We start from the raw sequence: 226,314 nt of genomic DNA on the forward strand, positions 1-226,314 counted from the left end.
CCCGCCGCCTGGCCGGCCACCCGGCCTTCGGCGTCCACCTCGACCTCGACGGCATCGCCCGCCGCCACCACGCCCGTTGCCAGGGCCTGGAGGCCGCCGGTTCCGCCGTGCAGATCCTCGACTGGGCGGCGCACACCGCGCCCGTCCAGTAGCCGTTCCACCTGGTGGACCGGCGTTGACATTCGTTCGGGCAGCTGTCTTAACTTACGGCCCAGAACGGTCATGAGCGTCAGCGACAAGCCCTGGCTTGCTGACCGGCAACCCTCGCGCCGCGGTGGGGTGCCCCAGGTGACGACCGGACCGATGCCGTTCCGGCAAGGACGATTCGGTAAGCGCGAGGGCCCCTCAGGGGTCCGCCACAGTGACGGAGAAGCCCCATGTACGCAGCTCTCGGGACGGCGCCCCGCCTCCTCGTGGGCTGCGTACGCCCGTCCGCGCAACCGCTCGTCGCCGACCGCGCCGTCGATCTGCTCCGCGTGAACAGCGCACTGTGTACCGCACCGGGCCGCGCCCGCTGTCGGGGCTGAACCCCTCTCACCGGCCTTCGCCCCGCCTCCGCGTTCCCTGACGAACACCGCCCGAGCGGTGTGCCGTTGACCGCCCCACCCCGGTTCCCCGTACACATCCGTGCGCCGTGCGCCCGCACCACGGCCGCCACCACGGCTGTGCCCGCCCGGGGTGCCCGACTCCCGCCGGAGCCCCTCATGAGTGAACCCCCAGGTGCCGTGACCCTCGCCGAAGCACCTGCCCTCGACACGCCGCCGGAGAAGCTCGCCGCCCAGCGGGTCCAGCCACTGCGCCGGCCCGGACGGTGGATCGCCACCGCCGTCGTCCTGGTCCTCGTCGCGCAGTTCGTCCACGGCCTGGTCTCCAACCCCTTCTACCAATGGGACCGCTTCGGCTACTGGTTCCTGCGGCCCGTGATCCTCGACGGACTGCTGATCACCCTCGAAGTCGCCGCCTACAGCGCGGTGCTGGGCCTCGCCGGCGGCATCCTGCTCGCCCTCGCCCGGCTCTCCAGGAGCCCGGTGCTGCGCGCCGTCAGCTGGACCTACGTCTGGGCGCTGCGCTCCATCCCGCTGATCGTGGTGCTGCTCTTCCTCTACAACTTCAGCGCCCTGTACCAGACACTGAGCCTGGGCGTCCCCTTCGGACCCGCCTTCTTCACCTTCGACGAGTCCCGGCTCGCCACCGACATGGCCATCGCCGTCGTCGGTCTCAGCCTCAACGAGGCCGCCTACGCCGCCGAGGTGGTCCGCGGCGGAATCCTCTCCGTCGACCAGGGCCAGCACGAGGCGGCCGCCGCCCTCGGCCTGCCCAGGGGCTACCAGTTCTGGAAGATCGTCTTCCCGCAGGCCCTGCGCTCCATCACCCCGAACTACGTCAACCAGCTGATCGGCCTGATCAAGTCCACCTCGCTGGTCTTCTACGTGTCGCTGCTCGACCTGTTCGGCACCGCGCAGACCATGGGCGCCACCTACCCCGGCGACATCGTGCCGCTCCTCCTCGTGGTCACCGTCTGGTACCTGATCCTCACCAGCGTGGTGTCCGTCGTCCAGTTCTACGTCGAGCGGTACTACGCCCGGGGCGCCACCCGCTCCCTGCCGCCCACCCCGCTCCAGCAACTCCGCCGCTCCCTGAGCGAGTTCAGGCAGCGGCTGCGCAAGGAGGCCGCCGTATGACCACCGAGACCACTCCCGCCGCCGTCGAGGTCCACGACGTGCACAAGTGGTACGGCACCCACCGGGTGCTGGACGGGGTGAACCTCACCGTGCGGCCCGGCGAGGTCACCGTGATCCTCGGCCCGTCCGGCTCCGGGAAGTCCACCCTGCTGAGGGTCGTCAACCACCTGGAGAAGCCGGAGATCGGCCACGTCAGCATCAACGGCGAGCCGATCGGCGTCCGCCGCCACGGCGGCCGTCTGCGCGAGCTGAGCGAGCGGACCATCCTGACCCAGCGCAGCCGGATCGGCTTCGTCTTCCAGAACTTCAACCTCTTCCCGCACCTCACCGTGCTGGACAACGTCGCCGCCGCCCCGGTGGCCACCAGGAAGCTCACCAGAGCCGCAGCCCAGGAACTCGCCCGCGAACTCCTCGGCCGCGTCGGCCTCGCCGACAAGGCCGGCGCCTACCCCCGGCAGCTGTCCGGCGGCCAGCAGCAGCGCGTCGCCATCGCCCGCGCCCTCGCACTGCGCCCCGGCGTCATCCTCTTCGACGAGCCCACCTCGGCCCTCGACCCCGAACTCGTCGGCGAGGTCCTCGCGGTCATCAAGGACCTGGCGACCAGCGGCACCACCCTCGTCATCGTCACCCACGAGATCGGCTTCGCCCGCGAGGTCGCCGACCGGGTCGTCTTCATCGACGAGGGGAAGATCGTCGAGCAGGGTCCGCCCAGCGAGGTCCTCGACACACCGCAGCACGAACGGACGCGGGACTTCCTCAGCAAGGTGCTCTGACACCGGCGCGCCCCACGATTTCCCCCCACGCCCCACCCTTCACCACCCCTGAGTCACAAAGGACGGCCATGCCTGCCCACTTCACCCGACGCAGCCTGCTTCGCGGCATCACCGCGGCCACCGCGGTCGCCACCCTCGCCACCGGGCTCGCCGCCTGCGGTGGTGAGAGCGCCGCCACGACGACCGGCGGTGCCGCCGGCAGCGTGACCGTCGGACGGGTGTCGAACGGCGCCGCCGAGGAGACCACCCTGAAGGTCTCCGAGGTGAAGTCGATCAGCGCCGAACTCCCCGAGTCCGTCCGCAAGAGCGGCAAGCTCGTCATCGGTGTCGGCGCCCTGCCCTCCGGCTTCGCCCCGCTGGCGTACATCGGCGACGACCAGAAGACCCTCACCGGCGCCGAGCCCGACCTCGGCCGTCTGGTGGCGGCGGTCCTCGGCCTGGAGCCCGAGACGAAGAACTTCACCTGGGAGAACCTCTTCGTCGGCATCGACAGCGGCAAGGTCGACGTCGCCTTCACGAACGTCACCGACACCGAGGAGCGCAAGAAGAAGTACGAGTTCGCCTCCTACCGCCAGGACAACCTCGGCTGGGAGGTCAAGAAGTCCAGCACCTGGAACTTCGACGGCGACTACGAGAACCTCGCGGGCCTGACCGTCACCGTCGGCTCCGGCACCAACCAGGAGAAGATCCTCCTGGAGTGGAAGAAGAAGCTCGAGGCCGAGGGCAAGAAGCTCACCATCAAGTACTACCCGGACCGCAACGGCATCTACCTGGCGCTCGCCAGCGGCAAGATCGACGCGTTCTTCGGCCCCAACCCCGGCATCGCCTACAACGTCACCAAGACCGCGGGCACCGCGAACGCGACCCGAAGCGCGGGCACCTTCTCCGGCGCGGGCGAGACGCTCCAGGGCCTGATCGCCGCCACCGCCAAGAAGGACAGCGGCCTCGCCGAGCCGCTCGCGGACGCCATCAACCACCTGATCGAGAACGGGCAGTACGCCAAGTGGCTGGCGGCCTACAACCTTTCCGACGAGGCCGTCGCCAAGTCCGAGGTGAACCCGCCCGGTCTGCCCCTGGACAACTCCTGACCGGCCCCGGCCCCGCCGGGAACACCCGGCGGGGCACGGGCGTTGTGACCGATGACGAGATGGGACAGGCGCCGACGCGCGCCCGACAGGGGGAGGTGCCGGCCGTGACGCACACCCTCCACGCCGTGCACCTGACCTCCCGGCCTCACATAGACCTCCAGCGCGTGGCCGGCGCGCTCTGTTGTTCCTGACACCCGTTCCCCGAAGCGGCACCCCATGGCGTGGGTGACGTGCGCTCTCGTACGGATCTCCAGGAAGGCACCCTCGTGTCCTCGACCCCCGTTTCCCCTCTGCACCTCGCCGTCGCCCTCGACGGCACCGGCTGGCACCCCGCCTCCTGGCGCGAGCCCGTCGCCCGCCCCCGCGAGCTGTTCACCGCCGGATACTGGGCCGGCCTGGTCGCCGAGGCCGAGCACGGCCTTCTCGACCTCGTCACCATCGAGGACGGCCTCGGCCCGCAGTCCTCCCACTTCCTCGACCCGGACGACCGCACCGACCAGGTCCGCGGCCGCCTCGACGCCGTGCTGATCGCCTCGCGCGTCGCCCCGCTCACCCGGAACATAGGTCTGGTGCCGACCGCGGTCGTCACCCACACCGAGCCGTTCCACCTCTCCAAGGCGATCGCCACCCTCGACTACGTGAGCACCGGCCGCGCGGGCGTGCGCGTCCAGATCACCGCTCGCCCGAACGAGGCCGCCCACTTCGGCCGCCGCACGATCGCGCGCATCGAGCACTACGAGACCCCGGTGGTCGCCGACCTGTTCGACGAGGCAGCCGACCACGTGGAGGTCGTGCGCCGCCTCTGGGACAGCTGGGAGGACGACGCCGAGATCCGGGACGCCGGCACGGGCCGCTTCATCGACCGGGACAAGCTGCACCACATCGACTTCGAGGGCCGCCACTTCCGGGTCAAGGGCCCCTCCATCACCCCGCGCCCGCCGCAGGGCCAGCCCCTGGTCACCGCCCTCGCCCACGCCACCGTCCCCTACCGGCTGGTGGCCCGCGCCGCCGACATCGGCTACGTCACCCCGCACGACACCGACCAGGCCCGCGCGATCGTCGCCGAGATCCGCGCCGAACAGGAGAGCGCCGGCCGGGCGGCCGACCCGCTGCACGTCTTCGGCGACCTGGTGGTCTTCCTCGACGACGACCCCGGCGAGGCCGCCGCCCGCCGCGACCGCCTCGACACCCTCGCCGGCGAGGAGTACACCAGCGACGCCCGGATCTTCACCGGCACCCCCGCCCAACTCGCCGACCTGCTCCAGGAGTTCCAGTCCGCCGGGCTGACCGGATTCCGGCTGCGCCCCGCCGTCGCCGGCCACGACCTCCCGGCGATCACCCGCGGCCTCGTCCCCGAACTCCAGCGCCGCGACGCCTTCCGCCGCGCCTACGAGGCCGACACCCTGCGCGGACTGCTCGGCCTGAGCCGCCCCGCCAACCGCTACGCCGCAGTCTGAGCCGGACGGAGAGCCGACGACCCATGAGCAAGCCCCTGAAGCAGATCCACCTGGCCGCCCACTTCCCCGGCGTCAACAACACCACCGTGTGGAGCGACCCCCGGGCCGGCAGTCACATCGAGTTCAGCTCCTTCGCCCACTTCGCCCGCACCGCCGAACGCGCCAAGTTCGACTTCCTCTTCCTCGCCGAGGGCCTCAGGCTCCGCGAACAGGGCGGCAGGATCTACGACCTGGACGTCGTCGGCCGCCCCGACACCTTCACCGTCCTCGCCGCGCTCGCCGCCGTGACCGAACACCTCGGCCTCACCGGCACCATCAACTCCACCTTCAACGAGCCCTACGAGGTGGCCCGCCAGTTCGCCAGCCTCGACCACCTCTCCGACGGCCGCGCCGCCTGGAACGTCGTCACCTCCTGGGACGCCTTCACCGGCGAGAACTTCCGCCGCGGCGGCTTCCTCCCGCAGGAGGAGCGCTACTCCCGCGCCAAGGAGTTCCTCGCCACCGCGCACGAACTCTTCGACTCCTGGCAGGGCGACGAGATCCTCGCCGACCAGGCCGGCGGCGCCTTCCTGCGCGACGCCAAGGCCGGCGCCTTCGTCCACGAGGGCCGGCACTTCGACATCCACGGCCGGTTCAACGTCCCGCGCAGCCCTCAGGGCCGCCCGGTGATCTTCCAGGCCGGCGACTCCGACGAGGGCCGCGAGTTCGCCGCGTCGAGCGCCGACGCGATCTTCAGCCGGTACGCCACTCTCGACGAGGGCCGGGCCTTCTACACGGACGTCAAGTCCCGCCTCGCCCGGTACGGCCGCCGCGCCGACCAGCTGCTGATCCTGCCCGCCGCAAGCTTCGTCCTCGGCGACACCGACGCGGAGGCCGAGGAGATCGCGAGGGACGTACGCCGACAGCAGGTCAGCGGCGCCACCGCGATCAAGCACCTGGAGTTCGTCTGGAACCGGGACCTGTCCTCCTACGACCCGGACGGTCCCCTTCCCGACATCGACCCCGACCCCGGCGAGCACCACATCGCCCGGGGCCGCGCCCAGGTCCGCATGTACCGCGATCCGCTGGCCACCGCCCGCGAGTGGCGCGAGCGGGCGGCGGCGAACAACTGGTCCATCCGCGACCTGGTCATCGAGACCGGCAACCGGCAGAACTTCGTCGGTTCCGCCGAGACGATCGCCGAGACCATCGACACCTACGTCCAGGCCGACGCGAGCGACGGCTTCATCCTCGTCCCGCACATCACCCCCGGCGGCCTCGACGCGTTCGCCGACCGGGTCGTCCCGCTCCTCCAGGAACGGGGCGTCTTCCGCACCGAGTACGAGGGCACCACCCTGCGCGACCACCTCGGCCTCGCACACCCGGACGACGTCCGCGACGAGCGGGCCGCCTCGTGAAGTTCCTCGCCATCACCCTGATCGTGCACCGCCCGGACCCGGTCACCGGCGTCCTGAAGTCCACCCAGGACCGCTTCCGCGAGGTACTCGACAACGCCCTGCTCGCCGAGGAACTCGGCTTCGACGGCTTCGGCGTGGGGGAGCGGCACGAGCGGCCGTTCCTCTCCTCCTCGCCGACCGTCGTCCTCAGCCATGTGGCCGCCCTGACCCGGCGGATCCGGCTCTTCACCGCCGTGACGACCCTCAGCCTCCTCGACCCCGTCCGCGCCTACGAGGACTACGCCACCCTCGACCACCTCTCCGGCGGCCGGCTCGACCTCATCATCGGCAAGGGCAACGGCGCCGCCCAGCGCGAGCTGTTCCGGGTCACCCCCGAGGACCAGTGGGCGCGCAACGCCGAGAGCTACGAGGTGTTCCGGCGGATCTGGCGCAACGACAAGGTCACCGCGGCGACCCGGTTCCGCCCGCCGCTGACCGACGCCGAGGTGTGGCCGAGGCCGTACCAGCGGCCCGTCCGCGTCTGGCACGGCAGCGCCACGAGCAAGGAGTCCGTGGACCTGGCCGCCCGCTACGGCGACCCGCTGTTCTCGGCGAACGTCACCCACCCCGTCGAGCCCTACGCCGAACTCGTCCGCCACTACCGCGAACGCTGGGAGCACTACGGCCACGACCCGGCGGACATCGCGGTGGGCGCGGGCTCGGCCGGGCTGTACGTGGCACCCACCTCGCAGGAGGCGGTCGAGGCCTACCGGCCGGTCTTCGAGAGCAACCTGGAGTTCCAGCGCAAGGCCGGACTGCCCGTCGTCTTCGAGACCCTGGAGGACTTCGTCGAGCGCAGCTCCGCCCTGATCGGCAGCCCGCAGCAGGTCGTCGACAAGGTCCACCGCTACCACGAACACCTCGGCCACTCGGTGCTGCATCTGCACGCGGACGCCGGCGGGCTGAGCGACACCCGGCACCGGGACTCGCTGGAGCTGTTCCAGTCGGCGGTGGCGCCGGTGCTGCGCAAGGAGATACCGGACCCGCCGTTCGCCTGGGGACCGGTGCTCCCGGCGGCACCGGCCGACGAGGAGCCCGCCCGTGCCTGAGACACCTCTCGGCGTCCTCGACCTGGTCCCGGTCTCCTCCGGTTCCACCGCCGCGGACGCCCTGCGCAACTCCCTCGACCTCGCCCGGCACGCCGAGCGCCTCGGCTACGCCCGCTACTGGTTCGCCGAGCACCACCTCAACCCCGGTGTCGCCGGTACGTCCCCGGCGGTCCTCCTCGCGCTGACCGCCGCCGCGACCTCCACGATCCGGCTCGGCTCCGGAGCCGTCCAGCTCGGCCACCGCACCGCCCTGAGCACGGTCGAGGAGTTCGGCCTGGTCGACGCCCTGCATCCCGGCCGCCTCGACCTGGGCCTGGGCCGCTCCGGAGGAGGCCCGTCCGGGCCGCCGGCCGCCCCGCCGCCCACGGCCACCCCGGTCGTCGACGGCCGGGCGCCGAACGGCCTGCTCATCCCGCCCCGCTTCGCCTTCGAGAACCTCCTCGGCTCACCCCGGATCGCACTCCAGCGCAGACTGCTCCTGCTGCCCGGCGCCGCGTCCCAGGACTACGCCGAGCAGATCGACGACGTCCTCGCCCTGCTCGCCGGCACCTACCGCTCCCCGGAAGGCGTCGAGGCCCACGCCGTCCCCGGGGAAGGGGCCGACGTCGAGGTGTGGATCCTGGGCAGCAGCGGCGGCACCAGCGCCGAGGCCGCCGGCGCCCGGGGCCTGCGGTTCGCGGCGAACTACCACGTCAGCCCGGCCACCGTCCTGGAGGCGGTGGCCGGCTACCGCGCCCGCTTCAAGCCCTCCGCGACCCTCGACCGGCCGTACGTGAGCGTCTCCGCCGATGTCGTCGTCGCCGAGGACGACACCCGCGCCCGGGAGCTGGCCACCGGCTACGGCCCCTGGGTGCGCAGTATCCGCACCGCCGAGGGCGCCATCGCGTTCCCGACCCCGCGGGAGGCCCGCGCCCTCGCCTGGACCGACGAGGACCGTGCCCTGGTCCAGGACCGGCTCGACACTCAGTTCGTCGGCTCCCCGGCCCAGGTCGCCGACCGGCTGGAACAACTTCAGGAGGCCACCGGCGCCGACGAGCTGCTCATCACCACCATCACCCACGACCACGCCGACCGGGTCCGCTCCTACGAACTGCTCGCGCGGGAATGGCACCGCCGGGGCCACGGCCCCGTGCCGGGCTGACCAGGGGCGCCGGTGCGGCCGGGGCCACGTCGCCCTCCCCCGAGGGCGGCGTGACCCCGGCGCTTCCCCCGGCGCCGGACTGTGGTCAAGGGGCGGTCGTCGCCGTCACCAGCACATGACCGCCGTCTGGCCCGACCCCCACCCGGAGTACAGGCGCACCCGGACGACGTAGCGGCGGCCCTTGACGAGCCGCGCCCGGATCGTGGCGTTGCCCGGGGCGCCCCCGTCGTCGCGGCCCGCGAGGAAGCGGGGCTCCCCGTCCCGCTCCTCGAAGACCACGACGACCGCGTCGCTCTCCCCGAAGGTGCCGAAGGTGTACTCGCGGGTCTCCCGCTGCTCCACCGTGAAGTCGGCCTGCTCGCCCGGCCCCAGCGACAGCGGCACCGAACGGAACGGCACCAGCGCGGGCCGCGCCGAAGCGGCCGCCGGCGGATACCAGCGGAGCACGAACTCCTTGTCCAGCGGCGACAGTTCACCGCTCGGGTGGACACCCCCGCGGAACTGCTCCGGCTCCAGGATCAGCCCCGCGGAGAACGGGTACTCCATCACGGAGTGCGGATCCCACACCGACCCGTTGACCTCGGCCGGGTCCAGCTTGCGCAGGATGTTGAAGTAGGTGCGGTCCCGGCTCCAGTGGTTCGGCGGGCCCGCGAGATCCGCGTACACGGCCTCGTCGTCCCAGTGGATCCCGGCGAACGGGCTCTGGTGCTCGTGCTGCATGCCGAGCGCGTGCCCGATCTCGTGCAGGGCGGTGGCGCGCTCCCCGGGCGCGGTCAGGTCCCAGCCGAAGTTCATGGTGCGCTCGGCGAGGCCCGCCGCCAGGGCGTCGCGGCCCACGGCCGACCAGGAGCCGTCGCCCTGCTGGAACCCGATCCGCAGCTCCGCCTCCGAGCGGTCGCCGACCTCGGCGAACGACACCCCGATGCCGAGGCCGGCCCACGCGCGGAAGCAGTCGCGCACCACGTCCCGCTGGCGCTCGTCGCCCACCCAGGACACCCACCGGGTCCCCCCGGAGCCCGGCACGGGAATGACCGACCCGTCGTCCTCGCCGTCGAAGAAGCAGTAGTGCAAGGCCGTCCCGTTGACCCACATCCGCCGCCCGCTCAGGAGCGCGCCCAGCCGCTCGGCGGCCAGCCCCGGGGCGAACACGGGGGCCGGCTGCTGCGCGAGGGAGCAGTAGCGGGCGGTCATGCGCCCAGGCTGCCGCGCCACGCCGCCCGGGCGCCTGAGTCGGGGGCTACTCAAGTCGCCCTGTATCAGGCGTGAGCACCCGGACTCCACATGATGTGACGACGATCGAAGCGCACGCCAAGACCCTTCTGCTGCCGTGGCCGTTCACCGGCCGGGAGGAGGAACTGGCTCTCGTCCGAAGGTCGTTGACGGCGGGCCGGCCCGGCATCGTGGTGACGGGGCCGGCCGGCTGCGGCCGCAGCCGCCTGGCGGCCGAAGCGGTCCGCGGCACCGACTGCGCCCGCGTGACCCCCGCCCCCGAGACCCGCGGCACGCCCTTCGCCGCCTTCGCCCACCTGCTCCCCGAGTCCGTCACGCTCCACCGCGCCGTCCGCGTCCTGTCCGGCGTACGGCTGCTGCTCGTCGACGACGCGCACCTGCTCGACGACGCCTCCGCCGCCCTCCTCCACCAGCTGGCCGTGCAGGGCCGCACCCGGCTGCTGGTCGTCGTGACCGACGGCGTCCCCGCCCCCGACGCGGTCACCCGCCTGTGGACCGGCGAACTGCTGCCCCGTCTCGCTCTCGAACCCCTGCCCGACGACGACACGGACCCGCTCCTCGCGGCCGCCGCCGGCCGCCCCCCGGAACCCCTCACCGCCAACCGGCTGCGCCGTCTGTGCCGGGGCGACCTGCGTCTGCTGCGGGACCTGCTGGGCGCCCTGCGCGACGAGGGCCGGCTCACCCGGGTCCCGGACACCGACGCGTGGGCATGGCGCGGCCCGGTCCCGCCGACCCCGACGCTCCGTGAACGCACCGCCGCCGTCCTCGCCCGCACCTGCCCCGAGGAACGCGAGGCCCTCGACCGCCTCGCCTTCGCCGAACCCCTGCCGCTGCCCGCCGGCACCCTGGACCTGCGGGCCCTGGAGCGCCTGGAGGCGGACGGACTGATCGACGTGGCGGACGACGGCACGACCGTCCGGCTGGCCCATCCCCTGCACGGCCCGGTCCTGCGCGCCGCGGCGGGCCGGCTGCGCGCGAGACGGCTGGCCGGCCTTCGCGGACCGCTGACGGACGCGCTCGACACGGAAGCCGCCGCCCTGCTCCACGGCATCGCCCACGCCGACGTCCGCACGGTCCGGACCCCGGTGGGGGAGTGGCTGGCCGCGGAGGGGGAGCCGGTCCCGCCCGGATACGCCGCCGTCCGCGCCCGGTTCGCCCGGCTGCGCGGAGAGCTGCGCGAGGCCGCGGCCTGGGCCCGGGAAGGCCTGGCCGCCGCGGGCGAGGACACCGCGTGCCGCCGCGAACTCGGCCTCGCCGTCGCCCAGTCCGGCGAACCGGCCCCCGGCGTCACGGCATCCCCGAAGCCGCTCACGGAGGACGACGCCTACGACGCCGTACGCCTCGGCGCCCCCGAGCACGCCCTCGGCCTCCTCCCGCCCGACGGCGTCTTCGCCCGGCACGCCCGGGCGCTCGCCCGCGCCGACGGACCCGCCCTGGACCGGGTCGCCGAGGAACTGGCGGAGCGCGGCTTCCTGCTGTTCGCGGCCGAGGCGCACGCCCAAGCCGTGTCCGTGCACCGCGACCCGACCGCGGCCCGCACCGCCCGGACCCGCGCGGCCGCCCTGGCCCGCCGCTGCCAGGGCGCCCGCACCCCGGCCCTGTCCGGACTGGCCCTGGGCGAACTCACCGCCCGGCAGCGCCAGATCGTCACCCTCGCCGCGGCGGGCCTGAGCAACCGCCAGATCGCCGAACACCTCACGCTCTCCGTCCGCACCGTCGGCAATCACCTCTACAGCGCCTACACCCGCCTCGGCACAGCCGACCGCACGACCCTCCCGTGGCTGGTGGAACTGCCGGACACCGCGTCGGCCTGACCGCGTCGCGCGCGGCGACGCGCAGACAGCCGACGCTCGACCGACACACTGTCAAGCCGCCTGTCCAGGAAGGGACATCGGCCCCTCACGCCGCCCCGAACGCCGTGAACGCCCACCCCGTGGCCCGGTGCAGGGCGTCGGGCGGCAGGGCGGCGCGGGCGTCGCGCAGCGCCTCGGCGAGAGAGAGGCCGGTGCTGAGACTCCGGTGCAGGGCCAGCATCAGCGGGACCACCGCCGCGTCGTTGACGGGAGCACTGCTCGCGATCACGCCCGCGGTGCCCAGCGGCAGCAACGCGGTGACGAGGCCGAGGAGTTCGTCGGCACCGACGGAGGCGAGCCGGGCGGTGTCGCAACTGGACAGGATGATCCGGTACGGGCTGCGGGCGAGCCGTTCGAAGTCGTGGACGATCAGCGGGCCGTCGGCCATGCGCAGCGAGGAGAACATCGGGCTGTCGGCGCGGAACGTGCCGTGCGCCGCGATGTGCGCGAGCGCGGCCCCGTCCAGCTCCTCCAGCACCCGGGGCACCCGCGCGTCGGCGTGTTCCAGCACCGTCGGCCGCCCGTACCGGCCCGCCACCTCCGGCACCTCCGCCCCACCGGTGGCCAGCCCAGGACCCCGCACCAGGACGTGCCGTCCACCGGGCGGCGGCTCCGTCTCCCGGGCGCGCAGCCAGCCGCTCGCCGACGGCGACACGCTCACCACCCGCTCCCGCAGCGAGGGCAGCAGCGCCCAGGGCACCCGGTGCAGCCGGGCCGGCGGAACCACGATCACCGGACCGGACCCCAGCTGCCCCGCCGCCTCGCCCAGCAGCAGCTCCTCCAGCCGCCGCCCGGCCGCCTCCACCAGCGGCAGCCGGCCCTCCGCGCCCGGATGCGCCAGCCGGCGCAGCGCGGCCTGCACGTACTCGGCCTCGCGCTCCGCCTCCGCCAGCAGCCCGCCCGCGAAGCGCCGCACCTTCCCGCCCCCGCACAGCAGCACCTGCACCCGCCCGTCGAGCACGGCGAGTTCCACCAGCCGCGCCCGACCGAGCCGCTCCAGCAGCCGGCCCACGTCGAACCGGGCGCCGTCCCCGGGCACCTCCCCGCGGATGTGCAGGGTCCGGGACCGGACCTCCCGTTCCAGCCGGCGCTGCTCCCGCTCCAGGGCCGGCACCGGCCGCCCGTCCATCCGGGCGGTCTCGGCGCGGGCGGCGATCTCCCGGAAGGCCGTCATCCCGCTCAGCAGCGCCGGGTCGGCCGGCGGCCGGGTCGGCGGGGTGGACAGCGCCGTCGCCCGCCAGCGCTCGCTCCACCCCAGCAACTGCCGCGGCCCGCCCCGCTCCAGGCTCACCTGCTGGGCCAGCGCCGCCAGTTCCGCGCCCTGCGCGGTGGCCCGGGCGCGCAGCTCGGAGGCGCCCAGCGTCATCCGGTGGTCGTCCAGCACGTCGAGGCCGCGCCGGCAGGCCTCCAGCACGCCCCGACCGGACCCGGTGGCCCGCGCCCACAGGGCCTGCGCCGCCCAGCCGGTCATCCGCGCCAGCGGCGGCCCGCTGCGCCGGCTGCGCGCGGCGACCTCCAGATAGCGCTCGGCGTCCGCCGTCCAGTCCAGGCCCAGCGCGATCCGGCCCGCCAGCAGCCAGGCCTCCGGCGCGGCGGGCGCCCCGAACGCCGACAGCCGCTCGGCCAGCCGGGCGGCGTCCGCCACCAGCCGGCCCGAGCCCCGCCCCGTCGCGACCCGCGCCTCGATCAGCACCAGCCGGGCGTGCGTCTCCCACCAGGTGCGCCGCTGCCCGGCGAAAAGACGCTCCGCCACGGCCGCCCGGGCGATCGCCGTCCCCGGATCGCCCGCCAGCCGCGCCGCCTTCGCCGCCGCCAGCAGCAGCTCCGCCTTGCGTGTGGACTGTCCGCCGATCCCGTCCAGCACCGCGGTCGCCGCGTCCGCCTCGGCCAGCGCCTCCGGCGCCAGCCCGGCCGCCATCAGCACCTCGCAACGCCGGATGTTGAGCATGAAGGTCGGCGTGCCGAGCTTGGCGTACCGTTCCTCGGCCTCGTCGAGGAGCCGCAGCGCCGCCGGGACGTCACCCGAGCGGAACGCGGCCAGCCCCCGGCTCTCCACCGCGTCGGCCTTGTCGTGCTCCTGGCCGGTGGTGTCCCACAGTGCCTCGGCCGCCGTGAAGTCCGCCTCGGCCCGCTCCACCGCCCCGAGCGCCAGATGCACGGTGGCCCGCAGCGTCAGGGCGCGCGCCGTCCAGATGACGTCGTCCGCCTGCCGCAGCACGGGAATCGCCCGGCGTACGTCGTCCAGGGCCTCACGGTGATGGCCGAGCACCCACCAGGAGTACGCCCGCCGGTACAGCACCCGCGCGCGGGTGTGCCCGCTCCCGCGCCGAACCCCCCGCTCGAAGGCCTCCAGGCCCTGCCGGGTGCGGCCCGCGTGGACCAGCGCCACCCCGAGCGTGGCGAGGACGTCCGCCTCGCGCTCCGCCGAGTCCGCGCGGGCCGCCAGCTCGCGGGCGCGCCGCAGATGGTCCAGGGCGATCCGCATGTCGCCCCAGTCGCGCTGCCAGATGCCGATCACCTGATGGGCGACCGAGGCGTGCAACGGCGTCGGATCGGTGTCGAGCACTCCTTCCGCCCGCGACAACGCGTCGTTGGGGGCGGCGAACACCATCGGCAGCAGTTCGAGAACCGTGTCGTTTCCCGCTGTCACTCCACGGATGGTAGTGCTCCGGCTTGCACGCCACACCCGTTCGGCACCGTATCCACCGGTATCAATTGGACATCATGTCAATGTACTTGGCGCCGCGCGCACGGCCCGCGCGCCCGGCGCCAGGGAACCAGGAGGGGCGCGCGTCCATGGATGTGCTCCTGATGTCCGCAACCGCACCCCCCGTCCCGACCGTCGCACCTGCTGTATCAGACGACAGACTCCGGTCTCTGACTGACGACATAGGCTCAGGGGAGGACACGCCATGGCACCACAGCGATTCCACGAGCAGTTCGACCAGATCCAACGCACACTGCCCGACGTCCCGTTGGCGATGGGGCCGGACGACTCCGCCGAGTTCATCTACGAGAAGGGCGTCGTCCTCGCCCGCGACGGCGAGGAGGCACAGGTCGTCGAGGACACCGTCCGCACCCACTTCACCGCGGCCGCCGGCCTGGTCCCCGACCACGTGCGCCGCGCGGGACCGCGGACCAACCGCTCGGGCATCACCCGCATCCAGGTCGGCGACCCCGGCCAGGGCGGCCGCACCGGGGACCACGCCGTCGCGGGCGCCCTGCGCGCCCTGCGCGAGGCGGAGGGCCGCACCGGACGCCGGCTGGTCAGCCGCAACCACGTGGTGTCGATCTCGGTCAACGCCTGCCCCGGCGACGAGCCCGTCCCCGTCCCGCTCACCGAGCCGCTCAACCCCTCCCCGTCGGAGGGCGCCCACGACCCGGACGGCGCCGTCGGCGTCCTCGTCGTCGACACCGGCCTGATGCACGACCACCGCTCCTTCCCGCTGCTCGCCCACACCGGCGGCGACCTCCAGATGCGGGAGACGGACGAGGACGGCGTCCTCCAGCAGTACGTCGGCCACGGCACGTTCATCGCCGGGCTGCTCGCGGCCGTCGCGCCCAACACCGACATCACCGTGCGCGGCACCCTGAACGACGCCGGCGCGATCCTGGAGGACGCCTTCGGGGAAAGGCTCTTCGACGCCGTGGAGGAGGGCGGCTGGCCCGACATCCTCAGTCTCTCCGCCGGCACCTCCAACGGCCGGGTCGACGGCCTCCTCGGCCTCGACGCCTTCATGCGCGCGCTCCGGGACCAGCGCACCCTGCTGGTCGCCGCCGCCGGCAACAACGCCAGCGCCACCCCGTTCTGGCCCGCCGCCTACACGTCCCTGCCGGACTACGCCGACGCGGTCCTGTCCGTCGGCGCGCTGCGCGGCGACGGCGAGTTCGGCGCCTGCTTCAGCAACCACGGCCCCTGGGTGCGGGTCTACGCCCCCGGCGAGCGCCTCACCAGCGCCCTCACCGGCTTCGACGCCCCCGTCCCGTACGTCTACCAGCACTCCACCTACGACGCCTGCCGCTACGGCTTCGGCTACGCCTGCACCTGCCGCTCGCCGCGCCACAGCGGCGTCCTGAGCGACGGTTCCGGCAAGCCGGACCAGGTGATGTTCGAGGGGTTCGCGTCCTGGAGCGGCACGTCCTTCGCGACGCCCGTGGTGGCCGGACTCGTCGCCGCCCACATGACCGCCCACAAGGAGAGCGACCCGCGTGCCGCGGCCCGTCAGCTCCTCGCCGGGAACACGGAGTTCGCCGAGGTGCGCGGGGCGCATGTGCCGGCGCTGCTGCCCGCCACCTGGCGTCCGGTCCCGGTCGGTCCGGCATGAGCGGTCCGGCATGAATCCCGGCACCTGTCCCGGCACCTCTCACGGCCCGAGTGCCGTCGCGCGTCCGGGTTCTCGTCCCGGTGCGAGGACGCCATGAGGTCCGAACGAGCCCCCGTCACGGCGTACGATGACAGGCCGTACACGAGGGGTGGGGCCGTGGACCGTAGTGATGTCGGCGCGCTCGTCCAGTCCGCCGTCGACGGTGACACGGCGGCCTGGAAGGCGCTGGTGGAAGGGCTGAGCCCGCTGGTGTGGTCGGTGGTGCGCTCCCACCGGCTCTCGGACGCCGACGGGAGCGAGGTGTACCAGACCGTCTGGTTCCGCTTCGCCCAGCACCTGGGCCGGATCCGGGAGCCGGACAAGGCGGGTTCCTGGCTCGCGATCACCGCGCGCAACGAGTGCCTGAAAGTGATCAAGAGCTTACGACGGCTCACCCCGACGGACGATCCCCAGCTGCTCGACCGCGCCAGCGAGGACCGGACCCCGGAGGAGTCGGTACTGGACTCGGAGGAGGCGGCCGCCCAGAGCGAGCGCGTCCGCTTCCTCTGGCAGGAGTTCGAGGCGCTCGGCGACCGCTGCCGGCAACTGCTGCGGGTGCTGATCGCCTCACCGCCGCCCAGCTATCAGGAGGTCTCGGCCGCCCTGGGCATCGCGGTGGGCAGCATCGGACCGATGCGCCAGCGATGCCTGCGCCGCCTGCGGGCCCGACTCGACGCACGGGGAGCACTGTGAACGGCATGGACGACAACGGCCACGGCAACGACGACGGCCACGGCAACGGCAACGACGACGGCATCTCCGTCGAGGGCGCCTTCGACGACGAGGAGTTCGACCTCGGCAGCCTGGAGGAGGAGCTGCGGCAGGCCGCCGCCATCCTGGACCCGGTCCCGGCCGAACTGCGCCGGTCCGCCGTCGAGGCCTACGCGCTGCACGACCTGGACGCCCGGATCGCCGAGCTGACCTTCGACTCGCTGACCGACGCCATCCCGGTCAGGGGAGCGGGGGACGTGGCGCGGATGCTGACCTTCCACACCGGCGACCTCACCGTCGACGTGGAGGTGACCGAAGACGGACTGATGGGCCAGCTGCTGCCCCCGCAGTCCGCCTCGATCGAGGTACTGCACGGCCCACGGGCCGGTGCCGCGCTCACCGCCGACGCCATGGGCCGCTTCGCCTGCGACACCCTGCCCGGCGGCCCGTTCGCCCTGCGCCTGCGGACCGGCGCGGAGGTGGTCGTCACCGAGTGGCTGCGCGCCTGAGCGCCCTGGACCGGGCGGCTCAGGAAACGGCGTCCACCAGGGACGCCAGCGCCCCGGCGAGCGCGGTCAGCCCCGGGCCCGCCGGGCCGCCCGGCTCGCTCATGTAGGTGTCCCGGCGGATCTCCACCATCAGCGCGGACACCCGCAAATCCGACCCGTAGTACTCCAGCGGTACGTACGCTCCGGCGAACGGGCTGTCCAGTCCCGTCTCCCCGATCCCCTCGAACGCCGTGCGCGCCGCGGTGAGCAGCTCCGGCGGGGTGTGGAAGGAGTCCGTGCCCAGGCAGACCGGCGGCCGCGGCCCCGCCCCGTGCAGCTCGTAGGGCAGCGGTGCGGCCGGGTAGGAGTGCACGTCGACGACGACGGCCCGCCCGACGGCCGCCAGCCGGTCGGCCACGGCGTCCGTCATGGCCCGCGCGTACGGCCGGAAGTACCGCTCGACCAGCGGCTCGGGGTCGAAGTCGTCCGGCCGCAGCACCTCCCGGTGCGTGGTCCGCGTGTACACGGCGCCCATCCCGACGGCCCGCATCTCCTCCCGCTCGTCCGGGAACCGCTCCGGGTCGACGACCAGCCGTGACAGCCGGTTGACGAACCGCCAGGGCGCCGCGCCGGCCAGCCGGGCCGCCTCCCCGGCGATCCGCGCGGTGTGCGAGTCCGTGATGTGGTCCAGCTCCCGCTCCAGCGCCGCGTCCTCCAGTACGATCCCGCTCCGTACCGCGTCCGGTATCTCCCGCGCCGAGTGCGGCACATGCAGGATCACGGGCGAGCCGGCGGCGCCGGGCAGGAAGTCGAAGGACGGTGCGGCAGGGGTCATGAGGCTGCTCCCGGGGCGTTCTCGGTGATGCGGTGCATGGTGAACGACTTCGCCCCGGCCGGTCGTGCCGGTCGGGGCGAAGCGCGGTGCGGGGTGCGTCAGTTCAGGGACGCCAGCGCCTCGTTCCAGGTGGCCGACGGGCGCATGACCGCCGCCGCCTTGGCCGGGTCGGGCTGGTAGTAGCCGCCGATGTCGGCGCCCTCGCCCTGGACGGCGTTCAGCTCGTCCACGATGGTCTGCTCGGCCGCGGTGAGCGTCTCGGCGAGCGGCGCGAACGCCTTCGCCAGCTCGGCGTCGTCGGTCTGCCGGGCCAGCTCCTGCGCCCAGTACAGGGACAGGAAGAAGTGGCTGCCGCGGTTGTCGATGCCGCCGACGCGACGGGTCGGGGACTTGTCCTCGTTGAGGAAGGTCGCCGTGGCGCGGTCGAGGGTGTCGGCGAGGACCTGGGCACGGGTGTTGCCGGTGGCCGTCGCGTACTGCTCCAGGGAGGGCACGAGCGCGAAGAACTCACCGAGGGAGTCCCAGCGCAGGTAGTTCTCCTTGACCAGCTGCTGGACGTGCTTCGGCGCGGAGCCGCCGGCGCCCGTCTCGAAGAGGCCGCCGCCCGCCATCAGCGGGACGACCGACAGCATCTTGGCGCTGGTGCCCAGCTCCAGGATGGGGAAGAGGTCGGTCAGGTAGTCGCGCAGCACGTTGCCGGTCACCGAGATGGTGTCCTCGCCGCGGCGGATGCGCTCCACCGACAGCTTGGTGGCCTCGACCGGGGCGAGGACACGGATGTCCAGGCCCTCGGTGTCGTGCTCCGGCAGGTAGGCGTCGATCTTGGCGATCAGGTTGGCGTCGTGCGCGCGGGTCTCGTCCAGCCAGAACACGGCAGGGCTGCCGGTGGCGCGGGCGCGGGTGACGGCGAGCTTCACCCAGTCCTTGATCGGCGCGTCCTTGGTCTGGCAGGCGCGGAAGATGTCGCCCGCGGCGACCGGCTGCTCGATGAGCACGTTGCCGGCCTGGTCGACCAGACGGACCGTGCCGGCCGTCGCGATCTCGAAGGTCTTGTCGTGGGAGCCGTACTCCTCGGCCTTCTGTGCCATCAGACCGACGTTCGGGACCGAGCCCATGGTCGACGGGTCGTAGGCGCCGTGGGCGCGGCAGTCGTCGATGACGGCCTGGTAGACGCCGGAGTAGGAGGAGTCCGGCAGGACCGCGAGGGTGTCGGCCTCCTGGCCGTCCGGGCCCCACATGTGGCCCGAGGTGCGGATCATGGCCGGCATCGAGGCGTCGACGATGACGTCGGACGGCACGTGCAGGTTGGTGATGCCCTTGTCGGAGTCGACCATCGCCAGGGCCGGGCCCTCGGCCAGCTCGGCGTCGAAGGAGGCCTTGATCGCGTCGCCCTCGGGCAGGGCCTGAAGGCCCTTGAGGATGCCGCCGAGACCGTCGTTCGGGGAGAGACCGGCGGCGGCCAGGACGGCGCCGTACTGCTCGAAGGTCTTCGGGAAGAAGGCGCGGACGACATGGCCGAAGACGATCGGGTCGGAGACCTTCATCATCGTGGCCTTGAGGTGCACGGAGAACAGCACGCCCTCGGCCTTGGCCCGGGCGACCTGGGCGGTGAGGAACGCGCGCAGCGCGGCGACGCGCATCACGGAGGCGTCGACGACCTCGCCCTCGAGGACCGGCACGGACGGGCGCAGCACGGTGGTGGTGCCGTCCTCGGCGACCAGCTCGATGCGCAGGGAGCCGGCCTCGGTGATCACGACGGACTTCTCCGTGGAGCGGAAGTCGTTCTCGCCCATGGTCGCCACGTCGGTCTTGGACTCCGACGACCACGCGCCCATGCGGTGCGGGTGGGTCTTGGCGTAGTTCTTGACCGAGGCGGGGGCGCGGCGGTCGGAGTTGCCCTCGCGCAGGACCGGGTTGACCGCGGAGCCCTTGATCTTGTCGTAGCGGGCCTGGATCTCCCGCTCCTCGTCGGTCTTCGGGTCGTCCGGGTAGTTCGGCAGGGCGTAGCCCTGGCCCTGGAGCTCGGCGACGGCGGCCTTGAGCTGCGGGATCGACGCCGAGACGTTCGGCAGCTTGATGATGTTGGCCGCGGGCGTCTTGGCCAGCTCGCCCAGCTCGGACAGGGCGTCCGGGATGCGCTGGTCCTCGGTGAGGTACTCCGGGAACACCGCGATGATGCGGCCGGCCAGCGAGATGTCCCGCGTCTCCACGGCGACACCCGCCTGCGAGGCGTACGCCTTGACCACCGGCAGGAAGGAATACGTCGCCAGGGCCGGGGCCTCGTCAGTGTGCGTATAGATGATGGTCGAGTCAGTCACCGGGTGCTCCGCTCCACGTCTGCAACATTGCTCGACATCAAGATATCTCGTGATCGGGCCGGGCTCGACAGGGGTCCGGCGGGTTCCGTGCCCCGGCGTGCAACCGAAGGGGCCGAAAGTGCGGTCAAGGAAGTAGATCGTCTTCCGATCCCCACGACGGCCGGGCCGACCACCCGGCCGTCCGAATGAAGGCTGACCATGAGATATCGCACCAGAGTGACGGCCCCCGCGGCCGCGCTGTTCGGTACCGCCGCGGCTCTGACCGTGGGCGGTGGCGCCCACGCGGCCCCGGGGGCCCCGGGAGGGCCGGGGGAGCCGGGCACGCCCGGCACCGAGACGCTCGGCGACCCCGTCTACCCGAACCTCGGCAACACCGGCTACCGCGTCCACGAGTACCACCTCGACTTCGCCTACGACGCCACGACCCGGCTGGTCGACGCCACGGCCACCCTGAAGCTGCGCACCACCCAGGCGCTGACCCGCTTCTCCCTGGACTGTCTCGGCCTGGACATACGCACCGTTCGGACCAACGGCCACGAGGCCGTGTTCGAGCAGGTGGAGGAGAAGCTGCGGATCACGCCCGGCCGGCCGCTGCCCAAGGGCGCCGCCGCCACGGTCCGCGTGGAGTACAGCGCCGATCCGCGCCGTATCCCGCAGCCGCTCACCGGGTGGGTCGTCACCCTGGACGGTTTCGCGGTGGCCGGCCAGCCCAACCTGGCCCACACCGTCTTCCCCTGCAACGACCACCCGCAGGACAAGGCGGACTTCACCTTCCGCGTCACCGCCCCCGCCGGTCTGAAGGGCGTGGCGAGCGGCCGGCTGGTGTGCACCGAGAACCTGGCCGACGGCCGCACCGCGACCACCTACCGCTCCGCCTCGCCGATGGCCACCGAACTGGTGCAGATCAGCGTCGGCGACTATGTGATCAAGGAGCGGCAGGGCCCGCACGGGCTGCCGCTGCGGGACGTCGTGCCGACCGCGCGGGCGGAGGCCCTGGAGCCGGCGCTCGCCCTCACCCCGGGCCACGTCGAGTGGCTGGAGGCCCGGCTGGGCGCCTACCCCTTCGAGATGTACGGCATCCTGCCGTGCAACTCCGACGACCCGCTGGCCTTCGACTTCACCGGCCTGGAGACCCAGACCCTCACGATCTACAAGCCGAACTACCTGCTCCAGGCCGAGCCGAAGATCGGCTCGCACATGATGCACGAGCTGGTCCACACCTACTTCGGCAACCTCGTCTCCCCCGCCACCTGGGCGGACCTGTGGCTGAACGAGGGCCACGCCGACTACTACGGCCTGCTGTACCGCTACGAGCGCGGCTGGGCGGACGGCCTGGGGCTGCTCTCGCTGGAAGCCCGGATGAAGGCCACCTACGCGTTGGGCGACCAGTGGCGCAAGGACTCCGGCCCGGTCGCCGCGCCGCCGAGCGCGGCCCGCCTCTTCGACGGCCAGCGCTACCTGGGCGGCGTCCTGGTGCTGTTCGCCCTGCGCGAGCTCGTCGGCGAGGACGTCTTCCACGCGATCGAGCGTGCCTTCCTGGACCGGTACCGCAACTCCGTGGCGACGACGCAGAACTACATCGACGTCGCCTCGGAGGTGTCGGGTCAGGACCTGTCCGGCTTCCTGCGGGACTGGCTCTACGGGACGGTGACCCCGCGGATGCCGAACCACCCCGACTGGACGGTCACGCCGCCGAAGTCGTCCCTCGCCGCGGGCCGGTCCGCCGCGCGCTCGCACGACAACTCGGCCACGCTCTGAGTCAGCCCTCGACGAGGCGGGGGGAGACCACCTCGCCCGCCTCCTCGGGGGTGCGCTGCTGCGGGATGAGCACCGCGCCCTGCTGGAGCGAGACGTTCCGCGCCGGCGCCGGGATACGGATGCCCTCGTCCCGGAAGCGCCGGTGCAGGCGCTTGATGAACTCGTGCTTGATCCGGTACTGGTCGCTGAACTCGCCGACGCCCAGGATGACCGTGAAGCCGATCCGGCTGTCGCCGAAGGTGTGGAAGCGCACGGCCGGCTCATGGTCCGGGACGGCGCCGGTGATCTCCGTCATCACCTCGGCGACGACCTCCGTCGTCACCCGCTCCACATGCTCCAGATCGCTGTCGTAGGCCACCCCGACCTGCACCAGGATCGTCAACTGCTGCTCGGGACGCATGAAGTTGGTCATGTTCGTCTTGGCGAGCTGGCCGTTGGGGATGACGACCAGGTTGTTCGACAGGGCGCGGACGGTGGTCTGCCGCCAGTTGATGTCCTCGACATAGCCCTCCTCGCCGCTGCTCAGCCGGATGTAGTCGCCCGGCTGCACGGTCTTGGAGGCGAGGATGTGGATGCCCGCGAAGAGGTTGGCGAGCGTGTCCTGAAGGGCCAGCGCCACCGCCAGCCCGCCGACGCCCAGCGCGGTGAGCATCGGCGCTATCGAGATACCGAGGCTCTGGAGCGCCACCAGGAAGCCGATCGCGAGGACCAGCACCCGGGTGATGTTCACGAAGATGGTGGCCGATCCGGCGACCCCGGACCGGGAGGAGGTCACGGACTGCACCAACTCGGCGACCACCCGGGCCGCCGACACGGTCACCGCGAAGATCAGCAGCACCGTGAGGCTCTGGTTGACGGTGTGCTGGACCGGCTTCGTCAGCGGCAGCGCCGCCGCCGCGGACGCCGCGCCGCCGGTGATCGCCGCCCACGGCACCACCGTGCGCAGCGCGTCCACCACGACGTCGTCGCCGTTCCACTTGGTGCGCTTGGCGTGCTTGGCCAGCCAGCGCAGCAGCCCGCGCGACAGAAAGGCCACCAGGAGGCCCGCGGCCAGCGCGATGCCGGCGAGGACACCGTCGTCCAGGGTCAGCGCACGGTTCACCGGCCACCTCCGGGACGTCGATCCGCGGCGGACCGGGCCGCCGTCGGCCGGATGTGAAGACTCGTCACGTTGTCACCTGCTTGTTTGCGGGATGTGCGGTCGCCCCGTACGAGAACGGGCGCGACCGTTCATCCTGCCGTATCCGGCACGGCAGTTCGTACCGGGCGGCCCCCGTGGGCGGATGTTCTCGGCCGGAGCGCGGGCGCCCGGCGGCCGTCCCTCGCGCCGCTCAGATCACCTTCAGCCGCACCAGAGCCCCCAGCGTCAACGCCCCTGGCAGCAACGGCAGCCAGACGGTGATGACCCGGAACGTGAGCACCACGGCCGTCGCCGGCGCCACCGGGCCGCCCGCCGCCACCAGGGCCACCACCAGGGCCGCCTCCACCGAGCCGATGCCGCCCGGGGTGGGTACGAGGGCGACCGCCACCGTCGCCGCCAGATACGCGACCGCCATGTGCGCCACCGGCACCGGCAGCCCGAGCGCCAGCCCCACCGTGGCCAGGCCGGCCGCCTGAAGCACCGGGAACGCCAGCGAACCGCCCCACAGGGCCAGCGCCCGGGCCGGCCGGGTGTGCACCGAACGCGCCTCGCCGAGCGCGGTCCGCAGGAACGCGCACACCGCCTGCCGCAGCCGCCGGACCGACGCCAGCGCGAGAACCACCAGGAGCACCACCGCCGCCACGGCGCCCAGCAGCGGGCCCCACGCCGCGTCCGGCAGCAGGGAACCGAGCCGCAGCGCGTCGGGGAACACCAGCAGCAGCACCGCCAGCAGACCGACCCGGGTCACCCCCTCCGCCAGCAGATACAGGGCGAGAGCCGCCGAGGAACGGGCCAGCGGCACCCCGCACACCGTCATGAACCGCAGATTGACGGCGCTCGCGCCCAGCCCGGTCGGCAGCAGATGGTTGGCGGCGCCCGCCGCGAACTGCGTGGCCAGCAGCCGCAGCCGGGGCAGCCGCTGGACCACGGCACCCTGCCGGGTGACGGCCGCCGCCACCCACGTCAGACAGGTCATCCCGGCCGCGGCCAGCAGCCAGGGCCACTGCGCCGTGCGCAGATGACCGACGCCCTCGGCCAGCACCGAGTGGTGGCGCACCGCGACCAACGAGACCAGCAGGAGCGGGACCAGGCACAGGATCCGGCGGACGGGCAGCCGCCGGGGCGATCGGGGAGAGGGAACCGCTGTCACACTCGGAGAGGGTTTCCGCGCGGGGCCAACCACGGGTTGCGGGAGCGGGGACGGGACATTGCGGACGGTCATCGGATCCTTCGGACGGGGGGATGTCGGGCCGGCCTTGACCTCAACGTTGCTCGAGGTTCTAGGTTCGCTGCCATGAGCATGGATTCCACCGCGTGGACGCAGCTGTACAGCGTCATGAACGCCCAGCAGGAACGCCGCCCCTTCGACCGCGCGACACTGCGCCGCATCGGCGCCTTCGCCCGACCGCACCGCCGCCGGATCGCGCTCTTCGTCGTGCTCGGGGTCGTGACCGCGCTGCTCGCCGTCGCCACCCCCGTCCTCGCCGGAGCGGTCGTCGACGCGATCGTGTCGCACGGCGACGCGGACACCGTCGTACGGTTCGCCCTGCTCATCGCGCTGATCGCGGTACTGGAGGCGGCGCTCGGCATCCTGGGCAGGAGGCTCTCGGCGACGCTCGGGGAGGGACTCATCCTCGATCTGCGCACAGCCGTGTTCGATCATGTGCAGCGGATGCCGGTCGCGTTCTTCACACGTACCCGTACGGGAGCGCTCGTCTCCCGACTCAACAACGACGTCATCGGCGCCCAGCGGGCCTTCAGCAACACCCTGTCCGGCGTGGTCTCCAACCTGGTCACCCTGGTCCTCACCCTCGCCGTCATGCTCACCCTGTCCTGGCAGATCACCCTGCTCGCGCTCGTCCTGCTGCCGGTGTTCGTGATCCCGGCCCGGCGGATGGGCAGCAGGATGGCCGGCATGCAGCGGGAGGCCGCCGCCCTCAACGCGGCGATGGGCACCCGGATGACCGAGCGGTTCTCCGCGCCCGGCGCCACCCTGGTCAAGCTGTTCGGCCGTCCCGAGGAGGAGTCCGCGGAGTTCGCGGCCCGCGCCGCCCGGGTGCGGGACATCGGCGTACGGACCGCGACCGCCCAGTCCGTGTTCATCACGGCCCTGACCCTCGTCTCCGCCCTGGCGCTCGCCCTCGTCTACGGCCTCGGCGGCCGGCTCGCCCTGAACGGCACCCTCGAACCGGGCGCCGTCGTCGCCCTCGCCCTGCTCCTGACCCGCCTCTATGCGCCGCTCACCTCGCTCGCCGGGGCCCGCGTCGAGGTGATGAGCGCCCTGGTCAGCTTCGAGCGGGTCTTCGAGGTGCTCGACCTCACCCCGCTCATCGAGGAGAAACCGGACGCCCGCGAGGTCCCCGAGGGCCCCGTCGCCGTCGAGTTCGACGACGTCCGCTTCGGCTACCCGTCCGCCGACAAGGTCTCCCTCGCCTCCCTGGAGGAGGTCGCCGCCCTCGACACCCGCGGCGGCGCCGAGGTCCTGCACGGCGTCAGCTTCCGCGCCGAACCCGGCCGGACCGTCGCCCTCGTCGGCTCCTCCGGCGCCGGCAAGTCCACCGTCGCCCAGCTCCTGCCCCGCCTGTACGACGTCGACGCCGGTGCCGTCCGGATCGGCGGGGTCGACGTCCGCGACCTCAGCGCCGCCTCACTGCGCGCCACCCTCGGCATGGTCACCCAGGACGGCCACCTCTTCCACGACAGCGTCCGCGCCAACCTGCTGCTCGCCCGCCCCGGAGCCGCCGAGGACGAACTGTGGGACGCCCTGCGCCGCGCCCGCCTGGACGACCTGGTCCGCGCCCTGCCCGACGGCCTCGACACCGTCGTCGGCGAACGCGGCTACCGGCTCTCCGGCGGTGAACGCCAGCGCATGACCATCGCCCGGCTGCTGCTGGCCCGGCAGCGCGTGGTCATCCTCGACGAGGCGACGGCCCACCTCGACAACACCTCCGAGGCGGCCGTCCAGGAGGCGCTCGCCGAGGCCCTGGCCGGCCGCACCGCCGTCGTCATCGCCCACCGCCTGTCCACCGTGCGCTCCGCCGACCTGATCCTGGTCGTCGAGGACGGCCGGATCGTCGAACGCGGCACCCACGAGGACCTCCTCACCGCGGACGGCCGCTACGCCGAGCTGTACCGGACCCAGTTCGAGGAGACGGCGCCGGTGCTCCCGTGAGGGCGGACCGGCCCCGGCGGACCGGCCCCGGCGGACCGGCCCCGGCGGACCGGCCCCGGCGGACCGGCCCCGGCGGACCGGGGCGGGTGCCGTCAGGCGATCTCCTTCGCCACGTCCCACACGCGCGGACCGTCGTCGTACCCCGCGGTGACGACCAGTGGCGGGCCCCCGTCCGGCCGGACCCGGCAGGCCCCGCGCACCCAGCCGTGGCCGCTGATGATCCCCGCCAGGTCCATGCCCAGGTCGCCGGCGCGCGCACCGGTGGCGGGGTCCCAGACGGCGGTGCCCGGACCGTCCCCGCCCGCGACGAGCAGCGTCCGGCCGTCGACGTCCGCCCGGCACAGGGCGAACACCGGTCCGGCGCCCGCCGTGAACGCCCGGACCTCCTGCCGCGCCTGCGGATCCCACAGCCGGACCACCCCGTCCCGGCCGGCCGTGGCGAGCAGGGTGCGCTCGCCGTCGGGAACCTCGCACAGCGTCCACACGAACCCGCGATGCCCGGTCAGCTCCACCTCCGGCCGCCCGGATCCGGCGTCCCACAAGGTCACCGAGCCGTTGCCGTGCCCGGCCGCGAGCAGCGTCCGGCCGCCCGCCCCGACCCGCTCCAGCGCGAAGATCCATCCCCGGCCGGAGCCCGTGTCGACGGCGCGCACCAGCCGGCCGTCGTGCGGGTCCCACAGCCGCAGGACGCGGTCGCGGCCCGCCGACGCCAGCAGCTCACGCCCGTCCACCCGCACCGCGCACAGGGCGTTCACCCAGCCGCGGTGCCCGGTCAGCGCGGCCACCGGCGTGCCCCCGCCGTCGAGGTCCCAGAGCCGGACGACTCCGTCGCGGCCGCCGGACGCCAGCAGCGGTCCGTCGTCCGTGCGGACCTCGCACAGCGCGCGGACCCAGGTGCGCGAACCGGTGAGGACCGCCACCTCCTCGCGGCTCACCGGATCCGCCAGCCGGATCGCCCTGCGGTGCCCGGAGTACGCCACGAGCCTTCGGCCGCCCATGGTGACCTCACAGACCGCCTCGTACACCGGCCGGAAACGGAACCTGCCCACACTGCCCTCCCGCGTCGTCCCCACGGCCCCACGCCGCGCACACGGTCGCGGGCCGACCCGGTCGTGATCCTCGGGGACGCACCGGGCCGTGACGACCGTGGTGTTACGTAGACCGATTACGCAGTTCCCGCACCCCCGCATCTCCCGCGCCCCGCCCGCACCAGGGTTGCCGCCCCCGCGGTAACCGGCCGCCGCCCCGGCCGGACGCGGGGGACTGTCGGCGGCGTACGACAGAATGACCGGACCACCACGGGCTGCGGGGGCGTGAGGCATGACGACGGAACGGACACCGCTGGTCGGCAGAGAGGCCGAACTGGCGCGCGTCGACCGGACACTGGCGGACCTGGTGGGCGACGAGGACGGACGTCCGGCGGTCCTGGACATCAGCGGCGAGGCCGGCATCGGCAAGAGCCGGCTCGTCCACGAACTGTGCCGGCGCGCGGCCCGGCTCGGCGCCACCGTCCTGCGCGGCCGGGCCACCGAGTACGAACGGCACATCCCTTTCCAGCCGTTCACCGACGCCTTCGCCGACCTCGACCCCGGCGTACCGGAGTCCTTCCCGGCCGCCGTCGAGGTGGCCCCGGTGCTCAGCGGCGCCCCCCGCCGCGCCGACCGGTTCGGCCTCCACCGCGCCACCGCCGCACTGCTCACCCACGCCGCCGGAACACCGCTGGTGATGGTCCTGGACGACCTGCACTGGGCGGACGCCGCGTCCCTGGAACTCCTCGACCACCTCGTACGGCACCCCCCGCGCGCCCGCGTCCTGCTGGTCGTCGCCCGCCGCGAGCGGCAGAGCCCCGCCCCGCTCACCGCGACCCTCATCCGCGGCACCGACACCGGGGCGGTGCACCGGACGGTCCTCGGGCCGCTCGGCGAGCGCGAGTGCGTCGAGGGCCTCACCGGCGGCCTGCCGCACGAGGAGGCCGTGCGCCTCTTCACCGCCAGCGAGGGCAACCCCCTCTACCTCCTCGCCCTGCTCCAGGCACACCGCGAGGGCGCCTCCGTCAGCCGGCTGTCCACCACCGGGCTCGGCGCCCTCCTGCTCGACGAACTGACCCCGCTGGCCGCACCGCAGCGCCGGCTGGTCGAGATCGTGGCCGCGCTCGGCGACCACGCCACCCCCGCCCTGCTCGGCGCGGTCACCGGCCGCCACCCGGCCGACCTCGCCGCCGACCTGACCGAACTCACCCGGCGCGACCTGCTGCGCACCGGCCAGCACGGCCGGCTGGCGCTGCGCCACCCCGTGCTGCGCAGCCTCGTGCACGACGGCACCGACCCCTGGCTGCGCACCGAGACCCACCGGCTGGCCGCCGCCGAACTGGCCCGGGCCGGCGCCCCGCTGGCCGAGCGGGCGCACCACGCCGAACGCTCGCTGTCCGGCTGGGACGCCCACGCGGCCGCCGTGCTCACCGAGGCCGCCGAACAGGCCGCGCACACGGCGCCCGCGAGCTGCGCCCACTGGCTGGACGTGGTCCTGCGGCATCTCCCGCACACCGCCGAACACGCCGTGGAGCGCCGGGCGCTGATGCTGAGGCGGGCCCGCGCGCTGGGCGCCTGCGGACAGCTCCGGGAGAGCCGCGACCTGCTGCACCAGGTGATCGCCCTGCCCGACCCGGGCGGAGACGGCGCCGAGTCGCGGGCCTCCGCCGTCGTCCTGTGCGCCGTCATGGAACGCCATCTGGGCCGCTACTCGGAGGCGGTCGCCCTGCTCCGCCGCGAACTGCACCGCGACGACCCCGCCCCCTCGCCCGCCGACCAGGTCGCGCTCGGCATGGAACTGGGCGCCTCCGCCCCGCACGACACCTCCTACCCGACCGTGCGCGCCGACGTCGCCCGCACCCTGGAGGTGGCCCGCTCCCTCGACGACGAGGCGGGCGTGGCGGGCGCGCTCACCGTCGCCGCGCTGGGCGAGGCGTACGAGGGGGAGATGGCCGCGGCCGACACCTACGCCCGCCAGGCCGCGGCACTCGTCGACTCGCTGCCGGACGACGACCTCACCGCCCTGTGCGAGCAACTGGCCCGGCTGGGCTGGGCCGAGGCGTTCCTGGAGCGCTACGCCGATGCCGAACGGCACGCCGACCGGGGCCTCGCCATCGCCCGCCGCACCGGCCAGCTCTACCTCCTGCCCCATCTGCTGCTCTGCAAGGCGCACGTCCACATCCAGATCTGCCGGCCGGTGTCGGCGCTGGAGCTGTCGGACGAGGCCGAGGACATCGCCCGGGGCATCGGCAGCGACGAACTCCTCGCCTTCGTCCTCGGTACCAAGGCCCACGCCGTGGTGGCCGCCTGCCCGCCCGGCGACCCCCGGCCCCTCGCCGTCGCGGAGGAGGCGGTGGCCGCGGCGGGCCTGGGCGGCAACTGGTGGGCGTCCATCGCCTGGTGCATGCTCGGCTACGCGTCGCTCACCGCCGGCGACCCGGTCCGCGCCCGGGACGCGGTGCTGCACGCCGGCGGCCCCGGTCTGCGCAGCCTCCAGCCGTCGATGCGCCCGCTGTTCCTGGAGGTCCTGGTGACCGCCGCCGTCGCCGACGGCGATCTGGTCGCCGCGAAGGAGTGGGCCGAGCGGGCCCGCGAGGAGGCCGAGCGGCTCGACCTGCCGGTGCAGCGGGCCTCGGCCATGCGCAGCGCCGCGCACATCCCGCTCGGCCTCGGTGACGCGCGGGCGGCGGCGGAGCTGTTCGTGTCGGCGGCCGACGAGAGCGCCCGCAGCGGCGGCGTGTTCTGGGAGGCGTTCTCGCTGCTCCTCGGCGCCCCGCTGCTCGCCGCCGGCCCGGACGGTCCCCGGCAGGGACAGGCCGCCTGGCAGCGGGGGCAGCGGCTGGCCGCCGCCGGGGGAGCCGAGATGCTGGTCCAGCTGGCCGAGGCGATCCGTCCCGCGGTGGCCGAGGTCGCCGACGGCCCCGAGCGCCGGCTCGCCGAACTCACCACCCGGGAACGGGAGATAGCCGGCCTCGTCGCCGAGGGCCTCACCAGCCCGTCCATCGCCGACCGGCTCTGCCTCAGCCGTCGCACGGTCGAGACCCACATCTCCCGCATCTACCGCAAGACGGGAGTCTCCTCACGGGCCGCCCTGGCGGCGCTGATGGCGGTCCGCGCCCCCGGAAACCCGTTCACGGTCTGAACGGGACCGACGCGAGCCGGGCGGCCGACGCCCCCGCCCGGCCTCACGCGATGACGTCCCGGTACTCGCCGAGCCAGCGGAAGCCCCCGTCGGCCGCCCGGAACAGATACATCGCGTTCGTGTACTGGTAGCTGGTGGCGTCGTAGCGCAGCCGCTTGGTGATGCCCCGGTGGTCGGTCTCGCGCAACCGGCTCACGACGGCGCCCCGCTCCGCGCGGGACGCGCCCAGCGCCGTCATGGCGCGGGCGACGAAGAGCGCGGCGTCGTAGGCCTCCGCCGCGTACCAGGGCGGGGCGGCGCCGAAGCGTTCCCGGTAGGCGGTGACGAAGGACCGAGCCGCCGGCACCCGGGTCGGGTCCAGGAAGGCGGCGGCGAAGACCCAGCCCTCGGCGGCCTCGCCCGCCGCGGTGAGGAACCGGGGGTCGAGGGCGTGCGACGTGGCCAGCCGCGCCCCCGAGAAGCCGGCGGTCAGCAGGGCGCGGGCCAGCTTCGCCGTGCGCGCGTACCCTCCGGTGAACACCACCGCGTCCGCCCGCGCGGCGGTCACCGATTCGGCGAGGGCACGGAAGTCGGCGGCCGAGCCGTCCTCCGCGGCGAGCGTGCGCCGGATCGTGGTGCGCTCGGGGGACCGCACGGCGTCGTCGACGAGGCCCAGGCTCTGCCGGCCGGTGTCGCCCTCGGCCGCGTCGTCGATCAGCACGGTCCGGCGGGCCCGGACGGCGTGCACGAGATACGCGACGACCGGGGCGGCCAGGGTCAGGTCGTCGGGGCGGGTGGCCGCGTACACCCGGGCGGAGGGGGAGACGGAGGGGCCGGCGGAGGACAGCCCGACGAGCCCGACCGACACCGACACCAGGGGGAGCCGTGCCTTCTGGTACAGGGGGACGGCGGCCTTCGCGCAGGCGTCGGTGGTCGGCCCGATCACCGCGCGCACCCGTGCGTCGGCCGCCAGCCGCCGGGCGATCCGCTGTGCCCCGGCCGTGCCGCCCGCGTCGTCGTGCACCTGGAGTGCCAGGTCGAAGGCGCGCCCGGCGCGGGAGTTGAAGTGGTCGACGGCGAGCCGTACGCCCCGCTCCTGGGCCCGGCCCGTGCCGCGGGCGTCTCCGCTCAGGTCGGCGTGCACGGCGAGGGTCAGCCGCGGCAGCGGCCCTGTGCCGCCCTGCGCGGAGGTGCGGTGGGGGCGTCCCGCCGTCCACCAGGCCGCCGTTCCGCCCGCCGCCAGCACCCCGGCCGCCGAGCCGAGTACCACGACACGGCGCCGCGTGACACCCCGCGCGCCGTCCCCGCCGGGCACCGTGTCGGCGCCGGAACCTGCGCCGGAACCTGCGCCGGACACCGCGGTCGCCTCGACGGCCGGCAGGGCCAGGACGGCCGTCGAACGGCGCGCGATCAGCCGGGTGACCGCCTCCGGCAGCCAGCCCTCGCCCGCGCCCCCGGCCCCGCCGTCCAGGGCCTGCCGCACCTCGCGCACGCCGGGGCGGGCGCCGGGCTCCTTCGCCAGACAGTCCCGCAGCAGCGGCAGCAGCGGCGCCGGGACACCGTCCAGATCCGGGTCCTCGTGGACCGTGCGCACCAGCACCCCGGGCGCCGAACCCGCTCCGAAGGGACGCTCGCCCGTCACGGCGTACGCCAGCAGACAGCCCAGCGAGAAGACATCGCTGGCCGGTCCGATCTCCCGCCCCCGGCCCTGCGCCTGTTCGGGGGAGAGGAACCCGGGGGAGCCGACCACCATCCCGCTGGCGGTGAGCGCGGTGTCCTCCGGCGTCCGGGCGATCCCGAAGTCGATCATCCGGGGGCCGTCGACCGCGAGCAGCACATTGCCGGGCTTGACGTCCCGGTGCACCAGCCCCGCCGCGTGCACCGCGTCCAGCGCCTCGGCGAGCCGGGCGCCCAGGAAACGGACCGAGGCGAGCGGCAGCGGCCCGCACTCCCGCACCGCCTCCGACAGATCGGGGCCCGGCACGAACGCCGTGGCGAGCCAGGGCGACTCCGCCTCCGGGTCCGCGTCGAGCAGCGGTACCACCCAGGGGCTGGCCACCCGGCCCGCCGTCTCCACCTCGCGGCGGAACCTGGCCCGGAAGGCCGGGTCGTCCGCGTGTGCGGCGCGGATCACCTTCACCGCGGTGAGCGCGCCCCCGCCGGACCGCGCCAGATACACCACGCCCATGCCGCCCGCGCCGAGCCGGCGCAGCAGCCGGTAGCCGCCGATCCCGGCGGGATCGGCGCCACGCAACGGCTCCATCAACGCCCCCTCAGGTGGACACCTGGAACGAGGCCACGCCCTGGTACGCGAACCGGCCGCCGACGACCTTCCACAGATGGACGCCCGTGCCGTCGATGACCAGCGTCCCGGTGGTCTTGTCGAACGCGAAGTTCTTGGTGATGCCCCGGTAGCTCGCCGAGCGCAGCGCCGTCGTCAGGTTCTGGCGGTCCGCCTTCCCCGCGGCCAGGGACCGCAGGCACGTCACGGTCAGCCGGGCCACGTCGTACGTCTCCACGGCGTACCGCTCCGGCTCGGTGTCGAACCGCTTGCGGTACGCGGCCGCGAACGCCTTGGCCTCGGGTGCCACGGAGGCGTCCAAGACCGGGGCGACGATCACCCAGCCCTCGGCCGCGTCCCCGGCCGCGGACAGGAACCGGGCGTCGAGCACCCCCTGCGCGGCGGCCCTGGCCCCGGTGAAGTCACGGCTCGTCAGTTCGCGGGCCAGCAGCGCGGCCCGGTCGTGGTAGCCGGCGAAGACGACGGAGTCCGCGCCCCCGTCGGCGAGGGCGTCGAGGGTGGGCCCGAAGTCGGTGCGCAGCGCGCTGACCACCTTCGGTACGGCCGGCTGCCGGTCCTTGCGCAGAATCCCGGCGAGGGTGCTGCTGATCTCCCAGGCGTAGGCGTCCGCCGCCCGGTCGTCGATGATCCCGACGGTCCGTGACTTCGCGGTGCCGCGCAGATACGCGTTCAGATAGAACGGCATGATCGTGTCCGTCACCCGGGCGTGCAGGAAGGAGCGGCTGCCCATCGCCCCCAGCACACTGCCGCCGGGCGACACCGCGAGCACGGGCAGCGAGGCGGCGTCGTACGTCGCCAGTGTGGCGAGGGCCGTGGCGTCCGTGGTGGGGCCGATCACCGCCAGCACGGAACGGTCGGCGACCAGCTCCTTGGCCGCGGCGGGAGCCCGGTCCCGGTCGCCGCCGTCGTCCACGGTCCGTACGGCGAGGGTGAACGGCCGGTTCGCGGCCGCGTTGAACTCCTCGACCGCGAGCCGCAGTCCGCGCTCCTGTGCCCGGCCGACCGCCTTCTGGTCACCGCTCAGGTCGGCGTGCAGGCCGATGGTGTGCACCGGCTTCCCGGCCGTGCCCGCGGCGCCGTCCGCCTTGTCGCCGTCGTCCGAGAGCACCGCCCAGGCCGCCGCGCCGCCACCGGCCGCCACGGCCGCCGCGCCACCGGCCAGCAGCAGGAAACGACGTCTGCGCAGGCCACCGCCGGGCGGCGGACCGGGAGCCGGTGCGGACGCGGGGTCGATCTCGGTGTCGTCGATGCCGGGCAGCGCGAGACCGGCGGCCGACCGCTCGGCGATCAGCCGGACCAACGACTCGGGCAACCAGGCCTCGTCGTCGGGAAGTTGGTCGTCGGGCTGCCGGTCGGCGGGTGCGCGGTCCTCGGGCGTGTGGTGCTCGGGTGCGCGGTCCCCGGGCGGGCGGTGCTCGGGTGCGCGGTCCCCGGGCGTGCGGTCCTCAGGCAGGCGGTGCTCGGGCGTGCGGTCCTCGGATGCGTGGTCCTCGGGCTGTCCGTCGTCGGGCTTCCGGCCGGCGGGTGTGCCGCCCTCGGGGCGGATCGCCCGCAGTGCCTCCCGGGGGTCGGGCGGTGTCGCGGGCGGTGTGCCGGGTGCCGGGGCCATGAGGGCCGTGGCGAGGGCGTCGGCGGTCGGCCGCAGCGCGGGGTCCTTCTCCAGGCAGCCGCCCACCGCCTCGGCCAGTTCCCCGGGAAGCCCGTCCAGATCGGGCGCGTCGTGCACCGTGCGGTACAGCAGCGCCTCCGCCGTACCGGTGCCGAACGGAGGCCGTCCGGTGGCCGCGTGGGCCAGGACGCAGCCCAGGGAGAAGACGTCGCCGGCCGGTCCCAGCTCCCGCCCGCCCCGTGTCTGTTCCGGGGGCAGGAAGCCGGGGGTGCCGACGACGACACCGGTCGAGGTGAGCGAGGTGTCCTCCGGGGCACGGGCCACCCCGAAGTCGATCAGCCGGGGTCCGTCCGGCGCGAGCAGGACGTTGCCCGGCTTGACGTCCCGGTGCACGAGACCGGCCGCGTGCAGGTCCCGCAGGGCGTGCGCGAGCCGGGCGCCCAGGGCGCGCAGACTCCGTACCGGCAGCGGCCCGTGCGTGGCGACGGCCTCGGCGAGGGAGGGGCCCGGCACGAAGACGGTGGACAGCCAGGGCTGTTCGGCCTCCGGGTCCGCGTCGACGAGGGCGGCCACCCAGGGGCTGGTCATCCGCCGGGCGGTGTCCGCCTCGCGCCGGAAACGCTCCCGGAAATCGGTGTCCTCGGCGTACTCCGCCTGGATCACCTTCAGCGCGACCAGGGCGCCGCCGGCCGAGCGGGCCAGGTACACCACACCCATGCCGCCCGCGCCGAGGCGTCCGAGGAGCCGGTGGCCGGCCAGCAGGGCGGGGTCGGAGGTGCGCAGCGGTTCCATCACTTCCCCTTCAGCTGCTGCCGGACGCGCTCCAGCATCCGGGCGAGGGCGTCGCTGCCCAACTGGTTGAGCTCGTCCTGGGTGTGGTCCTTCGAGCCCGTCACGGAGACGGCCACGACGACCGTGCCCAGCCGGGCGACCGTCCATCGGTACGGCTGGGCCGCGCCGCCCCGCTCGGTGTAGCTGCCGATCTCGATGACGGAGTCGTCGGCGTAGTTCTGCTCGCGGGCGCCGAAGGGCGTGCCGACCGAGTTCAGGCCGGTGATCCGCTCACCGTCCCGGGGCTGCTGGTCCGGGCAGCGCAGGACCTCCTCGAGCGTGGTGGCGAGCTGCTGGTCGGCGCCGAGGGCGGAGGCGTGCACGGTGGCCGCGGCCGTCACCTTGACGGCGCCCTCGCCTTCGGCGCCGTTCAGCACGCTGTACCGGGACAGGGCGGCCAGGACGCCGGCGGGGAGCTTCTCCCGCTGCCAGCGGCAGTCCTCGCCCAGCACGGGCCAGGTGCCCGCGGCGCTCTGGGCGGGGGTCTGGGCGACGAAGCCGCGGCCCCAGTCGTCCGGTGTGAAGACCACGGCGTCGGCCAGACTCCGCCCGGCCCGGGCGGTCTTGGGCACCAGCGAGGCGTCGGGGGTGAAGACGGAGTCGGCGGTGGAAGCGCCGGAAGGGGCCGCGCCGGGTCCCGGGGAGGCGGTGGCGGAGGGCGAGCGGCTCGGTCCGGACGCCTCGGCGTCGTCCGGCTGCGCCGAACACCCGGCCAGCAGACTTCCCGCCACCAGGAGCGTCACCCAGCTCCCCAGGTTCTCTCGGGTATTGCCTTCCACTCAGTCCCCTCAATACCGTTCGTGTCCCCGACTCCCCGAACGTAGACGGCCGGTGGGGACGCGGGCCTCAGTAGAAACACGTATCTGGATACGTATTCCGTTGGTTCCCATGTGCGCGGATCCTGCCCCCTTCCCTCCCTTGTCATGGCATTGACACCCGCTTTCTTGTCGTGGGCACGCCTGATGATCGACCGCGCCGGGCCGGAGGCGGGAATCGTGGGCGGGGAACCGGGGGCGGCCGGCCGCCGACCGTCGCGCCGCTCAGCCGACGGCTCGTCAGCAGGATGGGTGATTCCAGGTGGCCGGGGGCAGGGCCGGTGTCAATACTCCTTGGTGTCGGCCGTGTCCGACGCGGCGGCGAACGCGATGTGCTCTCGCGGTTGAGCCGGCTGTCCCCCCCCCACCACCGGAAGGGCCGCACCATGGCAGGTCTGGCGCGTCTGGCGCGTTCGGCGCCGATACGAGTCCGTCCGGCCCGGGGCGCGACCGCCGCCGACATCACCGTCGCGGACATCACCGTCGCGGACACCACCGTCGCCGCGGCCGACGCCGCCGCGGCCGCCGGGGCGCTCCCGTCCGCGCCGGCCCCCGGGCACTAGACCCTCCTCCCTCGAGCCGGCTCCGTCCGACGCGGCGGCGCATGCCGACCTGCTCCCGGAATCGGCGGGTTTTCCCGCTCCCTCCGCGAAACACCCCACGAAACACCCCACGAAACGAAAGGCCTCACCATGTCACCCTCGGCGCGCTCGGCGCTGCACCGGATCCGTCCGGGCACGGCCGTGATCACGGCCGCCACCGCTCTCCTCGGTGCCTGCTTCCTCCAGCCGGCGACCGCCGCCGAGGAACCCCGGGCAGCCGGTGCGCCGACGGGCGTCTCGGTCCTGTCCGCCGGTTGGACGAGGCCGTGGGCCATCACCTTCCTCCCCGACGGGAAGCGCGCGCTGGTCACCGAGCGCCAGAGCTCCACGGTGTGGCTGCAAGGGTCGGACGGCGCCAAGAAGAAGGTCGGCACGGTGCCGAACACCGTCTACCCCTCCCCCTCCCTGGGCACCACCGCGGTGGGCAGCGGCGGTCTGCTGGGCGTGGCCCCCTCGCCGACCTGGAACGGCACCACGGACCAGGACGTGTTCTTCGTCCACACGGCCGCCACCGAGATCCGCGTCGTGAAGATGCGCTTCGACGGCACCTCGCTGAGCGGCTACACCGTCGTCCTCGGCGGTATCACCCGGGGCGGCGACCACAACGGCGGCAAGATCGCCTTCGGCCCGGACGGCTATCTGTACGTCTCCGTCGGCGACGCCCTCCAGCGCAAGCTCGCCCAGGACAAGAACTCGCTCAACGGGAAGATCCTGCGGATCACCAAGAGCGGTGCGGCGGCCCCCGGCAACCCGTTCGGCACCCGGGTCTACAGCCTGGGCCATCGCAACCCCCAGGGCCTCGCGTGGGACTCCCGGGGCAGGCTGTGGGAGACCGAGATCGGCGAGTCCACCTGGGACGAGCTCAACCTGATCGGCGCGGGCGCCAACTACGGCTGGCCCACCTGCGAGGGCTCCTGCGCCCAGGCGGGCATGACGAACCCGAAGAAGGTCTGGAACCCGGCCCAGGGCGGCGTACCCGCCCAGCTCGCCATCGCCGGCGACGTCGTCTACGTCACGACCCTGCTCGGCCAGCGCCTGTGGGCCATGCCGATCGACAGCACCGGCAAGGGCGTCGGGACCGCGACGTCGTACTACACCAACAGCTACGGCCGGCTGCGGGCACTCACCAAGGTGCCGGGCGCGGACACCCTCTGGCTCGGGACGACCGACGGCGGTGTCGGCAAGGACCGCATTCTCAAGGTCACCGTCAAGAAGTGACCTCGCCGGAAACCGAGGACCACCGCAAGGACCCCGGCGCGAGCGCGGCCGGTCGGCGGCCCGCGCACCCGCGTCCGGCCGATCCACCCCACGAAAGGAAGGGCCACCGAATGCCCCGCCTCGCGCGTCCGGCGCCGCGTCGAGTGACCCGACCGGGAACGGCGGTGACCGTCGCCGCCACGGTCCTCCTCGGCGCCTGCCTCCTCCCGCCGGCCACGGCCGCCGCCGGATCCCGGGGAACCGGTGTGCCGTCGGGCGTCTCGGTCCTGTCCGCCGGTTGGACGAGGCCGTGGGGCATCGGCTTCCTGCCCGACGGGCGGAGCGCGCTGGTGACCGAGCGCCACAGCTTCACGGTGTCGGTCCTGGGCCGCGACGGCGTCAGGAGGCCGGTGGGCACGGTGCCGAACACCGTCGCCGGCGTCGCCGGTCCGGTGGCGGACAACGGCGGTCTGCTGGGCGTCGCCCCCTCGCCGACCTGGAACGGCACCACGGACCACGACGTGTTCTTCCTCCACACGGCCGCCGACGAGACCAGAGTCGTGAAGATGCGCTTCGACGGCACCTCGCTGAGCGGCTACACCGTCGTCCTCGGCGGTATCGCCCGGGGCGGCGGCCACAACGGCGGCACGATCGCCTTCGGCCCGGACGGCCATCTGTACGTCACCACCGGCGACGCCCTCCAGAAGTCCCTGGCGCAGGACGTGAACTCGCTCAACGGGAAGATCCTGCGGATCACCAAGAGCGGTGCGGCGGCCCCCGGCAACCCGTTCGGCACCCGGGTCTACAGCCTGGGCCACCGCAACCCCCAGGGCCTGGCCTGGGACTCCCGGGGCAGGCTGTGGGAGACCGAGATCGGCGAGTCCACCTGGGACGAGCTCAACCTGATCGGTGCGGGCAAGAACTACGGCTGGCCCACCTGCGAGGGCTCCTGCGCCCAGGCGGGTATGACGGACCCGAAGAAGGTCTGGAACCCGGCCCAGGGCGGCGTACCCGCCCAGCTCGCCATCGCCGGCGACGTCGTCTACGTCTCGACGCTGCTCGGCCGGCGGCTGTGGGCCGTGCCGATCGACAGCACCGGCACCGGCGTCGGGACCGCGACGTCGTACTACGACGGCGTGTACGGCCGGCTGCGGGCCCTGGCCAAGGTCCCCGGCGCCGACGAGCTGTGGCTCGGCTCCAGCGACAACGGCGTCGACAAGGACAGCATCCTCAAGGTCACCGTCGAGTGACCGCTCCGGCCCCTTCGACTCCCCTCCTCACGCAGGGGTGAACCCGAGAGAAAGGTACGCACCATGAACGAGACCACCGAACGGACGCAGCAGCCGGCCGCGACCACGACGCAGCACACCGACCCGGGTGTCTGGCAGACGCCCGGCTACACCGTCGTCGACACCGCGCTGGAGGTCACCGCCTACTCCCTCTCCGCCCGCTAGCAGGCCGCCATGCTGCTGCGTGTGCTCGGCACCGCGGCCGGCGGCGGCGTCCCGCAGTGGAACTGCGCGTGCCCCGGATGTTCCGGGGCACGCGCGCATCCCGAGCGGCGCCGCCGGCACGCATCGCTCGCGGTCCGTACGGACGACGGCCGCTGGTACCTCGTCAACGCGACCCCCGACATCGGCGACCAGATCGAGGCCCATCCCGCACTCCACCCCGGCCCCGAACCCCGCCGCACCCCGATCGCCGGGGTCGTCCTCACCGACGCCGAACTCGACCACACCCTGGGCATCGCACGGCTGCGCGAGGCCGACGCCCTGGAGATCCACGCCACCGCCCCGGTCCGCCGCGCCCTCGACGAACGCCTGCGCCTCGGCGCCGTCCTGGGCCCCTACACCACGCTGACCTGGCGGGACCTGCCGTGCCACGGCGCGCGGTCGCTCACCTCCGCGACCTTCGGCCGGCCCGACCGCAGTCTGCGAATCAGCGCCGTCCCCGTCTCCGCGAAACGCCCCCGGTACGCCGCCGACGCCCCCGAGACCGACGGGGACGACGCCTGGGTCGTCGCCCTGCGCCTGTACGACCCGGCCACCGGCCGGTCGGCGGTCTACGCCCCCGCCGTGGCCGCCTGGTCCGACGCGCTGCACCGGGTCGCCGCCGAGGCCGACTGCGTCATCGTCGACGGCACCTTCTGGGACGACGAGGAACCACGCCGCACCGGCATCTCCTCCCGCACCGCCACCGGCATGGGCCATCTGCCCATCGACGGGCCGGGCGGCACCGCCGGCATCCTCGCCACGCTGTCCGCCCGCTGCCTCTACACCCACCTCAACAACACCAACCCCCTCGTCGACCCCGCCGCGGACCAGCACAAGCGGCTCGCCCGGCTGGGCATCGAGGTGGCCGACGACGAGATGGTGATCGAGCTGTGACCACGGCACTCGCCCCCCTGACAGAACCCTGGCCCCCCACCGAGTTCGAGGACCGCCTGCGCACGGTGGCCCAGGAGCGCTACCACGACCGTCACCCCTTCAACGTCCGGATGCACGAGGGCGACCTCGACCGGACCGAGGTCCGCACCTGGATCGCCAACCGCTTCCACTACCAGCGCCACATCCCCGTCAAGGACGCGCTGATCACCGCCAAACTCGACTCCCCGCGACTGCGGCGCATGTGGCTGCGCCGGATCGAGGACCACGACGGACGCGGTGAAGGCGAGGGCGGCATCGAGCGCTGGCTGCGGCTCGGCGAGGCGGCCGGCCTGGACCGCGACACCCTGCTGGCGGGCGACTCCGTGCTGCCCGGCGTACGCCTCGCCGTCGAGGGCTACGTCAACTTCTGCCGGCTGCGCCCGCCGCTGGAGGCCGTCGCCGCCTCGCTCACCGAACTGACCGCACCCGGCCTGATGCGGCGGCGCATCGGCGCCTTCGAACGCCACTACGACTGGATCGCGCCGGACGGGCTCGCCTACTTCCGCACCCGCGTCGACCAGGGCCGGCGCGACAGCACCGAGGCCCTCGCCCTCGTCCTGGAGTGGGCGCGCACCCGGGGGGACCAGGAACGGGCCCTGGCCGCGCTCGCCTTCAAGTGCGACGTCCTGTGGGCCCTGCTGGACGCCGTGCAGCGGGGACAGGCGTCCGACGACAGGCCGGTGGTGGACGTGCGGCCCTGGCGGAACGACCACCCGGAACCGCGGGACCATCAGGTGCGGCACGGGCAGCCGGAGCCGGACACCCGGCCGCAGCCGGACGCCCGTCCCTGGCGCACCGGCCCGTCGGCGTCCGGCGGACGACGTCCGTCACGGCCGCTGCCCCGCACCGCGGCCGGCGGCCCCGAGCAGGACCTGCGCCCCTGGCGCGGGCAGGGATGACGGCCGTGCCCGGCGACCCCTGGCGCCCCGCCCTCGCCCCCGCCCTGATGCTGCGCCACGACCGGGTGCGCGACACGGACCTGCTGGTCCTGCCCGAACGCGTCGTCGTCCTGGAGGGCCACGCCGGACAGATCGTCGGGCTGTGCGACGGCACCCGCACCGTGCCCGGGATCGTCGACACGCTGGCCGAGCGCTACCCGGGCGCCCCGGTCGCCGACGACGTCCCGTCCTTCCTCGACCGGCTGCGCCGGGAGGGCTGGCTCACATGACCGTTCCCCGCCCCGCCGCCGCCTCGCCCGAGCCGCCCCGCCCCTGGGCGCTGCTCGCCGAACTCACCCACGCCTGCCCGCTGCACTGCCCGTACTGCTCCAACCCGCTGGAGCTGGCCCGGCGTTCGGCCGAACTGACCGCCGCCGAGTGGGCGGACGTCCTGCGGCAGGCCGCCGACCTGGGCGTCGTCCACACCCATCTCTCCGGCGGCGAGCCGCTGCTCAGGCCCGACCTGGAACGGATCGTCGCCGCCGCCGAGGGGGCCGGCGTCTACACCCAGCTGGTGACCAGCGGCACCGGCCTCGACGAGGACCGGCTGAGCGCGCTGCGTGCGGCCGGGCTGCGCAGTGTGCAGCTCTCCGTCCAGCACGCCGAGGCCGCCGCCAACGACCGGATCGCCGGACGCCCGTCCTCGTTCGCCGCCAAGGAACGGGCCGCGGCCCTGGTCCGCCGGGCGGGACTCCCGCTCGGCCTCAACGTGGTGCTGCACCGCGACAATCTCGACACGGTCGGCGCCCTCGTCGAGCTGGGCGAGTCCTGGGGCGTGGACCGCATCGAGCTGGCCAACACCCAGTTCTACGGCTGGGGTCTGCTCAACCGGGCCGCGCTGCTGCCCACCCGCGAGCAGCTGGCCCGCGCCCGGGAGACCGTCGAACACCACCGGGAGCGGCTCGCGGGCCGTGTCGAACTGGTCTGGGTCGTCCCCGACTACTTCGACGGGATCGCCAAGCCCTGCATGGGCGGCTGGGGAGCGGTCTCCCTCACCGTCACCCCCGACGGCACGGCCCTGCCCTGCCCGGCCGCCGCGTCCCTGCCCGACCTCGACCCGCCCAACGTCCGCGACCGTCCCCTCGACTGGATCTGGGACCGCTCCCCGGCGTTCGCCCGCTACCGCGGCACCGCCTGGATGACCGGCCCCTGCGGCACGTGCCCCCGCCGGGAGGAGGACTTCGGCGGCTGCCGCTGCCAGGCGTACGCCCTCACCGGCGACGCCGCCCGCACCGACCCGGCGTGCGCGCTCTCGCCCGACCACCACGTAGTCCGCGCCCTGACCGACCCCGACGCCGGCGTGACCCCGCCCCTGTACGTCCACCGCCGCCCCGGAGCCGTGCCCCAGGTGCGCTGAGTCCCCGCTCAGACGGGGTAGGCGTGGGTCTGGGCGGCCTTGACGGTCGCCCAGACCCGGGTGCCGGGGTGCAGACCGAGTTCGGCGGCGGCGACCGTCGTGAGATCGGCGGCCAGCGGCAGTTCGCCCGTGAGGTCGGCGCGGATCTGGTCGCCGTGGGTCTCCAGGCCCGCCACCTCGCAGTGCCAGAGATTCCGGGCGCTGGTGCCGGTGGGGCGCTCGCGGTGGAGGGTGACCGCGCTCGGCGGGAACGCCACGAACACCGGACCGGTCAGCACCTCCGTCGTGGTGAGGCTCGGCCCGGCGTCCAGACGCACGGTGTGGCCGTCGGCCCGGCCCTGGTAGAGGTTCAGGCCGACGAGCCGGGCGATGTAGTCGGTGCGCGGATGGCGGGCGATGTCGGCCGGGGTGCCCTCCTGGACGGTCCTGCCGTCCTCGACGACGACCAGCCGGTCGGCGAGCACCATCGCGTCGAGCGGATCATGGGTGACCAGGACGGCGACGGCCTCGAACTCGGCCAGATGACGGCGGAGCTGGGCCCGCACGTCCAGCCGGGTGCGGGCGTCCAGCGCCGCCAGCGGCTCGTCGAGCAGCAGCAGCCGGGGCCGGGTGGCCAGCGCCCGGGCGAGGGCGACGCGCTGGGCCTGGCCGCCGGAGAGCCGGCGGGGCCTGGCGCCCGCGTGCTCGGCCAGACCCATCCGCTCCAGCCACGCGGCGGCCAGGGCGCGGGCCTCCGCCTTGCCCACGCCCTGGCAGCGCGGCCCGAAGGCCACGTTGTCGAGGGCGGTGAGATGCGGGAAGAGCAGGTAGTCCTGGAAGACGACGCCGACCGGCCGGGACTCCGGCGGGGTGCGCTCCAACGCCGCGCCGTCCAGCCGCAGATGGCCGTCGGTGAGCGGGACGAGACCGGCGAGGGCGCGCAGCGCGGTGGTCTTGCCCGCGCCGTTGGGGCCGAGCAGGGCGACGACGTCACCGGGCCCGGCGGTGAGGGCCACGTCGAGGCGGAAAATGCCGCGGTCGACGACGAGACGGGCGTCGAGGCCCGGGGTACCGAGGGCGGTCATGGGAAGATCGTCTCGCGTGGAGCTGTCCCGTGCGGTGCTCATGAGGCCGTCATCCAGCGGTCGCGCAGCCCGGCCAGTACGGCGATGGACACGGCCAGCAGCACCAGGCTGAGGGCGATCGCCGCCTCCGGATCGCTCTGGAGGGCCAGATAGACGGCCAGCGGCATGGTCTGGGTACGGCCGGGGAAGTTGCCGGCGAAGGTGATCGTCGCCCCGAACTCGCCCAGCGCCCGCGCCCAGGCCAGCACGGCGCCCGCCGCGATGCCCGGCGCGATCAGGGGGAGCGTGACCCGGCGGAACGCGGTGAACCGGGAGGCGCCCAGGGTCGCGGCCGCCTCCTCGTAGCGCGGGTCGGTGGCCCGTAGGGTGCCCTCGACGCTGATGACGAGGAACGGCATGGCGACGAAGGCCTCGGCGATCACGACCCCGGTGGTGGTGAACGGCAGGGTGATCCCGAACCACGCGTCCAGCCACTTCCCGACGACGCCGTTGCGGCCGAGCGCCATCAGCAGCGCCACACCGCCCACCACCGGGGGCAGCACGAGCGGCAGGGTGACGAGGGCCCGTACCAGGCCGCGGCCGGGGAAGTCGACCCGGGCCAGCAGCCAGGCCAGGGGCACCCCGAGCACCAGGCTCACCGCGGTGGCCGCGGTGGCGCAGAGCAGGGACAGCCGCAGCGCCTGCCACACCTCGGGACTGGTCAGCTGGTCCGACAGGCTGCTCCAGGGGGTGCGCACCAGCAGCGCGACCAGCGGCAGCACCAGGAACGCCAGCCCCAGCAGCGCGGGCAGGAGCAGCGGGAGCGGTGCGCCGCGGGCCGCGCGGGTGCGGACCCGTCCGCGCCGTGGCCCGCCCGTGAGGGTGTCGGGCACGGCGGCGGACGTGTCGTGCGGGGACGTCACGGCTTGAGGAACCCGGCCTCGGTCAGGACCTTCTGTCCCTCGGCGGACTGCACCAGCGTGATGAACGCCTGGGCGGCCTCGGTGTTCTGCGAGTCCTTGAGCAGGGCGATCGGGTAGTCGTTGACGGCGTCGGCCGACTCGGGGAAGTCCACGCCCTCCACCTTGTCACCCGCGGCGTTCACATCGGTCTTGTAGACGACGGCCGCGTCGGCCTCCTTCAGCTCGACCTTGGTGAGGGCGGCCTTGACGTCCTGCTCGTAGGAGACCGGGGTCAGCTTCAGCCCGCTCGCGTCGAGGGCCTTCTGCGCGGCGGCCCCGCACGGCACCTCCTTGTCGCACAGCACGACCTTCAGGCCGGACTTGGTGAGGTCCTTCAGGGAGGCGATCTTGTCGGGGTTGCCCGGCAGGGTGGCGATCTCCAGCTGGTTGCGGACGAAGGTGGCGGGGGTGCCGGAGGCGCCCCCCGCGTCGGTGACGATCTTCATCGTCTTGGGGCTGGCCGAGGCGAACACATCGGCCGGGGCACCACCGGTGATGCTCGCGGCGAGGGAGTCGCTGCCGCCGAAGTTGAAGGTCACCTTCGTCCCGGGGTGGGCCTTCTCGAACTCCTCGCCCAGCGTCGTGAAGCTCTCCTTCAGCGAGGCGGCGGCGAAGACGGTCACCTCGCCGGACAGCTTGTCCGAGGCGGTGGCCGACGCCGAGGAGTCGGAGCCGGACGACGCGGAGTCGTCGGAGGAGCAGGCGCTCAGGGCCAGCAGCGCGGCGGCTCCGGCACCGGCCACCTGGAGGGTGCGGCGGGTGCGGCGGGTCCGGCGCACGGAACGGGTCATCACGGATCTACTCCTTCTCACGAACTCACGAACTCACGAAACGGTTCAGGGTCTTTCGACGACCACATTGGTCGACTTGATCACTGCGACCGCCGGGACGCCGAGCTCCAGCGCCAGCTCCTCGGCCGACTCCCGGCTGACCAGGGACACCACCCGGAACGGCCCGGCCTGGATCTCCACCTGCGCGGAGACGTCCCCCAGCCGCACCTCGGTGACGATGCCGGGGAGGCGGTTGCGCGCCGAGGAGCCGGCGCCCGCCCGGTCCGGCCGGTGCATCCGCCGGGCGAAGGCCGCCAGGGCCGCCCCGGGGATGATGCGGCGGCCCGACTCCTCGCGATCGGCGTGCAGCTTCCCGCTGTCGACGAGGCGCCGCACGGTGTCCGCGCTGACGCCCAGTAGGGCGGCCGCTTCACCGATCCGGTAGGTGTGCATGCACCGAGCATACTGCCGCATATGCGAGGCGTAAGTCCCTTGTCGCATCGCATGAGCCGGATCATGGGCGCACTAGGTTGGTATGTGCGTTTGTACGGACGCCCGGCCCGGGTACGGTCACCCGGGAGGTGGTAGCCCGTGACCCAGTCCCTCGCGGCCGCCGGCACCGCGGCACAGGTCGTCCTCACCGGTGATCTGGCCCGGCTGACCGTCGCCGACCTGCGCGCCTGGCCCCAGCGGCAGGTCGCGGTGAGCTTCGAGTGCGCCACCAGCGGCACCCGGCGCCACCGCTTCACCGGGCCGCTGCTGCACGACGTGCTCGCCGACGCCGGTCCCGGTTTCGACCCCGCCCGCCGCAAGGACCGTCTGCGCTTCCTCATCGCGGTGACCGGCGCGGACGGCCATCACGCCCTGCTGTCCTGGGCGGAGGTGGACCCGGACTTCGGCCGCGCGCCCGTCCTGCTCGCCGTCTCCATCGACGACACCCCGCTGGACCTCGCCGGCCCCCAGCTCGTCCTGCCGCAGGACCGCTGCGGGGCCCGGCACATCAGCGGGATCGACGCGATCCGGGTGGACGGCGGCTACCGCGGATGGACGTGACAGGGCCCTGCCGCGTGCGCGTCGGCACACGGCAGGGCCCTGTCACGTCCGGCCTCGGTCGGCGACGCCGTCGGGGCGGGCGCCCCGGCGGGTCTACCCCAGGTCGAGCCCGTGGCCGTAGGGGAACACGGGGTCCTGCGTGTCGTTGGGCACGTCCGGCCGGGACGCTTCTACGGCGGCCATGGAGCGCGGCAGCTCGAACGGGAGCCGTCCCTCGGCGCGGGCCCGGCCGAAGGCCACGTCCAGGAGCGCCGCGTCCGAGGCGCCGAAGTCCGCGATCAGGGCGGCCGCGCGCTCGGCGATCTCGGGGAGCACGGCGGGCCGTTCGAGGTTGACGCACACCAGCGTGGGCACGGTGTCGAGCAGCCGCAGGATGTCCTTCAGCTCCTCCTCGGGGAAGGCGAGGGATCCCGCGTGGAAGAACGACTCGAAGGCGCCGGGCCGCTGTTCGTACGGGGTGCGCAGCCGCAGGACGGCGACGTCCGCCTCGGCCGGATCGCCGACGACATTGCCGTAGGCCGCCGCCGTCTCCCGGCTCACTCCCCGGACATAGAGGTCGGGGCGCTCCCGCAGGGGGAGGAGGCCGTTGTCGGTGAGGACGGTCAGCGAACGCCGCTGGGCCGCCTCGCCCAGGGCCGTGAACTCGCGGGCGCCGACGGTCTCCTCGGCGCGGTCCGGGTCGACGTACGGGTTCTCGAAGAGGCCGAGCACGAACTTCTCGCGCAGCAGACGGCGTACGGAGGCGTCGACGCGGTCCTCGGAGATCCGGCCCGAGCGCACCAGTTCCACCACGACCTCGGGGCACTGCTCCCCGCCGAACTGGTCGGTGCCGGCGTCCAGTGCCTTCGCCGCCCGCTCCGCGACGCTCAGGTGCTCGACGCCCCAGGCGCGGGCCTCGGCCGGCTCGCCCAGGATCTCGGCGTCGCTGAGCAGGCCCCAGTCGGTGCAGATGATGCCGTCGAAGCCGAGCCGTCCGCGCAGCAGGCCGGTCAGGACGTCCTTGTTGAAACCGAAGCCGACCTCCTCCCAGTCGGTGCCCACGGGCTGCCCGTAGTACGGCATCATCTGCGAGCACCCGGCCTCGACGGCCGCGCGGAACGGGGCCAGGTGGTATTCGCGCATACCCCCCGGGTAGACCTGCTCCTTGCCGTGCGGGAAGTGCGGGTCCTCGCCGTCCTTCTGCGGCCCGCCGCCCGGGAAGTGCTTGACCATCGCGGCGACCGACCGGGTGCCGAGCCGCGGGCCCTGAAGACCGCGGACGTACGCGCCCACCAGCTCCCCGGTCAGCTCCGCGTCGGACCCGAACGTGCCCGACTGGCGGGACCAGCGCGGCTCGGTGGCCAGGTCGATCTGCGGGTGCAGGGCGACCCGGAAGCCGACGGCGAGGTACTCGCGGCGGACGGTGTCCGCGAACCGCTCCACCAGCTCGGGGTCCCCGATCGCGGCCAGGCCCAGGGGTTCGGGCCAGGCCGAGAACGCCCCGGAGTTGAAGGAGGCGCCCGGGTTGTCGGTGAAGGTGTGCCGGGGGTCGGTGGAGAGGGTGACCGGGATGCCCAGCCGGGTGGCCGCGGCCAGTTCCTGCATCCGGTTGCTCCAGCGGGCCATCGCACCCGCGTCGCCCTGGCCGAGCAGGTTGAAGTGGGTCAGACCGCGGCCCGTGACCAGCTCGGTGGTGCCGTGTCGGAGGAACGGGCCCTCCTCGGCCAGACCGCCCTCCGGCGTCATCGTCAGCATCGTGTGGAAGAGCTGGCCCGCCTTCTCCTCCAGGGTCATACGGGCCAGCAGGTCCTCGACCCGTTCGTCGACGGGCAGGTTCGGGTCGCGGTACGCGGGGGTGGTCATCCGGTTTCCTTGCGCGAGGGGGCCCTAGGGGGCTACTTGACCGAGCGGATGAACTGGACGGCGAGCGCGCCCAGGACGGCGGCGACCGCACCGAAGAGGAACAGCGCGCCGTAGTTCCCGCCGCCGCCGATCGCGAGGAACGCGGGGGCGACGATGGGGACGAGCGACTGGGGGAGGGCGTTGCCGATGTTCAGCACGCCCATGTCCTTCGCGGACTCCTCCGGGTTGGGCAGCACCGCGGCCGCCAGCGCCATGTCGACGGAGAGGTAGAGGCCCTCGCCGAAGCCGAAGACGACCAGCGCGGCGACGTACATCCCGAAGTTCTGCGTGGAGGCGATCATCGCCAGGCTGACCGCCATGACCATGGAGGAGCCGAGCACGTACGGCTTGCGGCGGCCCGAGCGGTCGGACAGCTGGCCGCCCAGGAGTGAGCCCACGACGATCGCGACGACCATGGCGAGGGTGCCCACCAGGACCTTCCCGGTGACGGCCGTGTCGTCGTAGCCGAGGCGGTCCATCAGGAAGTAGACCTGGTAACTGGTCACGCAGGAGGCGCCGGTGAAGACCAGGAAGCGGCCGGCGAAGTTCCAGGCGAAGTCGGGGTGCCTGCGCGGATTCACCCAGAAGCTGCGCAGGAACTCCTTGACGCTGTACGGGGCGAACGCGCCGGCGCGGGCCGGGCGGTCCTCGATGACGACCGCGAGACAGACGACGGCGGCCAGGCCGATCGCGCCGGGCACCAGGAAGGCCAGCGCCATCGAGCCGCTGAACACCTGGGCCAGCACCGAGCCGCCGATCATCGCCATCGAGGTCGTGACGCCGATGACACCGGAGACCCGGGCCTGCTGCTGCGGCGGGATCAGGTCGGGGATGCAGGAGGTGAGGGCGGCCAGGGTGGCGTTGATGCCGAGCTGGGCGACGGCCCAGCCGGTCATCAGCACCGGCACGCTGCCGCCGAGGGCGACCACGAGCAGGCCGGCGAGTCCGGCGGTCATCCCGCCGACCAGCCAGGGGCGGCGCCGGCCGAAGCGGCTGGTGGTGCGGTCGGACAGGGCGCCGAAGACCGGGTTGCCGAGCATCGCGAGGAGCGCGCCGACGGACAGCACCTGGCCGAGGGCGGCGCCGCGGTCCGCCTCCGGCACGATCTGGCTGACCCGGAGGGCGAGCGTGACCATGACCGGGGTGAGGACGGCGAGATAGGCGCCGAACTGGGCGAAGGCGAGGGTGAGGACGAGGCCGGCGGAGGCCTTGGGGACGGTGTCGGAGGGGGCGGCGGGGGCGGACTGCGCGGCGCGCGTGGCGGTCGATGGGGAAGTCGACTCGCCGAGCGGGGCGTCGTGGCTCAAGGCCATGGCGGCTCTCCATGGGGACGGGGGCGGCTTCTTCGCCGCACCGGCTCGATCAGAGAAGCAGCAAAACCGAGTAGGTAGTAGGTTTTGTTCGCGTGGCCTGAATCACGCTGCACACGGCTTGAAAAAGCGAATCGATTACTCGTGTAACCGACGGTCGCGACCGGAGCTGTCCGGGCCCCCTCCACCATGAAGGCGCAGGCTGTGGGCGGGCTATGGTGACCGGCATGGAGCAGAAGGAAAACGGCAGGGCCGGCCGAGGGGCGGGCCGCGGAACGTACGCCGTCGGCGACGAACGACGGCTGCGCATCCTGGACGCCGCCGTCGAGCACTTCGCCCAGTGGGGCTTCCACGCCTCGTCCCTCGCCCGGATCGCCAAGGACGTCGGCATCACCCAGGGCGGGCTGCTGCACCACTTCCGCAGCAAGGAGGACCTCCTCGTGCAGGTCCTGGAGCGCACCGAGCAGCAGGACGCGGAGCGGTTCTTCGGCAAGGACTTCGCCACGGCCGCCGAGTGCTACGCGAGCCTGCTCCGGCTCACCGAGTACAACGCCGCCCGCCTCGGCCGCACCCGGATGTTCAACGTCCTCGCCGCCGAGGCCGGCGACCCCGGCCACCCCGCCCACCCCTACTTCGTCCGGCGCTACGCCGAACTCGTCTCCGTCATGTCCGCCTCGCTGCGACGATCCGTGGAGAGCGGCGAGTTGAGGGACGGCACCGATGTCGCCGCGATGGCCGAGGAGACGGCCGCCGTGATGGACGGCCTCCAGATCCAGTGGGTCCTCGACCCCAAGGGCTTCGACATGGTGAGCCGCTTCCGCGCCTACGCCGACCGCCTGCTGCGGTCGATCACCACCGAGGGGACGGGGCTCCCGGAACAGAGCTGAGGGCAGGGACCGGGCACCGCGCACCCGCCCGGAGCCGAGGGTGACGGGGCTCTCGCTGCGGCCGGGAACCGCGTTGCGTAGCCTGTTCGCTGAACGCCCTTGACCTGCACGAGCGGGCAGGGAGCAGTCGACATCGGGAGCTTTCGCATGCTGCGCACCATGTTCAAGTCCAAGATCCACCGCGCCACCGTCACCCAGGCCGACCTGCACTACGTGGGATCCGTGACCATCGACGCGGACCTCCTCGACGCCGCCGACCTGCTCCCCGGGGAACTGGTGCACATCGTCGACATCACCAATGGCGCGCGGCTGGAGACGTACGTCATCGAGGGCGAGCGCGGCTCGGGGGTCGTCGGGATCAACGGGGCCGCCGCGCATCTCGTACATCCCGGAGACCTGGTGATCATCATCAGTTACGCTCAGGTCACCGATGCCGAGGCGCGGGCGCTGTCGCCCCGGGTCGTGCACGTGGACCGCGACAACCGCATCGTGGCCCTGGGCGCCGACCCCTCGGAGCCGGTACCGGGCTCCGACCAGGAGCGCAGCCCGCAGGCAGTGCCCGCCTGACCGGGACACCGTACGCATCGCACCGGGAGTGCCCATGAGCGACATCGAGATCCGCGACGACCGGCAGGCAGGACGCCTCGAAGCCGTCGGTGACGGAGGCGAAGTCGTGGGCCGCATCGAGTACTTCGTCCTGGAGTCGCCCCGTCCGGCCCTGGTCCCGGTGCACACGATCGTCGAACCGGCCCACGAGGGCAAGGGCATCGCCGGCTCCCTCGCGCGCGAGCTGTACGTCATGGCCGCGCGCGAGGGCGTCCCGGTCGCCCCGCTCTGCCCGTACGTCGTGAAGTGGGCCGCCCGGCACCCTCAGGAGGCGCCGGCCGCCGACCCCGAGCTGCTGAGCGCCGCCAAGGACTGGCTGCGCGCACACCCCGGAAGGTTCTGACCGCCGATGCTGGCCCTCCTGCACACGTCCGCGCTGCACGTTCCGGTCTTCGACGCCCTGCGCGACGAGACCCGGCCGGACCTGGAACTCCGCCACTTCGTCGACGAGAGCCTGCTGTCCCGGGCGCGCACCCTCGGCCCCGAGGCGGTCGCGGACGGCATACGGGCCGCGCTGGCCGAAGCCGCCGCGACCGGAGCCCGTGCCGTGCTGTGCACCTGCTCGACCATCGGTGCCGTCGCGGAGTCGGCCGCCTCCGGGCTCGGCGTCCGGGTCGTGCGCGGCGACCGCCCGATGGCCGCCGCCGCGGTGGCGGAGGGGGAGCGTGTCGTCGTCCTGGCGACCGTGGAGAGCACCTTCGGCCCGACCGCCGACCTGATCACCGAGGAGGCCTCTCGCGCGGGTCGCCCCGTCACGATCCGCACTCAGCTGGTCGACGGCGCCTGGGCCCGCTTCGAGGCGGGCGACACCGAGGGATGCGCCCGGCTGGTCGCGGACGCGGCCGACACGGTCACCGACGCCGACGCGATCGTCCTGGCCCAGGGCTCCATGGCCCCGGCGCAGTACCTCGTGCGCACCGCGGTACCCGTGCTGTCCAGCCCGCGGCCGGCCTTCGCGGCGGGCGCCCGCGCGGCTTCGGCGGACTGAGCCCACCCGGGTGAGTGCCCGGGGCGGCGCCGGGTACGCGGGGGAGTAGTCCAGAGGCAAGCCCCGCACCGGCCGGAGGACACGATGACGACCCCGCACCCCGACCCCGTACCGCCCGTACCGGCCCCCGGCCCCCCGGACCCGTACCCCACGCCGGTACCGCCGCCCGCCCCGCCCCCGGGCCCGCCGCCCGGCCCGGACCCCACCCCCGGTCCACCGCCGACCCCGGGCCCGCCGCCGACCCCGGGCCCCCCTCCGGAGCCGTCGCCGTCCCCCATCCCGCCGGGCCCCGAGCCGGTTCCGAACCCCGAGCCGGGCCCACCGCTGACCTGAGGCCTCCCCCGAGGGAACCCGGCCCGGCGAGCCCGCGTTCGTGAGTCCCCGCCAGTCCCGGCTGTCCCGGCTCTCCCGCTACGCCGAGACCTCCGACCGGTCCCCGCCCCACAGCGTGTGGAACGCCCCCTCGCGGTCCACCCGCCGGTAGGTATGCGCCCCGAAGAAGTCCCGCTGCCCCTGCGTCAGCGCCGCGGGCAACCGCTGCGCGCGCAACGCGTCGTAGTAGGCCAGCGCCGCCGCGAAACCGGGCGTCGGCACCCCCTGCCGGGTCGCGGACACCAGGACCTCGCGCCAGTCGTCCTGCGCCGCCGCGATCTCCGTCGCGAAGGTCTCGTCGGACAGCAGGCTCGGCAGGTCGGGCCGGGTGTCGTAGGCGGCGCGGATCCGGTCCAGGAACGCCGCCCGGATGATGCAGCCGCCGCGCCAGATCGCCGAGACGGCCCCGAGGTCGATGTCCCAGCCGTACTCCTCGCTGCCCGCGGCGATCTCGTGGAAGCCCTGGGTGTAGGACACGATCTTCGAGGCGTACAGCGCCTCCTCCACCCGGTCCGCGAAGGCCGCCGCCTCCGCCCCGCTCAGCGGGGACGGGACCGGCCCCGCCAGATCGCGCGAGGCCTCCCGCAGCGCCGCGTGGCCCGAGAGCGACCGGGCGAAGACGGCCTCCGCGATGCCGGACACCGGGACGCCCAGGTCGAGGGCGATCTGGACGGTCCAGCGGCCGGTGCCCTTCTGCTCGGCCTGGTCCACCACCACGTCCACGAACGGACGGTCCGTCGCCGCGTCCACGTGCGACAGCACCTCGGCCGTGATCTCGATCAGATACGAGTCCAGCCGCCCGGTGTTCCAGGTGCGGAAGATGTCCGCGATCTCCGCGGGCGCGTACCCGGCGACGTCCCGCAGCAGCTGGTACGCCTCGCCGATCAGCTGCATGTCGGCGTACTCGATGCCGTTGTGGACCATCTTCACGAAGTGACCGGCGCCGTCCGGGCCGACGTGCGTCACGCACGGCGCGCCGTCCTCCGCCTTCGCGGAGATCCGCTCCAGCATCGGCCCCAGCGAACCGTACGACTCCGACGAGCCGCCCGGCATGATGCTCGGGCCGTGCAGCGCGCCCTCCTCGCCGCCGGAGATGCCCGTGCCGACAAAGTGGATGTCCCGCTCGCGCAGCTCGCGCTCGCGGCGCCGGGTGTCGGCGAAGTGCGCGTTGCCCCCGTCGATGATCATGTCGCCGGGTTCGAGCAGCGGGGCGAACTCCTGGATCACCGCGTCGGTCGGCTCACCCGCCTTCACCATGATCACCAGGCGGCGGGGGCGCTCCAGGGCCGCCACGAACTCCTTCGCGGTCTCGGCGGCCACGAACGAGCCCTCGTGGCCGAACTCCTCCACCAGGGCGTGGGTGCGCGCCGCCGTCCGGTTGTGCAGCGCGACCGTATAGCCGTTGCGCGCGAAGTTGCGGGCGAGATTGCGGCCCATCACCGCGAGTCCCGTGACGCCGATCTGGGCTGACGTGGTCATACGGCTGGCTCCTCAAGGCTGGAAAAGATCCCGTACTCCATGGTGCCCGTGCCCGCGCGGCTCCGCAGGAGAAGTCCCCTTCGCCCCACCGTTCGCACAACCCCGTCCGGCTACGGCCGTGTTGGCGGCCAAGCGGCCGGTTGCCGTCTTGTCATGGCCGATTGGCAGCCCTTACTTTTGCCCCTCCTGACGCATGTCGAGGGGGATCTCCATGGCCGTACGCGGCCGGCACCGCCGGTATCAGCCGAACAGGATCAACCGGGCCTCGCTCACCGTCACCGCGGGCGGCGCCGGCATGGCGATACCGCTCATCGGCGCCGGCGTCGCCCAGGCGGCCGACGTGGACACCTGGAACAAGGTCGCCGCGTGCGAGTCCACCGGCGACTGGCACATCAACACCGGCAACGGCTACTACGGCGGGCTCCAGTTCTCCCGGTCGACCTGGGAGGCGTACGGCGGCAAGCAGTACGCGCAGCGCGCGGATCTGGCCACCCGGGACCAGCAGATCGCCGTGGCCGAGAAGGTGCTGGAGGGCCAGGGACCCGGCGCCTGGCCGGTCTGCTCGGTACGGGCCGGACTGACCCGGGGCGGCGACACCCCCGCCGTCCGGCCGCACGGCACGTCCGCGTCGGCCACGGACGCCGGGAAGTCGGGCACGGGCGCCAAGAAGTCCGCCAAGACCTCGCTGGAGGACGTGCGGCCCCAGTCCACCCCCCAGTCCCGGGCCGGCAAGGCGGAGATGTACACCGTCGTGCGCGGCGACACGCTCTCCGGCATCGCCGACGAGCAGGACGTCAGGGGCGGCTGGCGAGGGCTGTACGCCGCCAACCGGACGACCATCGGGGGCGACCCCGACCTGATCATCCCGGGCCAGCGGCTCCGCGTGGACGCCCCGGCCGGCACCTCCGCCACCAGGGGCGACTCCGCGCCCCGCCCCGGCAAGGCCTCCTCGGGCACCCAGGAGAAGAAGAAGGAGACCAAGGCCAAGGAGAAGACCGAGAAGAAGGAGACCGGGGAGAAGGCGAAGACCGGCCACTCCCTGGTCGCGCCCGTCGGCGCGGCCACCGGCACGCCGTACCACGCGACCGGCTCCTCCTGGTCGAAGGGCTATCACACCGGCGTCGACTTCCCCGTGCCCACCGGCACCTCCGTGAAGGCGGTCGGCGCGGGCACGGTGGTCAGTGCCGGCTGGGGCGGCTCCTTCGGCTACCAGGTCGTCATCCGGCATGCCGACGGCCGCTACACGCAGTACGCCCATCTGTCCGCGATCTCCGTACGGGACGGGCAGTCGGTGAGCGGCGGCCAGCGCATCGGCCGGTCCGGTTCCACCGGCAACAGCACGGGCCCGCATCTGCACTTCGAGGTGCGGACGGGGCCCGGGTTCGGCAGCGACGTCGACCCGCTGGCGTACCTGCGGGCCGGCGGCGTCAGGATTTGACCCGCACCCGGTGCCGGTCGAGGGCCGGCACCGGGACGTACGCGCCTCCGAAGATCGAGCCGTGGAAGAAGACGGGCGGCCGCTGCCGCTCCGGGGCGTCGGGGTCGTCGTCCCCGTAGGGCGCCTCCCCGGCGGTTGCCTGTACGAGGACGTCCGCGGGCGTGACCAGGACGTCCTTCTGCAACATCGCCGGCTCCGCGGGCTCCTCCCGAGGGTCCTCCGCCCACGCCGCGACCGGCTGCTCGGGGATCTTCCCGAGGGGGCCGTCCAGGGCCGCGGCCGGTTCGGAGCCGACCGGGCCGGGTGCGGCGACCGGCGCCGTGTCCGCCGTTCCGGCCGCCGTCACCGTTCCCGCCGCCGTCCCCGGCCGGGTGCTCTCCGTCCGTGCGGCCCCCGTGGCCTGCGCGTCCTGCGTCCCAGCGCTCTCCGACCGCGCGCCTTGGAGCCGCTCGGTGGTCAGCAGGATCAGGCCGCCCGCCGCCACCACACCGCAGCTCAGGGCGAGCACGGTGCCCGTGCTGCCGTAGCGGAAGGTCTCACCGAACATCGTGATGCCGACGGCGGCCGCGACCACCGGGTTGACCACGGTCAGTGTGGCCAGCGGGGCCGCGAGGCCCGCGCCCCGGTAGGAGGCCTGCGACAGCAGCATGCCGGCCGTGGCCAGCACACCGATCACGGCGAGGGAGGGCACGTCGGCCGCCGAGACACCGCCCGTCCAGTCGACGGCGACGGTCTTGGTGAACACCGAGGACATGCCGAACGCGATGCCGGACGCGCTCGCCAGCAGCACGCTGCGCATCGCCGGATGCCGGTGCGCGGCCCGCGCGGCGATCATCAGCGTCACCACCGCGGCCGCGGTGATCACGGCCACGGTCACCCGCTGCGGGGTGCTCAGCGACTGCGCGTCGGCGGCGCCGACCAGGGACAGCAGACCAGCCAGACCCACCGTCGCCATGATCGCGCCGCGCCAGGCCGTCGCCCCGGCCCTGCGGCCGACGAACAGCGCGGCCATCGGCAGCGCGAACACGATGGTCAGCGCGCCCAGCGGCTGGACCAGACTGAGGGGGCCGTAGGCCAGCGCCACCACGTGCAGCAGACCGCCGAGGCCGTTCAGCGCGACCGCCGCCCACCAGCTCCCGCGGCGCAGCGGCGCGTACTCCTCGTCGGGGGAGGAGACCGCGACCTGCTCCTGCACGATCGCTCCGGCGGCGTAGGCGACGGCGGACACCAGCGACAGGACCACGGACAACGCGAGGGCGCTCATGAGCTGCTCCTCTGCGTGAGGCCAGGGCGCGCGGCCCGGCGCGGCGAACGGTCGGCTTTCATAACCAACACGATGCCCTGTCGATCTGTTCCCGTCGTCGTACCTGAGCACGCATTGAGTCCTACTGCCGATGGAGTACGACCGGCCCCCGGTCCTCCCCCAGGTGGGTGACCTATGGGGGATCCCCCTGATCGCCGACCCCGGCCTCCTTGGTACTACTGCACGTCGTGGACCTCGACCCCGAACTCTCGGCGCTCCGCCCGCTCGGCGGCTTCTTCGTCCTACGTCCGGTCGGAGATCCGCCGCGCCCGCTGCCGAGCCTCGCGCAGATCTATGAGAACCGGACATCGGATGTTTACGGAGATGTCCTGACTTTCCGTGTCCGGAAGGTGGCCGGGGCGCTGCGCACCCCCGAGGAGCGGGTCGCCGCCTCGATCACCCAGCAGGGACTCGCCGCCCGGCTCTGGTCGGTGGCGCTGGGCTGCGCCGTCCTCTACGGCAGGATCCCCGACCTCGACCCGCGGCTGCTGCGCTGGGACCCGGACGGCAGCGCTCCCGACGACCTGTGGCCGGGCGAGCTCCGGGCCCTGCCCGGCGGTGACGCGGCCACCCTGGCCGATGCCGTCCTGCACGCCCACCTGGAACCGCTTCTCGCGGCCCTGCGCGCCCGCCACCGGCTCGCGCCCGGTCTGCTGCGCGGCAACGCCGGATCGGCGCTGGCCGGCGCGGCCGGGCAGCTGGACCGGTGGGCCCGCGCGCACGGCCGTCCGGACGCCGCCGCACGCGCGCGTGCCCTCACCGCCGAACTCTTCACCCACCCCCTCCTCGCGGACACGGGCACCCGCACCGGCACCGCCTTCCGCCGCCGCAGCTGCTGCCTGTACTACCGGGTGCCCGGCGGGGGTGTCTGCGGCGACTGTTGCTTCACACGGCCCCCGCGCTCTTCCGCCCACGGCCGGTCTGGGTGACCATGAGGAGAACCAGCCGCTGAGAATGGGGGGTTCCGGGTGCGAGTGGGACTGCTGACCCGGGAGTACCCGCCGGACGTGTACGGCGGCGCGGGTGTCCATGTCGAGTTCCTCGCCCGGGAGTTGCGGCGGCTCGTCGACCTCGACGTGCACTGCTGGGGCGAGGGCCGCACCGAGGACGTCCGGCGCCACCGCCCGTGGTCCGCGCTGGACGGCGCCAACGACGCGCTGCGCACCTTCTCCGTGGACCTCGCCATGGCCGCCGCCCTCGAAGGCCGCGAGATCGTCCACTCCCACACCTGGTACGCCAATCTCGCCGGCCATCTCGCCAAGGAGCTGTACGGCGTCCCGCATGTCGTCACCGCGCACTCGCTGGAGCCGCTGCGGCCGTGGAAGGCCGAGCAACTCGGCGGCGGATACGCACTGTCGAGCTGGGCCGAGCGGACCGCTGTGGAGGCCGCCGACGCGGTGATCGCCGTCTCCGGTGCCATGCGCGCCGACATCCTCGCCTGTTACCCGTCGCTCCCGCCGGACCGGGTGCACGTCGTGCACAACGGCATCGACACCGCCCTCTACCGGCCCGACCCCGGCACCGACGCCCTCACCCGGATCGGCCTCGACCCGGACCGCCCGTTCGTGCTGTTCGTCGGCCGTATCACCCGGCAGAAGGGCGTCCCCCATCTGCTGCGCGCCGTACGGGACATCGACCCGGCGGCCCAGGTCGTGCTCTGCGCCGGCGCCCCCGACACCCCCGAGATCGACCAGGAGTTCCGCGACCTCTTCGCCGCGCTGAGCCGGGCCCGTGACGGTGTGCACTGGATCCCGCGCATGCTGCCGCGCCCCGAGGTGATCCAACTCCTCACCCACGCGGCCGTGTTCGTCTGCCCGTCGGTGTACGAACCGCTCGGTATCGTCAACCTGGAGGCGATGGCCTGCGGCACGCCCGTCGTGGCCTCCCGGGTCGGCGGGATCCCGGAGGTCGTCGAGGACGGTGTGAGCGGCACCCTCGTACCGCCGGCGGAGGAGCCCGGGGCGTCCGGGGCGGCCGAGGCGTTCGAGGCGGGCCTCACCCGGGCGCTGGACGCGATCCTCGGGGACCCGGAGACCGGGCGCCGGATGGGCGAGGCCGGACGGGCGCGCGCGGTGGGGGAGTTCGGCTGGGACGCGGTCGCCCGCCGCACGGCCGGGCTCTACGAGGAGATCCTCAAACAGGCTTAGTTCCCCCGGCCGGGGGCAACCATGGTTCAACCAGGGTGAGGGGAGCGGCCATGCGTCGTGGTGGGCCTTCGGTGCTCGGAATCGTGCTGGCGGGCGGTGAGGGCAAACGCCTGATGCCCCTCACCGCGGACCGTGCCAAGCCTGCGGTGACCTTCGGCGGCACGTACCGCCTCGTCGACTTCGTCCTGTCCAACCTCGTCAACGCCGACATCCTGCGCATCTGCGTGCTGACGCAGTACAAGTCGCACTCGCTGGACCGGCACATCACCACCACCTGGCGGATGTCCAGCCTGCTGGGCAACTACATCACCCCCGTCCCCGCGCAGCAGCGGCTCGGCCCGCGCTGGTACCTCGGCAGCGCCGACGCCATCCTCCAGTCGCTGAACCTCGTCTACGACGAACGGCCGGAGTACGTCGCGGTGTTCGGCGCGGACCACGTGTACCGCATGGACCCGCGCCAGATGCTCACCCAGCACATCGACAGCGGCGCAGGGGTCACGGTGGCCGGGATACGCGTCCCGCGCACCGAGTCCTCCTCCTTCGGGGTGATCACCCCGGGCTCGGACGGGCAGAGCGTCGAGCGCTTTCTGGAGAAGCCCGCCGACCCGCCCGGGCTCGCGGACGAACCGGAGACCGTCTTCGCCTCGATGGGCAACTACATCTTCACCACCAAGGCCCTCATCGAGGCCCTCCAGCGGGACGCCGAGGACGAGACGTCCGTGCACGACATGGGCGGCTCGATCCTGCCCCGGCTCACCGCCCGCGGCGAGGCCCGGCTCTACGACTTCAGCGCCAACCACGTGCCCGGCGAGACCAGCCGCGACCGGGGCTACTGGCGGGACGTCGGCACCCTCGACGCCTACTACGACGCCCACATGGACCTGATCGCCGAGCGCCCCGCGTTCAACCTGTTCAACCGCAGCTGGCCGATCTACACCCACGCCAACCAGCTCTCGCCGGCCCGTTTCAACTCCGGCGGCATGGCCAGCGAGTCGATCATCAGTGCGGGCTGTCTCATCCGGGGCCAGGTCACCCGCTCCGTGCTGTCGCCGGGCGTCGTGGTCGACCCGGGCGCGGTCGTGCAGGGGGCGATCCTGCACGACAACGTGCGCGTCGGCCGGGGCGCGGTGGTGCGCGGCGCCGTCCTGGACAAGAACGTCGAGGTCCCGCCGGGTGCGACCATCGGTGTGAACCCGGAACGGGACGCCGACCTGTACTCGGTGTCGAAGGGCGGTGTGATCGCCCTGGGCAAGGGGCAGCAGGTGCCTTGAGCCGGTGAACTTAATGAGCTGTTAACTGTGCGTAGCCTGATCGTACTTGACCGTAATCGCGGCGAAGGGTTGACTGACGTCCCACCCGTCGTCGACGCGAGGCAAGCCCTTGACTGCTGATGATCTCCTGGCACCCCTCGATCTGGCGTTCTGGAGCATCGACTCGCCCGAGCACCCCATGCACCTGGGTGCCCTCGGCCTGTTCTCGGCGCTCTCGCCCGCCGCGGGTGCCCACGCCGCCGACCTGCTCGCCGCCCGCGCGGCCGCCGTCCCCGGTCTGCGCATGCGGATCCGGGACATGTGGCAGCCGCTCGCCTTCGGGCGCGCGGTGCGCGAACCCGACCCGGACTTCGACCCCTCCCACCACGTCTGTCTGCACACCCCCACCGCCGACTTCCAGGCCGCGGCCGGCCGGCTCATGGAACGCCCGCTGGAGCGCGGCCGCCCGCCGTGGGAGGCGCATGTGCTGCCGGGCGAGGACGGCGTCTCCTTCGCCGTGCTCTTCAAGTTCCACCACGCCCTCGCCGACGGGCTGCGCGCCCTGACCCTGGCCGCGGCCGTCCTGGACCCCATGGACATGCCCGCGCCCCGGCCCCGGCCCGCCGAGCCCGCCCGCGGACTGATCCCCGACGTCCGCAGACTGCCCGGCCTGCTGCGCGGCGCCGTCTCCGACGTGGGCCGCGCCCTCGACATCGGGGCCTCCGTCGCCGTGTCGACGCTGGGGGTGCGCTCGTCGGCCGCGCTCACCGCCGAGTCCACCGGCACCCGCCGCACCGCCGGCGTGGTCCTCGACCTCGACGACGTGCACCGGGTCCGCAAGGTCGTCGGCGGCACCGTCAACGACGTCCTGATCGCGGTGGTCGCCGGCGCGCTGCGCCGCTGGCTGGACGAACGGGGCGACGGCAGCGAGGGTGTGCGGCCGCGCGCCCTGATCCCCGTCTCCCAGCGCCGCCCGCGCACCGCCCACCCGCAGGGCAACCGGCTCTCCGGGTACTTGATACGGCTCCCGGTGGACGACCCGGACCCGCTCGGCCGGCTCGCCCAGGTCCGCACCGCCATGGACCGCAACAAGGACGCGGGGCCCGGCCGGGGCGCGGGTGCCGTCGCCCTGCTCGCCGATCACGTCCCGGCACTCGGCCACCGCCTCGGCGGACCGCTGGTCGGGCAGGCCGCGCGGCTCTGGTTCGACATCCTGGTCACCAGCGTGCCCCTGCCCGGTCTCGGCCTGAAGCTCGGCGGGAACCAGGTCGCCGAGGTCTTCCCGTACGCCCCGCTGGCGCGCGGCCAGTCCCTGGCGGTCGCCGTCTCGACCTACCGCGGCCGGGTCCACTACGGGCTGGTCGCCGACGCCGAGGCCGTACCGGACCTCGACCGGTTCGCGCAAGCCCTGACCGCCGAGGTGGAGACACTCATCACGGCCTGCCGTTCCTGACCTGATCGGGTTTGGAGGAGGGGCCCGGCGCTCCGTAGACTTCCCCGTTCGAAAGCGGGCGCGGTCGGAGCGCCGCACGGCGATCAGGGAACGGCAGCGCGATGACGGTGACAGAGGACGGCTCGGCGATCACGAGTGAGGCCGTGGACGACGTCGTGTACGGGCCCGGCATCGACCCCGAGCGGCTCGCGGTCTGCCTCGCCGTGCTGGAGGAACTCGACAAGCTCGAGGTCGACCACCCCGACGCGATCGCGGTGCGCCGGGCCACCGCCGGCGTCTACCGCACGGTGAAGCAGCGCCGCCGCCAGGAGCGCCGGGCCGCCAAGACCGCCCACGACAAGGCGGTCACCGAGGCCACCGCGACCGGCTCCGCGCAGCGCATCGACGACGAGACCGAGGGCATCCTGCCGTCCTCGGTCACCGAGGAGGGCCGGATCGCCGGGATACTCCAGCGCCCGCGCTCCTGCTACACCTGCAAGTCCCGCTACGTCGAGGTCGACTACTTCTACCACCAGCTCTGCCCGGACTGCGCCGCCGAGAACCGCGCCCGCCGCGACGCCCGCGCCGACCTCACCGGCAAGCGCGCGCTGCTCACCGGCGGCCGCGCCAAGATCGGCATGTACATCGCGCTCCGGCTGCTGCGGGACGGCGCGCACACGACGATCACCACACGGTTCCCCAAGGACGCCATCCGTCGCTTCACGGCCATGGACGACGCGGCCGACTGGATCCACCGCCTGGAGGTCGTCGGCATCGACCTGCGCGACCCGGCGCAGGCCGTGGCCCTCGCCGACCAGGTCGCCGAGGCGGGCCCGCTCGACATCCTGATCAACAACGCGACGCAGACCGTACGCCGGCTGCCCTCCGCCTACGCCGCGCTCGTCGACGGCGAGGGCGCCCCGCTGCCCGCCGGCGAGCTGCCCGCCCACCACGTCATCGGCGCCTTCGGCTCCGGCGCGGTGGACGGTCTGGCCGCACTGCCCGTCGGCATCAGCGGCCTGGACGCGCAGCAGGTCGCCGACCTCGCCCTGGTCGCCGGCAACGCCAGCGTCGCCCGGCACCTCGACGGCACCGCCATCGACGCGGGCGGCCTGGTCCCCGACGTGGTCGACACCAACACCTGGGTGCAGACCATCGAGCAGATCTCCCCGGTGGAGCTCCTCGAGACCCAGCTGTGCAACTACACGGCGCCGTTCATCCTGATCAGCAAGCTCCGCCCGGCCATGGCCGACGCCGCCCGGCGGGCGACGAGCGGGCGGGCGTACGTCGTGAACGTCTCGGCGATGGAGGGTGTCTTCGGCCGCGGCTACAAGGGCGCGGGCCACCCGAACACGAACGCCGCCAAGGCCGCGATGAACATGGTCACGCGGACCAGCGCCCAGGAGATGTTCGAGACCGACCGGATCCTCATGACCTCCGTCGACACCGGCTGGATCACCGACGAGCGCCCGCACTTCGACAAGCTGCGCCTCGCCGAGGAGGGCTTCCACGCCCCGCTCGACCTGGTCGACGGTGCGGCCCGGGTCTACGACCCGGTCGTGCGCGGCGAGGCGGGCGAGGACCTGTACGGCGTCTTCATGAAGGACTACGCGCCCGGCAAGTGGTGAGGGTCCCGGGTGCGCGCCGCGCGCACCCGGGTACCGCCGTCCACCAGCAGGTCGGTGCCGGTGACCCACTCCGCCTCGGCGGAGCACAGCCACAGCACCGCCCGCGCCACGTCCGCCGGCTCGCCGATGCGGCCCAGCGGCAGGCCGGCCGCGATCTCGTCCTCTCCCGGCTCCCACACGAACCGTGCCATCTCGGTCCGTACCAGGCCGGGGGAGACCGAGTTGACCCGAACCCCCGGTCCCAGCTCGCCCGCGAGCTGCCGGGTGAGGTGCAGGAGGGCGGCCTTGCCGGTGCTGTAGGCGCCGACCCCCGGGCCGGCATGGGTCGCGCCCTCGGAGCAGATGTTGACCACGGCCCCGCCGTGCTCGCGCATCCAGCCCCGCCACGCGCACTGCACCAGCCGTAGGGGCGCCTCGACGTTCACGGTGAAGGCGTCCCGCCACAGGTCCGGGTCGGCGTCCATCAGCGGGCCGTACGGCTGGTTGGTCGCCGCGTTGTTGACCAGCACGTCCAGCCGCCCGAACGCGTGCAGGCACAGGTCGGTCAGCGCGCGGGGATGGCCGGGATCACCGACGTCCCCGGCCAGGCCGACGCCGCCCAGCTCGGCCGCCGTCCGCCGCACCTCGTCCGCGTCCCGCGCGCTCACGCAGAGCCGCGCCCCGGCGTCCGCGAGCGCCCGGGCCACCGCCCGGCCGATCCCCCGCGTGGCGCCCGTGACGACGGCGGCCCTGCCGTGCAGCGCGGACGGTCCGTACGACGACGTCATCGGCGTACGGTCTCACGGCGGACCCTCAATCGACAGCCCCGAGACGTGAGTTGCGCTCGGCGACCAGTTCCAGGACCGTTCGCCAGTCCTCCAGCACCCCCGCGTCGAACCCGGCGGCGCGGCCGTCCTCGTCGGCCTGGCGCAGGCGCAGCAGATCGTCGTCGGCCGGTGCGGCGAGCCAGGGGTGGAGGCGGACCAGGCGGGCCACCCGGGCGCCGAGCAGCGGTCGTACGGCCTCGGCGGCGCGCTCGGCGCGAGCCGTCGGGTCGGTGGGGCACAGCAGCTGCCCGATGGGGTGGACCAGCCCGGCGAGCTGGAGCTCCTTGTCCGCGGGACGACTTCGGCGCAGCAGCGCGGCCGTCTGGAGCGCGTGGTCGTGAAGATCGATCCCGGGGACGGCGGAGCCCTCCGGGGTGTCCCGCACGCTCCGGCAGGCGTACAGCAGGTCCATCAGCTCCTCGACGCTGCGCAGCTCCATGCGTCAGTCCTCCCGCGAGACAGCCGTTCGGTTCGTCAGCAGATCATGGCCTGCTTGCGACCGGGCGAACGGGACTTGAACTGCGCGACGCGCCTGCCGAGGGGTGCCCGTGTACGCCGGACGGGTGAACCCAAGGGGTGCGTTCGTGGGGCAAAGGGTTCAATTCACCTGCGGGGACATGTGGGTGACGCGCCATGGTTACCCCAAATTTTCAGCCCTATCGAGCAGGCCCCCGCTCATTTGGTTACTCTGTAGCCGACGGACCGCAGGACGGAGTGCCACCCACACCCACCGTCCGTCTGGGACACGCCGGTTCACAACGGCCAGCTCTCCTCGGAGTCACCGGCACGACCGCGTCGCCACCGACTCCAGCCAGACCCCAGGGAGCGTTCAGCGCCGGACCGCAGACTGGCCGGCACGCCCCGAGGGTGACCCGACACATAAGGAGTGCGCGGTGACACCGGAGAAGACGAATCGCGAGCAACGCCCCAAGGAACGCCCGGAGCGGGCCGGCCGCAGGCCCGGCGAGATCCGCAGCCTCGACGTGTGGGCCCGCTCCGCCCCGATCCGCCTGGCGGGCTACGAGGACGACCTCGCCGAGCCCCACATCCTGCCCAGCGTCGACTGATCCCCCCGTCGGGATCCCTCGCGATCGCCCGCCGCATGGGCGTGCGCGTGCGCACGCCACGCCCATGCAGACCTGCGGGCTCTCCCCGGTCAGGCCGGCGGCGCCGTCCGGCGCCACGGACGCAGGTTCTCCAACTGCTCCGCCAGCCGCAGCAGTTCCCCCTCCGACCCCGGCAGCCCCACGAGCTGCACGGCGGCCGGCGCACCGGACGACAGCGTGCCGAACGGCACCGCCATCGCCGGCCAGCCGGTCAGGTTCCACGGCGGGGTCAGCGGCGAGCAGTTCGTGTTCACCAGCACATTGCGCAGCCACCCCCGCTCGTGCCACGGCTCCGACCGGGGTGAACGCCGCGCCAGCGCCGGCGTGAGCAGCACGTCGTACTCCGCGAAGAACGGCTCCAGCCGGCGCCGCAGCTCCTCCCGCGCCGTACCGCCCCGCACCCCGTTCAGAAAACGCCGGCCGATCGCCGCGTGCACCCGGGTGCGCCGGTTCAGCAGCCGCGCGTCGAGGCTCGCCGCGTCCACGGCCGTGCCCGCCGTCCAGTGCGCGAGCGAGGTGACCCCCAGCGACAGCGGGTACGCCGGGTCGGCCCGCCGCACCTGGTGCCCCGCCCGCATCAGCACCCCGGCCGCGTCCCGCGCCGCGCCCGCGTAGGGCGCGCCGACCGTGACACCGGCCAGCGGGCTGCGCACGGAGACGGCGATCCGCAGCATGCCCGGCTCCTCGGGCCGTACGGGTCCGGTGTCCGCGAGGACCGACAGCATCAGCCGCGCGTCCTCGACCGTGGTGGCCAGCGGGCCGTTCTCCGACATCCCGAACCAGTCGCCCTCGCCGATGCCCGCGGGCACCACGCCGGTGCCCGGCTTGATGGTCACCAGACCGCAGTTGGCCGCCGGTATGCGCAGCGAGCCCATGCCGTCGTTGCCCAGCGCGATCGGCACCATCCCGGCGGCCACCGCGGCCGCGCTGCCGCCGGACGAGCCGCCCGCCGTACGCGAGGTGTCCCACGGGTTGCGGGCGGTGCCGTGCACGCCCTCGGTGGTGCCGAACACGCACAATTCCGGCACGTTCGTCAGGCCCACGACCACCGCGCCCGCCGCCCGCAGCCGGGCCACCGTGACATGGTCGGCGCCGGCCGGCGTGTCCGAGGTCGCCGCCGAGCCCACCCGCGTCGCCTCGCCCCGCACGGCGAGATTGTCCTTGACCGCCACCGGTACCCCGGCCAGCGGCAGTTCGGCCAGGCCGGCCCGGGCGGCCACCTCGTCGGCCTCGGCGAGCGCGGCCTCGGCCCGGACCAGCCGGAACGCCCCGATCCGCCCGTCCAGCCGCTCGATCCGCGCCAGGTGCTCGGCCACCACCTCACGCGGCGTGGCCTCCTTCGCCCGTACGGCGGCGGCGATCTCGACGGCGGTCCGGCCGACCCAGCTGGTCACGGCAGCTCCCTCGGTGTGCATGCGTTACTGGCGAGTACGTAGGGAGAACTGTGCCCCGCCGGGCGCCCCGCGTCGAGAGGCCGCCGTCAGCCGCTCAGGTCCCCACCCGCGCCCTGAGCCACTCCTCCACCTCGCCCACGTGAGCGGCCGCCGCTGCCCGCGCGGCCTCCGGGTCACGGGCGGCCAGCGCGCGGTGGATCGCCGCGTGTTCGCGCCGGGTACGGGCGAACGCGCCCTCCTCCTGGTGGCCGCGCCGGACCCGGGCCCGGAAGGTGCGCGAGGACAGGCCCTCCAGGATCGCCGCCAGGGTCTCGTTGCCGGCGGCGGCCGCGATCGCCCGGTGGAAGGCGAGGTCGTGGGCGAGGATCTCCTCCGGGTCGTCCGTGGCGTTCATCGCCGCCACGTGCTCCGCCACGACGGCCAGTTGCTCCGGGGTGATCCGGGCGGCGGCCAGCGCCGTCGCCGTCGACTCCAGGATCCGCCGGACCTCCAGCAGCTCCACCAGACGCGGCCCGCGCGAGAGGTCCGCGACCACCCCGAACGTCTCCAGCAGGTCCCCGGCCTCCAGCGCCGTCACATAGATCCCGGAGCCGTGCCGGGCCTCCAGCACCCCCAGCACCGTGAGCGCCCGGATCGCCTCCCGCACCGAACTTCGGGAGATGCCCAGCTGCGCCGCGAGATCACGCTCGGTCGGCAGCCGCTGGCCCGGCTCCAACAGCCCCTCGCCGATCATCGCCTTGATCCGCTCGATGGCGCGCTGCGTCACCGTGCCCCTGGGGGCGGGCCCGCTCCGCGGGGTCTCTTCCACGTGGCCTCTCCTGTCGCCGGTGCGCGGCAGTCTAACCGTGGAGGTGGTCGGACCACTCGGCCCGGACACCCGGGAAAAGCATGCTGAGGGGTGTTGTCGAGAGGAAGTGGTCTGATAAATATGCGAGGCGGTACCCCGTGACCCCGGAGGGAGAAGGCTGCGTGAGCGACTTCGAAGGGCTGACGGCCCTGGTGACCGGCGGTGCCTCCGGCATCGGCCGGGCCACCGCGGAACTCCTGGCCGGGCGCGGTGCCCGCGTCGCCGTCCTCGACCTGGACCCGTCCGGCGTCGACAAGCCCCTGCTCGGCTATCGCGCCGACGTCGCCGACGACACCTCCGTACGGGAGGCCGTCGCGGCCGCCGTCGCCGACCTCGGCGGGCTGGACGTCCTGGTCAACAACGCGGGCATCGGCGCCCAGGGCACCGTCGAGGACAACGACGACACCGAGTGGCACCGGGTCCTCGACGTCAACGTGGTCGGCATGGTCCGGGTGGCCCGCGCGGCCCTGCCGCATCTGCGCGCCTCCGCCCACGCGGCCGTCGTCAACACCTGCTCCATCGCCGCCACCGCGGGCCTGCCGCAGCGCGCCCTGTACAGCGCGACCAAGGGCGCGGTGTACTCGCTGACCCTCGCCATGGCCGCCGACCACGTCCGCGAGGGCATCCGCGTCAACTGCGTCAACCCCGGCACCGCCGACACCCCCTGGGTCGGCCGCCTCCTGGACGCCGCCGACGACCCGGCCGCCGAACGCGCCGCCCTGGAGGCCCGCCAGCCCACCGGCCGGCTGGTCGGCGCGGACGAGGTCGCGGGCGCCATCGCCTACCTGGCGAGCCCGCTGTCCGGCGCCACCACCGGCACCGCGCTCGCCGTCGACGGCGGGATGCAGGGCCTGCGCCTGAGGCCGGTGGGCAGGTGAGCACCCTCGGCCGCAGCGGGGTCGAGGTCACCGGCCTCGGCCTCGGCGCCGCCCCCCTCGCCAACCTGTACTCCGAGGTCACCGAGGAGCAGGCGCACGCCACCGTGGCCGCCGCCTGGCGGCGGGGCGTGCGCTACTTCGACACCGCGCCCCACTACGGCCTCGGCCTCTCCGAACGCCGCCTCGGCGCGGCCCTGCGCGAGCACCCGCGCACCGCGTACACCGTCTCCACGAAGGTGGGGCGGCGGCTGGAGCCCTCGGCGGACGGCGGCGACGACCTCGCCCACGGCTTCGCCGTGCCCGCCACCCACCGCAGGGTCTGGGACTTCACCGCCGACGGCGTCCGCCGCACCCTGGAGGGCTGCCTGGAACGCCTCGGCCTCGACCGGGTCGACATCGTCTATCTGCACGACCCCGACGACCACGCCGAACAGGCCTTCCGCGAGGGCTACCCGGCCCTGGAGAAGCTGCGCTCCGAGGGCATGGTCGGGGCGATCGGCGCCGGCATGAACCAGTCCGCGATGCTCACCCGCTTCGTCCGCGACACGGACGTCGACGTCGTCCTGTGCGCCGGCCGCTACACCCTCCTCGACCAGAGCGCCCGCGCCGACCTGCTGCCCGCCGCCGAGGAGCGCGGGGTGTCGGTGGTGATCGGCGGGGCCTTCAACTCGGGCCTGCTGGCCGACCCCGCCCCGACCGCGACCTACGACTACGCGCGGGCCCCCGGCGAACTGGTCGACAGGGCACTGCGGATGCGGGCCGTCGCCGACCGGCACGGCATCACCCTGCGCGCCGCCGCGCTGGCCTTCTGCGCCGCCCACCCGGCCGTGGCGAGCGTCCTGGTCGGCGCCCGTTCGGCGGCCGAGGCCGAGGACTGCGCCGAGCAGTTCGCGACCCCCGTACCCGCCGCGTTCTGGCGGGAGCTGCGCGACACCGGCCTGCTCCCCGCGCGGGAGGCGTCATGAGGGTCGCCCTGCACACCAAGGTCCGCGCCGACCGCGTCGCCGCCTACGAGGCCGCCCACCGCCAGGTCCCCGAGGAACTCACCCACGCCATCCGGGCCGCCGGCGTCACCTCCTGGACGATCTGGCGCAGCCGCACCGACCTGTTCCACGTCCTGGAGTGCGAGGACTACGCCCGGCTGCTCGCCGAGCTGGAGCGGCTGCCCGTCAACGTGGCCTGGCAGGCCCGCATGGCCGAACTCCTCGACGTGGTGCACGACTACTCCGGCGAGGGCGCGGACGCCGGCCTGCCCGTCGTGTGGGAGCTGCCGTGACCGTCGACGCCCACCACCACGTCTGGGACCTCTCGGTACGCGACCAGGACTGGATCGGTGCGGACAGCCCGCTGCGGCGCGACTTCACCGTGGCGGACCTCGCCCCCGAGGCCCGCGCCGCCGGAGTCGACCGTACGGTCCTCGTCCAGACGGTCACCGTGGCCGAGGAGACCCCCGAATTCCTCGCCCTGGCGGCCGCGCACGACCTGGTCGCCGCCGTCGTGGGCTGGACCGACCTCACCCGCCCGGACGTCGCCGCCGAACTGGCCCGCCTGCGCGCGCTCCCCGGCGGCCGGTACCTCAGGGGAATCCGCCACCAGGTCCAGGGCGAACCCGAGCCCGAGTGGCTGCTGCGCCCGGACGTCCGCCGGGGTCTGGCCGCCGTCGCCGAGGCGGGCCTGGTCTACGACCTGGTCGTCCTCCCGCACCAGCTGCCCGCGTGCGCCGGGGCGGCCGCCTCCCTGCCCGGCCTCACCTTCGTCCTGGATCACCTGGGCAAACCGCCCGTCGCCGCCCGGACCCCGCAGCCCTGGGCGTCCGGCCTGCGCGCCCTGGCGGCCCTGCCGAACACCGTCTGCAAGCTCTCCGGCCTGGTCACCGAGGCCGACCCCGCCTCCTGGACCGTCGACGACCTGCGCCCGTACGCCGACACGGTCCTGGACGCCTTCGGCCCCGGGCGCCTGATGTTCGGCTCGGACTGGCCGGTGTGCACGCTCGCCGCCTCCTACGGCGAAGTGACCGCCGCCGCCCGGGAGCTGACGTCCGGCCTGAGCGCGGCCGAGCGCGCCGAGGTCTTCGACGGCACCGCCACCCGCGTCTACGGCCTCTGAACCGTCGCCGCCAGCCGGGTCGGCGGCAGGTACTCCCGCACATAGGTCCGCTCCCAGCAGGCGCCCGTCTCGCGCAGCTCCCGCCGGCTGGTGTAGCGGTAGCGGAAGAGCCGGGCGCGGACATGGCGGGGCGGCCGGTCCGGCGGGAACGGCGAACGGCGCAGCAGCCTCAGCGTGTCCGGGTCGTTCTCCAGCAGCCGCTCCACCAGCGCCCCGAACCAGGGCGCCGCGTAGGAGGGGGAGAGCGCGGCGAACCACATCAGCCAGTCCAGCCGCAGATGGTAGGGCGCGAACTGGCGCGGCCAGCGCCGTGGATCGCCCGGCTTGCCCTTGAACTCGTACTCCCGCCAGTCGGAGTCCGCACGCGGTACGTCGTCCAGGGTGCCCTCGACGACCACCTCGTGGCGGACCCGGCTCACGCTGCCGAACGCGCCGTAGGTGTTGACCAGATGGAGCGGGTCGAAGGAGCGGTTCATGACCTGGCGGCGCGAGAGCATGTTCATCACCGGGTGGCGGCTCAGCGCGACGAGGAGTGCGGCCACGGCGAGCACCACCACCTCGTACCAGAGCGGCGTGGCGGGGAAGGACCGGTGCCCGGAGGGCAGGTCCAGGGCGGGCACGGCCAGGACGATGGCGATCCAGTTCAGCCAGGCGAAGTTGCCCGACAGCACCAGCCACAGCTGGGTAAGGATCATCAGGGACGCGGCGGCCGTCGCCACCGGCTGCGGGGTGAACAGCAGGAACGGCACGACCAGCTGGGTGACGTGGTTGACGGCCACCTCGACGCGGTGCAGCGGCTTCGGCAGATGGTGGAAGAACCAGCTCAGCGGGCCCGGCATCGGCTGCGTCTCGTGGTGGTGGTCGAGACAGGTCAGCTTCCGCCAGCACGCGTCGCCCCGCATCTTGATCAGACCCGCGCCGAACTCCACCCGGAACAGGATCCAGCGCAGCAGGAAGAGCACCAGGACCGGCGGGGCCACCTCGTCGTTGCCGAGGAAGACCGCGAGGAAGCCGGTCTCCAGGAGCAGCGACTCCCAGCCGAACGCGTACCAGGTCTGTCCGACGTTGACGATGGACAGGTACAGCGCCCAGGGCACCGCCCAGAGCAGCATCGCGGCCCCCAGCGGCAGCAGGCCGTCCAGCCCCGCCAGCAGCGCCGCCGACACCGCGCACCCGGCCCAGGCGCAGCCCGCGAACAGCCGGTCGGAGTAGCGCAGCTGGAACAGGCTCGGCGCCCGCCGGAACTCCACCCGCGCCACGAAACGGGGGATCGGCAGCATCCCGCGCTCACCCAGCAGCGCGCGGAACTGGAGGGCCGCCGTCAGGAACGCGACCAGGTACACGGCGGCCAGCGCCCGCTGGAAGACCAGCCGGCTCAGCTCGTACCCGGGTGCGCTGAACCACTCCACGACCGTGTGCTCCTCCGTTCCATTCTGACCCCGTCACCGTGGGTGTCCCCGTCCTCCGTTTGCGTAACCCTGCCGGGTGAAGCAGACAATAAGGGACGAAATTACCTCGGGTGATCCAGGAGAACGCGGTGCGACTACCCACGACAGTCCTCGTCACCGTCGCCGCGCTCGCGGCGGCGTTCCTCGTTGCCGGGCGCGGCGCCGAGGCGGTCACGGACCCGGCGCCCGGTACCCGGGTCGTCGTCCCGGCCGCCGAGGCGCGCGACGCCCTCGCCGATCCCTTCGGCTCCGACCTCGAATCCGCCCTCGGTCCCGACGAGGTCGGCCCCGAGACCGTCCCCGAGATCCCGGACCTGCCCGACGGCGGCGGCCTGGTCCCGGACGGGCCCGACGAGTCCGACACGGCGGACGCCGGCGGAGCGGTCCCCGAGGGCCCCGACGCCGAGGCGTCCGAACCCAGGACGCCCGGCGAGCCCGCGACGGCCGGCGCCGACGCGCTCGCTCCCGCCGACACCGTCTTCGGCAGCCCCGTCGACGCCCTCGCCGGCGGACGGTGATCCGCACCCGCTCCCCGGTCGAAGAATCGGGCAAATCCTGGCAAGGTGGCCCCATGGTTGAACGGGGAGCGAGCGCCCTGTCACTCCCGGACGACTGGCCCGCCCACCCGGATCCGATCCTGGCGCTCAACCGTATGGGCAGCTTCGACTGGGACCTGGACTCGGGGCTGTTCCACATGGATGCCCGGGCGCACGAGATCTTCGACCTGAGGCCGGACGAGTTCGACGGCGACCCGGCCTCCCTCGCCGTGCGCGTCCCGCAGGCCGAGGGCATCCGGCTGGACGAACTGGTCTCCCAGGCCATCAAGGACGGCAGCGAGAACTATGGCGCCTACTTCCGTATGCGGCTGCGCGACGGAACCCTGCGCTGGACCCACACCCAGGGCTACATCCGGCGCGACGGCACCGGCCGCCCCCGCCGGATCGTCGGCATCGTCCGCGACGCCACCGAGGAGCTGAGCCACCTCGCCGCCCGCGGCGACGAGACGTCCGTCGAGGACGCCCGGCAGGAGCAGACCAACGTCGTCCGGCTGACCACGGCCGCCCTGGCGCACGCCCGGACCGTGCAGGACGTCATCGACGTCCTCAAGGACACCCAGGGCCTGACCCACCTCGGCGCGACCAGCCTCGTCATGGGCCTGGTCGAGGCCGGCCGCATCCGGCTGATCGCCGAGGGACCCGAGGGCAGCTTCGTCCCCGGCACCCTGGTCACCCGGATCGACGAGCCGTACCCGATGAGCGAGGTCGTACGGACCCTCACCCCCCGGTTCATCGAGTCGGCGGAGGAGTTCGCGGCCGGCTACCCCGTGCTGTGGCCGCACATCACCGACCTGAAGATCACCTCGGCCGCCTATCTGCCGCTCATCGTCCAGGCCCGCCCGATCGGTGCGATGGGCCTGCTCTACAGCAACCGCGCGGGGTTCGCCGCGGAGGAGCGCAACATCCTCGTCGCCCTCGGCAGCAGCATCGCCCAGAGCCTCCAGCGCGCCATGTTCTACGAGCAGGAGAAGGACATCGCGCAGGGCCTCCAGCAGGCCATGCTGCCGCGCACCATCCCCGGCGTGCCCGGCGCCGACATCGCCGTCCGCTACCGCGCCGCCACCATCGGCGGCTCCCTGGGCCGGGACATCGGCGGCGACTGGTACGACGTCATCCCGCTGCCCGGCGGCCGGGTCGGCGCCGTCATCGGTGACGTCCAGGGCCACGACACCCACGCGGCCGCCGTCATGGGCCAGCTGCGCATCGTCCTGCGGGCCTACGCGGCCGAGGGCCACACCCCGGCCACGGTGATGGCCCGCGCCTCCGTCTTCCTGCACGAACTCGACACCGACCGCTTCGCCACCTGCCTCTACACCGAGGCCGACCTCTCCACCGGGGTCGTCCAGGTGGTCCGCGCCGGGCACATCGACCCGCTGCTGCGCGGTCCCGACGGGGCCTGCCGGCGCGTCCCCGTCCCCGGCGGGCTGCCGCTCGGGCTCTCCGCCGAGTTCGGCAGCCTCGAGTACCCCGTCGGCACCATCGAGCTGGACCCCGGCCACACCCTGCTGCTGTGCACCGACGGCCTGGTCGAAGCGCCCGGGACCGACCTCGACGACGGGATGCGCGACCTCGCCGCCCTCATCGCCGCGGGCCCCGAGGACGTACGGAAACTCGCCGACCGGCTGATCGACATCGCCGAGGAGCGTGGCGGGGACGACGACGTCGCCCTGCTCCTGCTGCGCCGGCGCGGCCTCGACAGCCCGCAGACCGGCGGCCGGCTCCAGCAGCACGTCGCCCCCGGCGACCCCGAGGCGCTCACCGAGGCCCGGCACATGATCCGCGCCGCCGTGCGCACCTGGGGCGCCGGGCACCGGACCGACGAGATCGAGCTGGTCGCCGACGAGCTGATCACCAACGCCCTGATGCACACCGAGGGCGCCGCGATCGTCACCCTGCGGGTCCTCACCGGCGGCGGCAGACGGCTGCGTGTCGAGGTCGAGGACTCCTCCAGCGCCCTGCCGCGCCGCCGCGAGGCCGGGGAGTCGGGCGTGTCCGGACGCGGCCTGCTCCTGGTGGACCTGCTCACGGACGTCTGGGGCGTGGAGGCACGGGGCGGCGGCAAGTGCGTGTGGTGCGAGTTCATCGTCCCGGACGACTCCTGAACCCGGACGACTCCTGAACCCGGACGGCTCCTGAACCGGGTCGGCTCGTGCCCCCGGCCGACATTCCGGGCACCCGTCCCTCCGGAGCGGCCCCGGCCCCGCGTGGCACTCTGGACGTATGCCGGAGCTCCCCGAGGTCGAAGCACTGAAGGACTTCCTGGCCGAACGCGTCGTCGGCCATGAGATCGTGCGCGTCCTGCCGGTGGCCGTCAGTGTCCTGAAGACCTACGACCCTCCCCTCACCGCCGTCGAGGGCCACGCGGTCACGGCGGTGCGCCGGCACGGCAAGTTCCTGGACCTGGTGACCGGCGACGGCCCGCACCTCGTCACCCATCTCGCCCGGGCCGGCTGGCTCCGGTGGCGGGACCGGCTGCCCGACGGCCCGCCCCGCCCCGGCAAGGGCCCCCTCGCGCTGCGGGTCGCCCTGGAGACGGGGGAGGGTTTCGACCTCACCGAGGCCGGCACCCAGAAGCGGCTCGCGGTGTACGTCGTCGGCGATCCGCAGGAGGTGCCCGGCGTCGCCCGGCTCGGCCCGGACCCGCTGGCCGCCGACTTCGACGAGGCCCGCCTGGCCGCGCTGCTGTCGGGCGAACGCCGGCAGCTCAAGGGCGCCCTGCGCGACCAGAGCCTGATCGCGGGCGTCGGCAACGCCTACAGCGACGAGATCCTGCACGCCGCGAGGATGTCCCCGTTCAAGCTCGCCGCCACCCTCACCCCGGCGCAGACCCACACCCTGTACGAGGCGCTGCGCAGCACGCTCGCCGAGGCGGTCGACCGCTCACGGGGGCTGGCCGCCGGGGGCCTGAAGGCCGAGAAGAAGAGCGGTCTGCGGGTCCACGGCCGCACCGGCGAACCCTGCCCGGTGTGCGGCGACACCATCCGCGAGGTCTCCTTCAGCGACTCCTCGCTCCAGTACTGCCCGACCTGCCAGACGGGCGGGAAGCCGCTGGCGGACCGGAGGATGTCGAGGCTGCTGAAGTAGGCCGTTCCTCCGTCAGCACTTCCACGCCGAAATCGTCGACCGCGTAACCATCGGGCGCGGCAGGGAAGTTGAGGTGCCCCAAGGCGTCGGACCACGCCCCGGTCCACATCGGCCTCGACATGCCCTGACCGCACCGGGCCCTCGACACGTTCACGGCGCGGCGGCGGGGGCGCCGCGCTCGGACGGCGGTGAGGTCAGTCGTTCTCGAGCGTCACCAGGTGCTCCCCGGACGACGTGCGCAGCTCGTAGCGCGCGATCTCCTCGGGGTGCCAGGCCGCACCGCCGTGCATCGTGTTGGGGCGGGCGTCGTGCAGGGGAACGTTCCAACTGGTGACGGTCTGTTCGGAGCCGTCGTGACCGATGGCGACCAGCCGGCAGGGGCGGGGGCCCGCCCCGTCCTTCACCTTCAGCTCGATCTGGCTGCCCCACGCCGCGTCCTCGACGGTCACTTCGGCCCACACGCCCGACTTCTCGTCGGTCGCGGTGACCCGGACCGGGTCGTCGCCCTCGTCGCCGCCCGCCATCATCGCGATCGCGGGTCCGGCCAGGGCGACGACCACGGAGGCGGCCAGGGCGAACATCAGCCGGCGGCGGGCGGCCCGACGCCGGGCCGCCACCTCGCCGAGCAGCCGGTCGAGCAGTCGCGGCCCGGGCCCCGCGAACGGGTGCACGGTCCGCGGGGTGGCCCGCCGGTAGAGCATCATCTGCCGCGCGGTCGGCCCGAACTCGGTGACCTGTGCCGCACAGCTGGGACACTCCATGAGGTGGTCCTCGAAGCGGAAGGCTTCCGCCTCGTCCAGCACGCCCAGCGCGTACGCGGCGACGTCGCGATGCCTTTCCAGGGACCTCATGCCGAAACCTCGTGCCTTTGGGTGCCAGTGGGGTTACTCCTTGCTCCCACCGGTACGGACCAGGCTCCTGAATCACTCAAGGCGTGTACCGAATCGTGACCCAGGTGTTCGGAGCGGTCGGTCCCGCGGATTGGTGTGAATCTAAAAAAGATGGATCGCCAGGTGTCCGAGGGGCAGTCCGAGCTGCCAGGCGGGCGTCCAGACCTTCGGTCCCTCGTCCTCCCCGGCCCCCGGGGCGCCGCCCGGGACCGCGTTGAGGTCGGGGGCGAGCAGCTCCGTCTCCTCCAGCCAGCGCCAGGCGTTCCCGGCCAGATCGAGGTCGGGTGCGGGAGCGTCCGACCGGGCGGCTTCGGCTCTCAGTTGGGACATACGTTCGCCGACCCAGTTCTGCCACGGCTGGTCGTACGCCGTGAGCGAAAGCCAGGTCTCCAGCTGGGTCACGACCCGGATGCCGGGCAGTTCGCCGTCGGTGTCGGACAGGAAGATCGTCAACGCCAGGGCGTCGCGCCCGGCGCGGAACTCGAAGGACGTCGGCGGCATCAGATCGCCGGTCCGCAGCAGTTCGTCGGCGATGTACTCGGCGTACAACCAGGCCATGGGGACGGTGAGTTCACCGCCGCCGGTGCCGTCCGTGTTCTGGTGACCTCTGTGCAGCATCCCTTCCTGCCTTCCTCCGGTGCGTGCGCGTCGCCCGTTGCCGGGACCCCCAGTCCGGAACACGGATAAGGACACACGATTACTCAACCGCGGTCCTCGGCAAGGCGCTTTACGGAGGCTTGACTCGACTGTGGGTTTCAGCCCAGGTCGGGCGCGTAACCGGGAAGCACTCGGCGCAGGGCGCGCAGCGCGTAGTACGCGCGCGACTTCACGGTACCGGGCGGGATGCCGAGGGCCTCGGCGGCCTCCGCCACACTGGCCCCCTGGAAGTACACCAGCACCAGGACTTCACGGTGCTCCGGAGTGAGTGTCTTCACAGCCTCGCGCACATCGAGGGTCGCGGCGGCCCGCTCGGCGTGGTCGGCGCAGACCGGCGCGTTCTCCAGTACCGCGTCCCCGACCTCGGCGGGCCGAGCCTGCCGGGCCCGCCGCGCGTCTATCGCGAGCCGCCGTCCGACGGTGAGCAGCCAGGGGCGTACGGACTCGAAGGCGTCGGCGCGCAGGGCCTCGGGATGCTGCCAGGCGCGCACCAGCGTCTCCTGGACGAGGTCCTCGGCGCGCTGGCGGTCGCCGTCGCAGAGCCTCAGGAGCAGCGCGAAGAGCGGCCGGCCGTGCTCGCGCTGGAGTGCGGCGAGCTCGTGTTCGGCGGTGGTCGTCCTGGCGGCGAGCTCGTGCTCGGCGGCCGTCGTCCTGGCGGTGAGGGCGGTCCCGGCGGTCATGGGCGTATGGCACCGCAAGGGACGGTTCCGGGACAGGGCGCGCACGCGGGTCTGCGGCGGACGGTCGATCGCGTCGACGAACGGTTCGACGAACGGTCGGGGCTACGCCGATCGCGCGCATCGGGCGGGGCGCCGGGAGCGCCGGGGCCGTCCGTCCCCGCGCATGAGCTAGGAGTTGTCCGTGCGTAAATATGACAATGATGATGAAGTGGGGTGATCCGGTGTTTCTCGCCCGCAGACATCAGGTGGCCCTCGCCATGACCGCCCTCCTCGCCGCGGCCGCCGCCTGTCAGGCCCGCGAACACGGCACGGCCGGGTCCGGGAACCATGCCCCGGCCGCCGCCCGCGGCTTCACCCTCGTCGCCTCCGGCGACATCCTCCCGCACGCCGGGATCATCGACCGGGCGCGCTTCGACGCCGGCGGCACCGGCTACGACTTCCGCCCGATGCTCGCGGGCATCGAACCGGTCGTCTCCCGCGCCGATCTGGCGCTGTGTCACATGGAGACCGTGTACGGCGCGGACGGCGACTACACCGGCTATCCCGTCTTCAAGTCCCCGCCCGAGATCGCCACGGCCGTCGCCGCCACCGGCTACGACGGCTGCTCCACCGCCTCCAACCACAGCCTCGACGACGGCGCCGCCGGAGTGCAGCGCACCCTCGACGCGCTCGACGGCGCGGGCGTGCGCCATGCGGGCACCGCGCGCACCGAGGCCGAGGCCAACTCGGTCACGCTCCTGCGCGCCGGCACGGCCCAGGTCGCCCACCTCGCCTACACCTACGACACCAACGGCCTCCCGCTGCCGGAGGGGCAGCCGTGGACCGTCAACCTCATCGACGGCGACCGCATCCTCGCCGACGCCAAGGCCGCCCGGAAGGCGGGCGCCGACGTGGTCGTCGTCTCCCTGCACTGGGGCACCGAGTGGCAGGACGCGCCGGACGACCATCAGCTCACCCTCGCCCGTACCCTCACCGCCTCCCGTACCGGCGGCCGCCCGGACATCGACCTGATCCTGGGCACCCACGCCCATGTCCCGCAGGCGTACGAGAAGATCAACGGGACCTGGGTCGTCTACGGTATGGGCGATCAGATCGCCGGTGAGATGTTCAACGACCTGGGTGCCCGCGACCCCCGCGGCAACCAGTCCACCGTGGCCCGTTTCACCTTCGCCCCGCCCGCCCGGGCCGGCGCCCGCTGGACGGTGCGCAAGGCCGAGTTCGTGCCGCAGCTGTTCGACGTGGACGCCGGCCGGGTGGTCAACCTCAACCAGGCCCTGGCCCAGGGTGCCGCCGTGCAGGGCGTGCGCGACCGGATCAGGGACGTCGTCCTCGGCCGGGGCGCGGCGAAGGACGGGCTGGTGATGGGGGAGTAGGGGAGGCGGGGGCGTGAGCGGGGTGGCGGGTGAGAGCGAGGGCGGCCGGTCAGTCGTCGACGTCGACGTGGTCGAACGTCCTCAGCATCTCCCTCAGCACCCGTACGCAGGCCCGCACCTCGGCGTCGGTCAGATCGCCCCCGACCTCGCGGTTCAGGGAGTGCTCGCGGTCCAGGACGGTGGCGATGAGGGTCCGGCCCTCCTCGGTGATCCGGATCAGCGACGAGCGCTGGTGCGCGGGGTTGGGGAGGACCTCCACCCACCCGTGCGCCGCCGCGTCGTTGACCATGCGCTGCACGAACTGCCGGCTCAGCGCCTGGATCCGGCTCAGCTGAGGAACCGTCAGATCGCCTTTGCGGCACAGCAGATCGAGCACGGAGCGGACCCCGACGGAGGCGCCCTCGACGGCCTCGCCCTGTTCGACCTTGCGCAGCGCGCGGCGGTAGAGCGGGCCGACCAGGTCGAAGACCTCGGTGAGCCGGTGGCCGAGTTCGTCGGGCGGCAGGGGTGTGCCGGCGGGCAGGGGCGGGTCGGTGTCGTTCACCCCCACATGATGCCCGCGGCGAGCCACCCGGAGAACATGACACCTTGGTTGCCAAATCGAGCGGGAGATGACACCTTAGTTGTCATGACTACCGCTTCGGACCTGACGTACTTCGCCTCCGCCGACGGCGACCTCGCCTACCGCGAGACCGGATCCGGTGACCTCGTGGTCCTCGTCCACTCCGGATTCGTCGACCACCGGGTCTACGACGCCGTGATCCCGGCGCTCGCCCGCACCCACCGGATCGTGGCGCCCGACGTACGCGGCCACGGCGCCTCCGCCAACGCCACCCGGCCCTTCCGCTGGACCGACGACCTCGCCGCGCTGCTGCGCCACCTCGACGCCGGCCCCGCCGTACTGGTCGGCGTCTCGATGGGCGGACTGATCGTCAGCGACACCCTGCTCGAACATCCGGAGCTGGTCCGCGCGGCCGTCGTGGCCGGCGCCTCCACCGGCGAGTTCGAGGACAGCGACCCCTGGCACCGGGCGATCCAGGCGGAGACAGCCCGCTGCCTGGCCGCCGGGGACCTCGAGGGCTGGCTCAAGGTGTTCCTGAACTTCGTGCCGGGCCCGCACCGCACCCTCGACGAGGTGGACCAGGACATCCCGCGACGGCTGTCGGAGATGGCCCTGAACACCCTCTCCAAGCACACGCCCGGCGAGAAGGACTGGCTCGTGCGGGTGACCGACACCTGGTCCCGGGTGCCGAAGATCGACGTCCCCGTCCTCACCGTGAACGGCGCCCTGGACACCGCCGACGTGATCGCCGCGGGGCGACGCCTGGCCGACACCGTCCCCGACGGCCGGTCCGTACTGATGGAGGGCACCGCCCACTACCCCATGATGGAGAAGCCCGAGGAGTTCACCGCCGTCGTCACGGACTTCCTGCGCGGCCTCTGACCGGCACGGGTTACGGCACCACCGTCACCGGCCACCGCCCGGCCTTGACCAGCCGCACGGCCACCGATCCCACGATCCGGTGGCCGGCCTGCTCGGAGGCGCCCACCACCACCGCGTCGGCCTTCAGGTCGTCCGCGGCCTTCACCAGCCCGTTGTACGGGTCGCCGCGGAACGTGTGGAACTCCCAGCGCACATCGAATATCCCGCGCGTGCGCTCGGTCGCCTCCCGGATCTGCGCGACCAGGTCCTCGGCGATCTCGTCGGTCGTCTCCGCCACCGACACCCCGAGCGCCGCGCCCGCCGCCAGCACCGGCTGCACGTACACCACGGCGAGCAGCGCGTTCTGGCGCCGGGCCAGACCGCCCGCGTAGGCCGCGGCCCGCAGCGAGGAGTCGGAGCCGTCCACGCCGACCAGGATCACCTTGGGTCCGTCCGTACCCCGCTCGAACCGGTGCGCGGGCTGCTGCGCGTGCTGTTCCGTCACGGCCCGAGGCTATCGGAAGCCCCAGGTCCGCCCCGCGCGCGGGCCCGGATCCGGCCGCCCCGCACACCGCTCGACGGGCGGCGCGGCCCGGCTGTTCCTACAGTCGGAACATGAGTGCCCCCGTGGGGAGCACCACGGCCAAGGACACCGCGGGCCCGCCGGACCGGCCCGCGAACCGCGTCCTGAGCCGGGTGCCCGAAGCCTTCGCGACGTTCTTCGGCGCCCTCGGCCTGCTCTGCGTCCTGCTCGCCCTCGTCCCGCCGCTGCGCCGCCTGCTGCGCCCCGTCGTCCGCTTCCTCGACCTGCTGACCGTGCCGGTGAGCGCCAACCTCGCCTACGCCGTCTTCCTCTTCCTGCTGGCCGCCGCCACCGCCGCCCGCAAGAAGATCGCCTGGTGGCTGGTCGTCGTCTACCTCGGTCTGGTCGTCCTCACCGACCTCCTCGGCGTGGCGGGCGGCCTGTACGCGCAGTCGATCCCCTCGCTCGTCGTCTGCGCCCTCGCCCTGGCCCTGCTGGTCGTCGCCCGCGGCGAGTTCTACGCCGCCTCCCGCCACGGCGCGGTCCGCCGCGCCCTCCTCGTCCTGGTCGCCGGGCTGGGCCTCGCCGTCCTCGTCGGCTGGGGGCTGGTGGCGCTGTTCCCCGGCACCCTCCCGGAGGGCCAGCGCCTCGGCTGGGCCGCCAACCGCGTGCTCGGCGGCCTGGTGTCCACCCGCTCCTTCGACGGCCGCCCCCCGCACGCCCTGTACTTCCTGCTGGGCCTGTTCGGCGCTCTCGCCCTCCTCAACGCCGCGGCCACCCTGTTCCGCTCGCAGCGCCTCGAAGCCGCCCTGCACGACGACGAGGAACCCCGCATCCGCGCCCTGCTGAAGGCCTACGGCGCCCAGGACTCCCTCGGCTACTTCGCCACCCGCCGCGACAAGGCCGTCGTCTTCTCCCCGAGCGGCAAGGCCGCCGTCACCTACCGCGTCGAGGCCGGGGTCTGCCTCGCCAGCGGCGACCCGGTCGGCGACCGCGAGGCCTGGCCGCACGCCATCGCCGTCTGGCTGGACGCCGCCCGCCGGCACGCCTGGGCACCCGCCGTGATGGGCGCCTCCGAGGACGGCGCCAAGGCGTTCGCCCGGGCCGGCCTCGGTGCGCTGCAACTCGGCGACGAGGCGATCCTGCACGTGGCGGGCTTCGACCTCGGCGGCCGCGACATGCGCGTCACCCGCCAGGCCGTCAACCGGGTCCGCCGCACCGGCGCCACCTGCCGCGTCCGCCGCCACTCCACCCTCACCGAGCAGGAGATGGAGGAGATCGTCGACCGCGCCGACGCCTGGCGCGACACGGAGACCGAACGCGGCTTCTCCATGGCCCTGGACCGCCTCGGCGACCCCGCCGACGGCGACTGCCTCCTCGTCGAGGCCCTCGACCCGGACGGCCGGCTGCTCGCCCTGCTCTCCTTCGTCCCCTGGGGCACCGAGGGCATCTCCCTGGACCTGATGCGCCGGGACCGCGAGGCACCCAACGGCGTCATGGAGTTCATGGTCGCCGACCTGTGCGCCGCCGCCCCGAAGCTCGGCGTGCGCCGGATCTCGCTCAACTTCGCCGTCTTCCGCGCGGCCTTCGAGGAGGGCGCCCGGATCGGCGCCGGTCCGGTGCTGCGGCTGTGGCGCCGGCTGCTCCTGTTCCTCTCCCGATGGTGGCAGCTGGAGGCCCTGTACCGCTCCAACGCCAAGTACCACCCCGAGTGGTACCCCCGCTTCCTCTGCTATGGCGAGGCCGGCTCCCTGGCCCGGGTGGGTCTGGCCTCCGGTATCGCCGAGGGCTTCGTCTCCGTGCCGTCCCTGCGGACGCTGTGGGGCAGACGGCGCCCGAAGGGCGGGCCCCGGCCCGCCGCCACCGAGGGTCTGCCGTCGCCGGCGGAACCCGTCCTCGACGGAGGGGACGAGGCCGGGGCCGGCGGCGCGCACACGGGCCTGCCCGAACAGGTCCGCGTACGCCGCCGCACTCTCGACCGGCTGCGGGCCCGGGGCACCGACCCCTACCCGGTGGGCGGCGCGCCGCGCACCCACGCCCTCGCCGAGGTCCGCGCCGGCGAGACCGTCACCGTGGCCGGCCGGATCATGCGGGTCCGCGACTTCGGCGGCATCGTCTTCGTGACCCTGCGCGACTGGTCCGCCGACCACCAGCTGGCCCTCACCCGCGACACGCTCGGCACCTTCCGCACCGACACCGACATCGGCGACCACCTCGTGACGACCGGCACGGCGGGCGTCAGCGACAAGGGCGAACCGACCGTCTTCGTCACCTCCTGGCAGCTCACGGCCAAGTGCCTGCGCCCCCTGCCCGACAAGCGGCGCGGCCTGACCGACCCCGAGGCCAAGGTCCGGATGCGCTACCTGGACCTCGTGTCCAGCCCCGCCGCCCGCGACGTGGTCCGCGCCCGCTCCACCGCCGTACAGGCGCTGCGCCAGGGCCTGCTGACGCGCGGGTACCTGGAGGTCGAGACACCGATGCTCCAGCAGATCCACGGCGGCGCGAACGCCCGCCCCTTCACCACCCACATCAACGCCTACGACCTCGACCTGTACCTGCGGATCGCCCCCGAGCTGTACCTGAAGCGGCTGTGCGTCGGCGGCCTGGAGAAGGTCTTCGAGATGGGCCGCACCTTCCGCAACGAGGGCGTCTCCTACAAGCACAACCCCGAGTTCACGATGCTGGAGGCCTACCAGGCGTACGCCGACTACGACGTGATGCGCGACCTCGCCCGTGAGCTGATCCAGGGCGCGGCCACCGCCGCGTTCGGCTCACCCCTCGCGCACAAGGACGGCCAGGAGTACGACATCTCGGGGGAGTGGCCGGTCAGGACGGTCCACGACGCGATCTCGGACGCTCTCGGAGAGCCGATCGACGCCGACACCCACCTCGCGGTCCTGCAACGCCACTGCGACCGGGCGGGCGTCCCCTACACCCCGGACGACGGCCGGGGGGACGTCATCCTGGAGATGTACGAAAGGCTGGTCGAGGAACCCACCCGGCTCCCCACCTTCTACAAGGACTTCCCCACGGACGTCTCCCCCCTGACCCGGCAGCACCGCACCGACCCCCGGCTCGCGGAACGCTGGGACCTGGTCGCCTTCGGCACCGAACTGGGCACCGCCTACTCCGAGCTGACCGACCCCGTGGAACAACGCCGGCGCCTCACCGAGCAGTCCCTCCTCGCCGCCGGCGGCGACCCCGAGGCCATGGAACTCGACGAGGACTTCCTCGACGCCCTCGAATACGCCATGCCGCCCACCGGAGGCCTCGGCATCGGCGTGGACCGCCTCGTCATGTTCCTCACCGGCCTCACCATCCGGGAGACCCTGCCCTTCCCCCTCGTCCGCCGCCGCTGACCGCCCCCTCGCACCGGGCCGTCCGCCGCTGCGCCGCCCGGGTGGATTCGTGCCGCCGGAACGGTGTCGCCGTGGTGCGTCGGGGCCCGGACGGGCGACTCATGACTGCATGAAGAACGATCAGTTGTTCACGCGACGGCGGGTGTTGCTCGCCGGCACCGCCGCCGTCGGGGCGGCCGGGACGGCCGGACTGCTCGCGTGGGGCGCGGGAGAGAAGCCGGCCGGACCCGTCGCCCCGGCCGCGGGCGCCCCCGCCCGCCGCCTCCCGCTGAAGCCCTCCGCCTACCGTCTCCAGCCGCTGACCGGATACGGCCCGCCGCGCACCCTCCCGCGCCGCCCTCCGGTACGCCGCGAACCACTGCTGAAGATGACCGGCCGGGGCCGCACCATGGTGCTGACCTTCGACGACGGCCCCGACCCCCGCTACACCCCCGGCATCCTGGACACCCTCGCCGAGTACGACGTCCGCGCGATGTTCTTCGTGTGCGGGGAGATGGCCGTGGACAACAAGGACCTGCTGGCGAGGATGGCCGACGAGGGGCACATCGTCGGCAACCACACCTGGTCCCACCCCCTGCTCACCACGCTCACCCGCCGTCAGATCCGCTCCCAGATGACCCGCACCAGCGAGGTCATCGAGGACGGCTACGGCGAGCCGCCCCACTGGTTCCGCGCCCCCTACGGCGCCTGGAACCGTGCCGCCTTCCAGCTCGGCGCCGAACTCGGCATGGAACCCCTGGGCTGGACCGTCGACACCCTCGACTGGACCACCCCCGGCACCCGCACCATCGTCGACCGGGTCGAGAACGGCGCCGGCCCCGGTGTCGTCGTCCTCTCGCACGACGCCGGCGGCGACCGCTCCCAGAGCGTGCGCGCCCTGCGCCGCTACCTGCCCCGACTCCTCGACACCGGCTACCACGTCACCGTCCCGCGCCGGCAGGCCGGCTAGCCGATTCCGACCGCCCCCGCCCGGCCGGGTCCGTTCAGCGGACCTCGACCAGGCGGGCGAAGGCGACCACGTTCCCGTCGTATCCGTTCGCCTTGGAGAAACCGCCGCCGCAGGTGATCACCCGGAGTTCGGGGGCGCCCTTGGAGGCGTAGACGCGGTCACCGGGAAAGTCGTCCTTGGCGAAGACCTCGATGCCGTAGATCTCGAAGACGGCCGTCTTTCCGTCCTGGCGCGCCACCTCGACGCGATTTCCCTTCTTCAGGGCCCCGAGTCCGTAGAACACGGCGGGCCCCAGACTGTTGTCGACATGGCCGACGACAACCGCCGTCCCCTTCTCGCCCGGTGTGACACCCCCGGTGAACCAGCCGGCCAGGTTCGGGTCCTGCGGCGGCGGCGCGCCCACCCAGCCGTCCGTGTCCAGCCCCACCGGCATCACCGGGGCGTCGACCTGGATCGCGGGAATCCGCACCCGGTCGGGCACCCCGTACGGCAGGGGACCCGGGGCCGCGCCGAAGACGCCGACGCCGGTACGACTGTCCGCGGCCGCCGCCGTCGCGGGCTGCGGCGGACCGATGTCGAACTCCCCCGAACCGTTCCGGATGAGCGCGAGACCGGTCAGCAGAACCAGCGCTATCACCCCCCAGGGGGCCCGCTTCCGCTGCCGCTCCTCCTCTTCCGCCATCTCGGACAGCTCGTACGCAGACATTCGCCATCCCCTTTCGACGCGGCCGTCGCCGCGTCCCTACGCGCATAGGAGAACGCTAAGTGCCGCAAGGGAAACCGGCGACAAGGCGGCACCGAACGGGTGGCACCAGGGCCATTCGGTGCGCCATCCGAGTTGCCGATCAAAGGAATTTTCTGACGGTCCGTGACCTGCGGCGATATCCGAATGCGTGCTTTTCCCTCGGCGTGTCCGCTCACCAGGACGGACCATTCTCGAAATGCGGTCGTGCACACGGCATCTGAGGGTCGTTCCGGGAGGTGCTTTCTCGCCGACACACCGGGGACGGGCCCCGGGGCGCCTTCCGCGGAGGATCACATGCGTACCACTCGAATCGTGGCGGCCTCGGCGGTCTCGGCCGCCGCGATCGCCGCCCTCGGCGTCGCCGCCCCGGCGGCCGTCGCACGGGACGGCATCAACGCCAACCCGAGCAACATCGTCGTCATGCCCAGCGTCATCGCCCGCGGCGGTCAGATCACGGTCACCGTCGACGGCTGCCCGACCGGCGGCTCCATGAACTCGAACGCCTTCCGCCAGGCCAACCTGACGCCCATCAACGGTGCCAACCAGACCGCGAAGGGCACCGCGACCATCAACGACAACGCCCGCCCCGGTACCTACGACGTCACCGTCAACTGCTCGGGCCGGACGCTGACCCGTCCGGCCGCCTTCACCGTCATCGGCGGTGTCCGCGGCGGTCTCGGCGGCAGCAGCTCCACCGGCGCCACCCCGACCGACGTGGCCATCGGCGGCGGGCTGGTCGCGGCGGCCGTGGTCGGCGGCGGCCTGTTCTGGATGCGCCGCCGCGCCGAACGCCGTATCTGACGCCCGATCACGGCACGCGGAGGACACCGAGAAGGGCTGTGCCCCGGATCCCGACGGATCCGGGGCACAGCCCTTCCGGCACGCGAGCCTCAGCCGCCTTCCTCGCCCGTGCTGCGTCGTGAGAAGCGGTACGCGGCGCCGACCGCGCCCGCGATCAGCGCGGCCCCCAGGCCGATCTGCCGCACATCGAACCCGGCGATGCTCCCGCCCTCACCGGCGTGCACCCCGTGGTACTGCGGGTAGGGCGCCGGGGTCGGAGCGTCCGGCCGGCCGGCGGCGATGGTCAGCTCCTTGACGGCGCTCAGGCCGCCGCAGCCGAACGTCACCCGGTACGAGGCGCCCGGCTTCGCGTCCCAGTCGACCTCGGTCACCGCCGACGAGGACCCCCGGGGGATGGTGAGCGTGTCGAACACCCCCGAGGACACCGTCACCGAACCCCGGCAGCCGGTCACCTCGCGGTCCACCCGGAGGGTGACCTGCCCGCCCGCCGCCACGGTGGACGGCACCACGCTGTACCCGGTGGACATCACGTAGTGGTCGTCGCCGCGGACCGCGACGGCGGCCGGTGCGGACAGGGCCAGGGCGCCGACGCCCAGCAGTGCGGCCGAAGCGACGCGTATCGCGTGCATGGTGGATCCTCCGGTCCCCGAGGAGCAGCTGCGGACCTGTTCCGCTAGCGCCAGAAATGCGCCTCGATGACCGAAACGCTAGGAACAGGTGTGCGCCCGCGCGATCGCAGTCGCGCGAATGGGGCACAGGTGTGGGCCGCCCAGGGGACGTCCGCTGCTGCGTCCGGGGGACGGCGGCGGCGTGGCGGCCCCGCCCCGTCCCCCGCGGTCCGCTCAGCCCCCGATGGACGGGAAGAGGTCCAGGAAGGGTTCCGCGGACGCGGTGACGCCACGGCTGTAGGGCGCGTCGAAGTCCCAGATGAGGAACAGCAGGAACGCGATCAGCGCGGAGAACAGCCCGGCCAGGACCAGTTCACGGGTGGTGCGCCGGATCTGGAGCGCGAAGACCATGCCGATCGTGATGACGGCCCCGGCGAGCAGCCCGAACCACACCACCCCGGGCATGGTCGCCCCGGTCGAGCCGGCCCGGGCGTTGCGCGCCTCGTCCGCCGCGGCCATCTGGTCCAGCAGCGGCTGGTAGGCCTGTGCCTGGAAGTCGTTCGCGGGCTCGTAGTCGGTGACGTCCGTCCGGACCCGCTGGAGGAGTTCGCCACCGCGATCGGTGACCTCGCCCTCGTCGGCCATCGCCTTCCACTCCACGGTGACGACGTGTCCGACATAGGCGTTGACATCGTCCCGGATCCGGTCGCGGACGTCGGGCGGGTACACCCGCACCCGCTCCGAGAGCTCGTGCAGCGCCTGGGCCTCCGCCTGGACATGGTCCTGGGCGACGCTGCGCGCCTCCCAGACACCGGCGATGGCCAGGCCCAGGACGATGGCGTACACGACACCGATCCACATCGTCATGTACTCGATGACGTCCGGGGTCTCGGAGGGGTCCTCGTCATCGGCCGCCGTGCGGTGCCGTACGAGGGTCACGATGATCACCACTGCGCAGGCGGCGAGCATCGCGAGGGTGAGAACAAGCCATTCCGGCAAGAGAAGCCTCCTGTATCGGCACGGGGGCCCGTGGCAGCGGCCCTAGCGAGGTCGCAGCGCGGCGACGGCGACCAGCGCGGGCACGGTGATGAGCAGGACGTAGGTGACCGGCGACGAGCCACCGCCGGCGGACCGCGGGCGCGGTGGGGCGTGGTAGGCCGGATAGCTCACCGGCGTCACCGAAGGCGTGGGCGTGGGCGTCGGGGTGGGAGTGGGCTTCGGGGTGGGTGCGGGGGTCCGCGGCGGAGCCGGCATCGGACGCGGCGGTGCGGGCGCGGGCGGTGGTGTCGGCCGGGGAGCGGGTCTCGGCGGGGGTTTCGGTTTCGGGGTCGGTTTCGGGGTGGGCTCGGGGGTCGGCGTCGGCTCGGGCGGGGGCTTCGGAGGCGGGGGCGGCTCGGGCGGGGGTGTCGGCGTGGGCGTGGGGGTCGGCACCGGGCACACCGGCGGAGTGGGCTTCGCCGGCCACGAGAGGCTCCCCGCGGAGCTTCCCGCGACGGCCACCGCCTCGGTGCCGCCCGGCCCCGTCGAGGCGTACGCGCACGCGTCGGCCACGGCCACCCCGGCCGGCGCGGCCGCGAGGATCCAGACGGCGGTCACCAGGGCCAACGCCCGCGCGGCGACGGCGGATCGGGTCGGTTCGGGTCCATGCACGACGGAGATCATGCGGCGTGCCGCACCGGGCCACGCCGACGCGGGCGGGGAATGCCCCGAACGGGGGAAGTCCGCGCCCGCGGGTTTGGCGGGCGGATGTTCGCACCGCCACCCGGGGCACGGCTGTACGACGGGCGCGGCACGCGGCGGACACGGCCCGGCACGGTCCGCCGGCAGCCCCGGATCACAGGTGCCGGAAAGAATTTTGTGCCGCGTTTGAACACAACGGGCGCCGCCGTGCGTACCCAGTGCCGTGCGGCGGCGCAGCAGGGCGCTGCGACACCCTTGCGACTATCGGGGAGTTGTTGACGATGAAGACCTCCTGGCGGAGCGCCTCGCTCACGGCGAGTGCTGTGGCCGTGCTGACGCTGACGACGGCGTGCGGTCAGGAAAGCGGTACGTCGAACTCGAGCCAGAACGTGGGCGCCACGGCCCCGGGCTCCATCGCGGGCGTGGGTGCCGGTTCCGGCGTCGGCTCGGGTGTGGGCGCCGGTGTCACCGAGAGCCCGGGCGAGGCCGGTACGGACGGCGCCGGTGAGCTGGCCGTCAGTGCCAACGCGGAGCTGGGCAAGATCCTCACCGACGGCAACGGCAAGACGCTCTACCGGTTCGACTCCGACACGGCCGAGCCGCCGAAGTCCAACTGTGACGGCGACTGCGCCACCGCCTGGCCCCCCGTGACCGCCGACGACGTGACGGCCGGCGACGGCATCGACAAGTCCCTGCTCGGCGAGGTCACCCGCTCCGACGGCACCAAGCAGCTGACCGTCGCCGGCTGGCCCGCCTACTACTACGCCAAGGACGCCAGCGCCGGTGACACCAGCGGCCAGGGCGTGGGCAACAAGTGGTTCGCGCTGACCGCCGACGGCAAGAAGGCCAAGTCCGGCTCGGGTTCCGGTTCCGGTTCCTCCGACACCGACCTGCCCGGCCTCTCCGTGCGCAACGACCCCAACCTCGGCGAGATCGTCGTCGACAAGAACGGCATGACGGTCTACCGCTTCCTCAAGGACAAGGCGTGGCCCGACCCGGTCTCCAACTGCGAGGGCGCCTGCGTGGAGAAGTGGCCCGTCGTCGCCCCGGTCGCGACCAACGACACCAAGGGCGTGCAGAAGAAGGGCCTGATGAGCTTCACCCGGGGCGACGGCGTCAAGCAGATGACGGTCAACTGCTCGCCGATCTACACCTTCTCCGGTGACAAGACCCCCGGTGACATCAACGGCCAGGGCGTGGGCGGCCAGTGGTACGCCGTGGCCCCCGACGGAAAGCTGGTCGGCGCTCCGGAGCAGTAGAGATCACCTCCCCAGGGCTGATCCCCGCAGCTGCCCCTCGCGTCCGACCCCCCGGTCCGCCCCCTCCGCGCCGCACGGAGGGGGCGGACCGCTGTGCTGTGACGTCATCCGCCGTATGCGTAGACTTTCGCCGCCCTTCAGGCCGCTTCGGAACTCTCAGGGGCGCTTCGGGTGCTTTTCGTGGCCCTTCGAGGGGGCGTCAAATCGGCACGTGCCGCAGGCAGTGACCGGGAACGGACGGTCAATTTCCGTTTCGGCTCGCCCGTTTGGCGGGCGATCAGTAGCCTCAGCTCGAACACCGGATCGCCTACGCCTTGGAGAGATACATGGAGCGTCCCGCCTGGGCCCCACGGAGCATCGACATCTCGGTGCCCAGTGTCTCGCGGATCTACGACTACTACCTGGGCGGTTCGCACAACTTCGAGGTCGACCGGGAGGCGGCCCGCAGGGCCATGGAGTTCATGCCGGGACTCCCCAAGATCATGCAGGCCAACCGGGCGTTCATGCGGCGCGCGGTGCGCTGGGCGGCGGGTGAGGGCATCACCCAGTTCCTCGACATCGGCTCGGGCATCCCCACCTTCGGCAACGTCCACGAGGTCGCCCAGGCGGCCAGCCCCGGCGCCCGTGTCGTCTACGTCGACCACGACCCGGTGGCCGTGGCGCACAGCCAGGCGGTGCTGGAGGGCAACGCGGACGCGGACGTCGTCGCCGCCGATCTGCGCAAGCCGCAGGAGATCCTGAACAGCGCCCAGGTGCAGGGCCTGATCGACCTGGACCGCCCGGTGGCGCTGCTGCTCGTTGCGATACTGCACTTCGTGGAGGACGCGGACGACCCGTATGCGGCGGTGGCCGAGCTGAGCGCGGCGCTGGCGCCCGGCAGCCTGCTCGTGCTCACCCATGCCTCGTACGAGGGAATCCCGTTGTCCCCGGAGCGGGCGGAGGGCGCGGTGGACGTGTACAAGGACATTCGCAACCCGCTGATCATGCGCTCGCGTGACGAGATCGCGCGGTTCTTCGAGGGGTACGACATGGTGGAACCGGGACTGGTGCCGATGCCGCAGTGGCGGTCGGACACAGCACCGGAGGACGAGGATCCCTACGCCTTCTCCGGGTTCGCCGGCGTGGGGCGTACCGCGTGACCGCCGAGCCGGACGGGCCGGAGGACAGACTGCGCCGCTTCGCGACGATCTGGAGCCGGGCGGTGTTCCCGGTGACCTCGACCTCGCTGACCCGGCCGGAGTTCGAGGAGCAGCTCCTGCCGCTGGCCCGGCGGTTGCGCGAGGCACTGCTGGCCCGGTCGCTCGACGCCGAGACGGGCAAGGCGGTCGGCGCGGCCCTCGTGGAGGCGCACTGCACCGACCCCGAGGCGCTCAGCCGGGCCCTCGACTGCGTCGACGCCTATCTGGTGCTCTACTGCGGCGAGGACGGCCACCAGGAGGAGCTGCGCACCCGCGCCTCCCGGCTCCAGCACGCCATGGCCGCCGGGTACGCCCAGGCGCTGCGCGAGCGCACGCTGGCCGAGCAGGAGGCCATCGCCCGGGCCGCGTTGCAGGCCCAGGGTGTGGTGGCGCAGGCGCTGCACGCCAGCGAGGCCCGCTTCCGCGCGGTCTTCGAGGGGGCCGCGATAGGAATCGGCATCGCCGACCTGGACGGCAACGTCCTGGAGTCCAACGGTGCCATGCTGCGTATGTTCGGCGGTTCCGAGCAGACGGTCCGCGGCCGCAACGTCCGCGAGTGGACGCATGCCGAGGACGCCCCGCAGGTCTGGCGGCTGTACGAGGAACTGGTGCGCGGCGAACGCGAGCACTACCACACGGAGAAGGCGTTCTACCGTCCCGACGGCACGGTCCTGTGGACCAATCTGACGGTCTCCCTGCTGCGGGACGCCGACGGCCGGCCGCAGTACCAGCTCGCGCTGATGGAGGACACCACCGAGCGCCGCCTGCTCAATCTGCGGCTGCGCTACGAGGCCACCCACGACGCGCTCACCGGCCTGCCCAACCGCACGCTGTTCTTCGAACGGCTGGAGAAGGTGCTGGGCGCCGGCGAGGACCAGCGCTTCGGGCTGTGCTACCTCGACCTGGACGGCTTCAAGACCATCAACGACAGCCTCGGCCACGCGGCCGGCGACCAGTTGCTCGTCGAGGTCGCCGACCGGCTCCAGTCCTGCGCGACCGCGCCCGGCGAGATGGTCGCGCGTCTCGGCGGCGACGAGTTCGTGGCGCTGACCACCGGCCCCGACACCCGCCGCGAGGTCGACGAACTCGCCGGCCGCATCCAGAACGCCCTGGTCGCGCCGGTGCGCATCGACGGCCGCGAGCTGACCGTGCGCGGCAGCATCGGCATCGTGGAGGGGCCGGCGGCGGAGCGCAGCCCGGCCGAGGTGCTGCGCAGCGCCGACATCACCATGTACCGGGCCAAGTCGGCGGGCGGCAACCGCTTCGAGCTGGCCGATCCCGAGGCGGACGCCCGCGCGATCACCCGGCACGGGCTGACCACGGCCCTGCCGGCCGCCCTGGAGCGCGGCGAGTTCTTCATCGAGTACCAGCCGCTGGTCCACCTCGGTGACGGCAGTGTGCGCGGTGCCGAGGCCCTGGTGCGCTGGCTGCACCCGCAGCACGGGGTGCTCGGCCCCGACCGGTTCATCCCGCTCGCGGAGCACACCGGCCTGATCGTGCCGCTGGGCCGCTGGGTCCTGGAGCAGTCCGTGGGCCAGGCCCGTCAGTGGCGGGAGCGCCACGGGGACACCGAGCCCCTCCGGATCAACGTCAACCTCTCGCCGTGCCAGCTGACCCACCCCGGCCTGGTGCAGGACACGGTCGACATCCTGGAGCGCTCGGGCGTCGCACCGCAGACCCTCTGCCTGGAGGTGACCGAGTCGGCGCTGATCGGCGCCGACGACGATCTGCTCAAGCCGCTGCGCCGGCTCGCCGAGATGGGCGTCGACATCGCCCTGGACGACTTCGGCACCGGCTACTCCAACCTCGCCAATCTGCGCCGGCTGCCGGTGAGCGTGCTCAAGCTGGACCGCTCCTTCACCCAGGGCATGCAGCAGTTCCCGGCCGACCCCGTCGATCTCAAGATCGTCGAGGGGATCGTCTCCCTCGCCCACAGTCTGGACCTCGCGGTCACGGTGGAGGGCGTGGAGACCGGGGCCCAGGCCGAGCAGCTGCGCATACTGGGCTGCGACACGGCCCAGGGCTGGTACTACGCCCGTCCGGGCCCGCCGGAGCGCCTCCACGAGCTGGCGCTGGTGGACGCGGCGGGCTGACCGGAGGCGGCCGCCCGGCCAGGTGGGCCGGGCGGCGGTCCGTGCGCGCCGGGCGGCGGGACCCGCTGCCGGGCCGGTGCGAGCCGTTCCCGCTCAGCGCTCCAGCAGCATGCGCTGGAGCTCTCGTGCGGCCCGTGGCGGGGCCACGTCGCTGCGGTGGGCGAGGGCGATCGTGCGGCTCAGACCGGGGCGGGCGAGGGGGGTGACCCGCAGGCTCTGGCCGGAGCGGGCCGCCACCATGCGCGGGACGACGGCCATGCCGAGGCCCGCGCGGACGAAGCCCAGCACCGCGTCCATCTCCCCGCCCTCCACCGCGAAGTCCGGCTCGAACCCCTCCGCCCGGCATGCGGCCACGGTGAGTTCCCGCAGGTCGTAGCCGTGCCGGAACATCACCAGACGCTCGCCCTCCAGGTCGGCGATACGCACCGCGCGCCGTCCGGCGCCCGGCTTGGGCGCCTCCGGGGAGGAGACGACGACGAGGTCCTCCCGCAGCAGCTCCACCGTCGTCAGCGCCGGGGACGGCGTCGGCAGGGGCAGGACGACCAGGGCCAGGTCCAGGGCGCCGCGGGCCAGCTCCCGGACCAGGTCGTGCGAGCCGCCCTCCTCGATCAGCAGGCGGATGCCCGGGTAGCGGTCGTGGAAGGCGCGCAGCACGTCCGGCAGCAGGCCCGTGCACAGACTCGGGGTCGCGCCCAGCCGGACCCGCCCGCTGCGCAGCTGCACCAGTTCCTGCACCTCGTACCGCGCGGTCTCGGTGTCCGCGAGGATCCGCCGGGCCAGCGGCAGCAGCGCCTCGCCGGCGTCGGTCAGCGTGATGTTGCCGCGCGCCCGCTGGAAGAGGTCCGCCCCCAACTCCCTTTCCAGGGAACGGATCTGCTGCGACAGCGAGGGCTGGGCGACATGGACCAGCTCGGCGGCCCGGGTGAAGTGCCGGGTCTCGGCGACCGCCACGAAGTACTGGAGCTGCTGGAACTGCATCCCGCCATGATAGTCATCGGCTATGGAAACAAGCCGGACCATGTCTTGGACCGATGAGGTGTGCCGGCCCTAGCGTCTGGGGCATGGCTCTGGCAACGCGGACGGACCGACGGCCGTCGATGGCGCGCACGGTGTGGGACTCCTCCGTCGGCAAGAAGACGGTGATGGCCGTCAGCGGCATGATCATGCTGCTGTACCTGGTCGCCCACGTCATCGGCAATCTGAAGATCTTCTTCGGCGCGGAGGAGTTCAACCACTACGCGCACTGGCTGCGCACCGTCGGCGAACCGTTCATGCACTACGAGTGGACGCTCTGGCTGGTCCGTGTGGTGCTGGTGCTGGCCGTGGTCGCCCACGCCACCTCCGCCTACCAGCTCAGCCGCCGCGACATCAGGGCCCGGCCCAGCAAGTACGTGCACAAGAAGCCCCGGGCGAGCTACGCGACCCGCACCATGCGCTGGGGCGGCATCATCCTCGCCCTGTTCATCGTCTGGCACGTCCTGGACCTCACGACCGGCACCGTGCACCCGGGCGGCTTCCAGGAGGGCCGTCCGTACCAGAACGTCGTGGACACCTTCTCCACCTGGTACGGCAACGTCGTCTACATCGTCGCGATGCTCGCCCTCGGCCTGCACGTCCGGCACGGCTTCTGGAGCGCCGCCCAGACCCTCGGCGTCGGCAGCCGCACCCGCGACCGCGCCCTGAAGACCTTCGCCGACGTCCTCGCGCTGCTGCTCACGGCCGGCTTCATCGCCGTCCCGGTGGGCGTCATGACCGGAGTGGTGAGCTGACATGAACTCTTACGCGGACTACACGACCGGCGCGCCGGTCGTCGACGGCACGGCCCCCGACGGCCCTGTCGCCGAGCGCTGGGACAAGCGCCGGTTCGAGGCCAAGCTGGTCAACCCGGCCAACCGGCGCAAGCACACGGTGATCGTCGTGGGCACCGGCCTGGCCGGCGGCTCCGCGGGCGCCACGCTCGCCGAACAGGGCTACCACGTCGTCCAGTTCTGCTACCAGGACTCCCCGCGCCGCGCCCACTCCATCGCCGCGCAAGGAGGCATCAACGCGGCGAAGAACTACCGCAACGACGGCGACTCCGTGCACCGGCTGTTCTACGACACCGTCAAGGGCGGCGACTTCCGGGCGCGCGAGTCCAACGTCCACCGGCTCGCACAGATCTCCGTCGAGATCATCGACCAGTGCGTGGCGCAGGGCGTGCCCTTCGCCCGCGAGTACGGCGGCCTCCTCGACACCCGCTCCTTCGGCGGCGTCCAGGTGTCCCGGACGTTCTACGCCCGCGGCCAGACGGGCCAGCAGCTGCTGCTCGGCGCGTACCAGGCCCTCAGCAGGCAGATCGCGGCCGGCAACGTCGAGATGCACCCGCGCACCGAGATGCTCGACCTGATCGTGGTCGACGGACGGGCACGCGGGATCGTGGCCCGGGACCTGATCACCGGCAGGATCGACACCTACTTCGCGGACGCGGTCGTCCTCGCCAGCGGCGGCTACGGCAACGTCTTCTACCTGTCGACCAACGCCATGAACTCCAACGCCACCGCCGTCTGGCGGGCGCACCGGCGCGGCGCGTACTTCGCCAACCCCTGCTTCACCCAGATCCACCCGACCTGCATCCCGCGCACCGGCGACCACCAGTCGAAGCTGACGCTGATGAGCGAGTCGCTGCGCAACGACGGCCGGATCTGGGTGCCGAAGGCCAAGGGCGACACCCGGCCCGCGAACGGGATCCCCGAGGACGAGCGCGACTACTACCTGGAGCGCATCTACCCGTCCTTCGGCAACCTCGTCCCGCGTGACATCGCCTCCCGTGCCGCGAAGAACGTCTGCGACGAGGGCAGGGGCGTCGGGCCCGGCGGGCAGGGCGTCTACCTGGACTTCGCGGACGCGATCTCGCGGATGGGCCGTGCGGCCGTCGAGGCGAAGTACGGCAACCTCTTCGACATGTACCAGCGGATCACCGACGAGGATCCGTACGAGGTGCCGATGCGGATCTACCCGGCCGTGCACTACACGATGGGCGGACTGTGGGTCGACTACGACCTCCAGACCACCGTCCCCGGCCTGTTCGCGATCGGGGAGGCCAACTTCTCCGACCACGGCGCCAACCGGCTCGGGGCGAGCGCCCTGATGCAGGGCCTGGCCGACGGCTACTTCGTCCTCCCGGCCACCATCAACGACTACCTCGCCCGCAACCCGCGGCAGGACGAGGTGACCGGTGAACACCCGGTCGTGCAGGAGGTGCTGGCCGAGACCCAGGACCGGCTGAACCTGCTGCTGTCGGTCGACGGCGACCGCACCCCCGACTCCTTCCACCGCGAGGTCGGCGAACTGATGTGGGAGTTCTGCGGCATGGCCCGCACCGACGCGGGGCTGCGCAAGGCCCTGAGCCGCATCCCGCAGATCCGCGAGGAGTTCTGGCGCCGCATCAAGGTCCCGGGCACCGGCGAGGAGTTCAACCAGTCCCTGGAGAAGGCCAACCGGGTCGTCGACTACCTGGAACTCGCCGAGCTGATGTGCCTCGACGCCCTGCACCGCGCCGAGTCCTGCGGCGGGCACTTCCGCGAGGAGTCCCAGACGCCCGACGGCGAGGCCGCACGCCACGACGAGGAGTTCTCCTACGCGGCCGCCTGGGAGTTCACCGGGACCGGCGAGGCCCCGGCCCTGCACAAGGAAGACCTGGTCTTCGAGTACGTCCACCCCACCCAGCGGAGCTACGCATGAAGCTCACCCTGCGCGTCTGGCGGCAACGCGCCGCCGACGCCGACGGCGCCATGTCCACCTACGAGGTGGACGACATCTCGCCCGACATGTCCTTCCTGGAGATGCTCGACACCCTCAACGAGGAACTCATCCTGCGCGGCGAGGACCCGGTCGCCTTCGACCACGACTGCCGCGAGGGCATCTGCGGGGCGTGCAGCCTGGTGATCAACGGTGACGCGCACGGACCCGAGCGCACCACCACCTGCCAGCTGCACATGCGGTCCTTCCGGGACGGCGACACGATCGACGTCGAGCCGTGGCGGGCGTCCGCGTTCCCGGTGATCAAGGACCTGGTGGTGGACCGGACGGCGTTCGACCGGATCATCCAGGCCGGCGGGTACGTCACCGCGCCGACCGGCGCGGCACCCGAGGCCCACGCCACCCCGGTGCCCAAGCCGGACGCCGACTTCGCGTTCGAGCACGCCGAGTGCATCGGCTGCGGGGCGTGCGTGGCCGCCTGCCCCAACGGCGCGGCGATGCTGTTCACCTCCGCCAAGATCAACCATCTGAACGTGCTGCCGCAGGGCGCCCCCGAGCGCGAGACTCGGGTCCTCGACATGGTCGCGCAGATGGACGAGGAGGGCTTCGGCGGCTGCACCCTGGCGGGGGAGTGCGCGACGGCCTGCCCGAAGGGCATTCCGCTCGTCTCCATCACCGGCATGAACAAGGAGTGGCTGCGGGCGACCCGTAAGGTGGCCAAGCGGTAGGAGCACCCCGGGAGATCAAGGAAAGACGTTCGCCGAAAGCGCGGACGGGCGGGACCGGGAGTGGTGCTCTGCCCCGGTCCCGTCTGGCTTTTCCCGGGGGCGCGGATCCTGGCATTCAACATTCCCACATCCGTACTCCCGGCACCGGTCACGTACACGCCAACCTGGATCGGGAGAAACAGGGGGAGCGCCACCGTCCCCGATGTGGCCCGTGCCCAGGAGTGTGCCATGACCGGCGTTTCCACCCTCGACCGTCCCCCGCAGTCCACGGCCCCCGTCCGCTACACCGTCACCCTGGCCAGCGACGAGGCCGACGTGCGGGCCGCGCAGCGGCTGCGGCACGAGGTGTTCGCCGGCGAGATGGGCGCCCTGCTGACCTCCCCGGAGCCGGGCCTCGACGTCGACCCCTTCGACGCGTACTGCGACCACCTGCTCGTCCGCGACACCGAGACCGGCCAGGTCGTCGGCACCTACCGGCTGCTGCCGCCCGAGCGCGCCTCGGTCGCCGGACGGCTCTACTCGGAAGGCGAGTTCGACCTGACGCGCCTCGACGGCATCCGGCCGGGGCTCGTCGAGGTCGGCCGCTCCTGCGTGCACCCCGACCACCGCGACGGCGCCGTCATCGGCCTGATCTGGGCCGGCATCGCCCGGTACATGGTGGACCGCGGCCACGAGTGGCTGGCGGGCTGCTGCTCGATCCCGCTCGCCGACGGCGGCGCCCTCGCGGCCGGCACCTGGGACCGGGTGCGGGACAAGCACCTGGCCCCCGAGGAGTACCGCGTACGCCCGCTGCTGCCCTGGGCGGCGAACGAGGCGGCGGCGCCGGCCGGGCGCACCGAACTGCCCGCCCTGCTGCGCGGCTACCTCCGCCTCGGCGCCTGGGTGTGCGGCGAGCCCGCGCACGACCCCGACTTCGGGGTCGCCGACCTGTACGTCCTGCTGCCGATGAGCCGGGTCAACGCCCGCTACCTGCGCCACTTCCTCTCCCTCGTCCCCGCGGCCCGGTGAGCGTCTGGCTCCCCGGCGCGCCCTGCACCCCGCGGGCGTGCGTGGAGGCGACCGCCTCCCTGACCGCCCTGCCCCGGGCGGTCCTGCGGCTGACGGCCGTGGTCCTGCTCGTCCTCACCGGCGTCGCCCTGTCGCCGCTGGGCGGCAGGATCCCGGCCGGGGCGATACGGCGGTGGAGCCTGGCGGTGGTACGGGCGGCGGGGGTCCGGGTCCGGGTCGCCGGGGCCGTGGCACCCGACGGCGGACTGCTCCTGGTCGCCAACCACATCTCCTGGCTGGACATCCCGCTGCTGGCCGCCGTCCGCCCGGCCAGGATGCTCGCCAAGAGCGAGATCCGCGGGTGGCCGGTGGCGGGCGCGCTGGCCGCCCGCGGCGGAGTCCTCTTCATCGACCGCGACCGGCTGCGCGCCCTGCCCGGCACGGTCGCCCGGATCGCCGACACCCTGCGGGCCGGCCAGGCCGTCGCGGTGTTCCCCGAGGGCAGCACCTGGTGCGGCCGCGCCCAGGGCCACTTCCGGCGGGCGGTGTTCCAGTCGGCCCTGGACGCCGGCGTCCCGGTCCAGCCGGTGCGCCTGCGCTACCGGACCCGCGCGGGAGCGGCGAGCACGGCGCCCGCGTACGTCGGCGACGACTCCCTGCTCGCCTCGCTCTGGCGGGTGGTGTCGGCGCGCGGCCTGGTCGCCGAGGTGGAGATCCGGCCGGTGATCGAGGCGGGCGGCCACCCCGACCGCGGGGCCCTCGCGGCCGCCGCCGGCGCGCAGGTGCTGGGCGGGCCGGGGCCGTCGTCCCCCCTCCCGGCACCGCACGGCCCGGTGGCAGCCGTCGCCGGGCCGGCCAATTGCCGGTAGAACAGGGGCTGTCGGGCGGCCGCGAGGGGATCATGGCGCGTCCCGACCTGTCGAGAGGAGCACATGTGAGCGGACGACCGGACGGCCCGACGGCGCTGGTGACCGGGGGCAGCGGCTTCGTGGCCGCCCATCTCGTACAACAGCTCCTGGAGCGCGGCTACCAGGTGCGCACGACCGTACGCTCCACCGCGAACCCGGCGAAGGTCGCGCCGCTGCGCGCCCTGGGCGAGGCGCATCCCGGCCGGCTCGGGCTCTTCGAGGCGGACCTCCTGACGGAGGGCTCGTTCGACGAGGCGGCGAAGGGCTGCTCGGTCGTCTTCCACGTGGCCTCGCCCTTCCTGATGCCGGAGAAGATCAAGGACGGCCGGCGGGACATGGTGGAACCGGCCCTCCGCGGCACCCGCAACGTCCTGGGGGCCGTCGACCGCGCGGAGAGCGTCGAACGGCTCGTGCTCACCTCCACCGTGGGCGCGATCTTCGGCGACTACGCGGACGTCGAGCGGATGGACGGCCGCACCCTCTCGGAGAAGTACGTCAACACCACCAGCACGGTGGAGAACAACCCGTACCACTACGCCAAGACGGTCGCGGAGCAGGCCGCATGGGAGGCGGAGGCCGCACAGGACCGCTGGCGCATGGTCTGCGTCAACCCGGGCCTGATCCTCGGCCCCTCCCTCACCCCGGCCTCCGACTCGGGCAGCCTGTTCCTCCTCGACGAGCTGTTCAAGGGCTACTTCTTCTACGGCGCCCCGGACTTCAGCTTCACCACGGCCGACGTACGGGAGGTGGCGGCCGCCCATGTCGCGGCGGCGGAACGCCCCGGGGCGCACGGCCGCTACATCGTCGCGGCGGCGGAGATGACCTCCTTCCACCAGATGGCGAAGGCCCTCCTGAAGCACCACCCGAGAAGCCTGCGGCTGCCCCGCACCGCCCTGCCGCACTGGCCGGTGCGCATCCTGGGTCCCGCCTTCGGCCTCACCCAGGACTACATCCGGGGCCACCTCGGCATCCGCTTCCCCGTCGACAACCGCCGCAGCATCGAGGAACTCGGTCTCACCTACCGCCCGATCGAGGAGACACTCCTCGACCACTACCGATCGTGGCGAGCACACCGCAACACCCCGCACGCCGCCTGACACCCGGCCGGCCCGCGACCCCTCAGCCGCGGTCCACGGGGTACCGGGGCTCGTCCCGGTACCCGTCGGCCCACGCGGCCAGCCGGGCGAAGTCGTGGGGGAGGAGACCGCGGCGCGGGTCGACGTGGTGGAGGAGGGCCGGTCCGCGGTGGTGGGCGGCCACGAACGTCCGGTCCCGGTCGGTGATCTCGTCGTCGATCCAGGCGAACGGCCGTCCGGCGGCCCAGGTGACGACACGGCGGGTCTTCCAGAAGGTGCCCTCGGGCGGTGGTGTGCCGTCGTCCGGGTCCCAGTCGATGTGCGGCAGCTCCGGCAGCCCGATCCGCGGGGCGATCCAGGTGTTCGCCTCGGCCTCCCACGTCGTGGCCCACACCAGGTCGTACGGCAGCGCCAGCAGCGCCGCCCCGTGCCCCGCGTCGAGCCAGACCCGCAGCGGCCTTCGATGCGGGTCGTCCCAGCCGCGGGGCCGCATCCGGTGGGTGCCGTACCCCTCGGGCCGCCGCTGGGGCTTGGCCGCGTAGGGGTTGAGCGGACCGTCGACGTCGATGAGCAGCAGGGGGCGGCCGGGACCCACCCGCTCCTGACCTAGTTGCCGTTCGCCCATGCCCAGACGAACCACACCAGGAAGATCGTGAAGGCCAGCCAGGCGAGGGCCGCGACGAACACGGTGCCGCCGACCAGGGCGCCCATCGTCCGCCAGCCGGTGCGGGTCATGCGCCGGGCACGACGGACCGCCTCTTCGTACTCCTCGTCGACGACGCCGTCCCGGTCGTGCTCCGCCATGGCACCCCCCGGCCGCGAGTCTACGACGCCGAAGCGCGCAGTGCCCGCGCCAGATACGGGGCCGTGGCACTGTCCTCGGCCGTCGCCACCTCGGACGGTGTGCCGGTGGCCACGATCCGGCCGCCCGCGTCACCGCCGCCCGGGCCCAGGTCGATGACCCGGTCGGCGCCCGCCACCACCGCCATGTCGTGCTCGACGACGACCACGGTGTGCCCGGCGTCGACCAGACCGTGCAGCCGGTCCAGCAGCACCTCGACGTCGGCCGGATGGAGACCGGTGGTGGGCTCGTCGAGGAGATACAGCGTGTGGCCGCGCCGGGCGCGCTGCAGCTCACTGGCCAGCTTGATGCGTTGGGCCTCGCCGCCGGAGAGTTCGGTCGCGGGCTGGCCGAGACGGAGATAGCCCAGGCCGACGTCGAGGAGGGCGGCGAGGCTGCGGGACACGGCCGGGGTGTCCGCGAAGAACTCCGCCGCCGACTCCACCGTCAGATCCAGCACCTGCGCGATGTTGCGGCCCCGGTACGTCACCTCCAGGGTCCGCGGGTTGTAGCGGGCCCCGCCGCAGTCCGGGCACGGCGCGTACGTGCTCGGCAGGAACAGCAGCTCGACGCTGACGAAACCCTCGCCCTGGCAGGTCTCGCAGCGCCCTCCCCCAGAGGGGGCACCCCCAGCCACGTTGAAGGAGAACCGGCCGACCCCGTACCCCCGCGCCCGGGCCTCGCCGGTGTCCGCGAAGGCCTTGCGGACGACGTCGAACAGGCCCGTGTAGGTGGCCAGGTTGGAGCGCGGGGTACGGCCGATCGGCCGCTGGTCGACCCGGACCAGCCGGCCCACGCCCGGCAGATCCTCGGTGATCTCCGCGATCAGCGTCGACTTCCCGGACCCGGAGACCCCGGTCACCGCCGTGAACACGCCCAGCGGGAACTCCGCCGTCACCCCGCGCAGGTTGTGCCGGGTCACCGGCCCCACCGTCAGCCGGCCCCTCGGCGCGCGGATCTCGCGCGCGGGCGCGGGGGAGCGGCCGAAGAGGAAGCGGGCCGTCGCCGACTCCTCGACCGCGGCCAGGTCCGCCACCGGCCCGCTGTGCAGCACCCGCCCGCCGTGCTCACCCGCCCGCGGGCCCACGTCCACCAGCCAGTCGGCGGCGCGCACCACATCGAGATGGTGCTCCACCACGAACACCGAGTTGCCGGCCGCCCGCAGTCGCGCCAGCACGCTCAGCAGGGCCTCCGTGTCCGCCGGGTGCAGTCCCGCCGACGGCTCGTCGAGGACGTACACCACCCCGAACAGCCCGGAGCGCACCTGGCTCGCCAGCCGCAGCCGCTGGAGCTCGCCCGCCGAGAGGGTCGGGGTGGCGCGGTCCAGGCCGAGATAGCCCAGCCCCAGCTCGACGACCGGCGCGATCCGGGACAGCAGGTCGTCGGCGAGCACCCGGGCGGCCCCGGAACCGGCCCCGGCCTCGAGCACCTTCGCCAGCCCGGTCAGCGGCAGCGCCGCCAGCTCCGCGATCGTCCGGCCCGCGAAGGTCACCGCCAGCGCCTCGGGCCGCAGCCTGCCGCCCCCGCACGCCGGGCAGGGCGCGGCGGTCAGGAAACGTTCCGCCCTGGCCCGCAGGGTGGCGCTCCTGGAGTCCGAGAAGGTCTTGAGCACATAGCGGCGCGCGCTCATGTAGGTGCCCTGGTACGGCCGTTGGATCCGGTCCGCGTCGCGTACCGGGTGGACCGTCACCACCGGCTGCTCGTCCGTGAACAGGATCCACTCCCGCTGCTCCGCGGGCAGCTCGCGCCACGGCACGTCGACGTCGTACCCGAGCGTGTCGAGGATGTCCCGCAGGTTCTTGCCCTGCCAGGCTCCCGGCCAGGCGGCGATCGCGCCCTCCCGGACCGACAGCGACGGATCGGGCACCAGCGACTCCTCGGTGGTCCCGTGCACCTCGCCGAGCCCGTGGCACTCCGGGCAGGCCCCGGCCGCCGTGTTCGGGGAGAAGGCGTCCGAGTCGAGCCGCGCGGCGCCCGGCGGGTAGGAGCCGGCCCGGGAGAAGAGCATCCGCAGGGAGTTCGACAGGTTCGTGACCGTGCCGACCGAGGAGCGCGCGGTGGGCGCCGAGCGGCGCTGCTGGAGGGAGACCGCCGGCGGCAGCCCGGTGATCTCGCCGACCTTCGGCGCGCCCACCTGGTGGATCAGCCGGCGCGCGTACGGGGCGACCGACTCGAAGTAGCGGCGCTGGGCCTCCGCGTAGATCGTCCCGAACGCCAGCGACGACTTCCCGGAGCCGGACACGCCGGTGAACACGGCCACCACGTCCCGCGGCACGTCGACGTCCACGCCCTTGAGGTTGTGCTCACGGGCCCCGCGGACCCGGACGTACGGATCGGGCGCGGACGGGACGTGCGGGCTGGGCATGACGGGGCTCTCCGTACGGGTCGTCGGCTGCGCGGCGCGTCCCGGGTGGGACAAACCCAGCGATTCTATGCACGCGGCGCGGGCCGCGCCCGCCCGCGGCGTCACCCGGCGGCCGTCCCCCGGTCGGTGATCCCGGTGATCGCGGCCAGCCGACGGTAGGAGTCCAGCAGCGCCGCGCGGTCGTACGTGCTGGTCGTGACGAGGACCTCCTGCGCCCCGGTGTCCTTGAGCAGCCGCTCCAGCCCGTCGGCCACCTGCTCCTCGGTGCCTGTGAGGTGACCGGCCAGACCGGACTCGTAGAACCCGCGCTCCCGCGCGGTCATCTCCAGCGCCTCGACCCGTTCGGCGGGCGGCAGCGGCGGGAAGGTGCCGTGGGTGCGCGCGTGCGCCATCGACCAGGCCTCCGGGAGCAGGATCCGGCGGGCCTCCTCCGGGGTCGCGGCCACGGCGACCGTGCCCGAGACGACGACGTACGGCTCGCTCGCCCACGGCGACGGCCGGAACCCCTCGCGGTAGGTGTCGATCCCGCGCCGCATCCGCTCCCGGTCGCGCAGGTCCCCGATGACCATCGGCAGGCCCGCGCGGGCGGCGATCGCCGCGCCCTCGCCCATGGCCAGCACGAACGGCGGCACGGTGAGCCCCTCCGCCGGATAGCCGTGCACCCGCGTCGGGGAGGTGCCCCGGAACCAGCCGAGCAGCTCGTCGACGTGGTCCGCGAAGTCACCGGCGTCGTCCTTGTCGCGGCCCAGCGCCCGGCGCACCCCGTCGGTGAAGCCCACCGAGCGGCCCAGCCCCATGTCGATCCGGCCCGGGAAGAGGGACTCCAGCACGCCGAACTGCTCGGCGACGACCAGCGGCCGGTGGTTGGGCAGCATCACCCCGCCGGTGCCGACCCGGATGGTGCGCGTCGCGCCGGCCACGGCGGCCGCGAGGACGGTGGGCGCCGACCCCGCGACCCCGGGCACGCCGTGGTGCTCGGAGACCCAGAACCGGTGGTAGCCGAGCCGCTCCGCCTCCCGCGCCAGCCCCACGGTGTCCCGCAGCGCCCGCGCTCCCGTGTGCCCCTCGCGGACACGGGAGCGGTCGAGGACGGAGAAGCGGGCCGAGGCGATCACGGAACTCATACCCGGTTCAACACCGCACGGCCCGCGGGATTCCTCACGGGGCGATGTTGTGGTTCAGCCGGAACAGGTTCCCCGGGTCGTGACGCCGCTTCAGCTCCGTGAGCCGGGCGTAGTTGGCGCGGTAGTTGGCCCGCACCCGCTCCTGGTCGTCGGCGTCCATGAAGTTCACGTAGCCGCCCTCCATGGCGTGCGGGACGAGCGCCCGGTGGAAGGCGCGCACCCAGTCCTGCTGGGCCTCGCAGTCCGCCCGGGTGGTGAGGGTCGGGCTGAGCGCGATCGAGAAGTCGGCGTCCCGGTAGGAGAACGCGGTGTCCTCGGGCCCGACGCGGTGACAGGCCCCGTCGACGGGGAAGACGACGGTGACGCTCTGCACCGACGGGGTCGCGGGGCCGTACTCGACGAACGCGTCGATCGCGCCGTCCGGCAGGCCCCGGGTGAAGCTGCCCTTCCAGTAGTGGAAGAGACCGGCGGGCACCAGGTCGTCGAAGAGGGTGTTGATCACCGGGTAGGGCATGCGCTCCAGATGCCGGCCCACCACCGGGCCGAGGGCCGCCAGCCGGTCCCGGATCCGGTCGTCCTCCTCCTCGGGGCCGCTCCAGCAGGCGACCACGCCGCACAGCGGCCGCCCGTGCCAGCGCTCGGGCAGGAAGGGCAGCGGCGGCCCCAGCCCGACGACGAGCAGCGCCCCGAGCCGTTCGTCGCCCTCGGCGACCAGCTCCCGGTAGCGGCGCAGCACCTCCGCGTCGAGCGGGAAGAACGTCGGCCCGCCGAGGACGTCGGCGATCGGGTGCAGCCGGTACGAGAAGGACGTCACGACGCCGAAGTTCCCGCCGCCGCCGCGCACCGCCCACATCAGGTCGGCGTTCCGGTCGTCCGTGCAGGTCACGAAGGCCCCGTCGGCCGTCACCAGGTCCACGGACAGCAGGTTGTCGCAGGCCAGGCCGCAGCGCCGGGCCAGATGGCCCATGCCGCCGCCGGTCGTCAGACCGCCCACGCCGGTGGTGGAGACGATCCCGCCGGTGGTGGCCAGGCCGAAGGCGTGGGTGGCGTGGTTGACGTCCGCCCAGGTGCAGCCGCCCTCCACCCACGCCCGGCGGGCCCCGGGATCGACCCGGATGCCGCGCATCCGTGCCAGGTCGAGGACGACCCCGCCGTCGCAGGTGCCGTAGCCGGGCACGCTGTGGCTGCCGCCGCGCACCGCGAGGGCGAGCCCCTGGTCGCGCGCGAAGTCCACCGTCGCCATCACGTCGCCCGCGTCGACGGCCCGTACGACCAGCGCCGGCCGCCGGTCGATCATCGCGTTGTAGACCGCGCGCGCCTCGTCGTACTCCGGGTCGCCGGGCTCGACGAGCTCGCCGCGCAGCGCCCCGCGCAGCCGCTCCAGCAGCTGGTGGTCGAGGGTGGGGGTGTAGGTCGTCATGGCCGCCACCCGCCTTCCGGTAGGAGAGGGGTACACCACCGGTCTACGCCCGCCGCGCGGCCCGCTCATCGCCGGAATCGCCCATGTCCGGCGGCCCGGGCATGGGCAGAACGGCCCATACGGCGCTCAGACCAGCCCGTGCGTGCAGGCGTACGCGGTCGCCGCGGCCCGCGAGGAGACGTCGAGCTTGGCGAAGATGTTGTTCAGGTGCCGGGCGACCGTGTGCTCGCTGATCGTGAGCTGGGCCGCGACGGCCCGGTTGGTGCGGCCCGCCGCCACCAGCCGCAGCACCTGCACCTCACGGTCGGTGAGCCCGCCCGGCGGCCGCCCGCGCCCCGCCGTGAGCAGCGCCGCCGCCCGGCGTACGTCCGGTACGGCGCCCAGCTGCCCGAAGGTCCGGTGAGCGGCCCGCAGCTCGAGCCGGGCCCCCTCCTCGTCACCGGCGGCCCGGTCGGCCGCGGCCAGCGTCATCCGCGCCTGCGCCGCCTCGTACGGCACGCCGAGGTCCAGCCAGAGCGCCAGCGCCCGGTGCAGCAGGACCTGCGCGCCGTCGAGGTCGCCGGCCGCGAACGCCACCGCCCCGCCCGCCGACGCGGCACAGGCGTGCGGCAGCGTCGCCGCCGAGCCGCACAGCCGCTGCCACTCCCGGGCCAGCGCCTCGAGTTCCCCGGCCGCGGTCCGGGCCTCGTCGAGCCGGCCGAGGGCCAGCGCCACCTCCACGCGGGCGGCGAGCAGCCGGCACCGTTCCAGCCGGCCGTCGCCGGCGCGGTGGTGGGCGAGGGCGGCGGCCGAGGCCTCGGCCTTGCCCCGGGCGAGCAGCAGCAGCGCAAGACCGGGCTGTGGATCACGTCCCAGCTGGTGCGCCCGGTCGTAGGCCGTCTCGGCCTCGGCCGGCTCACCGCGCCGCCGCCGGACCTCGCCGACCAGGTAGAACACCTCGCCGGCGGGCCACGTCTCGTGCGGCGGCAGTTCCTCGCAGGTGCGGACGGCCTCGGTGAGCGCCCGGTCCCAGTCGCCCCGCAGCTCCAGCACCTGCACCCGGTGGACCCGGCACAGGCCGCGGAAGTTGTTCTCCGCGGGCATCGACGCGCACCACCGCATCGCCGCGTCGGTCCATTCGGCGGCACGTCCGAGGTCGGCGCAGGCCATGCACTGCTGGAGGCCCAGGCAGTACACCCAGCCGGTGAAGAAGGAGGACAGTTCGCCCGCCGCGGCCGCGCACATCGCGTCGTCGAGCAGGTCGAGCCCCTCGGCGACCCGCCCGCGCGCCACCAGTACGGACGCCTGCGCCTGGACGCTCATCGCGGACAGGTCGGGGCTGCCGCAGCGGCGGGCGACGGCGGCCATGCGCCGCGCGCAGCCCATCGCCTCGTCGAACGCGCCGCGCCGCTGGGCCGCCTCCGTGTCCATCCACGCGAGGTAGCACTGTTCGGCGCACTCGGGCTCGCCGCCGAGGTGCCGGCGGGCCCGGCGCAGCCAGCCGGCGGCGACCGCCGAGCGGCCGGCCAGTTGGTGCTCGTAGAAGAGGAGCCAGGCCATGAGTCCGGCCCGGCGGGCGGCGCCCTGGGCGGCGTACCCGGAGTAGGCGTGGGTGCGGTGGACGATGGACTCCTCGATCCGGCTGGTCCACCAGGCGGCGTCCGCGAAGCCGGCGTGGTCGTCGGGGGTGAGCCGGGCGGGGTCCAGGGCGGACAGCAGACGGTAGGCGTCGGCCCAGGTCTCGCGGGCCACGGCGGCCCGCGCCAGGCGCAGTGCGTCCGTGTCCGCCGCCGAATCCGCTGCGGTGTCCGTCTCCGTGGCCGCCTGTCCGGCCGTCCGCCCAGTCACACGCGGCTCCCTTCTCGCTCGCCGCGAGCAGGACCCTCCGTTCTCAGGATAGTCAGGGTGTCTGATTAGGGTGGGCGGTGTGACCGACAGCAGCAGACGGCCGCTCGCCGTGTTCGATCTGGACAACACCCTGGCCGACACGGCCCACCGGCAACGGTTCCTGGAGGGCCGGCCGCGCGACTGGGACGCGTTCTTCGCCGCCGCGCCGCAGGACCCGCCGATCCCCGAGGGGGTCGCGCTCGCCGTGGCGAGCGCCGAGGAGTGCGAGGTCGTCTACCTCACCGGCCGGCCCGAGCGCTGCCGGGCGGACACCCTGGACTGGCTCGCCGCGCACGGGCTGCCCCAGGGGCGGGTGCACATGCGGCGCGACCACGACCGCCGGCCCGCCCGGCGCACCAAGCTGGAGATCCTGCGCCGGCTCGCCCGGAACCGGGAGGTGCGGGTGCTGGTGGACGACGACGAACTGGTGTGCGCCGACGCCGCACAGGCCGGATTCACCGTCGTCCGGGCGCGCTGGAGTGCTCCCTCCGCCGAGCTGAGGACGGCTCAGGAGCGGGACGGACGGACGTAGTCCCGCGGGCCGTGCCGTCAGTCCGTCTCGTCCAGGCGGAAGCCCACCTTCAGCCCCACCTGCCAGTGGGCGATGTCGCCGTCCTCGATCTGCCCCCGCACCTGGGTCACCTCGAACCAGTCCAGGTTGCGCAGGGTCTGTGAGGCGCGGGTGATGCCGTTGCGGACGGCCTGGTCGACGCCCTCCGGCGAGGTGCCGACGATCTCCGTGACCCGGTAGGTGTGGTTCGACATCAGGTGCTCCTCTCGGCCGCGACGGCGGCGTCACATGCGTCACGCGTCACTCCACGGTGCCCCAAGCCGCGCCGTGCCGCCATGCGTGGAACCGGCACTCGGCCCTTCGTGCCAGGCGCGCACAACCACGGTTGAAAAGTCCGATATTGGTATCCATCCGATGATATAAGGATCACGTGAAGGGCGTGACCGTGCGCATCGGTGGTCCGTACGGGCACGCCCGCCATCCGTGATTGGGGGTTTGAAGGAGACCATGCGGCTATTCGGAGTCCCGATGTCCAGACAGGCAACGATCCCCGTGGCGCGCCCGCCTGTCCGGCGCGAGGAGACACGGGCGGGCTGGTACCGCCCCGCGGCGGTGTGCGTGGACGTCATCGCCGCGGGCCTGCCCGTCGCGGCTGCGTTCGTGGAGGTCCAGGAACCCCATCCGATGCGCCTGGCGGCCACGGCGGCCCTGCTGTGGCCGCTCATCGGGGTGGTCAGCAAGCGGTACACCCCACTGGCCTGGGGTGACGGAGGCGGCCTCAGGGCCGTGATACGGGACTGGCTGGTCCTCGTCGGCGCGCTCGCGACGCTGCGGGTGGTGTGCGGGCTGGACAGCGTGCCCGCCAACGCGTTCACGGCCCTGATCCCGGCGCTCGTCCTCACCGGCGTCTGCCAGAAGACGATTCACCGTCATCTGCTGGCCGCGCGCCGCAACGCCCGGGCCCTGCGCCATGTGGTGGTCGTCGGCGAGGCCCCCACGGTCGACGCAGTCGTCGAGCAGCTGGCCCAGCGCACCGACCACGAGTACGTCGTCGTCGGCGCCTGCCCGGTGGGCGACGGCGAGGTGCGCTCCGGGGTGCCGGAGTACGTACGGCTGTCCGGCGAGCAGCCCGAGGCACCCGACGCGGACGCCTCGGCCGTCCTCGCGGCCGCCGACGAGGTCGCGGCCGACCTGGTCTTCGTGGTCCCCGGCCGGCTGATGTCCGGGGACCGGATGCGCCGGCTGTCCTGGACCCTGCACGACCGGGGCCGCTCGCTGATGGTGCTGCCCGGCATCACCGACGTGGCCCGCCGGCGGGTGCGGCTGACCTCGGCGGCCGGACTCACCCTGCTGCACATCGCGCCGCCTTTGCAGCGCGGGATGCACACCATGACGAAGTCCGCGGTCGACCGGGCCGGCGCCCTGACCCTGATCGTGCTGCTCTCGCCGCTGCTGTCCCTGCTGGCGCTGGCCGTCCGGCTCGGCTCGCCCGGCCCGATCCTGTACCGGCAGACCCGGGTCGGCCGGCACGGGAAGCACTTCGCCATGTGGAAGTTCCGCACCATGGTGGTCGACGCGGACCGGCTCAAGAGCGGACTGGAGGCACAGAACGAGAACGACGGGCACATGTTCAAGATGCGGCGCGATCCCCGGGTCACCGGGGTGGGACGGATCCTGCGCCGATACTCGCTGGACGAGCTGCCCCAGCTGTTCAACATCCTCTTCGGCCACATGTCCCTCGTCGGGCCGCGCCCGCCACTGCCCGAGGAGGTCGTCAAGTACAACGGCGTCGAGATGCGCCGGCTCAGCATCAAGCCGGGCCTGACCGGACTGTGGCAGGTCAGCGGACGCTCCGACCTGTCCTGGCGCGAGACCGTCGCGCTCGACCTGCGCTACGTCGACAACTGGTCGCTGGCCGGGGACATGAACGTCATGGCCCGCACCCTGCGCGCGGTACTGGACGGCCAGGGCGCCTACTGACCACGTACACGGACACCCGCGCGTACGGACACGGACACGGACACGGACACGTACGGACACTGTCACGTACGGACACGCACACGCATACGGATGCGGCCCTCCGCCGGGGGGCCGCATCCGTGTCGTGGGCCGTGCGCCGTCCGGGGCACGGCCGTCGTCCGGCCGCGTCCGCCATCCGGGCACGACTGCCGTCAACACGCGGGGAACCGGAGTGATCCGCCCCCGGGGGCGTGAAGGATCGCGTCATGGTACAGACCACATCCGCCCAGCCCGCGGCCGTGCCGCGGTCCCTGCGCGGCTTCACCGGTGCCGGGTACGACAAGGGGCGCCCGCCGCTGATCCAGGCCGCCTGGTTCGCCGCGCTCCATCTGCTCTTCGTCAAGTGGTGGTTCCCGGCCCGCTGGCGGCCCGTCCTGCTGCGCGCCTTCGGCGCCCGCGTCGGACAGCGGGTGCTGATCCGGCGCGGGGTGCGGGTCCACTGGCCGTGGAAGCTGGACATCGGCGACGACGTCTGGATCGGCGAGGACGCCTGGATCCTCAACCTCGAACCCGTCACCATCGGCAGCGACTGCTGCGTCTCGCAGAGCGCGCTGCTGTGCACCGGGAGCCACCGCCGCCGGTCCGCCACCTTCGAGTTCGACAACGGCCCCATCCGGCTGGAGCCGGGCAGCTGGGTCGCGGCCCGCGCGGTCGTGCTGCGCGGGGTGACCGTCGGCCGGGGCGCGGTGGTGGGGGCCGGTGCCGTCGCCCACCACGACCTGGCGCCGGGCGCGGTCCTGACGAGCGGCTCGGCCGCCACCTCCCGCTCCACCGCGTCGACCGCGGCACCCGTGAAGGAGATCCCGGCATGAGAATCGTCCACGTGGTCACCCTGGTCAGCGACGACGGCGCGTTCGGCGGTCCGACGAGCGTGGCGGTCGCCCAGCTCGAGGAGTGCGCCGCGCGCGGGCACGACGTGACGCTGGTGTCGCTGTGGCGCGGCAGGGCACCGGCCGCGCGGCGCCTGGCCGGCGTCCCCTTCGTCTCCCGCCCGGCCTGGCGGGTCGTCCCCGGCCGGGGCTGCCTCGGGCTGATGCACCCCCTGCTGCTGAGGGACCTGTGGCGGGCCATGGGCCGCGCGGACGTCGTGCACCTCCACGCCGGCCGTGACCTCGTCTCCCTCGCCGGGCTCGCCGTCGCCCGGCTGCGCCGCAAGGACTTCGTCACCCAGACGCACGGCATGGTCGAACCCCGCACCGGGACGGTCGCGCGCCTCTTCGACCGGGCGTTCGTGCCCCTGCTGCGCCGGGCGCGCGGCGCCCTCGTGCTCACCGAGCGCGAACGCCGGGAACTGGCCGCGGTGCTGGGCCCGGACGGCCCGCCGCTGGTGACCCTGCCCAACGGCCTGCGCTGCGCCCCCGAGGAGGACGGCACCGGGACGCGCGGCGACCACGAGGTGATCTTCCTGGCCCGGCTGCACCCGCGCAAACGCCCCGAGGCGTTCGTCGAGATGGCCGCGCTGGTCCACAAGGAGCACACCGGGGCCCGGTTCACGCTCTACGGGGCCGACGAGGGATCCCTGCCGACGGTGCGCCGGCTGATCGCCGACCGCGGACTGACCGACGTGGTCTCCTACGGCGGCGCGCTCGCGCACCCCGCGGCCCTGGCGGCCTATCGCCGGGCGGCCGTGTACGTGCTGCCGAGTGTGCAGGAGCCGTTCCCGATGACGGTTCTGGAGGCCCTGGCCGAGGGAACTCCCGTCGTGTGCACGGACAGCAGCGGTATCGCCGCCGAACTGGCGGGCAGGAACGCGGCGCTGGTCACCGACGGCAGCCCCGAGGAACTGGCGGACGCGGTGGGCCGGCTGCTCGCCGACGCGGACCTGCGCGGCGAGCTGGCCCGGGCCGGGCGCCGCGCGATCGACGAGGTGTTCTCCATCCGCGCGGTCGTGGACCGGCTGGAGGAGCTGTACCGGGACCGGCCGGCGCACGGATGACCACAGCGGTCGGTCCGGCCGCCGTTCGCGGCCGGACCGACCGCCGGAGAGCGCCCACCCGGTTCAGCGCACCGGGAGGAGACTCACCGACCGGAGGATGTCCTCGAAGCGCGAGGCGCAGTCCTCCAGGGCGAACTCCCGCTCGGCCAGGGCGCGGCTCTCCTTGCCCAGCGCCTCGGCGCGCGCCGGGTCGGACAGGATCTCGCGGGCCCAGGCGCAGGCGTCGCCGAGGGCGGACTCCTCCGGCGGGAAGACCGCCGACCCCGCCTGCCGCAGCAGCCGCGCGGCCAGGTTCCCGGCGGGCATCAGACCGAGCACGGGGCGCCCGGCGCACAGGTACGACAGGGTCTTGGACGGCACCGAGAACTCCCCGGCGTCCGCCCCCAGCAGGACGACGAGCAGGTCGCCCGTGCCCAGCACCTCGGGCAGCCGCTCGTAGGGCTGGAAGGGCAGCAGGGTCAGGTCCACGCCCCGGGCGGCCGCGGCCTCCCTGAGCACGGGCACCGCCGGGCCGTCGTTGACGACGACCAGCCGGACCGGAGTGCCGTCCCGGCGCAGCCGCTCGGCCAGCCGCACCAGCAGCGCCGGATCGTGCTTCAGGCCGAGGGTGCCGGAGTACAGCACCGTCCGCACGCCGTTCAGACCCTGCTCGGCCGACCAGGCGTTGGCCCGGTCCACCGGGACGATCTCGTCCAGCGGCGCCCAGTTGGGGATGACGGTGACCTTGTCGGCGGTGCCCCACTCCCGGTGGATCCGCAGGAACGAGTCGGCGATCACCACCACGGCCGCGGCCCGCCGAGCCGACCACTTCTCGCCCGCCCCGAAGACCTTGGCGGCGACGCCCATCGACCGTGCGACGCCCTCGGCGGCGAAGCTCTTGAGGGCCACCGCGGTCACGTCCTGGTGCCACAGCACCCACGGGATGCGCAGCCGCCGCAGCACGGCCGCCGCCACCACCAGCACCGGGATCGGCAGGTTGGACAGCAGCGCCACATCGGGCTTCTCCCGCCGTACCTGCCGGGCCAGTTCGAGACCCAGCAGGGTCTCCTGGCGGAGCCGGCGGACGTAGGCGTCCTTCTTCAGGGCGGTGCCGTCGCCGATGGTGGCGAAGCGCAGACCGGGGGTGTCCCCGGCGAGGTTGCCCTTGCCGGAGACGTACGCCGCGCACGTCGAGTGGACGACGTCGTGACCGCGGCGCGCCAGCTCCCGGCTCAGCTGGGCCTGGAACGGATGGCCGCTGTAGTCGTGGACGAGGATCCGCATCGGTTCTCCCTGTCCTGGTAGTCGGCCGGCCGTCACTGCTGGGAGCGCTTGACCTGGTCGTAGACCCAGGCGTACGTCTTCTCGAGGCCGTCGAGCAGGGCGACCGAGGGCTCCCAGCCGTGGATCTCGCGGATCAGGGTGTTGTCGGAGTTGCGGCCGCGGACGCCCTGCGGGGCGTCGAGGCGGTGGCTGCGCTCGCAGCGCACACCCGCGATCCGCTCGACCATGTCGACGAGCTGGTTGATGGTCACCAGCTCCGAGGAGCCCAGGTTGACCGGCTCGCCACTGTCCCCGCGCATGATCATCTGGCTGCCGTGCAGGCAGTCGTCGATGTACATGAAGGAACGGCTCTGCTCGCCGTCGCCCCAGATCTCGATCCGGTGGTCACCGGAGAGGACCGCCTGGGCCACCTTCCGGCACACCGCGGCCGGGGCCTTCTCACGGCCGCCGGTCCAGGTGCCGTGCGGGCCGTACACGTTGTGGTAGCGGGCGACGCGGGTGACGAACCCGTAGTCCTCGGCGTAGTGGCGGCACATGCGCTCGGAGAACAGCTTCTCCCAGCCGTAGCCGTCCTCGGGCTGCGCCGGGTAGGCGTCCTCCTCGCGCAGCGCGGTGACGTTCGGGTCGGTCTGCTTGCCGGCGGCGTACACGCAGGCGGAGGAGGAGTAGAAGTAGCGCTCCACACCGGCCTCGTGCGCCGCGCGCAGCATGTGGGTGCTGGTGAGGACCGACAGCATGCAGGCGGCCTTGTTGTTCTCGATGAATCCCATGCCGCCCATGTCGGCCGCGAGCATGTACACCTGGCCGGCGTCCCGGACGCCCGCGCGGGCGCGCTCCAGGAGCGAGAGGTCGTCGACCACGTTCTCGGCGTCGGGGTGCACCTGGTACCACTCGTGCCGGGGCTTGATGTCGATCGAGCGGACGGTCAGTCCCTGGGCAAGGAGGTCGCCCACGAGATGACCACCGATGAATCCCCCGCCCCCGGCGACGACGACGTCGACCTGCTTGCTCATGGCACAACTCCTCTGGCATTCCGGAGATCTGATGCACGGTCAGTGCGACCGGCGTCCATAAGCAATACACATTTGTCACGATATGGGGTAAATGGCGCGCCGCGCCCGATCGTGCACGTCACCTCGATGACTCTGTTCGGGGACTCGCCCGCCGAACTGATTGATTCGTGCGCGCCTGGACCGATTTACGAGATATGAGCGCTATATATCTTTCAGTGATGTTTCAGCCTAAATACTCGCTCGACAGAGAGGTCGGGATGCAGGACGCTCGCGTCCGCAGTGTGGCTGCGGTCTTCGTCTGGGCCGTGGTGCTGACCGTCGTGCTGCCGGGGCTGATCCTCCAGTCGCACAGCGTGCAGGGCTCGGCCGCACTCGCCCTCCAGGGCGTCGTCGTGGCCCACACCGGGGGCGCCCTCGCCCGGGTGCTCACCGCGCCCACCGTGCGGTTCGTCGCCTTCGGCTTCTGGGTCTTCGCCTATGTCTGGCTCGGCCTGGCACCCCTCGCGATGCTTGCCTCGGACACCTACCCGTGGTCCTACCGCACCACCGGGGTGACCGCCCTCGCGGCCGTGGCCGTCGTCGAACTCGGACTCCTCGCCTACAGCGCCGGAACGGCCCTCGCCGCCCGCCGGGAGCAGGGCCGCGCGGCCACCGCCCCGCCCGGACTCGTCGAGCGCGTCCTCTCGCGCCGTATCGCGCCCTGGCGCCTGCTCACGCTCTGCGTGCTCGCCTTCGCCCTCGCGGCGCTGCTGATCGCCGGCCAACCCGGCCGCCTGGGCGCGTACTTCACCAGCCGGCAGGCCATCACCGAGGCCGGCGGCGAGGACTCCTCCCTGCGGTCCCTGCTCACCTGGTCGCTGTCCGTGCCCGCGTTCTGGGCGCTGCTGGCCCTGCTGCGCATCCCGCGGCGGCCGGGCGGCGACCGCTGGCTGCGCGGGGTGCGCTGGATGCTGCTGCCGTTGCTCGTGGCGCTCAACGTCGTCGTCAACAACCCCATCAGCAAACCGCGGTTCTGGGCCGGCATGGTCCTGCTGACCCTGCTGTTCTCGGTGCCCCGGCTGTGCCGGCCCCGCGCCTTCCGGATCAGCGCGGCCGCCCTCATCGCCGCGCTGCTGTTCGTCTTCCCGTACAGCGACTACTTCCGCTACAGCGACCGGGAGGCCATCTCCGTCGTCTCGCTCTCCGAGCAGTTCACCACCAACGGCGACTACGACGCCTACCAGCAGGTGCAGACCGGAATCGACCACGCGAACGACGACGGGTTCTCCCCGCAGAACGTGTTCGGCCCCCCGCTGTTCATGGTGCCGCGCTCGATGTGGCCGGAGAAGCCCGAGGACACCGGCATCACCCTGGCCCGGTACGCGGGTTACGAATTCCACAACCTCTCCGCGCCCCTGTGGATCGAGAGTTACCTGTGGGCCGGACCGTTCGCGGTCATCGCCGTGTTCTGTCTGCTGGGCGCGTTCGGACGGCGGGTCGACGACATCCGGCACCGGCTGCGTGACCGGGCCGGCGTCATCGCGACGCTGCTGGTCCCGGCCTTCGCCTTCTACCAGATGGTCTTCCTGCGCGGCAGCCTGCTCGCCATCGCGGGCCCGCTCACGCTGCTGGTGGCCGTCCCGCTGCTCATCAGCACTCCCACCGCCCGAGCATCCCGGTTCCCCTCAACGGCGATGCCGACCGCACCCAACCGTCACGCATCGATCCCCGGAACAGGAGGGCACCCGTGACCGGCCCCATCCACTTCGACGACCGGTACGACGAGCCGGACCAACTACGCGACCAACTGCGTCGCATCCTGCGCCACCGTGTGCTCATCGCGCTGGGAATCCTCCTGGGAGTGTTCGGCGGGCTGGCCCTGGCCCAGCAACGCGCCCACACGTACACCGCCACCAGCGAAGTCCTCGTGCGCTCCACCTTCGACCAGTTCGGCGCGGTCGGCGTCAGCGCCGACAACCAGGTCAGCATGACCACCGAACAGCAGATCGCGGGCAGCGCCGCCGTCGCCCTGCGGGCCGTGCGCGCCCTGGGCCGCCCGGACGGCCAGGCCAACGACTACGCGGCCCGGGTCCGGGTCACCAACCCGCAGAAGTCCCAGGTGCTCCGCTTCGAGTTCACCGCCGCCGGACCCGAGCGCTCGGCGCGCGGCGCCAACGCCTTCGCCGAGGCCTACCTCGCCGACCGCAAGAGCCGCAGCCAGGCCACCGTGCTGCGCGCCACGCAGGCCCTGGACCAGCAGATCGCCGTCCTGAACCAGCAGCTGGCCAATGACACGGCGCCCGCCAAGACCGCCGCGCAGAGCCAGCTCTACACGCTCCAGAAGCGCGTCCTGGACATCAAGTCCCGCGACATCGACGCCGGTGACGTCGTCCGCCGGGCCGTCGCCCCCGCCCTGCCCGTCGGTCCCGGCATGCGCACCCTGCTCGGCCTCGGGCTGGTGTGCGGACTGCTCCTCGGCATCGTGCTGGCCTGGGTGCGCTCCTCCCTCGACAACCGGATCCGGTCGGTCGGTGAGGTACAGGGCGCCCTGGGCGCGCCGGTGCTCGGCATCCTGCCCGACGAGGGCCGCCCCGGCGGCGCCCTGCTGACCGTCGGCCGTACCGAGGGCCTGCGCGCCGAGGCGTACCGGGCGCTGGCCTTCCGGGTGCGCCAGGTCGCCGGTTCGGACGGCCCCGGCCAGGTGCTCGTCGTGGCCCCCCGGCACTCCGACATCGCCGAGGAGGTCGCCGCCAACCTGGCCGCGGCCCTCGCCGACGAGGGCGGCGAGGTCCTGCTCATGGACGCCGCCCCCGACACGTCCGACCTCGCGGCCCGGCTGCCCCTGATGCCGTACGAGGCCCCCACCCTGGAGGAGGCGTTCCTGCCCGCCGGGAGCGTCCTCGTCGACGCCGACGTCACCGGACGGTTCGCCTTCTCCTCGGGCGGCGGCAGCGCCCCGCGCACCCGCGTCATCGGCTCCGCCGACCGCGACCGGCGGCTGCCGGGCGACAGCGACACCACGACCGTCGTCGTCGCCGGCCCGTTCCTCACGGACGCCGACGCGCTGGCGGTCGCCCAGCGGGTCGACGGCGTGCTCGTGGTCGCCGGTCTCGACGGCACCCGGCGCGACGACCTCAGGCAGGTGGAGGAGCTGATCGGCTGCGCCGGCGCCCGTCTCCTCGGTGCCGTCCTCGACGCGGGCCGCCCGCGCCGTCGGCTGCGTGGACTGCGCCGCCGTCCGAAGTACCGTCCCGTGTCGCACGCCGGCGCGTCGGCCATGGAACTCCCCGTGCAGGACAACACGCTCACGGTCTCCCGCCGGTGACCGCCCCCGAAGCGGCTGCTCCCACCCGCCCCGGGGCTCCGGCCCCGAGCGGGGTGGCCGCGGCCGCCCGGGGCGGGTGGTGGGGCATGGCGGGGTCCGGGGTGAACGCCGTCTTCTCGTTCCTGCTCGTCGGCCTGATCACCCGGGCCGTGGGAGCGGACGGAGCCGGCGCGGTCTTCACGGGCGTCGCCCTGTTCACCATCCTCAGCAACACCTGCAAGCTCGGCTCCGACACCGGACTGGTCCGGTTCGTGCCGCGCGACCTCGCCGTCGGCGACGGCCGGTCGGTGGACGCGCTGCTGCGCACGGCCGTCCTGCCGGCGGCCGTCGCCGGCACCGCGGCCGCCGTACCGCTGCTGATGTCGCCCACGCCGGCGATCGCCCTGCTGCCGGACCTGCCCGCGGCGGACGCCGTCGCGCTGGTCCGGCTCTTCGGTCTCTTCCTGCCCGCCGCCACCGTGGGCATGGTCCTGCTCGGCGCCACCCGGGGCTACGGCACGGTGGTGCCGTTCGTCGGTGTGGAGCAGATCGGCAAGCCGGTGCTGCGCGTGCTGATCGCCGTTCCCGTGGCCTTCTGGGCGCCGGGGACGCTCTCCCTCGCCTCGGCCTGGCTGCTGCCCGCGCTGGCCGGCTCCGTCGCCGCCTGGGTCTGTCTGCGCCGCTGCCGCGCCGGCCGCGCGCCCGCCGACCCCGGGTCCGGCACCTCCGGCGGATCCGTGACCTGGCGGGAGTTCTGGGGCTTTTCGGCGCCTCGCGCGGTCTCCTCCGTCTTCGACATCAGCGCGGTCTGGGTCGGCGTCCTGCTGCTGTCCGCCCTGACCACGGCCGGCGAGGCGGGCGTCTACACCGCGATCGGCCGGGTGGTCACCGCGTGCACCCTCGTGCAGCTCGCCGTCCGGCTCGCCGTCGCACCGGAGATCAGCCGGCTCCTCGCCGTCGACGACTTCGCCCAGGCCCAGGTGCTGCACCGCGTCTCGACCTGCTGGACCGTGTTGTTCTCCTGGCCCCTGTTCGTCCTCGTCGCCTCCTTCCCCGGCACCGTACTGTCCGTGTTCGGGCCGGAGTTCGGCGTCGGCGCGCCCGCGCTGGTGGTGCTGTGCGCCGCCTCCATGGTCAACGTGGCGGTCGGCAACGCGCAGACCGTGCTTCTCATGGCGGGCCGCAGTTCCTGGCATCTGGCCGTCACCGCCGCCGCGTTCGGGGTGCAGCTGACCGTCGGACTGCTCGCCGTGCCGGTCTGGGGCGTGCTCGGCGCCGCGATGTCCTGGGGCGCGGCCATCGTGGTGGAGAACCTCGTGGCGGCCGCGCTCGTCCGCCGCCGCCTCGGCTTCACGACCGTGGACGGCGGCTACGCCGTCGCGCTCGCCCTCGGCGTGGCCGTCACCCTCGTCCTGACCACCACCCGCCTCCTGAAAGGTGACACCCCGTCAGGACTCGCCGTGGGGATGGCCTTGGGATTGTGTGTATTTGGTACTAGCTTGTGGCGATATAGGACGTTGCTGGGAGTGAGCGAGCTGGTCGGGGTGCTGCGCCGCCGCGCCGCATGAGCACCCAGTCGGCGTCCTGTTCCGCAGACCACTCACCGCACTGCCATGGGGTGTTCCACTTGCGCCTGAGAAAGCTCCGATCGAAGCCGGTCACGAGGGTCGCCGTCACCGCCCTCGTGTGTTCCACCGCCCTGCTCGACGCCTCCTTCGCCACGGCCGCCGGCGGCGACCCCGCGACGTTCGCCGCCGACGCGCTCGCCACCTGGCAGCCGGAAGGCATCGTCTGGTCGCTGGCCGCCGCGAACGGCGTCGTCTACGTCGGAGGGTCCTTCGAGACGGTCCGTCCGCCCGGCGCCGCTCCGGGCCAACGGCAGGTGAAGCGCAGCAACTTCGCCGCGTTCGACGCCAGGACCGGTGAACTCCTGCCCTGCGCACCGACGTTCACCGGGCACAACCACACCGTCCGGGCCCTGAAGGCCTCGCCCGACGGCCGGGTGCTGTACATCGGCGGCTCCTTCGACAAGGTGGGATCCCACCGGGTGGCCAACATGACGGCCTTGAACACCAAGGGCTGCACCGTACGCAAGGAGTTCAAGCCGAGCGTCTCCGCCACGGTCCGGGCCATCGACAGCACGGCCGGCACGGTGTACCTGGGCGGCGACTTCGTCCGGATCGGAGGACAGTCCCGGCCCAGGATCGCCGCCGTCGACACCAAGGGCACCCTGCTGCCCTTCAGGGCGGAGGTCGACCTGCCGGTGCGCTCCCTGCTGGCCGCGCCGCAGCACAACAGACTGTTCGTCGGCGGGGACTTCGAGTCGGTGAACGGACGGCCCATCCGCTCGCTGGTCGCCCTGCACCCGACCACCGGCGCCACGGTGCTCACCTATCCGGGCTGGTTCCCGTCGCAGTCGTCGGTGAAGACGATCGCCCGCGACGAGAACCGCTTCTTCGTCGGCGCCGAGGGCCACGGCCCGGGCATCTACGACGGCCGCATCGCGGGCAAGATCGCCAACGGCACCATGGTCTGGAAGGACACCTGCTTCGGCGCCACCCAGTCGGTGGTGCCCTTCAAGGGCGTCCTCTACAGCGCCTCCCACGCCCACAACTGCAACGAGACGCCGGGCGGGTTCCCCGAGCGCGGCGACCGCCAGCACCTGCTGGCCCAGTCGGTCGAGGACCGCAGGATCCTGCACTGGTTCCCCGACACCGACGGCGGGATCGGCGAGGAGGTCGGCCCCCGCGCCCTCGTGGTGTCCAAGGGGTATCTCTGGGTGGGCGGCGAGTTCACCGAGGTCAACGAGAAGCCGCAGCAGGGCCTCACCCGCTTCGGCGACAAGGACACCGGAGCGCCGAAGGTGCCCGCGCTCAAGCTGGACAGCGCCACACCCGGCAAGGTCAACCTCGCCTGGCGCGCCACCTGGGACCGGGACGACGCCGCCCTGACGTACCGCATCTACCGGGACGGGAAGCTCGTGGGGCGCAAGACGGAACGTTCCACCTACTGGGACATGCCGCGGCTGACCTACACCGACACCGTGGAAGCGGGCTCGCGCCACACCTATCGCATCGAGGTGACGGACGGGACGAACACCTCGGCCAAGTCCGAGGCCCTGACCGTGACCGTGCCGAAGCCGGCGAAGCGGGCCACGGCACCGTCGCACGAGTCGCGGCAGCAGTCGCCCACCGAGCCGCAGGAGGCACAGCGGCAGCCGGCCGCCACCCAGCCGGAGCAGCCGGTCGAGGCGGCCGTGCGCGAGGCGGGTGACGCGCGATGATCCGCATCGGATTCGCCCCCGGCGTCTACGACCTGTTCCACGTCGGGCACCTCAACATCCTGCGTGAGGCCCGCCGGCACTGCGACCGGCTGGTCGCGGGGGTGACCTCCGACGAGCTGACCGAGCGCCTGAAGGGCAGGACCCCGGTCGTCCCGCTCGCCGAGCGGCTGGACATCGTCCGCAGCGTCCGTTACGTCGACGACGCGGTGGTGGAGTCGGAGGTCGACAAGCTCACGACGTGGAAGCGGGTCGGATTCCACCGGATCTTCAAGGGCGACGACTGGCGCGGCACGCCCAAGTGGCTGGAGCTGGAGCGGCGGTTCGCGGAGGTCGGCGTCGACGTCGTCTACTTCCCGTACACGATGCACACCTCCAGTACCAAGCTGCGCAGCGCCCTGGAAATGCTCGCCGCGCCGCAGCAGTCGGTGGAGATCCCGTCAGCGCAGCTCCCGGTACCACTTCACCAGGAAGGCGCCCATGAACAGGACATGGGCCGCGAGCAGCGCGCAGTACACCGTAAGGAAGACGTCCTGACGTCCCAGGAATAGGAAGCTGACGCAGGTCAGCCCGTAGTCCACCGGCAGCAGCAGCACGGAGCGCAGCGCCGGTGGCGAGGCGGGCGGGGCGTCGTTCGGGGTCCGGCGCTTGAGCTTCTCCGTCAGGATCCCGGCGAAGAAGATCACCACGGCCGCGAGCTGGAAGAGCATCGGCGCCAGCAGGAAGCGCGGACTCGGCAGGGTGAAGAAGCGGTAGAACGACACCAGCACCACCAGGTGGAGGGCGACGATCTTGATGCAGTCCAGGACATGGTCGAGCCATTCGCCCGACGGGCTGCCGGAGCGCTGGCCCCGCGCGAGCTGACCGTCCGCCGCGTCCAGGGCGAATCCCACCGTCAGGGACGCGGCGACGCAGACGGCCAGTGTCGGGCCGGGCGGCACCAGCGCCACCGCGGCCAGGGCCGGAAAGGTGAACAGGGCACCGAGGACGGTCAGCTGATTCGGTGTCGCCCCCACCCTGAAGGCCACCGCGGCCAGCAGACGGCCGGCCGGACGGTTGACGAACCGGGTGTAGAGAGAAGCCCCTTTCGCAGGCTTCTGTGCCGCCGAAAGCTGCCTGAGTACCTCGGCAAACTCGGTCATTTCTCTCCTTGAGCGACAAAACCGCTGGAAAGAAGGCAATTATGGCAGAACGGGGAGGCGGGATGGCTCGTGTCAGCCGTCGGCAACTTCTGCGTGGCGGAGCGACGATCGTGGCCGCCACGGCTCTGACCGCCCACAGCGCGTCCGCCGCCGTCGGGCCGGGGCGCGGCGATCCGATGGTGGGGGCCGGCCGGCCGCGCCGCTCCGAACTGCTGGCCCGCGTGATCAACGTGGCCGATCTCGGCGCGGCGGGTGACGGACGCACCGACGACAGCGCCGCGTTCGAACTCGCCTACACGCTCGCCGCCTCCCGGGTCACCCGCGGGGTCGGGCGCACGGTGATCGAGATCCCGGCCGGCGAGTTCCTCATCACCCGCCCGAACGCGCTGCTCGACGGAGTCGCCCCGCTGCGGCCGGCCAACGGGCTGCGCTTCACCGGGGCGGGCAAGCGCATGACCACGATCGTCTTCCGGCCGCCGACCGGACCGGGTTCCTTCCTCTGCCGCAACGAGGACATCTGGTCGAACCTCGCCTTCGAGGGCATGCAGTTCCGCTCGGCCACACCGGGCGCCTCCTTCTTCAGCTCGTACTCCACCGGTCAGGCGCAGGACTACCGGTTCACCGAGTGCGAGTGGATGGGGGAGTGGGAGTTCGGGCTCGCCCTGGACGGCACCGACACCAACTCCGAGATGCGCTGGGAGGCGTGCCGGGTCGGCGGCGGCTACCGCCGGGCGTTCCTGTACTCGGGCCTGTCCCGGCGCGGACAGACGGACCCCAACGACCAGGACCAGTTCCTCAACTACTGGTTCAACGACATGAAGGTCGAGTACGAGTGGGGCAACTTCCTGGAGTTCCCCTACGGCGGGTCGATCAACTGCCGCGGCGGCTCGTACATCATCACCGGCACCCGCCCCGAGAGCACCGCGGAGTACGGGACCACCAGCACGTTCTTCCGGTTCCCGGTGGCCCGGCACCACGACTCGGTGCAACGCTTCCACGCCCAGGACATCCGGTTCGAGGTGCGCAACCCGGACGCACGGATCATCGACTGCGAGTGGAAGAGCGGCACGGTCCACTTCACCGACTGCGACGACACCGGGCTGGCCTTCAAGGACTTCGCCCCCGAACTCCGCGCCCACCGCTACACCGTGGGGCCGCGCGGCCCGCTGATCCGTTACGACACCTGTCAGCTGGTGGGCCGTCACGAGTACCGGGCGGCTGACCGGCAGGAACCCCTCCAGGCCGTCGCCCGGTACGACATGTGCCTGCTGCGCAGCCACCCCGAGGACGACTTCGTGGTCGCCCAGGGCACCACCCGCGGGCCCGGGCCGGTCACCTTCGTGGGCTGCCTGGACGGCAGCGTCGACCGTGAGGCGACGCCCGATCGGCCCGGTCCCGCGGCTCCGCAGGCGCCCGCGGCGCCGGACTTGCCCGACGCCGCGCAGCAGCCCGCGGCCCCGGCGCCGCCCGCGAACCCGGCGCCCCCGGCGGGGGGCGCCGCCCCGCCGGCATCCGGCGGGAGGTGACGCGGACGGCCGGGGGCCGGTGGCCGCCGTCCTCAGCGGGCCACGCTGAGCGACAGCGCGAACCGGCCCTCACGGTCGGTCCACCAGCGGGTCAACTCCAGTCCGGCGGAGGACAGTTCGCTCCTCACTCCCTCCTCCCGGAACTTCGCGGACACCTCCGTGCGCAGTTCCTCGCCGGCCGCGAACTCCACGGCGAGGTCCAGCGCGGGGATCTTCACGGTCTGGTCGGCGCGTGAGCGCAGCCGCATCTCGATCCACTCGTTCTCCGCGTCCCAGAGGGCGACGTGGTCGAAGGCGGCGGGATCGAAGTCGGCGTCCAGCTCGCGGTTGACCACGGCCAGCACGTTCTTGTTGAACGCGGCCGTCACCCCGGCCGCGTCGTCGTACGCCCGGACCAGCACCGTCTCGTCCTTGACCAGGTCGGTGCCGAGCAGCAGCGCGTCGCCCGGCGCGAGCAGTGCGCGGACCGAGGCGAGGAACACGGCCCGCTCGGCCGGCAGCAGGTTGCCGATGGTGCCGCCGAGGAAGGCGACGAGCCGTGGGCCTGGGGTGTCGGGCAGGGCCAGCCGTGCGGTGAAGTCGGCGATCAGGGCGTGCACGTCCAGCCCCGGCCGCTCGGCGATCAGGGCGCGCCCGGCCTGGGTGAGGGCGCTCTCGCTGACGTCGACCGGCACATAGGTGCGCAGGCCGTCGAGCGCGTCGATCAGATGGCGGGTCTTCTCGGAGGAGCCCGAGCCGAGTTCGACGAGGGTCCGGGCGCCGGACGCGGCGGCGATCTCGCCCGCGCGGTCCACGAGGATCTCCCGCTCGGCGCGGGTCGGGTAGTACTCCGGGAGTTCGGTGATCTGCTCGAACAGCTCGCTGCCGTGCGCGTCGTAGAACCACTTCGGCGGCAGCGTCTTGGGGTCGGCGGTGAGACCGCGCTGGACGTCGGCGCGCAGCGCGGCGTCCGTGGCGTCCTCGGGGAGGGTGCGGGTGATCTGGAACGGACTCACGTGCCGGTCTCCTTGGGTGGTGCGGGCGCCAGGTGCGTGCTCGGGTCCTTGAGCGGGGTGAGCAGGACGTCGGTGCGGCTCGCCGCGAGCAGGGTGCGGTCGGGAACCTCCTGCCAGCGGGGATCGTCGTCGTACGGTTCGGAGGCCACCACCGTGCGGACGCCGGGCTCCGTGAGGTACCAGAGGGTGTCGCCCCAGGCGGTCGCGGTGATCGTGTCGCCGTTGGTGAGGAGCAGGTTGAGGCGGGAGCCGGGGGCCGCCGCGGCGACCTCCAGGACCGTGTCGGTCAGCGCCTGGCCCTCGGGGTCGCCGGCCCGCAGCCGGGCCAGGACCAGGGCCCACACGAACGCGGAGTCGTTGCGTGCCTCCATCGACAGCACATCGGCCGCCGGCAGCGTCCGGGCGAGCGCCGCCAGGGAACGCGGCCAGCCCGTGACCGCCCCGTTGTGGCTGAACAGCCAGGTCCCGGCCGCGAACGGCGCCGCGGCGGCCTCCGCGTCGGCCCCGGCCAGCGTCGCGTCCCGTACGGCGGCCAGCAGCGCGCCCGAGCGGACCACCCGGGCCAGGTCGGCGAAGGACAGGTCCGCCCAGACGGGCCCGGCCCGGCGGTAGCGGGCCGGCACCGGGTCGCCCTCGGCGTACCAACCCACCCCGAAACCGTCGGCGTTGACCGTCCCGTACCGCTGTCGCCGGGGTGCCCACGACTGGCGGTACAGGCTGTGCCCGGGCTCCACGAGGACGCTGCCGAGCGCCGTGTCGGGTCCCAGGTAGGCGAGGTGACGGCACATCAGACGGCCCCCGAGCGGGCGGTGCGGAACCCGGAGAAGATCTGCCGCCGCACCGGGTAGTCCCAGTTGCGGAAGGTGCCCCGGCAGGCGACCGGGTCCACCGCGAACGAACCGCCGCGCAGCACCTTGTGTTCCGGGCCGAAGAACACCTCCGAGTACTCCTTGTACGGGAACGCCCGGAACCCGGGGTAGGGCAGGAAGTCGCTCGCCGTCCACTCCCAGACGTCGCCGATCAACTGCCGTACGCCGAGCGGGGACGCGCCCTGCGGATAGCTTCCGGCGGGGGCCGGGCGGAGATGGCGCTGCCCGAGGTTGGCGTGCTCGGGCGTGGGGTCGGCGTCGCCCCACGGGTAGCGCATCGAGCCGCCGGTCGCCGGGTCGAAACGGGCCGCCTTCTCCCACTCGGTCTCGGTGGGCAGCCGGCGTCCGGCCCAGCGGGCGTAGGCGTCGGCCTCGTACCAGCACACGTGCAGCACCGGCTCGTCGGGCGGCACCACCTCGGTGATCCCGAACCGGCGGCGCAGCCACTGCGCGCCGTCCCGGTGCCAGAACAGCGGGGCGTGCAGCCCGTGCCGCCGGACGTGCGCCCAGCCCTCCTTCGTCCACCAGCGCTCGTCGTCGTAGCCGCCGTCGTCGATGAACGTCTGGTAGGCGGCGTTCGTGACCGGGGTGGTGTCGATGTGGAAGGGGGCCACCTCGCGCCGGTGCGCGGGGCGTTCGTTGTCCAGCGCCCACGGCTCTCCGGAGGTGCCCATGGTGAACGGGCCGCCGGGGACGAGGACTTCGGCCGGGCCGGTGAACAGCGGGGCCGGGTCGGGGTCGGGGGCGGTCAGGGCCTGCGGGCCGGTGCGGAGCTGATGGGTGATCAGCATCGTCTCGTCGTGCTGCTGTTCGTGCTGCGCGATCATCCCGAAGGCGAACCCCGCCTCGGTCAGCCGCGTGCCGTGGAAGTCGGCCGACTCCAGCAGGTCCGTCACCCGGCCGCGCACCTCCGCCGCGTACTTACGTGCCTCGGCGGGCGGCAGCAGCGGCAGCGACGGACGCTCGGAGCGAGGGTGCTCGAACGCGTCGTACAGGCCGTCGATCTCGGGGCGCATCGCCTCGCGGCCGGCCACCGTGCGCAGCAGCCACAGCTCCTCCTGGTTGCCGATGTGGGCGAGGTCCCACACCAGCGGGGACATCAGCGGGGAGTGCTGGGCGGTGAGGTCGGGGTCCTCGACGCAGGTGGTCAGGAGGGTGGTGCGCTCGCGGGCGGTGGTGAGGGTGGCGAGCGCGCGGGCGCGGAGGGTGTCGGCGTCCAGGGCGGGCTCGGTCATGGGCGGAGGTCCTTCCCGTACGCGCGGGTGTCCGTGCCGCGCAGGCGGTCGAGCTGGTCGTCGGCGGGGGTGCGCCCGGTCAGCACATAGCGGTCCCGGAACGCCGTGACGGCGTCCAGGACGGCCGGGGTGACCCCGAGCCGGGGCAGGGCCTCCAGGGCCGCCGCGAAGCAGATGACGGCGGCCTCGTGCAGCTCGGGGTCGGTCAGTCCGTCGCGGGCCGCGTCGATCCACAGCGGATTGTGCGGGGCGGGCAGCGGCACCGCCCGCTCGGCCAGGGGTTTCACGGCGCGGTAGGCCGTCTCGGCGGCCTGGGGGTCGTCGAACAGCGCCGTGGTCACGGCGACCGGAACGATCCAGCCGTCCTCGCCGGACTGCGCGTCGATCATGCGCAGCTCCAGGTGGCCGCGTGGTCTGACCGGGGGGAACAGGGTGGTCAGGTGGTAGTCGAGATCGGCCCGGGTGGGCTCCCCGGTGCGGGTCCACTCGCGGAACGTCAGCCGCTCGGGCACGTCCCACGGGCCGTTCTCGCGCCGTACGCACATCACCGGTGCGTCGAGCACGTGCCGGGCCCAGGCCGCGCGCGGATCGCCGTCCAGGGCGGGGGCGCCCGCGCGGCCGGCGCCGATCTCCGTCCACAGCAGCTGCCGGCTGGAGCGCCAGCCGGTGGCGACGCCGCGGAGGAACGGAGAGTTGGCGAAGGCCGCCGTCAGGACCGCGCCCAGGGTGTTCGCCAGCCACCAGCGCCGTCCGTGTCCGAGCGGGCCGGGCTCCTCGTAGCCGGCGTCCAGGCAGACCTGTACGGAGGCCGAGGTGCACATCATGGCGCGGCCTGCCGGGCCCGTACGGTCCAGGCACGCCTCCATGGCGTCGTAGCGCGGCTCGCGCAGATACCGGCGGGGGACGTGCCAGGGGTCCGTGCCGAGGCCCGTGAGGGTGAGGTCCTGCTCCCGCAGGGCCGCGCGGACGGCCGCCAGGTCGGCGGAGACGATGCCGATGCACTCGGTGAGGGAGGCGGCGGGCGGCGAGCTGAGTTCCAGCTGGCCGCCGGGTTCGACGGTGAGCGCCGAGCCCAGGGGCACGCTCTCCAGTGCGGCGTAGGCCGCCTCGAGTCGTTCGGGTGTCACGGGGAGCCGCGGTGTGCGCAGCTCGTGGACCAGCCACTCCAGCTCGATTCCCACGGTGGTGGGTGGTCCGGTCTTGAAGCAGATGCCCTTGACGAGGGCCTCCACCTCGGCTTCGGTAAGGGCGTCTCGGTGCTCCGTACAGTCGGTCGGGTCGGTACCGTCGCTGGCCGAATCGGACATGTCGGGATCCTCCTGAGATTCCACCATGCCACCGGTCGGGCCTCGGGGCGGCCCGACCGGCATCGCTCGTCCCACCCAAGACCCTCGTCCCGATTCGCACAAGGGTGCGTATCGGCGATTTTGGGGACCGGGAGCCTCCGGTTCCATGCCGGTTTGAGGCTGTTTCCTGGGCGTTTACGACCGTGTCGTCGACGTGTTGCCGCGCCGGAAAACGCGTTGCACGCCAGGTCCAGGATCACTCACGATGCGTGCATGAGCACGACGGGGGAGACGGACGGGGCGCGAGCGACCGCGCACCGCACACTCATGGCGTCCACGGGGGTGGCGCCATGAGCGCACGGCTGCGCGGTATCGCACGGGAGACGGAGGCGATCGTCGCGGCGGGCGCCTACCGGGCCTCCGACGGGCGCGAGGTGTCCCTCGCGGCGGCCGTCGAGGCCGCCCGGGCCGGCACCAGCACGGTCGGGCCGGGGCCGGTCGAGGTACCGGACCTGCCGCCGGCGGAGACGGTCCTGGAGGTCACGGGCGAGAGCAGCGCCGAGGCCGCCCGCCGCCTCGCGGACCGGCCGGTCGCCGTCCTGAACTTCGCCTCCGCCCGCAATCCCGGCGGCGGCTACCTCAACGGCGCCCAGGCGCAGGAGGAGGCCCTGTGCCGGGCCTCCGCGCTGTACACCTGCCTGCTCGGGGCGCCGGACTTCTACGCGTACCACCGCGCCCATCGCGACCCGTTCTATACCGACCGGGTCATCCACTCCCCGGCCGTACCGGTCTTCCGCGACGACCGCGGCCGGCTCCTCGACGAGCCCTTCACCGCCGGATTCCTGACCGCCGCCGCGCCGAACGCGGGCGTGGTGCTGCGGACGGCCCCGGAGCGCGCGGCCGATCTGCCGGGCGCCCTGGCGGTCCGCGCCGAGCGGGTCCTGGAGACGGCGGCGGCCCACGGCTACCGGCGCCTGGTCCTGGGGGCCTGGGGCTGCGGCGTGTTCCGCAACGACCCGGTCCAGGTGGCGACCGCCTTCCGCGCCCTTCTCACCCCGGGGGGTCGTTTCGCCCACACATTCGAACAGGTGACGTTCGGGGTGCTGGACCGGACGGCGGGCAGCGTGGTGCGGGGGGCGTTCGAGCGGGTGTTCGGCCAGGAGGGCGTCCGGTCTGCGGAGTAACCGCCTCCGGCCTCAGGTCCAGCCGTACCGCGTGTGCAGCCGCTGGCGGACGAGGTTGAACCGCATCCGGTCCAGGGCGCAGGCCTCGCGGCGCATGCCGGACTCGTGGAGACGCAGGACGCGGTCGATGTCCACCCAGGAGTCGCGTCCGGAGCGGTCCCACGGGCCGCTGCCGATCGCCACCCACTCGCGGTCGTTGTCGTGGCGCTTGCTGGAGAGCTGCACGGCCAGGAGCGTGCCGGACGCCTCACGGGCCACGACGAGCACCGGGCGGTCCTTGCCCCGGCCGTCGTTCTCCTCGAAAGGCACCCAGGTCCAGACGATCTCCCCGGGGTCGGGGTCGCCGTCGTGCGCGGGCGCGTACTCGGTACGGACCCGGCCCACCGCGCGGGTGTCGGCCTCGGTGGTGGCGGTGGGGCCGGAGCGGCCCGGGACGTCTTCATCGGTATACGCGGTCACGGGGGCACCCTAAGGGGTACCCCCGTGACCACGTCGTCAGCGGGTCACTTCTCCTCGACCCGCACCTGCTGCGACGGCGGGTTCGCCGTCCCGTTGAGGGACGAAGCGCCGTTCACGGTCTGCCCGTTCTGGTTCATCGAGGCCAACAGCTGACGGGCCAGACCCAGCCCCGTCCCGCCCATGGTGAGCGCCTTGGCCAACATGTCGGCCACCCCGTCGGCACCGTTGAGCACCACCATGTTGTCCACGTTGCCGAACGCGGACGCGCCCGCCTGGACGATCTCCGGCCACTTCTCCGCGAGTTGCTGCGCGACCACGGCCTCCTGGTTCTCGGCGAGGGCGGCGGCACGGGCCTTGATCGCGTCGGCCTCGGCGAGCCCCTGGGCCCGGTTCGCCTCCGCCTTCGCGAGACCCTTCGCCTGCGTGGCCGCGGCCTCCGCCTCACCGGTGGACCGGGTCTCCGTCGCCTTGGCCTCGGCCGCCGAGATCCGGGCGTCGCGCTCGGCCTCGGCCAGCGTCCGCTTCTCGTACGCCTTGGCGTCGGCCGGCTTGCGGACATCGGCCTGGAGCTGCTGCTCGCGCCGCTGCGCCTCCAGTTCGGCGACCCGCGTCTCCTGGACCACGACCTCCTGGCGGGCCGCGGCGTCGGCGAGCGGACCGGCCTGCCGGGCCTTGGCGTTGGCCTTGTCCTGCTCGGCCTGGTACCCGGCCTTGAGGATCTCGCTGTCCCGGGTGGCCTCGGCCATCCGCCCGAACGCCAGCTGCTCGGCCTCGGTGGCGAGCCGGTCGGCCTCGGCCTGCGCGATCCGGGCGTCCCGCCGCACGGCCGCCAGATGCGGGGCGGACAGGTTCTTGATGTACCCGGTCGGGTCCTCGATCTCATGGATCTGGAGCGAGTCCACGATCAGGCCCAGCTTCTCCATCTCCGTGCCGCACGCGGCACGGGCCTGCCCGGTCAGCTTCTCCCGGTCGCGGATCATGTCCTCGACCGTCAACCCGCCCACGATGGCCCGCAGATGACCGGCGAACACGGTGTGCACGCGCTCCGCCATCAGCTTCTGCTGGTCGAGGAAGCGGCGGGCCGCGTTGGCGATCGACACGAAGTCGTCGCCCACCTTGAAGATGACCACGCCCCGCACCTTGAGCGGAATGCCCTGGTGGGTCACGCAGTCCACGTGCAGTTCCGTCTGGTTCAGGTCGAGCGAGAGCTTACGGACCGCCTGCATCCCGGGCGTCACGAGCGTGCCCCGCCCGGTGACGATCCGGAATCCCATCCCCTCCTCCAGGCCTTCCAGTTTGTGCTTCGAACCGGAGATGATGAGCGCCTCGTTGGGCTCCGCGACACGCCACATCAACTTGAACGCACCGATCAGGGCGAGGACGGCACCGACCGCCGCACCGACGATGAGACCGACTTCCATGGGCATGCACTCCCCCAGTGCAGGGTGCCTGAAGGCACCGAACGTAACGGGAGTGTGAGCCCGCGCACGAGCCGTGTACAGACGCGGTCGCACCGCTGTTGCCCGCTTGGTACATACGGCGTCCGTACGGCACATCACGGGCGCGCGCGGCCTCAACCGCCGTACATCGCCGCGACGTAGACCGTCCTCGGCGGGAGGTACTCCACCACGGTGACCATCGTCCCCCGCTCGATGCGTTCCGTACCGGCGGCGGGGTAGGCGAGAAAGTGCTCGGCGCCGCCGCGCACCCGGACGATCACCTCGCCGACGAGCCCGGGCCCGATCGTTCCGGTGACCCGCCCCATGAGCCCGACCATCGACGCTTCGTCCATGGTCACAGAGTAGGGGCCGGTGACCGCACACGGCCTCAGTCCGCCACCGTATCGGTCGACTTGACCGGCACCGGACCGTGTGGACGCGCGTCCCCGCGCACCAGGGAGACCACCGTACGGCGGTCCGGCACCTTCGCGCGGACCGGGTGGCGAGGCTCCGGCGGGCCGCCGGGCCCGTCGGCGAGCCGGTCCAGCTGGCTGCGGTACAGCGTCACACCTCCGGTGACCGCCCGCGCGCACAGCACCGCCAGCACACCCGGACCCAGCAGCGACGCGTCCCCGAGCATCTCCGCGACCATCACCAGCACCCCGAGCGGAGCGTGCGCCACCGGCCGGCGCGCAGTCCGCCGGGGCCGGACCGGTCAGCCCGAGGACGGCGACGTCGCCGCGCTCGTCCTCAGGCGGTGCCCAGCCGCCCGGCAGCACGGTGGCGTACGACAGCCCGCCGGTCGTGGAGCCCGGGTGGTCGAGGGTGACCGGACGGCTTCCCGGGCTCTGACGGGGGGACAGTTCCAGGACGTACTGCACGACATGAGCACAGGTCAGCACCCGCCCCCCGCTCACCAGAACACCCGCTCCCACCGGTGTGTTGTCCGCGCCGAGAATCCGTACCCGCCATGAGTCCTCGATCGACTGCGACACCCCGCGCCCCGTTCGCTTCGTCTTGACTCGATGTTGTCAGACAATCGCTGCGGGTGACAGCCGTGTGCCGCGATCCCGGGACCGCGCAGCCGGTTCACGCGGGCGGGGCCGGGGCGCGTCCGGACGCGCCCCGGCTCACACCGCCGGGAGCGCCCCTGGCCCACCCGGCGGGAGAGGGGCCGAGGACCGCCGGTTCACACCGCCGGGGTGGGGCCCAGAGCCGTCCGCTCCGGCCACCGCTCGTGCCAGCGCAGGTCCGCCTCCAGCTGGGCGGCGAGGGAGAGCAGCAGCGGCTCGCTGTGTGCCGGGCCGAGGAGTTGCGCACCGACCGGCAGACCCTCGGGGGTGAAGCCCGCGGGGACGTTGACGCCGGGCCAGCCCAGGACGTTCCACGGCCAGGCGTAGGGGCAGGCGGCGATCATCGCGCGGTCGGTGGCGAACCCGCCCAGCTCCCGCATCGCCCCGATGCGCGGCGGGGGAGCGGCCGTGGTGGGGGCGAGGACCACGTCGTACGTCGTGAAGAAGCCGCCGATACGGCGGTGCAGGACCGTCTCCGCGCGCCGGGCCGCCCGCAGCGGGGCGCCGGCGAGCAGCCGGCCGAGCCGGGCGGCGCCGTGGGTGCGCCGGTCGAGGAGGGCGGGGAAGGGCGCGTCGGCGACCCACTCGGCGATGCCCGCGGTCGCCCGGGGCACGAAGGTGAGCCCGATCCGCCCGTACGGCGGGTCGGCCTCCACCACGTCGTGGCCCAGGGCCGCGAGCTTCGCGGCGAGTTCGAGGACCCGGGCGCGCACCTCGGGGAGCAGGCGGGCCGGGAGCGCGGTGAACGGCGGCTTCAGCGAGAGCGCGATCCGCAGCCGGCCGGGGTCGCGGCCCACCGCGGCCGAGGCGTCGACGGCGGGCGGCCGGTGCGGGTCGAGGTCATGGTTGCCGCTCGCCGCGTCGAGCAGCAGGGCCGCGTCGGCGACCGTACGGGCCAGGGTGCCGTTGACGGTGATGCCCTGGAAGGACTCGCCGCGCGGCCAGGTCGAGACCCGCCCGCGCTGCGGTTTGACGCCGACGAGATGCGTCCAGGAGGCCGGGATCCGCACCGAACCGGCCCCGTCCGAGCCGAGCGCGGCCGGTACCAGGCCCGCCGCCACGGCCGCCGCCGAGCCGCCGGAGGAGCCGCCCGGGGTGTGATCGGTGTGCCAGGGATTGCGGGTCGCGCCGAAGGCCGGGCCCTCGGTGAACGGCCACTGGCCCAGCTCGCAGGTGTTGGTCTTGCCGACGACCACGGCCCCGGCCGCGCGCAGCCGCCGTACCGCCTCGCCGTCCGCGGCGACCGCCGGATATGTGCCGGGGCAGCCGAAGGCGGTGGGCTCGCCGGCCACGTCCATGTCGTCCTTCACGGCGACCGGCACCCCGAGCAGGGGGGTGCGGACCCCGGCGGCCAGTCGCCGGTCCGCCGCGTCGGCCTCGGCGAGCGCGGCCTCGGTCCGTACGATCCGGAAGGCGTTGAGCGTGTCCTGGGTGGCCGCGATGCGGGTGAGGGCCTGCTCGACGAGCTGACGGGAGGTCACCTCCCCGGCGGACAGGGCGCGGGCGGACTCGGCCAGGCCCTGGGCACGGTCGAGCGTCATTGCGGGACCACCTCCGGTGCACGATGTCTACCGGAGAGTAACTCCCGGACGGGGCGAGTCGTACAGCTTTCGCACAGGTGGCGTCCGGGCGTGTTGAAACCATTGACGCACACCTGCCTCACCTTTACCTTCTGCACGACTTCTCGAACCTTGTTCGATACCTCGGACGCGCAAGTTCATACGAGTCGTTACGAGTCGGTACGAGTTTGCGCGAGTCGGTACGAGTCAGTACGAGTCAGTACGAGTCCAGGGAGAGCCGCCCGTGACCACACGCCCCTCCACCCCCTCCCGCCGCGCCCTGCTCCGGGCGATGGCCGCGCTGCCCGCCTCGGTCCTCGTCCTGGGCGAACTGCCCGGACCGCTCGGCACGGCCGAGGCAGCCGCCCCCGCGAGCGGCTCCGCCACCCGGTACACGATCGTGCCGTTCCTCAACAGCGACGACGGCACGGTGAACGTGTACCAGTCCGACGACGCCACCGACTTCCGGCTGGTCCAGGCCTCCGCGTACACCCCGCCCTCGAACCGCATCCGCGACGCGAGCGTGTTCAAGCACACCGACGGCTACTACTACGTCACCTACACCACCCACACCTGGCAGGACGTCAGCACCACGATCGGCTTCGCCCGCAGCTCCGACCGGATCAACTGGACCTTCCTGTACGACTACACCGTCCCGATCGCCGGCCTCTCCCGCGCCTGGGCGCCGGAATGGTTCGTGGACAGCGACGGCAGCGTCAACGTCATCGTGTCCTGCTCGCTGACCAGCGACGAGTGGATCTTCACGCCGTATCTGCTGAAGGCCGCCAACTCCGCCCTCACGGCATGGAGTTCACCGGCCGCCCTGTCCGGCATCGGCGCCAACCACATCGACACGTTCCTCGTGAGGATCGGCTCGACGTACCACGCCTTCACCAAGAACGAGACGACGAAGTACATCGAGTACGCCACCGCCACCAGCCTCACCGGCCCCTACACGATCTCCAGGACCGGCGACTGGGCCGGCTGGGGCAGCTACCGCGAGGGCCCGGCCCTGGTCCAGCTCGACAACGGCACCTGGCGGATCTTCTTCGACGGCTACGGCGACGGCAACTACTACTACAGCGACAGCACCGACTCCTTCGCCACCTGGAGCGCCCCCAAGGCCCTGCCGGCGATCTCGGGCACCGCCCGTCACTTCACCGTCATCAAGGAGACGGTGTCCGGCGGCCCGGGCATCACGAAGAACGCCACCCGCTCCTTCCGGTCCGCCAACTACACGACGCGGTACTGGCAGACGCAGTCCTCGCTGCTCAACCTGCCGGTGGTGACCAGCTCCAGCACCAGCAGCGAGAAGACGGCGTCCACCTTCACGGTCGTCGCGGGCCTCGCCGACTCCAACGGCTACTCGTTCCGCGACTCCTCGGGCAACTACCTGCGGCACTACGACTTCCGTGCCCGCTTCGACGCCGACGACGGCACCACGACCTTCGCCAAGGACGCCACGTTCGTCGCCCGCACCGGCTCGGCGAGCGGCTCGGTGCGCTTCGAGTCGTACAACTACCCCGGCTACTACCTGCGGCACTACAACTACCAACTGCGGGTGGAACTCGGGAACGGCACGGACCTGTTCCGCCAGGACAGCTCCTTCGTACCGGTGACGGCCTGGGCCTGAGCCCGACGGGCGGCCGGGTCCTCAGCGGGACCAGGCCGCACCGAGCGTGCCGTCGGCGTCCAGGGTGACGCCCAGGCCGTCACTGACGCGGTCGAGCGTGGCGCGCAGCCAGGCGCGGTCCGCGTCCGTCGGGGTCTCGAGACGCATCCGGCGGGCCCGCAGGGGCACCATGCGCAGGTCCGCAAGCCGGCCCGAGTCCGCGGCCACGGTCGCCAGGTACGCCAGCCGGAGGTCGTCCCGGTACTCCTCGTGGCCCCCGATGCCCTCGTAGTCGTCGATGAAGTCGCCGCAGCCGTGCAGGACCAGACGGCCGCGGTACACCTCCACGCGGCGCGGATGGTGCGAGGAGTGGCCGTGGACGACGTCCACGCCGCCGTCCACCAGCGCGTGGGCGAACCGGACCTGGTCGCGGGCGACGCGGTGCCCCCAGTTCGAGCCCCAGTGCACGGAGACGACGGCGAGGTCTCCCGGCCGCCTCGCACGCCGGACGCGGCGGACCACCGTGTCGGCCGCCTCCGCCGACAGCCCGGGAAGGCAGGCGACCCCGGCCGCGTCCGGGGTCGCCGCCCACTCCGGCGGCACCCCGGCGGAGCGCGTCCCGAGGGCGAACACCAGGACGCGGCCGCCCGCCGGGACGGGCACCGCGGCGGGCGCGCAGGCCTCCTCGGGACCGCGCCCCGCCCCCGCCGTACGCAGGCCGGCGCGGTCCAGCGAGTCCAGCGTCTCCGTCAGGCCCCGGCGGCCGAAGTCCAGCACATGGTTGTTGGCCAGGACGCAGACGTCGGGCCGGGCCACCGTGAGCGCGGGCAGGTTGGCCGGGTGCATCCGGTAGTGGACCGCCTTGCCGGGCGAGAAATCGCCGCCGCCCGTGACAGCGGTCTCCAGGTTCACGATCCGGACGTCCGGGGCGCTCTCCTCCAGCAGCCGCAGCGCCTCGCCCCACGGCCAGGCCCAGGGGACGGGGGCGGGGATCGGCCCGCTGACCGCCTCCGCCAGCCGCACGTACGACCGGGCGTCCCCGACACAGTCCTCCCGCAACCGCGGACTGCCGGGATGCGCCAGGATCTGGTCGACACCGCGCCCGAGCATCACATCACCGCACAGGAACAGCGTCACCACGCCGCCGCCCATGTCCCCACGGTACGTCGGCCGGGGTACTCGGACCGCGGACGTGGTGAACCGAGAACGGGGTGAAAGGCGAAAGGGGATGGTGGCGATGACCGGCCGGCCGGTCCGGGTGCCCGTGGACGGCGCGGCGCTCCCGGGTGAACTCGTCGCACCCGCCGGGGCCCGGGCCGTGGTGCTGTTCGCCCACGGCAGCGGCAGCTCCCGGCACAGCCCGCGCAACCGCCGGGTCGCCGCCGCACTGCGCGCCGCCGGACTGGGCACCGTGCTGATCGACCTGCTCACGGAGGGCGAGGAACGCGACGACCTCTCGACGGGGGTGCACCGCTTCGACATCCCGCTGCTGGGCCGCCGGGTGGTCGCCGTCCTCGACTGGCTGGCCGGCCGGCCCGGTGTCCGGGAGCTTCCCGTGGTCCTGTTCGGTGCCAGCACCGGCGCGGCGGCGGCTCTGGTGGCCGCCGCGGAGCGGCCGCGGAGGGTGCTGACCGTGGTGTCCCGCGGCGGGCGGCCCGACCTGGCGGGCGACGCCCTGGAGCGGGTCCGGGTGCCGGTGCTGCTGATCGTCGGAGGCCGCGACCACGAGGTGCAGCGGCTGAACGAGGAGGCCGCCCGGCGGTTGGGCGGTCCGCACACCCTCCACGTGGTGCCCGGCGCCACGCATCTGTTCGAGGAACCCGGTGCGCTGGATCGGGTCGCCGAGGCGACGAAGGAGTGGTGCGCCGAGCTCCTGGCCCCGGGCGGCCCCTGACCGGCGCGGTCTTTGGCCGGGGAGCGTGCTTCGGCCCGCCCGCAGGGGGTACGCGGAGGGCGGATCACGGGGGTTTCACCGAAGGAGCGGCGGTCATGCGGTTCCGGGATCGCGCCCACGCCGGCCGGGAGCTGGCCGGAACGCTGCGGGCCCGGCAGGACGCGGGCGACCTGCCCGACCCCGTCGTCCTCGCCCTGCCCCGGGGCGGCGTCGCGGTGGCCGCCGAGGTGGCCCGGTCGCTCGCCGCCCCGCTTGACGTGCTCGTCGTACGGAAGATCGGCGCCCCCTTCCAGGAGGAACTCGGGGTCGGCGCGCTCGTCGGCGACGACGACCCGCTCTACGACGAGGACACCCTCGTCCGGCTGGGCCTCACCCCCGAGGAGCTGGCCCCGGTGGTGGCGCGCGAACGCGCGGAGCTGCACCGCCGCGAGCGGCTCTACCGGCACGGCCGGCCCGCCCTCGAGCTGCGCGGCCGTACCGCGCTGGTGGTCGACGACGGGCTCGCCACCGGGGTGACGGCCCGCGCCGCACTGCGTTCCCTGCGCCGCCGGGCGCCCCGGCGGTCCGTGCTGGCGGTGCCGGTCGGCTCACCGGAGGCCGTCGCCCTGCTGAGCGCCGAGGCCGACGACGTGATCTGCCTCCACCAGCCGTCCGCCTTCATGGCCGTGGGGCTCTGGTACGAGGACTTCGCGCAGCTCTCGGACGCGGACGTGCTGGACGCCCTGCGGGCCGCTACGGGCGCAGAAGATAGTGGGTGAGCAGCGATTCGGCCCGGTCCGGGCTCAGCCCCAGCGCCGTGGCGACGGTCTCCCAGGGCACCTCGTCCTCCTGGACCGCGTAGGCCGCCTCCTGGGCGATGTCGGCGGTGAGCCGCTCCAGCGCGGTCGCGGCCCGCAGCGCGGCGACCGGCGCCTGTTCGGCCAGCACGGACAGCTGGTCCTCCAGCCGGCGCAGCAGATGCGTCACCTCGTCCGGCAGCGGCACGGTCCGGCGCTCCACCGCGCGGATGTGCTCGCACCAGTCGCGGTACGCGTCGCCGGTGTCGATGGCGTGGCGGTCGTCGTCCGCCGGTCCGGCCCGGTCGATCGGGTACGGGCGGCCGCGCCAGCCGCAGGCGCACGCGGCACGGATGGCGGCCGCGTTCGGCCGGCCCCCGCGTCCGTCGTAGGCCCACCACTCGCCGGTCTCCCGGACCCCGTCGGCGCCGCAGTCCAGGTGGACCGGCTTGGGCTCATCGCCCCCGGCGAGCACCGCGCCCGCGATCCCCTCGTGGGACTCCCCGAACTCCTCGGTCATCCACCCCACCGGATCTTCCCCCCTGCTCCAGAGTCCACCAGAACGCGTCCGGGGCGCCGTGCGGCTCGGCACGGTGACGGACGCCCCGGGGGCGAGCATGCCCCGGGCCGCCCGCCGGTGAACGGCGGCGGTGACGAGACCCTCCGCTCCCGCGGACGGGGGCGGAGCCGACGACGATCACGGTTCGTCGGGGCGGGTCACCCGGTCGGACCGGCGCACCGGTGGGCCGGGCCGACGCGCGCGCGGTCGACGTGCGCCGTCACGGGCGGGGCCAGGGGCGGCCGCCGATGGACTCGATGCCGTAGTTGAAACGCCTCAGGTAGGCCGCGAAGGCGGCGATGTCGTCGTCCGACCAGTCCTGCATCACCTGGTCCAGGATGTCGACGATCCCCTCGCGCTCCGCGTCCAGCAGGCGCGTGCCCTCCCCGGTGAGCCGGAACTTGCGGGCCATCCCGCCCTCCGGGTCGGGAATGCGCTCGATGAGACCCGCGCGCATCGCGGCCGCGGTCTGCCGGTTCAGCGTGGAGGTGTCCAGGCCGAAGGCGTCGCTCAGCTCGCCGATCGACATCGGTCCCTGGACCCGGATCCGGCTGAGCAGGATGTAGGCGCTGCGCTCCATGAGGCTGTTCTTGCGGCGGCCGCCGCGCTGGTTCAGGAACGTGTGGCGGCTGAGCAGCATCTGCTCGTACTCGACCTCGTGCGTGGGCGTCTCCATGGCCCGACCTCCTGATTCCCGTGCGGCCGGACCATCCTGGCACACCGTTGTGCACGGACCATGTCATGTGCGCGATGCATGCGACATGTAACATGCACATCCGTTCATCCCGTCACGGAACACCGAGGAGTCCGCCCATGGACGCCCCCCAGCCCACGGCCCGCGCAGGCGCCGTGATCGCCACGCTCGCCTTCGCGGGCACCACGGCAGCGATCATGCAGACGCTGGTCACGCCCCTGATCGCCGAGCTGCCGCAGATCCTGGACACCACGTCCTCGAACGCGGCCTGGGTGATCACGGTCACCCTGCTGGTCGCGGCGGTGTGCGTACCGGTCGTCGGCCGCCTCGGCGACCTCGTGGGCAAGCGCCGGATGCTGCTCGCCTGCTCCGTGCCGCTGATCGTCGGCTCGGTGGTGTGCGCCTTCGCCTCCGACGTCGTCACGATGATCGTGGGACGCGGCCTTCAGGGCATGGGCATGGGCATGGTGCCGCTGGGCATCGCGCTGCTGCGGGACGTCGTACCGGCCGAGAAGCTCAGCGGTTCCATCGCGCTGGTCAGCGCCTCCATGGGCATCGGTGGTGCCATCGGCCTGCCGCTGGCCGCCGCGGTCGCCCAGTACGCGAACTGGCGCGCGCTGTTCTGGGGCTCCGCCGCCCTCGCCGCCGTCGTCGCCGTGCTGATCTTCATGCTCGTCCCGGACGTGCCCGCCGGCGCCAAGGGCCAGCGCTTCGACCTGCCCGGCGCGATCGGCCTCGGCGTCGGACTCGTCTGTCTGCTGCTCGCGGTCTCCAAGGGCGCCGACTGGGGCTGGGCCTCGGGCACCACGCTCGGACTGTTCGCCGCCGCCGTCGTGGCGCTGGCCGGCTGGGGCGTGTGGGAGATGCGCACCACCGACCCGCTGATCGACCTGCGCACCACCGCCCGCCCCCGGGTGCTCCTCACCAACCTCGCCTCGGTCTTCATCGGCTTCGGCATGTACGCGAGCATGCTGGTGATGCCGCAGCTGCTCCAGTTCCCGGAGGCCACCGGCTACGGCCTCGGCCAGTCGATGCTCGCCGCCGGTCTGTGGATGGCGCCCGGCGGCCTGATGATGATGCTGGTCTCCCCGCTCGGCGGAAAGCTCACCAACGCCCGCGGCCCGAAGTTCACGCTGATCTGCGGCGCCCTGGTGCTGGCCGCCGGCTACTTCGCCTCGCTCGCCCTGATCGGCTCCGCCTGGGGCGTCATGCTGGTCACGATCATCACCAGCAGCGGCGTCGGCCTCGCCTACGGCGCCATGCCCGCCCTGATCATGAGCTCCGTGCCGCTGACCGAGACGGCCGCCGCCAACGCCTTCAACACGCTCATGCGCTCGCTCGGCACCTCGATCGGCGCCGCCGTCATCGGCGTGATCCTCTCCCAGATGACCACCACCATGGGCGGCTACACCTTCGCCTCCGAGGACGGCTTCCGCACCGCGCTCCTCGTCGGCGGCGCGCTCGCCCTGATCTCCGGGGCCATCGCCGCCGTCATCCCGGCCGCCCGCGCCGCCGCGGCCGGCGGGGACGCCCCCGACCAGGCCACCGCGCCGGAGCAGGCCAAGGTCTGACCCCGCCCACGGGGCACCCTCCCGCCAGATGTCAGGGAGGACGGTCCTACGGCCGGGCCAGCCGTCTCATCGTCAGCGCGAGGTGCAGCCGCAGCCGGCCCTCGGGGGTCCGCACCGGCCAGCCCAGCAGGTGCTCGGCGTGGGCCAGCCGGTCCTGGAGCGTGGAGTGGTGCACGTTGGCCTCGGCGGCGGCCGCCCGCAGGCTCGCCGTCGCGGTGACGGCGTACAGCGTGGTCAGCAGCCAGGGTGCGTCCGCGGCGGCCGTCTCCACCGCCCGGACGTCCGGCGGCGGCTCGGCGCCCGGCACGACCAGGTCGGCGAGGAGGGCGATCCCGCCCAGCTCGTCGGCGTGCACCACCCGGGGGCCGGGGTCCAGCCCGGTGCCCTCGGCGGTGAACCTCAGCGCGGTCCGGGCGGCGGCCCAGGAGCGGGGCAGGTCGGATACGGGAACGGCCGGACCGACGCCGGTCCGGACGCCGGGCGCCTCGGCGGCGGGACCCGCCGCGGGCACCACCCGGGGCCGGCCGCCCCGCGCGGCGACGGCGCGGGCCGTGGCGAGCGGGTCCAGGCCGAGCCGCCGGGCCGCGTGCCGCCGGGCCGGTTCGGCGGCCGTGGCGTCCAGGAGCGTCTCGACCAGGGCGGGATCGTCGAGCGGTGCCCGCCCGCGGGTGCGGTCGAGCACGAGGCGCGCCGCTCCGGCGGCCCGCTCCAGGATCACCGCGTCGACCACGCTGGGCGCCGCACCCGCCCGTTCCAGCCACAGCGCGGGTACACCGTCCGGGGTCAGCGCGGCGGACGGCCACCGTGGGTCCGGCGCCAGGTCGGAGTCCCGGCGGGTGCCGTCGGCCTCGACCCGGACCTGTACCCGCCGGTCGGCGTCGACGAGCCGCGCGGGCACCCCGGCCAGGACGGCGGCCCCGCGCACCAGCGCCTCCACCCCGGCCCGGGTCTCGGCCAGCCGGTCGAAGTAGGCGATGACCCGTACGGCCGCACCGGCGTCCGGGTCCAGCGCGGTCAGGCGGCCGGCCAGCTCTTTCATACGGCCATGATGCGTCACGCGCCCGCCGGACAGGAGGGCCGAGGGCCACCGTTGGCCGCTTTCGGTCAGGATCGGGCGTCGCCGGTCGGATCCGCTTCCTTGCACGCTGTGAAAAGGTGGCGCGAAACCGATGGAGAGATCGCACGGGGGTGGCGGACATGCCGGAACTGGGCAAGGGCGGGAACACGGCGATGGGGGCCGGACCGGTGACCGTGGAGCTGTTCGCCGAGGGCGATCCGGTCGACCTCAGCGCCCTCCTGGTCACCGCCGAGGGCAGGGTCAGGTCCGACGACGACCTGGTCTTCTACAACCAGCCCTCCGCCGAGTCCGACGCCGTACGGCACCGGCCCGCCGACGCCGACGGCCGCGAGCGGATCGAGGTGGACCCGGCCGCCCTGCCCGCCGAGGTGGACCGGGTCGTCCTGGTGGCCAGCTGCGACCCCGACGACGTCACCCGCACCTTCCACGGGGTGAACGACGTCGAGGTCCGGGCCGTGCAGGACGGCACCGAGACGGTCGTCTTCCGGCCGCCCGCCCTCACCGACGGCGAACGCGCGGTCCTGCTGACCGAGTTGTACCGCCGCGGCGAGGCGTGGAAGGTGCGCGCCATCGGCCAGGGCTACGCCGACGGACTGGCCGGTCTCGCCACGGACTTCGGGATCGAGGTGGCCGAGCGGGAGGAAACGGAGCCGGCGGAGTCGGCGGAAGGGCTGGAACAGCCGGAACCGACGGTCGAGGAAGCTCCGGCCGCCGGCACGCCCGCCGTTGCCCCGCCCCCTCCCCGTCTGGTCAAGCCGCCCCTCGGCAAGGTCAGCCTCGACAAGGGCGGCCGGGTCTCCCTCGGCCTGGACAAGGCGGACCGCGACCTGGTGGTCACGGTGGCCCTGGAGTGGGACGGCGGCAGTGAGCGGCGCCGCAGGGCGGGCGCCGACCTCGACCTGTACGCCCTGTTCGTGCCGGCGGCCAAGGCCCTGAGCGGTTCCGCCGTACCCGGCACCCTCGTCAAGTCGGGGCACGTCGCCGAGGGCGTGCCCCTGCGTCCCGGCGGGCGGGCGTCGGGGGCGTCCACCGGGACCACGCCGGGCGCGGCGAAGAAGGGCGACAAGGCCGACGTCGTCTACTACAAGCGGCTCGGCGCGCTCCGCAGCCGTCCTCACATCCGCCTCGACGGCGACTCCCGCGTCCCCGGCCGCGAGGCCGTGAAGATCGTCCGCCCGGACGAGCAGGGATACGTCCTGCTGTGCGCCTACTCGGCCGTCAGCAACGGCTTCGGCTCCTTCCGCAGCTTCGGCGCGAAGGTCGTCGTGGACGACGGCCGCGGCTCCACCGTCACCGTCCCGCTCTACGAGAACACCAAGACCCGCTACTGGGTGGCGATCGCGCTCGTCGACTTCACCTCGGCCGACGGGGCGGAGATCCGCCATGTCGAGGCCTACAGCGCCCGGATGACCGAGCGGCGGCCGGTCCTGCACGCGGACGGGACCATCGAGATGAACGCGGGACCCGTCGAGTTCAAGCGCCGCTGAGCCCCGGTCGCGTCGCGCCGCTGTGCCTGGGTCCCGTCGCACCGCTGTGCCTCGGTCGTACCACCGCGGCCCGGTGGTTCACTCGGCGAGCAGCCGCCGCAGCCAGTCCACGTGCGCCGCCCGGGCCGACCGGGACAGCGCGGCCTGGGGGGCGAAGCCGTCGAAACCGTGGAAGCCGCCCGGCCAGACGTGGAGTTCGGCGATCCCGCCGGCCTGCCAGAGCCGCGAGGCGAAGGCGACGACCTCGTCCCGGAAGGTCTCCGCGGAGCCCACGTCGAGGAAGGCCGGTGGCAGCGCGGAGAGGTCCTCGGCACGGGCGGGCGCCGCGTAGGGGGAGACGTCGGGGCCGCCCCGCCGCTCGCCGAGCAGGGCCGTCCAGCCGGTCTCGTTCGCGGTGCGGTCCCAGACCCCGAGACCCGCCATCTGGTGGGCGGACGGGGTGTCGTTGCGGTCGTCGAGCATCGGGCAGAGCAGCAGCTGGCCGATCGGCCGCGGGCCCCCGCGGTCGCGCAGCAGCAGCGCGAGCGCGGCGGTGAGACCGCCGCCCGCGCTCGCCCCGGCGATCACGATCCGCTCCGGGTCCCCGCCCAGCTCCTTGGCGTGCTCCGCCGTCCACAGCAGACCGGCGTACACGTCCTCGACCGGCGCGGGATACGGGTGTTCGGGGGCCAGCCGGTACTCCACCGACACCACGACCATGTCCAGTTCCCGCGCCCAGTCCAGGGCGAAGTCCACGCCGACGCGGTTGGTGCCGATGACCATGCCGCCGCCGTGCACGTGGTAGACGACGGGGCGCGGGCGGGCGGGCGCCGGGCCGGTGGGCCGGCAGATCAGCAGGGAGATCTCCGGGGAGCCCTCCGGCCCCGGCACCACACGGTCCTCGACCTCGAAGGCGCCGCCCGCCGTCAGGTCCAGGTCGGCCAGCATCGCCATGCCCGGCCCCTGGCGGACGGCCTCGATGTCCTCCGGGTACAGCGCGGGCGAGATCGCGTCCTTGATCAGCTCCAGGACTGCGGCGAGTTCGGGGTCGAAGGGCGGCGGGACGGACGTCATGACTTCTCCTCACACGGACAACGCGGCGGCTCGGCAGCTCGGCGGCTCGTGCCGTGCGCCCATGATCCGTCCTCGCGGGGCCGCCTCGGGCGCCGCCGTACGGCGGGACCTGCCCGCCGCACGGCGGGTGGTGCACCATCCACCGCCACGGCACCATCCACCGCCACGCCACCACCGACCGCCACGGTTCGGCGACCGCTACGGCTTGGGAGCCGCCTCCGCGCGCATCATCACGCAGTCGAACTCGATCACGCGGCCCGTGGTCGCCTCGCGGGTCACCGGGTACATGCCGGAGATCCCGAAGCCCTCGGCCTCGTACGCGGCGACGGCCTCGCCCATGGTGGGGCTGCCCTCGTAGAGCCGCAGGCAGGCGACCTCGGACTGCATGCCGACGAACTCCCCGATCCGCTTGCCGGCGCCGGCGAACACCTCGAGGTCGTAGCCCTGGGTGTCCATCTTGAGGTAGGGGACGGGGGCGGTCAGGCCGTCGAGCGCCTCGTCCATCACCTCGTCCAGCCGGCGGATGCGGATCTCCTCGGTGTCGGACTTCTTGAACCGGCTGTAGCGGTCCTTGCCGTAGTCGCTGGGCGGCAGCAGGGAGTTCATCGTCATCCAGCTGGTGTGGATCTCGGCCGTCGCCTCCTCGCGGCCCAGGCCGCACTGGTACACCCGCCACTCGGGGTCGTTCTCGGCGGCCTTCTCCAGCTTGGCGAACGTCGCCGACGTCGGCTCGAAGGAGACGATCCGGCCGGTGTAGCCGGCCCTGCGCAGCCGCTTGGCGTACTGCCCGGTGTTGGCGCCCACGTCGAACACGCAGTTCACGCCGTACAGCCCGAGCATGGCCGTCACATGCTGGACGCACAGGTACTCGGCAGCGGCGAGCTGCATCTTGCGCTCGTCCACCCGCTCCGGCGCGTCCATGAGCACCAGCGCGCCGGACTCGCCGAGCGGTACGACGCCCTGCCGCGGGATCTCGGTCCGTTCACCGCCCTGCGTGCGCCGCAGCAGCCAGGTGTCCTTGTCCACCCCGGTCACCTGGTACGGGCCGCCGCGCCGGGAGAGCACCGTGGTGCCGGGGGCGACCTCGGTCGCCCGGTAGGGCGTGCCGCGGCGGGAGACCACCGCCGTTCCCGGACCGAGGTCGGTCACCTGGACGCCGAGGCGGGGCAGGAGTCGGAGCAGTCGTCGAAAAAGGGTCTGCATTCCCCAGCCCTATCAGACATGAAGGGGAGCGGTCTGCGGGTTGAACGACTTTCGACTTCCGGTTACCCGAAGGAAACGCGCGGGACCTCCGGGGGCGGCTCCTTGACTTCGAGAGCACTCCAGCGCCTAGCGTCACCGGGGCAGAGGAAGAGCCGGAGGGCGGAGACGGACATGCGTGTGGGTGTGCACATCAACCAGTTCGGCAACACCGGGGGCGCGCCCGCCCTCGGGGCCGAGCTGGCGGCGGCGGGGGCCGCGGCGGAGGCGGCCGGGGTGAGCCGGCTGTCGGTGATGGACCACTACTTCCAGATGGAGTTCAACGGCGGGGCCGAGGCGCCCATGCTGGAGGCGTACTCGACCCTCGCGTACCTCGCGGCCCACACCTCCACGATGAAGCTCGGGGCTCTGGTGACGGGGGTGACGTACCGGCACCCCGGGCTGCTCGCCAAGATCGTCACCACCCTCGACGTGCTCTCCGGCGGCCGTGCCTCGCTGGGCATCGGGGCCGCCTGGTACGACCGTGAGCACGAAGGTCTGGGTGTGCCGTTCCCGCCGGTCGCCGAGCGGTTCGAGCGGCTGGAGGAGACCCTCCAGGTGTGTCTGCGGATGTGGGACCCGGACGACGACGGGCCCTTCGTCGGCCGCCACTACCAGCTGCGGGAGACCCTGTGCGTCCCGGCGCCGGTCGCCGCTCCGCGCCCGGAGATCCTGATCGGCGGCGGGGGCGAGCGCAAGACGCTGCGGCTGGTCGCCCGGTACGCGGACGCCTGCAACCTGTTCGCCGCGGGCCCGGCCCTGGTCCGGCACAAGCTCGACGTCCTGCGCGAGCACTGCGATGCCGAGGGGCGCGACTACGACACGGTCCTGAAGACCATCACGTATACCGCCGACCCGGCCACCGAGGGCGACCTCGACGCCTTCCTGGCCGACATCTCGGGCTACAGCGAGCTCGGTGTCGACACGGTGATCCTGGCGCCGAAGCTGGGGGAGACGGCCGGCTGGATCGAGCGGTTCGTGGCCCCGGTGGTGGAACGGCTGGCCGAGCTGGACTGAGCCGGGCCGGGCCGGGCCGGTCCGGGACGAGAGCCGGAGCTGGACCGAGGGGCCGCGGCAACCGCCGCGGCCCCTCGTGCTGGCTGCCGGTCCTGCCGGTCCTGCCGGACGTCAGGCGGCGACGGCGTCCGCGTGGCCGTGCAGACGGGACACGACCTCGGTCAGCTGCGCGGCGACCTCGGCGTCGTCGACCGGGTGGGTCTCGGCGAAGCGGGTCAGGGAGCCGGGGATGGAGAGCTTGAGGTCCTCGATCACCTTGCCGCCCGCGATGCCCACGGCCTTGCGGGCCTCGTCCTGCGCCCACACGCCGCCGAACTGGCCGAAGGCGGTGCCGACCACGGCGACGGGCTTGCCGCCGAAGGCGCCGGCGCCGTACGGGCGGGACAGCCAGTCGATGGCGTTCTTCAGGACGGCCGGGATGGTGCCGTTGTACTCGGGGGAGAAGAGCAGGAAGGCGTCGGCGGCCTGGGCGGCCTCACGCAGCTTGGCGGCCGCGGCCGGGACGCTGCCCTCGACGTCGATGTCCTCGTTGTAGAAGGGGATCTCGGCCAGGCCCTCGAAGAGGTCGACCTCGGCGCCCTGGGGAGCGAGCTTGACCGCGGCCTCGGCGAGCTGGCGGTTGGTCGAACCGGCGCGAAGGCTGCCGACGAGCGCGAGAATGCGGACGGACATGGGTTACTCCCAAGGGGGCGGGGGGCTGAAACAGTGCCGTAACGATCCGGACCGGGGTCCGTTTAATGTTGTAGCACTCTAACCGGACCGGGGTCCAGTTTCATTCCCGTGCTTTACGCTGTGTTCATGTCCGCCGACCTGCCGCTCTTCTCGAACGTCCAGGGGATCACCGGCGAGCCCGAGTTGTTGCAGCTCGGGCCGGCCGGGGACGAGCCGTGCCTGCGTGCCGACGCGGCCCGCAACCGGGCCAGGCTGCTGGACGCGGCCGCCCGGCTGATCGCCGAGCACGGCGCGGCCGGCGTCACCATGGAGGCGGTCGCGGCCGCGGCGAACGTGGGCAAGGGCACGGTGTTCCGCCGCTTCGGCGACCGCACCGGACTGCTCACGGCGCTCCTGGACCACTCCGAGCGCAAGTTCCAGGCCGCCTTCCTGACCGGTCCCGCGCCGATGGGCCCCGGCGCGCCGCCCGTCGAGCGGCTGCGGGCCTTCGGCCACGCCCTGCTGCGGCGCACCGTCGACGAACTCGACCTCCAGCTCGCGGCCGAACCCGACCCGGCCCGCCGCTTCTCCGTGCCGGCCCGCCGGGTCCTGCACGGCCATGTGCTTCTGCTGCTGCGCCAGGCCGTGCCCGACGCCGACTGCGAGCTGCTCGCCCACACGCTGATGGGCTACCTCAACCCCGCCCTCGTCCACCATCTGACCCGGCAGTGCGGGATGCCGCTGGGGCGGCTGGAGAGCGGGTGGGGCGACCTGGTGGACCGGCTCACGGCCGCCGCGGTGTGCGTCGCCGACGGACCGGACCCGGACCGCGTGGCTTGACGGTGTGCCGCCGGTCGGCCGTTCCCCGCCCGGCGCCCCGTTCGTGATCACGGTCCCCACCAGGGTCTTTGACGGTTCATCACATACGGACGTCCCCCGGGCGGAACCCCGCGCACGGCTTCTGCCAAGATGCCGTACGTCATGGTGCAGATACCGAACCCGCCCGCGTCGACGCAGTCGCCGGCGCCGCGCTCCGTACCCACGAGCGCCGACGTGGCCCGTCTGGCCGGCGTCTCGCGCGCGACCGTCTCCTACGTCCTGAACAACACCAGCGCGGTCCGCATCAGCGAACCCACCCGCCGCCGGGTCCACGAGGCGGCGAAGGAGCTCGGCTACGTGCCGCACGCGGCCGCCCGCAGCCTGCGCGCCGGACACAGCCGGATGGTGCTGATGCCCGCCCCGCCCGTCCCGGCGGGTCCGCTCTACAGCCAGTTCGTGCACGACTTCCAGGGCGCCCTCAGCCGGCTCGACTACACCGTCGTCCAGTACGGCGCCAGCGGGCTGCGCGGTGACGACGCCGCCCGGGCCTGGGCCGAACTGCGTCCGGTCGCCGTCCTGGTGCCCGGCCCCGGCCTCGGCCCGGAGGGGGTGGACATCCTCAAGCGCTCCGGCGCCCGCGCCGTGGTGACCCTCAGCTCCGAGCGCGTCGAGGGCGCCCACGCGCTCCTCATGGACCACGACGGCGTCGGCCGCAGCGCCGCCACCCACCTCTACGCCCGCGGAAGACGCCGGATCGGGGTGGTGGTCCCCGACGAGCGCGGCATGGACATGTTCTCCGTACCCCGGCTCGCGGGCGCCCGGGATGCCCTGCGCGACACCGACGCGACCGTCACCGTGCTGCCCCTGGCGTTCACCGAGGAGTCCGCCGCGGAGCTCGCCGCCCAGTGGCCGCGGCTGGGGCTGGACTCCGTGTTCGCGTACAACGACGAGTACGCCATGCTGCTGATGCGGGCCCTCCAGGACGAGGGTGTGCGGATCCCCGAGGACACGGCCGTGATCGGCGCCGACGACCTGCTGCTCGGCCGGCTGCTGCGGCCCCGGCTCAGTACCGTCCGCATAGCGCTGCCCTTTGGCCGCGACCTCGCGGAGCTGGTCGACCGCGCGGTGCGCAACCCGGGCGCGGCGCCCGAGGCGCACGAACTGCTGGCGGCTACGGTGGTGCACCGCGACTCCAGCTGATCGCGCAGGTCCCGCCGTGCCCCGACCTCCCGGGAACAGGGACGGATCCCGGGGCAGGCCCCAGGACTAGGATGTTGCGCGCTCAACCAGATGGGACTTCGCTCCCCGAGCCGGGAGTCCCGCGGGTCACCGATCGGAGAGTCCTGATGCCGCTGCTCGACCCCCAGAACTGGCAGACCTCGCAGCCCCGGCCCCTGACCGGAGCGGAGCACCCCGTCACCGAGCCCGCCACCGGCGAGCGGCTCGGCACGGTCGTCCTGGCAGCCGCCCAGGACGTCGCCCCGGCCACCGAGGCCGCCCGCGCCGCCCAGGCCGAATGGGCCCGCCTCCCGCACTTCGTCCGGGCCGGCGTGCTGCGCAAGGCCGGTGACCTGTTCGCCGCGCACGCCGACGAACTGCGCGGCTGGATCGTCCGCGAGTCCGGCTCCATCCCCGGCAAGGCCGACTTCGAGCTGCACGTCGCCGCCCAGGAGTGCTACGAGGCGGCCGCCCTCGCCTCCCGCCCGGCCGGCCAGGTCCTGCCCAGCGAGGCCCCGCGGCTGTCGTACACCCGACGGGTCCCGGTCGGTGTCGTCGGTGTGATCGCGCCGTTCAACGCCCCGCTGATCCTCTCCATCCGCTCCGTCGCGCCCGCCCTGGCGCTCGGCAACGCGGTCGTCCTGAAGCCGGACCCGCGCACGGCGGTGTGCGGCGGCCTGGCCCTGGCCGCCGTCCTCGCCGAGGCCGGTCTGCCCGAGGGGCTGCTGCACGTCCTGCCGGGCGGTGCCGACACCGGTGCCGCCCTGGTCGCCGACCCGCGTGTCCCGGTGATCTCCTTCACCGGCTCCACCGCCGCCGGCCGGGCGGTCGGCGAGGCCGCCGGACGCCATCTCAAGCGCGCCCATCTCGAACTCGGCGGCAACTCCGCGTTGATCGTCCTGGAGGACGCCGACCTCGACGCGGTGATCTCCACGGCCGCCTGGGGCTCGTTCTTCCACCAGGGCCAGATCTGCATGACCACCGGCCGCCACCTGGTGCACGCCTCCCTCTACGAGGAGTACGTCGAGCGGCTCGCGGCCAAGGCCGACTCCCTGGCCGTCGGCGACCCGCACCGCGCCCAGGTGCACCTCGGCCCGCTCATCGACGACGGCCAGCTGGCCAAGGTGCACGGGCTGGTCGAGGCCAGCACGGCCGCCGGCGCCAAGCTCGCCGCCGGCGGCACGCACGAGAGCCGCTTCTACCGGCCGACCGTCCTCGCGGGCGTGGACGAGCGCACCCCCGCCTACACGGAGGAGGTCTTCGGCCCGGTGGCGCCGGTCCGTGCCTTCGGCACCCCGGACGAGGCCGCCGCGCTGGCCGCGGCCGGCGCCTACGGGCTCTCCCTGGGCATCGTCACCCGCGACGCCGCCCGCGGCCTGGACCTCGCCGAACGCATCCCGACCGGCATCGTGCACATCAACGACCAGACGGTGAACGACGAGGCCGTGGCACCCTTCGGCGGCGTCGCCGCCTCCGGCACCGGCGCCCGCTTCGGCGGCGAGTCCAACCTCGACGCCTTCACCGACATCCGCTGGACGACCGTGCGCGGCGACGTGGCACCGTACCCGTTCTGAGCCCTGCCCCGAGCGGTCCGGCCGCGCGGCCTACCGGGTCACTCGGACCCGCCCTGGGCGGCCTGCTGCTCCTCGACCGACTTGCGGACCTCGTCCATGTCCAGCTTGCGGGCCTGGCCGATGACGTCCGCCAGGGCGGGCTCGGGCAGGGCGCCGGGCTGGGCGAACACCGCGACCCGGTCCCTGACGATCATCAGCGTCGGGATCGACTGGATGCCGAAGGCCGCGGCCAGCTCCGGCTGCGCCTCGGTGTCCACCTTGCCGAACACCAGGTCCGGGTTCTCCTCGGCGGCCTTCTCGTAGACCGGGGCGAACTGACGGCACGGACCGCACCAGGCCGCCCAGAAGTCGATCAGGACGAAGTCGTTCTCCGTGACCGTCTGGTCGAAGTTCTCCTTGGTCAGCTCCACGGTGCTGCTCATGGCGTGATTCCTCTTCCCGGTGCGTCCTGCCAGGGGTGTCCCGGCATGGGGTGAGCCGTCCGCACAACACGGCCGGCCGGGTCCGTATTCCGCGCCCCTACCCGTGTGGCCACCGGGCACACCACCCACCAGACTGACCCCATGACGGAAACGGATTCCAACGCTTACGACGTCGTGGTGCTCGGGGCCGGGCCCGTGGGGGAGAACGTGGCCGACCGCACCCGTGCGGCCGGCCTCACCACCGCGGTCGTGGAGAGCGAACTGGTCGGCGGCGAATGCTCGTACTGGGCCTGTATGCCCAGCAAGGCCCTGTTGCGCCCGGTCATCGCCCGGGCCGACGCCCGCAGGCTGCCCGGTCTGCGCCAGGCGGTGCAGGGCCCGCTGGACGCGGCGGCGATCTTCGCCCGGCGCAACTGGTACACCGGGGACTGGACCGACGACGGCCAGGCCGACTGGCTGAGCGGTATCGGCGCCGACCTGTACCGGGGCCACGGCGCACTCACCGGGCCGCGCTCGGTGACGGTGGGGGGCCGTACCCTCACGGCCCGGCACGCGGTCGTCGTCGCCACCGGCACCCGTGCCGTCCTGCCCGACCTGCCGGGCCTGGCAGAGGTCAAGCCCTGGACGAGCCGCGAGGCGACCAGCGCCCAGTCCGTGCCCGGCCGGCTCGTCGTGGTCGGCGGGGGCGTCGTCGCCACCGAGATGGCCACCCTCTACCAGGGGCTCGGCTCACAGGTCACCGTCCTCGTGCGCGGCAAGGGCCTGCTCAACCGGATGGAGCCCTTCGCCGGCGAACTCGTCGCCGAGGCGCTGGTCGAGGCCGGCGCGGAGGTACGGACCGGCACGTCGGTGGAGTCGGTCACGCGCTCGGACGGCACCCTCGTGGTCGTCACCGGCGGCGGCGACCGCATCGAGGCCGACGAGATCCTCTTCGCCACCGGCCGCGCACCGCGCACCGACGACATCGGCCTCGACACGGTCGGTCTGGAACCGGGCTCCTGGCTGACGGTCGACGACAGCCTGCGCGTCAGCGGCACCGACTGGCTGTACGCGGTCGGCGACGTCAACCATCGCGCCCTCCTCACCCACCAGGGCAAGTACCAGGCCCGCATCGCGGGCGCCGCCATCGCCGCCCGCGCCGCGGGCACGCCCCTCGACGGGGCCGAACCCTGGAGCGCCCACGCCGCCACGGCCGACCACGAGACCGTTCCCCAGGTCGTCTTCACCGATCCGGAGGCGGCCGCGGTCGGCCTCTCGCTCGCGGAGGCCGAACAGGCCGGGTATCGCGTGCGGGCCGTCGACGTCGACATGGCGTCGGCGTCCGGTGCGGGCCTGTACGCCGAGGGCTACAAGGGCCGCGCCCGGATGGTCGTCGACCTGGAGCAGGAGATCGTGCGCGGGGTCACCTTCGTCGGCCCGGGGGTGGGCGAGCTGATCCACTCGGCGACCGTCGCCGTCGCCGGCCAGGTCCCGATCGCCCGCCTCTGGCACGCGGTCCCGTCCTACCCGACGATCAGCGAGGTGTGGCTGCGCCTGCTGGAGGCCTACCGGGACAACTGACCGGCCGACTACGGCAGTTCGAACCCCAGCGCCTTCGCCGCCTCGGCCGGTGCCGGCTGCGCCCACCGCTCCAGGACGGCCTGGTTGGCGGAGAGCGAGCGCAGTTCGGCCCGGTCCAGGTAGAGCGTGCCGTCCAGGTGATCGGTCTCGTGCTGCACGATCCGGGCGGGCCAGCCGGCGAACACCTCGTCCAGTGCCCGCCCGTGCTCGTCCTGGCCGGTCAGCCGGACCTCGGCGTGCCGGGCCACCACCGCCTGGTAGCCCGGCACGCTCAGGCAGCCCTCGAAGAACGCGGCACGGGCCGGACCGACGCCCTCGTACGACGGGTTGACCAGCACCCGGAACGGCTGCGGCACCCGCCCGCGGACCAGCCGCACCTCCTCCGGCACCGGCGCCGGGTCCTCGATGACGGCGATCCGCAGTTCCACCCCGACCTGGGGCGCGGCGAGCCCGACGCCCGGTGCCGCGTGCATGGTGATCCGCAGCGCCTCGACGAAGCGGGCCAGGAGGGCCGGGTCCAGCTGTCCGTCGTAGCGTTCGGTGCCGGCGCGCAGGACCGGGTCGCCGGCCGCGACGACGGGCAACGGGCCGCCGGGGGCGAGGAGTTCCTCGAGCCGTTCGGCAAGAGGCGCGCGGGGACTGGGGTTTGCCATCGGGCCAGGATGCCATGAACACGTGTCATGTGACGCAGGTCACTTGAAGTCGCGGGAACTCGACCGGGTTCCGCTCCGACTACTGGACCGTCATGGCTGAAACACGTCCCCCTGCCCCCGGAGAAGCCCGCCCATGTCCACCGCTCCCTCGACCCTCACGGACGAGGCCCCGCAACAGCCCGCGCCCGCGTCGCCCTCCCGCGGCCCCTGGGCCCCGCTGCGCCCGCTGATCCTGCGCCTGCACTTCTACGCCGGTGTGCTCGTCGCCCCGTTCCTGCTGGTCGCCGCCGTCACCGGATTCCTGTACGCCGGCTCCTTCCAGGCCGAGAAGCTCGTCTACTCCCACGAGATGACCGTGCCGGTCGGCGACACCAAGCTCCCCGTCTCCGAGCAGGTGGACGCGGCCCGCAAGGCCCACCCCGAGGGCACGGTCTCGGCGGTCCGCCCGTCCCCGGCGGCCGACGCGAGCACCCGTGTGCTGCTCTCCGGCGTGGAGGGCGTGAACCCCGACCACACCCTCGCCGTGTTCGTCGACCCGTACACCGCCGAGGTCCGCGGCTCCCTCGAACAGTACGGATCGACCGGCGCGCTCCCTCTGCGCACCTGGATCTCCGAACTCCACCGCAATCTGCACCTCGGCGAGACCGGCCGGCTCTACAGCGAACTGGCCGCGAGCTGGCTGTGGGTGATAGCGGGCGGCGGCATCGTGCTCTGGTTCTCCCGCCGCCGCGCCCTGCGCAAGGTCCGCGGCACCAGCGGGCGGCGCCGGACGCTGGGACTGCACGGCACCGTCGGCCTCTGGGCCGCCCTCGGCTTCTTCTTCCTCTCCGCCACCGGTCTGACCTGGTCGACGTACGCCGGCGCCACCATCGACGAGCTCCGCACCTCCCTCCACCAGGCCACGCCGTCGGTCTCGGCGGCCGCGGGCGGCGGCGAGCACGCCGGGCACGACGCGGCCTCCGGCGCCGGCGGGGACGGCGAGCACGGTGTGGGACTCGACAAGGTCCTGTCCGTCGCCCGCGCCGAAGGGCTGGGCGACCCGGTCGAGATCGTCCCGCCGGCGGACGCCGAGTCGGCGTACGTCGTCAAGCAGGTGCAGCGCAGCTGGCCGACCAGGCAGGACGCCGTCGCGATCGATCCGGCCACCGGCCAGGTCACCGACGTCCTGCGGTTCGCGGACCACCCGGTGCTCGCCAAGCTGACCCGCTGGGGCATCGACCTGCACACCGGTGTGCTGTTCGGCCTGGCCAACCAGATCCTGCTGATGCTCCTCGCGCTCTCCCTGATCCTGCTGATCGTCTGGGGCTACCGCATGTGGTGGCAGCGCGGCCGGGGCAGCGCGTTCGGCCGGCCCATACCCCGCGGCGCCTGGTCCCAGGTCCCGCCGTACGTGCTCGTCCCGCTGATGGCGGTGATCGCGGTGCTCGGCTACTTCGTCCCGCTGCTCGGCATCCCGCTGGCCGGGTTCCTCGTGGTCGACGTGGTCCTCGGCGAGATCGCGCACCGGCGGGGGAACCGGGCGGCCGCCTGATCCTTCGGCATGCGTACGGCAGCGGCCCGGCGGTGGGGTTCCACCGCCGGGCCGCTGCCGTGTGCGCCCGTCTCAGGCCTGCGGGAAGTCCCCGGCCAGTGCCGAGGCGATCCGCAGATGCGGTCCCGCCTCCTCGTGCCGGCCCTGCCGCTCCAGGGTGCGGCCGAGCATCAGCCGGGCGTAGTGCTCCACCGGGTCGCGGTCGACGATCGTCCGCAACTCGCTCTCGGCGCGGCGCAGTTGAGCCGAGTGGTAGTAGGCGCGAGCCAGCAGCAGCCGGGGACCGGTCTGCTCCGGCACCTCCTCGACCAGCCCGACCAGCACCCGCGCGGCGGCGGTGTAGTCCCGCGCCTCGAAGAACTGCCGCGCCCGCTCCCAGCGCTCCGCCGGGGTTCCGTGGGCGTAGTACGCGGATTCCTGCGTCGCCTCGTATGTCATGTCCACTCGTGACCTCCTTCGAGGCCGTCAACCGGACGGGTTGATTGAATATTCCACTACGCCGTCGCGGTCGGCGCGGCCAGCTCCGCCTCGGCCCGTTCTCTGATGCGCGCGAGCACACGGCCCGCGACCGCCAGGTCCTCCGCCGGAATGCCGGCGTAGATCCGCGCGGTGATCGGGGCCGTCTCGGCGCCGACCGCAGCGAAGAGTTCGCGTCCGGCGTCCGAGGCGCCCACGAGCGGACCGTCGGCCGACAGCAGCCCCTTGTCGAGCAGTTCGCCGACCGTGGCGCCGACCTCCGCCGGGTCCGCCTTGAGGGCTCCGCCGACCTGCGCGACCAGCGCCTTCCGCTCCAGCGGTCCGTCCACGGCGGCCGCCCGCAGGGTGATCTGCTGAGCGAAGGTGAGACCGTTGCGGGCGATGACCCGCTCCAGCACGGCGCGGCTCGCGTAGTGCGCCAGGGCGATCACGCGGGGGTCGACGGGCGGGGCGGAGGGAGGCTTGGTGCCGGCCCCGGTGTCCGTCGTGGTGGGGTCGGTCGCGGTGGCTGTGGTGGTGGATCCGGTGCTGGTCATGACTCCCCCTGAGTCTTCTCGGCGATGAGATCTGGTGGTGCGTCGGTGACATCGAGCGGTACGTCGAGCAGGGTCGCGAGTTCGGCCGTGAACGTGCGGGTGCGGGCGCTGTCCAGGCCGCCGAGGGGTTCCAGCAGCCGCTCCAGCAGCCCCTGGACCACCGTGATCGCGCGCCGCGTGACGTCCTCGCCCCGCTCGGTGAGGGCCAGTTGCACGGCGCGCGGGTCGCCGGGATCCCGGGTCCGCTCGATCAGTCCCGCGGACTCCAGGGCCCGCGCCAGCTTCGAGACGTAGAGCGCCTCGAGACCGGTGTGGTCGGCGAGCCGGCGCTGACTGGGCCGTTCACCGGCGCGCCGCATGCCGTACAGCGATGCCACCAGTGAGTACTGCGCGTGGGTGAGACCCAGCGGCGCGACCGCCCGGTCGACGGCCACCCGCCACTTCGTCGACAACCGCCACACCAGGTAGCCCGGCGTGGCCCGTTCGGAACCCTTGCTCATGGGCGATACATTACATGGCTACCATGTCCATGGCTACTATTTTCCTGTGGTGAGCGTGCCGACGCGGGGCCCACGGGGGGACGCTCCCCGTGGGCCCCGCGCCGGTGTCCGGCCCGTCAGCCGACCCGCCGGAGGGCCTCCCGGGTGAGGTCCGCGAGCGTGGGATACCCGTCGACGGCCATGATCAGGTCGGCCTCGGCGAGGAGCGAGCGGAGCACGTGGACGATGCCGTCGACGCCGCCCAGGGCGAGCCCGTAGGCGTAGGGGCGGCCGACGCCGACGGCGGTGGCGCCCAGGGCGACGGCCTTGACGATGTCGGCTCCGCTGCGGATCCCGGAGTCGAACAGCACCGGCAGACCGTCGGCGGCGTCCACGACGGCAGGCAGGACGTCGAGGGCCGGGAGGCCGCCGTTGGCCTGCCGGCCGCCGTGGTTGGAGCAGTAGATGCCGTCCACGCCCCCGTCCTTGGCCCGGCGCGCGTCCTCGGGGTGGCAGATGCCCTTGACGATCAGCGGCAGGTCGGTGAGGGAGCGCAGCCAGGGTAGGTCGTCCCAGGTGAGCGGGTTGCCGAAGAGCTGGGTCCACAGCAGGACGGCGGCCTGCGGGTCCTCCTCGGGGGTGCGCGCCAGCCGGGACCGGAAGACGGGGTCGCCGGTGTAGTTCGCCAGGCAGTGGCCGCGCAGCTGCGGGAAGTTGGCGCCGGCCAGGTCGCGGGGGCGCCAGCCGGTGACCCAGGTGTCGAGGGTGACCACGATGCCCCGGTAGCCCGCCCGCTCGGCGCGGTGGACGAGGCTCGCGGCGAGTTCGCGGTCGGTGGGGGTGTAGAGCTGGAAGAAGCCCGGGGTGTCCCCGAACGCGGCGGCGACCTGCTCCATCGGGTCGACGGAGAGCGTGGAGGCGATCATCGGCACGCCGGTGCGCGCGGCGGCGTTCGCGGTCGCCAGGTCACCGTGCCCGTCCTGGGCGCAGAGCCCGACGACACCGACCGGCGCCATGAACACCGGTGAGGGCAGCCGCATCCCGAACAGGTCCACGGAGAGGTCGCGCTCGGCCGCGCCGACGAACATCCGGGGCACGAGCCCCCAGCGGTCGAAGGCGGCCACATTGGCCCGCTGGGTGCGCTCGTCGCCCGCGCCGCCCGAGACGTACGACCACACGGAGGACGGCAGCGCCGAGCGCGCCCGGTCCTCCCACTCCGCGAAGGCCATCGGGAAGCGCGGCAGCACACCGCCCAGCCCGTTGAGGTAGATCTCGTTCTGGTAGGAGCCGTACGGCTGTCCCATGCCAGGTCCCTTCTCGCTCGGCTGTCGGGTCAGAGTGTGATACTGGCCGACCACGCCCCCCGTCACGCAGGAATCTCGCACAGAAGCGGGCACGCATGCAGGATCACGTCAAGCAACTGCTGAGCGAGGACGAGCTGGCGCTCATCAACGCCCTCCAGTTGAGGCCGCGAGCCTCGTGGACCGATCTGGGGCGCGCCCTCGGCGTGGATCCGGTCACCGCGGCCAGGCGGTGGAACCGGCTGGCCGAGCGGGGAGAGGCCTGGGTCGGGCTGTCGCCGGGGCCCCGGCTGTTCGACCGGCTCTGCCTCGCCTTCGTCGAGATCGACTGCGGCGCGGGTGCGGCCGGCGAGGTCACCCGGGCGCTCACCGGCCATCCGCACATGGTCACCGTCGAACGCGCCTCCGGCGCCTACGACCTGCTCGCCACCGTCGCCACCCGCGACCTGGCCGCGATGTCCCGCTACACGCTCGACGTCCTGCCCGCCCTCACCGGGGTACGAGCCGTCCGGGCCCGCATCGTCACCCACATGTTCACCGAGGGCGGCCGGTGGCGGATCGCCGCCCTCGCCCCCGGTCAGCGCGCCCGGCTCGCCGCCGTGCCGGCCGTCCCGGCCGCCGAGGACCGTCGCGCGGCGGTCGTCACCCCGTTCGACCGCGCGCTCCTGGCCGCACTCGCCCGCGACGGCCGGGCCTCCCACCAGGCACTGGCCACCGCCCTCGCCGTCAGCTCTGCCACCGTCAAGCGGCGTCTCGACCAGCTCACCCGGCTCGGTCTGCTCAGCTTCCGCTGCGACTTCGCCCGCCCCCTGGGCGGCTGGCCCGTCGCCGCGACCTTCTGGGCCGCCGTGCCCCCGGCGGACCTGCCCGACGTCGGCCACGCCCTCGTCCGGCTCCCGGAGACGCGTAACTGCGCCGCCGTCAGCGGCAGGCACAACCTCGTGCTGCAGGCGAGCCTGCACTCCGTGGCCGACGTGCTGCGCCTCGAGACCCAGCTCGCCGTGAACCACCCCGGCCTGCACATCGCCGAGCGGGTGATCACGCTGCGCCACGAGAAGCTGCTGGGCCATGTCCTCGACCCGGACGGCCGCTCCGTGGACGTCGTCCCGCCCGACATCTGGGCCGCCCCCGAGGCCTGACCGGGGGAGCCGACCCGAGCCCTGACCGGGCCGGCCGCCGCATGGCCACAGCGTGATCGGTCCGCCGTTCCGGCAGCCGGTGGGGATCCTCCGATGAGTTCCGCCGACCGGGCCGGTCTACAGGGACGTACATCGTCGAACCACTGACCGGAGGCCCACCATGACCACTTCCGCACACCCCGGCCGCATGCTGTTCGTGAACATCCCCGTGACGGACCTCGAGCGCAGCAAGGCGTTCTTCGAGAAGCTCGGATTCGGCTTCAACCCGAAGTTCACCGACGAGACCGCCGCCTGCATGCCGGTCGGCGAGCACGCCTTCGTCATGCTGCTCGGCCGCGAGAAGTTCGCGGAGTTCTCGAAGCTGCCGATGGCCGATCCCACCACGCACGCGCTGGCGCTGTACTGCTTCGGCGTGTCGTCCCGCGACGAGGTCGACGCGGTCGCCGCCGCCGCGCTCGCGGCGGGCGGCTCCGAGGCGGACGGGGCCGAGGACTACGGCTTCATGTACTCACGCAGCTTCTTCGACCTCGACGGCCACGGCTGGCAGGTCATGTGGATGGACCCGGCGGCGGTGGAGCAGGGCCCCGAGGCGTTCGCGGCCTCCTCGCAGGACGCCGGCGCCCCGGCCTGACGTGGCGGACCCGACGGGATCGTTCCCGTGGGCCGGACGGCTTCGGAGGCAGCCGTCGTCCGTCCGGCCGACGCGGCCCGCGCCACCGGAGACCATCGCCCGGTTCCCCCGGGTCAGCGCACCCTTCCCCGGGGTTTCAGCGGTGTGGCCGGGAGCTCCGGGGCGGGGAGCGGGGCGCCGTCGTAGCCCTGGACCTCGCCGAACCGGGTGCCCTTCGTCCAGTCCTCGCGGGCCTGTTCGATCTCGTGCTGGGTGCGGCCGACGAAGTTCCACCACATGATCAGTTCCTCCTCGAACGGCTCGCCGCCGAGGAGCATCAGCGCCGCGTCGGACTCGGCGCGCAGGCGCAGTTCGGTGCGGCCGCAGCCGAGGTAGAGCATGGACCCCGGCAGCACGGGCACCCCGTCGACCCGCACCTCGCCGGACATGGCGAGGACGCCGTACTCGAAGTCGGGCTCCAGCGGCAGGCGTACGTCCGCTCCGCGGTCGAGCGCGAGGTCGGCGCCCACGAGGGGGGTGTACGTCGTTCCGGGGGAGGCCGCGCCGTCCAGGTCGCCCAGGATCACGGTGGCCGTGAGGCCGGGAGCGGTGACGGTGGGCAGTGCGGGGTGGTGTTCGAAGCGGGGCTCGGTGTGCCGGTGGGCGTCGGGCAGCGCGACCCAGAGCTGGGCGCCGTGCAGCAGCCGGGCGTGCGGGCGGGGGCTTTCCTCGGAGTGGCTGATCGCGCGGCCCGAGGTCATCAGTCCGAGTTCCCGGGGCCGGATGGTCTGGAGGCTGCCCGTGGAGTCGCGGTGCAGCACCTCGCCCTCGTGGAGCCAGCTGACGGTCTGGAGGCCCATGTGGGGGTGCGGCGGGACCTGCATCCCGGGTTCGTCGGCGATGTCGTCGGGGCCGTAGTGGTCGACGAAGGCCCAGGCGCCGATCATGCGCCGGCCGAGGTTCGGCAGCAGCCGGCGTACCTCGGTGGACTCGCCGAGCCGTACGTGCCGGGGGCTCAGCAGCTCGCGGACGGGTTCGGCGACGACGAATCCACGCCCGCCGCACACACTCGGTACGGGCGCGCGGTCAAGGTTGCTCATGCCGCCAACCTAGCGGTCGTGGGCGCGGCCGCGCAGAAGGTCGGAGGCCGACGCGGAGTGGCGGGCACCGGTCGGCCTCCTCAGTCGCTCAGGGTGTCGGCGAGTTCCGTCGAGGCGCGCACTATGTCCGTGTCGCGCTCGTCGAGCAGATCGCGCAGGACGCCGCGCTGGGCGTGGACGGCGCGGCGCGCCTCCCGTTCCCAGGCCACGTGGTTGTCGGGGTGACGCAGCAGCTTGGGGTACGCGACGGCCGTGTCCTCCCACTGGCGGGCGTCGGCGATGCTCTTCAGCAGGCGCAGGATCCCCGCACGGCAGGTGACCTGCGGGATCCGGACGAGTTCCCAGAGGAAGGGCACCGTCGCCGCCGTCGCCTGGTCCACGACGAAGCCGTACTGGCAGATACGGCGGCGGAGTTGGCCGAGGGCGGACTCGGCGGTGTCGGCGTCGCCGCGGGCGACGGCGGTGAGCAGGGCCGGGATGTCCGCGGCGGACCCGGTGGAGTCCCTGATCTCGGGCCACGGCACATGTCCGAGGTCCTTGAGCGGCGGGGTTCTCTTCGTGGTGGTCATGTCAGAAGTGGATCCGGGTCGGCAGCATGGCCCAGACGGTCTTGCCCACGGGGGAGCGGCGGGTCCAGCCCCAGTGCTCGGAGAGGGCTTCGACGATGTGCAGCCCCCGGCCGTGCTCCAGCAGCGGATCGCCGGTGTACGGGTGGACGGGCAGGCTGTCGCCGGGGTCGGTGACGGCGCACATCAGGTGGGAGCGGCGCAGGGTGAGCCGGAGCCGGATGTCGAAGGCGTCCGGTGCGGCGGAGTACGGCAGGCCGTGCAGGAAGGCGTTGGCGGCGAGTTCGGTGACGACGGTGACCGTGTCGTCGGCGCGGTGGCCCAACGACCAGGTGTCCAGCGTGCGGTGGGTGAAGTCCCGTGCCTCGGCGAATCCCTCCCGGCTGCCCGCGAGGCGCAGCGCGGCTGTTCTGGACGAGTCGAGGACGGACTCGCGGCTCCGGAACTGCGCAGGTGACGACACGGTGCATCTCCCTGAGGCGACGTCAGGACAGGGCGCCAGAAGTGCGGTTGACGACACCGCTATTATCCACGCTGACGATGTCCTCGTGCAATTTCACGGGAAATTGCGCGTAAGAGCGAGGAGAGTTGCCATGTCGTCAGTACCGGATGCGGTGCCGAACGGAGTGCGGGCCAGTTCACTGGGTGTCCGCTGGATCAAGAGCAGTCACAGCAACGCGGAGGGCAACTGCGTCGAGGTCGCGTCCCTCGACGGGGGCGGCGTCGCGCTGCGCAACTCCCGTGACCCCGACGGGCCGGCCCTGGTGTACACGCCGGCCGAGGTGGCGGCGTTCCTGGCGGGGGCGAAGGGCGGGGAGTTCGACCACCTGCTGTGAGCACACGCTCCGGCGGGCCGGTCGCGGCGCGCCGGACGAACTCAATTCCCGTGCTCCGTGCGGTCGGTGGGCGTCGGGTGCGATACTGAACTCTGTCGTCTGCCGGTCCACGGGGAGTCAGGATGTCTGCCGAGTCGCTTCGCGTCTCCCGTCTGGAACCGTATCTGAACCGGGCCGAGCCCGCCCCGACCTTGCTGAAAATGCTGGTCGGGGTTCAGCTCGCGGGTATGCGCGACGACGCCGGACTGGCGCAGGACCAGGCGGCCCGCGCGCTCGGGTTCAGCCCCGCCAAGCTGTCCCGTATCGAGGCGGGCAAGGGCCGCCGCCCGCCCACCGAGAGCGATGTCCGTGCCCTGCTGACGCTGTACGAGGCGGACCACCATGAGGCGTCCGTCCTGCTGCGTCTGCTGCGGCAGGCGGGTGAGCCGGGCTGGTGGCAGCGGTACGACAAAAGGCTGATGCCCGAGTGGTTCGACCGGCTGGTCGGACTCCAGGAGGCGGCCACGGCCATCCGTACCTTCGAGATCCAGTACGTCCCCGGGCTGCTCCAGACCCCCGCCTACACGCGTGCCGTCGTGGAGCGCGGGCTGCCGACGGCGCCGACCCGGGAGGTCGAGCGCCGGGTCGAGCTGCGGACGCGCCGCACCGAGCTGCTGCGCCGCCCGGACGCCCCGCAGGTGTGGGCGATCCTCGACGAGTCGGTGCTGCTGCGCGTGCTGGGCAGCCCCGAGGTGATGCGCGAACAGCTCCTGCACCTGGCCGAGCTGGCCCGGCTGCCCCATGTCACCGTGCAGATCGTGCCGCTGGACGTCACCCACGCCTCCGCGCCGGCCATACCGGTCACCTATCTGCGTTTCGGCGGCGCCGATCTGCCCGACGTCGTCTATCTGGAGCAGATCAGGAGCGCGACCTTCCTGGAGGACCGGGACGAGACGGAGGAGTACCGCGTCGCCCTGGACCGCCTGGCCGACGCTGCCCTGCAGCCCCGCGAGTCCCTGGCCCTGCTGACGGAGACCGCCGAGCGGCGCTACGGCTGACCGTCGCGCCCGGCGCGGGAGGGAGCCGGCTCCGGCGGGTCTCGCCCACACTGACGTGTTTCAGCAGGTGGGATACGGTGGCTTCGGGACGGCCCGCCGGTGGAGTGCGGCACGGTCTCGCGCGGAGCCCCTTCCTCCACGGTGACCGGAGAAGGCAAGGGGGAACACCCACCCCCCGCCACTCTTAACGTATAGCGCACCGGGGGGCTTGCGGCAAGGCCCCGGTCGTGGCGCAGAATCACTCGCCGAGGCCAGAACCTGCGGAAACGGGAGATTCACGAGGTGCGTGTGTTGTTGTCGGTGCGTGGGGTGTGCGGTGACGTCGAACCGGTGGGGGGACGTGAGCCGGGGGCACGGGACACCGGGCCGTGGGCACGGCGCGCCGCGGCGCGGGAGTGCGTGCCGCCGGACTTCGCGGGCCCGACCTCGGATCGGAGCCGCTGACATGAACCCCCTGACCACCAGCGCGTTCGACCTGCCCGACCGCCTCGCCGCCAAGGCCGACCCGGCCTTGATCGCCGGCGACGAGGAGCACTTCGCGGCCATCGCGGAGTGCCTTCAGGAGGCGATCGCCGACCTGACCGAGCGCCTCGACGCCGAGCGCAGGGCCCCCGGCGGCATCGGCCGGCAGGCGATGGACCGGGACACGGAGATCCACCGGCTGACCGGTCGCCTGCGTGCGCTGCGCCGCTTCGGCCTGGACCTGTGCCTCGGCCACATTGTCCCCGCGGACGACTCCGAGCCCGTCTACATCGGACGGCTCGGCCTGACCGACAGCACCGGCCGCCGGCTGCTGCTCGACTGGCGCTCTCCCGCGGCCGAGCCGTTCTTCGCGGCGACCCATGCCCACCCGATGGGGCTGACCAGCCGCCGCAGGTACCGCTGGACCCGCGGCCGGATCAGCGACTACTGGGACGAGGTGTTCACCGCCGACGGGCTCGAACGGCACGCCGCGCTCGACGACCAGTCCGCCTTCATCGCCAGCCTGGGCGGCAACCGCTCGCCCCGGATGCGGGACGTGCTCGCCACCATCCAGGCCGACCAGGACGCCATCATCCGGGCCGGATCCCGCGGCGCCCTCGTCGTGGACGGCGGCCCGGGCACGGGCAAGACCGTCGTCGCCCTGCACCGCTCCGCCCACCTCCTCTACTCCGACCCCCGCCTCGGTCACCGCCGCGGCGGCGTGCTGTTCGTCGGTCCGCACCAGCCCTACCTGGCCTACGTCGCCGATGTCCTGCCCAGCCTCGGCGAGGAGGGCGTACAGACCTGCACCGTGCGGGACCTCGTCGCCGAGGGAGCAGGGGCGGCGATCGAGACCGACCCGGACGTGGCCCTGCTGAAGTCGTCCGCGAACCTGGTGAAGGCGATCGAGACGGCCGTCCGGTTCTACGAGGAGCCGCCCGCCAAGGGGATGACGGTCACGACCCACTGGTCCGACATTCCGCTGACCGCCGAGGACTGGGCCGTCGCGTTCGAGGCGGCGGAACCCGGTACCCCGCACAACGAGGCGCGCGAGCAGATCTGGGAGGAGCTGCTCACGATCCTGGTGGACAAGCACGAAGGCGACGCCCCGGACGCGCTGCTCCGCAAGTCGCTGCGCGGCAACAGGGAGCTGCTCACGGCCTTCAACAACGCGTGGCCGCTGCTCGAAGCGGCCGACCTCGTCGGCGACCTGTGGTCGGTGCCCGCCTATCTGCGGATGTGCGCTCCCTGGCTCGGCCCCGACGACGTACGCCGGCTTCAGCGTACGGAGGTCCAGGCCTGGACGGTGTCCGACCTGCCGCTCCTGGACGCGGCACGGCAGCGGCTCGGCGACCCGGAGGAGGCCCTGCGCAAGCGCCGGCACGCCGCCACCCTCGCCGCCGAACGCGAGCGGATGGCCCGGGTCATCGACACCCTGCTCGACGCCGACGACGACGGCGAGGGCGCGGTGACCATGCTGCACGGCAAGGACATCCAGGACACCCTGGCCGACGAGGCCGCGCTGTCCCGCGTGGAGCCGGACCTGCTCGCCGGCCCGTTCGCGCACATCGTCGTGGACGAGGCCCAGGAACTGACCGACGCGGAGTGGCAGATGCTGCTGCTGCGGTGTCCGTCCCGGAGCTTCACCATCGTCGGCGACCGCGCCCAGGCCCGGCACGGGTTCACGGAGTCGTGGCGGGAGCGGCTCGAGCGGGTCGGGCTCGACCGGATCGACCTGGCCTCCCTGAGCATCAACTACCGGACGCCGGAGGAGATCATGGCGGAGGCCGAGCCGGTCATCCGGGCCGTCCTCCCGGACGCCAACGTGCCGACGTCCATCCGCAGCGGCGGTGTCCCCGTCGTCCACGGATCCGTGGCGGACCGGGACGCGGTGCTCGCCGACTGGCTCGCCGCCCATGCGGAGGGGACCGCCTGTGTCATCGGCGATCCCACGTTCCGGCCGACGGACCGCGTCCGGTCGCTGACGCCGGAGCTGACGAAGGGGCTCGAGTTCGACCTGGTCGTCCTCGTCGACCCGGAGAAGTTCGGCACGGGCATCGAAGGGGCGGTCGACCACTACGTCGCGATGACCCGGGCCACCCAGCGACTCGTCGTCCTCACCAGCCCCTGAGGCCGGCGGGGCGTTCCCCGGAGCGGGGCCCGAGATCGCCGGGCCCCCTTCCGGGCGCTCCGCCTACCCGAGGCGTCCGACGCCGCCGAACTCGATCCACTCCTGGGTGAGCTGGCGCGGGGCCACCTCGGTGTCGGGGCGCCAGGTGGAGACCTCCACCAGGCCCGGGTCGAGGATGTCGAGGCCCTCGAACAGCGCGGCGACGTCCTTCTCCTGGCGCACCCGGCCCCAGTGCCCCTGCGTGGCCTGGTCCATGAAGTCGGTGACGAACTCCCGCACCTCGGGGTCCTCGCTCACCAGCTGGCACATCACCAGATAGCTGCCGGGCGCCAGGCGTTCGCTCACCCGGCGGACCACCGCCTGCGGGCCGTCGGTCCCGCTGTCCGGGATGCAGTGGAACACCGAGTTGAACAGCACGGCCACCGGCTGCGAGAAGTCGATCAGCCGCTCGGTGTCGGGGTGGGTGAAGATCGCCTCGGTCTCGCGCAGGTCGGCGTGGATGACCGTGGTCCGCTCGTCCTGCTCCAGCAGGGCGCGGCCGTGGACGAGGACCATCGGGTCGTTGTCGACGTAGACGACATGTGCGCTCGGGTCGATCTGCTGGGCGACCTGGTGGACGTTGTCCTGGGTGGGCAGGCCGGATCCGTGGTCGAGGAACTGGCGGATGCCGTACTCCCGCGCCAGCGTCCGGACGATCCGCTGGAGGAAGCGCCGGTTGTTCAGGGCGAGGGTGCGGGTGCTGGGGACGACCTTGTCCAGCTCCTCGCAGGCGGCGCGGTCGGCCGCGTAGTTGTCCTTGCCGCCCAGATAGTGGTCGTACATGCGCGCGGCCGTCGGAACCGTGGCGTCGATCTTCGTGGACAGAGGCTTCCCAGGCTGCATGTCTTCCCCCAGCTGCCAGCCGTGCCGGTGCCGGCGCGGTCGACAACACATCCTAGGGAAACGCCAATTGGACACACCACCCCTTGATCGACGGTTCCCCGGAAGGTGTCGGCACCCCCGACCGAATTGGACCAGTGGTCCAAGACTTGGACACGTGGTCTAATGGAGTCCGGTGCGGCGGAGGAGGACGGATGACCGGCGAGGACCCCCGGAAAGCGGAGCGGGACGCGATCCTGCGGGCGCTCGCTCCCGTCGTGGACGGGATCGCGGCGACGTTCGGACCGGTGTGCGAGGTGGTGCTGCACGACTACCGGCGGCCGGAGCGGTCCGTGGTCGCCGTCGCCGGCACGGTGACCGGGCGCACGGTCGGCGGCGCGATGAGCGAGATCGGCATGCGGGTGCTCGCCCACGGCGACACCGCCGACGACGAGCTGAACTACGTCACCCGTACGGGCACCGGCAAGCTGGTGAAGTCGTCCACGATGGTGCTGCGCGACTCCACCGGCGCGGTGTTCGGCGCCCTGTGCGTCAACGTGGACATCACCGAGGTCGACCGGGTGCGCGGTCTGCTCGACGCGCTCGCGGGGGCGGCCGGACCGCCCGCCGACCCGCCGGTGACCACCTTCGGCGACGACATCGACTCCGTCGTCGACGCCCTCCTCGACGCCCGGCTGCGGCGCCAGGACCAGACCTGGGCCGGCCTCGACCGGACCCGGCGGCTCGCGCTCTTCCGCGGCCTGGACGAACAGGGCGTGTTCGCCGTGCGCCGCGCGATCGAGCAGGTCGCCGCCCGCCTCGGCATCTCCCGGGCCTCCGCCTACAGCTATCTCGCGCAGGCCAGAGCCACGACCGGTACCGACGACGCCCCCGAGGGAGCACACCCGTGACCACCACACCCCCGCCGATCACCCTCGACGACGTCCGTGACGCGGCCGCCCGGCTCAAGGGCGTCGCCCACCGCACCCCCGTGCTCCGCTCCCGCACCCTGGACGCGCTCGTCGGCGCCGAGGTGCTTCTGAAGTGCGAGAACTTCCAGCGGGTCGGCGCGTTCAAGTTCCGCGGCGCCTACAACGCGGCCTCCCGGCTCACCCCCGGGCAACTGGCGCGGGGCATCGCCACGTACTCCTCCGGCAATCACGCCCAGGCCGTCGCCCTCGCCGCCCGGGAACTGGGCACCACCGCGGTGATCGTCATGCCCGAGGACGCCCCGCGCTCCAAGCGCGCGGCCACCGAGGGGTACGGCGCCGAGATCGTGACCTACGACCGCTACACAGGAGACCGGGTCGCCATCGCCGAGGCGCTCGCCGCCGAGCGGGGCCTGACCCTCATCCCGCCCTACGAGCACCCGCACGTCATGGCCGGCCAGGGCACCGCCGCACTCGAACTCATCGAGGAGGCGGGCGAGTTGGACCTGCTGCTGGCGCCGGTCGGGGGCGGTGGGCTGATCGCCGGGAGCGCCACCGTGGCCAAGGGGCTGTGCCCGGACATCAGGGTCACGGGCGTCGAGCCGGAGGCCGGCGACGACACCAGACGCTCGCTGGAGGCTGGCCGGCGGGTCGAGATCCCGGTACCGCACACCATCGCCGACGGACAGGCCCTGCACACGCCGGGCGAGCTGACCTTCTCGGTGAACCGCCGCCTCGTCGACGGGATCGCGCTGGTCTCCGACGACGAGATCCGCGCGGCCATGCGGTTCGCCTTCGAACGGCTGAAGATCGTCGTGGAGCCGAGCGGCGCGACTCCACTGGCCGCCCTGCTGGCCGGCCGCGTCGGCCCGCCGCCCCGCCGGATCGGCGTGATCGTCTCCGGCGGCAACATCGACACCGGGCGCTTCGCCGAACTCTGCGGCGGCCTCGGCTGACACGGCGGCCCCCGGTTGGCGGGGCCCCGGGAGGGGGCGGACGATGGAGGGGTGGGGCCCGGCCCCCGACCGGCGACGTCCAGAGCCGCCGGGGAGACCGGCCTCGGCCGTCGTCAGGCGCGGCCGGAAGGACGTCGGGCGCGGCCGGAAGGGAGGAGCGTCATGTTGGAAGTGAAGACGCTCGACAAACCGGACGAGCGGCGTGATTTCCCCCGCGGACACCTCGAGGCCGTCCATATGACCGGGCTGGACTTCGCCGTGGGCACCTTCGAACCGGGATGGCGCTGGACCGAGTCGGTGGCGCCGATCGCGGGAACCGACACGTGCATGGTCCACCACAACGGCTATGTCGTCTCCGGCCGTATGCACATCACCATGGACGACGGCGGCGAGGCCGAACTCGGCCCCGGCGACGTCTTCGTGGTCCCGCCCGGCCATGACGCCTGGGTCGTCGGCGACGAGCAGTGCGTGGTGTACGACTTCGCGGGCGCGATGGCCAGGGAGTACGCGAAGGCCAAGGACACCTGATCCGGGGCGCGTTCCCTCACACCGGCAGCAACCGGCCGACCAGATCGCCGAGTTGGTGGGCGTTGCGGCACTCGTGCATCGCGACCAGCTCGGCGTACTCCGGGGCGGCCGAGTCGCCCGTCCCCCACAGGGACCGCGGCTCCGGGTTCAACCAGTGCACATGACGGGCCTGTTCGGCGATCCGCCGGACGGCCGCCAGGTTCGGGTCGCTCATGTTCGTCCGCGCGTCCCCCAGCACGAACACCGTGGTGCGCGGGCCCACCGCGGCGCCGTGCCGCTCCGCGAACTCGCCCAGCGCGACGCCGTAGTCGCTGCTGCCGTGGTAGGCCGTCAGCCGCGCCTCCGACTGGATCCGGGCACCGAGACCCGCCGGATCGGCCACGCCGTGCCGGAGGAACCCGGTCACCTCGTCGACACGGTTGACGAAGGCGAAGACCCGCACCTTGCTGAACTGGTCGTGCAGCGCCTGCACCAGCAGCATCGTGAAGTCCGAGAAGCCGGACACCGAGCCCGACACATCGCACAGCAGCACCAGTTCGGGACGGGACGGGCGCCGCCGGCGCAGCACGGGCCGCATCGGCACGCCGCCCGTGGACAGCGAGCCGCGCAGGGTGCGGCGCAGATCGATGGTGCCGCGCGCGGCCCGGCGGCGGCGCGCCGCCATCCGGGTGGCCAGTTTGCGCGCCAACGGCTGTACGGTCCGCCGCAGTTCGGCCAGCCGGTCCTTCCCGGCGTACAGGAAGTCGACCCGGTCGGCCGTCGGCGCCACCGCGCGCCGCGCGATCTCGTCCCGCCCCCGCCGCTCCGCCACCCGGCGCCGCGCCTCCGTCGCCACCAGCGCGCGGAAGGCCTCGATACGCCGCCGGATCTCGTCCTCCAGCAGCCGGTCGGTGAAGCCGTCCGCGCCGCCCCGCCCCCGGATGTCGTCCCGCACCCGCGCCAGCAGCGTCTGCGGCCGCAGCCGTTCGAGGGTCTGGTACGACGACCAGCCGTCCGCCCCCGGTGAACTCCCGTACCCGCCCAGCCCGTCGACCGCCTCGATCGCCAGCCGGGCCACGAGCGCCTCGTCGCCGTCGGCGAGCGCCCGGGCCAGCCGGTCGCGCAGGTCGTCCCGGTCGCCGGGATCCTCCCCGGGCGCGCCCACACCGTGCGGGAAGTACAGGTCGAAGACGGTGTCGAACAGCCGCCGCTGGTCCGGGGTGTGCAGCAGCGTCGCGGCCAGCCCCTCCCGCAGCAGCTCCCGGTCGGTGAACCCCAGCTCCGTCACCGCCTGTGCCGCGTCCACGCTCTCGCCGGTGCCGATCCGCACCCCGTGCGCGCGCAGCGCGGCGACGAGGCCGACCAGCCGGTCGGTGACGTCCGCCGCGCTCACACGGCGTCCAGGTCGAGCTTCGCGGCGGCCTTCAGGACGTCGTCCTGGTGCTTGAGGATCACGCCCAGGCTGTCCCGTACGACACTCTCGTCGAGCGTGGTGGCGCCGAGGGCGAGGAGGGTGCGCGCCCAGTCGATCGTCTCGGCGACCGATGGCGCCTTGCGCAGGTCCATCGCGCGCAGCGCGCCCACCACCCGGACCACCGACTCGGCCAGTGCGGCGTCGATGCCGGGCACCTTCAGCCGGACGATCCGCCGCTCCAGCTCCTCCTCGGGGAAGCCGATGTGCAGGAACAGACAGCGGCGGCGCAGCGCCTCGGACAGCTCACGGCTCGCGTTCGAGGTGAGGACGACGAAGGGGCGGCGGGTCGCGGTGATCGTGCCCAGCTCCGGGACGGTGACCTGGAAGTCGCTGAGCACCTCCAGGAGCAGGCCCTCCACCTCGACGTCGGCCTTGTCGGTCTCGTCGATCAGCAGGACCGTCGGCTCGTCGCCGCGGATCGCGGTCAGCAGCGGGCGGGGGAGCAGGAACTCCTCGCTGAAGATGTCCGTGCGGGTCTCGTCCCAGGTCTCGTCGCGGCCCGCGCTGATCCGCAGCAGCTGCTTGGCGTGGTTCCACTCGTACAGCGCCCGGGACTCGTCGACGCCCTCGTAGCACTGGAGCCGTACCAGCCGGGCCCCGGCCACATGGGCGACGGCCTTGGCGAGTTCCGTCTTGCCGACCCCGGCCGGGCCTTCGACCAGGAGCGGCTTGCCGAGCCGGTCGGCGAGGAAGACGGTCGTGGCGACGGCGGGGGAGGCCAGATAGCCGGTCTCGGCGAGCCGGGCGGAGACCTCGTCGACGCTGGTGAACAACAGAGCCTCCGTGCGTGGGTCGTCGGCGGTGCGCGGTCCGGCACCGGGTACCGAACCACTATCTAAGCGCTTGTTCAGCTCCCTTGTCGATGTTGTCTCGGCCTCAGTCGGCTGTCGTCCGCTGTCGACACCGGCGGTGCTGCCGGCGTCGGCGGCGTTGTCGGTGGCGGCCGGTACGGTGCGCCCATGGGTGTGTATCTCGTGAGTGTCGGTGCGCAGGACTGGTCGGTGGCCGGGGAGGACGGCCACGGGGACGTCGCCTCCGCCCTGAACGCGCAGCTGGAGCGGCGGGGGCTGCCGCCGTACGAGCCGCCGGGCGGCGACCGGGAGCCCCCGGGCTGGTTCGAGGAGAAGATGAGCCCGTCCATGGACGGCTTCGACGCGCTCTGCCGGGCCCGGCTGACCCCCGAGGAGCGGGACGGCCTCCTCGGCTGGTCGCTCCTGGTGCCGTTCGCGCTCGAGGAGGGCATCACCCTGCCCGTCGGCTCCGCGTACACGGACGAGACCCTGGTCGTCGGCGCGCCGTACGTCCTCGCCCTCGCCGAGCGGCTGGCCGACGCCCTCGGCCTGCCGCTGGACCTCGTGCCGTCGACCTTCGGCAACCTCGAACTGACCCTGTGGTTCCTGGAGGGCGACGCGGAGCGGGCCGCGGTGACCCGGCCCGGGCCCTGGGCCGACGACCTGGCGGCCGCGTTCTACACGGCGGTGCACCTGCGCGCCGCCCAGTACTGCCTGCGGCACGGCCGCCCGATGGCCTACTCCTGAGACCGGCGCCGGGCGCACCGGCCGCGCGGGCTCAGCGGAACGCGGCCGCGTTGCGGCGTGCCCACTCCTCGAAGGTGCGCGGCGCGCGGCCGAGCACCCGCTCCGCGTCGGGGCGGACCCGTTGCTCGGCGGGCGTCGGGTGGCCCAGGACGGCCAGAGTGGTCTCGACGACCGGCTCCGGCAGGAATGCCAGCATCTGCTCGCGCGCCTCCTCCCATGTCTGCTCGACGAACCGGACCGGCTCACCGAGCGCGTCACCGATCGCCGCGGCCCGTTGCCGGGGCGTCGTCGGGACGGGCCCGGTCAACTCGTAGACCCTGTGGGAATGTCCGTCCTCCCGTAGCGCCACCGCCGCGACCTCGGCGATGTCGGCAGGGTCCACGGTGGGCAGCGCCACATCACCGAAGGGTGCGGCGACCGTGCGGCGAGAGCGTACCGGCTCGGCCCAGGCGTAGGCGTTGGAGTGGAAGCCCCCCGGCCGCAGGATCGTCCAGTCCATGCCCGACTCCCGGACGGCGTCCTCGACGGCACGCATCATGCCCCCGTGCGACGGCGACTTCGGCCGTGTCTCCACTCCCAGGGAGGACAGCAGCACCACCTGGCGGATCCCACTCCTCTTCGCCGCGTCGAGAACGTCCCGTGGACTGAGCAGATGCGCGCTGGGCCCTCCGTCATGCAGGAACAGCGCGTCGGCACCGTCGAGCACGGACCGCAGGCTCTCCGGGTCGGTCAGGTCGGCCCGCAACCGGCGCACGCCGTCCGGGACTTCGGGGTCGGCGATGGTCCGGGACGTGGCGGTCACCCGCTCGCCCCCGGCCGTGAGGACTCGGACCAGTTCACGGCCGACGTTCCCGGTCGCCCCCGTCACCACGATCATGAGTAACTCCCTGTTCGAAAAGGGTGGTTGGTGTGACGGGAACGACGCTAGCAGCGCCGGTATAGTAGGTACCCAGAGGAAAGTGACTTACCAAGAGGGGTGTGCATGAAGGGCGATGCGACCGAACCCGAACTCGCCTGCCCCATCTCTCCGGTGGTGGACATCGTCTTCAGCCGCTGGACCACGCCGATCCTGTGGACGCTCCACGCCCACGGCCGTCAGCGTTTCGTCGAGCTGGAACGCCGGATCACGCACATCACCCCCAAGGTGCTGACCCAGCGCCTGCGCCAGCTCGAACGGGACGGCATGGTCGTACGCACCTACCACCCGGAGGTGCCCCCGCGCGTGGAGTACGAGATCAGCGAACTCGGCCTCAGCCTCGCCCCGCTCTTCGCCCAGCTGTCGGAGTGGGCCACCGACAACCTGCCCAGGGTGGCGCAGGCCCGGGAGGGCTACGACGCGAAGGCGTGACCGGGGCCGCCGGTCGCCCCGGCCGTCAGCCGACCAGGATCACCTCCAGGGTGCGCGGACCGTGCACCCCCTCCACCCGGTCCAGCTCGATGTCACTGGTCGCCGACGGACCCGAGATCCACGTCAACGGGCGGGCGGGGTCGAGTCGTTCGAGGGCCTGCGGCACGGACGACACGACCTGCTCCGGCACCCGCACCACCAGGACGTGGTGATCGGGGACCAGGGTGATCCGGCGCCGGCCCTGGTCGGGGCCGCCGTCCAGCACGATCGTCCCGGTCTCGGCGATCGCCACCGCGCACGCCGTGACCACACTGTCGACCCGGTCCAGCTCGTGCGGGGTGTTCCCGGCGCGGTCCTCGACCCGCTCCGCGTCGGCCTCCGACAGCCACCGAGGATCCAGCCCCGGCGGCACCATCACCGACCTCGCCCCGTGCTCCAAGAGCAACCGGCCCACCACCGCGGGCAGTTCGTCCTCCGAGCACCGGTGCACCAGCGCCCGGTAGTCCGCGAGGTTCTCCGCCAGCAGATCCACCGTCCGCCCGGCGTCGAGGCCGCCGTGCGTGCGCAGATACCCGCGCTCGACCGGGGCGTCCTCGCCGCCCACGTCGGCCAGGGCGCGCCGCACCCGGCCCAGGATCCGTTCCCTGCTGCTCACCGTGCGTCCTTCTCTCCACCGTTCGTGCGCTGCCACCAGTCGCGGAAGGGCTCCGCCGGTACGGCCGGCAGATCGCGGCCGGCGCTCCATGCCCGGCCCGGCCCGGGCAGGGTACGCGGGTGCACCCGGCGGGTCCCGGACGCCAGCCGCTGCCCGGTCCGCAGCACGCCGGGGCGGCCGAACGCCCAGCGCGCCGCGCGCATGGCCGCCCGCTCGGCGGCATGCCCCTTGGCCGGCTTCAGCACGACCTTGTTGCCCTCCCGGACCACCGGCCCGCCCTCGACGACCCGCTCCCGCAGATGCACCAGCACCTCCGGGATGTCGATGGCGACGGGGCACACCTCGTAGCAGGCCCCGCACAGCGAGGAGGCGTACGGCAGGGAGGCGTCGATCTCGCTCGCGGTGCCCCTCAGCTGAGGGCTGAGGATCGCGCCGATCGGGCCCGGGTACACGGAGCCGTAGGCGTGCCCGCCCGCCCGCTCGTACACCGGGCAGACGTTCAGACAGGCCGAGCAGCGGATGCAGCGCAGCGCCTGACGGCCGACCTCGTCGGCGAGGGTGTCGGTGCGCCCGTTGTCCAGCAGCACCAGATGGAAGGTCTGCGGGCCGTCGCCGTCCGTGGTGCCGGTCCAGGTCGAGGTGTACGGGTTCATGCGCTCGGCGGTCGAGGAGCGGGGGAGGGTCTGGAGGAAGACCTCCAGGTCGCGCCAGGTCGGCACGATCTTCTCGATGCCGACGACCGAGATCAGCGTCTCGGGCAGGGTCAGGCACATCCGCCCGTTGCCCTCGGACTCCACCACCACCAGGGTGCCGGTCTCGGCCACCATGAAGTTGGCACCGGAGACGCCGACCTTGGCCCGCAGGAACTTCTCGCGCAGGTGGAGCCGGGCGGCCTCGGCCAGCTCGGCGGGCGTGTCGGTCAGGCCCTCCGGTGCCGCGCGCCCCCACTCGCCCATCTCCTGGCGGAAGATGTCCCGGATCTCGCCCCGGTTGCGGTGGATGGCCGGGACGAGGATGTGCGAGGGCCGGTCGTCGCCCAGCTGCACGATCAGCTCGGCGAGATCGGTCTCGTACGCCCGGATGCCCGCCGCCTCCAGCGCCTCGTTGAGCCCGATCTCCTGCGTGGCCATCGACTTGACCTTGACGACCTCCGACTCGCCGGTCTCCCGCACGAGCCGGGTCACGATCCGGTTCGCCTCGTCGGCGTCGGCCGCCCAGTGGACGGTCCCGCCGGCCGCCGTGACCGACTCCTCCAACTGCACCAGATACCGGTCGAGCCGGCGAAGCGTGTGGTCCTTGATCTGCTTGCCGGCCTCCCGCAGCTCCGCCCAGTCGGAGACCTCGGCGACGGCCTTGGCCCGCTTGGCGCGGATCGTGTGCGTGGCGTGCCGCAGATTCGCGCGCAGTGTCGGGTTGTTGACGGCCTCGTGCGCGGCCTTCGGGAACGCCGGCATCCCCATGAACGTGCCGCTCATGCCGCCGGCTCCCGCTCCGTGCTCGCCAGGATCTCCGCGATGTGCACCGACCGCAGACCCGCCTTCAGCCGGGTCATGGTCCCGCCGATGTGCATCAGGCAGGAGTTGTCGGCCGCGCACAGCACCTCGGCACCGGTCGACTCGGCGTTGCGCACCTTGTCCACCCCCATCGCCGTGGAGACGTCGGGGTTCTTCAGCGCGAACGTGCCCCCGAAGCCGCAGCACTCCTCGGCCCCCGGCAGCTCCACCAGCTCCAGCCCCTCGACCGCCTGGAGCAGCCGCCGGGGCCGGTCCCCGAGCCCCAGCCCGCGCAGCCCGTGGCACGTCGGGTGGTAGGTCACGGTGTGCGGGTAGTAGGCGCCGACGTCGGTCACCCCGAGCACGTCCACCAGGAACTCCGTCAGTTCGTACGTCTTGGGGACCACGGGTGCCAGGGTCGCCGCGAGGGTGTCCCCGCGCCCCTCGGCCCGGGCCCGCTCACCCATGCGCGGATACAGCTCCCGCACCATCGCCCCGCAGGACCCGGAGGGGGTGACGATCGCCTCGTACTCCCCGAAGACATCGGAGAAATGCTGAGCGAGGGGTTCGGCCTCATGACGGTAGCCGGTGTTGTAGTGGGCCTGCCCGCAGCAGGTCTGGGCCATCGGGAAGTCGACCTCGACGCCCAGCCTGGTCAGCAGTTTCACCACCGCGCGGCCGGTGTCCGGATAGAGCGTGTCGTTGACACAGGTCAGGAACAGGGCGACACGCATCGCGGCTCCTCGTGATCGGTCATCGGATGAGTGCAGGGTAGTAGGGCGCCGGGCCCCGGGGGGAGACCCCGAGGCGCGGCGCGGTGAGCCGGGGGAGACCCCGAGGGGGACCAGGACGCAGGGCGCAGGGCGCAGGGAAGGGACCCCGGAGCGGGGGAGCCCCCGGCTCACCGCGCGGTGAGCCGGGACTGCGCCTCGCGCCAGCGCCCGGTGCCGCCCTGCGGCTCGTAGCGCGTCAGGGGCTGCGTCCGGGCGAGCAGCCGCCGCAGGTCGGCGCGGTCGCCGACCAGCCCGTGCGCCCGGGCCTGGACGAGCACGTTGCCCAGCGCGGCCGCCTCCGTGGGACCCGCCACCACCGGCAGCCCGCAGGCGTCGGCGGTCAGCTGGCACAGCAGCGCGTTGCGCGTGCCGCCGCCGACGATGTGCACGACGTCGACGGGCTGGTCCGCCAGCCGCTGCGCCTCCTCGATCGCCCGCCGGTGCGCCAGGGCCAGGGAGTCGAGGATGCAGCGCGTGATCTCGCCGGGCGTCCGCGGCACCGGCTGCCCCGACGCCCGGCAGGCCTCGGCGATCCGCTCCGGCATCCGCCCCGGGGCGAGGAACGCCGCGTCCCCCGCGTCCACGACCGACCGCAGCGCCGGCACGGCCGCCGCGTCCCGCAGCAGCTCGCCCAGATCCGGGTCGCCCCAGGCCCGTACGCACTCCTGGAGCAGCCAGAGGCCCATGATGTTGCGCAGATAGCGGACCGTTCCGTCCAGCCCCAGCTCGTTGGTGAAGTTGGCGGCGCGGCTCTCCTCGGTGAGGACGGGCGCGTCCAGTTCCAGGCCGGCCAGGGACCAGGTGCCGGTGCAGATGTAGGCGAACCGCTCGCCGGTCGCGGGCACGGCGGCCACCGCGGACGCGGTGTCGTGCGATCCGACGGCGGTCACCGGCACGGGCCCGGTCAGCCCGGTCTCCTCCAGCACCTCGGGCCGGATCGTCCCGGCCGGATCACCCGGCTGCCGCAGCGGCGCGAACAGGCCCAGGTCGATCCCCAGCCGGGCGGCGAGGCCGTAGGACCACTCGCCCGTCCGGGGGTCGATCAGCTGGGTCGTGGAGGCGTTGGTCAGCTCCGTGCCCTGCTCGCCGGTCAGCCAGTACGCCAGCAGGTCCGGGATGAGCAACAGCCGTTCGGCGTGCGCGAGCTGGCCCGCGTCGCGGGCCGCCGTCAACTGGTACAGGGTGTTGAAGGGCGCGTACTGGAGGCCGGTCGCCGCGTACAGCTCGGCCGCGGGCACGTTCGCCCACACCTTCTCCGCGACGCCCTCCGTACGGGCGTCGCGGTAGTGCACCGGGTTGCCGAGCAGGGCCCCGTCGGCGTCCAGCAGCCCGTAGTCCACGGCCCAGCTGTCGATGCCGACGGAGTCGAGGCGTCCACCGCTGTGGGCACCGGCCGCCCGCAGCCCGTCCAGCACACCGGCGTAGAGGGACAGCACGTCCCAGCGCAGCCCCTCCGGCACCCGGACGGGACGGTTCACGAACCGGTGCGCCTCGGTCAGCTCCAGCGAGTCCGTGCCGACGCGGCCGACCATGACGCGTCCGCTGGACGCGCCGAGGTCGACGGCGGCGTACGAGCGCACGGACGTCCGCGCCGTCGTCGCCGCCGTGGCCGTCGCCGCCGTGGCCGTCGTCTCCGTGGCCGTCGTCTTCGTGGTCACCGCCGTCACCGGAGGAACGCGGCCGCCACACCCGCGTCGACGGGGACGTGCAGCCCGGTGGTGTGGGTCAGTTCGCCGCCCGTCAGAGCGAACACGGCGTTCGCGACGTGCTCGGGCAGCACCTCCCGCTTGAGGATGGTCCGCTGCGCGTAGAACTCGCCGAGCTTCTCCTCCTCGATCCCGTAGGTCGCCGCGCGCTGGGCACCCCAGCCGCCGGCGAAGATCCCGGAGCCGCGGACGACCCCGTCGGGGTTGACCCCGTTGACCCGGATCCCGTGCTCGCCCAGCTCGGCGGCGAGCAGCCGCACCTGGTGGGCCTGGTCGGCCTTGGTGGCGGAGTAGGCGATGTTGTTCGGCCCGGCGAAGACGGCGTTCTTGGAGGCGATGTAGACGATGTCCCCGCCCAGCTCCTGCGCGATCATCACCCGGGCGGCCTCGCGCGAGACGAGGAAGGAGCCGCGGGCCATGATGTCGTGCTGCAGGTCCCAGTCCCTGGCGGACGTCTCCAGCAGCGGCTTGGAGATCGAGATGCCGGCGTTGTTGACCACGAGGTCGACGCCGCCGAAGGCGAGCGCGGCCGCCCGGAAGGCGTCGGCGATCTGCTCCTCGGAGGTGACGTCGACGGTGACGGCGACGGCCCTGTCCGCCCCGCCCAGCTCGGCCGCGACGGCGGAGGCGTTCTCGGCGTTCAGATCGGCGACGACCACACAGGCGCCCTCGGCCGCGAGCCGGTGCGCGACGGCCCTGCCGATCCCGCTGCCCGCACCCGTCACCAGCGCCACCCGGGTGGCCAGCGCCTTCGGCTTCGGCATCCGCCGGAGCTTGGCCTCCTCCAGCGCCCAGTACTCGATGCGGAACTTCTCCGACTCCTCGATCGGCGCGTACGACGACACCGCCTCGGACCCGCGCATCACGTTGATGGCGTTGACGTAGAACTCTCCCGCGACCCGGGCGGTCTGCTTGTCCTTGCCGAAGGAGAACATGCCCACGCCCGGCACCAGCACGATCGCCGGGTCGGCGCCGCGCATGGCGGGGGAGCCGGGCTCGGCGTGCCGCCGGTAGTAGGCGGCGTACTCCTCGCGGTACGCGGCGTGCAGCTCCTTCAGCCGCGCGACCGCGTCCTCCACCGGGACGTTCGGCGGCAGGTCCAGGACGAGCGGCCGCACCTTGGTGCGCAGGAAGTGGTCCGGGCAGGAGGTGCCGAGCACGGCGAGCCGGGGGTGCTCGGCGCGCGCCACGAAGTCGAGGACGACGTCCGAGTCCTGGAAGTGCCCGACCTGCGGGCGGTCCTGGGAGGCGAGGGCGCGCACATACGGCGCGAGCGCCGCCGCCCGCTCCCGGCGCTCGTCCTCGGGCAGTGCCCGGTAACCCTCGACGACGGGCCCGAAGGGTTCCGCCCTGCCGTGCTCGGCGAGGAAGGCCTCGGCCGTGCGGATGATGTGCAGCGAGTTGCGCTCGCACTCCTCGGCGGTGTCGCCCCAGGCGGTGATGCCGTGCCCGCCGAGGATCACGCCGATCGCCCGCGGGTTGGCCGCCTTGACGGCCGCGATGTCCAGACCGAGCTGGAAACCGGGACGGCGCCAGGGCACCCAGGCGACGGTGTCCCCGAAGCACGCGGCGGTCAGCTTCTCCCCGTCGGCCGCGCAGGCGAGCGCGATGCCGGAGTCCGGGTGGAGGTGGTCCACATGGGCGGCGTCGACGAGCCCGTGCATGGCGGTGTCGATGGAGGGGGCCGCCCCGCCCTTGCCGTGCAGGCAGTAGTCGAACGCGGCGACCATCTCGTCCTCGTGCTCGACGCCCGGGTACACGTCCTTCAGGGCGCGCAGCCGGTCCAGCCGCAGCGCGGCGAGCCCCGCCGCGGTGAGCGTCCCGAGATCCCCACCGGACCCCTTCACCCACATCAGCTCGACGTCACCGCCGGTCACGGTGTCGGTGTCGGTGCCCTTGGCGGAGGTGTTGCCGCCGGCGTAGTTGGTGTTACGGGGATCGGCGCCGAGCCGGTGGGACCGGGCGAGGAGCGCGGCGGCTTCGGGGTGGGTGGTCATGCGGATTCCTTACTTCTGGAACGTGGGTGACAGAGCGCGCCCCCAAGGGGCGCGGGGCCGTATCGATTTGCGGCTCCCGCCGTGCGGGCGCGACCGGCCACGACGGGCCCGCAGTCCGCGACGGACAGGTCCAGGCGGACGCTCACGCCCCCCATCCCGCCTGCTCCCCGCCGACCCGCTCGGCAACGATCTTCTCCGCCCACCCGGACCGCCGGTACGCACCGATGGGCTCGGGGTCCAGTCCCATCTCGTCCCGCACCTCACGCAGCAGCGGACGCACGTCCGTGTTGTACGCGTCCATCACCACCGCGTTGGCCTCCAGCACGTCCCCGGACGCCTGCGCGGCGGCCAGCGCCGACCGGTCGACCAGCAGCGCCTTGGCGGTGGCCTCCTGCACGTTCATCACGGAACGGATGATCGCCGGGATCTTCGCCTCGATGTTGTGGCACTGGTCCAGCATGAACGCCACGTCGGAGGTGAAGCCGCCGCCGCGCACCACCTCGTACATGATCCGGAACAGCTGGAAGGGGTCGGCGGCGCCCACCATGAGGTCGTCGTCGGCGTAGAACCGCGAATTGAAGTCGAACCCGCCGAGCTTCCCCTCGCGCAGCAGGGTGGCGACGATGAACTCGATGTTGGTGCCGGGAGCGTGGTGCCCGGTGTCGACGACGACCTGTGCCTTCGGCCCCAGCTTCAGACAGTGGGCGTAGGCCGTCCCCCAGTCCGGGACGTCGGTCGCGTAGAAGGCCGGCTCGAAGAACTTGTACTCCAGCAGCATCCGCTGCCCGTCCCCGAGCCGCGCGTACACCTCGGCGAGGCCCTCGGCGAGACGGTCCTGGCGGGCCCGGAGGTCGTCCTGGCCGGGATAGTTCGTGCCGTCGGCGAACCACAGCTTCAGATCGGCGGAGCCGGTCGCGTCCATGATGTCGACGCACTCCAGCAGATGGCCGACGGCCTTGCGCCGTACCGACGCCTCCGGGTGGCAGATGCTGCCCAGCTTGTAGTCGTCGTCCTGGAAGGTGTTGGAGTTGATCGCCCCCAGCCGCACCCCCCGGTCCTCGGCATGTTTCGCAAGTGCGGAGTAGTCCTCCACCTTGTCCCACGGGATGTGCAGGGACACGGTCGGGGCCACCCCGGTGAACGCGTGCACCTGTGCCGCGTCGTCCAGCTTCTCCACGGGTGTGCGCGGGACGCCCGCTTGCGCGAACACCTTGAAACGGGTCCCCGAGTTCCCGTACGCCCACGACGGCGTCTCGACGGCCTGGGTCTTCAGCGCGGCCTTCGCCGCGGCGAGATCGGTCACTTCGGGCTCCTGTGACATCGGTCCGGACCACTGCCGGATGAAACGATTCAGAACGGGAAGCTATGAGCCTGCCGGAAGAGTGTCAAGCCCTTCGGTCAGGGCTGTTCTCCGTGACCGCCGCGTGACCTTCGGCTATCGAAAACTTTTCGAGACGGACCCATTGACGTGACATGCCCGCCATGCCTAACGTCCCGGCAATCCAGTTGAAACCTTTCACGACGCCGTGACAGCCCCTCGGGGCCCCGTCCGAGGGCGTCGTCGAGGAGCCACTCATGACCCACCCGTCCGACACGGGACCGGCCCCGGTGCTGGCGCTGCGGGACGTCTCCAAGTCCTTCGGCGCCGTACGCGCCCTGCGGGGCGTCTCCCTGGAGCTGTTCCCCGGCGAGGTGCACGCCCTCGCCGGCGAGAACGGCGCGGGCAAGTCGACCCTCATCAAGACCCTCGCCGGGGTGCACCGACCGGACGCCGGCCAGGTGCTGCTCGACGGCGAGCCCGTCGTCTTCCACGGTCCCGGCGACGCCCGCGACGCCGGCATCGCCGTGATCTACCAGGAACCCACGCTCTTCCCCGACCTTTCGATCGCCGAGAACATCTTCATGGGCCGCCAGCCCCGGCGGGCGCTGGGCCGGATCGACCACCGGGCCACCCACGCGGCCACCGCCGCGCTGATGCGGCGCCTGGGCGTCGACCTCGACCCCGACCGTCCGGCGCGCGGTCTGTCCATCGCCGACCAGCAGATCGTGGAGATCGCCAAGGCACTCTCCTTCGAGGCCCGTGTCCTGATCATGGACGAGCCGACCGCCGCCCTCACCGGAAGCGAGGTCGCCCGCCTCTTCGGCGTGGTGCGCACCCTGCGCGAACAGGGCGCGGCCGTCCTGTTCATCTCGCACCGGCTGGAGGAGATCTTCGAGATCTGCGGCCGGGTGACCACCCTGCGCGACGGCGCCTGGATCGCCTGCGAGCCCGTCGCGGGCATGACCGAGGACGACCTGGTCCGCCGTATGGTCGGCCGCGACCTCGACGAGCTGTACCCCAAGCAGGACGTCACCCCGGGCGAGATCGCCCTCAGCGTCCGCCGGCTCACCCGGGAGGGCGTCTTCACCGACGTCTCCTTCGAGGTCCGGCGCGGCGAGATCGTCGGCCTCGCCGGACTGGTCGGCGCCGGCCGCACCGAGGTCGCCCGCGCGGTCTTCGGCATCGACCGCTGGGACGCCGGCGAGGTCTCCGTGGACGGCAGGGCCCTGGTCAACGGCGCCCCCTCCACCGCGATGGCCGCGGGCCTCGCCCTGGTCCCCGAGGACCGGCGCGCCCAGGGCCTGGTGATGGACATGTCCATCGAGCGGAACATCGGCCTCACCGGCCTGCGGACGACCGTCAAGGGCGGCCTGATGGACCGGGGCGCCGAGCGCAGCCGGTCCCTGGACTGGGCCGTCAAGCTCCAGGTGAAGTACGCCCGGATCGCCGACACCGTCAACACGCTGTCCGGCGGCAACCAGCAGAAGGTCGTCCTCGCCAAGTGGCTGGCGACCAGCCCCAAGGTGCTGATCGTCGACGAGCCCACCCGCGGCATCGACGTCGGCACCAAGGCCGAGGTCCACCGGCTGCTCAGCGAGCTGGCCGCCGACGGCGTCGCCGTCCTGATGATCTCCTCCGACCTGCCCGAGATCCTCGGCATGGCCGACCGCGTGCTGGTGATGCACGAGGGCCGGCTCGCCGCCGAGATCCCCCGCTCCGACGCCACCGAGGAAACCGTGATGGCCGCAGCCACCGGGAGGGCCGCCGCATGACGGTGACCACTCCTGACCAGGCCCCCGCCGCCGAGGTGCCCGCATCCAGCGGCACCCGGCTCGTCGACCGCGTCTTCAAGATGCGCGAACTCGCCATCCTGGTCGTCTTCCTGGTGATGATCGCCGTCACCCAGGCCGGCAACAGCGAGTTCCTCTCCGAGCAGGGCATCAAGGACCTGCTGCTGAACGCGACCATCCTGGTGCTGGTCGCCACCGGCCAGTCCCTGGTCGTGATCACCCGGAACGTCGACCTGTCGGTCGGCTCCACCCTCGGCATCAGCGCCTTCGCCGCCGGCACCTATCTGCACGGCGGCGGCAACCCGGTGATGGCGATCATGCTGGCGGTCCTGCTCGGCGTCGGCTGCGGCCTCCTCAACGGCCTGCTGGTCAGCCTCGGCCAGGTGCCCGCCCTCGTCGTCACCCTCGGCACGCTCTACATCATCCGGGGCATCGACTCCGTCTGGGTCGGCTCCCGGCAGATCACCGCGGCCGACCTGCCCGGCTCCTTCGTCGACTTCGGCGCCGGCGGCCTGAGCGCCGTGCCCTACCTCGCGCTGATCGCGCTCGCCGTGCTCATCGCCACCGCCTACTACCTCAAGCACTTCGGCGGCGGCCGAGAGCTGTACGCCCTCGGCTCCAACCCCGAAGCCGCCCGGCTCGCCGGCATCCCGGTGCGCAAGCGGATCCTCGCCGCCTACACCTTCTGCGGCGGCCTCGCCGGCCTGGCCGGCGCGCTGTACCTGGCCCGGTTCGGCAACGTCGACTCCGGGACCGGCAACGGGTACGAACTCACCGTCGTCAGCGCGGTCGTGGTCGGCGGTGTCGTCTTCACCGGCGGCTCCGGCAGCGTCTACGGGGCCGCCCTCGGCGCCCTGCTCCTCACCTCCATCAACAGCGTCCTGCCCGCGCTCGGTGTCAGCTCGGTCTGGGTGCTCGCCATCAACGGCGTCCTGCTCCTGCTCGCGATCGCGGTCGACCGGATCGTGGCGCTGCGGGTGGCGGCCGCCCTGAAGAAGAAGTCGGCCTCCGCGAGGTCGGCCGCACAGAAGGGGGAGCCCCGTGTCTGAGCCCGGATTCCTCGCGCATCGTGCGATCCGCTGGTCCGCCCTCAGGTGGGACGGGGCGGTGGGCGCCGTGCTGATCGTCCTGCTCCTGCTGTCCTTCTCCTTCGTGGACGGCTTCGGCAACTCCCTCAACCTGTCGTTCCTGATCGGCAACACCCTGCCCATCGCGCTCATCGCCCTGCCGATGACCCTGCTGGTGGTCTCCGGCGAGATCGATCTCTCCGTCGCCTCCACGGCCGGCCTGTCCGGCGCGGTCATGGGCGCCCTGTGGAACCAGGGCATGACCATCGAGACGATCATCCCGCTCTGCCTGCTGCTCGGCGCGGTGTGCGGACTGATCAACGGCCTGCTCGTCACCCGTCTCGGGCTGCCGTCCCTCGCCGTCACCATCGGCACCATGGCCGCCTACCGGGGCATCGCACAGATCGTGCTCGGCTCCGACGCGGTCACCGACTTCCCCACCCAGTACCTGGACTTCGCGGCCGGACGCCTCGGGGACACGTTCCTCCCGCAGGCCGTGCTGCCCTTCGTCGTCCTGCTCGCGATCGCCGTGGTCGTCCTGCACGCCACCCCGTTCGGCCGCTCGCTCTTCGCGATCGGCGCCGGCGAGGAGGCGGCCCGGTTCGCCGGCATCAGGGTCAAGCGGCAGAAGCTGATCCTCTTCACGGTGACGGGCCTGATGGCTTCGCTCACCGGGATCTTCTGGGCGCTGCACTACGCGAGCGCCCGCTACGACAACGCCACCGGCCTCGAACTCTCCGTCATCGCCGCCGTGCTGCTCGGCGGTATCGACTTCGACGGGGGCAAGGGCACCCTCGGCGGCGCGATCGCGGGAGTCTTCCTGCTCGGCGCCGCGCAGAACGTGATGAGTCTGAAGGACGTCTCCGCCCAGTCGCAGATCGTCGTCACCGGCGTCCTGCTCGTCGTCTCCGTGCTCGGCCCCCGGGTCGCACGCCAGATCTCCGTCGCACGGGCGGGCCGCAGAGCCGCCGCCTCGACGCCGACGGCATAACCCCGCTTCGCTCACCCTCGTAAAGGAACCCCGTGATGCGCAAGTCATCCCTCCGTCGTGCCTGCGCGGCCCTCGCCGCCGTCTCCTCCCTCGCCCTGGCCGCCACCGCCTGCGGCGGCACCACCAAGGAGGACGTGAAGAACGAGAGCACCGGCTCCGCCGTCTCCTCCGGCAAGGCCGACCCGAACGCGGCCACCAAGAAGGGCCTGACCGTCGGCTTCCTGCCCAAGGCGGTCAACAACCCCTACTTCACCTCCGCCGACAAGGGCGGCGAGGCCGCGCTGAAGGAGCTGGGCTCCAGCTACAAGGAGGTCGGGACGTCCAGCGCGACCGACACGTCCGGGCAGGTGTCGTACGTCAACACCCTCACCCAGCAGCAGGTCGACGCGATGGCCGTGTCCGCGCAGGACCCGGGTGCCCTGTGCACCGCGCTCAAGCAGGCCATGAGCAACGGCATCAAGGTCGTCACCTACGACTCCGACACCAACCCCGAGTGCCGCAACGCCTTCGTCTCGCAGGCCTCCGCCGAGGACCTGGGCCGTACCGAGGTGCAGCTGCTCGCCGAGCAGATCGGCTACAAGGGCGAGATCGCGATCCTGTCCGCCGCGCAGACCGCGACCAACCAGAACACCTGGATCGAGTTCATGAAGGACGAACTCAAGGACGCCAAGTACAAGGACATCAAGCTCGTCAAGGTCGCGTACGGCAACGACGAGGCCCAGCAGTCCTTCCAGCAGACCCAGGGCCTGCTCCAGGAGTACCCGAACCTGAAGGGGATCATCTCCCCGACCACCGTCGGCATCAAGGCCGCCGCGCAGTACCTCTCGGGCTCCAAGTACAAGGGCAAGGTCAAGCTGACCGGCCTCGGCACCCCCAACGACATGCGCAAGTACGTCAAGAACGGCACCGTCGAGGGCTTCGAGCTGTGGGACCCGGCGAAGCTCGGCGAGCTGGCCTCCCGTACCGCCGTCGCGCTGGTCTCCGGCCAGATCACCGGCAAGGAGGGCGAGACCTTCACCGCCGGCGACATGGGCTCGTACACCATCGGCAAGGACGGTGTGATCAGCCTCGGCAAGCCGACCGTGTTCGACGCCAAGAACATCGACCAGTTCAACTTCTGAGCCTCCTCACCCCCACCGGGAGCGGTACTTCATGCAGCGCGTCTGTTTCCTGCTCAAGGTCCGACAGGACCGCCTCGCCGAGTACCGCGACCGCCACGCCGCCGTGTGGCCGGAGATGCTCGAAGCTCTCTCGGCCACCGGCTGGCACAACTACTCGCTCTTCCTGAGAGACGACGGACTGCTCGTCGGCTATCTGGAGACCGACGACTTCGAGGCCGCGCTCGCCGGCATGGAGGCCACCGACGTCAACGCCCGCTGGCAGGCGCAGATGTCGCCCTTCTTCGAGTCCCTCGACGGATCCCGCCCCGACGAGGCGATGAGACCGCTCACCGAGGTGTTCCACCTCGCCTGAACACCCCCGCCCCCGTCCCCTCCCGCCCGACCCCGCACCCCCGTCCCCTCCCGCCCGACCCCGCACCCCACCCGCTCGCTCCTCCCCCTCGCCGACGATGGAGTCCCCCGAGATGAAGAGACGTACGCTGCTGGGCGCCGCCCTCGCCGGTGCCGTGGTGACCCCCGCCCTCACCGCCGGCAGCGCCCGCGCCGCCGACCCCGGGCCCTCGGTCACCCGGACCGGCACCACCACCCTCGACAGCCAGGCCCTCTTCTTCGTGTCCTACGACGGCCTGGTCAACAACAACTCCTTCCAGAAGAACGGCCTGCTGACCTACAAGGGCCACCAGTACGCCGCCTGGTACACCGCCGACCGCAACGCCGTCGTCGGACGCCGGGTGCTCGGCGCCGCCGGCTGGTCCACCGTGCAGGTCGGGCACACCCTCCGCTACGACGACTCCCACAACGTCATCTCCATGGGCGTCTCGAAGACCGACGGCCGCCTCCACCTCAACATGGACTCCCACAGCGACGGCTTCACCTACGTCAAGTCCGTCGCCGGGCTGATGGACGATCCGGCCGGGCTGAGCTGGACCGCCGCCCGCTTCGGCGCACCTCAGTCCACGCTCGACGGGCTCGCCCTCACCTCGCAGTTCACGTACCCGCAGTTCGTCGCGACCCCCGAGGGCCGACTCCAGCTCAGCTACCGGGTCGCCGTCTCCGGCAACGGCCGCAACGCCCTCGCGGAGTACGACGGTTCGGCCTGGACCGACCTCGGCGAGTGGTCCAGCTCCACCGGCACCTACACCAGCGAGCACGGCTCCTCGACCGCCCGCAACATGTACCTGCACGGCATCGACTACGACGTCGCGGGCCGGCTGCACTCCTTCTTCACCTGGCGCGAGCAGAACGGCGCCGTGATGTGTTCCGGCGGCGGCATCACCAACCACGACACCGGCTACGTCTACTCCGACGACCGCGGCCGCACCTGGCGCAACAACGCGGGCACCGTCGTCGGCACCACCGGCGGCTCCGACAAGGTCGCCGTCACCGACGGCGGGCTGGTGGTCGACGCCCTCAACCCGGACCACTCCCTGATGAACCAGGAGAGCCAGGCCACCGACTCCGCCGGCCGCCCGCACGCGATCATCAGCTATGTCCCGGGCCGCTTCGGCCAGTGCACCACGAACTACGTGACCGACCGCACCGCCAACGGACGCGCCTTCCACGTCCGCAGGAACGCCTCGGGCACCTGGCAGAAGACGGAGATCCCGGTGCCCCTGAACTCCAGCCAGCGCACGAAGCTCGTCCTGGACAGGTACGACAACGCCTACGCGGTCTTCCCCTTCGGCCGGATCGCCGGCGCCTCCAAGGCGTCCGGGTACACCGACTGGACGCTCCTCTTCGACGGCGGCGGACTCAACGCCTTCGGCGAGGTCGTGATCGACGAGATGAGGATCAAGGCCGACAACACGCTGTCGTTCCTGTACCAGGAGAAGTCGAGCGGAACGACCCCCTCGGCACTCCATGTCGTCGACTTCGCGCTGCCCGCATGAGGCGGACAGTGACGAGGTGGCGTGACGGTAATGTGAAGGCCGTCCCGCCGTGCCCCGTTCACCTGGAGGTTCCCGCCTGATGGCTCAGTCGGTGGGTATCAAGGACGTCGCCCGTGTCGCCGGAGTCTCCGTCGGCACGGTGTCCAACGTCATCAACCGCCCGGACACCGTCGCCACGGAGACCCGCGCCCGGGTACTGTCCGCGATCGACCGGCTCGGCTATGTCCGCAGCGAGTCCGCGCGCCAGCTGCGGGCCGGGCGCAGCCGGATCATGGGACTGCTCGTCCTCGACATGGGCAACCCCTTCTTCGTCGACGTCGCGCGCGGTGCCGAGCGGGCCGCGCGGGACGCCGGGCTCGGCGTGATGGTCTGCAACAGCGCCGAGAGCGTCGGCGAGGAGGCCGAGTACCTCTCCCTCTTCGCCGAGCAGCGGGTACGCGGCGTGCTGCTCACCCCGGCCGACGCGACCGGCCGCAACATCGAGTCCTTCCGCCGGCACGGCATCCCGTTCGTGCTGGTCGACCGGGTCGCGGAGGGCACCACCGAATGCTCGGTGTCCGTGGACGACGTGGCGGGCGGCGCCCTCGCCGTACGGCATCTGGTCGACGCCGGGCACCGCTCGATCGCGTACGTCAGCGGCCCGCCCGGGTTCAACCAGGTCCGCGACCGCCGTACCGGCGCCCTGAACGCGCTCGCCGAGGCGGGGCTCGGCCCGGACCGCCTGCGGGAGCTGCCCACCGAGCGGCTCGACGTGGCCGCGGGGCGGGACGCCGGCGCCCGGCTGCTCGGGCTCGCCGACCGGCCCACCGCCGTGTTCTGCGCCAACGACCTGCTCGCCCTCGGCGTCCTCCAGGCGATGTACGCGGCCGGCGTCGGGGTGCCGGACGATCTGGCCATCGTCGGCTACGACGACATCGAGTTCGCCGCCGCCGCGGCCGTACCGCTGACCTCGGTGCGCCAGCCCGCCGTCACCATGGGCGCGCTCGCCGCCGAGCTGCTCCTGGAGGAGACGGAGGAGAACGCCGGACGGCACGAGCACCGCCGGGTGGTGCTCCAGCCGGAACTGGTGGTGCGCCGCTCCAGCCTCTCGGCGCGCTGAGCCGCCGTTCAGTAGCTGTTCATGATCCCCCGGGCTCCGCGGCCGCCCCGTCATGTGCTGAACTGGGACGCGGCCCCCACACCGAGCGTCCCAGGAGACCCCTGTTGTCCCTCAGCTACCGCCAGCCCGGCGTCGTCCTCACCGACCGCCGGTTCACCGTGCCCCTCGACCACACCGACCCGGCCGGGGAGACGATCGGCGTCTACGCCCGTGAGGTCGTCGCGAGCGACAAGGCCGGGCAGGACCTGCCCTGGCTGCTCTACCTCCAGGGCGGCCCCGGCTTCGGCGCCAACCGCTTCGTCGGCAGGCCCGCGTGGCTCGGCCGCGCCCTGAAGGAGTACCGCGTCCTCCTTCTCGACCAGCGCGGCACCGGCCACTCCACGCCCGCCAACCGCCAGACGCTCCCGCTGCGCGGCGGCCCGGCCGAGCAGGCCGACTACCTCACCCACTTCCGCGCCGACTCGATCGTGCGGGACTGCGAACTGATCCGCCGCGAGGTCACCGGCGGCGCCCCCTGGACCGTCCTCGGCCAGAGCTTCGGCGGCTTCTGCACGGTCAGCTACCTCTCGCTCGCCCCCGAGGGCCTAGCCGCCGCAGTGATCACCGGCGGGCTGCCCTCCCTCGACGCCCACGCCGACGACGTCTACCGCGCCGCCTACCCGCGCATGGAGCGCAAGGTCGCCGCGCACTACGCCCGCTACCCGCAGGACGTCCAGCGGGCCCGCGCGATCGCCGACCACCTGCTCCAGCACGAGGTCACCCTCCCCAACGGCTACCGGCTCACCGTCGAGGCCTTCCAGACCGTCGGCATCCTCCTCGGCGGCGGCGAGGGCAGCCACCGGCTGCACCATCTCCTGGAGGAGGCCTTCGTCCCCACCCCGAACGGCCCGGAGCTCTCCGACGCCTTCCAGGAGGAGATCCAGGGCCTCCTGTCGTACGCCGGCCACCCCCTGTACGCCCTCGTCCACGAGGCGATCTACGGCCAGGACGCCCGCCCCACCGCCTGGTCGGCCGAGCGGGTGCGCGCGGAGTTCCCGCAGTTCGACGCCGCGAAGACGCTCGCCGACGACGGACCGCTGCAGCTGACCGGCGAAACGATCCACCCCTGGATGTTCGAGACCGACCCCGCGCTGCGCCCGCTGCGCGAGACCGCCGAGCACCTCGCCGCCCGCACCGACTGGACGCCGCTGTACGACTCCGCGCGCCTCGCCGCCAACGAGGTCCCGGTCGCGGCCGCCGTCTACCACGACGACCTGTACGTCGACACCGCCCACTCCCTGCGCACCGCCCGCGCCGTCCGCGGACTGCGCACCTGGGTCACCGACGAGTTCGAGCACGACGGCGTCCGCGCCGGCGGCCCGCGCGTCCTGGACCGTCTGCTCGCCCTCACCCGTGACGAAGCGTGATGCGGGCGTCACCGATTACCCTTCGGGCATGACCGAGCCGACGAACCCTCAGCTCCAGCCCATGCCCGAGGACTGGCGGCGCGCCCTGGCCGTCGTGGCCCACCCGGACGACCTGGAGTACGGCTGCTCCGCGGCCGTCGCCGCCTGGACCGACGGCGGCCGCGAGGTCGTGTACGTCCTGGCGACCCGAGGCGAGGCGGGCATCGACACGATCGCACCCGCCGAGTGCGGACCGCTGCGCGAGCGCGAGCAGCGGGCGAGCGCCGCCGTCGTCGGCGTGTCGACGGTCGAGTTCCTCGACCACCGGGACGGGGTCGTCGCGTACGGACCCGCCCTGCGCCGGGACATCGCCGCCGCCATCCGCCGGCACCGCCCCGAACTCGTCATCACCCTCAACCACCGTGACACCTGGGGCGGTGTCGCCTGGAACACGCCCGACCATGTCGCCGTCGGCCGTGCCACCCTCGACGCCGCCGGGGACGCGGGCAACCGCTGGATCTTCCCCGAACTGGCCGAACAGGGCCTCGAACCGTGGAACGGCGTCCGCTGGGTCGCCGTCGCCGGATCGTCCACTCCCACGCACGCCGTGGACGCCTCGGCGGGCCTGGAACGCGCGGTCGGCTCGCTGCTCGAACACCGCGCCTACATCGAGGCGCTGACCGACGAGGAGCCCGAGACGTACGTACGCGGCTTCCTGACCGGGGTCGCGCACTCGGTGGGGGAGCGGTTCGGGGGCCGGCCCGCCGTGGCGTTCGAGCTGTTCAACCGGTAGATCCGTGCCCACAGGGGGAGCAATGGACGACACGGACGACGCACAGGCGCTGGCCGACCGCTTCGAGGCGCACCGGGGGCATCTCAGGGCGGTCGCCTACCGGATGCTCGGTTCGCTCACCGAGGCCGAGGACGCCGTGCAGGAGACCTGGCTGAAGCTCGGCCGCACGGACACCGCCGACATCCGCAACCTGGGCGGCTGGCTCACCACGGTCGTCGGCCGGGTCTGTCTGGACCTGCTGCGCTCGCGCACCGCCCGCCGCGAGCAGCCGATGGACGAGGGGTACGACACCTTCGTCCCCGACCCGGTGATCGGACCGCTGACGGAGACCGACCCGGAGCAGCAGGTGCTGCGCGCGGACGCGGTGGGGCTCGCGCTGCTCGTCGTCCTGGACACCCTGGAGCCCGCGGAACGGCTCGCGTTCGTGCTGCACGACATGTTCGCCGTGCCGTTCGACGACATCGCGCCGATCGTGGAGCGCGGTACGGCGGCCACCCGGCAGCTCGCCAGCCGCGCCCGCCGCCGGGTCCAGGGCGCGACCCCCTCGGCGGAGCCCGACCTGGCCCGGCAGCGCGCGGTGGTGGAGGCCTTCATGGCCGCCTCCCGCGCCGGGGACTTCGACGCGCTGCTCGCCGTCCTCGACCCCGCCGTGGTGCTGCGCGCCGACTCCGGGGCGCTGGTGCGGGGCCCGGCCGCCTCCAAGGTGGTGCACGGAGCGAAGGCGGTCGCCGGACAGGCGCTGCTGTTCGGCCGGTTCGCGCCGCACGGGCGGTACGCGCTGGTGGGCGGCGCGGTGGGCATCGTCAACGTCGTCGACGGACGGCCGCAGTCGGTCATGGGCGTCACCGTCGCCGACGGCCGGATCACCGCCCTGTACATCCTGGCCGACCCGGAGCGGCTCGCCGCCCTGGCGGTGCCGGACGGCGACGGCTGACGGGCGCGGGCCATGACCGCAGGTCAGTAGGGTGGAGGACATGCAAGAGGAGACAACGGACCGGGCCGCGCTGCGGGGCGACTGCGGCAACTGCTTCGGCCTGTGCTGTGTGGCCCTGCCCTTCGCCCGGTCCGCGGACTTCGCCCTCGACAAGCCGGCCGGAAAGCCGTGCCCCAACCTCGCGGAGGACCACCGCTGCGGCATCCACGACCGGCTGCGGCACAAGGGCTTCACGGGCTGCACGGTCTACGACTGCTTCGGCGCCGGACAGCGGGTCTCGCAGGTCACCTTCGGGGGCCGGGACTGGCGGACCGCGCCGCGCGAGGAGGCCCGGCGCATGTTCGAGGTGTTCCCGGTCGTCCGCCAGCTGCACGAACTGCTCTGGTACCTCGCCGAGGCCCTCACCCTGCCCGCCGCCCGCCCGGTCCACGGCGAACTGCGCCGGGCCCTGGAGCGTACGGAGGAACTCGCACGGCTCGCCCCGCGGGAGCTGGCCGTGCTCGACGTCCCGGCCCACCGCCAGGACGTCAACGTCCTGCTGCTGCGGACCAGTGAGCTGGTCCGGGCCGGCGCCGCGGGACGCGGGAAGAACCGCCGGGGCGCCGATCTGATGGGCGCCCGGCTGCGGGGCGCCGACCTGCGGGGCGCGAATCTGCGCGGTGCCTACCTGATAGCCGCCGACCTCACCGGCGCCGACCTGCGCGGAGCGGACCTGATCGGGGCCGACCTGCGGGACACCGACCTCACGGACGCCGATCTGACCGGCGCGTTCTTCCTGACCCAGCCGCAGCTGAACGCGGCCCGGGGAAGCGCCGGCACCCGGCTGCCGGACTCAGTCGCCCGCCCGGTGCACTGGACAGCGGGGCGCTGACACCTCCTCGTCCGGCACCGGCCCGGCCGGCGCCCCGGGGGCCGTGCTCCGGGGGGCCGTACGGCGTTCGAGGTGCAGCCGCAGACCCTCCGGCATCAGGGTCAGCCGCTCGGTGACCCGCAGCCGGTAGGCCGGGTCGGGCCGCAGGTCGTAGCGGCGCAGCAGCAGGCCCAGCACCAGGGTGGCCTCGTGCAGCGCGAACTGCCGCCCGATGCAGGCCCGCGCCCCGGTGCCGAACGGCTTGTAGGTGTGCGGGGCACGGGCGCGGACGGCACTCGCCTCGAAGCGGTCCGGGTCGAACCGCTCCGCGTCCTGGCCCCACACCTCGGGGTCGCGGTGCAGCATGGCCGTCAGCACCAGGGCCCACGCGCCCCGCCGCATCGGATGGTCCCCGTCGAGCTCCGTGTCCGCTCGGGCCTCGCGCGCGAACGCGGGTGCCGTCGGCCACAGCCGCAGCGCCTCGTCGAGCACCCGGCGTACATGGCGCAGCTTGGCGACCTGCTCGTAGCCGGGTACGGCCGTGTCGCCCCAGACCCGGTCGACCTCGGCGCGGGCCCGGGCGGCGATCGCCGGGTTGAGGGAGAGGTAGTGCAGGGCGAAGGAGAGCGCGCCCGAGGTGGTCTCGTGGCCGGCGACCAGGAAGGTGATGACCTGGCGGCGTACGTTCTCCGGCGACAGCCGCTCGCCCGTCACGGGGTGGGCGGTGTCGAGCATCCGGTCGAGCAGGTCGCCGGGGCCGCCGCCCGTCGCGCGGCGCTCCCGCACCAGGTCGTCGACCGTGCGGTGCAGATAGGCGATGTCGGCCTCGTTGCGGCGCCCGGCCCGGCGCAGCAGCGCGGGGGACGGCACGCTGTTGAGCCGTTGCGCGTAGGTGAGCGTGCCGACCATCGCGGTGACGAAGGGATGCAGGCGGTCACGTTCGAAGGAGCCGAAGTCGTGTCCGAAGCCGGTGCGGGCGATCGTCTCCAGGGTCAGCTTGGTCATGTCCCCGGGCACGTCGACGGACCGTCCCGCGGCCAGCTCCTGGTCCCAGTGGCCGGTGAGCCGCTCCGCCACGTCCCACATCATCGGGTGGTAGGCCGCCATGGCCTCCCGGCTGAATCCGGGAGCGAGGACGTCGTGCGCCAGCTGCCAGTTGGACTCGTGGTTGTACGCCGTGAACAGCGCGTCCCCGACGACGGGCCGCAGATTGGCGATGCCCAGGCCCACGTGCTTGGCGAACCGCTGCTCGTCGGCCATGTCGGCGGCGAGCCCGGCCCCCCACACGAACACGAACTCCCGGGCGAAGGCCTTGCGCCGGAAGATCGGCCCCAGCTGCCGGGCGTACCGCAGGGTGTCCTGGAGGGGGGTGCTCCGGCTCGCGCCCAGGAGGTCGCCGAGCAGCGGGATCCGGTGCGGCGGATGCGGAATGCGCGCCAGCTCGGGCCAGCCGTGCTCGGCGCTCCGGAACCCCTTGGGCAGGGTGTCCCCGGGCCTGGTCCCCGTCTCCGCCATGACGCGATCTCCCTTGATCCAGCGGCAGGTTGAGCGTGTTGTACGCGGGTTCAATAACGCGGTTCAGTCTGATCCCGCCGTCGAACCGGCGTCAAGTAGAGTGCGCGCATGGCCGCGAACCAGGGGGAGCGCACCCGGCGCCGACTCAGCACCGGGGAACGCAGGGAGCAGCTCCTCGCGGTCGGCGCCCGGCTCTTCTCCGAGAGCCCCTACGACGAGGTCTGGATCGAGCAGGTCGCCGAGATCGCCGGGGTCTCCCGGGGGCTGCTGTACCACTACTTCCCGACCAAGCGGGACTTCTTCGCCGCGGTCGTCGAGCGCGAGAGCGAGCGGATGCTGCGCATGACGGCGGCGGTCCCCGGCGTCCCGGTCCGCGAGCAGCTCACCTCGGGTCTCGACGTCTATCTCGCGTACGTCGAGGCCCACGCCCATGGCTTCCGCGCCTTCCACCGCGCGGACGCGGCCGGCGACCGGACCGTGCGCCGGGTCTACCTGCGGGCGCTCGCGGCCCAGGAGCGGCAGATCCTGGCCGCCCTGGGCGCCGACCCCGAGTTCGGCCCGCTCTTCGAGCGCCGGCCCGACGTCCGGCTGGCGGTGCGCGGCTGGCTGGCCTTCACCACGGCGGTCTGCCTGGAGTGGCTGCGGGGCTCGGAGCTGTCCCGGGACCAGGTGCGGGACCTGTGCGCACGGGCGCTGCTGGGGGTCGTCTCCCCGCCCGGTTGAGCGCCGCCGGTGCCGGCCGGAACCGGAGTGTGTCCCCTACGGGTGTGGCCGTCATGGTTGGCGCACGCCCGGATCTCCGATAGGTTAGGCAAGGCTTACCTAAGGAGGTTCTGGGATGGGTGACAGCGACAGCTGGACGGCGGTGCCCGGCGCGGCCGAACGGGCCCGCTCGGTGCTGGCCGCCTCGTGGTCCTGCGCGGTGACCGCGGACGGCGGACGCGAGGAGTTCGTCGGTGCGCACACCGTCGACGAGGACGGCGGGGTGACCCTGCACGTGCCCGAGGACAGCGCCCTGCTCACGGCCGCGATCTGCGCGCCGCGCGGGGAGCCGTCCGCCGTGCTGGAGTTCGCCGACGTGGCGCCCGTCCCCGTCCGCAACCGGATCCGGGCCCGGCTCTGGCTGGCCGGCTGGTTCACCCCCGAGGACGGCCACCTCGCCTTCCACCCCACGCGGGTCGTGCTGAAACCGCCCACCGGCGCGGTCGTCGTCGCCCTCGACGAGTTCGCGGCCGCCGCGCCCGACCCGCTCGCCACGGCCGAGGCCCAGCTGCTCACCCATCTCGCCGACGCCCACCCCGACGCCGTCGAGCGGCTCACCCGACTCGTGCGGCGCGACAGCCTGCACGGCGTGGTCCGGGTCCAGCCGCTCGCCGTCGACCGGCACGGACTGACGCTGCGCATCGAGCGCGCTGGCGCCCACGGCGACGTACGCCTGCCCTTCCACGCCCCCGCCGACGACGTCGGGCAGCTCACCGAGCGCATGCACGTCCTGCTCACGCAGGCGAGCGCGGCCTCCTGCCCGCGCACGCTACAGCGGCAGCGCACAGACGGCGACGGGTGACGCGAACGGCTCGCCCGCGAGCCGCAGTTCACCGTTCGACGCGTCCACCCGGAAGACGCTGACCGTGCCCGAGCGCTGGTTCGCCGCGAACAGCAGGCCGCCGTCCGGGGAGAGCGCGAGCTGCCGCGGGAAGTCCCCTTCCACCGGCACCGTGCCGAGCAGCCGCAGCTGCGACCCGTCCGCCTTCACCGCGTACCGGGCGAGCGTGTTGTCGCCCCGGTTGGCCAGGAACGCGTGGCCGCCGTCCGGCGTGACCACCAGTTGCGCCGGGTAGTTGGTGTCCGCCTTCGCGCCCGTGGACTGCGGGGCGCCGATGGTGAGGCGGCCGGTGGCGGCGTCGTAGGCGCAGACCGCGATCGTGTCGTCCGTCTCGTTGGCGAGATAGGCGTACCGGCCGCCGGGGTGGAACGTCAGATGGCGCGGGCCGGCGCCCGCCCGGGTGTGCGCCTGCGCGACCTCGGTGAGCGTCCCCGCCCGTGTGTCCAGCCGGTAGCTGTACACCGTGTCCGTGCCGAGGTCCACGGCGAGCACATGCCCGCCGTCCGGCGCGGTGACGAACTGGTGCGCGTGCGGCCCCTGCTGCCCCGGGCCCGGCGCGGGACGGCGGTGCGTGACCTGGTCGGTGCGCTCGCCGAGCGCCCCCGAGGCGGCGATCGGGTGCACGGCCACCGTGCCCGAACCGTAGTCGGCGCTCAGCAGCCAGCGCCCGCCCGGATGCACGGAGAGATGACAGGGGTGCGCCCCGCCCGTCGCCCTGCTGCCCAGCACCTCGCGGTCGGCCAGCCGTACGGCGGTCACCGTGCCCCGCTCCCGCTCGTTCACCGCGTACAGCGTGCCGCCGTTCGGGTGCACCGCGAGATACGACGGGTCCGGGACCCCGGTGATCGTGCCTCCGCCGGTGATCCGTCCCGACGCCGGGTCGTACGCGGCCACGCCGATGCCCCGGCCGCCGCCCTCGGTGGAGGTGTAGGTGCCGAGGTAGAGGGGCCGGGGACCGGACGACGTCGCCGACGGGCCCGGAACGGAGGGGGCAGGGGCCGAGGAGCCCGGAGCGGAGGCGTCGGGAGCGGTGGATCCGGACGGCTGTCCGGCCTCCGGCGCGGTGCCCCCTTCGGCGCATCCGGCGAGGGCCGCCGCCGTGGCCGCGCCGCCGAGCACACCGATCAGACGGCGTCTGCTCCAGCCGCCGTCCGTCCCTTCCGTCCCACCGTCCATGTGCGCACCCCAGGTCGTCCCGCGTCCCCGCCGTGTCAGCCACCTTGTCGTGGAACGGCCCTCGGACGCAAAAGAGACGGCAAAGAGACGCAAGGAGACGCAAGGAGACGCAAGAGACGCAAGAGGCACGCGAGGCGCGGCCTACCGGTTCCGGTTGCGGTTGCGGCGCAGTGCGGCCGGCCAGCGGATCCGTTCCCGCAGCCGGTACAGCGCCGGCATCCGCTCGCGCTGTTCCGTCGAGACGCGGTCCAGCTCCTCCAGCAGCCGGCGGGAGCGGTGCTCGGTGTCCAGCTCGTCCAGGATCCGGTTGACCTCGGTCAGCACCGCACCGTGCAGCTGCCACTGGCGGGCGTCGTGCTGGAGCCGCTCCAGCAGCAGCTGGGCCAGCTTGTCCCGGGTGGTCGCGGCCTGCCGCAGCTCCGCGCTGAGCCGGGCCTCGGCGGCGTCCGCGTTGAGGCTGACCTGTGTGGTCACCAGGACCGCGAAGCTCACCACGGCGTCCGCGATCTCCGACAGCAGCCGCTCCAGCGCCTGGCCGGTCTCGGGCCCGAACAGCGGCTCCGGCTGTCGCTCCTTGGCGAGGTCGGTGAGGGTGCGGGCCAGCACCCGCAGGACGACCGTGCAGATCTCCAGCGTGTCCAGGCCCGTGCGCAGCGCGACCCGGTGCAGCAGGCCCTCGCGGACCCGGGGGTTCAGCCGCAGGCTGTCCTCCGCCTGCCGCAGGGCGGCGTCCACCTCCACGATGTCGTGGTCCAGCCGGCGCGCCTCGTGCAGCCGGGCGGCCGCCTGCTCGAACGCGAGGCGGCCGGCGGCCTCCTCGCCGACCCGCAGCATCAGCTGCCTGACCCGGCGGGCCAGCCCCTCGATCGACTCGCCCGCCTCCTCCACCCACACCGGTGGGGGCAGCAGCAGATTGCAGCTGAGACCGACGATCGCGCCGATCAGTGTCTCCACCACCCGCGCCCAGGCCGTGTCCCCGACGGAGGTCACGCCGAGCACCAGCATGGCGCTGATCGCCACTTCGGGCACGTACTCGTCGACCCGCACCAGATGGCCCACGGCCAGCGAGGCCATGATGAGCAGCGCGAGACTCCACCAGGTCAGGCCCACCAGCAGACTGAAGGCGATGGCGACCAGAACGCCGGCCACCACCGAGTTGACCCGCCGGACGCCGTTGGTGAGCGTGGCGTACAGGGTGACCTGGACGACCAGCAGCGCGGTCAGGGGCGCGGTGAGGGGGGCGGCCTCCGGACTGAGTTTGAGCGCGATCACATAGGCGACCGTCGCCGCGGCGGTGGACCGCACGGCCTGGACGACCACGGGTTCCCGATGGCGCCTGACGATCCGCGCCGCCCGCTCACGTACATCTCGCATCCCCAGTTCCGTTCCCGTTCCCCACCCTGCTCGAACGTTTCGCCGGAATCCAGGAATCCGGATCGGCTACGGATTCACTCGGATTCCCCGCGCCCGTGCGCCGACCGGGTGCGCCGCCTGCCAGGCCAGGCGGCGGTCCGCGTCCTCGCCGACGCCGGTGAGGAACGTGTCGAGGGCCAGGAACTCCTCCCAGACCGGCCGCCCGCCCGCACGGGCCAGTTCCGCCACGACCAGGTCCTCCAGCCCCGGCACCCGCTTGTTCTTCCACACCTTGTCCGCCAGGCTCACCAGCAGATCCTCGACGCCGGCGCCCGGCGCGTCCCACGTGGCGTGACCGCCCGCGAAGCGCGCCAGCGCGGCGGGCACCCCTCGGGCCAGCAGCAGCTCCCGCCCGGCCTCCTCGTGCCGGGCACCGGGCCCGGACAGCTCCTCGGGATGCAGGACCTTCCCGATGTCGTGCGTCGCTGCCCCGAACAGCACCGCCTCCCGGTCCACGGCCAGCTCCGGGCAGTGCCCGCCGGCCCATTCGACCAGCTGGGCGGCGACCTCGTGCACGGCCCGCAGATGGGCGACGAGCCGGGGCGGCGCCGCCAGCTCCGCGAGCAGTTGCGCGACGGACGGGGGAAGCGGCCGCAGCGGCGGATCGGACGTCTCGTCCAGCGCGATCGACAGCGCGGGGGAAGGGGTGGTCATCGGGTCAGCGTAGTAACCCCCTACGGTGGACGGCAGTTGTCGCGCCATGCCCGTACCGCGCAGCGCCCGCACCCCTTCGGGACCGCGTGTTGCGCACCGGCCGCCCGGTGCGCGGGCCGCGTTCCGTACCCTGTACCGGAAGAGCCGCTTAGCTCACAGCGTGAACTAAGGGTTGGAGGAATCTCGCGCCGGGCCCGTCCGCAGCGGTATGTTGCAGGTCGGGCAGGGTGCGAAGGGAGCGACATGACGGGGCGGAACGGGCGCACGGTACGCGATCTGAGGCGGGCCAACCGTACGGCCGTACTGCAACGGCTCTACTTCGACGGACCCCTCAGCCGGTTCGAACTGGGTCCGGTCACCGGGCTCAGCTCCGGCTCGATCAGCAATGTCGTGGCCGACCTGGTCGCCGACGGGCTGGTGGAGGAGGCCGGCAGCGTCGACTCCGACGGCGGCCGCCCCCGGATCCTGCTGCGGGTCGCCCCGGCCAGCGGCCACATGATCGGCGTGGACGTCGGCGAGACCCGGGTACGGATCGAGCTGTTCGACCTGACCCTCACCGAACTCGCCCGGGTGGAACGCCCGCTGGAGCAGCGGCGGTACGAGGTCGAGGGCATCGTCGGGCACATCCGCGAGGGCGTCGCCGAGGTCCTCGCGGCGGCGGGCATCGCCCCCGAGCGGCTGCTCGGCGTGGGCATCGGCGTCCCCGGGATAGTCGAGCACACGTCCGACCGGGGTGCCGTCGTGCACGGCCAGACCATCGGCTGGGACGCCGTCCCCCTGGAGGCCCTGCTGCGCGAGGGCTCGCCGCTCCCCGACACCGTGCCGTACTTCATCGACAACGGCGCCAAGACCCTCGGCCAGGCCGAGATGTGGTTCGGCGGCGGCCGCGGGGCCCGCAACGCCGTCGTCGTGCTGTTCGGCTCCGGTGTCGGCGCGAGCCTCGTCACCCCCGACGTGGAGCAGGGCCGGGCCGTCGAATGGGGGCATCTGACGGTACGGGTGCGCGGCCGCCGCTGCCGCTGCGGCGCCCTCGGCTGTCTGGAGGCGTACGCGGGCGCGGAGGCGCTGCTCGACCGCTGGCGCGAGGAGGGCGGCCGGCCGCCGCACGGCACCGACGAGGAGACCGCCCTGAGCGCGATGCTCGCCGCCGCCCACCCGGCCGACGGCGGCGAGCCCGACGCCGTGGCGCTCGCCGTCCTGGACGAGACCGCCGAGTACCTCGGCGCGGGACTCTCCGACCTGATCAACCTCTTCCAGCCCGAGCGGATCCTCATCGGCGGCTGGGCGGGCCTGGAACTCGGCGCGCGGTTCCTGCCCGCCGTACGCCGCCACGCCACCGCGTACGCGCTGCGCCACCCCGCCGAGAAGGTCACCGTGGAACTGGGCCGGCTCGGCCCCGACGCGGTCACCGTGGGCGCGGCGATCCTGCCGCTCGCCGACTTCTTCACCCGCGGCGGAAGGCGCCCCGAACCGCTCCCCACCGGCCCGGAGCCCGCGTGGCGCACCGCCCTGGAGGAACGCGCCCCGCACTGACGTGCCGGTGGGCCCCGGCCGAACCGAAAACGACGCGCACCGGCGACGGACCGCCTGCGATCATCGGCCGTATGGCCGAATGGGCGGTGTACGCGGTGGTGCCTCCGAGCGGCACGCACGAGATCTACGAAGCACGCTTCGGGGCGGTGGGCCTCGATCTCGACCTGCTGGCCGGCCCTGACGTCGTCCTGCCCGCCGTCCGCGCCCGCCCGCGGGTGGAGGGCCACTGGCGCGGCGACGGGAGCTGCGAGGCGGCGGCGCTGTTCGACCTCCGCCGACGCGTCCTGCTGTTCTACGCGACCGAGGGGCCGATCACGCAGTTCCGGCACCGGGCCGTCACCCGCGAGCGCATCGCCCGCGCCTGGCCGGGCTGGGAGCTGCGCTGGACGTTCGACGGCCCGGCCGATCTGCGCCGGCATCTGGGCCTGGATCCGGACGCGGTGCGCGAGACGCACCGCACGGTGTGCCCGGCGCCGCTCCTCGGCCCCGACGACGAGGAGCTCCGGGAACGCGACCCGCTCGTCGTCGCCGTCACGGTCGGCGACCGCCGCTGCCACCTGCTGGCGGCGGTCGGCGACCATCCGGTGGTCGAGGGCCCGGCCCTGCTCGGCCGTCTCGCCGGCGGCCACGACCACGGACGCTGCACGGTGGCCCCCGGTGCCGGTCTCCACGTCGACCCGGTGCGCCGGCACGTCGACTGGTGGACGCTGGGCGCCGTGGCGGAGGCCGGCCGGATGCGGGCGCGCTGGCCGGGCTGGACGGTGGAGTGCCGGCAGGACCGCTGGGAGGAACACGCCCGGGAGGCCCCCGGACGGCTCGTCCCGCCCGCGGTGGACCGGGAGCGGGCGCTCGCCGAGCTGCGCGAGGACGCGCTGGACCACTGGTCCGGGCGGCCCGGCTCCCCGGTGTCCGGCTGGCTCCGGGCCGCCGTGCCGGACAGCGTGGCCGACCGCGTCGTACGGGCCGTCGAGGGCTGGTGAGCCGCCCGCCGCGTCCTCACGGGTCCTGCCACGCGCGTCATGCGCGTCACGCGAACGCGTCGACGCCCGTCAGTTCCGCCGACAGCGCCCAGAGGCGGGCGGCCTGTTCCCGGTCCGTCGCCCAGGACTTCACGCCGGCCCGGGTGCCGTCGTCGGGGGCGGGCTCGGCGATGTCGCAGTCCTCCAGATAGACGCCGCCCATGCCGTCCAGCTGCGGGGAGGTCGCCGCCCACACCTGGGTGGCCGCGCCCTGCTCCGGGGTCTTGAAGCCCGGCTGCGGGATCGGGGTGCCGTCCTCGTCGATCCAGCCGTTCGCCACCATCTCCTCCCTGGGCAGATGCCGCTGGAGGGGCGTGAGGATGCCGCCGGGGTGCAGGGCGAAGGCCCGCACGCCGCGGTCCCGGGCCAGCCGGTCGAGGTGGACGGCGAACAGCACGTTCGCGGTCTTGGCCTGCCCGTACGCCTGCCACTTGTCGTAGTCGCGCGACCAGTGGACGTCGTCCCAGCGCACCCCCGAGAAGTGGTGGCCGCGCGAGGACACGGACACCACGCGCGCCCCGCCGGGCTCGATCGCCGGCCACAGCCGGTTGACGAGCGCGAAGTGGCCGAGGTGGTTGGTCGCGAACTGCGCCTCCCAGCCGGGACCCACCCGCGTCTCGGGACAGGCCATGATCCCGGCGTTGTCGATGACGAGGTCGACCGTGCGGTCCGTGGCGAGGAAGCGGTCGGCGAAGGCGCGCACGCTGTCCAGGTCGCCGAGGTCCAGGGTGTCCACCTCGACGCCCTCCACGCCGTGAAGTGCCTCGCGGGCGGTGTCCGGGCGGCGGGCGGGGACGACGACCCGGGCGCCGGCCCGGGTGAGCGCGCGGGTGGTCTCCAGGCCGAGGCCGGAGTAGCCGCCCGTGACGATCGCCAGCTTCCCGGTGAGGTCGATGCCCCGCAGGACGTCGTCGGCGGTGCTCGAGGCGCCGAAGCCCGAGCCGATCTTGTGCTGTGCGGTGTAGCCGTTGCTCATGCCCGGAACGCTACGAATTGGAGTGCTCTCGAAGTCAACCGCCACCCCGGGCGCGTCCCCGGGTAAGCCCCGGAGTACGCCCCGGGTACGGGAAAGCCCCGACCGGACGGGGGAATCACGGTCGGGGCGGTCAAGTGGTGGGTGCGGATGGCGGTCGCCTCTCGGCGAAACGCTCCACAGGGCTTCAGCCGAACGATCGTCCCCATGGGCAAAAGGTGAGGCCCGGGGACACTGTCCCATCCACACCCACGGACGGTTCAACGGGAAACCATCGGGGGGTGTTCCCCGCTCCCACCGCCCCGCGCGGTGAGGTGCGTCACGCGCCCGCCCAGTCCAGCAGCCGCTTCACCGGCCAGGTGGTCACCACCCGTTCCGCGGGCACCTCGCACTCCTCGGCCCGCGCGCAGCCGAGGACCTGCCAGTCCAGCTGGCCCGGCGCGTGCGCGTCGGTGTCGACCGAGAACAGCACCCCCGCCGCCACGGCCCGGCGCAGCAGCCGACGCGGCGGGTCGAGCCGCTCGGGCCGGCTGTTGATCTCCACCGCCGTACCGGACTCGGCGCACGCCGCGAACACGTCGTCCGCGTCGAACGCCGACTCCGGTCGTGCCCGGTCGCCCCTCAGGCGCCCGGTGCAGTGGCCGAGGATGTCCGCGTGCGGATCGCGCACGGCGTTCACCATGCGCCGGGTCATCGCGCGGGCGTCCATCCGCAGCTTGGAGTGGACGGAGACGACCACCACGTCGAGCCGTTCCAGCAGCTCCGGCTCCTGATCGAGCGTGCCGTCGTCGAGGATGTCGCACTCGATGCCGGTGAGCAGCCGGAACGGCGCCCAGCCGGCGTTGAGTTCCTCCACCACGTCCAGCTGGTGCCGCAGCCGCTCGGGGGACAGCCCGCGGGCGACCGTCAGCCGGGGGGAGTGGTCGGTCAGGACGGCCCACTCGTGGCCCAGCGCGGCCGCCGTGCGGCCCATCTCCTCGATCGGACTGCCGCCGTCGGACCAGTCGGAGTGCAGATGGCAGTCGCCGCGCAGCCGCGCCCGCAGCCGTGCGCCGGACCCGTCGGTCAGGGGGTGCCCGACCTCGTCCTCCACCCGGCGCAGATAGGACGGCACCTCGCCGTCCAGCGCCTCGCGCACCACCTGGGCGGTCTTCGGGCCCACGCCCTTCAGCGACTCCAGCGTCCCGGCCCGCGCGCGCTCCGCGGCCTCCCCCTCGGGCAGTTCGGCCAGCACCCGGGCCGCCGTCCGGAAGGCCTTGACGCGGTACGTCGGCGCCAGCGACCGCTCCAGCAGGAAGGCGATCCGGTCCAGGGCCTCGACGGGATCCATCGCCACCTCCTGGCTCCAGGGTTCCCCAGCCCCGTCCGGCCCGCACCTCGCCCGGCCCGTGACCCGGGTGGGTGAGGCGGAGGAAATCAGATGATTCGTACCCGCCGGTTCCGCTTTACCCTCGATGACATGACCGAAGTCGCGAGCCCCCACATCTCCCATCCGCGGATCATGGTGCTCGGGGTGCAGCCGGGCAGCCCTCCGTTCCGGATCGTGGAAATCGACGGTGAGGTCGTCGGTGCGGCGCGGGCCGTCACCGACGTCCTGGAGACGGCCGCCGCCTTCGGCATCACCGTCCACGACCTCGACGATCCGGACGTGGTGCGCTGGGTGGGCGGCGACCGCTACACCTGGAAGCCCCGCTAGGCCCGGGGTCCGGGCCTGGCGGGGCTACGGGCTCTACGGGCGCTGCCGGCGGGCGTGCACCGCGCGGCCGACCCGCCGGCCGAGCAGGAGCCAGCCGATCAGCGCGCCCGTGGTGTTGAGGATGACGTCGTCGATGTCGAAGGCGCGCCCGGTCACCAGCGCGCCCTGGGCGAACTCCACCAGCAGCATCACGGACGCGGTCAGCAGCAGGACCCGCAGCAGACCGCGCGCCTGGGGTGCCACGACCGGTACGAGAACGCCGAACGGCACCCCGAGCAGGATGTTCCCGCCGATCTGCTTGACCGCGTCGCGCAGCGCGGGCTGGTCCAGATAGGCCCGCAGCGAGTCGCCCGGACGCAGGTTGGAGTGCACCAGGGCCGCGGAGGCGGGCGACGGCTCCAGGGTGAGCCGGGCCAGCACGACGGCGAACCCCACCATGAAGGCGAACGCGCACAGCATCGCCGGCAGCCGCAGCAGGAGGGGCAGCGGCCGGGGCCCGGTCGGCGCCGGCTCGCCCTTGCCCCGGCCCGCGCGCTCGGTTTTCGCCGAGCCCGCGGGCTTCACCTTCGCCGGGCCCGCGGCCCTGGATTTCCCCGGGCCGCCGGCCTTCGCCCCGCTTCCGCCCGTCGGCCGTGCCTTCCGCGCCGGACCCGGTTTTCCCGCCGGCTTCGGTGTGCCCGCCGGCGCGGGCTTCGGCGGGTCCTCGCTCTTGGCGGTGCGCAGGCGGAACAGGGAACGTGGACGTGGGGCTGCCCGGGGCATGCGGTCCTCCAGTCTTCAACTTACCTGCGTAGTAGGGCGGTTACCCGCGTTCGGCCGGAGGATGCGGGCCGTCAGGTGCCGTAGGTCACGGTCACCTCCTTGAAGCCCAGGGAGTGCAGCAGCCCCTCCAGCATGTCGCTGGTGTTGGTCTCGGCGCGGGCGGTCAGCTCGCTGTCCTTCGCCGCGTCGCCGATGTGCCGCACGGCGAGCTTCTGCACGGCCTGCTCCCCGTTGGGGTTGTCCGAGAACAGGTCGCCGAGGCGGTCGAAGAGGCCGCGCTGCTTGGAGACCGCGTAGGAGCGGTCGGGGTCGAGGGCCGGTGTGCCGAGCTGTGCGTGCGGCAGCCGCAGCGTCGCCGTGGTGCGGTCGCCGTCGACCGTCACGTCGTCGTCGCCGACCTTGCCGAGGTCGACATAGGCGTCCACCGTGCCCGCGCCGACGTACAGGGTGCGGGTGCCGCGGATCGCGTCGGGCAGGTACTTGGCGTCCTTCTCCAGGTCCACGACCACCTGGAAGTTGCCGGAGGCGGCGTCGTAACGGCTCATGTCCTGGATGGACTTGAGCAGGGCGGGGCCGGAGCGGTCGTGGGTCTCCGTGCCGAAGAAGTCGCGCAGGCCGGGGAGCAGGCTGAGCCTGATCCCGGCGAACATCACCACGAGCACGACCACGACGGCGGTGAGCACCTTGGCCCAGCCGGGCAGGCGCGGGAGGCGCGGGAGGCGCTTGATGGGAGTCGTCATGTCGACGGCCCTCCTTCCTACTTGACCGGATTCCCGCCGATTCCCTTGCCAGACCGTGTTGTTGAAGACCTGTGACAGTTCGGTGGCCGCGGCGCACGCGCCGCAGGGCGGGTGCGCCGCACGGGCGTGATCGCACCGGTCGCCGCGGCCGCCCTCGTGCCCGCCTCCGTCGCGGCCCGGCCGGATACACCCGTCCGGCCGAACCGGCCGGTCGTATCGCGTGGCGACCGCGACCGCGGGGACCGGGGTTCCCGGCCCGCCCCGGAACCGGATCCCTTCCTTCCTGAGGGTGGGCAAAACGGACGCGGTCCGTAGCATGAGAGATCCCGTGGCGATTCCGCCCCCCAGCCGGACATGGTCAGCGAGGAGCCCTCAGGTGCGAGACATCTCCGTGTTCAGCGGCAGTGCCCACCCCGATCTGGCCGCCGAGGTCTGTGCCCACCTCGGCGTGCCCCTGAGCCCCACCCGCGTCAGCCGGTTCGCCAACGACTGCCTGGAGGTGCAGCTCCAGGCCAACTGCCGGGAGCGGGACGTCTTCCTGGTGCAGCCCCTGGTCCGGCCCGTGCAGGAACATCTCGTCGAGCTGCTGATGATGTGCGACGCGGCCCGCGGTGCGTCCGCGGGCCGGATCACCGTCGTCATGCCGCACTACTCCTACGCCCGCTCCGACAAGAAGGACGCGCCCCGCATCTCCCTCGGCGGCCGGCTGGTCGCCGACCTGATGGAGGCGGCCGGCGTGCAGCGGGTCCTCGCCATGACCCTGCACTCCCCGCAGGTGCACGGATTCTTCTCGGTCCCCGTCGACCATCTGCACGCCCGCCGCGAGCTGGCCGCGCACTTCCGCCGCTACGACCTCACCCGCACCACCGTCGTCTCGCCCGACCTGGGCAACGCCAAGGAGGCGGCCGCCTTCGCCCGGATGATCGGCGCCCAGGTGGCGGCCGGCGCGAAACAGCGCTTCGCCGACGACCAGGTCAGCATCAGCTCCGTGATCGGCGAGGTCACCGGGCGGGACGTGATCGTCCTGGACGACGAGATCGCCAAGGGCAGTACGGTGCTCGAACTCCTGGACCGGCTCAGGGAGTTGGAGCCCAGTTCGATCCGGGTGGCCTGCACGCACGGGCTGTTCGCGGCCGGCGCCCTCAAACGGCTCAGCGAGCAGCCGGACGTGCTGGAGATCGTCTGCACCAACACCGTGCCGGTGCCGGCCGAGGAGCACACCGACAAGCTGCGGATCCTGTCCATCGCCCCGGCCCTGGCCGAGGCCGTGCGCCGTATTCACAACGGTGAGTCCGTCAGCGCCCTGTTCGACGCGGCGCGCAGCGAATAGACAGGAAGGAGTGGAAACGCGCACGTCGTCACCCATGTGACCAGGGAGGGCTCGCAGTGGCGAAGGCGAAGTTCGAGCGGACCAAACCACACGTCAACATCGGCACCATCGGGCACATCGACCACGGCAAGACGACCCTCACGGCAGCCATCACCAAGGTGCTGCACGACAAGTTCCCCCAGCTGAACCCGTTCACCCCGTTCGACCAGATCGACAAGGCGCCCGAGGAGCGTCAGCGCGGCATCACGATCTCCATCGCCCATGTGGAGTACCAGACGGAGCGCCGGCACTACGCGCACGTGGACTGCCCCGGCCACGCCGACTACATCAAGAACATGATCACCGGCGCGGCCCAGATGGACGGCGCGATCCTGGTCGTCGCCGGTACCGACGGGCCGATGCCGCAGACCAAGGAGCATGTCCTGCTGGCCCGGCAGGTCGGGGTGCCGTACATCGTGGTCGCCCTCAACAAGACGGACATGGTCGACGACGAGGAGATCCTGGAGCTGGTGGAACTGGAGGTGCGCGAACTGCTCACCGAGTACGAGTTCCCCGGTGACGAGGTCCCGGTGGTGCGGGTCTCCGCGCTGCGGGCGCTGGAGGGCGACCCCCGGTGGGCGCAGTCGGTGCTGGACCTGCTCGAGGCGGTCGACGAGGCGGTGCCCGAGCCGGAGCGGGACGTCGACCGGCCGTTCCTGATGCCGATCGAGGACGTGTTCACCATCACCGGACGCGGCACCGTCGTGACGGGCCGGATCGAGCGCGGGACGCTGCGGGTCAACAGCGAGGTCGAGATCATCGGCATCCACCCGCAGAAGACGAAGACCACGGTCACCGGCGTCGAGATGTTCCGCAAACTGCTCGACGAGGGCCGGGCCGGGGAGAACGTCGGCCTGCTGCTGCGAGGGATCAAACGGGAGGAGGTCGAGCGCGGCCAAGTGGTGATCAAGCCGGGCTCGGTCACCCCGCACACCCGGTTCGAGGCGCGGGCGTACGTCCTGTCCAAGGACGAGGGGGGCCGGCACACGCCGTTCTTCCAGAACTACCGCCCCCAGTTCTACTTCCGCACGACGGACGTGACGGGGGTGGTGACGCTGCCGGAGGGCACGGAGATGGTCATGCCGGGCGACAACACCACCATGCTCGTGGAACTCATCCAGCCGATCGCCATGGAGGAGGGGCTCAAGTTCGCCATCCGTGAGGGCGGGCGGACGGTGGGGGCCGGTCAGGTGACGAAAATCGTCAGGTAGGGCGCGCCGGAGCGCCGTCATAACGAGCCGGACGTGGCCTCGGGCCTGCCCAGGGCCGCGTCCAGGGTCGTCAGGGGCGGCAGCAGCCGGGCGAGCCCGGTGGCCCGCAGGACGCGCAGGGTCAGCGGATGGGTGCAGACCAGATGCAGACTCCCGCCCCGGTCCAGGACGCGGCCGCGGGCCCGGTACAGCAGGCGCAGCCCTGAGCAGTCGAAGAACTCGATCGGGGTCAGGTCGATCACGACCCTGGGGGCCGGGCCCTGGGTGGCGTCGTCGATCCTCGCGGCGATCTCCGTCGCGGCGAGGATGTCGATCTCGCCGTGGAACTCCAGCACCGTGTAGCCCTGGTCCTGCCATACGCGCAGGTGCGGGGTGTCCGTGGCGGGTTCCTGCTGCACGACGACATCGCCTCCAACCCGCTCCACCGGTCGGGAGCCTCCAACGGCGGGGGAGTGCGAAGCAGTTCCCCGCTCCAGCAAGGTACCCCCGATGGAGTGAATTTCAGCATGTTCGATTGACATATGTCTTCGAAATGAGGCCGTGTCTCGGCCCAGTTTTCCGGCATCTCTCACGCCGTGAGCGAAGGGGTTACGACAGAGCCTGCCATGCCCTGGTCAGGGCGGTGCGGAACTGCTCGGTCTGGTGCGCGGTCAGCTCCCGCACCATCCGCTCCTCCAGCTCCCGCACCGGCCCCGCGCACAGCTCCAGCAACGCCCGTCCCTCCTCGGTGAGCAGGATCAGCAGCTCCCGCCGGTTGTGCGGATTGCGCTCCCGGCGGATCAGGCCCCGGGTCTGCAGGGAGCGCACCAGGTCGGCGATGGACTGGGCGGTCACGAACGAGTCCCGGGCCAGCTGGGCGGCGGACAGCCCGTCGTGCCGCTCCAGGACGGTGAGCGCCGTGTACTGAAGGGCGGTGATGCCGGACGGCTTGACGAGTTCGTCCAGACGGGATCGCACCACCAGCTCCACCTGCTTCACCATGTAGAGCAGGGACGGGGGCGTCCGAGAGGACCGAGGTGCGGGAGGCGTGCTGCCCGCCGGGGTGCCGACCATGGGTCCGAGCGTAGACCATTGACAGGAAACCTGTCTGTAATGACACTGCGGACCAACAGGAATCCTGTTTGTTGAAATCTTGGCGACGATGCTGAGGAGTGGCGATGACCACCTTCGAGATCGACCCCGGTCGACTGTTCATCGGCGGGCAGTGGCGCGAGGCCGCGGACGGAACCCGGACCGAGGTGGTCGACCCGTCCCGGGGCGCGGTCGTCACCACCGTCGCGGAGGCCGGCCCCGCCGACGTCGACGCGGCCGTACGGGCCGCCCGCGAGGCCTTCGACTCCGGACGCTGGTCCGGGATCGGCGGCCGGGAGCGGGGCCGCGTCCTGCTCCGCGTGGCCCGGCTCATCCGCGAGGAGGCCGACGAGATCGCGCGGCTGGAGAGCCTCGACGTGGGCAAGCCGATCACGCTGGCGCACGCCGTCGACGTGACCAACGCGGCCAACGACTACGAGTACTACGCCACCCTCGCCTTCTCCCTGGAGGGCGGCAACCGTGACACCCCGATGAACGCCCTCGCCTACACCCGGCGCGGCCCGATCGGCGTCGTCGCCGCGATCACACCGTTCAACTTCCCGCTGATCCTGGCCGGTTCGAAGCTCGCCCCGGCGCTCGCCACCGGCAACACGGTGGTCCACAAGCCCGCCGACGAGACCCCGCTGAGCGCCCTGTACATGGCGGGACTGTTCCGGCGGGCCGGCGTCCCCGACGGCGTCGTCAACGTCGTCACGGGCACCGGGCCGGTCGCCGGCGAGGCGCTGCTGCGCCACCCCGGAGTCGACAAGATCGCCTTCACCGGCTCCACCGCGACCGGCCGGCACGCCGCGAGCGTGGCCGGCGAGAACCTCAAGCAGATCACCCTGGAACTCGGCGGAAACGCCGCGCACCTCGTCTTCGAGGACGCCGACCTGGAGAAGGCGGTCGGCGCGGTCATCAAGGGATTCGTCTTCAACACCGGCCAGTTCTGCATGGGCGGCCCGCGCCTGCTGGTGGCCCGCCCGGTCTACAGCACCCTGCTGAACATCCTCGCCGAGGCCGTCCCCGGCGTGCCCGTCGGCGACCCGCGCGCGCCGGAGACCGTCGTCGGCCCGATGGCGGGGGAGCGGCACCTGCGCAAGGTCGAGGAATACGTCGACCTCGCCCGCAAGGAGGGCGGCCGCGTCGTCTGCGGCGGCGAGCGCCTCGACCTCGACGGCGGCTACTACTACAAGCCCACCGTCATCGCCGACCTCCCGAACGACTCCCGGGTCGTCCAGGAGGAGATCTTCGGCCCGGTTCTCACCGTGCAGCCCTTCGACACCGAGGACGAGGCCGTCGCGCTCGCCAACTCCACGCCGTACGGCCTGGCTTCGGGTGTCCAGACCGGCAACCTGGCCCGCGCGCACCGCGTCGCCGACCGCCTCCAGGCAGGCATCGTCTGGGTCAACGACTGGGCGATGCTCGACCCCGCCGTCCCGTTCGGCGGCGTCAAGGACTCCGGATTCGGCCGCGAGTACGGCCCCGAGGCGCTCGCCTCCTACACCAAGGTCAAGTCCGTCGTCGTCTCGCTCGACTGAACGCGCCGCAGAACAGAGGGAGTCCCACCGATGTCCATCACCACCCGCGCCGCCGTCGTCGAGTCCGCCGGAGCGCCCTTCACCCTCTCCGAGGTCGTCCTGGACGACCCCGGTCCGCACGAGGCGGTCGTCCGGCTGGTGGCGGCCGGGCTGTGCCACACCGACCTCGGCGTGGCCGGCGGCGGTCTGCCGTTCCCGCTGCCCGGAGTCCTCGGCCACGAGGGCGCGGGCGTCGTGGAGGCGGTCGGCTCCGCCGTCACCGGCGTGGCCCCCGGCGACCATGTCGTGCTGTCCTTCACCTCCTGCGGCGCGTGCCGCGACTGCCGCGGCGGCCACCCGGCCTACTGTGCGACCTGGCTGCCGATGAACCTGATCGGCGGCCGCCGGGCCGACGGCACCAGCACCCTCAGCCGGGACGGCGAACCCCTCGGCGGCCACTTCTTCGGCCAGTCCTCCTTCGCCGAACGGGCTCTGGTGGACGAGCGCAGCCTCGTGAAGGTCGACCCGGACGTACCGCTGGAGTCGATCGCCCCGCTGGGCTGCGGGGTGCAGACCGGCGTCGGCGCGGTGTGGAACGTGCTGACGCCGGCGGCCGGCTCCGCGATCGTCGTCCTCGGTGCCGGAGCCGTCGGCCTGTCCGCGGTGATGGCGGCGGCCCTCACCCCGGCCACCACGATCGTCGCCGTCGACAAGGTCGCCGAACGGCTCCAACTGGCAAGGGAGTTGGGCGCCACCCACACCGTCGACGCCGGACAGGCCGCCCTCGGCGACGCGATCGCCGAGATCACCGGCGGCCGGGGCGCCGACGGGATCGTGGAGACCACGGGCAGTACGGCCGTCCTGCGCCGGGGCGTCGACGCGCTCGCCGCCCGCGGCACCCTGGTCGTCGTCGGCGCGCCGCCGTTCGGCAGCGAAGTCGCCCTGGACGTCAACGGGTTGCTCGGCGGCAAGCGGATCGTCGGCCTCACCCTCGGCGACAGCGAGACGCAGACCTTCATCCCGGCCCTCGTGCGGCTGGTCAAGGAGGGGCGGCTGCCGCTGGACCGCCTGATCGGCACCTATCCCTTCGCGGACATCGACCGGGCGGTGCGGGACATGACCTCGGGCAGGACCATCAAGCCCGTGCTCACCTTCTGACCGGACGTCAGTCCACCGTCAGGACCAGCTTGCCGGTGGTCCGGCCGGTGTCGCCGAGCCTGTGCGCCTCGGCGGCATCGGCCAGCGGGAACGTCCCCGCGATCGTGGCGCGCAGCTTTCCCGCCTCGATCAGTCCGGCGATCGCGCGCATCCCGGCCCGGTCGGCGTCCACCAGCATCCGGACCGCCCGGACACCGAGCCGCTCGGCCTCGTCGTAGAACTCCCGGGAGCCGACCGGCAGGATCGACACCACGATCCCGCCCGGCCGCAGCACCCGCAGGGAGTCCACGGAGGTGTCGCCGCCCAGGGTGTCCAGCACGACGTCGACGTCCTTGACCGCCTCGGTGAAGTCGGTCTCCCGGTAGTCGATCACCTCGTCCGCGCCCAGTTCCCGCAGGAAGCCGTGCTTGCCGGCGCTCGCCGTGCCGATGACGTACGCCCCGCGCTCCTTGGCGATCTGCACGGCCACATGGCCGACGCCGCCGGCCGCCGCGTGGATCAGGACCCGCTGACCGGCCTGGAGGCCGGCCGTCTCCACCAGGGCCTGCCAGGCGGTCAGCGAGACCAGCGGCAGGGCACCCGCCTCGACGTGGCCGACGTCGGCCGGCTTGTGCCACAGCGCCCGGACCGGGGCGATGACGTACTCCGCGTGCGAGCCGTGGCCGTAGGGGTACGGCAGCATGCCGAAGACCTCGTCGCCCGGCGCGAAGGTGACCACGCCGATGCCGACCGCCTCGACGGTGCCGGAGACGTCCCAGCCCAGGACGAACGGCGGCGCGCCCAGCAGGCCGCCTCCCGCGCGGTGCTTCCAGTCGGTCGGGTTGAGGCCGGCGGCGCGCACCCGCACCAGTACCTCGTTCGGACGCGGCAGGGGCCGCTCCACTTCCTTCAGCTCAAGGACCTCGGGGCCGCCGAGGGCGTTCTGGGTGATGACGCGCATGGTGTTCGCATTGCTCATGGTGACCAGCCTGCCCCGGCCGGACCCTACGGGAAATGGCACGATTGCCAATCTTCGATAAGATCGTGCCATGGAAGCGGAAAAGCGTCGCCCCCACCGCGTGGTCGTCCTCGCCCTCGACGGCGTCTACCCCTTCGAGCTCGGTATCCCGGCCCGGATCCTCGGCTCGGCCGGTGACCGCTACGAGGTGCTGACCTGCAGCGTCGACGGCCTGCCGGTGTCCACCAGCGCGGACTTCACGGTCGGCGTCGAGCGAGGTGCGGAGGCGCTGGACGCCGCCGACACCGTGGTGATCGCCCCCGGTACGGCCTGGGTCAGCCCCGACCTCCCGGAGGCCGTCACCGCCGCGCTGGCCCGGATCCGCCCCGACGCCCGCCTGGTCTCCATCTGCACCGGCGCGTTCGTGCTCGCCGCCGCGGGGCTCCTCGACGGCCGCCGCGCCACCACCCACTGGCAGTTCGCCGACCACTTCCGCCGGCTGTTCCCGCAGGTCGAGCTCGACCCGGACGTCCTGTTCGTCCACGACGGCCGGGTGCTGACCTCGGCGGGCGCCGCGTCCGGCGTCGACGCCTGTCTGCACCTCCTCCGCGAGGACCACGGCAGCGATCTCGCCAACCATGTGGCCCGGTGCTGTGTGGTCCCGCCGTTCCGGGACGGCGGCCAGGCGCAGTACATCGAGCAGCCGGTGCCCGAGGCCGGCGCGGCGAGCACGGCCGCCACCCGCGTCTGGGCCCTGGAGCGCCTCGACGAGCCCCTCGCCCTGGCCGATCTCGCCGGGCACGCCCGGATGAGCCTGCGCACCTTCGCCCGCCGCTTCCACGACGAGGTCGGCCTCAGCCCCGGCCGCTGGCTCATCCAGCAGCGCGTCGCGCACGCCCGGCATCTGCTGGAGGCCAGCGACCTGTCCGTGGACCAGATCGCCGGCCGCGTCGGCTTCGCCACCGCCGCCTCGCTGCGCCAGCATCTGCACGCGGCGATCGGGGTGTCCCCGCAGGCGTACCGCAGGACGTTCCAGTCGGCGCGGTGAACGCCCCCCCGGCGTCGCGGTGCCGTGGGGGCGCCGGGAGAGGCGGTCGGGTGACGGACGACCGCGCGACGGCCTGCGTCCGCACACCCGACGGTGTGGAGGCCCGGCCGCGGGCGAAGGGGGCGGTGGCCTGCCGGTGACCGGCCGTCAGCGGCTGGCGTGCAGGGCCACCAGCAACTGCCACACCTGGTCCGCGATCTCCCCGGGGGTGCCCGCGAGGTCGCCGTGCAGCCAGTCCGCCAGTACACCGGCGAAGGTCGCGGCGACCGCGGAGGCCACCAGCGGGGCGTCCGCCGCTCCGGCCCGCTCCCGCTCGCGCAGGCTGTACGCCCGCAGGTCCCGGTGGAGCACCCGGCCGAGCGGACCGCCGCCGCCCGGCGCCAGCAGCGTTCGGTACAGCGCGGCGTGCGGGGCCAGCGAGGCGAAGAACTCCGGCAGCGCGGCCGGGGCCCGTACCGGGTCCGGCCGCCCCTGCCAGGCGTGCAGCGCCTCCACGGCCTCGCGCACGACGTCCGCGCAGGCGTCCACCGCGAGCGCTTCGAGGTCGGGGTAGTGCACGTAGAACGTGGCCCGGCCGACCCCGGCGCGTCGCACCAGCGCGGCCACGCCGACCTCCTCCAGCGGCCGCTCGGCGCACTCCTCCAGCAGCGCCGCCCGCAGCCTCGCCCGGGTGCGGGCCGCCCGCGGGTCCTCGGGCTCGGCCCGGGTCACCGGGCGAGAAGGACGGCGGCCAGGGCGAGCGCGCCGGGCAGGGCCTGCGCGAACAGGATCCGGCGGTTCGCCGTGGCCGCGCCGTACACGCCCGCGACGATCACGCAGGACAGGAAGAAGACCTGGGCCCGGAAGCCGGTCGGATCGCCGGCGACCAGCCCCCACACCAGGCCGGCCGCGAGGAACCCGTTGTAGAGCCCCTGGTTGGCGGCCAGCGGGGCGGTACGCCGTGCCATCTCGGCGTCGAAGCCGTGGAACGACATCCCCGGCTTCCGCTGCCACAGGAACATCTCCAGTACCAGGATGTAGAAGTGCAGCGCGGCCACCAGCGCGACGAGCACGTTCGCCAGGATCTCCATGATCTCCCTCAACTTCTTGGACAGGTGTCCACTATAACGGGACACCTGTCCAGGAAGTTCAGCCGGGTGCCGGGTCTCACCCCTCGCTGTAGCCGTCGGCGGCCCGGCGCAGCTCCAGCGCCCGCAGCGCCACCTGCATCTCGAACTGGGCCACCGGGTCCTGGAGCTGGGCGCCGAAGAGATCGTCGAGCTGGCGCATCCGGTACCGCACGGTCTGCGGGTGGACCGCGAGGCGTACGGCGACCTCGCTCGCGTTGCGCCCCGAGCCGAGCCAGCTCAGCAGGGTCTCCGCGAGCCGCTCGCGCTGCGGCGGACGCACCTGCTCCAGCGGGCGCAGCCGGCGCTCGGCGAGGGCGTCCGTCAGCGCGTCGTCGCGCAGCAGGAGCAGCGTGGACAGATGGTCCTGGCAGCGCACCAGCCCGGTGCCCGCCAGCACGCCCCGCCGCATCAGCTCCAGCGTCTCCGCCGCCCAGCGCAGCGACCGCGCGCCCTCCCGCAGCCCGACCGTCGGCCCCATCGCCGCCGGCAGCCCCTGGAGCGCCCCGGCCACCGCCCGGGCCCGCCCCGGCCCCTCCGGGTCGGGCACCACCAGCAGGGCGGGCGGCCCCTCGAACCGGGACAGGAACTCCGGCGGCACGATCGGCCGGTCCGCCGCCCGCGGTCCCGCGTCGATCGCCACCACCGCCACCGCCCGCGGCACCGGCCAGCGCGCGGTGTGCGCCAGGGAGGCGATCGCCTCCACCGACGCCGGCGGATCCGCGGTGAGCAGATCGATCAGCCGCGACCGCCGCTGGTGGAGCTCGCCGGCCGTGTGCAGCCGCGCCTCCGTGTAGCCCGCCGTCGTCGCGGCCGCCATCTCGTCCAGATGCACGAACAGGGCCTCCCCGAAGGCCGCCAGGACGTTGCGCGGCAGCAGATCGGCGTCGACCAGCGCGTTGACCCGGCGCCAGGTCACCCGCGCGCCCAGCCGCAGCGCCGACTGGAAGGCGTCGAGACTGCGCCCCTCCTCCGCCTCCCCGCGCCCGATGCGCTGGTACGTCGCCTTCACCGGCTTCAGATCGCTGCCCGGCCGCGCCATCCGCTCCAGGAAACCGCGCAGCGCGTGGTCGACCCCCCGGTGCACACCCTGCGCGTACGCGTCGTCCGACGGGCGCGTGTACTCCGGGATCTCCGTGCGGATCGCCTCGACCACCTCCTCGGTGATGTCGGTGAAATAGGGCTGTAGATGGGCGTGCAGACCCGCCGGCAGCGCCGCGAACGGTCCTCCCGCCGGGTCGTCCGCCCTCGCGGCTCTCTTGGGCACCCGGCGACGATACCCGCCGGTAACACGCCGGGGCTCATCATCTCCGGACAGTTGCCGGGGCCCCGGCTGTCACCGGCGGACAACGGACGCTCAGGCGTCCGGGGCCGTGTGCACCCGCTCGCCGCCCACGTACGTCAGGGCCACCCTCGTCTCCGCGATCGCCTCCGGCGGCCCCGCGAACGGGTCCCGGTCCAGGACGACCAGGTCCGCGAGCGCTCCCGCCCGCACCTCGCCGGTGTCGTCGAGCCGGTTCACGTACGCCGAACCCGCCGTGTACGCCGTCAGCGCCTGCGCGAGGGAGATCCGCTCGTCCGGCAGGAACACCGGCCGGGAACCCCCGGGTTCGACCCGGTTGACCGCGACATGGATGCCCTGGAGCGGGTCCGGGCTGCTGACCGGCCAGTCGCTGCCCGCCGCGAGCCGTGCCCCCGAGCGCAGCAGCGCCCCGAACGGGTACTGCCGGCCGGCCCGTTCGGGCCCGAGGAAGGGGATCGTCAGCTCGTCCATCTGCGGTTCGTGCGCCGCCCACAGCGGCTGGATGTTCGCCGTCGCGCCGAGCGCGGCGAACCGCGGCACGTCGTCGGGGTGCACGACCTGGAGGTGCGCGAGATGCGGCCGGGTGTCGCTCGGCCCGTTCGCGGCCCGCGCCGCCTCGACGGCGTCCAGGGCGTCGCGCACGGCCCGGTCGCCCAGGGCGTGGAAGTGGCACTGGAATCCGAGCGCGTCCAACTCCGTGACGAATGCCGGGAGTCGGGCGGCGTCGACGAAGCTGGTGCCCCGATTGGCCGTGGCACAGCCGCAGTTGTCCAGGTACGGGTCGATCAGCGCCGCCGTGCCGTTCTCGGCGACACCGTCCAGCATCAGCTTCACACTGCCCGCCCGGAACCGTCCGTGACTCAACTCCGCCCGCATCTCGACGAGTTCGGGTATCTGCTCGGCCCCGCGCGCCCGGTCCCACCACAGGGCGCCCACCACCCGCGCGGTCAGCGAACCGTCCCGGGCGGCGGTGACGTAGGCGTCCGAGGGGTCGGGCATGCCGGGGAAGTTCCCGACGAGGGCGTCCTGCCAGGCCGTGACACCGAGCGCGTGCAGCCGGCGCTGGGCGTGCAGCAGGGCGGCCAGCCGGTCGGCCGCCGTGGCCGGCGGCGTGATCCGGCCGACCAGTTGCATCGCCCCCTCCTGGAGCGTCCCGGCCGGCTCCCCGGACGCGGTCCGCTCGATCCGCCCGTCGGCCGGGTCGGGGGTGTCCCGGGTGATGCCGGCCAGCTCCAGCGCACGGCTGTTGACCCAGGCGCCGTGGTGGTCACGGTTGGGCAGATAGACCGGACGGTCGGGTACGACACCGTCGAGGAGCTCCTTCGTCGGCGTACCGCCCTCGAACGCCTCCATCGACCAGCCGCCGCCGGTGATCCACTCCCGTCCGGGGTGCGCGTCGGCGTAGGCGCGGACGGCCGCCAGGGTCTCCCGCGCCGTCCTCGCCCCCGTCAGGTCGCACTGGGACAGTTCGAGTCCGGCCGGCACCGGGTGGACGTGCGCGTCCTGGAAACCCGGCAGCAACAGCCGCCCGGCGAGGTCCACGACCTCGGTGCGCGGCCCCGCCAGCTCGCGCAGGTCGGCACCGCCGACGGCCGTGATCCGGCCGCCGGTGACGGCCACGGCGCTCGCCCGGCCGTGGGGCGTGAGGACGGGGCCGCCGATGAACAGAAGGTCTGCGTACATGGTCCGTTTCCTGGGAGAGGTCAGTGCGTGGTCAGCAGCCGGGGCGCGTCGGCGTCGGTGCCGGTGCCCGTGCGGAAGTACGGGGACCTGCGCACCCACTTGGCCCACGCGGCGGCCACGAAACCCGACACGATCATCGCGAGGGGGGTGAGCAGCAGGAACCAGCCGTTGTCCGGGCTGAGTTCGAGATGGTCGGCGGAGGTGTAGAAGGACCAGCCGAGATAGCCGCCGAGGCCCAGGAGCGCGGCCGCGCTCAGCGTCGGCAGCACCACCGCGCGCACCCCCTGCCGCCAGTCCTCCCGCAGCAGGCCCCGGAAGCGCACGGCCGCCGCGAGCGCGGTGAGCGCGTACGACAGGGCGACGACGATGCCGACCGCGTTCACCGTCGCCATGATCATGTCGGCGAGGCGCGGGATCACCAGGGCCAGCGCGGCCGTCGCCGCGGCCAGTGCCCCGATCAGCAGGGTCCCGGCGGCCGGAGTGCCGTACCGCGCGCTGACCCTGGACCAGACGGGTCCGAGCGTACGGTCCCGGCTCATCGCGAACATCCCCCGCGCCGTCGGGATCACCCCCGCCTGGAGCGAGGCCACCGCCGAGAACATCAGGGCCACCAGCGGCAGCGCGGCCAGCGGCTGCGAGGCCAGCCGTTCGCCGAAGTAGGCGAGCCCCTGTGCGCCGTGCCCGGCCAGCTCCTCCTCGGACAGCACCCGCTGGAAGGCGACCGAGCCGAGCAGGAACAGCACCAGCATCGTCACCAGCGTGATCAGGCCCGCCCGGGAGGCGTCGCGCGGGTCGCGGACCTCCTCGCTGACGCTGAACGCGGCCTCGAAACCCCAGTAGCAGAACACCGACAGCAGCAGTCCCTGCGCCAGCGCCTGCGCCGACGGCAGGGCGAACGGGTCGAACCAGCTCCAGCTGAACGCGTGCGGCCCGGTGACGATGCCGTAGCCGCAGAAACCCAGCAGCACCACGTACTCGAAGACCAGCAGCCCGGTCTGGAGTCGCGCGGCGGTGCGGATGCCGGTGACGGCCGTCAGGGTGACCGCCACCAGGACCACCAGGCCCAGCAGGGTCGTCTGGGCCGTGGACCCCGGGTCGAGCGCGAGCCCGCCGACCGCGTGGATCCCGGCGTCCCCGGCCAGCTGGATCAGCGCCGAACCGGTCACCGCCGTGGTGTACGCGAGGAACGCGATCGTCGCCACGATGTTCACCCAGCCGACCAGGAAGCCGAGCCACGGGGTGAGCGAACGGCCCACCCAGACATAGCCGTTGCCGGCGTTCGGCTCGACGCGGTTGAGCCGGGAGTAGGCGCCCGCGATGCCCAGCACCGGCAGGAACGCCAGCAGCATGATCGCCGGCAGATGCAGTCCGACCACACCGGCCGTGACACCGAGGCCGATGCCGATGCTGGTGGTGGCCGCCGTACTGGACGCGGCGATCGCGATCCCGTCGAGCACACCGAGGGACCTGCGCAGTACGGGCCGCGCGGGAGGGTCGACACCGTAGGGCTTGTCGGTCATGGCCAGCACTCCGCTCGCGCCGGGGGGCCTGGACGGCCCCGGTGAACGCAGATGAAACCGGCAGGGGACTTAACAGGTCAACGGTGTTGTCATAAGGTGCGCTGTCAGGAGGACCGTGCGGAGAAGTGCCCACGACCCCGCACCCCCCGCATCTCGTACCCGGCACCGGAGGCGTCCCATGACCGAGCGTGTCGTCCCGCCCGACGCCCGTCGGCGCAGGCGGCCCACCAAGCAGGGCGTCGTGCTGTCCGAGGAACTGATCGTCGAGACGGCGCTGCGGCTGATCGAGGAGCACGGGGCCGAGGCGCTCTCCGTCCGCCGGCTCGGCCGGGCCCTCGGCGCCGACCCCAGCAGCCTCTACCGGTACTTCCGGCGCACCGACGACCTGATGCTGGCCGTCGCCGACGAACTGATCGGCCGGACCCTGCGCGCCTGGCGGCCCACCGGCGACTGGCGCGCCGACCTGCGCGACCTCGGCCTCAGCATGCACGCGGGGGCACTCGCCCACCCCAGGGCCGCCACGCTCAGCGCCTACCGGGTCACCGGGCGGGTCCACGAGATCCAGGCCGTGGAGACCATCCTCGGCGTCCTGCGCGACGGCGGCTTCCCCGACGCCGAGGCGGTCCGGATCTACCACACGTTCGTCGACCAGACTCTCGCCTTCGGCGCGCTGGACTCCGCGAGCGTCGCCCTGCCCGACCAGGCGCGGGAGGCGGAGGCAGAGGTGTGGCGGACGACGTACGGGCGGCTGCCCGCGACCACCCACCCGCATGTCGCGGCGACGGCCCCGCACCTGCTGGAGTCGATGCGGCACAGCTCCTACCCGGCCGCACTGGACCTGCTGCTCGAAGCTGCCGAGGCCCGGCTGGCGGCCGTCAGGGGGCGGACCGGCGGCTGATGGCCACACTGGAAGCATGACCCGAGCACCGGCCCGCCCCGCGCGGCAGCGCAAGCACGACACGCTCCACCGGCTGGAGGAGGACGAGGACGCGTGGGTCGCCACGGCCGCCGTGAACAGCGCGGACGGCGACGACGGCGCCGTTCCCTGGCTCGTCCCGCTCTCCTTCGTCTGGGACGGCGCGACCCTGCTGATCGCGACCCCCGCGGCCAGCCCCACCGGCCGCAACCTGCTGGCCGGCGGCGCCGTGCGCCTCGGCCTCGGCCCCACCACCGACGTCGTCATGATCGAGGGCACGGCCGTGGCCGTGACGCCCGCCGACCTGCCGGAGGAGGACGCGGAGATCTTCGCGGGCAAGACCGGCTTCGACCCGCGCGAACTCCCCGAGCCCTACCTGTACTTCTACGTCCACCCGCGCCGGGTCCAGGCCTGGCGGACCCGCGCCGAGATCCCGGGCCGCGAGCTGATGCGGGACGGGGAGTGGCTGGTGGCCGACTGAAACCGGGGTATCCGCACGGTCCGGGGCGGGTGCGTCACCACGGCGGCGTCCGCCTCGGCCGTCGCGAGGGCCCCGCCTCGGCCGTGACGAGGGCCCGCCCGGCCGTGACGAGGGCCCGCCCCGCCGTCGTGCGCGTGCCTGCTCCAGCCGTCGTGGGCGCGTCAGTCGCGGCCGCCCTTCTCCTTCGCCGGCCACACCCCCGTGTGCCGTTCGATGGCCAGCGCGCCGGTGCGGTCGGCGGCGCTGCGGGCTGCCGCGAAGAGGGCGCCCTGGACCGCCGCGGCGAGGATGACCTCGCCCCAGCCGCGGTCGCGGTCCAGGGCGTCGGGGGCGTCGTCCTCGTGGCGGAGTGCCTTCCAGGCCGTACGGAAGGCATAGCCCGCGAGGGCTCCGCCGGCCCAGCCGAAGACGAAACCGACGGGCTGGTAGATCAGGGGGAGTTTCCGCTTCGCGCTCTTCTTCCTGGCCACGTTGCTCTCCTCACCGGTCAGGGGCGACCCGGGCCGGGCCCTCCTCGTCCGCACGGCTGGTCGTCCGCACGGACAGGCCTCCGAACCCGGTTCTCCACCAGCCTCCACCGGGTACGGGGGCCGGCGCGACCGAGAACGCCGGACCGGCCGTCCCGCCCGGAGGCATGGAAGAACCCCGCCGCGACGGGGGAGCGCGGCGGGGCCTGACTCTCCGGTGCCCGGTCCGGGCCCGTTCATGCGTGCCCCGCGACAGATTTTTCTACGGTTCTCCCGCGGGGCGCCGTCCGCCCGCGTCAGCCGGCGGCCGGCTCCACGATGAACACCGGGATCTCCCGGTCCGTGCGCTCCTGGTACTCGGCGTAGGGCGGGTACGCGGCGACGGCACGCTCCCACCACTCGGCCTTCTCCGCACCGGTGACCTCACGGGCCGTCATGTCCTGCTTCTTCGGTCCGTCCTGGAGTTCCACCTGCGGGTCGGCCTTGACGTTGTGGTACCAGACCGGGTGCCGGGGTGCCCCGCCCTGGGAGGCGACCAGGGCATAGCGCCCGTCGTGTTCGACCCGCATCAGCGGGGTCTTGCGGATCTTCCCGCTGCGCGCGCCCCGAGTGGTCACCAGGACGACGGGCATCCCCGTCTCCCTCAGTGTCGTCCCCTCGGTGCCGCCGGAGCTCTCGTACAGTTCCACCTGCTCGCGCACCCACTGGGTCGGGCTGGGCTCGTACTCGCCTTCGAGCGGCATGGCATCCGTCCTCTTCATGATGTGGTCGGTCCGACTGCTGGATGCTTCAACACCGGAACTTCCAGGATTCATCCACCCCGGTTCCCTTACCCCTCGGGTAATCGCCACGAGCCCGGCCCCTGCGGCACAGTCGGGCCATGACGAAGCCGACGCCCGCCCCGACCGCCACCGCCCCGACCGCCACCGCCGCCACCCGCTCCGTCGTCGAGGAGCTGCTGCGCAGGATCGCCGAGGGCGACGCCGACCGGATCGCCGAGCTGTACGCCGACGGCGCCGACTGGAGGCTGAACTGGCCCGAGCAGGAGCACGGACGCGCCGCCACGCCCTGGATCCGGCACCGTGCCACCCGCGCCGACGCGGCCGCCCACTACCGGGAACTGGCCGCCCACCATGTGCCGGGCGAGGCCGGCACCCGGGTCGAGCGGATCCTCGTCGACGGCGCCGACGCGGTGGTGCTGGGCGAGATCCGGCAGACGGCCGCCCCGACCGGGCGCCCGTACCGGGCCAGGTTCGCCCTGCATCTCACCGTCGCGGACGGCCGCGTCGTCCGCCACCACGTGTACGAGGACAGCCTGGCGGTGGCCGACGCGTTCACCGCGTGACGGCGGGCTACCCGAGCATGCCCGCCGCCAGCACGGTCATCACCGTGCTCGACAGCAGCGCCGTGACCAGCCGTCCCCGGTGGCCGGTGAGCATCCGGCCCAGCAGCGCGCCGCCCCCGGCGACCAGCACCTGCCAGCTCGCGGACGCGGCGAAGGCCGCCAGCACGAACACCCCCTGCTCCAGTGGTCGTACCGCGTCCGAGGCGCCGGTGCCGAGGACCAGGGCGGTGAAGTAGACGACGGTGGCCGGATTGAGCAGGGTGATGCCGAGCAGATTCAGATAGGCCCGCCAGGGGTTCGGCGGAGCCGGCAGGGACCGGACGGCGGCATGGCGCGCCCGGTAGGCGCGTACGGCGCTCAGCGCGCCCCACGCGGCCAGGGCCAGCAGCACCAGGGCCGAGGCCCAGCGCAGCGGCACCAGCACCGGCCGCAGCGCGGCGGCGACGGCGGAGCCGCCGACCGTGGCCACCAGGGCGTAGAGCCCGTCGGCGGTGGCGACGCCGAGGGCGGCGCACACACCGGTGCGCAGGGTGGTCCGGGCGGTCAGGGAGACGAGGTAGGTCGCGACGGCGCCGACGGGCACGGCGATGCCGTAGCCCGCGACCAGGCCCGCGACGAGCGCGGCCGTCACGGACGCGCGAAATCGTGCCTACGCGGACGGCCGGGCTGCTGCTGGACCGGCGCCGTAAGGGTGGCGGTGGTCGTCGGCGGCAGCGGGGTGTCGTTCGTAGGCATGGCCGGATCCTGCTGGTCGGGCCCCGCTCCCGGCAAGCGGATTTTCTGTCCGGCCGTCGGAGGAGGGGTTCCGGAGCGGGCGATTCCGGCCAGATCGCCCGAGGGGGTGATCTGGCCGAACTCCGCGTCGCCGCATAGATGCCCAGGGCATCTAATGGCGAACGGCACGACGCACTCAACGTCTGCGAGGTCACCCATGACGGACTCGACGCCACCCCTGACGGACCGGACACCCCCGACGGACCTGTCTCCTCTCACGGACCCGACACCCCCGACGGACGCCCCCGCCACCGCCCCCGTCGCCTTCCCCCAGGACCGCACCTGCCCCTACCACCCGCCCACCGGATACGACCCGCTGCGCGCCGCCCGCCCGCTGGCCCGCGTCACCCTCTACGACGGCCGCACCGCCTGGCTCGTCTCCGGCCACGAGACGGCCCGCGCCCTGCTCGCCGACCCCCGGCTGTCGACCGACCGCACCCGCCCCGGCTACCCGGCGACCTCGCCGCGGGTGGTGGCGCTGCGGGACCGCCGGGCCGCCCTGCTGAACGTCGACGACCCCGAGCACCACGTCCAGCGCCGGATGCTGGTCCCGAGCTTCACCCTCAAACGCGCCACCGCCCTGCGCCCCGCCATCCGGCGGATCGTCGACGAGCGGATCGACGCCATGCTGGCCCAGGGCCCGCCCGCCGAGCTGGTGAACGCCTTCGCGCTGCCCGTGCCGTCCATGGTCATCTGCGAACTGCTCGGCGTCCCCTACAGCGACCACGAGTTCTTCGAGGAGCAGTCGCGGCGGATGCTGCGCGGCCGGGTGCCGCAGGAGGTGCGCGACGCCCGCGACCGCCTTGACGCCTACCTCGGCGCGCTGATCGACACCAAGCTGGCCGACCCGTCCGGCGACGGCGTCCTGGACGCCCTGGTCCATGAGCGGCTGCGGGACGGCGCCATCGACCGCGAAGAGGTGATC

The 226,314-nt window shown here is 73.2% G+C and carries 209 protein-coding genes, 2 pseudogenes and 1 riboswitch (2 of these 212 running past the window's edge); of the genes and pseudogenes, 114 read left to right on the plus strand and 97 right to left on the minus strand.

What is annotated here, in order from left to right:
• The 9 genes from IE275_RS00255 to IE275_RS00290 form a co-directional block, all read left to right on the plus strand.
• A protein-coding gene (locus IE275_RS00255) for a glutathione S-transferase C-terminal domain-containing protein (RefSeq protein ID WP_189706125.1) crosses the window boundary here: on the plus strand, positions 1–152 show its final stretch. It extends 757 nt beyond the left edge of the window; 152 of the gene's 909 nt are visible here — the last part of the coding sequence; its start codon lies off the left edge, out of view; its stop codon occupies positions 150–152.
• Between the two features lie 66 nt (positions 153–218).
• Positions 219–341, plus strand: a riboswitch (SAM riboswitch).
• Positions 342–704: 363 nt separating this feature from the next.
• Positions 705–1,682 (plus strand): amino acid ABC transporter permease, encoded by a 978-nt coding sequence (locus tag IE275_RS00260; RefSeq protein ID WP_189706127.1) that lies wholly within the window; start codon positions 705–707, stop codon positions 1,680–1,682.
• A complete protein-coding gene (locus tag IE275_RS00265; protein ID WP_189706129.1) occupies positions 1,679–2,455 on the plus strand; it encodes an amino acid ABC transporter ATP-binding protein in 777 nt (258 codons plus the stop codon). The genes IE275_RS00260 and IE275_RS00265 overlap by 4 nt, the downstream gene beginning before the upstream one ends.
• Positions 2,456–2,523: 68 nt before the next feature.
• A complete protein-coding gene (locus IE275_RS00270) occupies positions 2,524–3,543 on the plus strand; it encodes an ABC transporter substrate-binding protein (protein WP_189706131.1) in 1,020 nt (339 codons plus the stop codon).
• Between the two features lie 59 nt (positions 3,544–3,602).
• The gene (locus tag IE275_RS47205) at positions 3,603–3,734 is read left to right on the plus strand and encodes a putative leader peptide (protein WP_373299143.1); all 132 of its coding nucleotides are present in this window, start codon (positions 3,603–3,605) and stop codon (positions 3,732–3,734) included.
• Between the two features lie 75 nt (positions 3,735–3,809).
• Positions 3,810–5,000, plus strand: coding sequence for an LLM class flavin-dependent oxidoreductase (locus tag IE275_RS00275; protein ID WP_189706133.1), 1,191 nt, complete (start codon positions 3,810–3,812; stop codon positions 4,998–5,000).
• Positions 5,001–5,023: 23 nt separating this feature from the next.
• Entirely contained in the window at positions 5,024–6,397 is a 1,374-nt protein-coding gene (locus tag IE275_RS00280) for an NtaA/DmoA family FMN-dependent monooxygenase (protein ID WP_189706135.1), read from the plus strand.
• Positions 6,394–7,485: an LLM class flavin-dependent oxidoreductase gene (locus IE275_RS00285; RefSeq protein WP_189706137.1), complete on the plus strand. Its 1,092-nt coding sequence runs from the start codon at positions 6,394–6,396 to the stop codon at positions 7,483–7,485. Before IE275_RS00280 ends, IE275_RS00285 begins: the two co-directional genes overlap by 4 nt.
• Positions 7,478–8,626, plus strand: a complete 1,149-nt coding sequence (locus IE275_RS00290; protein ID WP_189706139.1) for an LLM class flavin-dependent oxidoreductase — start codon at positions 7,478–7,480, stop codon at positions 8,624–8,626. Before IE275_RS00285 ends, IE275_RS00290 begins: the two co-directional genes overlap by 8 nt.
• Positions 8,627–8,731: 105 nt before the next feature.
• Here IE275_RS00290 and absR1 read toward each other — a convergent pair whose 3' ends face one another.
• Positions 8,732–9,817: a beta-glucuronidase AbsR1 gene (gene absR1, locus IE275_RS00295; RefSeq protein ID WP_189706141.1), complete on the minus strand. Its 1,086-nt coding sequence runs from the start codon at positions 9,815–9,817 to the stop codon at positions 8,732–8,734.
• Positions 9,818–9,912: 95 nt separating this feature from the next.
• Between absR1 and IE275_RS00300 the strand changes: the two genes are divergently transcribed.
• The gene (locus tag IE275_RS00300; RefSeq protein WP_189706143.1) at positions 9,913–11,670 is read left to right on the plus strand and encodes a LuxR family transcriptional regulator AbsR2; all 1,758 of its coding nucleotides are present in this window, start codon (positions 9,913–9,915) and stop codon (positions 11,668–11,670) included.
• 85 nt (positions 11,671–11,755) lie between these two features.
• Here the strand turns inward: IE275_RS00300 and IE275_RS00305 are convergent, their stop codons facing one another.
• A complete protein-coding gene (locus tag IE275_RS00305; protein ID WP_189706145.1) occupies positions 11,756–14,359 on the minus strand; it encodes a CHAT domain-containing protein in 2,604 nt (867 codons plus the stop codon).
• Between the two features lie 262 nt (positions 14,360–14,621).
• Here IE275_RS00305 and IE275_RS00310 point away from each other — a divergent pair, with 262 nt between their 5' ends.
• The 3 genes from IE275_RS00310 to IE275_RS00320 all read left to right on the plus strand — a co-directional run bounded on the left by IE275_RS00310 (position 14,622) and on the right by IE275_RS00320 (position 17,293).
• Positions 14,622–16,034 carry a S8/S53 family peptidase gene (locus IE275_RS00310; protein ID WP_189706147.1) on the plus strand — a complete coding sequence of 471 codons (1,413 nt, stop codon included), beginning with the start codon at positions 14,622–14,624 and terminating at the stop codon, positions 16,032–16,034.
• 156 nt (positions 16,035–16,190) lie between these two features.
• A complete protein-coding gene (locus IE275_RS00315; protein ID WP_229870026.1) occupies positions 16,191–16,766 on the plus strand; it encodes an RNA polymerase sigma factor in 576 nt (191 codons plus the stop codon).
• 5 nt (positions 16,767–16,771) lie between these two features.
• Complete coding sequence (locus IE275_RS00320; RefSeq protein ID WP_189706151.1) at positions 16,772–17,293, plus strand: hypothetical protein; 522 nt, start codon at positions 16,772–16,774, stop codon at positions 17,291–17,293.
• A 19-nt stretch (positions 17,294–17,312) separates the two neighbouring features.
• Here the strand turns inward: IE275_RS00320 and IE275_RS00325 are convergent, their stop codons facing one another.
• Positions 17,313–18,107 carry an N-formylglutamate amidohydrolase gene (locus tag IE275_RS00325; protein ID WP_189706153.1) on the minus strand — a complete coding sequence of 265 codons (795 nt, stop codon included), beginning with the start codon at positions 18,105–18,107 and terminating at the stop codon, positions 17,313–17,315.
• A 98-nt stretch (positions 18,108–18,205) separates the two neighbouring features.
• Complete coding sequence (locus IE275_RS00330) at positions 18,206–20,425, minus strand: NADP-dependent isocitrate dehydrogenase (RefSeq protein WP_189706155.1); 2,220 nt, start codon at positions 20,423–20,425, stop codon at positions 18,206–18,208.
• Between the two features lie 198 nt (positions 20,426–20,623).
• Between IE275_RS00330 and IE275_RS00335 the strand changes: the two genes are divergently transcribed.
• Positions 20,624–22,183, plus strand: a complete 1,560-nt coding sequence (locus IE275_RS00335; RefSeq protein WP_189706157.1) for a M1 family metallopeptidase — start codon at positions 20,624–20,626, stop codon at positions 22,181–22,183.
• A gap of 1 nt (position 22,184) precedes the next feature.
• Here IE275_RS00335 and IE275_RS00340 read toward each other — a convergent pair whose 3' ends face one another.
• Together IE275_RS00340 and IE275_RS00345 are read right to left on the minus strand one after the other, a co-directional pair.
• Positions 22,185–23,285: a mechanosensitive ion channel family protein gene (locus IE275_RS00340; protein ID WP_189706159.1), complete on the minus strand. Its 1,101-nt coding sequence runs from the start codon at positions 23,283–23,285 to the stop codon at positions 22,185–22,187.
• 229 nt (positions 23,286–23,514) lie between these two features.
• The gene (locus tag IE275_RS00345) at positions 23,515–24,474 is read right to left on the minus strand and encodes a lysylphosphatidylglycerol synthase transmembrane domain-containing protein (RefSeq protein WP_229870027.1); all 960 of its coding nucleotides are present in this window, start codon (positions 24,472–24,474) and stop codon (positions 23,515–23,517) included.
• Between the two features lie 150 nt (positions 24,475–24,624).
• Here IE275_RS00345 and IE275_RS00350 point away from each other — a divergent pair, with 150 nt between their 5' ends.
• Positions 24,625–26,496 (plus strand): ABC transporter ATP-binding protein, encoded by a 1,872-nt coding sequence (locus IE275_RS00350; protein WP_189707312.1) that lies wholly within the window; start codon positions 24,625–24,627, stop codon positions 26,494–26,496.
• A gap of 92 nt (positions 26,497–26,588) precedes the next feature.
• Here IE275_RS00350 and IE275_RS46740 read toward each other — a convergent pair whose 3' ends face one another.
• Entirely contained in the window at positions 26,589–27,545 is a 957-nt protein-coding gene (locus IE275_RS46740) for a WD40 repeat domain-containing protein (RefSeq protein ID WP_189706163.1), read from the minus strand.
• A 271-nt stretch (positions 27,546–27,816) separates the two neighbouring features.
• Between IE275_RS46740 and IE275_RS00360 the strand changes: the two genes are divergently transcribed.
• A complete protein-coding gene (locus IE275_RS00360) occupies positions 27,817–30,666 on the plus strand; it encodes an ATP-binding protein (RefSeq protein WP_189706165.1) in 2,850 nt (949 codons plus the stop codon).
• Between the two features lie 43 nt (positions 30,667–30,709).
• Here the strand turns inward: IE275_RS00360 and IE275_RS00365 are convergent, their stop codons facing one another.
• Genes IE275_RS00365 through IE275_RS00375 form a run of 3 tightly spaced genes read right to left on the minus strand, consistent with a single transcriptional unit; the run spans position 30,710 to position 36,130 of the window.
• Positions 30,710–32,908, minus strand: coding sequence for a bifunctional serine/threonine-protein kinase/ABC transporter substrate-binding protein (locus IE275_RS00365; protein WP_189706167.1), 2,199 nt, complete (start codon positions 32,906–32,908; stop codon positions 30,710–30,712).
• 10 nt (positions 32,909–32,918) lie between these two features.
• Positions 32,919–35,348, minus strand: a complete 2,430-nt coding sequence (locus IE275_RS00370; RefSeq protein ID WP_189706169.1) for a bifunctional serine/threonine-protein kinase/ABC transporter substrate-binding protein — start codon at positions 35,346–35,348, stop codon at positions 32,919–32,921.
• Positions 35,348–36,130 carry a hypothetical protein gene (locus IE275_RS00375; protein WP_189706171.1) on the minus strand — a complete coding sequence of 261 codons (783 nt, stop codon included), beginning with the start codon at positions 36,128–36,130 and terminating at the stop codon, positions 35,348–35,350. Before IE275_RS00375 ends, IE275_RS00370 begins: the two co-directional genes overlap by 1 nt.
• Positions 36,131–36,588: 458 nt before the next feature.
• On the opposite strand from IE275_RS00375, the gene IE275_RS00380 reads away from it, so the two are divergent.
• The 8 genes and pseudogenes from IE275_RS00380 to pqqE all read left to right on the plus strand — a co-directional run bounded on the left by IE275_RS00380 (position 36,589) and on the right by pqqE (position 42,722).
• Positions 36,589–36,765 carry a hypothetical protein gene (locus IE275_RS00380; RefSeq protein ID WP_189706173.1) on the plus strand — a complete coding sequence of 59 codons (177 nt, stop codon included), beginning with the start codon at positions 36,589–36,591 and terminating at the stop codon, positions 36,763–36,765.
• A 129-nt stretch (positions 36,766–36,894) separates the two neighbouring features.
• On the plus strand, positions 36,895–38,022 hold the full coding sequence (locus IE275_RS00385; RefSeq protein WP_189706175.1) for a PQQ-dependent sugar dehydrogenase: 1,128 nt from the start codon (positions 36,895–36,897) through the stop codon (positions 38,020–38,022).
• Between the two features lie 110 nt (positions 38,023–38,132).
• Positions 38,133–39,251 (plus strand): PQQ-dependent sugar dehydrogenase, encoded by a 1,119-nt coding sequence (locus tag IE275_RS00390; RefSeq protein WP_189706176.1) that lies wholly within the window; start codon positions 38,133–38,135, stop codon positions 39,249–39,251.
• Between the two features lie 63 nt (positions 39,252–39,314).
• Positions 39,315–39,455 (plus strand): pyrroloquinoline quinone precursor peptide PqqA, encoded by a 141-nt coding sequence (pqqA, locus tag IE275_RS00395; RefSeq protein WP_189706178.1) that lies wholly within the window; start codon positions 39,315–39,317, stop codon positions 39,453–39,455.
• A gap of 9 nt (positions 39,456–39,464) precedes the next feature.
• A complete protein-coding gene (pqqB, locus tag IE275_RS00400) occupies positions 39,465–40,388 on the plus strand; it encodes a pyrroloquinoline quinone biosynthesis protein PqqB (protein ID WP_189706180.1) in 924 nt (307 codons plus the stop codon).
• A pseudogene (pqqC, locus tag IE275_RS00405) lies at positions 40,385–41,098 on the plus strand (pyrroloquinoline-quinone synthase PqqC); the annotation flags it as partial. The gene pqqB and the pseudogene pqqC, both read left to right, overlap by 4 nt.
• Before the next feature lie 233 nt (positions 41,099–41,331).
• A complete protein-coding gene (pqqD, locus tag IE275_RS00410; RefSeq protein WP_268255243.1) occupies positions 41,332–41,595 on the plus strand; it encodes a pyrroloquinoline quinone biosynthesis peptide chaperone PqqD in 264 nt (87 codons plus the stop codon).
• Positions 41,592–42,722: a pyrroloquinoline quinone biosynthesis protein PqqE gene (pqqE, locus tag IE275_RS00415; protein WP_189706184.1), complete on the plus strand. Its 1,131-nt coding sequence runs from the start codon at positions 41,592–41,594 to the stop codon at positions 42,720–42,722. The genes pqqD and pqqE overlap by 4 nt, the downstream gene beginning before the upstream one ends.
• Before the next feature lie 8 nt (positions 42,723–42,730).
• Here pqqE and IE275_RS00420 read toward each other — a convergent pair whose 3' ends face one another.
• The 4 genes from IE275_RS00420 to IE275_RS00435 are packed head-to-tail and all read right to left on the minus strand — an operon-like array spanning position 42,731 to position 45,950.
• Positions 42,731–43,786 carry an ABC transporter ATP-binding protein gene (locus IE275_RS00420; RefSeq protein WP_189706186.1) on the minus strand — a complete coding sequence of 352 codons (1,056 nt, stop codon included), beginning with the start codon at positions 43,784–43,786 and terminating at the stop codon, positions 42,731–42,733.
• Positions 43,787–43,824: 38 nt separating this feature from the next.
• Positions 43,825–44,688, minus strand: coding sequence for an ABC transporter permease (locus tag IE275_RS00425; RefSeq protein WP_189706188.1), 864 nt, complete (start codon positions 44,686–44,688; stop codon positions 43,825–43,827).
• A complete protein-coding gene (modA, locus tag IE275_RS00430; protein ID WP_189706190.1) occupies positions 44,685–45,518 on the minus strand; it encodes a molybdate ABC transporter substrate-binding protein in 834 nt (277 codons plus the stop codon). Before modA ends, IE275_RS00425 begins: the two co-directional genes overlap by 4 nt.
• A 45-nt stretch (positions 45,519–45,563) precedes the next feature.
• Entirely contained in the window at positions 45,564–45,950 is a 387-nt protein-coding gene (locus IE275_RS00435; protein ID WP_189706192.1) for a TOBE domain-containing protein, read from the minus strand.
• Positions 45,951–46,088: 138 nt separating this feature from the next.
• On the opposite strand from IE275_RS00435, the gene IE275_RS00440 reads away from it, so the two are divergent.
• Positions 46,089–46,550, plus strand: coding sequence for a molybdopterin-dependent oxidoreductase (locus tag IE275_RS00440; RefSeq protein ID WP_189706194.1), 462 nt, complete (start codon positions 46,089–46,091; stop codon positions 46,548–46,550).
• Positions 46,551–46,643: 93 nt separating this feature from the next.
• On the opposite strand, the gene IE275_RS00445 is transcribed toward IE275_RS00440, so the two are convergent.
• Entirely contained in the window at positions 46,644–48,392 is a 1,749-nt protein-coding gene (locus IE275_RS00445) for a glycoside hydrolase family 3 protein (protein WP_189706195.1), read from the minus strand.
• A gap of 32 nt (positions 48,393–48,424) precedes the next feature.
• Positions 48,425–49,744, minus strand: a complete 1,320-nt coding sequence (locus IE275_RS00450; protein ID WP_189706198.1) for an MFS transporter — start codon at positions 49,742–49,744, stop codon at positions 48,425–48,427.
• A gap of 224 nt (positions 49,745–49,968) precedes the next feature.
• On the opposite strand from IE275_RS00450, the gene IE275_RS00455 reads away from it, so the two are divergent.
• The 4 genes from IE275_RS00455 (at position 49,969) to IE275_RS00470 (ending at position 52,222) form a co-directional block, all read left to right on the plus strand.
• Complete coding sequence (locus IE275_RS00455) at positions 49,969–50,628, plus strand: TetR/AcrR family transcriptional regulator (RefSeq protein WP_229870029.1); 660 nt, start codon at positions 49,969–49,971, stop codon at positions 50,626–50,628.
• 147 nt (positions 50,629–50,775) lie between these two features.
• Positions 50,776–51,195: an aspartate 1-decarboxylase gene (gene panD / locus IE275_RS00460; RefSeq protein WP_189706202.1), complete on the plus strand. Its 420-nt coding sequence runs from the start codon at positions 50,776–50,778 to the stop codon at positions 51,193–51,195.
• Positions 51,196–51,229: 34 nt separating this feature from the next.
• On the plus strand, positions 51,230–51,577 hold the full coding sequence (locus tag IE275_RS00465) for a GNAT family N-acetyltransferase (RefSeq protein WP_189706204.1): 348 nt from the start codon (positions 51,230–51,232) through the stop codon (positions 51,575–51,577).
• Positions 51,578–51,583: 6 nt separating this feature from the next.
• Positions 51,584–52,222, plus strand: coding sequence for an aspartate/glutamate racemase family protein (locus IE275_RS00470; RefSeq protein WP_189706206.1), 639 nt, complete (start codon positions 51,584–51,586; stop codon positions 52,220–52,222).
• A gap of 411 nt (positions 52,223–52,633) precedes the next feature.
• On the opposite strand, the gene gnd is transcribed toward IE275_RS00470, so the two are convergent.
• Positions 52,634–54,073, minus strand: coding sequence for an NADP-dependent phosphogluconate dehydrogenase (gene gnd, locus IE275_RS00475; RefSeq protein ID WP_189706208.1), 1,440 nt, complete (start codon positions 54,071–54,073; stop codon positions 52,634–52,636).
• Between the two features lie 211 nt (positions 54,074–54,284).
• On the opposite strand from gnd, the gene IE275_RS00480 reads away from it, so the two are divergent.
• Positions 54,285–55,511, plus strand: a complete 1,227-nt coding sequence (locus tag IE275_RS00480) for a transglycosylase family protein (protein ID WP_189706210.1) — start codon at positions 54,285–54,287, stop codon at positions 55,509–55,511.
• Here the strand turns inward: IE275_RS00480 and IE275_RS00485 are convergent.
• Entirely contained in the window at positions 55,501–56,775 is a 1,275-nt protein-coding gene (locus IE275_RS00485; RefSeq protein WP_189706212.1) for a DMT family transporter, read from the minus strand. The two genes, IE275_RS00480 and IE275_RS00485, sit on opposite strands and share 11 nt — an antisense overlap.
• A gap of 209 nt (positions 56,776–56,984) precedes the next feature.
• On the opposite strand from IE275_RS00485, the gene IE275_RS00490 reads away from it, so the two are divergent.
• The 5 genes from IE275_RS00490 (at position 56,985) to IE275_RS00510 (ending at position 63,271) form a co-directional block, all read left to right on the plus strand.
• A complete protein-coding gene (locus IE275_RS00490; RefSeq protein ID WP_189706214.1) occupies positions 56,985–57,743 on the plus strand; it encodes a (2Fe-2S)-binding protein in 759 nt (252 codons plus the stop codon).
• Positions 57,744–57,782: 39 nt separating this feature from the next.
• Positions 57,783–58,961: a glycogen synthase gene (gene glgA / locus IE275_RS00495; protein ID WP_189706216.1), complete on the plus strand. Its 1,179-nt coding sequence runs from the start codon at positions 57,783–57,785 to the stop codon at positions 58,959–58,961.
• A 50-nt stretch (positions 58,962–59,011) separates the two neighbouring features.
• The gene (glgC, locus tag IE275_RS00500; RefSeq protein ID WP_189706218.1) at positions 59,012–60,232 is read left to right on the plus strand and encodes a glucose-1-phosphate adenylyltransferase; all 1,221 of its coding nucleotides are present in this window, start codon (positions 59,012–59,014) and stop codon (positions 60,230–60,232) included.
• 109 nt (positions 60,233–60,341) lie between these two features.
• Positions 60,342–61,664 (plus strand): wax ester/triacylglycerol synthase family O-acyltransferase, encoded by a 1,323-nt coding sequence (locus IE275_RS00505; protein ID WP_189706220.1) that lies wholly within the window; start codon positions 60,342–60,344, stop codon positions 61,662–61,664.
• 101 nt (positions 61,665–61,765) lie between these two features.
• Positions 61,766–63,271 carry an SDR family NAD(P)-dependent oxidoreductase gene (locus IE275_RS00510; RefSeq protein ID WP_189706222.1) on the plus strand — a complete coding sequence of 502 codons (1,506 nt, stop codon included), beginning with the start codon at positions 61,766–61,768 and terminating at the stop codon, positions 63,269–63,271.
• On the opposite strand, the gene IE275_RS00515 is transcribed toward IE275_RS00510, so the two are convergent.
• Both IE275_RS00515 and IE275_RS00520 read right to left on the minus strand, forming a co-directional pair.
• Positions 63,250–64,038, minus strand: a complete 789-nt coding sequence (locus tag IE275_RS00515) for an SDR family oxidoreductase (RefSeq protein WP_189706224.1) — start codon at positions 64,036–64,038, stop codon at positions 63,250–63,252. The genes IE275_RS00510 and IE275_RS00515 overlap by 22 nt on opposite strands.
• Before the next feature lie 25 nt (positions 64,039–64,063).
• A complete protein-coding gene (locus tag IE275_RS00520; RefSeq protein WP_189706226.1) occupies positions 64,064–64,516 on the minus strand; it encodes an inositol oxygenase family protein in 453 nt (150 codons plus the stop codon).
• A gap of 454 nt (positions 64,517–64,970) precedes the next feature.
• Here IE275_RS00520 and IE275_RS00525 point away from each other — a divergent pair, with 454 nt between their 5' ends.
• Positions 64,971–65,144 (plus strand): hypothetical protein, encoded by a 174-nt coding sequence (locus tag IE275_RS00525; RefSeq protein WP_189706228.1) that lies wholly within the window; start codon positions 64,971–64,973, stop codon positions 65,142–65,144.
• A gap of 89 nt (positions 65,145–65,233) precedes the next feature.
• On the opposite strand, the gene IE275_RS00530 is transcribed toward IE275_RS00525, so the two are convergent.
• The gene (locus tag IE275_RS00530) at positions 65,234–66,577 is read right to left on the minus strand and encodes an amidase (protein WP_189706230.1); all 1,344 of its coding nucleotides are present in this window, start codon (positions 66,575–66,577) and stop codon (positions 65,234–65,236) included.
• A gap of 94 nt (positions 66,578–66,671) precedes the next feature.
• Positions 66,672–67,385: a FadR/GntR family transcriptional regulator gene (locus IE275_RS00535; protein WP_189706232.1), complete on the minus strand. Its 714-nt coding sequence runs from the start codon at positions 67,383–67,385 to the stop codon at positions 66,672–66,674.
• A 161-nt stretch (positions 67,386–67,546) separates the two neighbouring features.
• Between IE275_RS00535 and IE275_RS00540 the strand changes: the two genes are divergently transcribed.
• The 4 genes from IE275_RS00540 to IE275_RS00555 are packed head-to-tail and all read left to right on the plus strand — an operon-like array spanning position 67,547 to position 70,408.
• The gene (locus tag IE275_RS00540) at positions 67,547–68,302 is read left to right on the plus strand and encodes an SDR family NAD(P)-dependent oxidoreductase (protein ID WP_189706234.1); all 756 of its coding nucleotides are present in this window, start codon (positions 67,547–67,549) and stop codon (positions 68,300–68,302) included.
• Positions 68,299–69,267 (plus strand): aldo/keto reductase, encoded by a 969-nt coding sequence (locus IE275_RS00545; RefSeq protein ID WP_189706236.1) that lies wholly within the window; start codon positions 68,299–68,301, stop codon positions 69,265–69,267. Before IE275_RS00540 ends, IE275_RS00545 begins: the two co-directional genes overlap by 4 nt.
• Entirely contained in the window at positions 69,264–69,578 is a 315-nt protein-coding gene (locus IE275_RS00550; RefSeq protein ID WP_189706238.1) for an L-rhamnose mutarotase, read from the plus strand. The genes IE275_RS00545 and IE275_RS00550 overlap by 4 nt, the downstream gene beginning before the upstream one ends.
• Positions 69,575–70,408 carry an amidohydrolase family protein gene (locus IE275_RS00555; RefSeq protein ID WP_189706240.1) on the plus strand — a complete coding sequence of 278 codons (834 nt, stop codon included), beginning with the start codon at positions 69,575–69,577 and terminating at the stop codon, positions 70,406–70,408. The genes IE275_RS00550 and IE275_RS00555 overlap by 4 nt, the downstream gene beginning before the upstream one ends.
• Here IE275_RS00555 and IE275_RS00560 read toward each other — a convergent pair.
• Positions 70,396–71,817, minus strand: coding sequence for a lipase maturation factor family protein (locus IE275_RS00560; protein ID WP_189706242.1), 1,422 nt, complete (start codon positions 71,815–71,817; stop codon positions 70,396–70,398). The genes IE275_RS00555 and IE275_RS00560 overlap by 13 nt on opposite strands.
• A 128-nt stretch (positions 71,818–71,945) precedes the next feature.
• Here IE275_RS00560 and IE275_RS00565 point away from each other — a divergent pair, with 128 nt between their 5' ends.
• From IE275_RS00565 to IE275_RS00575, 3 genes are all read left to right on the plus strand, one after another.
• A complete protein-coding gene (locus IE275_RS00565) occupies positions 71,946–72,374 on the plus strand; it encodes a hypothetical protein (protein WP_189706244.1) in 429 nt (142 codons plus the stop codon).
• A 53-nt stretch (positions 72,375–72,427) separates the two neighbouring features.
• Positions 72,428–74,515 carry a SpoIIE family protein phosphatase gene (locus IE275_RS00570; RefSeq protein ID WP_189706246.1) on the plus strand — a complete coding sequence of 696 codons (2,088 nt, stop codon included), beginning with the start codon at positions 72,428–72,430 and terminating at the stop codon, positions 74,513–74,515.
• A 118-nt stretch (positions 74,516–74,633) separates the two neighbouring features.
• A complete protein-coding gene (locus IE275_RS00575; protein WP_189706248.1) occupies positions 74,634–75,497 on the plus strand; it encodes an Fpg/Nei family DNA glycosylase in 864 nt (287 codons plus the stop codon).
• A 194-nt stretch (positions 75,498–75,691) separates the two neighbouring features.
• Here the strand turns inward: IE275_RS00575 and IE275_RS00580 are convergent, their stop codons facing one another.
• The 3 genes from IE275_RS00580 to IE275_RS00590 form a co-directional block, all read right to left on the minus strand.
• A complete protein-coding gene (locus IE275_RS00580) occupies positions 75,692–76,348 on the minus strand; it encodes a zf-HC2 domain-containing protein (RefSeq protein ID WP_189706250.1) in 657 nt (218 codons plus the stop codon).
• Positions 76,349–76,489: 141 nt separating this feature from the next.
• Entirely contained in the window at positions 76,490–77,005 is a 516-nt protein-coding gene (locus IE275_RS00585) for a hypothetical protein (RefSeq protein WP_189706252.1), read from the minus strand.
• Positions 77,006–77,142: 137 nt separating this feature from the next.
• Complete coding sequence (locus IE275_RS00590; protein ID WP_229870030.1) at positions 77,143–77,724, minus strand: sigma-70 family RNA polymerase sigma factor; 582 nt, start codon at positions 77,722–77,724, stop codon at positions 77,143–77,145.
• 257 nt (positions 77,725–77,981) lie between these two features.
• Between IE275_RS00590 and IE275_RS00595 the strand changes: the two genes are divergently transcribed.
• Positions 77,982–79,097, plus strand: coding sequence for a CapA family protein (locus tag IE275_RS00595; RefSeq protein WP_229870031.1), 1,116 nt, complete (start codon positions 77,982–77,984; stop codon positions 79,095–79,097).
• Positions 79,098–79,146: 49 nt separating this feature from the next.
• On the opposite strand, the gene IE275_RS00600 is transcribed toward IE275_RS00595, so the two are convergent.
• Positions 79,147–79,641, minus strand: a complete 495-nt coding sequence (locus IE275_RS00600) for a MarR family winged helix-turn-helix transcriptional regulator (protein WP_189706256.1) — start codon at positions 79,639–79,641, stop codon at positions 79,147–79,149.
• Between the two features lie 84 nt (positions 79,642–79,725).
• Between IE275_RS00600 and IE275_RS00605 the strand changes: the two genes are divergently transcribed.
• The gene (locus IE275_RS00605) at positions 79,726–80,541 is read left to right on the plus strand and encodes an alpha/beta fold hydrolase (RefSeq protein WP_189706258.1); all 816 of its coding nucleotides are present in this window, start codon (positions 79,726–79,728) and stop codon (positions 80,539–80,541) included.
• A gap of 10 nt (positions 80,542–80,551) precedes the next feature.
• On the opposite strand, the gene IE275_RS00610 is transcribed toward IE275_RS00605, so the two are convergent.
• Positions 80,552–81,025 (minus strand): universal stress protein, encoded by a 474-nt coding sequence (locus IE275_RS00610; protein ID WP_189706261.1) that lies wholly within the window; start codon positions 81,023–81,025, stop codon positions 80,552–80,554.
• Positions 81,026–81,135: 110 nt separating this feature from the next.
• Between IE275_RS00610 and lysX the strand changes: the two genes are divergently transcribed.
• Complete coding sequence (gene lysX / locus IE275_RS00615; protein ID WP_189706263.1) at positions 81,136–84,402, plus strand: bifunctional lysylphosphatidylglycerol synthetase/lysine--tRNA ligase LysX; 3,267 nt, start codon at positions 81,136–81,138, stop codon at positions 84,400–84,402.
• A gap of 109 nt (positions 84,403–84,511) precedes the next feature.
• A complete protein-coding gene (locus IE275_RS00620; RefSeq protein WP_189706265.1) occupies positions 84,512–85,351 on the plus strand; it encodes a polysaccharide deacetylase family protein in 840 nt (279 codons plus the stop codon).
• 34 nt (positions 85,352–85,385) lie between these two features.
• On the opposite strand, the gene IE275_RS00625 is transcribed toward IE275_RS00620, so the two are convergent.
• Positions 85,386–86,057, minus strand: a complete 672-nt coding sequence (locus IE275_RS00625; protein ID WP_189706267.1) for a class F sortase — start codon at positions 86,055–86,057, stop codon at positions 85,386–85,388.
• Between the two features lie 333 nt (positions 86,058–86,390).
• Between IE275_RS00625 and IE275_RS00630 the strand changes: the two genes are divergently transcribed.
• Positions 86,391–86,897, plus strand: a complete 507-nt coding sequence (locus IE275_RS00630) for a hypothetical protein (protein ID WP_189706269.1) — start codon at positions 86,391–86,393, stop codon at positions 86,895–86,897.
• Between the two features lie 89 nt (positions 86,898–86,986).
• On the opposite strand, the gene IE275_RS00635 is transcribed toward IE275_RS00630, so the two are convergent.
• The 3 genes from IE275_RS00635 to IE275_RS00645 form a co-directional block, all read right to left on the minus strand.
• Positions 86,987–87,526: a hypothetical protein gene (locus tag IE275_RS00635; protein WP_189706271.1), complete on the minus strand. Its 540-nt coding sequence runs from the start codon at positions 87,524–87,526 to the stop codon at positions 86,987–86,989.
• A 213-nt stretch (positions 87,527–87,739) separates the two neighbouring features.
• Positions 87,740–88,504 (minus strand): bestrophin-like domain, encoded by a 765-nt coding sequence (locus IE275_RS00640; protein WP_189706273.1) that lies wholly within the window; start codon positions 88,502–88,504, stop codon positions 87,740–87,742.
• Between the two features lie 42 nt (positions 88,505–88,546).
• Positions 88,547–89,155, minus strand: a complete 609-nt coding sequence (locus IE275_RS00645) for a hypothetical protein (protein WP_229870032.1) — start codon at positions 89,153–89,155, stop codon at positions 88,547–88,549.
• Between the two features lie 311 nt (positions 89,156–89,466).
• Between IE275_RS00645 and IE275_RS00650 the strand changes: the two genes are divergently transcribed.
• The 3 genes from IE275_RS00650 (at position 89,467) to IE275_RS00660 (ending at position 93,715) form a co-directional block, all read left to right on the plus strand.
• Positions 89,467–90,444, plus strand: a complete 978-nt coding sequence (locus IE275_RS00650) for an SCO0930 family lipoprotein (RefSeq protein ID WP_189706277.1) — start codon at positions 89,467–89,469, stop codon at positions 90,442–90,444.
• 326 nt (positions 90,445–90,770) lie between these two features.
• Positions 90,771–91,583, plus strand: coding sequence for an SAM-dependent methyltransferase (locus IE275_RS00655; protein WP_189706279.1), 813 nt, complete (start codon positions 90,771–90,773; stop codon positions 91,581–91,583).
• A complete protein-coding gene (locus tag IE275_RS00660) occupies positions 91,580–93,715 on the plus strand; it encodes a putative bifunctional diguanylate cyclase/phosphodiesterase (protein WP_189706281.1) in 2,136 nt (711 codons plus the stop codon). The genes IE275_RS00655 and IE275_RS00660 overlap by 4 nt, the downstream gene beginning before the upstream one ends.
• Before the next feature lie 93 nt (positions 93,716–93,808).
• Here IE275_RS00660 and IE275_RS00665 read toward each other — a convergent pair whose 3' ends face one another.
• Positions 93,809–94,693, minus strand: a complete 885-nt coding sequence (locus IE275_RS00665) for a LysR family transcriptional regulator (RefSeq protein ID WP_189706283.1) — start codon at positions 94,691–94,693, stop codon at positions 93,809–93,811.
• 119 nt (positions 94,694–94,812) lie between these two features.
• Here IE275_RS00665 and IE275_RS00670 point away from each other — a divergent pair, with 119 nt between their 5' ends.
• The 6 genes from IE275_RS00670 (at position 94,813) to IE275_RS00695 (ending at position 101,173) form a co-directional block, all read left to right on the plus strand.
• Positions 94,813–95,484, plus strand: coding sequence for a succinate dehydrogenase (locus tag IE275_RS00670; RefSeq protein WP_189707316.1), 672 nt, complete (start codon positions 94,813–94,815; stop codon positions 95,482–95,484).
• A gap of 1 nt (position 95,485) precedes the next feature.
• Complete coding sequence (locus tag IE275_RS00675) at positions 95,486–97,435, plus strand: fumarate reductase/succinate dehydrogenase flavoprotein subunit (protein WP_189706285.1); 1,950 nt, start codon at positions 95,486–95,488, stop codon at positions 97,433–97,435.
• On the plus strand, positions 97,432–98,181 hold the full coding sequence (locus tag IE275_RS00680) for a succinate dehydrogenase/fumarate reductase iron-sulfur subunit (RefSeq protein WP_189706287.1): 750 nt from the start codon (positions 97,432–97,434) through the stop codon (positions 98,179–98,181). The genes IE275_RS00675 and IE275_RS00680 overlap by 4 nt, the downstream gene beginning before the upstream one ends.
• Before the next feature lie 228 nt (positions 98,182–98,409).
• Positions 98,410–99,189: a GNAT family N-acetyltransferase gene (locus IE275_RS00685; RefSeq protein ID WP_189706289.1), complete on the plus strand. Its 780-nt coding sequence runs from the start codon at positions 98,410–98,412 to the stop codon at positions 99,187–99,189.
• Positions 99,186–100,037: a lysophospholipid acyltransferase family protein gene (locus IE275_RS00690; RefSeq protein ID WP_189706291.1), complete on the plus strand. Its 852-nt coding sequence runs from the start codon at positions 99,186–99,188 to the stop codon at positions 100,035–100,037. The genes IE275_RS00685 and IE275_RS00690 overlap by 4 nt, the downstream gene beginning before the upstream one ends.
• Before the next feature lie 65 nt (positions 100,038–100,102).
• The gene (locus IE275_RS00695) at positions 100,103–101,173 is read left to right on the plus strand and encodes an NAD-dependent epimerase/dehydratase family protein (RefSeq protein ID WP_229870033.1); all 1,071 of its coding nucleotides are present in this window, start codon (positions 100,103–100,105) and stop codon (positions 101,171–101,173) included.
• A gap of 22 nt (positions 101,174–101,195) precedes the next feature.
• Here the strand turns inward: IE275_RS00695 and IE275_RS00700 are convergent, their stop codons facing one another.
• The 6 genes from IE275_RS00700 to IE275_RS00725 all read right to left on the minus strand — a co-directional run bounded on the left by IE275_RS00700 (position 101,196) and on the right by IE275_RS00725 (position 108,729).
• A complete protein-coding gene (locus IE275_RS00700; RefSeq protein ID WP_189707318.1) occupies positions 101,196–101,777 on the minus strand; it encodes an HAD domain-containing protein in 582 nt (193 codons plus the stop codon).
• The gene (locus IE275_RS00705; RefSeq protein ID WP_189706295.1) at positions 101,759–101,956 is read right to left on the minus strand and encodes a hypothetical protein; all 198 of its coding nucleotides are present in this window, start codon (positions 101,954–101,956) and stop codon (positions 101,759–101,761) included. Before IE275_RS00705 ends, IE275_RS00700 begins: the two co-directional genes overlap by 19 nt.
• Positions 101,957–101,976: 20 nt before the next feature.
• On the minus strand, positions 101,977–104,358 hold the full coding sequence (locus IE275_RS00710) for an excinuclease ABC subunit UvrA (protein ID WP_189706297.1): 2,382 nt from the start codon (positions 104,356–104,358) through the stop codon (positions 101,977–101,979).
• Positions 104,359–104,459: 101 nt separating this feature from the next.
• Entirely contained in the window at positions 104,460–105,482 is a 1,023-nt protein-coding gene (locus tag IE275_RS00715) for an LLM class flavin-dependent oxidoreductase (RefSeq protein WP_189706299.1), read from the minus strand.
• Between the two features lie 34 nt (positions 105,483–105,516).
• Positions 105,517–106,902, minus strand: coding sequence for an FAD-binding oxidoreductase (locus tag IE275_RS00720; RefSeq protein ID WP_189706301.1), 1,386 nt, complete (start codon positions 106,900–106,902; stop codon positions 105,517–105,519).
• A gap of 126 nt (positions 106,903–107,028) precedes the next feature.
• Positions 107,029–108,729 carry a LuxR family transcriptional regulator gene (locus IE275_RS00725; RefSeq protein ID WP_189706303.1) on the minus strand — a complete coding sequence of 567 codons (1,701 nt, stop codon included), beginning with the start codon at positions 108,727–108,729 and terminating at the stop codon, positions 107,029–107,031.
• Between the two features lie 79 nt (positions 108,730–108,808).
• On the opposite strand from IE275_RS00725, the gene IE275_RS00730 reads away from it, so the two are divergent.
• Complete coding sequence (locus IE275_RS00730; RefSeq protein ID WP_189706306.1) at positions 108,809–109,300, plus strand: phosphatase domain-containing protein; 492 nt, start codon at positions 108,809–108,811, stop codon at positions 109,298–109,300.
• 17 nt (positions 109,301–109,317) lie between these two features.
• On the opposite strand, the gene IE275_RS00735 is transcribed toward IE275_RS00730, so the two are convergent.
• Positions 109,318–109,533: a dodecin gene (locus IE275_RS00735; protein ID WP_189706308.1), complete on the minus strand. Its 216-nt coding sequence runs from the start codon at positions 109,531–109,533 to the stop codon at positions 109,318–109,320.
• A gap of 274 nt (positions 109,534–109,807) precedes the next feature.
• Between IE275_RS00735 and IE275_RS00740 the strand changes: the two genes are divergently transcribed.
• From IE275_RS00740 to IE275_RS00750, 3 genes are all read left to right on the plus strand, one after another.
• Positions 109,808–111,259 carry an exopolysaccharide biosynthesis polyprenyl glycosylphosphotransferase gene (locus tag IE275_RS00740; RefSeq protein WP_189706310.1) on the plus strand — a complete coding sequence of 484 codons (1,452 nt, stop codon included), beginning with the start codon at positions 109,808–109,810 and terminating at the stop codon, positions 111,257–111,259.
• A gap of 245 nt (positions 111,260–111,504) precedes the next feature.
• Positions 111,505–112,110, plus strand: a complete 606-nt coding sequence (locus IE275_RS00745; protein ID WP_189706312.1) for a DapH/DapD/GlmU-related protein — start codon at positions 111,505–111,507, stop codon at positions 112,108–112,110.
• Positions 112,107–113,234 (plus strand): glycosyltransferase, encoded by a 1,128-nt coding sequence (locus IE275_RS00750; protein WP_189706314.1) that lies wholly within the window; start codon positions 112,107–112,109, stop codon positions 113,232–113,234. Before IE275_RS00745 ends, IE275_RS00750 begins: the two co-directional genes overlap by 4 nt.
• A 63-nt stretch (positions 113,235–113,297) precedes the next feature.
• Here IE275_RS00750 and IE275_RS00755 read toward each other — a convergent pair whose 3' ends face one another.
• Together IE275_RS00755 and IE275_RS00760 are read right to left on the minus strand one after the other, a co-directional pair.
• A complete protein-coding gene (locus tag IE275_RS00755; protein WP_189706317.1) occupies positions 113,298–114,497 on the minus strand; it encodes a glycosyltransferase family 4 protein in 1,200 nt (399 codons plus the stop codon).
• 32 nt (positions 114,498–114,529) lie between these two features.
• On the minus strand, positions 114,530–115,510 hold the full coding sequence (locus IE275_RS00760) for an NAD-dependent epimerase/dehydratase family protein (protein WP_189706319.1): 981 nt from the start codon (positions 115,508–115,510) through the stop codon (positions 114,530–114,532).
• A 257-nt stretch (positions 115,511–115,767) separates the two neighbouring features.
• Here IE275_RS00760 and IE275_RS00765 point away from each other — a divergent pair, with 257 nt between their 5' ends.
• The 5 genes and pseudogenes from IE275_RS00765 to IE275_RS00785 form a co-directional block, all read left to right on the plus strand.
• On the plus strand, positions 115,768–117,240 hold the full coding sequence (locus IE275_RS00765; RefSeq protein ID WP_229870034.1) for a hypothetical protein: 1,473 nt from the start codon (positions 115,768–115,770) through the stop codon (positions 117,238–117,240).
• Entirely contained in the window at positions 117,237–118,814 is a 1,578-nt protein-coding gene (locus tag IE275_RS00770; protein ID WP_189706321.1) for a hypothetical protein, read from the plus strand. The genes IE275_RS00765 and IE275_RS00770 overlap by 4 nt, the downstream gene beginning before the upstream one ends.
• Entirely contained in the window at positions 118,811–120,361 is a 1,551-nt protein-coding gene (locus IE275_RS00775; RefSeq protein ID WP_189706323.1) for an oligosaccharide flippase family protein, read from the plus strand. The genes IE275_RS00770 and IE275_RS00775 overlap by 4 nt, the downstream gene beginning before the upstream one ends.
• A 116-nt stretch (positions 120,362–120,477) precedes the next feature.
• Complete coding sequence (locus IE275_RS00780; RefSeq protein WP_229870035.1) at positions 120,478–122,076, plus strand: fibronectin type III domain-containing protein; 1,599 nt, start codon at positions 120,478–120,480, stop codon at positions 122,074–122,076.
• Positions 122,073–122,513 (plus strand): annotated as a pseudogene (locus IE275_RS00785) (FAD synthase family protein); the annotation flags it as partial. The gene IE275_RS00780 and the pseudogene IE275_RS00785, both read left to right, overlap by 4 nt.
• On the opposite strand, the gene IE275_RS00790 reads toward IE275_RS00785, so the two are convergent.
• A complete protein-coding gene (locus IE275_RS00790; RefSeq protein WP_189706327.1) occupies positions 122,514–123,215 on the minus strand; it encodes a CDP-alcohol phosphatidyltransferase family protein in 702 nt (233 codons plus the stop codon).
• Positions 123,216–123,325: 110 nt separating this feature from the next.
• Between IE275_RS00790 and IE275_RS00795 the strand changes: the two genes are divergently transcribed.
• Positions 123,326–124,741: a glycosyl hydrolase family 28-related protein gene (locus tag IE275_RS00795; protein ID WP_229870036.1), complete on the plus strand. Its 1,416-nt coding sequence runs from the start codon at positions 123,326–123,328 to the stop codon at positions 124,739–124,741.
• A 32-nt stretch (positions 124,742–124,773) separates the two neighbouring features.
• Here the strand turns inward: IE275_RS00795 and egtD are convergent, their stop codons facing one another.
• From egtD to egtA, 4 genes are read right to left on the minus strand one after another with little or no spacing between them, the layout of a single operon-like run.
• Positions 124,774–125,736 (minus strand): L-histidine N(alpha)-methyltransferase, encoded by a 963-nt coding sequence (gene egtD / locus IE275_RS00800; RefSeq protein WP_189706332.1) that lies wholly within the window; start codon positions 125,734–125,736, stop codon positions 124,774–124,776.
• Entirely contained in the window at positions 125,733–126,524 is a 792-nt protein-coding gene (egtC, locus tag IE275_RS00805; RefSeq protein WP_189706334.1) for an ergothioneine biosynthesis protein EgtC, read from the minus strand. The genes egtD and egtC overlap by 4 nt, the downstream gene beginning before the upstream one ends.
• Positions 126,524–127,840, minus strand: a complete 1,317-nt coding sequence (gene egtB, locus IE275_RS00810) for an ergothioneine biosynthesis protein EgtB (RefSeq protein WP_189706336.1) — start codon at positions 127,838–127,840, stop codon at positions 126,524–126,526. The genes egtC and egtB overlap by 1 nt, the downstream gene beginning before the upstream one ends.
• A complete protein-coding gene (gene egtA, locus IE275_RS00815) occupies positions 127,837–129,147 on the minus strand; it encodes an ergothioneine biosynthesis glutamate--cysteine ligase EgtA (protein WP_189706338.1) in 1,311 nt (436 codons plus the stop codon). Before egtA ends, egtB begins: the two co-directional genes overlap by 4 nt.
• Before the next feature lie 329 nt (positions 129,148–129,476).
• On the opposite strand from egtA, the gene IE275_RS00820 reads away from it, so the two are divergent.
• Complete coding sequence (locus tag IE275_RS00820; protein WP_189706340.1) at positions 129,477–130,310, plus strand: TIGR02452 family protein; 834 nt, start codon at positions 129,477–129,479, stop codon at positions 130,308–130,310.
• Between the two features lie 12 nt (positions 130,311–130,322).
• Here the strand turns inward: IE275_RS00820 and IE275_RS00825 are convergent, their stop codons facing one another.
• The 5 genes from IE275_RS00825 to IE275_RS00845 form a co-directional block, all read right to left on the minus strand.
• A complete protein-coding gene (locus tag IE275_RS00825) occupies positions 130,323–130,769 on the minus strand; it encodes a type II toxin-antitoxin system PemK/MazF family toxin (protein ID WP_189706342.1) in 447 nt (148 codons plus the stop codon).
• Positions 130,770–130,813: 44 nt separating this feature from the next.
• On the minus strand, positions 130,814–132,196 hold the full coding sequence (locus IE275_RS00830; protein ID WP_189706344.1) for a flotillin family protein: 1,383 nt from the start codon (positions 132,194–132,196) through the stop codon (positions 130,814–130,816).
• 146 nt (positions 132,197–132,342) lie between these two features.
• Positions 132,343–132,561: an NfeD C-terminal domain-containing protein gene (locus IE275_RS00835; protein WP_506417343.1), complete on the minus strand. Its 219-nt coding sequence runs from the start codon at positions 132,559–132,561 to the stop codon at positions 132,343–132,345.
• A gap of 35 nt (positions 132,562–132,596) precedes the next feature.
• Complete coding sequence (locus IE275_RS00840; protein ID WP_189706348.1) at positions 132,597–132,890, minus strand: hypothetical protein; 294 nt, start codon at positions 132,888–132,890, stop codon at positions 132,597–132,599.
• Between the two features lie 507 nt (positions 132,891–133,397).
• Complete coding sequence (locus IE275_RS00845; protein ID WP_189706350.1) at positions 133,398–134,822, minus strand: amidase; 1,425 nt, start codon at positions 134,820–134,822, stop codon at positions 133,398–133,400.
• 262 nt (positions 134,823–135,084) lie between these two features.
• Here IE275_RS00845 and IE275_RS00850 point away from each other — a divergent pair, with 262 nt between their 5' ends.
• The gene (locus IE275_RS00850) at positions 135,085–136,473 is read left to right on the plus strand and encodes a glycoside hydrolase family 43 protein (protein ID WP_189706352.1); all 1,389 of its coding nucleotides are present in this window, start codon (positions 135,085–135,087) and stop codon (positions 136,471–136,473) included.
• A gap of 21 nt (positions 136,474–136,494) precedes the next feature.
• On the opposite strand, the gene IE275_RS00855 is transcribed toward IE275_RS00850, so the two are convergent.
• Positions 136,495–137,604: a CapA family protein gene (locus tag IE275_RS00855; RefSeq protein ID WP_189706354.1), complete on the minus strand. Its 1,110-nt coding sequence runs from the start codon at positions 137,602–137,604 to the stop codon at positions 136,495–136,497.
• An 85-nt stretch (positions 137,605–137,689) separates the two neighbouring features.
• Here IE275_RS00855 and IE275_RS00860 point away from each other — a divergent pair, with 85 nt between their 5' ends.
• Both IE275_RS00860 and IE275_RS00865 read left to right on the plus strand, forming a co-directional pair.
• Complete coding sequence (locus IE275_RS00860; protein ID WP_189707321.1) at positions 137,690–138,346, plus strand: dienelactone hydrolase family protein; 657 nt, start codon at positions 137,690–137,692, stop codon at positions 138,344–138,346.
• A gap of 95 nt (positions 138,347–138,441) precedes the next feature.
• Complete coding sequence (locus IE275_RS00865) at positions 138,442–139,104, plus strand: phosphoribosyltransferase (protein ID WP_189706356.1); 663 nt, start codon at positions 138,442–138,444, stop codon at positions 139,102–139,104.
• Here IE275_RS00865 and IE275_RS00870 read toward each other — a convergent pair.
• On the minus strand, positions 139,079–139,642 hold the full coding sequence (locus IE275_RS00870; protein ID WP_308435627.1) for a hypothetical protein: 564 nt from the start codon (positions 139,640–139,642) through the stop codon (positions 139,079–139,081). The two genes, IE275_RS00865 and IE275_RS00870, sit on opposite strands and share 26 nt — an antisense overlap.
• 259 nt (positions 139,643–139,901) lie before the next feature.
• Positions 139,902–140,357 (minus strand): MarR family winged helix-turn-helix transcriptional regulator, encoded by a 456-nt coding sequence (locus IE275_RS00875; protein WP_189706360.1) that lies wholly within the window; start codon positions 140,355–140,357, stop codon positions 139,902–139,904.
• Between the two features lie 137 nt (positions 140,358–140,494).
• On the opposite strand from IE275_RS00875, the gene IE275_RS00880 reads away from it, so the two are divergent.
• On the plus strand, positions 140,495–141,946 hold the full coding sequence (locus IE275_RS00880; protein WP_189706362.1) for an MFS transporter: 1,452 nt from the start codon (positions 140,495–140,497) through the stop codon (positions 141,944–141,946).
• Positions 141,947–141,992: 46 nt separating this feature from the next.
• Here IE275_RS00880 and IE275_RS00885 read toward each other — a convergent pair whose 3' ends face one another.
• The gene (locus tag IE275_RS00885; protein WP_189706364.1) at positions 141,993–142,985 is read right to left on the minus strand and encodes a helix-turn-helix domain-containing protein; all 993 of its coding nucleotides are present in this window, start codon (positions 142,983–142,985) and stop codon (positions 141,993–141,995) included.
• 158 nt (positions 142,986–143,143) lie between these two features.
• Between IE275_RS00885 and IE275_RS00890 the strand changes: the two genes are divergently transcribed.
• Positions 143,144–144,511: a TerD family protein gene (locus IE275_RS00890; RefSeq protein ID WP_189706366.1), complete on the plus strand. Its 1,368-nt coding sequence runs from the start codon at positions 143,144–143,146 to the stop codon at positions 144,509–144,511.
• Between the two features lie 78 nt (positions 144,512–144,589).
• Here the strand turns inward: IE275_RS00890 and IE275_RS00895 are convergent, their stop codons facing one another.
• Together IE275_RS00895 and IE275_RS00900 are read right to left on the minus strand one after the other, a co-directional pair.
• Positions 144,590–145,564 (minus strand): alpha/beta hydrolase, encoded by a 975-nt coding sequence (locus IE275_RS00895; RefSeq protein ID WP_189706368.1) that lies wholly within the window; start codon positions 145,562–145,564, stop codon positions 144,590–144,592.
• A gap of 198 nt (positions 145,565–145,762) precedes the next feature.
• Positions 145,763–146,767, minus strand: coding sequence for an FkbM family methyltransferase (locus IE275_RS00900; RefSeq protein ID WP_189706370.1), 1,005 nt, complete (start codon positions 146,765–146,767; stop codon positions 145,763–145,765).
• 171 nt (positions 146,768–146,938) lie between these two features.
• Here IE275_RS00900 and IE275_RS00905 point away from each other — a divergent pair, with 171 nt between their 5' ends.
• Entirely contained in the window at positions 146,939–147,820 is an 882-nt protein-coding gene (locus tag IE275_RS00905; RefSeq protein ID WP_189706372.1) for an LLM class F420-dependent oxidoreductase, read from the plus strand.
• 111 nt (positions 147,821–147,931) lie between these two features.
• Here the strand turns inward: IE275_RS00905 and IE275_RS00910 are convergent, their stop codons facing one another.
• On the minus strand, positions 147,932–148,492 hold the full coding sequence (locus tag IE275_RS00910) for an NAD(P)H-dependent oxidoreductase (RefSeq protein WP_189706374.1): 561 nt from the start codon (positions 148,490–148,492) through the stop codon (positions 147,932–147,934).
• Positions 148,493–148,618: 126 nt separating this feature from the next.
• Here IE275_RS00910 and IE275_RS00915 point away from each other — a divergent pair, with 126 nt between their 5' ends.
• The 3 genes from IE275_RS00915 to IE275_RS00925 all read left to right on the plus strand — a co-directional run bounded on the left by IE275_RS00915 (position 148,619) and on the right by IE275_RS00925 (position 152,082).
• Positions 148,619–149,311, plus strand: coding sequence for a TetR/AcrR family transcriptional regulator (locus IE275_RS00915; RefSeq protein ID WP_373299146.1), 693 nt, complete (start codon positions 148,619–148,621; stop codon positions 149,309–149,311).
• 129 nt (positions 149,312–149,440) lie between these two features.
• Positions 149,441–150,490 carry a LacI family DNA-binding transcriptional regulator gene (locus tag IE275_RS00920; protein ID WP_189706377.1) on the plus strand — a complete coding sequence of 350 codons (1,050 nt, stop codon included), beginning with the start codon at positions 149,441–149,443 and terminating at the stop codon, positions 150,488–150,490.
• Between the two features lie 146 nt (positions 150,491–150,636).
• Positions 150,637–152,082 (plus strand): aldehyde dehydrogenase family protein, encoded by a 1,446-nt coding sequence (locus IE275_RS00925; protein WP_189706379.1) that lies wholly within the window; start codon positions 150,637–150,639, stop codon positions 152,080–152,082.
• 38 nt (positions 152,083–152,120) lie between these two features.
• On the opposite strand, the gene trxA is transcribed toward IE275_RS00925, so the two are convergent.
• Entirely contained in the window at positions 152,121–152,504 is a 384-nt protein-coding gene (gene trxA, locus IE275_RS00930; RefSeq protein ID WP_189706381.1) for a thioredoxin, read from the minus strand.
• A 141-nt stretch (positions 152,505–152,645) separates the two neighbouring features.
• Here trxA and IE275_RS00935 point away from each other — a divergent pair, with 141 nt between their 5' ends.
• The gene (locus IE275_RS00935) at positions 152,646–154,064 is read left to right on the plus strand and encodes a dihydrolipoyl dehydrogenase family protein (protein ID WP_189706383.1); all 1,419 of its coding nucleotides are present in this window, start codon (positions 152,646–152,648) and stop codon (positions 154,062–154,064) included.
• An 8-nt stretch (positions 154,065–154,072) separates the two neighbouring features.
• Here the strand turns inward: IE275_RS00935 and IE275_RS00940 are convergent, their stop codons facing one another.
• On the minus strand, positions 154,073–154,717 hold the full coding sequence (locus tag IE275_RS00940; RefSeq protein WP_189706385.1) for a peptide deformylase: 645 nt from the start codon (positions 154,715–154,717) through the stop codon (positions 154,073–154,075).
• A gap of 133 nt (positions 154,718–154,850) precedes the next feature.
• On the opposite strand from IE275_RS00940, the gene IE275_RS00945 reads away from it, so the two are divergent.
• Positions 154,851–156,248 (plus strand): PepSY-associated TM helix domain-containing protein, encoded by a 1,398-nt coding sequence (locus IE275_RS00945; RefSeq protein ID WP_189706388.1) that lies wholly within the window; start codon positions 154,851–154,853, stop codon positions 156,246–156,248.
• 72 nt (positions 156,249–156,320) lie between these two features.
• On the opposite strand, the gene IE275_RS00950 is transcribed toward IE275_RS00945, so the two are convergent.
• From IE275_RS00950 to IE275_RS00965, 4 genes are all read right to left on the minus strand, one after another.
• Entirely contained in the window at positions 156,321–156,686 is a 366-nt protein-coding gene (locus IE275_RS00950; protein ID WP_189707323.1) for a tetratricopeptide repeat protein, read from the minus strand.
• Positions 156,687–156,742: 56 nt separating this feature from the next.
• Positions 156,743–157,261, minus strand: a complete 519-nt coding sequence (locus IE275_RS00955) for a winged helix DNA-binding protein (RefSeq protein WP_229870037.1) — start codon at positions 157,259–157,261, stop codon at positions 156,743–156,745.
• Entirely contained in the window at positions 157,258–157,761 is a 504-nt protein-coding gene (locus IE275_RS00960; RefSeq protein ID WP_189706389.1) for a MarR family winged helix-turn-helix transcriptional regulator, read from the minus strand. Before IE275_RS00960 ends, IE275_RS00955 begins: the two co-directional genes overlap by 4 nt.
• A gap of 116 nt (positions 157,762–157,877) precedes the next feature.
• Positions 157,878–159,044, minus strand: a complete 1,167-nt coding sequence (locus IE275_RS00965; protein ID WP_189706391.1) for a lactate 2-monooxygenase — start codon at positions 159,042–159,044, stop codon at positions 157,878–157,880.
• 95 nt (positions 159,045–159,139) lie between these two features.
• Here IE275_RS00965 and IE275_RS00970 point away from each other — a divergent pair, with 95 nt between their 5' ends.
• The gene (locus IE275_RS00970; RefSeq protein ID WP_189706393.1) at positions 159,140–160,180 is read left to right on the plus strand and encodes an Lrp/AsnC family transcriptional regulator; all 1,041 of its coding nucleotides are present in this window, start codon (positions 159,140–159,142) and stop codon (positions 160,178–160,180) included.
• A gap of 160 nt (positions 160,181–160,340) precedes the next feature.
• Positions 160,341–160,811: a VOC family protein gene (locus IE275_RS00975; protein WP_189706395.1), complete on the plus strand. Its 471-nt coding sequence runs from the start codon at positions 160,341–160,343 to the stop codon at positions 160,809–160,811.
• Between the two features lie 113 nt (positions 160,812–160,924).
• Here the strand turns inward: IE275_RS00975 and IE275_RS00980 are convergent, their stop codons facing one another.
• The 3 genes from IE275_RS00980 to IE275_RS00990 form a co-directional block, all read right to left on the minus strand.
• On the minus strand, positions 160,925–161,890 hold the full coding sequence (locus IE275_RS00980) for a pirin family protein (RefSeq protein WP_189706397.1): 966 nt from the start codon (positions 161,888–161,890) through the stop codon (positions 160,925–160,927).
• An 80-nt stretch (positions 161,891–161,970) separates the two neighbouring features.
• Complete coding sequence (locus tag IE275_RS00985) at positions 161,971–162,459, minus strand: hypothetical protein (RefSeq protein ID WP_189706399.1); 489 nt, start codon at positions 162,457–162,459, stop codon at positions 161,971–161,973.
• Position 162,460: 1 nt separating this feature from the next.
• Positions 162,461–162,919 carry an ATP-binding protein gene (locus IE275_RS00990; RefSeq protein WP_189706401.1) on the minus strand — a complete coding sequence of 153 codons (459 nt, stop codon included), beginning with the start codon at positions 162,917–162,919 and terminating at the stop codon, positions 162,461–162,463.
• Positions 162,920–163,049: 130 nt separating this feature from the next.
• Between IE275_RS00990 and IE275_RS00995 the strand changes: the two genes are divergently transcribed.
• The 3 genes from IE275_RS00995 to helR all read left to right on the plus strand — a co-directional run bounded on the left by IE275_RS00995 (position 163,050) and on the right by helR (position 166,922).
• The gene (locus tag IE275_RS00995; protein WP_189706403.1) at positions 163,050–163,292 is read left to right on the plus strand and encodes a DUF397 domain-containing protein; all 243 of its coding nucleotides are present in this window, start codon (positions 163,050–163,052) and stop codon (positions 163,290–163,292) included.
• Between the two features lie 122 nt (positions 163,293–163,414).
• A complete protein-coding gene (locus IE275_RS01000) occupies positions 163,415–164,329 on the plus strand; it encodes a helix-turn-helix domain-containing protein (protein ID WP_189706405.1) in 915 nt (304 codons plus the stop codon).
• A gap of 445 nt (positions 164,330–164,774) precedes the next feature.
• Positions 164,775–166,922 (plus strand): RNA polymerase recycling motor ATPase HelR, encoded by a 2,148-nt coding sequence (helR, locus tag IE275_RS01005; RefSeq protein WP_189706406.1) that lies wholly within the window; start codon positions 164,775–164,777, stop codon positions 166,920–166,922.
• A gap of 63 nt (positions 166,923–166,985) precedes the next feature.
• Here the strand turns inward: helR and IE275_RS01010 are convergent, their stop codons facing one another.
• Positions 166,986–167,804: an SAM-dependent methyltransferase gene (locus IE275_RS01010; RefSeq protein WP_189706408.1), complete on the minus strand. Its 819-nt coding sequence runs from the start codon at positions 167,802–167,804 to the stop codon at positions 166,986–166,988.
• Between the two features lie 191 nt (positions 167,805–167,995).
• On the opposite strand from IE275_RS01010, the gene IE275_RS01015 reads away from it, so the two are divergent.
• From IE275_RS01015 to IE275_RS01025, 3 genes are all read left to right on the plus strand, one after another.
• Entirely contained in the window at positions 167,996–168,691 is a 696-nt protein-coding gene (locus IE275_RS01015) for a helix-turn-helix transcriptional regulator (protein WP_189706410.1), read from the plus strand.
• A complete protein-coding gene (locus IE275_RS01020; RefSeq protein ID WP_189706412.1) occupies positions 168,688–169,665 on the plus strand; it encodes a threo-3-hydroxy-L-aspartate ammonia-lyase in 978 nt (325 codons plus the stop codon). The genes IE275_RS01015 and IE275_RS01020 overlap by 4 nt, the downstream gene beginning before the upstream one ends.
• A gap of 162 nt (positions 169,666–169,827) precedes the next feature.
• Positions 169,828–170,193, plus strand: coding sequence for a cupin domain-containing protein (locus tag IE275_RS01025; protein WP_189706414.1), 366 nt, complete (start codon positions 169,828–169,830; stop codon positions 170,191–170,193).
• 16 nt (positions 170,194–170,209) lie between these two features.
• Here the strand turns inward: IE275_RS01025 and IE275_RS01030 are convergent, their stop codons facing one another.
• The gene (locus tag IE275_RS01030; protein ID WP_189706416.1) at positions 170,210–171,565 is read right to left on the minus strand and encodes a vWA domain-containing protein; all 1,356 of its coding nucleotides are present in this window, start codon (positions 171,563–171,565) and stop codon (positions 170,210–170,212) included.
• Positions 171,562–172,419, minus strand: a complete 858-nt coding sequence (locus IE275_RS01035) for an AAA family ATPase (RefSeq protein WP_189706418.1) — start codon at positions 172,417–172,419, stop codon at positions 171,562–171,564. The genes IE275_RS01030 and IE275_RS01035 overlap by 4 nt, the downstream gene beginning before the upstream one ends.
• A 186-nt stretch (positions 172,420–172,605) precedes the next feature.
• On the opposite strand from IE275_RS01035, the gene IE275_RS01040 reads away from it, so the two are divergent.
• Positions 172,606–173,184, plus strand: a complete 579-nt coding sequence (locus tag IE275_RS01040) for a hypothetical protein (RefSeq protein WP_189706420.1) — start codon at positions 172,606–172,608, stop codon at positions 173,182–173,184.
• Positions 173,185–173,215: 31 nt separating this feature from the next.
• Here the strand turns inward: IE275_RS01040 and IE275_RS01045 are convergent, their stop codons facing one another.
• Positions 173,216–174,061, minus strand: coding sequence for an NAD(P)H-binding protein (locus tag IE275_RS01045; protein ID WP_189706422.1), 846 nt, complete (start codon positions 174,059–174,061; stop codon positions 173,216–173,218).
• A 105-nt stretch (positions 174,062–174,166) separates the two neighbouring features.
• Here IE275_RS01045 and IE275_RS01050 point away from each other — a divergent pair, with 105 nt between their 5' ends.
• Entirely contained in the window at positions 174,167–174,532 is a 366-nt protein-coding gene (locus IE275_RS01050; protein WP_189706424.1) for a winged helix-turn-helix transcriptional regulator, read from the plus strand.
• Between the two features lie 25 nt (positions 174,533–174,557).
• Here IE275_RS01050 and IE275_RS01055 read toward each other — a convergent pair whose 3' ends face one another.
• From IE275_RS01055 to rhaI, 6 genes are all read right to left on the minus strand, one after another.
• A complete protein-coding gene (locus IE275_RS01055) occupies positions 174,558–175,187 on the minus strand; it encodes a LutC/YkgG family protein (protein WP_189706426.1) in 630 nt (209 codons plus the stop codon).
• Entirely contained in the window at positions 175,184–176,662 is a 1,479-nt protein-coding gene (locus IE275_RS01060) for a LutB/LldF family L-lactate oxidation iron-sulfur protein (protein ID WP_189706428.1), read from the minus strand. The genes IE275_RS01055 and IE275_RS01060 overlap by 4 nt, the downstream gene beginning before the upstream one ends.
• Positions 176,659–177,414, minus strand: coding sequence for a (Fe-S)-binding protein (locus tag IE275_RS01065; protein ID WP_189706430.1), 756 nt, complete (start codon positions 177,412–177,414; stop codon positions 176,659–176,661). Before IE275_RS01065 ends, IE275_RS01060 begins: the two co-directional genes overlap by 4 nt.
• A 167-nt stretch (positions 177,415–177,581) precedes the next feature.
• Positions 177,582–179,033, minus strand: coding sequence for a rhamnulokinase (locus IE275_RS01070; RefSeq protein WP_189707327.1), 1,452 nt, complete (start codon positions 179,031–179,033; stop codon positions 177,582–177,584).
• 83 nt (positions 179,034–179,116) lie between these two features.
• Entirely contained in the window at positions 179,117–181,156 is a 2,040-nt protein-coding gene (locus IE275_RS01075; RefSeq protein WP_189706432.1) for a bifunctional aldolase/short-chain dehydrogenase, read from the minus strand.
• Between the two features lie 142 nt (positions 181,157–181,298).
• Complete coding sequence (gene rhaI / locus IE275_RS01080) at positions 181,299–182,459, minus strand: L-rhamnose isomerase (protein ID WP_189706434.1); 1,161 nt, start codon at positions 182,457–182,459, stop codon at positions 181,299–181,301.
• Between the two features lie 272 nt (positions 182,460–182,731).
• On the opposite strand from rhaI, the gene IE275_RS01085 reads away from it, so the two are divergent.
• The 11 genes from IE275_RS01085 to IE275_RS01135 all read left to right on the plus strand — a co-directional run bounded on the left by IE275_RS01085 (position 182,732) and on the right by IE275_RS01135 (position 194,417).
• Positions 182,732–184,249 (plus strand): sugar ABC transporter ATP-binding protein, encoded by a 1,518-nt coding sequence (locus IE275_RS01085; protein ID WP_189706436.1) that lies wholly within the window; start codon positions 182,732–182,734, stop codon positions 184,247–184,249.
• Entirely contained in the window at positions 184,246–185,316 is a 1,071-nt protein-coding gene (locus tag IE275_RS01090) for an ABC transporter permease (RefSeq protein ID WP_189706438.1), read from the plus strand. The genes IE275_RS01085 and IE275_RS01090 overlap by 4 nt, the downstream gene beginning before the upstream one ends.
• On the plus strand, positions 185,309–186,325 hold the full coding sequence (locus tag IE275_RS01095) for an ABC transporter permease (protein WP_229870038.1): 1,017 nt from the start codon (positions 185,309–185,311) through the stop codon (positions 186,323–186,325). The genes IE275_RS01090 and IE275_RS01095 overlap by 8 nt, the downstream gene beginning before the upstream one ends.
• A 35-nt stretch (positions 186,326–186,360) precedes the next feature.
• Positions 186,361–187,446 (plus strand): rhamnose ABC transporter substrate-binding protein, encoded by a 1,086-nt coding sequence (rhaS, locus tag IE275_RS01100; RefSeq protein WP_189706440.1) that lies wholly within the window; start codon positions 186,361–186,363, stop codon positions 187,444–187,446.
• A 31-nt stretch (positions 187,447–187,477) separates the two neighbouring features.
• Positions 187,478–187,798 (plus strand): L-rhamnose mutarotase, encoded by a 321-nt coding sequence (locus IE275_RS01105; RefSeq protein ID WP_189706442.1) that lies wholly within the window; start codon positions 187,478–187,480, stop codon positions 187,796–187,798.
• A gap of 112 nt (positions 187,799–187,910) precedes the next feature.
• Positions 187,911–189,335, plus strand: a complete 1,425-nt coding sequence (locus tag IE275_RS01110; RefSeq protein WP_189706444.1) for a BNR repeat-containing protein — start codon at positions 187,911–187,913, stop codon at positions 189,333–189,335.
• Between the two features lie 79 nt (positions 189,336–189,414).
• On the plus strand, positions 189,415–190,434 hold the full coding sequence (locus tag IE275_RS01115) for a LacI family DNA-binding transcriptional regulator (RefSeq protein ID WP_189706446.1): 1,020 nt from the start codon (positions 189,415–189,417) through the stop codon (positions 190,432–190,434).
• 104 nt (positions 190,435–190,538) lie between these two features.
• Positions 190,539–191,840 (plus strand): alpha/beta fold hydrolase, encoded by a 1,302-nt coding sequence (locus IE275_RS01120; protein WP_189706447.1) that lies wholly within the window; start codon positions 190,539–190,541, stop codon positions 191,838–191,840.
• A 28-nt stretch (positions 191,841–191,868) separates the two neighbouring features.
• Positions 191,869–192,612, plus strand: coding sequence for a PIG-L deacetylase family protein (locus IE275_RS01125; protein WP_189706450.1), 744 nt, complete (start codon positions 191,869–191,871; stop codon positions 192,610–192,612).
• A gap of 22 nt (positions 192,613–192,634) precedes the next feature.
• Positions 192,635–193,546, plus strand: a complete 912-nt coding sequence (gene sigJ, locus IE275_RS01130; RefSeq protein WP_189706452.1) for an RNA polymerase sigma factor SigJ — start codon at positions 192,635–192,637, stop codon at positions 193,544–193,546.
• Positions 193,547–193,586: 40 nt separating this feature from the next.
• Positions 193,587–194,417: a pentapeptide repeat-containing protein gene (locus tag IE275_RS01135; RefSeq protein WP_189706454.1), complete on the plus strand. Its 831-nt coding sequence runs from the start codon at positions 193,587–193,589 to the stop codon at positions 194,415–194,417.
• Here IE275_RS01135 and IE275_RS01140 read toward each other — a convergent pair.
• Positions 194,379–195,911 (minus strand): cytochrome P450, encoded by a 1,533-nt coding sequence (locus IE275_RS01140; protein WP_189706456.1) that lies wholly within the window; start codon positions 195,909–195,911, stop codon positions 194,379–194,381. The genes IE275_RS01135 and IE275_RS01140 overlap by 39 nt on opposite strands.
• 108 nt (positions 195,912–196,019) lie before the next feature.
• Here IE275_RS01140 and IE275_RS01145 point away from each other — a divergent pair, with 108 nt between their 5' ends.
• The gene (locus IE275_RS01145; protein WP_189706459.1) at positions 196,020–196,634 is read left to right on the plus strand and encodes a TetR/AcrR family transcriptional regulator; all 615 of its coding nucleotides are present in this window, start codon (positions 196,020–196,022) and stop codon (positions 196,632–196,634) included.
• A 115-nt stretch (positions 196,635–196,749) separates the two neighbouring features.
• Complete coding sequence (locus IE275_RS01150; protein WP_189706461.1) at positions 196,750–197,475, plus strand: DUF2470 domain-containing protein; 726 nt, start codon at positions 196,750–196,752, stop codon at positions 197,473–197,475.
• Here IE275_RS01150 and IE275_RS01155 read toward each other — a convergent pair.
• The 3 genes from IE275_RS01155 to IE275_RS01165 all read right to left on the minus strand — a co-directional run bounded on the left by IE275_RS01155 (position 197,443) and on the right by IE275_RS01165 (position 200,757).
• Positions 197,443–198,690, minus strand: a complete 1,248-nt coding sequence (locus tag IE275_RS01155) for a lactonase family protein (protein ID WP_189706463.1) — start codon at positions 198,688–198,690, stop codon at positions 197,443–197,445. The two genes, IE275_RS01150 and IE275_RS01155, sit on opposite strands and share 33 nt — an antisense overlap.
• Positions 198,691–198,831: 141 nt before the next feature.
• Complete coding sequence (locus IE275_RS01160) at positions 198,832–200,064, minus strand: FUSC family protein (protein ID WP_189706465.1); 1,233 nt, start codon at positions 200,062–200,064, stop codon at positions 198,832–198,834.
• Positions 200,065–200,130: 66 nt separating this feature from the next.
• Positions 200,131–200,757 carry an HD domain-containing protein gene (locus IE275_RS01165; protein ID WP_189706467.1) on the minus strand — a complete coding sequence of 209 codons (627 nt, stop codon included), beginning with the start codon at positions 200,755–200,757 and terminating at the stop codon, positions 200,131–200,133.
• Between the two features lie 243 nt (positions 200,758–201,000).
• Between IE275_RS01165 and IE275_RS01170 the strand changes: the two genes are divergently transcribed.
• Both IE275_RS01170 and IE275_RS01175 read left to right on the plus strand, forming a co-directional pair.
• Complete coding sequence (locus IE275_RS01170) at positions 201,001–202,290, plus strand: ROK family transcriptional regulator (protein WP_189706469.1); 1,290 nt, start codon at positions 201,001–201,003, stop codon at positions 202,288–202,290.
• A gap of 71 nt (positions 202,291–202,361) precedes the next feature.
• A complete protein-coding gene (locus IE275_RS01175) occupies positions 202,362–203,270 on the plus strand; it encodes a hypothetical protein (RefSeq protein ID WP_189706471.1) in 909 nt (302 codons plus the stop codon).
• Between the two features lie 46 nt (positions 203,271–203,316).
• Here the strand turns inward: IE275_RS01175 and IE275_RS01180 are convergent, their stop codons facing one another.
• Both IE275_RS01180 and IE275_RS01185 read right to left on the minus strand, forming a co-directional pair.
• Entirely contained in the window at positions 203,317–204,285 is a 969-nt protein-coding gene (locus tag IE275_RS01180) for an SDR family NAD(P)-dependent oxidoreductase (protein WP_189706473.1), read from the minus strand.
• 316 nt (positions 204,286–204,601) lie between these two features.
• A complete protein-coding gene (locus IE275_RS01185; protein WP_189706475.1) occupies positions 204,602–205,612 on the minus strand; it encodes a PHP domain-containing protein in 1,011 nt (336 codons plus the stop codon).
• A gap of 129 nt (positions 205,613–205,741) precedes the next feature.
• Between IE275_RS01185 and IE275_RS01190 the strand changes: the two genes are divergently transcribed.
• The gene (locus IE275_RS01190; protein ID WP_189706476.1) at positions 205,742–205,978 is read left to right on the plus strand and encodes a hypothetical protein; all 237 of its coding nucleotides are present in this window, start codon (positions 205,742–205,744) and stop codon (positions 205,976–205,978) included.
• 33 nt (positions 205,979–206,011) lie between these two features.
• Here the strand turns inward: IE275_RS01190 and IE275_RS47210 are convergent, their stop codons facing one another.
• Both IE275_RS47210 and IE275_RS01200 read right to left on the minus strand, forming a co-directional pair.
• Complete coding sequence (locus IE275_RS47210; protein WP_229870039.1) at positions 206,012–206,740, minus strand: VanZ family protein; 729 nt, start codon at positions 206,738–206,740, stop codon at positions 206,012–206,014.
• A gap of 71 nt (positions 206,741–206,811) precedes the next feature.
• On the minus strand, positions 206,812–207,480 hold the full coding sequence (locus IE275_RS01200) for a DUF4230 domain-containing protein (RefSeq protein ID WP_189706478.1): 669 nt from the start codon (positions 207,478–207,480) through the stop codon (positions 206,812–206,814).
• 376 nt (positions 207,481–207,856) lie between these two features.
• On the opposite strand from IE275_RS01200, the gene IE275_RS01205 reads away from it, so the two are divergent.
• Positions 207,857–208,810: a ribose-phosphate diphosphokinase gene (locus IE275_RS01205; RefSeq protein WP_189706480.1), complete on the plus strand. Its 954-nt coding sequence runs from the start codon at positions 207,857–207,859 to the stop codon at positions 208,808–208,810.
• 56 nt (positions 208,811–208,866) lie between these two features.
• Positions 208,867–210,060: an elongation factor Tu gene (gene tuf / locus IE275_RS01210; RefSeq protein WP_189706482.1), complete on the plus strand. Its 1,194-nt coding sequence runs from the start codon at positions 208,867–208,869 to the stop codon at positions 210,058–210,060.
• A 17-nt stretch (positions 210,061–210,077) separates the two neighbouring features.
• Here the strand turns inward: tuf and IE275_RS01215 are convergent, their stop codons facing one another.
• Together IE275_RS01215 and IE275_RS01220 are read right to left on the minus strand one after the other, a co-directional pair.
• Positions 210,078–210,458, minus strand: coding sequence for an anti-sigma factor antagonist (locus IE275_RS01215; RefSeq protein ID WP_229870040.1), 381 nt, complete (start codon positions 210,456–210,458; stop codon positions 210,078–210,080).
• A 190-nt stretch (positions 210,459–210,648) separates the two neighbouring features.
• Positions 210,649–211,113 carry a MarR family winged helix-turn-helix transcriptional regulator gene (locus IE275_RS01220; protein WP_373299148.1) on the minus strand — a complete coding sequence of 155 codons (465 nt, stop codon included), beginning with the start codon at positions 211,111–211,113 and terminating at the stop codon, positions 210,649–210,651.
• 104 nt (positions 211,114–211,217) lie between these two features.
• Between IE275_RS01220 and IE275_RS01225 the strand changes: the two genes are divergently transcribed.
• Together IE275_RS01225 and IE275_RS01230 are read left to right on the plus strand one after the other, a co-directional pair.
• Positions 211,218–212,672 (plus strand): aldehyde dehydrogenase family protein, encoded by a 1,455-nt coding sequence (locus tag IE275_RS01225; protein WP_189706486.1) that lies wholly within the window; start codon positions 211,218–211,220, stop codon positions 212,670–212,672.
• Positions 212,673–212,702: 30 nt separating this feature from the next.
• The gene (locus IE275_RS01230; protein WP_189706488.1) at positions 212,703–213,809 is read left to right on the plus strand and encodes an NAD(P)-dependent alcohol dehydrogenase; all 1,107 of its coding nucleotides are present in this window, start codon (positions 212,703–212,705) and stop codon (positions 213,807–213,809) included.
• 7 nt (positions 213,810–213,816) lie between these two features.
• On the opposite strand, the gene IE275_RS01235 is transcribed toward IE275_RS01230, so the two are convergent.
• Positions 213,817–214,767 carry an NADP-dependent oxidoreductase gene (locus tag IE275_RS01235; protein WP_189706490.1) on the minus strand — a complete coding sequence of 317 codons (951 nt, stop codon included), beginning with the start codon at positions 214,765–214,767 and terminating at the stop codon, positions 213,817–213,819.
• A 70-nt stretch (positions 214,768–214,837) separates the two neighbouring features.
• On the opposite strand from IE275_RS01235, the gene IE275_RS01240 reads away from it, so the two are divergent.
• Entirely contained in the window at positions 214,838–215,794 is a 957-nt protein-coding gene (locus IE275_RS01240) for a GlxA family transcriptional regulator (RefSeq protein ID WP_189706491.1), read from the plus strand.
• A 147-nt stretch (positions 215,795–215,941) separates the two neighbouring features.
• On the opposite strand, the gene IE275_RS01245 is transcribed toward IE275_RS01240, so the two are convergent.
• The 5 genes from IE275_RS01245 to IE275_RS01265 all read right to left on the minus strand — a co-directional run bounded on the left by IE275_RS01245 (position 215,942) and on the right by IE275_RS01265 (position 221,406).
• Positions 215,942–216,505, minus strand: a complete 564-nt coding sequence (locus tag IE275_RS01245; protein ID WP_189706493.1) for a TetR/AcrR family transcriptional regulator — start codon at positions 216,503–216,505, stop codon at positions 215,942–215,944.
• Entirely contained in the window at positions 216,502–216,864 is a 363-nt protein-coding gene (locus IE275_RS01250; RefSeq protein ID WP_189707335.1) for a DUF1304 domain-containing protein, read from the minus strand. The genes IE275_RS01245 and IE275_RS01250 overlap by 4 nt, the downstream gene beginning before the upstream one ends.
• Before the next feature lie 76 nt (positions 216,865–216,940).
• Positions 216,941–218,167 (minus strand): PucR family transcriptional regulator, encoded by a 1,227-nt coding sequence (locus IE275_RS01255; RefSeq protein WP_189706495.1) that lies wholly within the window; start codon positions 218,165–218,167, stop codon positions 216,941–216,943.
• A gap of 90 nt (positions 218,168–218,257) precedes the next feature.
• Complete coding sequence (locus IE275_RS01260; RefSeq protein ID WP_189706497.1) at positions 218,258–219,886, minus strand: amidohydrolase; 1,629 nt, start codon at positions 219,884–219,886, stop codon at positions 218,258–218,260.
• Positions 219,887–219,906: 20 nt separating this feature from the next.
• A complete protein-coding gene (locus IE275_RS01265; protein WP_189706499.1) occupies positions 219,907–221,406 on the minus strand; it encodes an APC family permease in 1,500 nt (499 codons plus the stop codon).
• Positions 221,407–221,584: 178 nt separating this feature from the next.
• On the opposite strand from IE275_RS01265, the gene IE275_RS01270 reads away from it, so the two are divergent.
• Positions 221,585–222,304: a TetR/AcrR family transcriptional regulator gene (locus IE275_RS01270; protein ID WP_189706501.1), complete on the plus strand. Its 720-nt coding sequence runs from the start codon at positions 221,585–221,587 to the stop codon at positions 222,302–222,304.
• Between the two features lie 16 nt (positions 222,305–222,320).
• On the plus strand, positions 222,321–222,803 hold the full coding sequence (locus IE275_RS01275; protein ID WP_189706503.1) for a pyridoxamine 5'-phosphate oxidase family protein: 483 nt from the start codon (positions 222,321–222,323) through the stop codon (positions 222,801–222,803).
• Between the two features lie 161 nt (positions 222,804–222,964).
• Here the strand turns inward: IE275_RS01275 and IE275_RS01280 are convergent, their stop codons facing one another.
• Positions 222,965–223,273: a DUF4235 domain-containing protein gene (locus IE275_RS01280; RefSeq protein ID WP_189706505.1), complete on the minus strand. Its 309-nt coding sequence runs from the start codon at positions 223,271–223,273 to the stop codon at positions 222,965–222,967.
• A gap of 293 nt (positions 223,274–223,566) precedes the next feature.
• Positions 223,567–224,013, minus strand: coding sequence for a nitroreductase family deazaflavin-dependent oxidoreductase (locus IE275_RS01285; protein WP_189707337.1), 447 nt, complete (start codon positions 224,011–224,013; stop codon positions 223,567–223,569).
• Positions 224,014–224,150: 137 nt separating this feature from the next.
• Between IE275_RS01285 and IE275_RS01290 the strand changes: the two genes are divergently transcribed.
• The gene (locus IE275_RS01290) at positions 224,151–224,615 is read left to right on the plus strand and encodes a nuclear transport factor 2 family protein (protein ID WP_189706507.1); all 465 of its coding nucleotides are present in this window, start codon (positions 224,151–224,153) and stop codon (positions 224,613–224,615) included.
• 7 nt (positions 224,616–224,622) lie between these two features.
• On the opposite strand, the gene IE275_RS01295 is transcribed toward IE275_RS01290, so the two are convergent.
• Positions 224,623–225,246: a LysE family transporter gene (locus tag IE275_RS01295; protein WP_189706509.1), complete on the minus strand. Its 624-nt coding sequence runs from the start codon at positions 225,244–225,246 to the stop codon at positions 224,623–224,625.
• Positions 225,247–225,546: 300 nt separating this feature from the next.
• Between IE275_RS01295 and IE275_RS01300 the strand changes: the two genes are divergently transcribed.
• Positions 225,547–226,314, plus strand: the 5' portion of a protein-coding gene (locus tag IE275_RS01300) for a cytochrome P450 (RefSeq protein WP_189706511.1). Its footprint extends 513 nt past the window's final position; the window shows 768 of its 1,281 coding nt (coding positions 1–768); it begins with the start codon at positions 225,547–225,549; its stop codon lies off the right edge, out of view.

It is taken from the genome of Streptomyces phaeofaciens (assembly GCF_014648915.1).
GTDB lineage: Bacteria > Actinomycetota > Actinomycetes > Streptomycetales > Streptomycetaceae > Streptomyces > Streptomyces phaeofaciens.

Coding starts and splice junctions, on each gene's coding strand:
- IE275_RS00260 (WP_189706127.1), top strand. CDS start 705: ATGAGTGAACCCCCAGGTGCCGTGACCCTCGCCGAAGCACCTGCCCTC.
- IE275_RS00265 (WP_189706129.1), top strand. CDS start 1,679: ATGACCACCGAGACCACTCCCGCCGCCGTCGAGGTCCACGACGTGCAC.
- IE275_RS00270 (WP_189706131.1), top strand. CDS start 2,524: ATGCCTGCCCACTTCACCCGACGCAGCCTGCTTCGCGGCATCACCGCG.
- IE275_RS47205 (WP_373299143.1), top strand. CDS start 3,603: ATGGGACAGGCGCCGACGCGCGCCCGACAGGGGGAGGTGCCGGCCGTG.
- IE275_RS00280 (WP_189706135.1), top strand. CDS start 5,024: ATGAGCAAGCCCCTGAAGCAGATCCACCTGGCCGCCCACTTCCCCGGC.
- absR1 (WP_189706141.1), bottom strand. CDS start 9,817: ATGACCGCCCGCTACTGCTCCCTCGCGCAGCAGCCGGCCCCCGTGTTC.
- IE275_RS00310 (WP_189706147.1), top strand. CDS start 14,622: ATGGCACCACAGCGATTCCACGAGCAGTTCGACCAGATCCAACGCACA.
- IE275_RS00320 (WP_189706151.1), top strand. CDS start 16,772: ATGGACGACAACGGCCACGGCAACGACGACGGCCACGGCAACGGCAAC.
- IE275_RS00325 (WP_189706153.1), bottom strand. CDS start 18,107: ATGACCCCTGCCGCACCGTCCTTCGACTTCCTGCCCGGCGCCGCCGGC.
- IE275_RS00335 (WP_189706157.1), top strand. CDS start 20,624: ATGAGATATCGCACCAGAGTGACGGCCCCCGCGGCCGCGCTGTTCGGT.
- IE275_RS00350 (WP_189707312.1), top strand. CDS start 24,625: ATGGATTCCACCGCGTGGACGCAGCTGTACAGCGTCATGAACGCCCAG.
- IE275_RS00360 (WP_189706165.1), top strand. CDS start 27,817: ATGACGACGGAACGGACACCGCTGGTCGGCAGAGAGGCCGAACTGGCG.
- IE275_RS00365 (WP_189706167.1), bottom strand. CDS start 32,908: ATGGAGCCGTTGCGTGGCGCCGATCCCGCCGGGATCGGCGGCTACCGG.
- IE275_RS00370 (WP_189706169.1), bottom strand. CDS start 35,348: ATGGAACCGCTGCGCACCTCCGACCCCGCCCTGCTGGCCGGCCACCGG.
- IE275_RS00380 (WP_189706173.1), top strand. CDS start 36,589: ATGGCAGGTCTGGCGCGTCTGGCGCGTTCGGCGCCGATACGAGTCCGT.
- IE275_RS00385 (WP_189706175.1), top strand. CDS start 36,895: ATGTCACCCTCGGCGCGCTCGGCGCTGCACCGGATCCGTCCGGGCACG.
- IE275_RS00390 (WP_189706176.1), top strand. CDS start 38,133: ATGCCCCGCCTCGCGCGTCCGGCGCCGCGTCGAGTGACCCGACCGGGA.
- pqqA (WP_189706178.1), top strand. CDS start 39,315: ATGAACGAGACCACCGAACGGACGCAGCAGCCGGCCGCGACCACGACG.
- pqqB (WP_189706180.1), top strand. CDS start 39,465: ATGCTGCTGCGTGTGCTCGGCACCGCGGCCGGCGGCGGCGTCCCGCAG.
- pqqE (WP_189706184.1), top strand. CDS start 41,592: ATGACCGTTCCCCGCCCCGCCGCCGCCTCGCCCGAGCCGCCCCGCCCC.
- IE275_RS00420 (WP_189706186.1), bottom strand. CDS start 43,786: ATGACCGCCCTCGGTACCCCGGGCCTCGACGCCCGTCTCGTCGTCGAC.
- modA (WP_189706190.1), bottom strand. CDS start 45,518: ATGACCCGTTCCGTGCGCCGGACCCGCCGCACCCGCCGCACCCTCCAG.
- IE275_RS00435 (WP_189706192.1), bottom strand. CDS start 45,950: ATGCACACCTACCGGATCGGTGAAGCGGCCGCCCTACTGGGCGTCAGC.
- IE275_RS00445 (WP_189706195.1), bottom strand. CDS start 48,392: ATGACCACCCCCGCGTACCGCGACCCGAACCTGCCCGTCGACGAACGG.
- IE275_RS00450 (WP_189706198.1), bottom strand. CDS start 49,744: ATGGCCTTGAGCCACGACGCCCCGCTCGGCGAGTCGACTTCCCCATCG.
- IE275_RS00455 (WP_229870029.1), top strand. CDS start 49,969: ATGGAGCAGAAGGAAAACGGCAGGGCCGGCCGAGGGGCGGGCCGCGGA.
- panD (WP_189706202.1), top strand. CDS start 50,776: ATGCTGCGCACCATGTTCAAGTCCAAGATCCACCGCGCCACCGTCACC.
- IE275_RS00465 (WP_189706204.1), top strand. CDS start 51,230: ATGAGCGACATCGAGATCCGCGACGACCGGCAGGCAGGACGCCTCGAA.
- IE275_RS00470 (WP_189706206.1), top strand. CDS start 51,584: ATGCTGGCCCTCCTGCACACGTCCGCGCTGCACGTTCCGGTCTTCGAC.
- gnd (WP_189706208.1), bottom strand. CDS start 54,073: ATGACCACGTCAGCCCAGATCGGCGTCACGGGACTCGCGGTGATGGGC.
- IE275_RS00480 (WP_189706210.1), top strand. CDS start 54,285: ATGGCCGTACGCGGCCGGCACCGCCGGTATCAGCCGAACAGGATCAAC.
- IE275_RS00485 (WP_189706212.1), bottom strand. CDS start 56,775: ATGAGCGCCCTCGCGTTGTCCGTGGTCCTGTCGCTGGTGTCCGCCGTC.
- glgC (WP_189706218.1), top strand. CDS start 59,012: ATGCGTCGTGGTGGGCCTTCGGTGCTCGGAATCGTGCTGGCGGGCGGT.
- IE275_RS00510 (WP_189706222.1), top strand. CDS start 61,766: ATGACGGTGACAGAGGACGGCTCGGCGATCACGAGTGAGGCCGTGGAC.
- IE275_RS00515 (WP_189706224.1), bottom strand. CDS start 64,038: ATGACGTCGTCGTACGGACCGTCCGCGCTGCACGGCAGGGCCGCCGTC.
- IE275_RS00520 (WP_189706226.1), bottom strand. CDS start 64,516: ATGGAGCTGCGCAGCGTCGAGGAGCTGATGGACCTGCTGTACGCCTGC.
- IE275_RS00550 (WP_189706238.1), top strand. CDS start 69,264: ATGAGGGTCGCCCTGCACACCAAGGTCCGCGCCGACCGCGTCGCCGCC.
- IE275_RS00570 (WP_189706246.1), top strand. CDS start 72,428: ATGGTTGAACGGGGAGCGAGCGCCCTGTCACTCCCGGACGACTGGCCC.
- IE275_RS00575 (WP_189706248.1), top strand. CDS start 74,634: ATGCCGGAGCTCCCCGAGGTCGAAGCACTGAAGGACTTCCTGGCCGAA.
- IE275_RS00580 (WP_189706250.1), bottom strand. CDS start 76,348: ATGAGGTCCCTGGAAAGGCATCGCGACGTCGCCGCGTACGCGCTGGGC.
- IE275_RS00585 (WP_189706252.1), bottom strand. CDS start 77,005: ATGCTGCACAGAGGTCACCAGAACACGGACGGCACCGGCGGCGGTGAA.
- IE275_RS00590 (WP_229870030.1), bottom strand. CDS start 77,724: ATGACCGCCGGGACCGCCCTCACCGCCAGGACGACGGCCGCCGAGCAC.
- IE275_RS00595 (WP_229870031.1), top strand. CDS start 77,982: ATGACCGCCCTCCTCGCCGCGGCCGCCGCCTGTCAGGCCCGCGAACAC.
- IE275_RS00605 (WP_189706258.1), top strand. CDS start 79,726: ATGACTACCGCTTCGGACCTGACGTACTTCGCCTCCGCCGACGGCGAC.
- lysX (WP_189706263.1), top strand. CDS start 81,136: ATGAGTGCCCCCGTGGGGAGCACCACGGCCAAGGACACCGCGGGCCCG.
- IE275_RS00620 (WP_189706265.1), top strand. CDS start 84,512: ATGAAGAACGATCAGTTGTTCACGCGACGGCGGGTGTTGCTCGCCGGC.
- IE275_RS00625 (WP_189706267.1), bottom strand. CDS start 86,057: ATGTCTGCGTACGAGCTGTCCGAGATGGCGGAAGAGGAGGAGCGGCAG.
- IE275_RS00630 (WP_189706269.1), top strand. CDS start 86,391: ATGCGTACCACTCGAATCGTGGCGGCCTCGGCGGTCTCGGCCGCCGCG.
- IE275_RS00635 (WP_189706271.1), bottom strand. CDS start 87,526: ATGCACGCGATACGCGTCGCTTCGGCCGCACTGCTGGGCGTCGGCGCC.
- IE275_RS00650 (WP_189706277.1), top strand. CDS start 89,467: ATGAAGACCTCCTGGCGGAGCGCCTCGCTCACGGCGAGTGCTGTGGCC.
- IE275_RS00655 (WP_189706279.1), top strand. CDS start 90,771: ATGGAGCGTCCCGCCTGGGCCCCACGGAGCATCGACATCTCGGTGCCC.
- IE275_RS00665 (WP_189706283.1), bottom strand. CDS start 94,693: ATGCAGTTCCAGCAGCTCCAGTACTTCGTGGCGGTCGCCGAGACCCGG.
- IE275_RS00670 (WP_189707316.1), top strand. CDS start 94,813: ATGGCGCGCACGGTGTGGGACTCCTCCGTCGGCAAGAAGACGGTGATG.
- IE275_RS00675 (WP_189706285.1), top strand. CDS start 95,486: ATGAACTCTTACGCGGACTACACGACCGGCGCGCCGGTCGTCGACGGC.
- IE275_RS00680 (WP_189706287.1), top strand. CDS start 97,432: ATGAAGCTCACCCTGCGCGTCTGGCGGCAACGCGCCGCCGACGCCGAC.
- IE275_RS00685 (WP_189706289.1), top strand. CDS start 98,410: ATGACCGGCGTTTCCACCCTCGACCGTCCCCCGCAGTCCACGGCCCCC.
- IE275_RS00700 (WP_189707318.1), bottom strand. CDS start 101,777: ATGGGCGAACGGCAACTAGGTCAGGAGCGGGTGGGTCCCGGCCGCCCC.
- IE275_RS00705 (WP_189706295.1), bottom strand. CDS start 101,956: ATGGCGGAGCACGACCGGGACGGCGTCGTCGACGAGGAGTACGAAGAG.
- IE275_RS00710 (WP_189706297.1), bottom strand. CDS start 104,358: ATGCCCAGCCCGCACGTCCCGTCCGCGCCCGATCCGTACGTCCGGGTC.
- IE275_RS00715 (WP_189706299.1), bottom strand. CDS start 105,482: ATGAGTTCCGTGATCGCCTCGGCCCGCTTCTCCGTCCTCGACCGCTCC.
- IE275_RS00720 (WP_189706301.1), bottom strand. CDS start 106,902: ATGACGACCTACACCCCCACCCTCGACCACCAGCTGCTGGAGCGGCTG.
- IE275_RS00735 (WP_189706308.1), bottom strand. CDS start 109,533: ATGTCGAACCACACCTACCGGGTCACGGAGATCGTCGGCACCTCGCCG.
- IE275_RS00740 (WP_189706310.1), top strand. CDS start 109,808: ATGTCCAGACAGGCAACGATCCCCGTGGCGCGCCCGCCTGTCCGGCGC.
- IE275_RS00745 (WP_189706312.1), top strand. CDS start 111,505: ATGGTACAGACCACATCCGCCCAGCCCGCGGCCGTGCCGCGGTCCCTG.
- IE275_RS00750 (WP_189706314.1), top strand. CDS start 112,107: ATGAGAATCGTCCACGTGGTCACCCTGGTCAGCGACGACGGCGCGTTC.
- IE275_RS00755 (WP_189706317.1), bottom strand. CDS start 114,497: ATGCGGATCCTCGTCCACGACTACAGCGGCCATCCGTTCCAGGCCCAG.
- IE275_RS00760 (WP_189706319.1), bottom strand. CDS start 115,510: ATGAGCAAGCAGGTCGACGTCGTCGTCGCCGGGGGCGGGGGATTCATC.
- IE275_RS00765 (WP_229870034.1), top strand. CDS start 115,768: ATGCAGGACGCTCGCGTCCGCAGTGTGGCTGCGGTCTTCGTCTGGGCC.
- IE275_RS00790 (WP_189706327.1), bottom strand. CDS start 123,215: ATGACCGAGTTTGCCGAGGTACTCAGGCAGCTTTCGGCGGCACAGAAG.
- egtC (WP_189706334.1), bottom strand. CDS start 126,524: ATGTGCCGTCACCTCGCCTACCTGGGACCCGACACGGCGCTCGGCAGC.
- egtB (WP_189706336.1), bottom strand. CDS start 127,840: ATGACCGAGCCCGCCCTGGACGCCGACACCCTCCGCGCCCGCGCGCTC.
- egtA (WP_189706338.1), bottom strand. CDS start 129,147: ATGTCCGATTCGGCCAGCGACGGTACCGACCCGACCGACTGTACGGAG.
- IE275_RS00820 (WP_189706340.1), top strand. CDS start 129,477: ATGAGCGCACGGCTGCGCGGTATCGCACGGGAGACGGAGGCGATCGTC.
- IE275_RS00830 (WP_189706344.1), bottom strand. CDS start 132,196: ATGCCCATGGAAGTCGGTCTCATCGTCGGTGCGGCGGTCGGTGCCGTC.
- IE275_RS00835 (WP_506417343.1), bottom strand. CDS start 132,561: ATGGACGAAGCGTCGATGGTCGGGCTCATGGGGCGGGTCACCGGAACG.
- IE275_RS00845 (WP_189706350.1), bottom strand. CDS start 134,822: ATGACGCTCGACCGTGCCCAGGGCCTGGCCGAGTCCGCCCGCGCCCTG.
- IE275_RS00855 (WP_189706354.1), bottom strand. CDS start 137,604: ATGGGCGGCGGCGTGGTGACGCTGTTCCTGTGCGGTGATGTGATGCTC.
- IE275_RS00860 (WP_189707321.1), top strand. CDS start 137,690: ATGACCGGCCGGCCGGTCCGGGTGCCCGTGGACGGCGCGGCGCTCCCG.
- IE275_RS00865 (WP_189706356.1), top strand. CDS start 138,442: ATGCGGTTCCGGGATCGCGCCCACGCCGGCCGGGAGCTGGCCGGAACG.
- IE275_RS00870 (WP_308435627.1), bottom strand. CDS start 139,642: ATGACCGAGGAGTTCGGGGAGTCCCACGAGGGGATCGCGGGCGCGGTG.
- IE275_RS00875 (WP_189706360.1), bottom strand. CDS start 140,357: ATGGAGACGCCCACGCACGAGGTCGAGTACGAGCAGATGCTGCTCAGC.
- IE275_RS00880 (WP_189706362.1), top strand. CDS start 140,495: ATGGACGCCCCCCAGCCCACGGCCCGCGCAGGCGCCGTGATCGCCACG.
- IE275_RS00885 (WP_189706364.1), bottom strand. CDS start 142,985: ATGAAAGAGCTGGCCGGCCGCCTGACCGCGCTGGACCCGGACGCCGGT.
- IE275_RS00890 (WP_189706366.1), top strand. CDS start 143,144: ATGCCGGAACTGGGCAAGGGCGGGAACACGGCGATGGGGGCCGGACCG.
- IE275_RS00895 (WP_189706368.1), bottom strand. CDS start 145,564: ATGACGTCCGTCCCGCCGCCCTTCGACCCCGAACTCGCCGCAGTCCTG.
- IE275_RS00900 (WP_189706370.1), bottom strand. CDS start 146,767: ATGCAGACCCTTTTTCGACGACTGCTCCGACTCCTGCCCCGCCTCGGC.
- IE275_RS00905 (WP_189706372.1), top strand. CDS start 146,939: ATGCGTGTGGGTGTGCACATCAACCAGTTCGGCAACACCGGGGGCGCG.
- IE275_RS00910 (WP_189706374.1), bottom strand. CDS start 148,492: ATGTCCGTCCGCATTCTCGCGCTCGTCGGCAGCCTTCGCGCCGGTTCG.
- IE275_RS00915 (WP_373299146.1), top strand. CDS start 148,619: ATGTCCGCCGACCTGCCGCTCTTCTCGAACGTCCAGGGGATCACCGGC.
- IE275_RS00920 (WP_189706377.1), top strand. CDS start 149,441: ATGCCGTACGTCATGGTGCAGATACCGAACCCGCCCGCGTCGACGCAG.
- IE275_RS00925 (WP_189706379.1), top strand. CDS start 150,637: ATGCCGCTGCTCGACCCCCAGAACTGGCAGACCTCGCAGCCCCGGCCC.
- trxA (WP_189706381.1), bottom strand. CDS start 152,504: ATGAGCAGCACCGTGGAGCTGACCAAGGAGAACTTCGACCAGACGGTC.
- IE275_RS00935 (WP_189706383.1), top strand. CDS start 152,646: ATGACGGAAACGGATTCCAACGCTTACGACGTCGTGGTGCTCGGGGCC.
- IE275_RS00940 (WP_189706385.1), bottom strand. CDS start 154,717: ATGGCAAACCCCAGTCCCCGCGCGCCTCTTGCCGAACGGCTCGAGGAA.
- IE275_RS00945 (WP_189706388.1), top strand. CDS start 154,851: ATGTCCACCGCTCCCTCGACCCTCACGGACGAGGCCCCGCAACAGCCC.
- IE275_RS00950 (WP_189707323.1), bottom strand. CDS start 156,686: ATGACATACGAGGCGACGCAGGAATCCGCGTACTACGCCCACGGAACC.
- IE275_RS00955 (WP_229870037.1), bottom strand. CDS start 157,261: ATGACCAGCACCGGATCCACCACCACAGCCACCGCGACCGACCCCACC.
- IE275_RS00960 (WP_189706389.1), bottom strand. CDS start 157,761: ATGAGCAAGGGTTCCGAACGGGCCACGCCGGGCTACCTGGTGTGGCGG.
- IE275_RS00965 (WP_189706391.1), bottom strand. CDS start 159,044: ATGGGACAGCCGTACGGCTCCTACCAGAACGAGATCTACCTCAACGGG.
- IE275_RS00970 (WP_189706393.1), top strand. CDS start 159,140: ATGCAGGATCACGTCAAGCAACTGCTGAGCGAGGACGAGCTGGCGCTC.
- IE275_RS00975 (WP_189706395.1), top strand. CDS start 160,341: ATGACCACTTCCGCACACCCCGGCCGCATGCTGTTCGTGAACATCCCC.
- IE275_RS00980 (WP_189706397.1), bottom strand. CDS start 161,890: ATGAGCAACCTTGACCGCGCGCCCGTACCGAGTGTGTGCGGCGGGCGT.
- IE275_RS00985 (WP_189706399.1), bottom strand. CDS start 162,459: ATGACCACCACGAAGAGAACCCCGCCGCTCAAGGACCTCGGACATGTG.
- IE275_RS00995 (WP_189706403.1), top strand. CDS start 163,050: ATGTCGTCAGTACCGGATGCGGTGCCGAACGGAGTGCGGGCCAGTTCA.
- IE275_RS01000 (WP_189706405.1), top strand. CDS start 163,415: ATGTCTGCCGAGTCGCTTCGCGTCTCCCGTCTGGAACCGTATCTGAAC.
- helR (WP_189706406.1), top strand. CDS start 164,775: ATGAACCCCCTGACCACCAGCGCGTTCGACCTGCCCGACCGCCTCGCC.
- IE275_RS01010 (WP_189706408.1), bottom strand. CDS start 167,804: ATGCAGCCTGGGAAGCCTCTGTCCACGAAGATCGACGCCACGGTTCCG.
- IE275_RS01015 (WP_189706410.1), top strand. CDS start 167,996: ATGACCGGCGAGGACCCCCGGAAAGCGGAGCGGGACGCGATCCTGCGG.
- IE275_RS01025 (WP_189706414.1), top strand. CDS start 169,828: ATGTTGGAAGTGAAGACGCTCGACAAACCGGACGAGCGGCGTGATTTC.
- IE275_RS01040 (WP_189706420.1), top strand. CDS start 172,606: ATGGGTGTGTATCTCGTGAGTGTCGGTGCGCAGGACTGGTCGGTGGCC.
- IE275_RS01045 (WP_189706422.1), bottom strand. CDS start 174,061: ATGATCGTGGTGACGGGGGCGACCGGGAACGTCGGCCGTGAACTGGTC.
- IE275_RS01050 (WP_189706424.1), top strand. CDS start 174,167: ATGAAGGGCGATGCGACCGAACCCGAACTCGCCTGCCCCATCTCTCCG.
- IE275_RS01060 (WP_189706428.1), bottom strand. CDS start 176,662: ATGAGCGGCACGTTCATGGGGATGCCGGCGTTCCCGAAGGCCGCGCAC.
- IE275_RS01065 (WP_189706430.1), bottom strand. CDS start 177,414: ATGCGTGTCGCCCTGTTCCTGACCTGTGTCAACGACACGCTCTATCCG.
- IE275_RS01075 (WP_189706432.1), bottom strand. CDS start 181,156: ATGACCACCCACCCCGAAGCCGCCGCGCTCCTCGCCCGGTCCCACCGG.
- IE275_RS01085 (WP_189706436.1), top strand. CDS start 182,732: ATGACCCACCCGTCCGACACGGGACCGGCCCCGGTGCTGGCGCTGCGG.
- IE275_RS01090 (WP_189706438.1), top strand. CDS start 184,246: ATGACGGTGACCACTCCTGACCAGGCCCCCGCCGCCGAGGTGCCCGCA.
- rhaS (WP_189706440.1), top strand. CDS start 186,361: ATGCGCAAGTCATCCCTCCGTCGTGCCTGCGCGGCCCTCGCCGCCGTC.
- IE275_RS01105 (WP_189706442.1), top strand. CDS start 187,478: ATGCAGCGCGTCTGTTTCCTGCTCAAGGTCCGACAGGACCGCCTCGCC.
- IE275_RS01110 (WP_189706444.1), top strand. CDS start 187,911: ATGAAGAGACGTACGCTGCTGGGCGCCGCCCTCGCCGGTGCCGTGGTG.
- IE275_RS01115 (WP_189706446.1), top strand. CDS start 189,415: ATGGCTCAGTCGGTGGGTATCAAGGACGTCGCCCGTGTCGCCGGAGTC.
- IE275_RS01125 (WP_189706450.1), top strand. CDS start 191,869: ATGACCGAGCCGACGAACCCTCAGCTCCAGCCCATGCCCGAGGACTGG.
- sigJ (WP_189706452.1), top strand. CDS start 192,635: ATGGACGACACGGACGACGCACAGGCGCTGGCCGACCGCTTCGAGGCG.
- IE275_RS01135 (WP_189706454.1), top strand. CDS start 193,587: ATGCAAGAGGAGACAACGGACCGGGCCGCGCTGCGGGGCGACTGCGGC.
- IE275_RS01140 (WP_189706456.1), bottom strand. CDS start 195,911: ATGGCGGAGACGGGGACCAGGCCCGGGGACACCCTGCCCAAGGGGTTC.
- IE275_RS01145 (WP_189706459.1), top strand. CDS start 196,020: ATGGCCGCGAACCAGGGGGAGCGCACCCGGCGCCGACTCAGCACCGGG.
- IE275_RS01150 (WP_189706461.1), top strand. CDS start 196,750: ATGGGTGACAGCGACAGCTGGACGGCGGTGCCCGGCGCGGCCGAACGG.
- IE275_RS01155 (WP_189706463.1), bottom strand. CDS start 198,690: ATGGACGGTGGGACGGAAGGGACGGACGGCGGCTGGAGCAGACGCCGT.
- IE275_RS01160 (WP_189706465.1), bottom strand. CDS start 200,064: ATGCGAGATGTACGTGAGCGGGCGGCGCGGATCGTCAGGCGCCATCGG.
- IE275_RS01165 (WP_189706467.1), bottom strand. CDS start 200,757: ATGACCACCCCTTCCCCCGCGCTGTCGATCGCGCTGGACGAGACGTCC.
- IE275_RS01170 (WP_189706469.1), top strand. CDS start 201,001: ATGACGGGGCGGAACGGGCGCACGGTACGCGATCTGAGGCGGGCCAAC.
- IE275_RS01175 (WP_189706471.1), top strand. CDS start 202,362: ATGGCCGAATGGGCGGTGTACGCGGTGGTGCCTCCGAGCGGCACGCAC.
- IE275_RS01180 (WP_189706473.1), bottom strand. CDS start 204,285: ATGAGCAACGGCTACACCGCACAGCACAAGATCGGCTCGGGCTTCGGC.
- IE275_RS01185 (WP_189706475.1), bottom strand. CDS start 205,612: ATGGATCCCGTCGAGGCCCTGGACCGGATCGCCTTCCTGCTGGAGCGG.
- IE275_RS01190 (WP_189706476.1), top strand. CDS start 205,742: ATGACCGAAGTCGCGAGCCCCCACATCTCCCATCCGCGGATCATGGTG.
- IE275_RS47210 (WP_229870039.1), bottom strand. CDS start 206,740: ATGCCCCGGGCAGCCCCACGTCCACGTTCCCTGTTCCGCCTGCGCACC.
- IE275_RS01200 (WP_189706478.1), bottom strand. CDS start 207,480: ATGACGACTCCCATCAAGCGCCTCCCGCGCCTCCCGCGCCTGCCCGGC.
- IE275_RS01220 (WP_373299148.1), bottom strand. CDS start 211,113: ATGGTCGGCACCCCGGCGGGCAGCACGCCTCCCGCACCTCGGTCCTCT.
- IE275_RS01225 (WP_189706486.1), top strand. CDS start 211,218: ATGACCACCTTCGAGATCGACCCCGGTCGACTGTTCATCGGCGGGCAG.
- IE275_RS01230 (WP_189706488.1), top strand. CDS start 212,703: ATGTCCATCACCACCCGCGCCGCCGTCGTCGAGTCCGCCGGAGCGCCC.
- IE275_RS01235 (WP_189706490.1), bottom strand. CDS start 214,767: ATGAGCAATGCGAACACCATGCGCGTCATCACCCAGAACGCCCTCGGC.
- IE275_RS01240 (WP_189706491.1), top strand. CDS start 214,838: ATGGAAGCGGAAAAGCGTCGCCCCCACCGCGTGGTCGTCCTCGCCCTC.
- IE275_RS01250 (WP_189707335.1), bottom strand. CDS start 216,864: ATGGAGATCCTGGCGAACGTGCTCGTCGCGCTGGTGGCCGCGCTGCAC.
- IE275_RS01260 (WP_189706497.1), bottom strand. CDS start 219,886: ATGTACGCAGACCTTCTGTTCATCGGCGGCCCCGTCCTCACGCCCCAC.
- IE275_RS01265 (WP_189706499.1), bottom strand. CDS start 221,406: ATGACCGACAAGCCCTACGGTGTCGACCCTCCCGCGCGGCCCGTACTG.
- IE275_RS01270 (WP_189706501.1), top strand. CDS start 221,585: ATGACCGAGCGTGTCGTCCCGCCCGACGCCCGTCGGCGCAGGCGGCCC.
- IE275_RS01275 (WP_189706503.1), top strand. CDS start 222,321: ATGACCCGAGCACCGGCCCGCCCCGCGCGGCAGCGCAAGCACGACACG.
- IE275_RS01285 (WP_189707337.1), bottom strand. CDS start 224,013: ATGCCGCTCGAAGGCGAGTACGAGCCCAGCCCGACCCAGTGGGTGCGC.
- IE275_RS01290 (WP_189706507.1), top strand. CDS start 224,151: ATGACGAAGCCGACGCCCGCCCCGACCGCCACCGCCCCGACCGCCACC.